198 protein-coding genes, 2 tRNA genes, 1 other RNA gene and 2 pseudogenes (1 of these 203 cut by a window edge) are annotated in these 200,218 nt (G+C 67.5%); 95 read left to right on the top strand and 108 right to left on the bottom strand.

Annotation, left to right across the window (positions count from 1 at the left end):
- The first annotated feature begins 359 nt into the window (after window positions 1-359).
- The gene (gene dapA, locus AC3A6G_RS09405; RefSeq protein ID WP_487873596.1) at window positions 360-1,262 is read left to right on the top strand and encodes a 4-hydroxy-tetrahydrodipicolinate synthase; all 903 of its coding nucleotides are present in this window, start codon (window positions 360-362) and stop codon (window positions 1,260-1,262) included.
- Here the strand turns inward: dapA and AC3A6G_RS09400 are convergent.
- From AC3A6G_RS09400 to AC3A6G_RS09375, 6 genes are all read right to left on the bottom strand, one after another.
- Window positions 1,249-1,500 carry a MoaD/ThiS family protein gene (locus tag AC3A6G_RS09400; protein WP_487863582.1) on the bottom strand — a complete coding sequence of 84 codons (252 nt, stop codon included), beginning with the start codon at window positions 1,498-1,500 and terminating at the stop codon, window positions 1,249-1,251. The genes dapA and AC3A6G_RS09400 overlap by 14 nt on opposite strands.
- Before the next feature lie 14 nt (window positions 1,501-1,514).
- Window positions 1,515-2,801 carry a molybdopterin molybdotransferase MoeA gene (locus AC3A6G_RS09395; protein WP_487873595.1) on the bottom strand — a complete coding sequence of 429 codons (1,287 nt, stop codon included), beginning with the start codon at window positions 2,799-2,801 and terminating at the stop codon, window positions 1,515-1,517.
- Window positions 2,794-3,339 carry a molybdopterin-guanine dinucleotide biosynthesis protein B gene (gene mobB / locus AC3A6G_RS09390; protein WP_487859988.1) on the bottom strand — a complete coding sequence of 182 codons (546 nt, stop codon included), beginning with the start codon at window positions 3,337-3,339 and terminating at the stop codon, window positions 2,794-2,796. Before mobB ends, AC3A6G_RS09395 begins: the two co-directional genes overlap by 8 nt.
- Before the next feature lie 81 nt (window positions 3,340-3,420).
- Window positions 3,421-4,836, bottom strand: coding sequence for a threonine synthase (thrC, locus tag AC3A6G_RS09385; RefSeq protein ID WP_487863579.1), 1,416 nt, complete (start codon window positions 4,834-4,836; stop codon window positions 3,421-3,423).
- Window positions 4,833-6,155 (bottom strand): homoserine dehydrogenase, encoded by a 1,323-nt coding sequence (locus tag AC3A6G_RS09380; RefSeq protein ID WP_487873594.1) that lies wholly within the window; start codon window positions 6,153-6,155, stop codon window positions 4,833-4,835. The genes thrC and AC3A6G_RS09380 overlap by 4 nt, the downstream gene beginning before the upstream one ends.
- A gap of 99 nt (window positions 6,156-6,254) precedes the next feature.
- Entirely contained in the window at window positions 6,255-7,484 is a 1,230-nt protein-coding gene (locus tag AC3A6G_RS09375; protein ID WP_487859985.1) for a pyridoxal phosphate-dependent aminotransferase, read from the bottom strand.
- Between the two features lie 99 nt (window positions 7,485-7,583).
- On the opposite strand from AC3A6G_RS09375, the gene AC3A6G_RS09370 reads away from it, so the two are divergent.
- From AC3A6G_RS09370 to AC3A6G_RS09345, 6 genes are all read left to right on the top strand, one after another.
- Window positions 7,584-7,967, top strand: coding sequence for an Mth938-like domain-containing protein (locus tag AC3A6G_RS09370; RefSeq protein WP_487859984.1), 384 nt, complete (start codon window positions 7,584-7,586; stop codon window positions 7,965-7,967).
- Between the two features lie 129 nt (window positions 7,968-8,096).
- Window positions 8,097-8,573, top strand: coding sequence for a peroxiredoxin (locus AC3A6G_RS09365; protein ID WP_487859983.1), 477 nt, complete (start codon window positions 8,097-8,099; stop codon window positions 8,571-8,573).
- Window positions 8,574-8,794: 221 nt separating this feature from the next.
- Window positions 8,795-10,597 carry a PhoH family protein gene (locus AC3A6G_RS09360; protein WP_487859982.1) on the top strand — a complete coding sequence of 601 codons (1,803 nt, stop codon included), beginning with the start codon at window positions 8,795-8,797 and terminating at the stop codon, window positions 10,595-10,597.
- 165 nt (window positions 10,598-10,762) lie between these two features.
- A complete protein-coding gene (locus AC3A6G_RS09355; protein WP_487859981.1) occupies window positions 10,763-11,134 on the top strand; it encodes a VOC family protein in 372 nt (123 codons plus the stop codon).
- Window positions 11,135-11,137: 3 nt separating this feature from the next.
- Window positions 11,138-11,590, top strand: a complete 453-nt coding sequence (locus AC3A6G_RS09350) for a GyrI-like domain-containing protein (RefSeq protein WP_487859980.1) — start codon at window positions 11,138-11,140, stop codon at window positions 11,588-11,590.
- 31 nt (window positions 11,591-11,621) lie between these two features.
- Window positions 11,622-12,335 (top strand): helix-turn-helix transcriptional regulator, encoded by a 714-nt coding sequence (locus AC3A6G_RS09345; protein ID WP_487859979.1) that lies wholly within the window; start codon window positions 11,622-11,624, stop codon window positions 12,333-12,335.
- Between the two features lie 21 nt (window positions 12,336-12,356).
- Here the strand turns inward: AC3A6G_RS09345 and dnaB are convergent, their stop codons facing one another.
- The 7 genes from dnaB to ppsA form a co-directional block, all read right to left on the bottom strand.
- A complete protein-coding gene (gene dnaB, locus AC3A6G_RS09340; RefSeq protein ID WP_487859978.1) occupies window positions 12,357-13,766 on the bottom strand; it encodes a replicative DNA helicase in 1,410 nt (469 codons plus the stop codon).
- Between the two features lie 172 nt (window positions 13,767-13,938).
- The gene (rplI, locus tag AC3A6G_RS09335) at window positions 13,939-14,391 is read right to left on the bottom strand and encodes a 50S ribosomal protein L9 (RefSeq protein WP_487859977.1); all 453 of its coding nucleotides are present in this window, start codon (window positions 14,389-14,391) and stop codon (window positions 13,939-13,941) included.
- 12 nt (window positions 14,392-14,403) lie between these two features.
- A complete protein-coding gene (gene rpsR, locus AC3A6G_RS09330; RefSeq protein WP_007830781.1) occupies window positions 14,404-14,685 on the bottom strand; it encodes a 30S ribosomal protein S18 in 282 nt (93 codons plus the stop codon).
- 21 nt (window positions 14,686-14,706) lie between these two features.
- Entirely contained in the window at window positions 14,707-15,024 is a 318-nt protein-coding gene (gene priB / locus AC3A6G_RS09325; RefSeq protein ID WP_487859976.1) for a primosomal replication protein N, read from the bottom strand.
- Window positions 15,025-15,028: 4 nt separating this feature from the next.
- On the bottom strand, window positions 15,029-15,406 hold the full coding sequence (rpsF, locus tag AC3A6G_RS09320; RefSeq protein WP_487859975.1) for a 30S ribosomal protein S6: 378 nt from the start codon (window positions 15,404-15,406) through the stop codon (window positions 15,029-15,031).
- Window positions 15,407-15,531: 125 nt separating this feature from the next.
- Window positions 15,532-16,020 carry a hypothetical protein gene (locus AC3A6G_RS09315; RefSeq protein WP_487863576.1) on the bottom strand — a complete coding sequence of 163 codons (489 nt, stop codon included), beginning with the start codon at window positions 16,018-16,020 and terminating at the stop codon, window positions 15,532-15,534.
- 123 nt (window positions 16,021-16,143) lie between these two features.
- Window positions 16,144-18,537, bottom strand: a complete 2,394-nt coding sequence (ppsA, locus tag AC3A6G_RS09310) for a phosphoenolpyruvate synthase (protein ID WP_487859973.1) — start codon at window positions 18,535-18,537, stop codon at window positions 16,144-16,146.
- A gap of 187 nt (window positions 18,538-18,724) precedes the next feature.
- Here ppsA and ppsR point away from each other — a divergent pair, with 187 nt between their 5' ends.
- Window positions 18,725-19,546, top strand: a complete 822-nt coding sequence (gene ppsR / locus AC3A6G_RS09305; RefSeq protein ID WP_487859972.1) for a posphoenolpyruvate synthetase regulatory kinase/phosphorylase PpsR — start codon at window positions 18,725-18,727, stop codon at window positions 19,544-19,546.
- A gap of 18 nt (window positions 19,547-19,564) precedes the next feature.
- Here the strand turns inward: ppsR and ahpF are convergent, their stop codons facing one another.
- Window positions 19,565-21,121, bottom strand: a complete 1,557-nt coding sequence (ahpF, locus tag AC3A6G_RS09300; protein ID WP_487859971.1) for an alkyl hydroperoxide reductase subunit F — start codon at window positions 21,119-21,121, stop codon at window positions 19,565-19,567.
- 91 nt (window positions 21,122-21,212) lie between these two features.
- A complete protein-coding gene (gene ahpC / locus AC3A6G_RS09295; RefSeq protein ID WP_487863573.1) occupies window positions 21,213-21,776 on the bottom strand; it encodes an alkyl hydroperoxide reductase subunit C in 564 nt (187 codons plus the stop codon).
- Window positions 21,777-22,032: 256 nt separating this feature from the next.
- On the opposite strand from ahpC, the gene bfr reads away from it, so the two are divergent.
- The 13 genes from bfr (at window position 22,033) to hemP (ending at window position 33,132) form a co-directional block, all read left to right on the top strand.
- Window positions 22,033-22,509 (top strand): bacterioferritin, encoded by a 477-nt coding sequence (bfr, locus tag AC3A6G_RS09290; RefSeq protein ID WP_487859969.1) that lies wholly within the window; start codon window positions 22,033-22,035, stop codon window positions 22,507-22,509.
- A 135-nt stretch (window positions 22,510-22,644) separates the two neighbouring features.
- Window positions 22,645-23,289, top strand: a complete 645-nt coding sequence (locus AC3A6G_RS09285) for a PepSY-associated TM helix domain-containing protein (RefSeq protein ID WP_487873593.1) — start codon at window positions 22,645-22,647, stop codon at window positions 23,287-23,289.
- 38 nt (window positions 23,290-23,327) lie between these two features.
- Complete coding sequence (locus tag AC3A6G_RS09280) at window positions 23,328-23,861, top strand: DUF2271 domain-containing protein (protein ID WP_487859967.1); 534 nt, start codon at window positions 23,328-23,330, stop codon at window positions 23,859-23,861.
- A gap of 61 nt (window positions 23,862-23,922) precedes the next feature.
- Entirely contained in the window at window positions 23,923-24,729 is an 807-nt protein-coding gene (locus AC3A6G_RS09275) for a DUF4198 domain-containing protein (RefSeq protein ID WP_487873592.1), read from the top strand.
- A 14-nt stretch (window positions 24,730-24,743) separates the two neighbouring features.
- Complete coding sequence (locus AC3A6G_RS09270; protein ID WP_487873591.1) at window positions 24,744-25,787, top strand: FAD:protein FMN transferase; 1,044 nt, start codon at window positions 24,744-24,746, stop codon at window positions 25,785-25,787.
- Complete coding sequence (locus AC3A6G_RS09265; protein ID WP_487873590.1) at window positions 25,784-27,175, top strand: sulfite reductase subunit alpha; 1,392 nt, start codon at window positions 25,784-25,786, stop codon at window positions 27,173-27,175. The genes AC3A6G_RS09270 and AC3A6G_RS09265 overlap by 4 nt, the downstream gene beginning before the upstream one ends.
- Before the next feature lie 215 nt (window positions 27,176-27,390).
- Window positions 27,391-29,691 (top strand): catecholate siderophore receptor Fiu, encoded by a 2,301-nt coding sequence (locus AC3A6G_RS09260; protein WP_487873589.1) that lies wholly within the window; start codon window positions 27,391-27,393, stop codon window positions 29,689-29,691.
- An 87-nt stretch (window positions 29,692-29,778) separates the two neighbouring features.
- Window positions 29,779-30,459 carry a Fe2+-dependent dioxygenase gene (locus tag AC3A6G_RS09255; RefSeq protein WP_487863566.1) on the top strand — a complete coding sequence of 227 codons (681 nt, stop codon included), beginning with the start codon at window positions 29,779-29,781 and terminating at the stop codon, window positions 30,457-30,459.
- Between the two features lie 124 nt (window positions 30,460-30,583).
- Entirely contained in the window at window positions 30,584-30,856 is a 273-nt protein-coding gene (locus AC3A6G_RS09250; protein ID WP_487859961.1) for a (2Fe-2S)-binding protein, read from the top strand.
- Window positions 30,857-30,961: 105 nt separating this feature from the next.
- Window positions 30,962-31,669 (top strand): TonB family protein, encoded by a 708-nt coding sequence (locus tag AC3A6G_RS09245; protein ID WP_487863565.1) that lies wholly within the window; start codon window positions 30,962-30,964, stop codon window positions 31,667-31,669.
- Window positions 31,670-31,690: 21 nt separating this feature from the next.
- A complete protein-coding gene (locus tag AC3A6G_RS09240) occupies window positions 31,691-32,407 on the top strand; it encodes a MotA/TolQ/ExbB proton channel family protein (protein WP_487859960.1) in 717 nt (238 codons plus the stop codon).
- A gap of 5 nt (window positions 32,408-32,412) precedes the next feature.
- Window positions 32,413-32,826, top strand: a complete 414-nt coding sequence (locus tag AC3A6G_RS09235) for an ExbD/TolR family protein (protein WP_487873588.1) — start codon at window positions 32,413-32,415, stop codon at window positions 32,824-32,826.
- A gap of 93 nt (window positions 32,827-32,919) precedes the next feature.
- On the top strand, window positions 32,920-33,132 hold the full coding sequence (hemP, locus tag AC3A6G_RS09230; RefSeq protein ID WP_487859958.1) for a hemin uptake protein HemP: 213 nt from the start codon (window positions 32,920-32,922) through the stop codon (window positions 33,130-33,132).
- A 178-nt stretch (window positions 33,133-33,310) separates the two neighbouring features.
- On the opposite strand, the gene AC3A6G_RS09225 is transcribed toward hemP, so the two are convergent.
- Complete coding sequence (locus AC3A6G_RS09225; RefSeq protein ID WP_487859957.1) at window positions 33,311-33,718, bottom strand: GlcG/HbpS family heme-binding protein; 408 nt, start codon at window positions 33,716-33,718, stop codon at window positions 33,311-33,313.
- 161 nt (window positions 33,719-33,879) lie between these two features.
- On the opposite strand from AC3A6G_RS09225, the gene AC3A6G_RS09220 reads away from it, so the two are divergent.
- The gene (locus AC3A6G_RS09220; RefSeq protein WP_487859956.1) at window positions 33,880-34,581 is read left to right on the top strand and encodes a Bax inhibitor-1/YccA family protein; all 702 of its coding nucleotides are present in this window, start codon (window positions 33,880-33,882) and stop codon (window positions 34,579-34,581) included.
- 45 nt (window positions 34,582-34,626) lie between these two features.
- Here the strand turns inward: AC3A6G_RS09220 and rlmD are convergent, their stop codons facing one another.
- The 4 genes from rlmD to surE all read right to left on the bottom strand — a co-directional run bounded on the left by rlmD (window position 34,627) and on the right by surE (window position 38,582).
- Window positions 34,627-36,078 (bottom strand): 23S rRNA (uracil(1939)-C(5))-methyltransferase RlmD, encoded by a 1,452-nt coding sequence (gene rlmD / locus AC3A6G_RS09215; RefSeq protein WP_487873587.1) that lies wholly within the window; start codon window positions 36,076-36,078, stop codon window positions 34,627-34,629.
- Between the two features lie 73 nt (window positions 36,079-36,151).
- A complete protein-coding gene (locus tag AC3A6G_RS09210; RefSeq protein WP_487859954.1) occupies window positions 36,152-37,036 on the bottom strand; it encodes a peptidoglycan DD-metalloendopeptidase family protein in 885 nt (294 codons plus the stop codon).
- A gap of 11 nt (window positions 37,037-37,047) precedes the next feature.
- Window positions 37,048-37,821, bottom strand: coding sequence for a protein-L-isoaspartate(D-aspartate) O-methyltransferase (locus AC3A6G_RS09205; RefSeq protein WP_487859953.1), 774 nt, complete (start codon window positions 37,819-37,821; stop codon window positions 37,048-37,050).
- Between the two features lie 2 nt (window positions 37,822-37,823).
- Window positions 37,824-38,582, bottom strand: a complete 759-nt coding sequence (surE, locus tag AC3A6G_RS09200; RefSeq protein ID WP_487859952.1) for a 5'/3'-nucleotidase SurE — start codon at window positions 38,580-38,582, stop codon at window positions 37,824-37,826.
- A gap of 134 nt (window positions 38,583-38,716) precedes the next feature.
- On the opposite strand from surE, the gene AC3A6G_RS09195 reads away from it, so the two are divergent.
- A complete protein-coding gene (locus tag AC3A6G_RS09195; protein ID WP_487873586.1) occupies window positions 38,717-39,703 on the top strand; it encodes an NADPH:quinone oxidoreductase family protein in 987 nt (328 codons plus the stop codon).
- A gap of 91 nt (window positions 39,704-39,794) precedes the next feature.
- Here AC3A6G_RS09195 and AC3A6G_RS09190 read toward each other — a convergent pair whose 3' ends face one another.
- The 3 genes from AC3A6G_RS09190 to AC3A6G_RS09180 all read right to left on the bottom strand — a co-directional run bounded on the left by AC3A6G_RS09190 (window position 39,795) and on the right by AC3A6G_RS09180 (window position 41,177).
- Complete coding sequence (locus tag AC3A6G_RS09190; RefSeq protein ID WP_487859950.1) at window positions 39,795-40,139, bottom strand: H-NS histone family protein; 345 nt, start codon at window positions 40,137-40,139, stop codon at window positions 39,795-39,797.
- 254 nt (window positions 40,140-40,393) lie between these two features.
- Window positions 40,394-40,469, bottom strand: a tRNA-His gene (locus AC3A6G_RS09185).
- 75 nt (window positions 40,470-40,544) lie between these two features.
- Window positions 40,545-41,177: a YbhB/YbcL family Raf kinase inhibitor-like protein gene (locus AC3A6G_RS09180; RefSeq protein WP_487873585.1), complete on the bottom strand. Its 633-nt coding sequence runs from the start codon at window positions 41,175-41,177 to the stop codon at window positions 40,545-40,547.
- 148 nt (window positions 41,178-41,325) lie between these two features.
- Between AC3A6G_RS09180 and AC3A6G_RS09175 the strand changes: the two genes are divergently transcribed.
- Together AC3A6G_RS09175 and AC3A6G_RS09170 are read left to right on the top strand one after the other, a co-directional pair.
- Window positions 41,326-41,574 (top strand): GlsB/YeaQ/YmgE family stress response membrane protein, encoded by a 249-nt coding sequence (locus AC3A6G_RS09175; protein ID WP_487859948.1) that lies wholly within the window; start codon window positions 41,326-41,328, stop codon window positions 41,572-41,574.
- Between the two features lie 22 nt (window positions 41,575-41,596).
- A complete protein-coding gene (locus AC3A6G_RS09170; RefSeq protein ID WP_487873584.1) occupies window positions 41,597-41,929 on the top strand; it encodes a hypothetical protein in 333 nt (110 codons plus the stop codon).
- A 31-nt stretch (window positions 41,930-41,960) separates the two neighbouring features.
- On the opposite strand, the gene AC3A6G_RS09165 is transcribed toward AC3A6G_RS09170, so the two are convergent.
- The 6 genes from AC3A6G_RS09165 to AC3A6G_RS09140 form a co-directional block, all read right to left on the bottom strand.
- Window positions 41,961-42,635 carry a histidine phosphatase family protein gene (locus AC3A6G_RS09165; protein ID WP_487863560.1) on the bottom strand — a complete coding sequence of 225 codons (675 nt, stop codon included), beginning with the start codon at window positions 42,633-42,635 and terminating at the stop codon, window positions 41,961-41,963.
- 101 nt (window positions 42,636-42,736) lie between these two features.
- Window positions 42,737-44,650, bottom strand: coding sequence for a SurA N-terminal domain-containing protein (locus AC3A6G_RS09160; protein WP_487859945.1), 1,914 nt, complete (start codon window positions 44,648-44,650; stop codon window positions 42,737-42,739).
- Between the two features lie 72 nt (window positions 44,651-44,722).
- Window positions 44,723-44,798, bottom strand: a tRNA-Val gene (locus tag AC3A6G_RS09155).
- Window positions 44,799-44,826: 28 nt separating this feature from the next.
- A complete protein-coding gene (locus tag AC3A6G_RS09150) occupies window positions 44,827-45,099 on the bottom strand; it encodes an HU family DNA-binding protein (RefSeq protein WP_007830705.1) in 273 nt (90 codons plus the stop codon).
- Window positions 45,100-45,331: 232 nt separating this feature from the next.
- Window positions 45,332-46,417, bottom strand: coding sequence for a tartrate dehydrogenase (locus AC3A6G_RS09145; protein WP_487859944.1), 1,086 nt, complete (start codon window positions 46,415-46,417; stop codon window positions 45,332-45,334).
- Complete coding sequence (locus AC3A6G_RS09140) at window positions 46,414-47,328, bottom strand: alpha/beta fold hydrolase (RefSeq protein ID WP_487873583.1); 915 nt, start codon at window positions 47,326-47,328, stop codon at window positions 46,414-46,416. The genes AC3A6G_RS09145 and AC3A6G_RS09140 overlap by 4 nt, the downstream gene beginning before the upstream one ends.
- Window positions 47,329-47,398: 70 nt before the next feature.
- Between AC3A6G_RS09140 and AC3A6G_RS09135 the strand changes: the two genes are divergently transcribed.
- Entirely contained in the window at window positions 47,399-48,361 is a 963-nt protein-coding gene (locus AC3A6G_RS09135; RefSeq protein ID WP_487873582.1) for a LysR family transcriptional regulator, read from the top strand.
- Between the two features lie 34 nt (window positions 48,362-48,395).
- Here AC3A6G_RS09135 and AC3A6G_RS09130 read toward each other — a convergent pair whose 3' ends face one another.
- The 3 genes from AC3A6G_RS09130 to uvrC are packed head-to-tail and all read right to left on the bottom strand — an operon-like array spanning window position 48,396 to window position 51,848.
- On the bottom strand, window positions 48,396-49,280 hold the full coding sequence (locus tag AC3A6G_RS09130) for a DMT family transporter (protein WP_487873581.1): 885 nt from the start codon (window positions 49,278-49,280) through the stop codon (window positions 48,396-48,398).
- The gene (pgsA, locus tag AC3A6G_RS09125; RefSeq protein WP_487859940.1) at window positions 49,277-49,843 is read right to left on the bottom strand and encodes a CDP-diacylglycerol--glycerol-3-phosphate 3-phosphatidyltransferase; all 567 of its coding nucleotides are present in this window, start codon (window positions 49,841-49,843) and stop codon (window positions 49,277-49,279) included. Before pgsA ends, AC3A6G_RS09130 begins: the two co-directional genes overlap by 4 nt.
- Before the next feature lie 43 nt (window positions 49,844-49,886).
- Entirely contained in the window at window positions 49,887-51,848 is a 1,962-nt protein-coding gene (uvrC, locus tag AC3A6G_RS09120) for an excinuclease ABC subunit UvrC (RefSeq protein WP_487863555.1), read from the bottom strand.
- Between the two features lie 51 nt (window positions 51,849-51,899).
- Here uvrC and earP point away from each other — a divergent pair, with 51 nt between their 5' ends.
- From earP to AC3A6G_RS09105, 3 genes are all read left to right on the top strand, one after another.
- A complete protein-coding gene (gene earP / locus AC3A6G_RS09115; protein ID WP_487873580.1) occupies window positions 51,900-53,000 on the top strand; it encodes an elongation factor P maturation arginine rhamnosyltransferase EarP in 1,101 nt (366 codons plus the stop codon).
- Between the two features lie 191 nt (window positions 53,001-53,191).
- Complete coding sequence (efp, locus tag AC3A6G_RS09110) at window positions 53,192-53,746, top strand: elongation factor P (protein WP_012746921.1); 555 nt, start codon at window positions 53,192-53,194, stop codon at window positions 53,744-53,746.
- Window positions 53,747-53,882: 136 nt separating this feature from the next.
- The gene (locus tag AC3A6G_RS09105; RefSeq protein ID WP_487859937.1) at window positions 53,883-54,746 is read left to right on the top strand and encodes an LOG family protein; all 864 of its coding nucleotides are present in this window, start codon (window positions 53,883-53,885) and stop codon (window positions 54,744-54,746) included.
- Window positions 54,747-54,774: 28 nt separating this feature from the next.
- Here the strand turns inward: AC3A6G_RS09105 and AC3A6G_RS09100 are convergent, their stop codons facing one another.
- The 5 genes from AC3A6G_RS09100 to pncB form a co-directional block, all read right to left on the bottom strand.
- The gene (locus AC3A6G_RS09100) at window positions 54,775-55,938 is read right to left on the bottom strand and encodes an MFS transporter (RefSeq protein WP_487859936.1); all 1,164 of its coding nucleotides are present in this window, start codon (window positions 55,936-55,938) and stop codon (window positions 54,775-54,777) included.
- Window positions 55,935-57,242, bottom strand: coding sequence for a DNA recombination protein RmuC (locus AC3A6G_RS09095; RefSeq protein ID WP_487860056.1), 1,308 nt, complete (start codon window positions 57,240-57,242; stop codon window positions 55,935-55,937). Before AC3A6G_RS09095 ends, AC3A6G_RS09100 begins: the two co-directional genes overlap by 4 nt.
- 95 nt (window positions 57,243-57,337) lie before the next feature.
- The gene (locus AC3A6G_RS09090) at window positions 57,338-58,324 is read right to left on the bottom strand and encodes a 2-hydroxyacid dehydrogenase (RefSeq protein ID WP_487859935.1); all 987 of its coding nucleotides are present in this window, start codon (window positions 58,322-58,324) and stop codon (window positions 57,338-57,340) included.
- Between the two features lie 11 nt (window positions 58,325-58,335).
- Window positions 58,336-59,748 carry a sodium:proton antiporter gene (locus tag AC3A6G_RS09085; protein WP_487873579.1) on the bottom strand — a complete coding sequence of 471 codons (1,413 nt, stop codon included), beginning with the start codon at window positions 59,746-59,748 and terminating at the stop codon, window positions 58,336-58,338.
- A 24-nt stretch (window positions 59,749-59,772) separates the two neighbouring features.
- On the bottom strand, window positions 59,773-60,993 hold the full coding sequence (gene pncB / locus AC3A6G_RS09080) for a nicotinate phosphoribosyltransferase (RefSeq protein WP_487873578.1): 1,221 nt from the start codon (window positions 60,991-60,993) through the stop codon (window positions 59,773-59,775).
- 173 nt (window positions 60,994-61,166) lie between these two features.
- Between pncB and AC3A6G_RS09075 the strand changes: the two genes are divergently transcribed.
- The gene (locus AC3A6G_RS09075; protein WP_487873577.1) at window positions 61,167-61,400 is read left to right on the top strand and encodes a CsbD family protein; all 234 of its coding nucleotides are present in this window, start codon (window positions 61,167-61,169) and stop codon (window positions 61,398-61,400) included.
- 94 nt (window positions 61,401-61,494) lie between these two features.
- Complete coding sequence (locus tag AC3A6G_RS09070; protein ID WP_487863552.1) at window positions 61,495-61,902, top strand: hypothetical protein; 408 nt, start codon at window positions 61,495-61,497, stop codon at window positions 61,900-61,902.
- A gap of 88 nt (window positions 61,903-61,990) precedes the next feature.
- Here AC3A6G_RS09070 and AC3A6G_RS09065 read toward each other — a convergent pair whose 3' ends face one another.
- A complete protein-coding gene (locus AC3A6G_RS09065) occupies window positions 61,991-62,434 on the bottom strand; it encodes an acyl-CoA thioesterase (RefSeq protein WP_487873576.1) in 444 nt (147 codons plus the stop codon).
- A 237-nt stretch (window positions 62,435-62,671) separates the two neighbouring features.
- Between AC3A6G_RS09065 and AC3A6G_RS09060 the strand changes: the two genes are divergently transcribed.
- Window positions 62,672-63,223, top strand: coding sequence for a phasin family protein (locus AC3A6G_RS09060; RefSeq protein ID WP_487863550.1), 552 nt, complete (start codon window positions 62,672-62,674; stop codon window positions 63,221-63,223).
- A gap of 133 nt (window positions 63,224-63,356) precedes the next feature.
- Entirely contained in the window at window positions 63,357-64,115 is a 759-nt protein-coding gene (locus tag AC3A6G_RS09055) for a 3-hydroxyacyl-CoA dehydrogenase (protein ID WP_487859928.1), read from the top strand.
- On the opposite strand, the gene AC3A6G_RS09050 is transcribed toward AC3A6G_RS09055, so the two are convergent.
- Window positions 64,063-65,004, bottom strand: a complete 942-nt coding sequence (locus AC3A6G_RS09050) for a YihY/virulence factor BrkB family protein (protein WP_487873575.1) — start codon at window positions 65,002-65,004, stop codon at window positions 64,063-64,065. The two genes, AC3A6G_RS09055 and AC3A6G_RS09050, sit on opposite strands and share 53 nt — an antisense overlap.
- A gap of 79 nt (window positions 65,005-65,083) precedes the next feature.
- Here AC3A6G_RS09050 and dnaG point away from each other — a divergent pair, with 79 nt between their 5' ends.
- Window positions 65,084-67,075: a DNA primase gene (gene dnaG / locus AC3A6G_RS09045; RefSeq protein WP_487873574.1), complete on the top strand. Its 1,992-nt coding sequence runs from the start codon at window positions 65,084-65,086 to the stop codon at window positions 67,073-67,075.
- A gap of 125 nt (window positions 67,076-67,200) precedes the next feature.
- Here dnaG and AC3A6G_RS09040 read toward each other — a convergent pair whose 3' ends face one another.
- Window positions 67,201-67,542, bottom strand: a complete 342-nt coding sequence (locus AC3A6G_RS09040) for a hypothetical protein (RefSeq protein WP_487863910.1) — start codon at window positions 67,540-67,542, stop codon at window positions 67,201-67,203.
- Between AC3A6G_RS09040 and rpoD the strand changes: the two genes are divergently transcribed.
- From rpoD to sugE, 4 genes are all read left to right on the top strand, one after another.
- Window positions 67,472-69,748 carry an RNA polymerase sigma factor RpoD gene (rpoD, locus tag AC3A6G_RS09035; RefSeq protein ID WP_487860055.1) on the top strand — a complete coding sequence of 759 codons (2,277 nt, stop codon included), beginning with the start codon at window positions 67,472-67,474 and terminating at the stop codon, window positions 69,746-69,748. The two genes, AC3A6G_RS09040 and rpoD, sit on opposite strands and share 71 nt — an antisense overlap.
- A gap of 100 nt (window positions 69,749-69,848) precedes the next feature.
- Complete coding sequence (locus AC3A6G_RS09030) at window positions 69,849-71,084, top strand: multidrug effflux MFS transporter (protein WP_487859925.1); 1,236 nt, start codon at window positions 69,849-69,851, stop codon at window positions 71,082-71,084.
- Window positions 71,085-71,097: 13 nt separating this feature from the next.
- Entirely contained in the window at window positions 71,098-72,225 is a 1,128-nt protein-coding gene (locus AC3A6G_RS09025) for an HPP family protein (RefSeq protein ID WP_487863547.1), read from the top strand.
- A gap of 141 nt (window positions 72,226-72,366) precedes the next feature.
- Window positions 72,367-72,687 carry a quaternary ammonium compound efflux SMR transporter SugE gene (gene sugE, locus AC3A6G_RS09020; protein WP_487859923.1) on the top strand — a complete coding sequence of 107 codons (321 nt, stop codon included), beginning with the start codon at window positions 72,367-72,369 and terminating at the stop codon, window positions 72,685-72,687.
- Between the two features lie 6 nt (window positions 72,688-72,693).
- Here sugE and AC3A6G_RS09015 read toward each other — a convergent pair whose 3' ends face one another.
- Genes AC3A6G_RS09015 through AC3A6G_RS09005 form a run of 3 tightly spaced genes read right to left on the bottom strand, consistent with a single transcriptional unit; the run spans window position 72,694 to window position 75,871 of the window.
- The gene (locus AC3A6G_RS09015) at window positions 72,694-73,668 is read right to left on the bottom strand and encodes a tripartite tricarboxylate transporter substrate binding protein (protein WP_487873602.1); all 975 of its coding nucleotides are present in this window, start codon (window positions 73,666-73,668) and stop codon (window positions 72,694-72,696) included.
- Between the two features lie 56 nt (window positions 73,669-73,724).
- Window positions 73,725-74,927, bottom strand: a complete 1,203-nt coding sequence (locus AC3A6G_RS09010; protein WP_487863546.1) for a CaiB/BaiF CoA transferase family protein — start codon at window positions 74,925-74,927, stop codon at window positions 73,725-73,727.
- The gene (locus tag AC3A6G_RS09005) at window positions 74,924-75,871 is read right to left on the bottom strand and encodes a hydroxymethylglutaryl-CoA lyase (RefSeq protein WP_487873573.1); all 948 of its coding nucleotides are present in this window, start codon (window positions 75,869-75,871) and stop codon (window positions 74,924-74,926) included. Before AC3A6G_RS09005 ends, AC3A6G_RS09010 begins: the two co-directional genes overlap by 4 nt.
- 100 nt (window positions 75,872-75,971) lie before the next feature.
- Here AC3A6G_RS09005 and AC3A6G_RS09000 point away from each other — a divergent pair, with 100 nt between their 5' ends.
- Entirely contained in the window at window positions 75,972-76,889 is a 918-nt protein-coding gene (locus tag AC3A6G_RS09000; RefSeq protein WP_487873572.1) for a LysR family transcriptional regulator, read from the top strand.
- 18 nt (window positions 76,890-76,907) lie between these two features.
- Here the strand turns inward: AC3A6G_RS09000 and AC3A6G_RS08995 are convergent, their stop codons facing one another.
- From AC3A6G_RS08995 to AC3A6G_RS08955, 9 genes are all read right to left on the bottom strand, one after another.
- Window positions 76,908-78,608 (bottom strand): tannase/feruloyl esterase family alpha/beta hydrolase, encoded by a 1,701-nt coding sequence (locus AC3A6G_RS08995; RefSeq protein WP_487863543.1) that lies wholly within the window; start codon window positions 78,606-78,608, stop codon window positions 76,908-76,910.
- 39 nt (window positions 78,609-78,647) lie between these two features.
- Window positions 78,648-79,355 carry an ABC transporter ATP-binding protein gene (locus AC3A6G_RS08990; RefSeq protein ID WP_487863542.1) on the bottom strand — a complete coding sequence of 236 codons (708 nt, stop codon included), beginning with the start codon at window positions 79,353-79,355 and terminating at the stop codon, window positions 78,648-78,650.
- Entirely contained in the window at window positions 79,348-80,118 is a 771-nt protein-coding gene (locus AC3A6G_RS08985; RefSeq protein ID WP_487863541.1) for an ABC transporter ATP-binding protein, read from the bottom strand. The genes AC3A6G_RS08990 and AC3A6G_RS08985 overlap by 8 nt, the downstream gene beginning before the upstream one ends.
- Window positions 80,115-81,116, bottom strand: coding sequence for a branched-chain amino acid ABC transporter permease (locus AC3A6G_RS08980; RefSeq protein WP_487873571.1), 1,002 nt, complete (start codon window positions 81,114-81,116; stop codon window positions 80,115-80,117). The genes AC3A6G_RS08985 and AC3A6G_RS08980 overlap by 4 nt, the downstream gene beginning before the upstream one ends.
- Window positions 81,116-81,988, bottom strand: coding sequence for a branched-chain amino acid ABC transporter permease (locus AC3A6G_RS08975; RefSeq protein ID WP_487873570.1), 873 nt, complete (start codon window positions 81,986-81,988; stop codon window positions 81,116-81,118). Before AC3A6G_RS08975 ends, AC3A6G_RS08980 begins: the two co-directional genes overlap by 1 nt.
- 45 nt (window positions 81,989-82,033) lie before the next feature.
- A complete protein-coding gene (locus AC3A6G_RS08970) occupies window positions 82,034-83,206 on the bottom strand; it encodes an ABC transporter substrate-binding protein (RefSeq protein WP_487859914.1) in 1,173 nt (390 codons plus the stop codon).
- Window positions 83,207-83,357: 151 nt separating this feature from the next.
- Entirely contained in the window at window positions 83,358-84,350 is a 993-nt protein-coding gene (locus AC3A6G_RS08965) for a PDR/VanB family oxidoreductase (RefSeq protein ID WP_487863539.1), read from the bottom strand.
- 43 nt (window positions 84,351-84,393) lie between these two features.
- Entirely contained in the window at window positions 84,394-85,170 is a 777-nt protein-coding gene (locus AC3A6G_RS08960) for a GntR family transcriptional regulator (protein WP_487863538.1), read from the bottom strand.
- Window positions 85,167-86,276, bottom strand: a complete 1,110-nt coding sequence (locus AC3A6G_RS08955) for an aromatic ring-hydroxylating dioxygenase subunit alpha (protein ID WP_487863537.1) — start codon at window positions 86,274-86,276, stop codon at window positions 85,167-85,169. Before AC3A6G_RS08955 ends, AC3A6G_RS08960 begins: the two co-directional genes overlap by 4 nt.
- 144 nt (window positions 86,277-86,420) lie before the next feature.
- Between AC3A6G_RS08955 and AC3A6G_RS08950 the strand changes: the two genes are divergently transcribed.
- The 3 genes from AC3A6G_RS08950 to AC3A6G_RS08940 are packed head-to-tail and all read left to right on the top strand — an operon-like array spanning window position 86,421 to window position 89,651.
- Window positions 86,421-87,542 carry a 5-methyltetrahydropteroyltriglutamate--homocysteine S-methyltransferase gene (locus AC3A6G_RS08950; RefSeq protein WP_487863536.1) on the top strand — a complete coding sequence of 374 codons (1,122 nt, stop codon included), beginning with the start codon at window positions 86,421-86,423 and terminating at the stop codon, window positions 87,540-87,542.
- Window positions 87,543-87,568: 26 nt separating this feature from the next.
- Window positions 87,569-88,234: a glutathione S-transferase family protein gene (locus AC3A6G_RS08945; RefSeq protein WP_487863535.1), complete on the top strand. Its 666-nt coding sequence runs from the start codon at window positions 87,569-87,571 to the stop codon at window positions 88,232-88,234.
- A 37-nt stretch (window positions 88,235-88,271) separates the two neighbouring features.
- Window positions 88,272-89,651, top strand: a complete 1,380-nt coding sequence (locus AC3A6G_RS08940) for a phospholipase D-like domain-containing protein (RefSeq protein ID WP_487863534.1) — start codon at window positions 88,272-88,274, stop codon at window positions 89,649-89,651.
- Here AC3A6G_RS08940 and AC3A6G_RS08935 read toward each other — a convergent pair.
- Complete coding sequence (locus AC3A6G_RS08935) at window positions 89,629-90,741, bottom strand: ROK family protein (protein ID WP_487859907.1); 1,113 nt, start codon at window positions 90,739-90,741, stop codon at window positions 89,629-89,631. The two genes, AC3A6G_RS08940 and AC3A6G_RS08935, sit on opposite strands and share 23 nt — an antisense overlap.
- Before the next feature lie 102 nt (window positions 90,742-90,843).
- Between AC3A6G_RS08935 and AC3A6G_RS08930 the strand changes: the two genes are divergently transcribed.
- On the top strand, window positions 90,844-92,397 hold the full coding sequence (locus AC3A6G_RS08930; RefSeq protein ID WP_487863533.1) for an ABC transporter permease/substrate-binding protein: 1,554 nt from the start codon (window positions 90,844-90,846) through the stop codon (window positions 92,395-92,397).
- 49 nt (window positions 92,398-92,446) lie between these two features.
- On the opposite strand, the pseudogene AC3A6G_RS08925 reads toward AC3A6G_RS08930, so the two are convergent.
- A pseudogene (locus AC3A6G_RS08925) lies at window positions 92,447-93,253 on the bottom strand (LysR family transcriptional regulator); the annotation flags it as partial.
- A 106-nt stretch (window positions 93,254-93,359) separates the two neighbouring features.
- On the opposite strand from AC3A6G_RS08925, the gene AC3A6G_RS08920 reads away from it, so the two are divergent.
- Window positions 93,360-94,601 carry an MFS transporter gene (locus AC3A6G_RS08920; protein WP_487873569.1) on the top strand — a complete coding sequence of 414 codons (1,242 nt, stop codon included), beginning with the start codon at window positions 93,360-93,362 and terminating at the stop codon, window positions 94,599-94,601.
- Here AC3A6G_RS08920 and AC3A6G_RS08915 read toward each other — a convergent pair.
- From AC3A6G_RS08915 to AC3A6G_RS08895, 5 genes are all read right to left on the bottom strand, one after another.
- Window positions 94,586-96,022, bottom strand: a complete 1,437-nt coding sequence (locus tag AC3A6G_RS08915; RefSeq protein WP_487863531.1) for an aldehyde dehydrogenase family protein — start codon at window positions 96,020-96,022, stop codon at window positions 94,586-94,588. The genes AC3A6G_RS08920 and AC3A6G_RS08915 overlap by 16 nt on opposite strands.
- Window positions 96,023-96,072: 50 nt before the next feature.
- On the bottom strand, window positions 96,073-97,437 hold the full coding sequence (gudD, locus tag AC3A6G_RS08910) for a glucarate dehydratase (protein ID WP_487873568.1): 1,365 nt from the start codon (window positions 97,435-97,437) through the stop codon (window positions 96,073-96,075).
- A 47-nt stretch (window positions 97,438-97,484) separates the two neighbouring features.
- On the bottom strand, window positions 97,485-98,396 hold the full coding sequence (gene kdgD / locus AC3A6G_RS08905; protein ID WP_487859902.1) for a 5-dehydro-4-deoxyglucarate dehydratase: 912 nt from the start codon (window positions 98,394-98,396) through the stop codon (window positions 97,485-97,487).
- A gap of 35 nt (window positions 98,397-98,431) precedes the next feature.
- Complete coding sequence (locus AC3A6G_RS08900; protein WP_487859901.1) at window positions 98,432-99,406, bottom strand: Bug family tripartite tricarboxylate transporter substrate binding protein; 975 nt, start codon at window positions 99,404-99,406, stop codon at window positions 98,432-98,434.
- A 78-nt stretch (window positions 99,407-99,484) separates the two neighbouring features.
- Entirely contained in the window at window positions 99,485-100,318 is an 834-nt protein-coding gene (locus AC3A6G_RS08895) for a FadR/GntR family transcriptional regulator (RefSeq protein WP_487873567.1), read from the bottom strand.
- Between the two features lie 88 nt (window positions 100,319-100,406).
- Here AC3A6G_RS08895 and AC3A6G_RS08890 point away from each other — a divergent pair, with 88 nt between their 5' ends.
- The 20 genes from AC3A6G_RS08890 to AC3A6G_RS08795 all read left to right on the top strand — a co-directional run bounded on the left by AC3A6G_RS08890 (window position 100,407) and on the right by AC3A6G_RS08795 (window position 122,889).
- Window positions 100,407-101,231: an NAD-dependent epimerase/dehydratase family protein gene (locus tag AC3A6G_RS08890; RefSeq protein WP_487859899.1), complete on the top strand. Its 825-nt coding sequence runs from the start codon at window positions 100,407-100,409 to the stop codon at window positions 101,229-101,231.
- Window positions 101,232-101,319: 88 nt separating this feature from the next.
- On the top strand, window positions 101,320-102,312 hold the full coding sequence (locus tag AC3A6G_RS08885; RefSeq protein WP_487873566.1) for a TRAP transporter substrate-binding protein: 993 nt from the start codon (window positions 101,320-101,322) through the stop codon (window positions 102,310-102,312).
- 45 nt (window positions 102,313-102,357) lie between these two features.
- Window positions 102,358-102,891, top strand: coding sequence for a TRAP transporter small permease (locus tag AC3A6G_RS08880; RefSeq protein WP_487859897.1), 534 nt, complete (start codon window positions 102,358-102,360; stop codon window positions 102,889-102,891).
- Complete coding sequence (locus AC3A6G_RS08875; RefSeq protein ID WP_487873565.1) at window positions 102,891-104,174, top strand: TRAP transporter large permease; 1,284 nt, start codon at window positions 102,891-102,893, stop codon at window positions 104,172-104,174. The genes AC3A6G_RS08880 and AC3A6G_RS08875 overlap by 1 nt, the downstream gene beginning before the upstream one ends.
- 14 nt (window positions 104,175-104,188) lie before the next feature.
- On the top strand, window positions 104,189-105,184 hold the full coding sequence (locus AC3A6G_RS08870) for an NAD(P)-dependent oxidoreductase (protein WP_487873564.1): 996 nt from the start codon (window positions 104,189-104,191) through the stop codon (window positions 105,182-105,184).
- 19 nt (window positions 105,185-105,203) lie between these two features.
- Window positions 105,204-106,055 carry an amidohydrolase family protein gene (locus tag AC3A6G_RS08865; RefSeq protein WP_487873563.1) on the top strand — a complete coding sequence of 284 codons (852 nt, stop codon included), beginning with the start codon at window positions 105,204-105,206 and terminating at the stop codon, window positions 106,053-106,055.
- The gene (locus tag AC3A6G_RS08860) at window positions 106,052-107,074 is read left to right on the top strand and encodes a lactonase family protein (protein WP_487873562.1); all 1,023 of its coding nucleotides are present in this window, start codon (window positions 106,052-106,054) and stop codon (window positions 107,072-107,074) included. The genes AC3A6G_RS08865 and AC3A6G_RS08860 overlap by 4 nt, the downstream gene beginning before the upstream one ends.
- Entirely contained in the window at window positions 107,071-108,660 is a 1,590-nt protein-coding gene (gene garD, locus AC3A6G_RS08855) for a galactarate dehydratase (RefSeq protein WP_487873561.1), read from the top strand. The genes AC3A6G_RS08860 and garD overlap by 4 nt, the downstream gene beginning before the upstream one ends.
- Window positions 108,661-108,687: 27 nt before the next feature.
- The gene (locus tag AC3A6G_RS08850; protein WP_487863520.1) at window positions 108,688-109,449 is read left to right on the top strand and encodes an SDR family NAD(P)-dependent oxidoreductase; all 762 of its coding nucleotides are present in this window, start codon (window positions 108,688-108,690) and stop codon (window positions 109,447-109,449) included.
- An 18-nt stretch (window positions 109,450-109,467) separates the two neighbouring features.
- On the top strand, window positions 109,468-110,538 hold the full coding sequence (locus AC3A6G_RS08845) for a lactonase family protein (RefSeq protein WP_487873560.1): 1,071 nt from the start codon (window positions 109,468-109,470) through the stop codon (window positions 110,536-110,538).
- Window positions 110,539-110,578: 40 nt separating this feature from the next.
- On the top strand, window positions 110,579-111,574 hold the full coding sequence (locus AC3A6G_RS08840) for a Bug family tripartite tricarboxylate transporter substrate binding protein (RefSeq protein ID WP_487859889.1): 996 nt from the start codon (window positions 110,579-110,581) through the stop codon (window positions 111,572-111,574).
- A gap of 100 nt (window positions 111,575-111,674) precedes the next feature.
- Window positions 111,675-112,526: an archaetidylserine decarboxylase gene (gene asd, locus AC3A6G_RS08835; protein WP_487863518.1), complete on the top strand. Its 852-nt coding sequence runs from the start codon at window positions 111,675-111,677 to the stop codon at window positions 112,524-112,526.
- A 120-nt stretch (window positions 112,527-112,646) separates the two neighbouring features.
- Window positions 112,647-113,081, top strand: coding sequence for a winged helix-turn-helix transcriptional regulator (locus AC3A6G_RS08830; protein ID WP_487873559.1), 435 nt, complete (start codon window positions 112,647-112,649; stop codon window positions 113,079-113,081).
- A 96-nt stretch (window positions 113,082-113,177) separates the two neighbouring features.
- A complete protein-coding gene (locus AC3A6G_RS08825; protein ID WP_012746856.1) occupies window positions 113,178-113,528 on the top strand; it encodes an FKBP-type peptidyl-prolyl cis-trans isomerase in 351 nt (116 codons plus the stop codon).
- Window positions 113,529-113,670: 142 nt separating this feature from the next.
- Window positions 113,671-114,246, top strand: a complete 576-nt coding sequence (gene grpE / locus AC3A6G_RS08820) for a nucleotide exchange factor GrpE (RefSeq protein ID WP_487859886.1) — start codon at window positions 113,671-113,673, stop codon at window positions 114,244-114,246.
- A gap of 115 nt (window positions 114,247-114,361) precedes the next feature.
- A complete protein-coding gene (gene dnaK / locus AC3A6G_RS08815; RefSeq protein WP_487859885.1) occupies window positions 114,362-116,290 on the top strand; it encodes a molecular chaperone DnaK in 1,929 nt (642 codons plus the stop codon).
- Window positions 116,291-116,387: 97 nt separating this feature from the next.
- Window positions 116,388-117,524: a molecular chaperone DnaJ gene (gene dnaJ / locus AC3A6G_RS08810; RefSeq protein WP_487863516.1), complete on the top strand. Its 1,137-nt coding sequence runs from the start codon at window positions 116,388-116,390 to the stop codon at window positions 117,522-117,524.
- 573 nt (window positions 117,525-118,097) lie between these two features.
- Window positions 118,098-120,020: a PrkA family serine protein kinase gene (locus AC3A6G_RS08805; RefSeq protein ID WP_487859883.1), complete on the top strand. Its 1,923-nt coding sequence runs from the start codon at window positions 118,098-118,100 to the stop codon at window positions 120,018-120,020.
- Window positions 120,021-120,058: 38 nt separating this feature from the next.
- Window positions 120,059-121,351: a YeaH/YhbH family protein gene (locus AC3A6G_RS08800; RefSeq protein ID WP_487859882.1), complete on the top strand. Its 1,293-nt coding sequence runs from the start codon at window positions 120,059-120,061 to the stop codon at window positions 121,349-121,351.
- Window positions 121,348-122,889, top strand: coding sequence for a SpoVR family protein (locus AC3A6G_RS08795; RefSeq protein WP_487873558.1), 1,542 nt, complete (start codon window positions 121,348-121,350; stop codon window positions 122,887-122,889). The genes AC3A6G_RS08800 and AC3A6G_RS08795 overlap by 4 nt, the downstream gene beginning before the upstream one ends.
- Here AC3A6G_RS08795 and aroQ read toward each other — a convergent pair.
- Window positions 122,886-123,326 carry a type II 3-dehydroquinate dehydratase gene (gene aroQ, locus AC3A6G_RS08790; protein ID WP_487859880.1) on the bottom strand — a complete coding sequence of 147 codons (441 nt, stop codon included), beginning with the start codon at window positions 123,324-123,326 and terminating at the stop codon, window positions 122,886-122,888. The two genes, AC3A6G_RS08795 and aroQ, sit on opposite strands and share 4 nt — an antisense overlap.
- Before the next feature lie 85 nt (window positions 123,327-123,411).
- Here aroQ and AC3A6G_RS08785 point away from each other — a divergent pair, with 85 nt between their 5' ends.
- Genes AC3A6G_RS08785 through AC3A6G_RS08745 form a run of 9 tightly spaced genes read left to right on the top strand, consistent with a single transcriptional unit; the run spans window position 123,412 to window position 130,096 of the window.
- A complete protein-coding gene (locus AC3A6G_RS08785) occupies window positions 123,412-124,101 on the top strand; it encodes a Rieske 2Fe-2S domain-containing protein (protein ID WP_487873557.1) in 690 nt (229 codons plus the stop codon).
- A 7-nt stretch (window positions 124,102-124,108) separates the two neighbouring features.
- Window positions 124,109-124,975, top strand: a complete 867-nt coding sequence (locus tag AC3A6G_RS08780) for an aromatic ring-hydroxylating dioxygenase subunit alpha (RefSeq protein WP_487859878.1) — start codon at window positions 124,109-124,111, stop codon at window positions 124,973-124,975.
- Window positions 124,972-125,610, top strand: coding sequence for a glutathione S-transferase family protein (locus AC3A6G_RS08775; RefSeq protein WP_487859877.1), 639 nt, complete (start codon window positions 124,972-124,974; stop codon window positions 125,608-125,610). Before AC3A6G_RS08780 ends, AC3A6G_RS08775 begins: the two co-directional genes overlap by 4 nt.
- A gap of 48 nt (window positions 125,611-125,658) precedes the next feature.
- Window positions 125,659-126,777 carry an S-(hydroxymethyl)glutathione dehydrogenase/class III alcohol dehydrogenase gene (locus AC3A6G_RS08770; RefSeq protein WP_487863509.1) on the top strand — a complete coding sequence of 373 codons (1,119 nt, stop codon included), beginning with the start codon at window positions 125,659-125,661 and terminating at the stop codon, window positions 126,775-126,777.
- 17 nt (window positions 126,778-126,794) lie between these two features.
- A complete protein-coding gene (locus tag AC3A6G_RS08765; RefSeq protein ID WP_487863508.1) occupies window positions 126,795-127,721 on the top strand; it encodes an alpha/beta fold hydrolase in 927 nt (308 codons plus the stop codon).
- The gene (gene fghA / locus AC3A6G_RS08760) at window positions 127,718-128,593 is read left to right on the top strand and encodes an S-formylglutathione hydrolase (protein ID WP_487863507.1); all 876 of its coding nucleotides are present in this window, start codon (window positions 127,718-127,720) and stop codon (window positions 128,591-128,593) included. The genes AC3A6G_RS08765 and fghA overlap by 4 nt, the downstream gene beginning before the upstream one ends.
- A 1-nt stretch (window position 128,594) precedes the next feature.
- Window positions 128,595-129,089, top strand: a complete 495-nt coding sequence (locus AC3A6G_RS08755; RefSeq protein ID WP_487860053.1) for a GNAT family N-acetyltransferase — start codon at window positions 128,595-128,597, stop codon at window positions 129,087-129,089.
- Window positions 129,090-129,110: 21 nt separating this feature from the next.
- Window positions 129,111-129,491, top strand: coding sequence for a TfoX/Sxy family protein (locus AC3A6G_RS08750; RefSeq protein ID WP_487859873.1), 381 nt, complete (start codon window positions 129,111-129,113; stop codon window positions 129,489-129,491).
- Window positions 129,488-130,096 carry a 3'-5' exonuclease gene (locus tag AC3A6G_RS08745; protein WP_487863506.1) on the top strand — a complete coding sequence of 203 codons (609 nt, stop codon included), beginning with the start codon at window positions 129,488-129,490 and terminating at the stop codon, window positions 130,094-130,096. The genes AC3A6G_RS08750 and AC3A6G_RS08745 overlap by 4 nt, the downstream gene beginning before the upstream one ends.
- A gap of 28 nt (window positions 130,097-130,124) precedes the next feature.
- Here AC3A6G_RS08745 and AC3A6G_RS08740 read toward each other — a convergent pair whose 3' ends face one another.
- Together AC3A6G_RS08740 and AC3A6G_RS08735 are read right to left on the bottom strand one after the other, a co-directional pair.
- Window positions 130,125-130,853 carry an alpha/beta fold hydrolase gene (locus tag AC3A6G_RS08740; RefSeq protein WP_487873556.1) on the bottom strand — a complete coding sequence of 243 codons (729 nt, stop codon included), beginning with the start codon at window positions 130,851-130,853 and terminating at the stop codon, window positions 130,125-130,127.
- A gap of 124 nt (window positions 130,854-130,977) precedes the next feature.
- Complete coding sequence (locus AC3A6G_RS08735) at window positions 130,978-131,940, bottom strand: AraC-like ligand-binding domain-containing protein (protein ID WP_487859870.1); 963 nt, start codon at window positions 131,938-131,940, stop codon at window positions 130,978-130,980.
- 118 nt (window positions 131,941-132,058) lie between these two features.
- Between AC3A6G_RS08735 and gnd the strand changes: the two genes are divergently transcribed.
- Window positions 132,059-133,480, top strand: coding sequence for a decarboxylating NADP(+)-dependent phosphogluconate dehydrogenase (gene gnd / locus AC3A6G_RS08730; protein WP_487859869.1), 1,422 nt, complete (start codon window positions 132,059-132,061; stop codon window positions 133,478-133,480).
- 61 nt (window positions 133,481-133,541) lie between these two features.
- Here the strand turns inward: gnd and AC3A6G_RS08725 are convergent, their stop codons facing one another.
- Window positions 133,542-134,048 carry a gluconokinase gene (locus AC3A6G_RS08725; protein WP_487863503.1) on the bottom strand — a complete coding sequence of 169 codons (507 nt, stop codon included), beginning with the start codon at window positions 134,046-134,048 and terminating at the stop codon, window positions 133,542-133,544.
- 104 nt (window positions 134,049-134,152) lie between these two features.
- Window positions 134,153-135,247, bottom strand: a complete 1,095-nt coding sequence (locus AC3A6G_RS08720) for a PA0069 family radical SAM protein (protein WP_487873555.1) — start codon at window positions 135,245-135,247, stop codon at window positions 134,153-134,155.
- A gap of 114 nt (window positions 135,248-135,361) precedes the next feature.
- On the opposite strand from AC3A6G_RS08720, the gene AC3A6G_RS08715 reads away from it, so the two are divergent.
- From AC3A6G_RS08715 to AC3A6G_RS08700, 4 genes and pseudogenes are all read left to right on the top strand, one after another.
- Complete coding sequence (locus tag AC3A6G_RS08715; RefSeq protein ID WP_487873554.1) at window positions 135,362-135,961, top strand: GbsR/MarR family transcriptional regulator; 600 nt, start codon at window positions 135,362-135,364, stop codon at window positions 135,959-135,961.
- A gap of 56 nt (window positions 135,962-136,017) precedes the next feature.
- Window positions 136,018-136,440 (top strand): thiol-disulfide oxidoreductase DCC family protein, encoded by a 423-nt coding sequence (locus AC3A6G_RS08710; protein ID WP_487873553.1) that lies wholly within the window; start codon window positions 136,018-136,020, stop codon window positions 136,438-136,440.
- Between the two features lie 15 nt (window positions 136,441-136,455).
- A complete protein-coding gene (locus tag AC3A6G_RS08705; RefSeq protein WP_487873552.1) occupies window positions 136,456-137,394 on the top strand; it encodes an SAM-dependent methyltransferase in 939 nt (312 codons plus the stop codon).
- Window positions 137,391-137,933 (top strand): annotated as a pseudogene (locus tag AC3A6G_RS08700) (DUF4166 domain-containing protein); the annotation flags it as partial. The gene AC3A6G_RS08705 and the pseudogene AC3A6G_RS08700, both read left to right, overlap by 4 nt.
- 44 nt (window positions 137,934-137,977) lie before the next feature.
- On the opposite strand, the gene AC3A6G_RS08695 reads toward AC3A6G_RS08700, so the two are convergent.
- Window positions 137,978-138,925: a LysR family transcriptional regulator gene (locus AC3A6G_RS08695; protein ID WP_487873551.1), complete on the bottom strand. Its 948-nt coding sequence runs from the start codon at window positions 138,923-138,925 to the stop codon at window positions 137,978-137,980.
- Between the two features lie 87 nt (window positions 138,926-139,012).
- Here AC3A6G_RS08695 and add point away from each other — a divergent pair, with 87 nt between their 5' ends.
- Both add and AC3A6G_RS08685 read left to right on the top strand, forming a co-directional pair.
- The gene (gene add / locus AC3A6G_RS08690) at window positions 139,013-140,119 is read left to right on the top strand and encodes an adenosine deaminase (protein WP_487859862.1); all 1,107 of its coding nucleotides are present in this window, start codon (window positions 139,013-139,015) and stop codon (window positions 140,117-140,119) included.
- Window positions 140,116-141,099: a Bug family tripartite tricarboxylate transporter substrate binding protein gene (locus AC3A6G_RS08685; protein ID WP_487873550.1), complete on the top strand. Its 984-nt coding sequence runs from the start codon at window positions 140,116-140,118 to the stop codon at window positions 141,097-141,099. The genes add and AC3A6G_RS08685 overlap by 4 nt, the downstream gene beginning before the upstream one ends.
- A 25-nt stretch (window positions 141,100-141,124) precedes the next feature.
- Here the strand turns inward: AC3A6G_RS08685 and AC3A6G_RS08680 are convergent, their stop codons facing one another.
- Window positions 141,125-141,565: a CBS domain-containing protein gene (locus tag AC3A6G_RS08680; protein ID WP_487859860.1), complete on the bottom strand. Its 441-nt coding sequence runs from the start codon at window positions 141,563-141,565 to the stop codon at window positions 141,125-141,127.
- Between the two features lie 146 nt (window positions 141,566-141,711).
- Here AC3A6G_RS08680 and AC3A6G_RS08675 point away from each other — a divergent pair, with 146 nt between their 5' ends.
- Both AC3A6G_RS08675 and AC3A6G_RS08670 read left to right on the top strand, forming a co-directional pair.
- Window positions 141,712-143,022 carry an O-acetylhomoserine aminocarboxypropyltransferase gene (locus tag AC3A6G_RS08675; RefSeq protein WP_487873549.1) on the top strand — a complete coding sequence of 437 codons (1,311 nt, stop codon included), beginning with the start codon at window positions 141,712-141,714 and terminating at the stop codon, window positions 143,020-143,022.
- 1 nt (window position 143,023) lies between these two features.
- A complete protein-coding gene (locus tag AC3A6G_RS08670) occupies window positions 143,024-143,839 on the top strand; it encodes an alpha/beta fold hydrolase (RefSeq protein ID WP_487873548.1) in 816 nt (271 codons plus the stop codon).
- Between the two features lie 8 nt (window positions 143,840-143,847).
- On the opposite strand, the gene AC3A6G_RS08665 is transcribed toward AC3A6G_RS08670, so the two are convergent.
- Together AC3A6G_RS08665 and AC3A6G_RS08660 are read right to left on the bottom strand one after the other, a co-directional pair.
- Window positions 143,848-144,231: a thioredoxin family protein gene (locus AC3A6G_RS08665; RefSeq protein WP_487859857.1), complete on the bottom strand. Its 384-nt coding sequence runs from the start codon at window positions 144,229-144,231 to the stop codon at window positions 143,848-143,850.
- A gap of 79 nt (window positions 144,232-144,310) precedes the next feature.
- Entirely contained in the window at window positions 144,311-145,522 is a 1,212-nt protein-coding gene (locus AC3A6G_RS08660; protein ID WP_487859856.1) for a YihY family inner membrane protein, read from the bottom strand.
- Window positions 145,523-145,589: 67 nt separating this feature from the next.
- Between AC3A6G_RS08660 and AC3A6G_RS08655 the strand changes: the two genes are divergently transcribed.
- Window positions 145,590-146,012 (top strand): DUF2069 domain-containing protein, encoded by a 423-nt coding sequence (locus tag AC3A6G_RS08655; RefSeq protein ID WP_487859855.1) that lies wholly within the window; start codon window positions 145,590-145,592, stop codon window positions 146,010-146,012.
- Window positions 146,009-147,451, top strand: coding sequence for an FAD-binding oxidoreductase (locus AC3A6G_RS08650; RefSeq protein ID WP_487859854.1), 1,443 nt, complete (start codon window positions 146,009-146,011; stop codon window positions 147,449-147,451). The genes AC3A6G_RS08655 and AC3A6G_RS08650 overlap by 4 nt, the downstream gene beginning before the upstream one ends.
- Window positions 147,452-147,463: 12 nt before the next feature.
- Here the strand turns inward: AC3A6G_RS08650 and AC3A6G_RS08645 are convergent, their stop codons facing one another.
- Both AC3A6G_RS08645 and AC3A6G_RS08640 read right to left on the bottom strand, forming a co-directional pair.
- Entirely contained in the window at window positions 147,464-149,191 is a 1,728-nt protein-coding gene (locus AC3A6G_RS08645; protein ID WP_487873547.1) for an N-acyl-D-amino-acid deacylase family protein, read from the bottom strand.
- Window positions 149,192-149,208: 17 nt separating this feature from the next.
- A complete protein-coding gene (locus AC3A6G_RS08640; RefSeq protein ID WP_487859852.1) occupies window positions 149,209-150,213 on the bottom strand; it encodes a Bug family tripartite tricarboxylate transporter substrate binding protein in 1,005 nt (334 codons plus the stop codon).
- Window positions 150,214-150,361: 148 nt separating this feature from the next.
- On the opposite strand from AC3A6G_RS08640, the gene AC3A6G_RS08635 reads away from it, so the two are divergent.
- Window positions 150,362-151,432 (top strand): LacI family DNA-binding transcriptional regulator, encoded by a 1,071-nt coding sequence (locus AC3A6G_RS08635; RefSeq protein WP_487873546.1) that lies wholly within the window; start codon window positions 150,362-150,364, stop codon window positions 151,430-151,432.
- 18 nt (window positions 151,433-151,450) lie between these two features.
- On the opposite strand, the gene AC3A6G_RS08630 is transcribed toward AC3A6G_RS08635, so the two are convergent.
- The 3 genes from AC3A6G_RS08630 to AC3A6G_RS08620 all read right to left on the bottom strand — a co-directional run bounded on the left by AC3A6G_RS08630 (window position 151,451) and on the right by AC3A6G_RS08620 (window position 155,495).
- Complete coding sequence (locus AC3A6G_RS08630; protein ID WP_487873545.1) at window positions 151,451-153,706, bottom strand: hypothetical protein; 2,256 nt, start codon at window positions 153,704-153,706, stop codon at window positions 151,451-151,453.
- Window positions 153,707-153,796: 90 nt separating this feature from the next.
- Window positions 153,797-154,519, bottom strand: coding sequence for a nuclear transport factor 2 family protein (locus AC3A6G_RS08625; protein WP_487873544.1), 723 nt, complete (start codon window positions 154,517-154,519; stop codon window positions 153,797-153,799).
- A 1-nt stretch (window position 154,520) separates the two neighbouring features.
- The gene (locus AC3A6G_RS08620) at window positions 154,521-155,495 is read right to left on the bottom strand and encodes a Bug family tripartite tricarboxylate transporter substrate binding protein (RefSeq protein WP_487863494.1); all 975 of its coding nucleotides are present in this window, start codon (window positions 155,493-155,495) and stop codon (window positions 154,521-154,523) included.
- A gap of 86 nt (window positions 155,496-155,581) precedes the next feature.
- Between AC3A6G_RS08620 and AC3A6G_RS08615 the strand changes: the two genes are divergently transcribed.
- Complete coding sequence (locus AC3A6G_RS08615; RefSeq protein WP_487859847.1) at window positions 155,582-156,526, top strand: LysR family transcriptional regulator; 945 nt, start codon at window positions 155,582-155,584, stop codon at window positions 156,524-156,526.
- Here AC3A6G_RS08615 and AC3A6G_RS08610 read toward each other — a convergent pair.
- The 3 genes from AC3A6G_RS08610 to nthA are packed head-to-tail and all read right to left on the bottom strand — an operon-like array spanning window position 156,523 to window position 158,197.
- On the bottom strand, window positions 156,523-156,906 hold the full coding sequence (locus AC3A6G_RS08610) for a nitrile hydratase accessory protein (protein ID WP_487859846.1): 384 nt from the start codon (window positions 156,904-156,906) through the stop codon (window positions 156,523-156,525). The genes AC3A6G_RS08615 and AC3A6G_RS08610 overlap by 4 nt on opposite strands.
- Window positions 156,903-157,562 (bottom strand): nitrile hydratase subunit beta, encoded by a 660-nt coding sequence (gene nthB, locus AC3A6G_RS08605; protein ID WP_487859845.1) that lies wholly within the window; start codon window positions 157,560-157,562, stop codon window positions 156,903-156,905. The genes AC3A6G_RS08610 and nthB overlap by 4 nt, the downstream gene beginning before the upstream one ends.
- Window positions 157,559-158,197 carry a nitrile hydratase subunit alpha gene (nthA, locus tag AC3A6G_RS08600; RefSeq protein ID WP_487859844.1) on the bottom strand — a complete coding sequence of 213 codons (639 nt, stop codon included), beginning with the start codon at window positions 158,195-158,197 and terminating at the stop codon, window positions 157,559-157,561. The genes nthB and nthA overlap by 4 nt, the downstream gene beginning before the upstream one ends.
- A gap of 73 nt (window positions 158,198-158,270) precedes the next feature.
- Here nthA and AC3A6G_RS08595 point away from each other — a divergent pair, with 73 nt between their 5' ends.
- From AC3A6G_RS08595 to AC3A6G_RS08580, 4 genes are all read left to right on the top strand, one after another.
- The gene (locus AC3A6G_RS08595; protein ID WP_487859843.1) at window positions 158,271-159,113 is read left to right on the top strand and encodes a thymidylate synthase; all 843 of its coding nucleotides are present in this window, start codon (window positions 158,271-158,273) and stop codon (window positions 159,111-159,113) included.
- Window positions 159,114-159,129: 16 nt separating this feature from the next.
- Window positions 159,130-159,651 (top strand): dihydrofolate reductase, encoded by a 522-nt coding sequence (locus AC3A6G_RS08590; RefSeq protein WP_487859842.1) that lies wholly within the window; start codon window positions 159,130-159,132, stop codon window positions 159,649-159,651.
- Window positions 159,648-160,745, top strand: coding sequence for a phosphatidate phosphatase App1 family protein (locus AC3A6G_RS08585; protein WP_487859841.1), 1,098 nt, complete (start codon window positions 159,648-159,650; stop codon window positions 160,743-160,745). The genes AC3A6G_RS08590 and AC3A6G_RS08585 overlap by 4 nt, the downstream gene beginning before the upstream one ends.
- Before the next feature lie 171 nt (window positions 160,746-160,916).
- On the top strand, window positions 160,917-161,156 hold the full coding sequence (locus tag AC3A6G_RS08580) for a hypothetical protein (RefSeq protein ID WP_487859840.1): 240 nt from the start codon (window positions 160,917-160,919) through the stop codon (window positions 161,154-161,156).
- On the opposite strand, the gene ligD is transcribed toward AC3A6G_RS08580, so the two are convergent.
- From ligD to AC3A6G_RS08510, 14 genes are all read right to left on the bottom strand, one after another.
- The gene (ligD, locus tag AC3A6G_RS08575) at window positions 161,143-163,719 is read right to left on the bottom strand and encodes a DNA ligase D (protein WP_487859839.1); all 2,577 of its coding nucleotides are present in this window, start codon (window positions 163,717-163,719) and stop codon (window positions 161,143-161,145) included. The genes AC3A6G_RS08580 and ligD overlap by 14 nt on opposite strands.
- Window positions 163,720-163,733: 14 nt before the next feature.
- Window positions 163,734-164,714 carry a lysylphosphatidylglycerol synthase domain-containing protein gene (locus tag AC3A6G_RS08570; protein WP_487873543.1) on the bottom strand — a complete coding sequence of 327 codons (981 nt, stop codon included), beginning with the start codon at window positions 164,712-164,714 and terminating at the stop codon, window positions 163,734-163,736.
- A complete protein-coding gene (locus tag AC3A6G_RS08565) occupies window positions 164,711-166,261 on the bottom strand; it encodes a hybrid sensor histidine kinase/response regulator (protein ID WP_487873542.1) in 1,551 nt (516 codons plus the stop codon). Before AC3A6G_RS08565 ends, AC3A6G_RS08570 begins: the two co-directional genes overlap by 4 nt.
- Window positions 166,258-167,760, bottom strand: a complete 1,503-nt coding sequence (locus AC3A6G_RS08560; RefSeq protein ID WP_487859836.1) for an ATPase domain-containing protein — start codon at window positions 167,758-167,760, stop codon at window positions 166,258-166,260. The genes AC3A6G_RS08565 and AC3A6G_RS08560 overlap by 4 nt, the downstream gene beginning before the upstream one ends.
- A 171-nt stretch (window positions 167,761-167,931) precedes the next feature.
- Window positions 167,932-168,114 carry a hypothetical protein gene (locus AC3A6G_RS08555; protein WP_487859835.1) on the bottom strand — a complete coding sequence of 61 codons (183 nt, stop codon included), beginning with the start codon at window positions 168,112-168,114 and terminating at the stop codon, window positions 167,932-167,934.
- 78 nt (window positions 168,115-168,192) lie between these two features.
- A complete protein-coding gene (locus AC3A6G_RS08550; RefSeq protein WP_487873541.1) occupies window positions 168,193-169,116 on the bottom strand; it encodes a cation diffusion facilitator family transporter in 924 nt (307 codons plus the stop codon).
- 39 nt (window positions 169,117-169,155) lie between these two features.
- Window positions 169,156-169,335, bottom strand: coding sequence for a DUF3606 domain-containing protein (locus AC3A6G_RS08545; RefSeq protein ID WP_487859833.1), 180 nt, complete (start codon window positions 169,333-169,335; stop codon window positions 169,156-169,158).
- Window positions 169,336-169,434: 99 nt separating this feature from the next.
- On the bottom strand, window positions 169,435-170,577 hold the full coding sequence (locus tag AC3A6G_RS08540) for an acyl-CoA dehydrogenase family protein (RefSeq protein ID WP_487873540.1): 1,143 nt from the start codon (window positions 170,575-170,577) through the stop codon (window positions 169,435-169,437).
- Window positions 170,578-170,587: 10 nt separating this feature from the next.
- Window positions 170,588-171,787, bottom strand: a complete 1,200-nt coding sequence (locus tag AC3A6G_RS08535) for an acyl-CoA dehydrogenase family protein (protein WP_487859831.1) — start codon at window positions 171,785-171,787, stop codon at window positions 170,588-170,590.
- An 11-nt stretch (window positions 171,788-171,798) separates the two neighbouring features.
- Entirely contained in the window at window positions 171,799-172,830 is a 1,032-nt protein-coding gene (locus AC3A6G_RS08530; RefSeq protein ID WP_487863482.1) for an NAD(P)H-dependent flavin oxidoreductase, read from the bottom strand.
- A complete protein-coding gene (locus AC3A6G_RS08525) occupies window positions 172,827-173,570 on the bottom strand; it encodes an enoyl-CoA hydratase/isomerase family protein (protein WP_487859830.1) in 744 nt (247 codons plus the stop codon). The genes AC3A6G_RS08530 and AC3A6G_RS08525 overlap by 4 nt, the downstream gene beginning before the upstream one ends.
- Before the next feature lie 42 nt (window positions 173,571-173,612).
- Complete coding sequence (locus AC3A6G_RS08520; protein WP_487873539.1) at window positions 173,613-174,839, bottom strand: CaiB/BaiF CoA transferase family protein; 1,227 nt, start codon at window positions 174,837-174,839, stop codon at window positions 173,613-173,615.
- A complete protein-coding gene (locus tag AC3A6G_RS08515) occupies window positions 174,836-175,801 on the bottom strand; it encodes a Bug family tripartite tricarboxylate transporter substrate binding protein (RefSeq protein WP_487873538.1) in 966 nt (321 codons plus the stop codon). The genes AC3A6G_RS08520 and AC3A6G_RS08515 overlap by 4 nt, the downstream gene beginning before the upstream one ends.
- A 42-nt stretch (window positions 175,802-175,843) precedes the next feature.
- A complete protein-coding gene (locus AC3A6G_RS08510) occupies window positions 175,844-176,626 on the bottom strand; it encodes a TetR/AcrR family transcriptional regulator (protein WP_487859827.1) in 783 nt (260 codons plus the stop codon).
- 104 nt (window positions 176,627-176,730) lie between these two features.
- Here AC3A6G_RS08510 and AC3A6G_RS08505 point away from each other — a divergent pair, with 104 nt between their 5' ends.
- The 3 genes from AC3A6G_RS08505 to AC3A6G_RS08495 all read left to right on the top strand — a co-directional run bounded on the left by AC3A6G_RS08505 (window position 176,731) and on the right by AC3A6G_RS08495 (window position 179,793).
- Window positions 176,731-178,410 carry an acyl-CoA dehydrogenase family protein gene (locus AC3A6G_RS08505; protein ID WP_487873537.1) on the top strand — a complete coding sequence of 560 codons (1,680 nt, stop codon included), beginning with the start codon at window positions 176,731-176,733 and terminating at the stop codon, window positions 178,408-178,410.
- Window positions 178,411-178,489: 79 nt separating this feature from the next.
- On the top strand, window positions 178,490-179,284 hold the full coding sequence (xth, locus tag AC3A6G_RS08500) for an exodeoxyribonuclease III (RefSeq protein WP_487859825.1): 795 nt from the start codon (window positions 178,490-178,492) through the stop codon (window positions 179,282-179,284).
- Window positions 179,281-179,793, top strand: coding sequence for a hypothetical protein (locus AC3A6G_RS08495; RefSeq protein ID WP_487863476.1), 513 nt, complete (start codon window positions 179,281-179,283; stop codon window positions 179,791-179,793). Before xth ends, AC3A6G_RS08495 begins: the two co-directional genes overlap by 4 nt.
- Window positions 179,794-179,813: 20 nt before the next feature.
- Here AC3A6G_RS08495 and ntrC read toward each other — a convergent pair whose 3' ends face one another.
- From ntrC to AC3A6G_RS08430, 13 genes are all read right to left on the bottom strand, one after another.
- Window positions 179,814-181,352, bottom strand: coding sequence for a nitrogen regulation protein NR(I) (ntrC, locus tag AC3A6G_RS08490; RefSeq protein WP_487873536.1), 1,539 nt, complete (start codon window positions 181,350-181,352; stop codon window positions 179,814-179,816).
- 25 nt (window positions 181,353-181,377) lie between these two features.
- On the bottom strand, window positions 181,378-182,457 hold the full coding sequence (gene glnL / locus AC3A6G_RS08485; RefSeq protein WP_487863474.1) for a nitrogen regulation protein NR(II): 1,080 nt from the start codon (window positions 182,455-182,457) through the stop codon (window positions 181,378-181,380).
- Window positions 182,458-182,459: 2 nt separating this feature from the next.
- Window positions 182,460-182,978, bottom strand: a complete 519-nt coding sequence (locus AC3A6G_RS08480; protein ID WP_487863473.1) for a hypothetical protein — start codon at window positions 182,976-182,978, stop codon at window positions 182,460-182,462.
- Window positions 182,979-183,110: 132 nt separating this feature from the next.
- Complete coding sequence (gene glnA / locus AC3A6G_RS08475) at window positions 183,111-184,526, bottom strand: type I glutamate--ammonia ligase (protein WP_487859820.1); 1,416 nt, start codon at window positions 184,524-184,526, stop codon at window positions 183,111-183,113.
- A 147-nt stretch (window positions 184,527-184,673) separates the two neighbouring features.
- Complete coding sequence (locus AC3A6G_RS08470) at window positions 184,674-185,474, bottom strand: competence/damage-inducible protein A (protein ID WP_487873535.1); 801 nt, start codon at window positions 185,472-185,474, stop codon at window positions 184,674-184,676.
- Window positions 185,471-186,349 carry an EI24 domain-containing protein gene (locus tag AC3A6G_RS08465; RefSeq protein WP_487859818.1) on the bottom strand — a complete coding sequence of 293 codons (879 nt, stop codon included), beginning with the start codon at window positions 186,347-186,349 and terminating at the stop codon, window positions 185,471-185,473. Before AC3A6G_RS08465 ends, AC3A6G_RS08470 begins: the two co-directional genes overlap by 4 nt.
- Before the next feature lie 38 nt (window positions 186,350-186,387).
- The gene (locus AC3A6G_RS08460) at window positions 186,388-187,362 is read right to left on the bottom strand and encodes a sterol desaturase family protein (RefSeq protein WP_487873534.1); all 975 of its coding nucleotides are present in this window, start codon (window positions 187,360-187,362) and stop codon (window positions 186,388-186,390) included.
- Window positions 187,363-187,372: 10 nt separating this feature from the next.
- On the bottom strand, window positions 187,373-188,206 hold the full coding sequence (locus tag AC3A6G_RS08455) for a polysaccharide deacetylase family protein (protein WP_487873533.1): 834 nt from the start codon (window positions 188,204-188,206) through the stop codon (window positions 187,373-187,375).
- On the bottom strand, window positions 188,190-189,218 hold the full coding sequence (locus AC3A6G_RS08450; RefSeq protein ID WP_487873532.1) for a YncE family protein: 1,029 nt from the start codon (window positions 189,216-189,218) through the stop codon (window positions 188,190-188,192). Before AC3A6G_RS08450 ends, AC3A6G_RS08455 begins: the two co-directional genes overlap by 17 nt.
- 79 nt (window positions 189,219-189,297) lie before the next feature.
- Window positions 189,298-190,029 carry a pseudouridine synthase gene (locus AC3A6G_RS08445; RefSeq protein WP_487873531.1) on the bottom strand — a complete coding sequence of 244 codons (732 nt, stop codon included), beginning with the start codon at window positions 190,027-190,029 and terminating at the stop codon, window positions 189,298-189,300.
- Entirely contained in the window at window positions 190,029-191,765 is a 1,737-nt protein-coding gene (gene ggt, locus AC3A6G_RS08440; protein ID WP_487873530.1) for a gamma-glutamyltransferase, read from the bottom strand. Before ggt ends, AC3A6G_RS08445 begins: the two co-directional genes overlap by 1 nt.
- A 47-nt stretch (window positions 191,766-191,812) precedes the next feature.
- Complete coding sequence (locus tag AC3A6G_RS08435) at window positions 191,813-193,408, bottom strand: methyltransferase regulatory domain-containing protein (protein WP_487873529.1); 1,596 nt, start codon at window positions 193,406-193,408, stop codon at window positions 191,813-191,815.
- Window positions 193,409-193,491: 83 nt separating this feature from the next.
- The gene (locus tag AC3A6G_RS08430; protein ID WP_487873528.1) at window positions 193,492-193,755 is read right to left on the bottom strand and encodes a hypothetical protein; all 264 of its coding nucleotides are present in this window, start codon (window positions 193,753-193,755) and stop codon (window positions 193,492-193,494) included.
- A 149-nt stretch (window positions 193,756-193,904) separates the two neighbouring features.
- On the opposite strand from AC3A6G_RS08430, the gene AC3A6G_RS08425 reads away from it, so the two are divergent.
- On the top strand, window positions 193,905-194,327 hold the full coding sequence (locus AC3A6G_RS08425; protein WP_487873527.1) for a hypothetical protein: 423 nt from the start codon (window positions 193,905-193,907) through the stop codon (window positions 194,325-194,327).
- 15 nt (window positions 194,328-194,342) lie between these two features.
- On the opposite strand, the gene AC3A6G_RS08420 is transcribed toward AC3A6G_RS08425, so the two are convergent.
- Genes AC3A6G_RS08420 through AC3A6G_RS08410 form a run of 3 tightly spaced genes read right to left on the bottom strand, consistent with a single transcriptional unit; the run spans window position 194,343 to window position 198,683 of the window.
- Window positions 194,343-195,962 carry a tannase/feruloyl esterase family alpha/beta hydrolase gene (locus AC3A6G_RS08420; RefSeq protein ID WP_487873526.1) on the bottom strand — a complete coding sequence of 540 codons (1,620 nt, stop codon included), beginning with the start codon at window positions 195,960-195,962 and terminating at the stop codon, window positions 194,343-194,345.
- A gap of 52 nt (window positions 195,963-196,014) precedes the next feature.
- Window positions 196,015-196,989: a Bug family tripartite tricarboxylate transporter substrate binding protein gene (locus tag AC3A6G_RS08415; protein ID WP_487873525.1), complete on the bottom strand. Its 975-nt coding sequence runs from the start codon at window positions 196,987-196,989 to the stop codon at window positions 196,015-196,017.
- A gap of 17 nt (window positions 196,990-197,006) precedes the next feature.
- Window positions 197,007-198,683 carry a tannase/feruloyl esterase family alpha/beta hydrolase gene (locus tag AC3A6G_RS08410; RefSeq protein WP_487873524.1) on the bottom strand — a complete coding sequence of 559 codons (1,677 nt, stop codon included), beginning with the start codon at window positions 198,681-198,683 and terminating at the stop codon, window positions 197,007-197,009.
- 83 nt (window positions 198,684-198,766) lie between these two features.
- Here AC3A6G_RS08410 and AC3A6G_RS08405 point away from each other — a divergent pair, with 83 nt between their 5' ends.
- A complete protein-coding gene (locus tag AC3A6G_RS08405) occupies window positions 198,767-199,717 on the top strand; it encodes a LysR family transcriptional regulator (RefSeq protein ID WP_487873523.1) in 951 nt (316 codons plus the stop codon).
- Window positions 199,718-199,745: 28 nt separating this feature from the next.
- Here AC3A6G_RS08405 and ssrA read toward each other — a convergent pair.
- Together ssrA and AC3A6G_RS08395 are read right to left on the bottom strand one after the other, a co-directional pair.
- Window positions 199,746-200,130: a transfer-messenger RNA gene (ssrA, locus tag AC3A6G_RS08400) on the bottom strand.
- An 18-nt stretch (window positions 200,131-200,148) separates the two neighbouring features.
- A protein-coding gene (locus AC3A6G_RS08395) for an HAD-IA family hydrolase (RefSeq protein ID WP_487859809.1) crosses the window boundary here: on the bottom strand, window positions 200,149-200,218 show its 3' end. 593 nt of this gene lie beyond the right edge of the window; the window shows 70 of its 663 coding nt (coding positions 594-663); its start codon lies off the right edge, out of view; its stop codon occupies window positions 200,149-200,151.

The following is a 200,218-nucleotide window of genomic DNA, read 5'->3' as shown; positions in this document are numbered from 1 at the left end:
CAAGGCGCCAAGCGCAAGCTGGACTGATGTCCAGCGAGCATTGGCAACGCCGCATGCGCCCTGTCTCGCGCAACCCTTCGGGCCGCCTGCGGCGCGGGGCCATGCCCAAGCCCGACCGCCTCCTATACTTCGACGATGCCCTGCCTCGCCACGCTCTTGCCCGTGCTTTCGCGCGCCGAGAGCACCCGTGCGCGCCAGGGCAGCCAAGCCCCCAAAAAACCAAAGCTCGTCTGACCGGAGCTGCGGTTCCGTCGTCGGATGAGCGACGGAACCTGCCAAGGCCTTGGCCCCGAATGGGTTGCGCGCGCACCGAACGATGACGGTTACTGTCCATCGGTCGATCCCGCAAGGAGGCCCACGTGCCGCAACAACCATCCGTTCCTATCGATCCCGCTGCCGATTTCTCCGGCCTCTGGATTCCCCTCGTTACGCCGTTCCATGACGGAGCGGTGGACCATGCCGCGCTGTCGGCGCTCACCCAGCGGCTCGCGGCCTATGGCGTGGCCGGCTTCGTGGTCTGCGGCTCGACCGGCGAGGCTGCCGCACTCGACGAGGCCGAGCAGCTCGCCGCGCTCGACACCGTTCATGCCGCCGCAGGCGGGCTGCCGATCGTCATGGGCCTGTCGGGCTACCACCTGGGCAAGACCACAGCCTGGGTGCGCCGGCTGGCCGAATGGCCGCTGGCCGGGCTGCTGGTGCCTGCGCCGCACTACATCCGGCCATCGCAGGACGGCCTGCGCGCGTGGTTCGGCGCCATTGCCGACGCCAGCACGGTGCCGCTGCTGGTCTACGACATTCCCTACCGCACCGGTGCGACCCTCGCGCGCGACACGCTGCTGGCGCTGGCCGAGCACCCGCGCATCCGCGGCGTCAAGGACTGCGGCGGCGACATGGCCAAGACGCGCGCGCTGATCGCCGACGGCCGGCTCCAGGTGCTCGCGGGCGAAGACCACCAGATCTTCGCGACCGTGGCCGAAGGCGGCGCAGGCGCCATTGCGGCCAGCGCGCATGTGCAGACGCGGCGCTTCGTCCAGGTGCTGCGCCTGCTGGCCGAGAACCGGCTGGTGGAGGCGCGCGCCGAATGGCAGCCGCTGCTGCCGTTGATCGCGATGCTGTTTGCTGAACCGAACCCCGGGCCGCTCAAGGCGCTGCTGGCACGGCAGGGGTCGATGCGCGACGAACTGCGCTTGCCGATGACGCGCGCCTCGGCGGCGCTGGGGGAGCGGCTCGCAGCGCTCGAGGCCGCCCTCAGCCGCCGGTGACCGGCGGGAAGAACGCGACCTCGGCACCTTCGTGCAGCGCGGCCGACTCGGCACTCATGACCTGGTCGAGCGCCATGCGCACCGCCCTGCCGCGTGCGAGCGCCGCGGCATGGGCGCCGCCGCGTGCGATGAGTTCGTCGCGCAGCGCGGCCAGCGTGTCGGCCGTGGTGTCGACGGTCTCGCCGCCCGTGGCGAGCGCCTCGCGCACCGAGGCGAAATAGCGGATGTGGACCTTCATGGGAGCAGCCTCGGTCAGGCCAGCAGCGAGGCCAGGGAAATGAAGTTGACGGTGTCGCCGGCCCGGATGGTCTGGCCGGGCAGGTTGTCGATGACGCCATCGCCCCAGACCATCGACGTCAGCACGCCCGAACTCTGGTTGGTGAACAGGTCGAGCCCGCCCGCGGCATTGCGGCGCGCGCGCAGGAACTCGCGGCGCCGGTCGGCACGCGGCCAGTCGAAGTCGGCGCGCATCGGCACGGGTTCGGGCGCCACCCGGCTTGCGCCCTGCAGCGTCAGCAGGAACGGGCGCACGAGCAGCAGGAAGGTCAGGAAGCTCGACACCGGGTTGCCGGGCAACCCCGTGACGTGGCAGCGCCCCTGCGCTTCGCCGCCGGCCCGCTGGATCGATCCGTAGGCAAAGGGTTTGCCGGGCTTCATCGAGAGCGACCACAACTGCAGGTCGCCGAGCGCCTGCACGGCGGCCTTGATGTGGTCTTCCTCTCCGACCGAGACGCCGCCGGTGGTGATGATCAGGTCGTTGCCTTCGGCCGCGCCACGCAGCGCCTCGATGGTGGCGTCGCGCCGGTCGGGCACGATGCCGAGGTCGTCGACCTCGCAGCCGAGCCGGTGCAGCAACGCGCGCATGAAGAAGCGGTTCGAGTTGTAGATCGCGCCGGGCTTCATGGCCTCGGGCGCGACCTCGCCGGGCATGACGAGTTCGTCGCCGGTGGAGAGCAGCGCCACGCGGGGACGCCGCGCCACCTGCAGGCGGTCGAGCCCCACGCTGGCCGCCAGCCCGAGCGCCGCGGGCGTGAGGCGCTCACCGCGGCGCAGCACCACGTCGCCGGCCGCCACGTCTTCGCCCGCACGGCGAATCCACTGGCCCGCGGCGGGCACGGCCGCAATGCGCACCGCGCCAAGGCCACCCTGCTCGGCCATGGCCTCGGTGTCTTCCTGCATCACGATGGCGTCGGCGCCCTCGGGCACCTGCGCGCCGGTGAAGATGCGCGCGGCGGTGCCGGCTGCAAGCGCGGTGCCGACGCTGCCGGCGGGAATGCGCTGCGCCACCTGCAGCACCGCGCCCGCGGCAGTGCAGTCGGCCGTGCGCACCGCGTAGCCGTCCATGGCGCTGTTGTCCTTCGGCGGCACGGTCAGCCCGGAGACCACGTCCTGCGCCAGCACGCGGCCGTCGGCGTCGAAGGTGGCGACGCTTTCGGCCGGCAGCTTCGGCTGCGCCTTGGCGAGCAGGATGGCCAGCGCCTCGTTGAGCGCCATCAACGGCGGGCGCGACGATATGGGAGAAGGCGGTGAATCAGCCATGGTGCCTCGGTTTGTAGTCGAAGCGATCGCCGCTGTCGATCAGCCACTGGGCGATGCCCTCGATGTCGTCGAGGTCGAACAGCGGCCGCTCGGTGGGCTCGGGCAGGCTCTCGGGCGCATTGGTGGCAATGGCGGTCACGAACGGATCATCGATGTACTGCAGGGGCCGCGGCTTCTGGCCCGGCTCGGGCGCGCGCCAGACCTCGATCTTGAGCAGGTCGCTGTGCTTGAAGCCCTCGACCAGCACCCAGTCGACACCGTCGTAGAGCTCGGCGATGAGCTCGTGCACCGACAGCTGCGCGGGCTGCTCGAATTCGCGGATCAGCGCCAGCCGCCGGTCGGACGCCACGACCACTTCGAAGGCGCCGGCCTCGCGGTGGCGGTAGGTGTCCTTGCCGGGGTGGTCGATGTCGAACTTGTGGTGCGCATGCTTCACGACCGAGACGCGCTGCCCATGGAGCCTGAGCACGGGGATCAGGCGCTCGACGAGCGTGGTCTTGCCCGAACCCGAATACCCGGAAAAACCGATCACCTTCATGACGAGTTCCTGAGGCCGCGCGTCAAGCGCGAGCCGAATGCTGATGCAAGGCGGCCATCACGACGTGCTGGCCGGCGCCGTTCAATCGCAGTTCTCGGCGATGTAGGCCTTCACGGCCTCCGCATCGGCCGCAAGCCTGACGACTCGCTTGGGCAGCGACTCGATGCCCTCGAACCTGGCCGGTCGCGGGGGCTCCTGCCCGAGCGCTTCCACCAGCGTGGCGGCGAACTTGATCGGCAGCGCGGTCTCGAGCACCACCATCGGCACGCCCGGCGTGAGGTGCTCGCGCGCGGTCTTGAGGCCGTCGGCGGTGTGCGGATCGATCAGCGTGGCGAAGCGCTTCTCGGTGTCGCGGATCGTCGCGAGCCGGTCTGCATGCGTGCTGCGGCCGCTGCGGAAGCCGAAGCGCTCGGCGGCCTGCGCGAAGACCGGATCGGCGCCGAGGTCGAACTTCGCCTCGCGGCCCAGCTGGTCGACGAACAGCGCGCGCAGCCTGCCGGCATCGCGCCCGACCAGGTCGAACACGAAGCGCTCGAAGTTGCTGGCCTTGCTGATGTCCATCGACGGGCTGGAGGTCTCGTGCGTGTCGGCGCCCGCGCGCACGCGGTAGACGCCGGTGCGGAAGAACTCGTCGAGCACGTCGTTCTCGTTGGTGGCGACCACCAGCGTGTGGATCGGCAGGCCCATCATGCGCGCCACGTGGCCCGCGCAGACGTTGCCGAAGTTGCCCGAGGGCACCGCGAAGCTCACGGGCTTGTCGTTCGATGCCGTGGCCTGGAAGTAGCCCGCGAAATAGTAGACCACCTGTGCGAGCAGCCGCGCCCAGTTGATCGAGTTGACCGTGCCGATGCGGTACTTGCGCTTGAAGCCCAGGTCGCTCGACACCGCCTTGACGATGTCCTGGCAGTCGTCGAACACGCCGGTGATGGCGATGTTGTGGATGTTCGCGTCCTGCAGGCTGAACATCTGCGCCTGCTGGAACGGGCTCATGCGACCGTCGGGCGAGGTCATGAAGACGCGCACGCCCTTCTTTCCGCGCATCGCGTACTCGGCCGCGCTGCCGGTGTCGCCGCTGGTGGCGCCGAGGATGTTGAGCTCGGCGTCGCGGCGGGCCAGTTCGTACTCGAACAGGTTGCCGAGCAGCTGCATCGCCATGTCCTTGAAGGCCAGCGTGGGGCCGTTCGACAGGGCTTCGAGGTAGACGCCGTCTTCGAGCTCGCGCAGCGGCACGATCTCGTCGGAGCCGAAGACCTCCGCGGTGTAGGTCTTGGCGCAGAGCGCCTTCAGGTCCGCCGGCGGAATGTCGTCGATGTAGAGCGAGAGGATCTCGAAGGCGAGTTCGGCGTACGGCAGGCTGCGCCACTTCGCGAGCGTGGCCGCGTCGACCTGCGGATAGTGCGCGGGCAGGTAGAGCCCGCCGTCCGGCGCGAGGCCCTCGAGCAAAATCTCGCAGAAGCGCTTGCGGTCGGGATGGCCGCGGGTGCTCAGGTAGTTCACTTCAACTCTTCCTTGCGGATGCGCACGATCGGCTGCAGCACCGTGGGCAGCGCCTGCAAATGCGCGAGCGCATCGTCCATCGTGCCTTCGCGCGCATCGTGCGTGAGGATGATGAGGTCGGTCTGGTTCGAGCCTTCGCCGCCCACTTCGTCGGCTTCGCGCTGCAGCACCGCGTCGATGCTGATGCCGGCATTGGCGAGCAGGCCCGTCACCTTGGCCAGCACGCCGGCCTCGTCGGCCACGCACAGGCGCAGGTAGTAGCTGGTGACGACCTCGGCCATCGGCAGCACCTGCAGGTCGCTCATCGCATCGGGATGGAAGGCGAGGTGCGGCACGCGGTGGGCCGCGTCGGCCGTGTGCAACCGGGTGATGTCGACCAGGTCGGCGATCACCGCGCTCGCGGTCGGCTCGCTGCCTGCGCCCTTGCCGTAGTAGAGCGTGGTGCCGACGGCATCGCCGTGCACCACCACCGCGTTCATCGCGCCCTCGACGTTGGCGAGCAGCCGCTTCGACGGCACGAGCGCCGGATGCACGCGCAGTTCGACGCCTTGGGCCGTGCGCTTGGTGATGCCGAGCAGCTTGATGCGGTAGCCGAGCTGCTCGGCGTACTTGATGTCCTGCGCCGCGAGCTTGGTGATGCCCTCGATGTGCGCCTTGTCGAACTGCACCGGGATGCCGAACGCGATCGCGCTCATGAGGGTGGCCTTGTGCGCGGCGTCGACGCCCTCGATGTCGAAGGTGGGGTCGGCCTCGGCATAGCCGAGGCGCTGCGCCTCCTTGAGCACGGTCGCGAAGTCGAGCCCCTTGTCGCGCATCTCGGAGAGGATGAAGTTGGTGGTGCCGTTGATGATGCCGGCGATCCACTGGATGCTGTTGGCGGTGAGGCCTTCGCGCAGCGCCTTGATGATCGGGATGCCGCCGGCCACCGCAGCCTCGAAGGCCACCATCACGCCCTTGGCATGGGCGGCCGCGAAGATCTCGGTGCCGTGCACCGCGAGCAGCGCCTTGTTGGCCGTGACCACGTGCTTGCCGGCCGCGATGGCCTCGAGCACCAGCTGCTTGGCGATGCCGTAGCCGCCGATCAGCTCGATCACGATGTCGATGTCGGGGTTGGCGATGACGGCGCGCGCGTCGGCCACCACCTGAACGCCCGCGCCCGCCACCTCGCGTGCGCGCGCCTGGTCGAGGTCGGCGACCATGGTGATCTCGATGCCTCTGCCGGCACGGCGCTTGATTTCTTCCTGGTTGCGCAGCAGCACCTTGAAGGTGCCGCTGCCGACCGTTCCTGCGCCGAGCAGGCCTACCTGGATGGGTTTCATGGGAGATTCGGGTTCAATGGTTTCGTAGAAATGGACAACAGGGCCCGCCGCCGCGCGGCGGCCTCGTCAGCGGCGCAGCAGCAGCGGTCGGCGAAGGCCTCACGCGCTCTTGCTGCGCAGGCGGTAGGTCTCCAGGAACATGGCGATGCGGTTGATGGCCTCGCGCAGGTCGTCTTCATGCGGCAGGAACACGATACGGAAATGGTCGGGCGTCGCCCAGTTGAAGCCCGTCCCCTGCACCAGCATCACCCGGGTTTCCTTCAGCAGCTCGAGGAAGAACTGCCGGTCGTCCTCGATCGGGTAGACCGCGGGATCGAGCTTCGGAAACATGTAGAGCGCGGCGCTCGGCTTGACGCAGCTCACGCCCGGGATCGCGGTGATGAGCTCGTAGGCCAGGTCGCGCTGGCGCCGCAGACGGCCGCCCTCGCCGACGAGGTCGTTGATGCTCTGGTAGCCGCCCAGCGCGGTCTGGATCGCCCATTGCCCCGGCACGTTGGCGCACAGCCGCATGTTCGAGAGCATGTTGAGGCCCTCGATGTAGTCGCGCGCGCGCTTCTTGTCGCCCGACACCACGAGCCACCCCGCGCGGTAGCCGCAGGAGCGATAGCTCTTGGACAGCGAGTTGAAGGTGAGCGTGAGCACGTCGGTCGACAGGCTCGCGATCGCGGTGTGCTTCACGCCGTCGTAGAGCACCTTGTCGTACACCTCGTCGGCGAAGATCACGAGGTCGTGTTCGCGCGCGATCGCCACGATGCGCTTGAGCAGGTCGTCGGAGTAAAGGGCGCCGGTCGGGTTGTTCGGGTTGATCACCACGATCCCCTTGGTGCGGGGCGTGATCTTGGCGCGGATGTCATCGAGGTCGGGCATCCAGCCGTTGGCCTCGTCGCAGAGATAGTGCACTGGCGTGCCGCCCGACAGGCTCGAGGCGGCGGTCCAGAGCGGATAGTCGGGCGCGGGCAGCAGCATCTCGTCGCCGTCGTTGAGCAGCGCGTTGGTGGACATCGCGATCAGCTCGCTCGCCCCGTTGCCCAGGTAGATGTCGTCGAGCGCGACGCCGGCGATGCCCTGCTTCTGGGTCTCGTGCATCACGGCCTTGCGCGCCGCGAAGATGCCCTTGCTGTCCGAATAGCCCGCGGATGCCGGAAGGTTGCGGATCATGTCCTGCTGGACTTCTTCCGGCGCGTCGAAGCCGAACACGGCGAGGTTGCCGATGTTGAGCTTGATGATCTTCTGGCCCTCTTCCTCCATCTGCTTGGCCGCATCCATGATGGGGCCGCGAATGTCGTAGAGCACATTGGCCAGTTTGGCCGATTTCCTGAACTGCTTCAAAGGGCCCTCCCGGGCGCGGGTTACTCGATGTCAAAAGGCCCTTGGAGGCCCCGTGTCACTGGGAAAACCTATAATTTGACCACAGTTCCCAGTGCACCGATGAAGCTCCAGCCCGACAAATCCGACGCCCAGGCCCTGACCGCTCACGGCCCCGGCTGGGTCGCGATCAACAACGAAAAGGTCGAGGGCAGCGTCGTCGTCGGCTCGCACGGGGAGCGTTTCGAGTGGAACTGCACCCGCTTCGACGAAATCGGCCCCGAGCACTTCGCGCAGCTCGCGGCGCTCGGCGCCGAGTTGATCATTTTCGGCAGCGGATCCCGCATCCGCTTCCCGCAGCCCGCCTGGCTCCAGCCGCTGATGGCCCGGCGAACCGGCGTGGAAACCATGGACACGCCCGCCGCCTGCCGCACCTACAACATCCTGGCCGGCGAGGGGCGCCACGTGGTGGCGGCCCTTCTGGTCGAGCCTGCAACCGGCAGCTGAGGGCCATTTCGAGGTAAAATACCGGGTTGCGAACAGGCCTGCTGCCCTCAGTTAGCAACGACCAATACGCCATGTCCGGGCGCGCGTCTACGCGCCGAGCCATGGCAACCAACGGAGAAAACAAGTTTCATGGCGATCGTTGTCAACAAACCCATTCCTGAATTCGACGCCAACGCCACGGGCGGCTTGAAAGTCTCGAATACCTCGCATCTCGGCCAAGTGCTGGTCATGTATTTTTACCCGAAAGATAACACCCCGGGTTGCACGACCGAAGCCATGCAGTTCCGCGACCGCTTCAAGGACTTCGAGAAAGCCGGCGCCACGGTGTTCGGCGTGTCGCGCGACAACATGAAGTCGCACGACGAATTCAAGGCCAAGCTCGAGCTCCCCTTCGAGCTCATCGCCGACACCGAAGAAAAAATGTGCCACATGTTCGGCGTGGTCAAGAACAAGATCATGTACGGCAAGAAGGTCAAGGGCATCGAGCGCAGCACCTTCCTGATCGGCGCAGATGGCATCCTCAAGGCCGAATGGCGCGGCCTCAAGGTGCCGGGCCACGTCGATGACGTGCTCAAGGCCGTCAAGGCGCTGAAGAAAGCCGCCTGAAAAGCCGACCGAGTTACAGCTTGCGCCGACTGTGCGCTTTTGCATCATGCCGTGGGGAATGCCCAACGGCTTGTGCAAAGAGCGCAGAACGCGTCACCTGCGGTGTGCATAATGGCCTCATGCCGTTGAGCTCCACGACCGCATCCTCCGAACGAAGCCGCCTGGCCCTCAGGCGGCTTTTTCGTTTTCCGGTTTCCACTTTCCTGCGAGCGACCTGACTCATGCCATTGCCTCCCGCCCCTACGAAACGCGCCGCACTGCTCTCGCCGGATGCGGTCGACGCACCCGCCCGCTCCACGCACAGGGGCTCGCGCCGCGCCGGCGATCAACGCGATGACGAGGCCGCGGCACCGAACCTGCCCCAGCCCCTCGAGTTGTTCGACAGCCCCGCCAGCGAGACGCCGGGCGGCGGCAACAGCAACAGCACAAACTCGCGCCCGCCACGCCGTGCGGCCACCAAGTCGCGGGCGGCGCCGTCGCACGTGAGCGCACCGCCGCAGCCCCAGCAGCCCGCCGCTGTGCAGGTCGAGACGCGCGTCCAGGCAGCGCCCCCCGCCCCTGTCGCGCCGGCCCCGCAGGCGCCGGCCCGCCCGAAGCGCGCCAGATCCACCGGCCCCGCCAAGCTCTTCGTGCTCGACACCAACGTGCTGCTGCATGACCCGATGTGCCTGTTCCGCTTCGAGGAGCACGATATCTTCCTGCCGATGATCGTGCTGGAGGAACTCGATGGCCACAAGAAGGGCACCACCGAGGTCGCACGCAACGGCCGCCAGACCAGCCGCACGCTCGACGCACTGGCCGCCGCGCAGGACGCCGACATCGACAAGGGCCTGAAGCTCGACACCACCGGTCATCGCGAGGCCGGCGGCCGCCTGTTCTTCCAGACCGCCCCGCTCGACTACGCTTTGCCGATCAGCCTGCCGCAGGGCAAGGCCGACAACCAGATCCTCGGCGTGGTGCACGCACTGCGCGACGAATACGCGAAGGAACAGCCCGGCCGCGCGAAGCGCGAAGTGGTGCTGGTGTCGAAGGACATCAACATGCGCGTCAAGGCGCGCGCGCTGGGCCTGGCCGCCGACGACTACCAGAACGACAAGACGCTCGAAGACGGCGACCTTCTCTATTCGGGCTCGCTCGCGCTGCCGCCCGATTTCTGGACCCGCCAGAGCAAGACCGTCGAGAGCTGGCAGAGCGGCAGCAACACCTTCTACCGCGTGAGCGGCCCGCTGGTGCCGAACCTGTACATCAACCAGTTCGTGTATTTCGAGGCGCCGGGCGAACCGAGCATGTACGCGCGCGTGACCGAGATCCGCGACAAGACGGCGGTGTTCAAGACGCTCAAGGACTACAGCTCGGGCAAGAACGCGGTCTGGGGCGTGAACACCCGCAACCGCGAGCAGAACTTCGCGATGAACCTGCTGATGGACCCCGAGATCGACTTCGTCACGCTCACGGGCACTGCCGGCACGGGCAAGACGTTGATGGCGCTGGCCTCGGGCCTCACGCAGGTGCTCGACGACCGCCGCTACACCGAGATCATCATGACCCGCGCCACGGTGAGCGTGGGCGAGGACATCGGCTTCCTGCCCGGCACCGAGGAAGAGAAGATGGGCCCCTGGATGGGTGCGCTCGACGACAACCTCGAATTCCTCGCCAAGGGCGACGGCGGCAACGCCGGGGAATGGGGCCGCGCCGCCACCAACGAGCTGATCCGCAGCCGCATCAAGATCAAGAGCATGAACTTCATGCGCGGGCGCACCTTCCTCAACAAGTACGTGATCATCGACGAGGCGCAGAACCTCACGCCCAAGCAGATGAAGACCCTGGTGACGCGCGCAGGCCCGGGCACCAAGATCGTCTGCATGGGCAACCTGGCGCAAATCGACACGCCCTACCTGACCGAGGGCTCCTCCGGACTGACCTTCGCGGTCGACAAGTTCAAGGGCTGGCCCCACAGCGGCCACATCACGCTGGCGCGCGGCGAACGCTCCCGGCTGGCCGACTTCGCGAGCGAGGTGCTCTGACGACGCCAGGCCTTCGGCAGCCGATCGGCCCGCAATGCGCCCTGCGCATTGCGGGCCTTTTCATTTGTGGAAGATGGCGGCGGCAGACAGGCTCCTGACAAGACGCTGTCAGGAGCCGCGCCGCACCATCGGGCTCCCTTCCACAGAAACGAAAGAGAGTCTTTCATGCAAAACGCCATCACCTGGTTCGAGATCCCGGTCGCCGACCTGGACCGGGCCCAGCGCTTCTACGAAACCGTGCTCGGCCGCGCATTGCGCCGTGAGACGTTCGGTGCCGAGGCGCTGGCCATGTTTCCCCACGACGAGCCTGCGACCGGCGGTTGCCTGCAACCCAGCACCAGCGGCAGCGCCGCACCGGGCAGCGGCATCCGGATCTATCTCGACTGCAACCCGAGCATCGACACCGTGCTCGGGCGCATCGCAGCGGCGGGCGGCGAAGTGACCGTGCCCAAGACCGAACTGCCCAAGGGCCTCGGCTTCATCGCCCACCTGCGCGACACCGAAGGCAACGAGGTCGGGCTGCACGCGCTCGCCTGAAGCATGGAACCTGTCCGTCAACCCCAAGCGGCGTTCCATGTGGCGGGCCTCACGGTCCGCACCACGAACGGCGACGAAAGCGACCCGTCGAGCGGCCGCCTCGCGGCGCTCTGGACTCGGTTCTTCGACCAGGAGATCTATGCCTCGACACCGCACCGCAATGCCGACAAGCGCCTGTTCGGCGTCTACTCGGGCTACGAATCGGATGCCCACGGCGCGTTCGACGTGACCGCAGGCGTGTCGGTGGCCGAGGGCGTGGGCAGCAGCGTGGCCATCGAGGCCGGCGACTACCTCGTCTTCACTGCGCGCGGCGAGATGCCGCGGCTGGTGATCGATGCGTGGCAGCGCGTCTGGGACTATTTCGAGGCGCACCCAGAGATCGTGCGCCGCTACCGCAGTGATTTCGAGGCCTACGACGGGCCGGATGCGGTGGCCATTCACATCGGGGTTGCATGACCCTGCCCTGCCCTTTTGCCGACTGACATCGATGCGCCGCGCCGACCGCCTGTTCCAGCTCGTCCAGCTCATCCGCGGCCGCCGGCTCACCACGGCCGCGTTCCTGGCCCAACGCCTCGAGGTGTCGGAGCGCACCGTCTACCGCGACGTGGCCGACCTGCAGCACCAGGGCGTACCGATCGAGGGCGAAGCGGGTGTGGGCTACCGGCTGGGCGCGGGCTTCGAACTGCCGCCGCTGATGTTCACGCAGGAGGAAGCCTCGGCGCTCGTGGCAGCGGCGCGCGTCGCGCAGAGCTGGGTCGATCCGGCGCTGGCGCGCAACATCGAAACCGGGCTCGGCAAGATCCTCTCGGTGCTGCCGCCGGCCGCGCGGGTCGGCGCAGAAGCACTCGCGCTCTACGCGCCCGGGATGGGGCTGGACGATGCAATGCGCGCCCGGCTGCAGGTGCTGCGCGAGGCGGTGGCGGCGCGGCAGAAGCTGCACCTGCGCTACCGCGACGTGTCGGGCGATGCGAGCGAACGCACGGTGCGCCCGCTCGGTTGTTTCTATTGGGGGAAGGTCTGGACGCTCTCGACCTGGTGCGAGCTGCGTGCCGACTTCCGCGCTTTCCGCCTCGACCGCATGGACGGCCTCGACGCGCTGCCCGAGCGCTTCCGCGACGAGCCGGGCAAGACGCTGGCCGACATGCTGCGCCAGCTCAAGGCACGGCACGCCGAGGAGAACCGGCCGCCGCTGCAGGCCTGATGCCCGCCCGGCAACCCATCGTCAGTAGTCGTCGCTGCCGCCGTAGCTCGCAAGGTTCTCGAATTTGGTGAGCGGCTTGAGGAACGCGAGCTTGACGGTGCCGGTGGGGCCGTTGCGGTGCTTGCTGATGATCACCTCGGCAACGCCGGGCTCCTTGCTGTTCTTGTCGTAGTAGTCGTCGCGGTAGATGAACATGATGATGTCCGCGTCCTGCTCGATGGCGCCGGATTCGCGCAGGTCGCTCATCATCGGGCGCTTGTCGGTGCGGCTCTCGACTCCACGGCTCAACTGCGACAGCGCAATCACCGGGCACTTGAGCTCCTTGGCGAGCATCTTGAGGCCGCGCGAGATTTCGCCCACGGCGGTGGCGCGGTTCTCGTCGCTCATGCTGCTCGACACGCTCATGAGCTGGAGGTAGTCGACCACGATCAGGCCGAGCCGCCCGTACTGGCGTGCCAGGCGGCGCGCGTTGGCGCGCAGCTCACTGGTCGTGAGGCCCGGCGTCTCGTCGATGTGCAGCGACACGTTGCGCAGCTTCTCGATCGCCTCGGTCAGGCGCGGCCATTCCTCGTCGCTGAGCTTGCCGGTGCGCAGGTGGCCCTGGTCGATGCGCCCGATCGAGCCGACGATACGCACCGCGAGCTGCGAAGCGCCCATTTCCATCGAGAAGACCGCCACCGGCAGGCCTTCGTTGAGCGCGACATGCTCTGCAATGTTGATGGCCAGCGAGGTCTTGCCCATCGAGGGCCGTGCGGCCAGCACGATCATGTCGCCCGGCTGCAGGCCCGAGGTCATCTTGTCGAACTCGTAGAAGCCGGTGCGCACGCCCGTGATGTCGTTCGGGTTCTCGGCCATCTCGGTCACGCGGTCGAGCAGTTCGACCACCAGGGCATCCATGCTCTGGAAGCCCTGCTTCATCCGCGTGCCTTCTTCGCCGATGTTGAAGATCTTCTGCTCGGCCTCGTCGAGGATCTTGTCGACCGACTTGCCCTGCGTGTTGAACGCATTGGTCGCGATCTCGTCGCTCGCCGACACCAGCTTGCGCAGGATCGAGCGCTCGCGCACGATCTCCGCATAGCGGCGGATGTTGCTCGCGCTCGGCACGTACTGCGCGAGCGAGTTCAGGTAGACCAGCCCGCCGATCTCCTCGGCCTTGCCGAGGCCCTGCAGCTGCTCGTAGACGGTGATGACGTCGGCCGGCTTGCTCGCGTTGATCAGGCCGCCGATGGCGGCGTAGATCAACTTGTGCTCGTGGCGATAGAAATCGCCGTCCACCAGCAGGTCGCCCATGCGGTCCCAGGCCCCGTTGTCGAGCAGCAGGCCGCCGAGCACGCTCGACTCGGCCTCGATCGAATGAGGCGGAATCCGGAGCTTGGCAACTTGGCGGTCGGCCGACGGGTCATTGTCGGCATAGGAGAAAACGGCGGACATGGACTTCCCTTGCAACCCTGCATGCTAAGCCGCGCACGCGATCGCGTGTGTGGACAAGGTTGTGAATAAACGGTGATCTTTCGGTGCACCGAACTGGAAAACCGGTGCGCAGAAATACAAAAGCCGCCCGAGGGCGGCTTTTGCGGGCAGCGCACCAGGCGCCGCGAAACGATCAGGCGGTTTCGCCGTAGACCGTGACGTTGATGTCGACCACCACGTCGGTGTGCAGCGAAACGCTGACCGTGGTGTCGCCGACCGTCTTGATCGGGCCGTTGGGCAGGCGAACTTGCGACTTCGCAACTTTGTAGCCTTGCTTGCCGAGCTCTTCGGCAATGTCGCCGTTGGTGACCGAGCCGAACAGGCGACCATCGACGCCGGCCTTTTGGGTCAGCTTGACGGTCGTGCCGCCGAGCTTCTCGCCCTGGGCTTGCGACTCGGCCAGCTTGGCGGCCGCAGCCTTTTCGAGTTCGACGCGCTTGGCTTCGAACTCGGCCTTGTTGGCGGCGGTGGCGCGGCGGGCGCGGCCCGTCGGGATCAGGAAGTTGCGGGCGTAGCCGTCCTTGACCTTGACGATGTCGCCGAGGCCGCCAACGTTCAGGACCTTGTCCAGAAGAATGATTTGCATGGTGCGGGCTCCTTAGACGCGGTGCTGGTCGCTGTACGGCACCATCGCGAGGAAGCGTGCGCGCTTGATCGCGGTGTTGAGCTGGCGCTGGTAGATCGCGCGCGTGCCGGTCAGGCGGGCGGGAATGATCTTGCCGTTTTCGCTGATGAAGTCACGCAGCGTGTCGATGTCCTTGTAGTCGATCTCTTCGACGCCAGCGACCGTGAAGCGGCAGAAGCGCTTGCGCTTGAACAGCAGCGACTGGGTGTTGCGCTTCGGGCGCTTGTCTTTGTTGAATTTCTTGAACGTGGCCATTTCGGGACCTCTTTTCGAAAATTAATTTTGCTGAAAATCCTGGATGTGCAGGACCGGATACTTGCCGTTGCCCGGTGTCGCGAGAAAGCCCTGAAAACGCCAGAGGCTCCCCATCGACTGACTTGCGAGCCGTTCGGCGACAGCGCCGAAGGCCACGGCCTTGAGGGCCGTTTTCACCTGCCTGGCTTTTCCTGCCTCCTGGAGCGTCGATTCGTGCTCGAGCTTCAGGTCGATGGCGGGAAGGCCGGCGGGCGTGTATCGCAAGGCTCCGAGTTCGGCGACAGAGGCGGTCAGCAGCAGCTGGTTGAGCCCGGTCGCCGCAGCAGCGGCAGCGGTCACGCCATCAGCTGTTGTTGTTGGCGGCGTATTCGGCCTGCTGAGCCTTGCGGGCTTCTTCGCGCTCGACCGTCTTCATCATCGACGAAGGACCGGTGTCGGCCTTCTTCTTCTGGACGGTCAGGTGGCGCAGCACGGCGTCGTTGAACTTGAACGCATGCTCGAGCTCGCCCATCACGGTTTGTTCAGCTTCGATGTTGACGCACAGGTAGTGCGCCTTGTTGAGCTTGTTGATCTGGTAGGCCAGCTGACGGCGGCCCCAGTCTTCAACGCGGTGGACCTTGCCGCCGCCGGCCGTGATCAGGCCCTTGTAACGCTCCAGCATGGCCGGAACTTGTTCGCTCTGATCCGGGTGGATCAGCAAAATGATTTCATAGTGACGCATGGCACTCCTTGTGGGTTCTTCCGGGGAAGAGAAAAAGCCACCTGCAGCGTCGGGCGCAGTGTGGCAAGGCAAAGCCGGCGATTATAGCCCTGTAGCGAGCACTACGGCAAGTCGACGCGGCTGGATCAGTCGTTGAGGGCCTGGTCGAGCGCAGCGGCCTTGTCAGGCCCGACTGCGGCGCGGATCTTGGGCGCCAGCGCGAGCAGGTCCTCGTAGCTCGTGGTGCCCTCGACCTGGAGGTTGAGCCGGAAACCCCTGAGCCCGAGGCCGCCGGTGAGCTGGGTGGCGATCGGGTAGGCGTCCTTGTAGCGCTGCTGCCTGCTGCGGCCCGGCGCTGCCGGACCCGGAGCGGGGGCGGCAGCCGCTGCAGCAGATGCCGCCGCCTCGGCCAGCGGCGCACTGCTGCTTTCGCCATGGCCGCCGGGCGCCTCGAGCAAACCGAGCAGGACCATCTGGTCGACGTCTTCGCGAGCAATGCCCATGCCGCCGGCCAGCACCTCCTCGATCGAGCGCTTGCCGTCGAACAGGATGAAGGCCGAGCGCTGGCGCGGCGACAGCGCCACCGATCGGTCCTTGAAGGCCTGCTGGCCGGCCGGAGTCTTGACAAGAATCATGTGGTCTTCCCCATCCGGGATACGCCCGTGCTCCTTCAAGTTTGTCACCAAATACGCATTTGGTTTCAAAAATACGCGCCAGCCGCGGGAATCCCCGCATGGGGATTTCCGCCATCCGAAGCCTCAGCGCTTGGCGAGCAGCTGCCAGGTGTCGATCACGCTGTCGGGATTGAGCGAGATCGACTGGATGCCCTGCTCCGCCAGCCAGAGCGCGAAGTCGGGATGGTCGCTGGGGCCCTGGCCGCAGATGCCGACGTACTTGCCTTCGGCCTGGCAGGCCTTGATGACGCGGCTCAGCAACGCCTTGACGGCCGGGTCGCGCTCGTCGAAGTCGGCCGCCAGCAGCTCGAGACCCGAGTCGCGGTCGAGGCCGAGCGTGAGCTGGGTCAGGTCGTTCGAGCCGATGGAGAAGCCGTCGAAGAACTTCAGGAACTCCTCCGGCAGCACCGCGTTGCTCGGCACCTCGCACATCATGATCAGCTTGAGCTCGTTCTCGCCGCGCTTCAGGCCGTGCTCGGCCAGCAGGTTGGTGACGCGTTCGGCCTGGCCGAGCGTGCGCACGAACGGCACCATGATCTGCACGTTGACCAGCCCCATGTCGTTGCGCACGCGCTTGAGCGCCTCGCACTCCATCGCGAAGGCTTCGCCGAAGTCCTTGCTCAGGTAGCGCGCGGCACCGCGGAAGCCGAGCATCGGGTTCTCTTCCTCGGGCTCGTAGCGGCTGCCGCCGATCAGCTTGCGGTATTCGTTCGACTTGAAGTCCGACAGGCGCACGATCACCTGCTTGGGCCAGAACGCGGCCGCGATGGTCGCGATGCCCTCGGCCACCTTGTCGACGTAGAAGGCGCGCGGCGAGGCATGGCCCCGGGCCACCGACTCGACGGCCTTCTTCAGGTCGTTGTCGACGTTGGGATAGTCGAGGATCGCCTTCGGGTGGACGCCGATGTTGTTGTTGATGATGAACTCGAGTCGCGCGAGGCCGACGCCGTGGTTCGGCAGCTGCGCGAAGTCGAACGCGAGCTGCGGATTGCCGACGTTCATCATGAGCTTGATGTCGATCTCGGGCATCACGCCGCGCTGCACCTCGGTAACCTCGGTCTCGAGCAGGCCGTCGTAGATGAAGCCGGTGTCGCCCTCGGCGCAGCTCACCGTCACCAGCGTGCCCTCCTTCAGCAGGTCGGTGGCATCGCCGCAGCCCACGACGGCGGGAATGCCGAGCTCGCGCGCGATGATGGCCGCATGGCAGGTGCGCCCGCCGCGGTTGGTCACGATGGCGGCGGCGCGCTTCATCACCGGCTCCCAGTTGGGATCGGTCATGTCGGTCACGAGCACGTCGCCGGCCTGCACCTTGTCCATCTCGCTGATGCTGTGCACCAGGCGCACTGGGCCGGTGCCGATCTTCTGGCCGATCGCGCGGCCTTCGGCGAGCACCGCGCCCTTGCCCAGCAGCTTGTAGCGCTGCTCGGCCTTGCCCTGCTGCTGGCTCTTCACGGTCTCGGGACGCGCCTGCAGGATGTAGAGCTGGCCGTCGGTGCCGTCCTTGCCCCACTCGATGTCCATCGGCCGGCCATAGTGCTCCTCGATGACGAGCGCGTATCTGGCGAGCTGCTCGACGTCTTCGTCGGTCAGCGAGTAGCGGTTGCGCTGCTCGGCCTTGACGTCGGTGGTCTTCACGAGCTTGCCGGTGGCCTTCTTCTCCTCGGGCGTGGCGAACTCCATCTGGATCAGCTTGGAGCCGAGGTTGCGGCGGATCACCGCGCGCTTGCCCGCGCGCAGCGTGGGCTTGTGGACGTAGAACTCGTCGGGGTTGACGGCGCCCTGCACCACGGTTTCGCCCAGGCCGTAGCTCGAGGTGATGAACACCACGTCTTCGAAGCCCGACTCGGTGTCGATGGTGAACATCACACCGGCCGCGCCGAGGTCGGAGCGCACCATGCGCTGCACGCCCGCCGACAGCGCCACCACGTCGTGCGCGAAGCCCTTGTGGACGCGGTAGCTGATGGCGCGGTCGTTGTAGAGCGAGGCGAAGACTTCCTTCATCTTGTGCAGCACATCGTCGATGCCGACCACGTTGAGGAAAGTCTCCTGCTGGCCTGCGAACGAGGCATCGGGCAGGTCTTCAGCCGTGGCGGACGAGCGCACCGCGAACGAGGCTGAAGGGTTGCCTTCGCTGAGCTTCGCAAAGGCCTCGGCGATCGCCTTTTGAAGGTCGGCCGGGAAAGGTTGCGCTTCGACCATGGCGCGGATCTCGGCGCCGGCGGTGGCCAGCGCGCGGACGTCCTCGGTGTCGAGTGCAGCGAGCTTCTTGCTGATCTTGTCGGCCAGCCCGTCGTGTGCCAGGAACTGGCGGAAGGCATGCGCCGTGGTCGCGAAGCCCGTGGGCACCCGCACGCCCTGCGGCAGCTGCGAAATCATCTCGCCGAGGCTGGCGTTCTTGCCGCCGACCGACTCGACGTCGGTCATCCTCAGGTTTTCAAACGGTACGACCAGGGCGGTCGCGTCGAAAAGTGCAGACATGGGAAAGCTCCAGAAGTTGAAACCGGTGCGGCATGCAGGCGGCGCGGCACGATCGTTCTCGTTGCTCTGGGTGCGGTCGCGGCGTGCATGGAGAAGAAGAATTCTGAACGGGCAGGCGGATTCCCGATAATGGGCCGGATTGTAGGGGGGGCGGGATGGCCCGCGCCGCAGGACAAGGCCGCAAGACATGACCACACGCACAGTTTTCTTCATTTCGGACGGCACGGGCATCACCGCCGAGACCTTCGGCAACGCCGTGCTGGCGCAGTTCGAGATGAAGCCGCGCCATGTGCGCCTGCCCTTCACCGACACCGTCGACAAGGCGCACCAGGCGGTGCGGCAGATCAACCACACGGCCGAACTCGAGGGCGTGCGCCCGATCGTCTTCACGACGCTGGCGAACATGGAAGTGCTGGAGGTGATCGAAACCGGCTGCAAGGGCATGCTGCTCGACATGTTCGGCACCTTCGTGCGCCCGCTCGAGATCGAGCTGGCCATGAAGTCGAACCACCGCATCGGCCGCTTCAGCGACGTCAGCAAGAGCAAGGAATACGACGCCCGCATCGCGGCCATCGATTTCAGCCTGGCCCACGACGACGGCCAGAGCAACCGCGACCTCCAAGGCGCCGACGTGATCCTGGTCGGCGTGAGCCGCAGCGGCAAGACGCCGACCTCGCTCTACCTGGCCATGCAGCACGGCCTGAAGGCGGCCAACTACCCGCTGATCCCCGAGGACTTCGAGCGCCGCCAGCTGCCGCCCGCGCTGATGCCCCACCGCAAGAAGATCTTCGGCCTCACGATCCAGCCCGAGCGGCTGAGCCAGATCCGCAACGAGCGCCGGCCCGACTCGCGCTACGCCAGCCTCGAGAACTGCCGCCACGAGGTGAGCGAAGCCGAGGCCATGATGCGCCGCGCGGGCATCCGGTGGCTCTCGACCACGACCAAGTCGATCGAGGAAATCGCCACCACCATCCTGCAGGAACTCAAGCCCGAGCGGCTCACGTACTGAGCCGCCGAGGCGGCCGGCTCAGGCCGGTGCCGACGTGCGGATCAGGTGGTCGAAGGCCCCCAGCGCCGCCTTCGCGCCGTCGCCGGCCGCGATGATGATCTGCTTGAACGGCACCGTGGTCACGTCGCCTGCCGCGAACACGCCCGGCACCGAGGTCTGACCGCGCGCATCCACGACGATCTCGCCGTGCTTCGTGAGCTCGACCACGCCCTTGAGCCAATCGGTGTTGGGCACGAGGCCGATCTGGATGAACACGCCTTCGAGCTCGACCTTCTTCAGTTCGCCCGATGCGCGGTCCTTGTAGACCAGGCCGTTGACCTTCTGGTCGCCGGTGATCTCGGTGGTCTGCGCATTGGTGAACACGTCGACGTTCTTCAGGCTGTGGAGCTTGCGTTGCAGCACCGCGTCGGCGCGCAGTGCCGTGTCGAACTCGATCAGAGTGACATGGCCCACGATGCCGGCCAGGTCGATCGCCGCTTCGACGCCGGAGTTGCCGCCGCCGATGACCGCGACGCGCTTGCCCTTGAACAGCGGGCCGTCGCAGTGGGGGCAGTACGCCACGCCCTTGTTCTTGAACTCGTGCTCGCCGGGCACGTTGATGTTGCGCCAGCGCGCGCCGGTCGAGATGATGATGGACTTGCTCTTGAGCGAAGCGCCGCTTTCAAGCTGCACTTCGATCAGGTCATTGCCGGGCACCAGCGCCTTGGCACGCTGCAGATTCATGATGTCGACGTCGTAGTCGCGCACATGCTCCTCGAGCGCGTGGGCGAACTTGGGGCCTTCGGTTTCCTTGATCGAGATGAAGTTCTCGATGCCGAGCGTATCGAGCACCTGGCCGCCGAAGCGCTCCGATGCCACACCGGTGCGGATGCCCTTGCGCGCCGCGTACACGGCGGCTGCGGCACCAGCGGGGCCGCCGCCGACGATGAGCACGTCGAACGGGTCCTTGGCGGCGATCTTCTTGGCTTCGCGCTCGACGCCGCTGGTGTCGATCTTGGCGAGGATTTCTTCCAGGCTCATGCGGCCCTGGCCGAACTCGGTGCCGTTCAGGAACACGGTCGGCACGGCCATGATCTGGCGTTCCTTGACCTCGTCCTGGAAGGTCCCGCCTTCGATCATCGTGGTGCGGATGCGCGGGTTCTGCACCGCCATCAGGTTCAGCGCCTGGACCACGTCGGGGCAGTTGTGGCAGGTGAGCGAGACGTAGATCTCGAACTCGAAGTCGCCATCGAGCGCCTTGATCTGGTCGAGCACGGCTTGCTCGACCTTGGGCGGGTAGCCACCGATCTGCAGCAAGGCAAGGATCAGCGACGTGAATTCGTGGCCCATCGGCAGGCCGGCGAAGCGCGGGCCGTGGTTCTCGCTCGGCCGGTTGATCGAGAACGAGGGCTTGCGGTGGCTGTCGTCGCGGCTTTCGGTCAGCTTGACGAGCGGCGAGGATTCGGCGACGTCCTTCAGCAACGACAGCATCTCGCCCGAGGCCTTGCTGTCGTCGAGCGAGGCGACGATCTCGATCGGCTGCGTGGCGCGTTCGAGGTAACTCTTCAATTGGGCTTTGGTGGCGGTGTCGAGCATGAGGAACTCTCTTTCGATAACTGGAAACTATCAACCAAGGGACAAGAAAGCCCGGGGCCTCGTGAGCGCCCGGGCTTGCGCGCGGTACGCCTTAGATCTTGCCGACGAGGTCGAACGACGGTGCGATGGTCTTGTCGCCTTCGTTCCACTTGGCCGGGCAGACTTCGTTCGGGTGGGCGGCCGTGTAGACCGCTGCCTTCAGCTTGCGCAGCGTTTCCTTCACGTCGCGGGCGATTTCGTTCGAGTGCACTTCGGCGGTCTTGATGATGCCGTCGGGGTTGATCACGAAGGTGCCGCGCAGTGCCAGGCCTTCTTCGGGGATGTGCACGCCGAAAGCGTTGGTCAGCGCGTGGGTCGGGTCGCCAACCAGGGGGAACTTGGCCTTGCCGACGGCCGGCGACGTGTCGTGCCAGACCTTGTGCGAAAAATGCGTGTCGGTGGTCACGATGTAGACCTCGGCGCCCAGCTTCTGGAACTCGGGGTAGTTGTCGGCCGCGTCTTCGACTTCGGTCGGGCAGTTGAAGGTGAAGGCCGCCGGCATGAAGATCAGCACGGACCACTTGCCCTTGAGCGTCTCGTCGGACACATCGATGAACTTGCCGTTGAGGTAGGCCTGGGTCTTGAAGGGTTGGACTTGGGTGTTGATCAGGGACATGGTGATTCCTTGGATGCTGCGGGTGGACAAAAGTAACTGCGAGCCATGAGTATAACTACCAATCCATATCTTTCAATAGTCACTATCTATTAAAAGTATTGGCGCTTGCTATGTTCTCGATGGCCGCGCCGAGGATCGAATACGAACGTGTATCACCCTCACACGCATGCAGACCAGTGGCGTATGGGATTGCTTGCAAGTGCTTACCCGCCCCTCTGACAATCGGGGCTTCCAGAATAAACACAAGGAAGAAATCATGAAGGGCGACCCCAAGGTCATCGAGCATCTGCAGGCGCAGCTCAAGAACGAGCTGACCGCGATCAACCAGTACTTTCTGCACTACCGCATGCTCAAGCACTGGGGCCTCGACAAGCTGGCCAAGAAGGAATACGAAGAGTCGATCGGCGAGATGAAGCACGCCGACAAGCTGATGGACCGCATCTTCATGCTCGACGGCCTACCGAACCTGCAGGACCTCGCCAAGCTGAACGTTGGCGAGGACGTGCCCGAGATCCTGGGCTGCGACCTCGGCGCCGAAACCGGCGCACAGGCCACCATCAAGGACGGCATCGCCTACTGCGAAAGCGTGCGCGACTACGTCTCGCGCGACCTGCTGCAGGAAATCCTCGACGACACGGAGGAACACATCGACTTCCTCGAAACCCAGATCGAACTGATCGGCAAGGTCGGGCTGCAGAATTACCTGCAGTCGCAGATGGGCGAGCTCAGCTGATCGACCAAGCACATTGCTTTTCATCCAAAACGGGACTTCGGTCCCGTTTTTCGTTGTGTTTTTCGTTGCTTTACCTAGCTTTCTTTAACGCGAATAACAGTCATTCTCATTTGCACCCTACAATCCGCGCCTTCGATGAATGCTGCCCGCCCCGACACCCGCCGCCGCGCCTACTGGCTCAAGACCTTGCACGAATGGCACTGGGTGAGTTCGGCGATCTGCCTGGTCGGCATGATTCTGTTCAGCATCACCGGCTTCACGCTCAACCACGCCGGACAGATCGAAGCCAAGCCGGCCATCACCACCCGGAGCGGCACCATCGACGAGGCGCTGCGCACGCAACTCGAGCGTCAACTGCCTGACGCCAAGGCCCGGAACGGGCGCGCACCCGTTCCGCCGGCTTTGCAGGCCTGGGTGAAGACGCAATGGGGCATTGCCACCGCCGGCCCCGACGCCGAATGGTCCGAAGACGAAATCTACCTCTCGCTCCCGCGCCCCGGCGGCGATGCATGGCTGCGGTTGAGCCTGGCGGATGGCGGGATCGAATACGAGCGCACCGACCGCGGCTGGATTTCCTACCTGAACGATCTGCACAAGGGTCGCAACACCGGCGCCGCCTGGGGCTGGTTCATCGACATCTTCGCGGCCGCGACGCTGGTCTTCTCGATCACCGGCCTGTTCATTCTCAAGATGCACGCGGGCAACCGCCCTTTCACCTGGCCGATGGTCGGAATGGGCCTGGTCGTACCGGTGCTGCTTGCGCTGCTGTTCATCCACTGACCTGCCTGCGCTTCATCGATTCACGAAAGAGGTTTTCCGTGCACCTTCGCCACTCCCTTGCCCCCATCGCCGCGTCGGCGCTGTTCGCGGCCCCGGCCCTTGCCGCCGGCCTCTCCGCCACCATCGAGATTCCGCGACTGAACGTCTCGGAGTACCACCGCCCCTACGTCGCCGCGTGGATCGAACGGGCCGACAGTTCCATGGCCGGCACGCTGGCGGTCTGGTACGACGTTCGGACCAAGACCAACAACCCCGAAGGCGAAGGCACCAAATGGCTCAAGGACCTGCGCCAGTGGTGGCGCCGCGGCGGCCGCGAACTCGCGATGCCGGTCGACGGCGTCTCGGGCGCCACCAAGCCCGCGGGAAAACATGCACTGAACTTGAGCGAAGGCTCCGGCGCCATGCCCAAGCTGGCGCCGGGCGCCTACAAGTTCGTGGTGGAAGCCGCGCGCGAAGTGGGCGGGCGCGAGGTGGTGAGTCTGCCGTTCCAGTGGCCGCCGTCGGCTGCCACCGAAGCCGCGGGCAGCGGCAAGGAAGAACTGGGCGAGATCAAGCTGCAGCTCAAGCCCTGATCCCCCAGCCCGCCCGGCCTCGGCCTCGTTCATTCATCGCTCGCTCCTTCAAGGATTTTCCATGACCCGCTTCATGCTGCGCACCACCGCTATCGCCATCGCCCTGTCTGCGGCCTCGCTGTCCCAAGCCCACAACGCCTGGCTGCTGCCCTCTTCCACCGTGTTTTCCAAGGCCGACACCGTGACCGTGGATGCCGCGGTGTCCAACGACCTCTTCGTGGCGAACCATGCGCCGCTGCGCCTGGAGGGCCTGCAGATCACCGCGCCCGACGGCAGCATGGTGAAGGCCGAGAACGAAGCCAAGCTCAAGCTGCGCAATGTGTTCGACGTGCCGCTCTCGGCACCAGGCACCTACCGCATCGCCGTCGTCAATGCAGGCCTGTTCGCGAACTGGAGGGACAAGGCCACGGGCCAGCCCAAGCGCGCGCGCGGCACGGCCGAGACCATCGGCAAGGCGATTCCGGCAGATGCACAGGAGCTCGCCATCACGCAGTCGTCGGGTCGCATCGAAACCTTCGTGACGGTCGGCAAGCCTTCACCGCTGCAGCTCACCGGCCAGGGGCTGGAGCTGATCGCCTCGGGCAGCCCCACGGACCTCGTCAAGGGCGAGAAGTCGACCTTCACGCTCCACCTGGACGGCCAGCCGGCCAAGGACATCGAGGTGACGCTGACGGCAGGCAATACGCAGTACCGCGACAAGCTCGAAGAGCACAAGCTCAAGACGGACGACAAGGGCCAGTTCAGCGTCACCTGGCCGAGCGCCGGCATGTACTGGCTCGATGCCAGCATCAGGGACGACAAGGCCACAGTGCCGCAGGCCAAGCAGCGCCGCCTGAGCTACGCGGCCACGCTCGAAGTGATGCCCTGACCGGGCCTGCCGCCTTGGGCATTTCGTTCAGCACCTGGCGCGCAGGCGGCTATGCCAACGCGGCCACCCCGCGCGCCGCAGACCCCGCGACGCTGCAGCAGCTCGCCGGGGAGACGATGGGGACCACTTGGTCGCTGCGCTTCGACAACCCGCGCATGCTGCCGCTGCGGGACGTTCGCGATGCCGTCCAGGCATCGCTGGACCGAGTGGTCGCCCAGATGAGCCATTGGACGCCGGATTCGGACGTCAGCCGGTTCAACCGCGCTCCCGCCGGATCGACGCACATGCTGCCGCGCGAATTTGCGCGGGTGATGGGCTGCGCGTTGCATTGGGCCGACGCGAGCGAAGGGGCGCTCGATCCGAGCGTAGGGCCCCTGGTCGCCTGCTGGGGGTTCGGTCCGGCCGCGCACGCCGGCTGCAGCACCGCGGCCGTGCCCGATCCTCGAGCGCTGGCCGAAGCCCGTGCACGCACCGGGTGGAAACGCCTGGCGTTCGATCCCGCGCTAGGCGCGCTGCTGCAGCCGGGTGGCGCGGAGCTCGACCTGTCGGGCATCGCCAAGGGGTTCGTCGTGGACCATGGCGTGGAAGCGCTGTGTGCACTCGGCCTGGCCGACCTGCTGTTCGAAGTTGGCGGCGAATTGCGCTGCGTCGGGCGACGCCCGGGCGGCCAGCCATGGCGCGTGCGCGTCGATGACGGGCAGGCGCATGCCGCGCGCAACATTGCACTCGCCGACATGGCGATCGCCACCTCGGGCGACCGCTGGCACAGACGCACGGCCGGCGCTCGCCACTGGTCCCACACCATCGACCCGCGCACCGGCGAGCCGGCGGCGCATGCGCTCGCCAGCGTCACGGTGCTGCACGCGCAATGCATGCAGGCCGATGCGCTGGCCACCGTGCTCACGGTGCTGGGCCCAGACGACGGCTTCGTTTTTGCGGAACGGCACGGCATCGCCGCGCTGTTTGTGCGGCATGCCGACGCGGCAGCGCCGCCCGTTGCGCACGCCACGCGCACCTGGCCAGCCCCCACCGACGCCAACGAAGCCATGCGCGCATGAGCGAGATGGTTGGGCGAGCGCTGGGTGCGTCGGTCACCGTGGCGGCCTACACGGCCCTGTGCGCATCGATCTACCTGCGCGAGCGACGCCGGCGGATCGCCGTCGCGCGGGAGGCGGCCGAGCTCTCGGGCCACGCCGGCAACCCTGGCGATACGCACGACATGGCGGCGGCGCCGGTGCTCGTTCTGTTCGGCAGCCAGACCGGGCAGGCCGAAGCGATCGCGTGGGAGACGGCGCGGCAATTGAGCGCGTCGGGAATGCCCAGTCGCGTCATGGAATTGAATGCGCTCGATGCGGCAACGTTGGCCAGTGCGCGACGCGCGCTCTTCGTTGCCAGCACCTACGGCGAGGGCGACGCGCCGGACGGCGCGAGCGTGTTCGCCGAGAGGGTCATGCCATCACCGCCCATCCTGGCGAGGCTGCGCTACGCCGTGCTGGCCTTGGGCGACCAGCAGTACGCGGCGTTCTGCGGTTTCGGCCGCGCGCTCGACGAATGGCTGAGTGCAGCCGGTGCCGTGCGCGAGTTCGAGCGCATTGAAGTCGACAACAGCGATCCCGACGCGCTGGCGTCATGGCACGCGCGCTGGGGCGCAAAGGCTGCACCTGCCCAGGCGTACGGCACCAACGAGGCCTTCTCGCCCTGGCGCATCGTGTCGCGCGTGCTGCTCAACCCCGGCAGCGCCGGCGCACCCGTGTTCCACCTGGGCTTGGTGCCGCAGGCGGGCCCGATGCCGACATGGTTGTCCGGTGACCTGGCGCAGATCCGCGTTGCCGGCGATCCTTTACGCCCGAGGGACTATTCGATCGCGTCCCTGCCCGACGATGGCGAGCTGCAGTTGCTGGTGCGCCAGGCACCACATCCCGACGGCACGCTCGGTGCGGCCTCTGGATTGCTCACGTCCACCCTCGCAATCGGTAACACGGTGGCGCTTCGGCTTCGACCGCACCGCGGGTTTCGGCTCGAAGGCAACGAAATGCGCCCGCTGATTCTCATCGGCAATGGCACCGGACTGGCGGGCTTGCGGGCGCACCTGCGCGCATGCGCGGCAACGGGCAACCATGGCCACTGGCTGGTGTTCGGCGAGCGCCAGGCGGCGCATGACTTTTTCTACCGCGAGGAAATTCAAGCTTGGCAGACCAGCGGCGTGCTGCAGCGCGTTGATATGGTGTTCTCGCGCGACCATGAAGAGCGCCGCTACGTACAGCACCAACTCCTGCGTTCTGCCGAATCCCTCATGCAATGGCTCCACTCGGGCGCAGCCATCTACGTGTGCGGCAGCCTGCAGGGCATGTCGGCCGGGGTGGACGCCGCACTGAGGCAGATTGCAGGCGACAAAGTCGTTCACAAACTCACCGCTTCTGGTCGCTATCGTCGAGATGTTTACTGATTTTGGCGTCATTTGTTGCCTTCTGGCAACAATTCGCACGAAGGTTGTAATGCAAATGGAGTCTGACTGCCTCGACAAACTACGAATGCCTATCATTCTTATCGGTCTACAGAAATAGACCGCTCACCCAGCCAGTCTGCCCGTTTCTCCCAAAGAAATTCGTTGCCAGGACACAGCCAGTCGAGTCCTCGCCGCCACCTTTGGAGAAACATTTCATGGCCTACATCAAAGCCCGCAAGCGCGCCATTGCCCGCGCCGTCCCTCATTTTTCAGGCGCTGCCGCCGCAACCTTGATGGCCATCGCGGCCCCCGGCGCGTTCGCGCAGTCCACCCTTCCGGAAATCCGGGTGCAAGACTCGTCGGTGGTCGATTACAAGACGGACGCCTCCGCCAACACCAAGTTCACGGCGCCGCTGGTGAACACCCCCCAGACCCTGCAGGTCATCAAGGAACAGGTCATCCGCGAACAAGGCGCGACCACGCTCACCGAAGCACTGCGTAACAGCCCCGGCGTCGGGACGTTCTTCCTCGGCGAGAACGGCAACACGACCACCGGTGACGCCGTCTTCATGCGTGGTTTCGACAGTTCGAGCGCCATCTTCGTCGACGGGATTCGCGATCTCGGCTCCGTGTCGCGCGACACCTTCAACATCGAGCAGCTCGAAGTGGTCAAGGGTCCCGCAGGCACCGACGTCGGCCGCACGTCGCCCACCGGCTACATCAATCTCGTGACCAAGAGGCCCACGCTGGAAAACAGCTTCACGGGCTCTGTCGCATTCGGCAGCGCCGACTTCAAGCGCGGCAGCGTCGACTGGAACAAGTCGCTCAGCGGCGAGAACGGCATTGGCGCGGCATTCCGCCTGAACGCCGTGATGGCAGACGCTGGCGTTCCCGGACGCGATTACGTAAGGAACAAGCGCACGGGCATTGCGCCGTCGCTCGCCCTCGGCCTGAACAGCCCGACGCGCTTCTACTTCGACCTGCTGCACGTCAAGCAAGACAACGTGCCGGACGGCGGCGTGCCCACCATCGGCCTGCCCGGCTACTCGTCGCCGGACCCGAAGCGGGGCTACCTGAACACCGCGCAGCGCGTCGATTCGCGCAACTTCTACGGCACCAGCTCGGATTTCGACAACGTGAGCACCGACATGTTCACGGCGCGCGTCGAGCACGACCTGACACCGGACGTCACGATCCGCAACACCACGCGCTTCGCCAAGACGCAGCAAGACTACATGCTCAATGCGTTCATGAGCAACACGGCCAACCTTGTGACGCCCAACGCGCTGCTGCCGCTCGGCTGGACCCTGGCGCGTACCCTGCCGACCAACAAGGACCAGGAGAACACGATCTTCACGAACCAGACGAACGTGAGCGCCAAGTTCGACACCGGCAGCGTCGGCCACAGCCTCAATGCAGGTCTGGAACTGATTCGGGAAAAGCAGGATTCGAACGGCTACTACAGCCGCAATGCGCGCGTGTTCGATGTGCCGGGCATTGCCAACAGCGGCGAGTTCACGGCCGCCAGCCTGTATGCACCGAATCCAAACGTGTTCGGCTACAACCGCGTCCGCAACGGCACCACCGCCTCGGGCGAGACCACCACCATCGGCGCTTACGTCTTCGACACGGTGAAGTTCAACGAACAGTGGATGCTCACCGGCGGCCTGCGCTATGACCACTACTCCACCCGCTACGATGCGACGACCCTGAATGCCAAGAGCGGCGTGCTCACCCCGAACAACCTGAAGCTCTCGGACAACCTCGTCTCGGGCAAGCTCGGCCTGGTCTACAAGCCGACCACCAACAGCAGCATCTACGCCGCCTACGGCACGGCCGCCCAGCCCCCAGGCGGTGCCAACTTCCAACTGGCTGCCGGCGGCACCGGTCGCAGCGCAGGGCGCACCGACTTCCTGCCGCAGAAGGCCAAGACCTACGAACTTGGCACCAAATGGGAGGTGCTCAACAAGCGCCTGGCCTTGACCGCCGCCGTGTACCGCACCGACGTGAGCAACGAAGTGGTCCAAGACACCGTGACCAGCGAGTACAACCAGACTGGCAAGAAGCGCGTGCAAGGCATCGAGCTGGGCGTCTCGGGCGCCATCACCGACAACTGGGGCGTCACCTCGGGCTTCACCACGATGGACACCAAGGTACTGAGCGGCCCGTCGGTGCTGGCAGACGGCTCCACCGCCCTTGCCTACACCCCGAAGAATGCGTTCACCCTTTGGTCGACCTACCAGCTCCCGTTCGGCCTGACCGTCGGCGGCGGCGCGCGCTACAACGGCAAGCTGCTGCGCGGCAAGGATGGCGCCGTCGGCACGCCGGCCTATGTCGACGCGTACTGGGTGTTCGACGCGATGGCCTCGTACCGGATCAACAAGAACGTCGACCTCCAGTTCAACGTGTACAACCTGTTCGACAAGGAATACGTGGCGTCCATCAACAAGAGCGGCTACCGCTACACCCCGGGCGCACCGCGCACCTACAAGGTCACGGCGAACTTCGCCTTCTGATCGCTGGGGCGTGCTGCGCGTCTGGCGCAGTGCGAAACCGAAGCCCTGGCCCCAGCCGGGGCTTTTCCATTGCGGAGTTATCGAAACATGATGCTGCATGTTCCCAATGTGCTGAGCCCGGTCCAGGTCCGCGACATGCGCACCGCACTGGCGGCGGCCGACTGGACCGACGGGCGCGAAACGGTCGGCGACCAGGGCGCGCAGGTCAAGCGCAATCGCCAATTGCCGACGCAGTCGCCCGTTGGGCGCGAACTCGGGAAGGTGGTGCTCGCCGCCTTGGCCCGCAACGCGCTGTTCTTCTCGGCCGCGCTGCCGCTGCGCTTCGTACCGCCGCTGTTCAATAGCTACGAAGGCGGCGAACACTACGGCCTGCACGTCGACGGCGCGGTGCGGGCCATGCCCGACGGGGCGCAACAGCTGCGCACGGACCTCTCGTGCACCCTCTTCCTGTGTGAACCCGACGAATACGAAGGCGGTGAACTCGAGGTGCTCGACACCTATGGTTCGCATGAAGTGAAGCTGCCCGCGGGCGACCTGATACTTTATCCGTCGAGCAGCCTGCACCGCGTACATCCCGTGACAAGCGGCGCACGCATCTGTTCGTTTTTCTGGCTGCAGAGCCTGGTGCGCAGCGACCAGCAGCGCAGCATGCTGTTCGAACTCGATCAGACCATCAGCAAGCTGCGCGTCCGACTCGGGGAATGCGAGGAGACGGTGGCGCTCACCGGCCACTATCACAACTTGCTGCGACTCTGGTCAGAGGTGTGACGCGTACTTTTTGGGCTTTGCGACCCCTCGTACGCCCAGTCACACCATAGTTATTGCAAATGCGACGGATTCTTATTTATAATCATGCTACCTCATCAGCCAGCCAACTGCCGCTTTCACAGCCATGATCGTTTGCGTCTGCCGCCGAGTCTCCGACCGTGAAATCGCACGTCATGTGCGTGCCGGCATGACTTTCGACGAAGTCCAATTCGAGTTGGGCGTCGCCACCCAGTGTGGTCAATGTGAAGGCTGTGCGCGCGACGTCGTTGCGCAGTGCAGCGCCTCCCATCCGGTCGCCGCGTTGAATCGCGAGCCGGGCTCGAGGGCGATCCAGCTTGCCACCTCCATCTCGGAAAGCAAGGCATGGAACTCTTCTCGGCACTCGGCGGCAGCCTGATTCTCGTTGCAGGTTCGGTCTGGTGGATCTTTCGTAAGTAGACAGTCGTCGTAGCGGTTTTGCTGCAATCGGGGCCTGCGTCAGGCAGGCCCGCATTCGAATTGGTTGATCGTGTCTGACCGCTTTGCCCCCCCTCCTTCCGTTCTTGGCCTCTCGCGCAATGCCGTCATTGCCGGGGGCGTGATCCTGTTTCACGCGGCCGCGCTGTGGGCGCTGCAAAGCGGCCTGCTGCGCAAGGCGGCCGAAGTGGTGGTTCCGGTCGAAATCCTGAGCCAGTTCATCGAGCCGCCCAAGCCGGCACCGCCGCCACCACCACCCCCGCCTCCGCCACCTCCCGCACCCAAGCCCAAGGCCGTGAAGCCGCCGCCGCGCCCGGTGGCCATTCGCGAACCCAAGCCGGTTCCCGCACCGGCCGCGCCGGTCGGCGTGCCCGAGCCGCCGCCGCCGGCGCCCGCGCCGGTGGTCGAAGCCCCACCGCCGCCTGCGCCACCGGCCCCGCCACCCGCACCGCCGGCACCCCAGACGATCGAGATCACCCAGGGCCAGACCCGTTACGTGAGAGAGCCCCGGCTGGTCTACCCGAGCATGAGCAGGCGGCTGGGCGAATCGGGCACCACCGTCGTCTCCATCTTCTTCGATAGCGAAGGGCTCGCCAAGCGAGTCGAACTCTTCAAGTCGAGCGGCTTCGAGCGGCTCGACGAGGCGGCGCTCGCTGCAGCCCGCACCGCGCAGGTCACGCCCTTCCGGCAAACCGGCGGCAACGCGCAGACCACCTATGTGCTGCGGGCGCCCTTCTCATTCAAATTGAACTAACTTTCTCTGGAGCAACTTCGTATGGATTCCCAATTCGGCTTGATGAACGTCTGGAACCAGGGCGATTTCGTCACCAAGGCCGTCGCGGTGCTGCTGATCGGCATGTCGCTCGCGTCATGGATCGTGATCGTCATCAAGGCCCTCGACGTCATCAAATACAAGCGACTCGCCAAGCATTCGCAGGACTTCTGGCACAGCGAGGATTTCGCGACCGCGCTCAACAAGCTCGGCGGCGACGACAGCAACCCGTTCCGCGCGCTGGCACTCGAAGGCCGCGAGGCGGCTGCGCACCACCGTAACACCAAAGCCCACCTGCATGACGCACTCGACGTGAGCGACTGGATCACGCGCTCGCTGCGCAACGGCATTGACGCCTTCACGGCGCGCCTGCAGACCGGTCTCGCGATCCTGGCCTCGGTCGGTTCGACGGCGCCGTTCATCGGCCTCTTCGGTACGGTGTGGGGCATCTATCACGCGCTCATGAGCATCGGCTCGGCCGGCCAGGCCACCATCGACAAGGTGGCAGGCCCGATCGGCGAGGCGCTGATCATGACGGCGCTCGGCCTCGCGGTGGCGATTCCCGCCGTGCTGGGCTACAACGCGCTGGTGCGCGGCAACAAGTTCGTGCTGACCAAGCTCAACAGCTTTGCCCACGACCTGCACGCCTACTTCGTGACCGGTGCACGCGTGCAGAGCGGCAGCGGCGACGCCGTCGTGCTTCCGCTGAAGAAGGGCTGAGCACCATGGCTTTCGGAACCCAGGACGAACCCGACGAGGTAATGAACGAGATCAACATGACGCCGCTCGTCGACGTCATGCTGGTGCTCCTGATCATCTTCATCATCACCGTGCCCGTGATGAAGCATGCGGTCAACATCGATCTGCCCCGCGCCAGCAGCGAGCCCGAGCAGCAGAAGCCGGAGAACATCCTGTTCAGCATCGCGGCCGACGGCTCGTACCACTGGAACGAGCAGAAGATCGACGACAGCGAACTGGCCGGCCGCCTTGCCGCCGAAGCGGTGAAGGAACCGCAGCCCGAACTCCACATCCGCGGCGACAAGGAAGTGCGCTACGAACGCGTTGCCAAGGCGATGTCGCAGGCGCGCGAAGCCGGCGTGCGGAAGATCGGCTTCATTACCGAACCCGACGCAAACTAGTTCACGGGCGATGAGAAAAAAATTGATCGCGGCGATTGACTTATCAATGCGAATCATTATCATTCACTCATCGCTTCGATAAGGGGATTTCAGATGCAAGCCAAACCGAACGCCTTTTCCGTCCTGAGCCACCCGTCGCTCGACCAATCGGGCGGCGGCCATGCGTCCATTCAGGCGGCGCGTCCCGCGCCCACGGTCGAGAGTGCTCAGCTTCTCAAGGGCAGCAAGACCGTCGGCATCATGCACAACGGCTCCCTCTATCGGCTCCAGGCCACCAAACTCGGCAAGCTGATCCTGACCAAGTAAGCAGGTTCAGCCCGCCCCTCGCGCAAGTTTCATCGTGGGGCGACTCGAGGAGATTCCATCTCCGAAGGGTCGTTTTTTGCTAGCCATCGGTTCGCCGACTAGCCATGCTTTTTTTCACGCTGATGTCCAAACAGAAACGCCGACCCAAGGGTCGGCGTTTTGCTTAGGCGCCAGGTTGTCAGAGGCCGAGGGCCGCGATGCCCGCCTTGGCGATCTGCGCGTCCTCGTTCGACTTCACGCCGCTCACGCCGACGGCGCCGATCACTTCCCCGTCCTTCACGATCGGCACGCCGCCTTCGAGCAGGCCCTGCACCGCAGGTGCGGTGAGGAAGGCGCTGCGGCCACCGTTGATGATGTCTTCGTAGACCTTGCTTTCGCGGCGCCCCATGGCGGCCGTGTGGGCCTTGGCCGGCGCGATGTGCGACGAAAGCGCCGCTGCGCCGTCGAGGCGCTGCAGCCAGAGCAGGTTGCCGGCATCGTCCGAAATGGCGATGGTCACGGCCCAGTTGTTCTTGAGCGCTTCGGCTTCCGCGGCGGCCGCGATGGCCTTGACGTCTGCGAGTTCGAGGAAGGACTTGGTCTTCATGATGAGGTCGGGTAGCTTAAAACCCCACAGCATAACGGCCAATGCGCACCGCGCCGCCGGCAGCCTTAGGATCATCGCCCGTACGGTCTTTTCGGGGGCCCTCTTGCAGCCCCCTAGAATGAGCCCAACTGCGTTTGCAGTAACCCATAGGAGCTACGGCCATGAACGACCGCGTAACGACCCTCGACAATTCCGCCGGCTACGGCCAGGTGCTGCCGCAGGCTGAACGCCAACGCGTCCTGCGCAACACTTACTGGCTGCTCGCACTGAGCCTGCTGCCCACGGTGCTGGGCGCCTGGATCGGCGTGAGCACGGGCCTCACCCGCTCCCTGACGGGCGGGCTCGGCCTGATCGTCTTCCTCGGCGGCGCCTTCGGTTTCATGTTCGCCATTGAGAAGACCAAGAACTCCGCGGCCGGCGTGCCGGTGCTGCTGGCCTTCACCTTCTTCATGGGCCTGATGCTGTCGCGATTGATCGCGATCGTGCTGGGCTTCAAGAATGGCCCCGACCTCGTCATGACGGCGTTCGGCGGCACGGCCGGCGTGTTCTTCGTGATGGCTTCGCTCGCCACGGTGATCAAGCGCGATCTGTCCGGCATGGGCAAGTGGCTCTTCGTCGGCGCGATGGTGCTGCTGGTGGGCTCGGTCATCAACGTGTTCGTCGGCTCGTCGGCCGGCATGATGGCCATCTCGGTGGCCGCGATCGGTATCTTCTCGGCCTTCATGCTCTATGACCTGAAGCGGATCATGGACGGTGGCGAGACCAACTACATCAGCGCCACGCTCGCGCTCTACCTCGACCTGTTCAATGTGTTCCAGAGCCTGCTGGCACTGCTGGGCCTTGCCGGCGGCGAGCGCGACTGAAGAAGAACGTGCCTCTGACAAAAAGGGCCCGCGAGGGCCCTTTTTTCATGCGAGGTCGAAGACCGCGATCGACTCCACGTGCGCCGTGTGCGGGAACATGTTCACCACGCCCGCGAAGCTGCAGCGGTAGCCGGCCTGGTGCACGAGCAGCCCGGCGTCGCGCGCCAGCGTGGACGGATTGCAGCTCACGTAGACGATGCGCTTCGGCGGCGTCCAGCCGTCGGTGCGCAGCTCGGGCTGCAGGTGCAGGTCGGCCATGGCCTTGGCCAGCGCGAAAGCGCCCTCGCGCGGCGGATCGACCAGCCACTTGTCGGCAGGGCCGTCGGCGACCAGCATCGCCGGCGTCATCTCGAACAGATTGCGTGCGACGAAGCGGGTCGGCGACAGCGCGCGCCTCGCCGCGGTGGCAGGCTGGTTCCTGCTGAAGTTGGCGCCCGCGCGCGCAACCAGCGTGTCGCTGCCTTCGATGCCCAGCACCTCGCGCGCGCGGCTGGCCAGCGGCAGCGTGAAGTTGCCGAGCCCGCAAAACCAGTCGATCACGCGCTCGTCGGGCTGCACGTCGAGAAGCCTGAGCGCCCTGCCGACCAGCGCCCGGTTGATGTGTGGATTGACCTGGGTGAAATCGGTTGGCTTGAACGGCATCGTGACGCCGAACTCCGGCAGCTCGTACGAGAGCAGCTCGCCCACGTTCTCCTCGAGCAGCTTCACCGTGTCCGGCCCCTTGGCTTGAAGCCACCACTGGATGCCGGCGTGCTCGGCGGCAAAGGCCTTCAGCCGGTCGACGTCGCCGCCGGACAGCGGCTCCAGGTGGCGAAGTACGAGCGCGATGGTGCCGAGCACGGTGGTGCCCGGCGCATCGCCGCAGGCGAGCTCGATCTGCGGACAGGTGTCACGCGCATCGAGCGAGGCGATCAGTGCGCGCAGCGGCATCAGCATCGCGCTGACGGTCTTCGGCAGCACCGGGCATACCTGCATATCGGCTAGGTAGCGGCTCTTGCGTTCGTGGAACCCGATGAGCACCGTGCCCTTCTTGACCACGTGGCGCACCGAGAGCCGGGCGCGGTAGCGGTAGTGCCATGCAGGGCCTTCCATGGGCCGCAGCACGTTCTCGGGCCGGACCTTGCCGAGGTGCCACAGGTTGTCTTCGAGGGCGCGCTGCTTCACCGCGACCTGCGCCGCCGCATCCAGATGCTGCATCTTGCAGCCTCCGCATGCACCGGTGTGCAGCCCGAAGTGCGGGCAGCCGGGACGCACTCGCTGCGACGACTCGCGCCGGATGGCCGTGACCGTGCCCTGCTCCCAGTTGTTCTTGCGGCGGTGCACGTTGAACTGCACCTCCTCGAACGGCAGGGCGCCTTCGATGAAGACGACCATGCCTTCTGCGTTGTGCGCCACACCTTGTGCATCGAGGTCGAGAGATTCGACCTCGAGCCATTCGCCGGCGGCGGTCGCGGGGGGTTTCGTGGAGACTTTCTTTTCTTCGGTGGATTCCGTCATCCCCCGATTGTCTCAGCCGCAGGCACGGCCATCCGCGGAGCGCGCACAGAAGCGCGCGCGGCCGCGTCTGCGGTTACCGCGGCGGCAGGTAGCGCGCCGGATCGACAGGCTTGCCCTGCCGGCGGATCTCGAAGTGCAACTTCACGCGGTCGGCGTCGCTGTTGCCCATCTCGGCGATCTTCTGGCCCTTTTGTACCGACTGGTCTTCCTTCACGAGCAGCGTCTGGTTGTGCGCATACGCCGTGAGGTAGGTGTTGTTGTGCTTGAGGATGATCAGATTGCCGTAGCCCCGCAGGCCCGCGCCGGCGTAGACCACGCGGCCGTCGGCCGCCGCGAGCACCGCATCGCCGGCCTTGCCGCCGATGTCGAAGCCCTTGTTCTTCGCGTCGTCGAATCCGGCGAGGAGCGTGCCCTGCGCCGGCCAGATCCAGCCGATGTCCTCGTCGCCGGAACTGGCCGACGGCGTCGAAGGCGATGCCGTCACCGGCGGCTTGCCGACCGCCGCGCTCGCAGGTGCCGTGGGCGCGATGGCCGACGGTGGCAGCACGGGCTTGGTCACGACGCCTTCCACCGGCGCTGCGGCCATGGTGGTGGACGGTCCCACCGGCGGAACCACGCGCAGCACCTGGCCGACTTCGATCAGGTCGGGGTTGTCAAGGTTGTTCCAGCGCGCGATGTTCTGCCAGGTGTGGCCGGTCTCGTTCGCGATGCGGCGGATCGTGTCGCCGGGCCGCACGGCGTAGTAGCCCGGCTTGCCATAGTTCTCGATGCCCGGCAGCGGCTTGCCCGAGGGATCGGTGGTGATGAGCGGGCCTCCGGGTGCCGCAGCGGGCCCGCGCGACATGGTGCCTCGATCTTCGACCGGCGCCGGTCCGCGCGGTGCGGCGCACCCTGCGATCACGAGCACAACGGCCAACGTGACACCAGCGCACCAACTCCGATTGCCAAAACCCTGCATTTGTTGTTCCTTCAAGCGATGCCCGATTTTAGGGGGACAAAGTGAACCGCCTCAAGAATGCGTCGCTCGAGTCCGCGGGCGGTTTTGTCGATGACGACGAGCGCCTGTCCGCCGCTCGCCGACTGCGTGGGTGCGACGATGCGGCCGCCGACCGCCAGCTGGTCGACCCAGGCCTGCGGCACGGCTTCGCCACCCGCCGCGGCGATGATGCCGGCGTACGGCGCGCCCTTGGGGTAGCCGATCATGCCGTCGCCCAGGATCAGATGCACTGTCGCGAGCCGGAAGTACCGCAGGTTCGCGCGCGCGCGTTCGTGCAGTCCGCGCAGCCGCTCGATGCTGTACACCTCGGTGGCCACGTGGTTCAGCACGGCGGCCTGGTAGCCGCAGCCGGTGCCGATCTCGAGCACGCGGCCGAGCTTGTCCTGCGGCTTGCCGGCCAGCGCGGGTGCGCCGAGCAGAAGCTCGATCATGCGTGCGACCACGCTGGGCTTCGAGATCGTCTGTCCCAGCCCGATCGGCAGGCTCGTGTCTTCATAGGCCTGGTTCATCAGCGCGCTGTCGACGAAACGATGCCGCTCGACTGCGCCGAGAGCGCGCAGCACGCGCACATCGGCAACGCCCTGGGCGGCGAGCCTCTGCACCATGCGCGCACGCACCGCGTCGGAAGCCATCGAGGGCGTGCTCGGCACCACAGGTTGGGCGGGCACGGCCGGCATGCGCCCGCGTGTGGCGGCCGATGCGGTGGGTGTCAGGCGAACCGGGAAGCCAGGCCGTTGCGTGGCCATGTTCAATGGCCCAGACGGGCCACGGTCTCGCGCCACTGCCCCAGGTTGGCATGATCGGTCAGGTCGATCTGCAGCGGCGTCAGTGCGACATGGCCCTCTGCCGTGGCATGGAAGTCGGTGCCTTCACCGCTGTCCTTGGCACCGCCGGCGCCCGCGATCCAGTACATGGTTTCGCCGCGCGGGCTTTCCTGCGTGATGACTTTTTCCGCGGCATGGCGCCGTCCAAGGCGGCAGACCTTGATCGGCCTGAGTTCGTCCAGCGGTCGATTCGGCACGTTCACGTTGAGCAGGAACGCTCCCTGCTCCACCATGCGTTCGTGTTCGATCCGCTGCACCAGGCGGCGCGCCACCTGCGCGGCCGCATCGACATGGGCCCAGCCCTTTTCGATCTGCGAGAAGGCGATGGCAGGAATGCCGAACAGGTAGGCTTCCATCGCGGCGCCCACGGTGCCCGAGTAGATGGTGTCGTCACCCATGTTGGCGCCATTGTTGATGCCCGAGACCACGAGGTCGGGCCGGTAGCCGAGCAGACCCTTGAGCGCGATGTGGACGCAATCGGCCGGCGTGCCGGTCACGTACCGGAAGCCGTTGTGCGCCTTGTGCACGTAGAGCGGCGCAGCGAGCGTCAGCGCGTTCGACTTCGCGCTGTTGTTGTGTTCGGGCGCGACCACCTCGACATCGGCGATGTCCTTGAGCGCGTCGTGCAATGCGACGATGCCCGGCGCCTGAAAACCATCGTCGTTGGAAATGAGTATCTTCATGGTGCTTTTCGGTGTTCGGATTGTAGGCGGCGGGTGCGTCGCAGCAGGGACAAGGGTGTCCTGCGGCGCCCCCTATCATCGTCGCGCAACACTTGCCACACACGACCGATCGATTCATAGAAGGAGACCCGAGCATGCACGCATGGCTTTGCGAAAACCCCACCGGCGTCGACGCGCTGACCTGGAAAGAACTGCCGACGCCGACGCCCGGACCGGGGCAGGTGCTGATCGAGATCAAGGCCGCCAGCCTCAATTTTCCCGATCTGCTGATCGTCCAGAACAAATACCAGATCAAGCCGCCGCTGCCCTTCGTGCCCGGCTCCGAATATGCCGGCGTGGTCCAGGCCGTGGGCGAAGGCGTCACGCACCTGAAGATCGGGCAGAACGTGGCCTGCCTGTCGGGCACGGGCGGCTTCGCGACCCACACACTGGCACCGGCTTCGCTCTGCATGCCGCTGCCCGAAGGCTTCGGCCACGTCGATGCGGCGGCTTTCATCATGATCTACGCAACCTCATGGCACGCACTGATCGACCGCGCCCAGCTCAAGGCCGGTGAAACGGTGCTGGTGCTCGGCGCTGCAGGTGGTGTCGGCACGGCGGCCATACAGATCGCGAAGGCTGCAGGCGCACGCGTGATCGCCGCCGCTTCGACCGACGAGAAATGCGAACTCTGCCGCTCCATTGGCGCCGACGCGACGATCAACTACACCACGCACGCGCTGCCGGGCGGCTTTCGCGACGCGATCAAGGCCGCAACCGACGGCAAGGGACCGGACGTTATCTACGATCCCGTCGGCGGCGATTTCGCCGAGCCCGCATTTCGCTCCATTGGCTGGCGCGGACGCTATTTGGTGGTCGGCTTCGCTGCTGGGCCGATTCCTTCGCTGCCATTGAATCTGACGCTGCTGAAAGGTGCGTCCATCGTCGGCGTGTTCTGGGGAGATTTCGCGCGGCGCGAGCCCAAGGCCAATGCACAAATGATGGCCGAATTGGCGCAGTGGTACGGCCAGGGCAAGATCAAGCCCGTCATCGACAGCACCATGCCGATGGCGGATTTGAAAGCCGCCTATGCCCACATGGGCTCGCGTGGCGTCAAGGGTAAACTCGTGATGGTGAACTGAGGCCGCAGCGCTTCGCACGGCTGGCGCCACCCGACATTAAAAAAGCCCGCATGCGCGGGCTTTTTTAATGGCCGACGGCCAGCCGAGACGCTTACTTGATCTCGAACTCGGACAGCGACTTGCCAGCGGCCAATGCCTCGGTCACCCAGCGCGGCTTGCGGCCACGGCCTCCCGACCAGGTTTCGCCTGTCGGACCGCGGTATTTGGCCGCCGCCTTGGGTGCAGGCACACCCGCGCTTCGCTTGATCGAACCGCCGCGCGCGCTGAGTTTCAGGTCCGCAGCGGTCAAACCATATTCGGCGACCTTCCTGCGTACGTCTTCAATCACGCCGGAGCGTTCTTGGTTGCGAAGGTCTTCGGCCTGCTTGCGCAATTGCGCAATCTGCTCGTCGTACTTCTTGATCTGAGAATTGATATCGGCAAGGGTCGAAGCCATTCAGGACTCCTGAAAATTGGAAACGAGCGGATTTTAATTCAATTCACAATTAGCACAAGCAGGGCGACGCCAAAAAGCGGCCACGGCACGCGAAATGCGGCATCGCACAAAACACATGCACCGAGTTGGTGCTTTATCGAAGGAATGCAGAAGCTGCAGTGACGCCAGGATGGCGCCACAAATGACAACGCCGGGGCGGGCCCGGCGTCGTGGTTCCTGGACGCTATTGCGCAATAGCAGTCAGAACGATGTTTTGGGGTGGCTGATGGGACTCGAACCCACGACGACCAGAATCACAATCTGGGACTCTACCAACTGAGCTACAGCCACCGGAGAGCCCGCAATTATAGCGGGAAAAATCACGCCTTCCGCCTCCGCGTGCCGCGAAGCCGATTGAAATTCTGCTCAACCCGCTGCAAGCGGCCCCGCCGGAGCGGTCTGCGGGATCTTGGCCGTGCCGTCCGGCCGCTCGCAGGTGCCGATCAGAAGGCCGCTGGCCAGCGCATGCGCCTGCAGCGCATCGAAGATCTCATCGCGTCCCGGCGTGCTTGAAAATTCCGGCGTGCTGTCGAGCGCGAACAACTGGAACGCGTAGCGGTGCGCGCCATGCCCGGGGGGCGGATCGGGCGGCATCCAGGCGGCCTGCAGCCCGGAGTTGCGCCCGACATGCAGGCCCTCGTCGCCGTCGCTCTCGCGGCTCGGAATGGCCGCCTCGTCGAGCTTTCCGTCGCCGGGCGGCAAGCCCACGACGATTGCATGCACCAGCGGATTGGGCGTCGGGGAATCGGCGTCTTCGACCACGAGAACGAGCGACAGCGCGCCAGCGGGAATGCCTGTCCACTGCAACGGCGGCGAGAGGCCCTCGCCGTCTGCGGTGTAACGCGGGGCCATCGGACCATGGTCGACGAACGCGACGCTCTCCAGCACGATCGACGCCATGCCCTGCCGCATGCCGAGCGTGTTGAAGACGATCTTGTCCAGGCCGGCGCGCATGCCGTGCAGCGCGTGGCCGATGGCTTCGGGAAGTTTTTCGAGCATGCCTACGGTATAGCCCCGCGCACCGTCCCGGCCTGTAGGACGCAGCAGCAAGCGCGTCTTGACGGCTCCGCTATCATGAGTGCGGCCCGCAATTTACCGCGGTGCACGCCGCTTTCTGCACCCCTTCCACCGCCAAAGGAGTTTCTTCATGAGCATCGTCTGGACCATCCTGATCGGCTTCATCGTGGGTCTCGTGGCACGGGCCGTCAAGCCGGGCGACGATTCCGCTGGCTTCATCGTCACCACGCTGATCGGGGTTGCGGGTTCGCTGATCATGACCTACGTCGGCCAGGCCATGGGCTGGTACACCGCCGGCGAGGGCGCGGGCTTCATCGCGTCGGTGGTCGGCGCGATCGTGCTGCTGCTGCTCTACGGGCTGGTGAAGCGCAAGCGCTGAACGCGCGCCGCGCCCGCCACAGATGCCGCGCAAGCCGAGGGCCGGGCATCACGTCTACGTGGTCGAGCTCGACGACCGCGTATGGAACAACGGTCGCTTCAGGCGGGCCAACCCCGACTACCAGCTCGGCAAGCCCTTCGTCTACGTGGGCATGACCGGCCTGGACCCCGACATCCGTTTCGACAAGCACAAGGCCGGCATCCAGTCCAACAGCTTCGTGCAGGCGTTCGGGCTGCGGCTGCTGCCCGCCCTGTATGAACGCTACAACCCCATGAGCTATGACGACGCCCGGTCGATGGAGGTCGAGCTCGGCATTGCACTGCGCCGCATCGGCTACGGTGTCTGGCAGGCCTGAACTGCCCGCGTTTCCTTGCGCCCGCGCATCCTCAGGCGTAGGTCACCCAGTCTTCGTAGGCGGGCGCATCGAGGTGCGGCAGCGTGTTGTACGTGACGAGCATGTGGCGCTTCGGCGTGAAGGCGAACTCCGTGACCGCGGTGTTGCGGATGCGCAGGTTCAGTTCGATCGTCACTTCGGGTGAAGTGCCGAGCACATGGCCGACGGCCGTGCTGATCGGTCCGCCGCTCGACACCACCAGCACCCGCGCACCGTGGTGGCGGTCGCGCACATGATCGAGCGCCGTCGTCACGCCCGCGAGGAAATCGATGTAGCTCGGCATGCCCACCGGCTGGGTGCGGCCCTGCATCCAGGCGCCGAGACCGTTGCGCAGCAGCCGGAAATGGTGCCGGTACATCTCGGGCGTGTCGGGCTTCTCGAGCTTGCCCTCGTGGATGGTCGCGATGACCGCCTCGCTGTCGTACTCGTTGAGGCCGGGCCAGGGCAGCACGTCGTCGCGCTCGAGCCCCAGGCCCTTGGCAATGCCTTCCCAGGTCTGGCGATGACGCTTCAGGGTGCCGGTGATCACCGCGTCGAAATGCATGCCGCGCTCGCGCCAGTATTCACCGAGGCGCACCGACTGCCGGTGCCCGAGCTCGCTCAGGTTGTCGTAGTCGGCAGCGCCGAAGCTGGCTTGGCCATGGCGCACGAGGTAGAGGGTTCCCATGCACGGAATTCTGGCCACAACCGCAGGACGCGCTTGTCCCACCGGCGACGGCGCCTGCGCTCAGCGACGCCCACGCGACACCGCGCGCAAAGCGATGAAGGTCAACGCGCGGTCGCCGACAGAGTGTCCGCCGGCTTCGGCACCAGGATCTCGGCCTTGAAGCGATCCTTGAGCATGTTGTAGTAGGCGGTGCTTTCCGCCGCAGCCACCGACTGCGCGACCTGCGCGTTCTCCTGCTGCGCCTCTTCGGGCGCCGAGGGCGTGCGCGGAACGACCTTCGTGACGCGCAGCACGGCGTAGCCCTGGGTGCCCAGGTCCACGCCCACGAGCGCGGGCAATTTGGCCGGGTCCGCGCGCAGCGCGGCATCGATCACCGCGAGGGGCTGCGACTGCGCATCGCGCCGCGACACGGTGACCGGCTTGCCGAAGCTTGCATCGTCGGCCTTGGCGGTCCAGGCCGCGAGCTTGGCTTCACCCTCGGCCTTGGCCATGACGGCGGCACGCTCGTTGACGAGTTGGGCGCGGATCTTGTCCTTCACCTCGGCCAGCGGCATCGGCTGCGCAGGCGAATACTGGGTGATGCGGCCCGACGCGAGCTGGTTCGCGCCGACTTCGATGGCCTCGGTGTTCTGCTTGCGGCTCAGCGAATCGGCCGCAAACAGCGCATTGAGGAAGTTGCGGTTGGCCAGCACGCCGGTGGCCCCGGGTGCGGGCGTGCGCGCCACGTTGCTGGCGGTCTGGACCGTGAGCTTCAGCTTTTCGGCGGCCGGCTGCAGGCTGTCGGGTTGCTGGTACACGGTGTCGGTGAAGGTTTCCGCCGCCTTGGCGAATTCCTGCGTGGCCTGCTGCGCGCGCACTTCGTTCTCGATGGTCGCGCGGACCTGCTCGAAGGGCTGCACCACGCCGGGCTTGATGTCGGTGAGCCGGATGATGTGGTAGCCGAACTCGGTCTCGACCACGTTGCTGATGTCGCCCTTGTTGAGCGCGAACATCGCATCTTCGAACGGCTTGACCATGGCACCGCGCGTCACGAAGTCGAGGTCACCGCCCTTCTCCGCGGAGCCGGGGTCCTGCGAATTCTTGCGCGCCACGTCGGCGAAGCTTGCAGGTGCCTTCTTCACTTCGGCCAGCAATTGTTCCGCCTTGGCCTTTGCCTTGGCGCGCTCGTCCGACGAGGCGCTCGCGGGTGCGGTGATCAGGATGTGGCTCGCACGGCGCTCCTCCTTCGTGCCGAAGCGTTCCTTGTTCTGCTCGTAGTAGGTCTTGAGGTCGGCTTCGTTGACCGACACGTTCTTCTTCGCGGCCTCGATGTCGAGCACCAGGTATTCGATGCTGGCCTGCTCCTGCGCCTGGAACTGGGCCGCGTGGTCCTTGTAGTAGGTTTCGATGTCGGCGTCGCTGACCGTCACCTTCGACGCGAAGCTGTCGGGCGCGAAGCGCGCGACCTGGATCTCGCGCTGGTCATAGAAGGCGCCGATCGTGGCGGCCGTCAACGCAGGCGGCGCAAAGGCCGTTCCCGAGATGCCGAGCAGCACTTGCTGCGTGGCGAGTTCCGCGCGCATCGAGGCTTCGTACTGCTCCGGCGTGCGGCCGGTGACGCGCTGGAAGGTTTCGCGGTCGAACTTGCCATCCGGCGTGCGGAATGCCGCAAGGCCCGTGTCCTGCGCGAAGATCCGCGTCAGCCGCTCTTCCGAGATGCTCACGTTCGACTTGGCAGCCGCGGCGGCCAGCACGCGGTCGCGCACCATGCGCTCCAGTGTGGCGTAGCGCATCACATCCGACTCGAGCAGTGCGGGGTCCACGTTGGGCGACTGCTGGCGGATGCGGTCGATCTCGTTGCGATGCTGCATGTCCCACTCGGGCCGCGTGATGGAGTTTCCGTCAATGCGTGCCACCTTCTCGTCGACGCCCGAGCTCTGGTACTGATCGACCCCGAGAAAGACGAACGAGGGAATGATCAGCAAGAACAAGACGAACATGACGATCTTGTTGTACTTGCGGAAGAAATCAAACATGCTTGAACACTCTCTTCGACGGATGTCGCACGGCAATAAAAAAGGCGAACCTGTGTTCGCCTTTGCATCGGGTGGTGGGTGCTGAGGGGCTCGAACCCCCGACCTACGCCTTGTAAGGGCGCCGCTCTACCAGCTGAGCTAAGCACCCCACCGGAAATACGCTCCGAGTGTACGTCCTAGTTGAGCGCGTCTTTCAGCGCCTTGCCCGGACGGAACTTCGGAATCTTGGCGGCCTTGATTTTAATCGCGTCGCCGGTGCGCGGATTGCGGCCGGTGCGCGCAGCCCTCTTGCCGACCGCGAAAGTGCCGAAACCGACCAGCGACACGGAGCCGCCTTTCTTGAGCGTGGTACGAATGGCGCCGATGGTGGACTCCAGCGCGCGGGTGGCGGCTGCCTTGGAGATGTCGGCGTTTTTTGCGATGTGCTCAATGAGTTCGGTCTTGTTCACAAGGGCCCCTAGTCGAAGAAATTAAGTTGGTCGGCTTCGTCAGCTGCGAGTCGGTCGCGGAATGACGCGACACGCAAAGCCTGGCAGGACTGACGCCTCGGCAGCGCGCTGCCAGAAGGATTACAACCACTGGTCTGCAGGGTGTCAATACGACGCGAAGCCATGCAAGACAGCGGAGCGCGCGATTTTAGGGGCGTTTCGCGCGCCCACTTTTACAGCGACCGAAGCGCGATCAAAGCGCTTCGGCGATGGCCTTGCCGAGGTCGGACGTGCTCGCCGTGCCGCCGATGTCGGGTGTGCGCGGTGCGCCACTTTGGGGTGCGAGCACCTTCTCGATGGTCGCGAGGATCGCGTCGTGCGCGTTCTTGTGGCCCAGGAATTCGAGCATCATCGCGCCGCACCAGATCTGGCCGATCGGGTTCGCGATGCCCTTGCCCGCGATGTCCGGCGCAGAGCCGTGCACCGGCTCGAACAGCGACGGCGTCGTGCGCTCGGGGTTGAGGTTGGCGCTCGGCGCGATGCCGATGGTGCCGGTGCATGCCGGGCCCAGGTCGGACAGGATGTCGCCGAACAGGTTGCTCGCAACCACCACGTCGAAGAAGTCGGGCCGCTGCACGAAGTGCGCGGTGAGGATGTCGATGTGGAACTTGTCGAGCGTCACGCCCGGGTAATTCTTCGCCATTTCGACCACGCGCTCGTCCCAGTAGGGCATGGTGATCGAGATGCCGTTCGACTTGGTCGCGCTGGTCAGGTGCTTCTTCGGGCGCGACTGGGCCAGTTCGAAGGCGAACTTGAGCACGCGGTCGACGCCGTGGCGGGACATCACGGTCTCCTGCACCACGATCTCGCGCGGCGTGCCTTCGTACATGCGCCCGCCGATGCTCGAATATTCGCCTTCGGTGTTCTCGCGCACGATGTACATGTCGATCTCGCCGGGCTGGCGCGGCGTGCCGTCGCGCCGCACCACGGGCGCGGTGATGCCGGGCATCAGCCGCGCGGGGCGCAGATTGATGTACTGGTCGAACTCGCGGCGAAACAACAGCAGCGAGCCCCAGAGCGACACGTGGTCGGCGATCTTCTCGGGCCAGCCCACCGCGCCGAAGTAGATCGCATCGTGCCCGCCGATCTGGTCCTTCCAGTCGTCGGGCATCATCTTGCCGTGCTTCTCGCAGTAGTCCCAGCTCGAGAAGTCGAAGTGGTCGAACTTCAGGTCGATGCCGAACTTGCGCGCCGCGGCATCGACCACCCGCAGGCCTTCGGGCATGGTTTCCTTGCCGATGCCGTCGCCGGCGATGACTGCGATGCGGTGGGTGGTCATGGTGTGGTTCCTTCTTGCTGGAGGGGTGTGAAAAACGCGAGGGCCTCGGCGAGCAGTTCGTCCGGCGCTTCCTCGGGAACATAGTGGCCGCACGGCAGCGCGCGGCCCGAAACTTCGTCGGCCCGTTCGCGCCACAGCGTGAGCACGTCGAAACAGCGCCCGACCGCGCCATGCTCGCCCCAGAGCACGCGCAGCGGTTGCGGGAGCCGCCGGCCGGCGGCGACGTCGGCGCGGTCGTGGACGAGATCGATGGTGGCGGAGGCGCGATAGTCCTCGCAGATCGATTCGGCCGTGCCCGGGATCTGCGCGCAGCGCTCGTACTCGGCAAGCACCTCGGGCGCGAAGGGCGCGAGCCCCGCATGCCGGCCGCCCATCACGCTGCGCACGTAGCGCACCGGGTCCGAAGCGATCAGCGCCTCGGGCAGCGGCGGCGGCTGGACCAGGAAGAACCAGTGCCAGTAGGCGCGCGCGAAGGCGTCGCTGGTGTTCTCGTACATCGAGAGCGTGGGTGCGATGTCGAGCAGCAGCATGCGCTCGACCGCTGCCGGGTGGTCAACGGCCAGGCGGTGCGCCACGCGCGCGCCGCGGTCGTGGGCGAGCACGCCGAAGCGATCGAAGCCGTGGTGCGACATTGCGGCCCGTGCGTCGAGCGCCATCTCGCGCTTGCTGTGCGCCAGGTGATCGGCATCGGCCGCCGGCCGGCCCGAGTCGCCATAGCCGCGCAGGTCCAGCGCCACCACGGTGAAGCGCTCGGCCAGTGCCGGCGCCACGCGGTGCCAGATCGCATGCGTCTGCGGATGGCCGTGCAGCAGCAGCAGCGGTGCGCCGCGGCCACCGACCCGGCCGTGCACGCGAACGCCGTTGCGCTCGATGTCGAAGGTGGGAAAGTCGAGGAAGGAGGAAGCAGTCACGCGGCGATTGTGCGTTGCGCTCCATCGATCATCAAGCAACAATCAGCCAATTCATACTTTCCAATCTGGCATGAATCCATTGGCGCTGGACCGCGGCGATCTCGAATTGGTGCTGGCTATCCGCGACCAGGGAAGCCTCGCGGGCGCCTCCACCGCGCTCGACGTCGTGCCGTCGGTGGTCACCAAGCGGCTCGGCGCGCTCGAGGCGCGGCTCGGGCAGCGGCTCTTCGAGCGCACCACGCGCCGGCTCAGCGTGACGGCCGAGGGCGAGGCGGTCTGCCTGCACGCAAGGACGCTGCTCGAGGGTTTTGCGGCGCTCGAGAGCGACCTCGGCGAGCGGCAGAACGCGCTGGTCGGCACCATCCGCCTGGCCGCCACCTTCGGCTTCGGCCGGCGCTGGGTCGGCCCCACGCTGGCCGGCTTCCAGGCGCGCCATCCCGGCCTGCAGATCGAACTGCTGCTGACCGAGCGCCTGCCCGATCTCGGTGCCGAGGGCTATGACGGCGCGCTGTGGCTGTGGGCCGTGCAGCAGCGCCGCGCCGCCGACTGGGTCACGCGCCGCATCGGGCGCAACCAGCGCGTGCTGGCCGCCGCGCCCGCCTACATCGAGCGGCGCGGCCTGCCGGCCACCGTCGACGCGCTGGCCACGCACGACTGCCTGGTCGCGCGCGAGAACGGCGAGGTGAACCAGCGCCAGTTCGCGCTGTGGACGCTGCGCCATGCGCGCGACGGCAGCACCGCGCGCGTACGGGTACAGGGACCGCTCAGCAGCAACTCGGGCGAGATGGTGCGCGATTGGTGCCTGGCGGGCCACGGCATCATGCTGCGCAGCCTGTGGGACATCGCACCGCAGCTCGCGTCGGGCGCGCTGGTGCGCGTGCTGCCGCAGTACGCAATGCCCGACGCCGACATCCACTGGATTGCCCCCTGGCGCCCGAAGACACCGCGGCGCGTGCGCCTGCTGCTCGACCACCTTGCGGAACAGTTTCGCGGCGAGCCCTGGAAACCCGGCAAGACCAGTTCGCCGCGCTGAAAGAAGGCAGGAAAGAAGAAGAAAAAGCGCTGCTTCAGCGCTGGCTGCGCACCACCAGGCTCACCCCGACGGCGGTGAGCCCGATGCCCAGCAAGGTCACGAGGCCGATCGGCTCGGCAAACAGCAGCCAGGCCATGACCGCGGTGCACGGCGGCACCAGGTAGAGCAGGCTCGTCACTGCCGTGGCGGTGCCGCGCTGGATCAGCATGTAGAGCAGCGAGCTGCCGCCGAGCGACAACGCCAGCACCGACCAGGCCATGGCGCCGGTCGAATAGGCATTCCATTCGATCGACTGCGGCTCCATCAGCGCAAAAGGCAGGGTGACGACGAGCGCCGCGCCCATCTGCACGGCGCTGGCACTGCGCACGTCGCACGGCGCGACGAAGCGCTTCTGGTACAGCGTGCCCGCGGTGATCGACAGCAGCGCCATGACCGCGAGCGCCATCGTGAGCGCGTTCACCTCGGTGCCCTGCCCGAGCTTGCGCGAGACCACGAGCACCAGCCCCGCGAAGCCCAGCGTCAGGCCCGCCCATTGGCGCTGCGAAATGCGCCCGCCGCCGAGCGACAGCCAGATGGCGGTCAGCACTGGCTGGATGCCGACCAGCAGCGCCACCAGCCCTGCGCCCATGCCGGCATGCACCGCGGCCCAGACGCCGCCCAGATAGCCTGCCTGCATCAGCACCCCGGTGACCGCCAGGTGCCCCCACTGCGCGCGCTCGCGCGGCCAGGCAACGCGCGCGAGCGCCACCCAGATGCCGAAGCACACGAGCGACAGGGCAAAGCGCACGGCCAGGAACTTAAGCGGCGGCGCGTAGGGCATGCCGTAACGCGCGACAATGAAGCCCGTGCTCCAGATCAGCACGAAGACCGCCGGCATCGCGCGCAGCCAGCCCGCGCCGCGGGCCGCGGCAAAGCTCATTTGGCGCGTGCCCGGATCTCGGGAATGGCCTTCTGGAGGTAATAGACCATCGACCAGATCGTCAGCACGGCCGAGATCCAGATCAGCCACTGGCCCCACCAGCCGGTGTCGATCACGCCGAAGAGCTGCCCGTCATAGAGCAGGAACGGGATCGCGACCATCTGCACCGTGGTCTTGACCTTGCCGATCATGTGCACCGCGACGCTCTTGCTCGCGCCGATCTGGGCCATCCATTCGCGCAGCGCCGAGATCGCGATCTCCCGTCCGATGATGATCAAGGCGACGAACACGTCGGCCCGGTTCAGATGCACCAGCACCAGCAGCGACGCGCAGACCAGGAACTTGTCGGCCACGGGGTCGAGGAAGGCGCCGAAGGCCGAGGTCTGGTTGAGCTTGCGCGCCAGGTAACCGTCGAGCCAGTCGGTAGCGGCAAACACGATGAACATGACCGTGGCGATCAGGTTGCGCGTCGGCTCGGCCATCGGCAGATAGAACATGCCGACGATCAACGGAATCGCGACGATGCGCGTCCAGGTCATGATGGTCGGAAGTGTCCAGAACATATGCGCGCGATTGTGTCATGCCAGCGTGAGCGACGGCGGCACGTCAGTGCAAGGCCCGATAGATTTCCTCGGCCAGCTCGGTGGCGATGCCCTCGACCGACGCGATGTCCTCGACGCTCGCCGCCGCCACGCCGCGGATGCCGCCGAAGCGCTGCAGCAGGCGGGCGCGCCGCTTCGGCCCGATCCCCGGAATGTCCTCGAGCTGGCTGCCGCCCACGCGCACCTTGGCGCGCTTGGCACGCATGCCCGTGATCGCGAAGCGGTGCGCCTCGTCGCGGATCTGCGCGACCAGCATCAGCGCCGCCGAGTCCTTGCCGAGGTAAACCTTCTCGCGGCCATCGGCGAACACCAGTTCCTCGAGGCCGACCTTGCGGCCTTCGCCCTTCTCGACGCCGACGATCAGCGACAGCGGCAGGCCCAGTTCGCTGAACACCTCGCGCGCCATCGACACCTGGCCCTTGCCGCCATCGACCAGCACGAGATCCGGCATGCGCGCGGCCCGCGTCTTGGGCGGCGCATCGCTGCCGGCACCGGCCGCGTCGCCTGCGGGCGGCGCATCGGTCTCGGCCGCCATCGCCTCGGCCAGGCGGCCGTAGCGGCGGTGCAGCACCTGGCGCATCGCCGCATAGTCGTCGCCGGGCGTGATGCCCTCGATGTTGTAGCGCCGGTATTCGCGGTTCTGCATCGCATGGTGCTCGAACACCACGCACGACGCCTGCGTTGCCTCGCCCGCGGTGTGCGAGATGTCGAAGCACTCGACGCGGAAGTTGTCGAGGTCGTCGGGCGCGAGTTCGAGCGCGTCGGTCAGCGCGCGCGTGCGCGCCTGCTGCGACCCCTCCTCGGCCAGCAGCCGCGCGAGCTGGAGGCCCGCATTCGTTTCGGCCATCTCGAGCCAGTGCCGGCGCTGCTCGCGCGGCTGGAATACCGCCGTCACGCGCGAACCCGCCTGCTGCGAGATCGCCTCGATCAGCGCACGGCCCACCGGATGGCTCAGCACCAGCGTGGCGGGCACCGGCACGTCGATGTAGTGCTGCGCGATGAAGGCCTCGAGCACCTGCACCTCGACCGGATCGGCGATCGCCGGGGGCGCGCCCTCTTCCGCATCGAGTTCGCCGTGGTGGATCTGCGAGGCATCCTCCACATGCACCGGAAAGTACGGGCGGTCGCCCAGGTGCCTTCCGCCGCGCACCATGGCCAGGTTGACGCAGGCCTTGCCGCCCTGCACCTTCACCGCGAGGATGTCCACGTCCTTGTCCGATGCGATCTCGATCGACTGCTGATGCAGCACGCGCGAGATCGCCGACATCTGGTTGCGCAGCTCGGCCGCCTGCTCGAACTCGAGCTTTTCGGAATGGGCGCTCATGCGCGCTTCGAGCTTGGACAGCACGAGCTGGGTGTCGCCCATCAGGAAGGCTTCGGCGCTGGCCACGTCCTGCGCATAGACCTCGGGCGCGATGTAGCCCACGCACGGGCCCGAGCAGCGCTTGATCTGGTACAGCAGGCAGGGCCGCGTGCGGTTGGCATACACAGTGTCCTCGCAGGTGCGCAGCTTGAACACTTTCTGCAGCAGCTGAATCGACTCCTTCACCGCCCAGGCGCTCGGGTAGGGCCCGAAGTAGCGGTGCTTCTTGTCGACGCCCCCGCGGTAGTAGGCGAGCCGCGGAAACTGGTGCGAGGCGATCTTCAGGTACGGATAGCTCTTGTCGTCCCTGAAAAGGATGTTGTAGCGCGGCTTGAGCGTCTTGATCAGGTTGTTCTCGAGCAGAAGCGCCTCGGCCTCGGAGCGCACCACCGTGGTCTCCATGCGCGCGATCTTCGAGATCATGTGGCCGATGCGCGTGCCGCCGTGGCTCTTCTGGAAGTAGTTGGCGACCCGCTTCTTGAGGTTGCGCGCCTTGCCCACGTAGAGCACCGCGCCCGCCGCGTCGAAATAGCGATAGACGCCCGGCAGCTGCGGCAGGGCCGCGACTTCGCTGAGCAATTGTTCGGAATGCACGTCTGACATGGCGGATATTGTGGCGTGCGCCGGCGCGCCGGGGCGGGCACACTCCCATGCATGCAATGGGACATCTTCTGCAAGGTCATCGACAACCACGGCGACCTCGGCGTCTGCTGGCGCCTGTCGAGCCAGTTGGCGGCGCTCGGCGAGCGCGTGCGGCTCTGGATCGACGACGCCACCGCGCTGCACTGGATGGCGCCGGCGGGATGCGAGGGCGTGCAGGTGATCGACTGGCTCGACCCCGACGCCGTCCGCCAGGCCGCGGCCGCGGCGCCGCCCGATGTGCTCGTCGAGGCCTTCGGCTGCGATCCGGCGCCCGAACTCGTGGCGCGCTTTGCCGAGGAAGCGCAGGACGCCGGCACCCCCGCCCGGGCCTGGATCAACCTCGAATACCTGTCGGCGGAACCGTATGTCGAGCGCCTGCACCGCCTGCCGTCGCCGGTCTTCAAGGGACCGGGCGCCGGGCTCACGAAGCGCTTCTTCTACCCAGGTTTCACGCCCGGCACGGGTGGGCTCCTGCGCGAGCCCGGACTGGCCGAGCGGCGGGCGCGCTTCGACCGCGATGCGTGGCTCGCAGCACAAGAGGTTCCGCGGCAGGAGGGCGAACGCCTGGTGTCGCTGTTCTGCTACGAACCCCCGGCGCTGGCGGACCTGCTCGATCGGCTCGCGGCCGCGTCCGAGCCCACGCGGCTGCTGGTGACCGCCGGCCGCGCGACGCACGCGGTCAGGGCCTTCTTCTCGGCCCGCGGCCAGGCCGACCAGGCGCGCGCGGGCTTCGGTGCACTCTCGATCTCGTACCTGCCCTACCTGACGCAGGTCGATTTCGACCATCTTCTGTGGGCCTGCGACCTCAACTTCGTGCGCGGCGAGGATTCGCTCGTGCGCGGCCTCTGGGCCGGTGCCCCGCTGGTCTGGCAGATCTACCCGCAGGACGACGACGCGCACCACGCCAAGCTCGACGCCTGGCTCGACTGGCTCGGCGCCCCGCCGGCGATGCGGCGCTTCCACCACGCCTGGAACGGCTTCGGCGAGGTGCCCCTGCCCCCGCTGGGCGCCCTCGACCCGTGGCGCGAAACCGTGCGGGCCGGCCGCGAAAAGCTCTGGGCGCAAGAGGACCTGGCGACGCAATTGCGGCACCTGGTTGCCGGAAAAAGCTAAAATAGCGGGCTTTGCGGATTTCTGGGCGGGTCTGGGCGCGATGTGCAAGACCCGACATGCTCCGCCAAGCCCGCTTTTAACCCGCCGTGAAACCTGTACCGCGGGGCTCGCCGCGCCGGCCAACCTGCACCTTCCTGCAATAGCCGCCGAGGGCCCCGTGCACCGAGCGGCCAACATCCAGAGAACCTGATATGAAAATCGCTCAAGAAATCCGCGCCGGCAACGTCATCATGCACGGCAAGGACCCGATGGTCGTGCTCAAGACCGAATACAGCCGCGGCGGCCGCAACTCCGCCACCGTGCGCATGAAGCTCAAGAGCCTGATCGCCAACTTCAACACCGAAGTGGTCTTCAAGGCCGACGACAAGATCGACCAGATCGTGCTCGACAAGAAGGAGTGCACCTACTCCTATTTCGCCGACCCGATGTACGTCTGCATGGACACCGAGTACAACCAGTACGAAGTCGAAGCCGAGAACATGGGCGACGCCCTCAACTACCTCGAAGACGGCATGCCGGTCGAAGTGGTGTTCTACGACGGCAAGGCCATCTCGGTCGAGCTGCCGACCAGCGTCGAGCGCGAGATCACCTGGACCGAGCCGGCCGTCAAGGGCGACACCTCGGGCAAGGTCCTGAAGCCCGCCAAGATCGCGACCGGCTTCGAAGTGCCGGTGCCGCTCTTCGTCTCGCAAGGCGACAAGATCGAAATCGACACCCGCACGGGCGAATACCGCAAGCGCGTCTGATGACCCTGCTCCCTGCCGGCAAAGCTGCCGGCATGCGCTTTCAGAAAGGCTCCGCAAGGGGCCTTTTTCGTTTGGCACGCCCGGCGTCCGGCGGCCGCCACGCTGCACAATGCAGTGAGTCTTCCTGCACATTCCCATGAACAACACGCACGACCTTCACGACAAGCGCCTGGCCGACGCCTGGGCCACGCTCAAGACGCACGCCGAACAGGGCCTGCCGCTCGACCCCGATCCCTCGCGCATCGCCTTCGCCGACCCCGAATTCCTGCTGCGCCGCGAGACCCGCGGTGTGCGCATGCAGCTCGAGCTCATGAAGCCCGACGTCGAGCAGCGCGCCCACGGCATCGAGAACACGGTGGTGGTCTTCGGCAGCGCCCGCTTCCGCAGCGACGAAGAAGCCGCAGCGCTCGTCGCGCAAGCCGAGGCCGCCGGCGACGCCACGGCTGCCGAACGCTGGCGCCGGCTCGCGCGCAGCTCGCACTACTACGAGAAGGCCCGTGCCTTCGGCAAGCTGGTCGCGCAGTACAGCAACGACAAGGAGCCCGAGGACAAGCTCTTCATCTGCACCGGCGGTGGCCCCGGCATCATGCAGGCGGCCAACCGCGGTGCGCACGAAGGCGGCGGCCTCTCGGTCGGCCTTGCGATCGCGCTGCCGATGGAAGAAGCGGCGAACCCCTACGTCACGCCCGCGCTGAGTTTCAAGTTCCACTACTTCGCGATCCGCAAGATGCATTTCATGATGCGTGCGAAGGCGCTGGTGGCGTTTCCGGGTGGCTTCGGCACGCTCGACGAGCTGTTCGAGGTCATCACGCTGGTGCAGACGCGCAAGTCCCAGCCGGTGCCGATCGTGCTGTTCGGCACCGACTACTGGAAGAAGCTCATCGACTTCGATTTCCTGGTCGAGGAAGGCGTGATCTCGCCAGGCGACGTGGACTTGTTCCAATACGTCGACACGCCCGAGGACGCCTGGAGCGCGATCAAGCGCTTCTACAAGCTGTAGGCGCACGCGGGGCTGGCCCGCGGCGCTGCTAGACCTTCAGGCCCCAGGTGGCGCGGGCGCCGAGCGCGAGCACGCCGCCCACCACCCAGAAAACGCCGGCAATGCCGATCAGCGCGCCGAGCGATCCGAACAGCATCGGCATCGCGACGCTCGACGCATTGATCGTCATGAGCCGCAGCCCCAGCGCCTCGCCGTGCCGCTCGTGCGGCGTGATCTGGTGCAGCATGCTCATCACCATCGGCTGCACGGCGCCCAGCGCGAAGCCGAGGATCACCGAGCACAGGCCCATGGTCCAGGCCGAGTCGAGCAGCGGATACACCGCGAACACCGCCGCGGTGACGATGGTGGAGACCAGGATCACGCTGCGCTCCGAAGCGCGCGAGGCGATCAGGGGCAGCACCACGCGAATGACGGCCGCCGCAACGGCGAAGGCACCGAGGATGGAACCGATCACCGACGCGCTGATGCCGCGGTCATGGCCCAGCACCGGCAGCACGAAGGCGTGCACGTCCCAGCTCGACGACTGCAGCCAGTTCACGAACAGCAGGCGCCGGAACATCGGTTCGCGCAGCAGGTCCCAGGCGCGCGTGGGCACGGCGCCGGCCACCGGCACGATGAGCGGCGGTTCGTGCGCGCCGCGCGCGAGCCACCAGCAGACGATCGGCAGGACGGCCATCACCGCAAAGCAGACGCGGAACGCCAGCATGTCCGCCGGCGCATGCCCGGCGTTGTCGATCAGCAGGCCTGCCGCGAAGGGCCCGACGAAATTGGCTGCCGCGGGCGCAATCGCGAGCCAGCTGAACACCCGCTTGAGTTGCGTCGCGTTGGTGGCCGAGCGGCCGACGTGGCGCTGCAATGCGATCACGGTCGCGCCGGTGGCGCCGCCCGTCAACAGTGCCGCGAGGCACATCACCGGGAAGGTCGGGAAGATGACCACCAGCCCCGCGCCGGTGGACGCCGCGATGACCGACAGCCACAACGGCCGCTTGAATCCGTACCGGTCGGCGAAGCGCCCGGCCGGCAGCGCAAGGAACACCTGCGTGAGCGCGAACAGCGCGATCAGCAAGCCCACCGCCGCGGCGCTGTAGCCCTGTTGCAGCGCCAGCAGCGGCGTCGCGAGCCGCATGCCGGCCATCGTCGCATGCAGGCAGACCTGGGCGCCGATCACGCGCAGCAGTTCGGAGCCTTTCACGGGGTGTCGTCGCCCTCGCTGTCGGCGGTGGGCGGCAGCAGCGCCTGCGACTGCGCCTCGGGCAGCGCCTCGACCTTGCGCAGCGCGAGTCGCATCTGCTTGGCGCGCGTGTCGGCCTTGTCGATAGTGTCGGAGGCCTTGGCCACCTGCTCCTTGATGCGCGACACCCATTCGCCATAACGCTCGAACTCGGTCTTGACCGCACCCAGCACCTTCCAGACCTCGGAGGCCTGCCGCTCGAGCGCCAGCGTGCGAAAGCCCATGTGAAGGCTGTTGAGCATGGCCAGCAAGGTGGTCGGGCCGGCCAGCGTCACGCGGTGCTGGCGCTGGATCGCATCCATCAGGCCGGGGCGCCGCAGCACCTCGGCATAGAGGCTTTCGACCGGCAGGAACAGGATGGCGAAATCGGTGGTGTGCGGCGCAGCCAGGTAGCTCTCCGCGATCGACTTGGCTTCGCTGCGCACGCGCGCCTCGAGTGCCTTGGCGGCAAGCTCGGCGCCTGCGGCATCGGCGCGCTCATGCGCATCGATGAGGCGCTCGTAGTCGTCGCGCGGAAACTTGGCGTCGATCGGCAGCCAGACCGGCGCACCGTCGTCGCCGCGGCCCGGAAAGCGGATCGCGAAGTCGACGCGCTGGCCGCTGCGCGGCTTGGTCTCGACCTGCCGGGCGTACTGCTCGGGCGTGAGCACCTGTTCGAGCAGGGCTTCGAGCTGCACTTCGCCGAACACGCCGCGCGTCTTGACGTTGGTCAGCACGCGCTGCAGGCTGCCCACGCCCACGGCCAACGCCTGCATCTCGCCCAGGCCCTTGTGCACCTGCTCGAGCCGCTCGGCGACCTGCTTGAAACTCTCGCCGAGCCGCGCCTCGAGCGTGCTCTGGAGCTTCTCGTCGACGGTCTTTCGCATCTCGTCGAGCTTGGCGGCGTTGTTCTGCTGCAGTTGAGTGAGCTGCGTCTCCATGGTGGCGCGCACTTCGGCGAGCCGCCGGGCATTGGATTCGCTCAGGCCCTGCAGCTGGTTGTTGAGCGTGTCGCCGAGGTTCTTCTGCAGCGAGGCGAGCTGCAGCGCGAAGGCGTCGAGCTGGGCATTCTGCGTGCGTGTGGCCTCTGCGCCCTGCTGCACCAGCGCCTGCTGGAAGGTGGCGAAGGCCTGTGCAGTTTCCTGCCGTGCGCCGCGCGAGCTTTCGGCGATCTCATGGCGCAGTTCGCGCTCGGTGCGCTCGTTCGCGCTGCGCATCGCGGCGAGTGCGCCCAGAATTTCGCTGTGGTCGGGCTCGGGCTGCCGCCGCGCGAGCAGCCAGACCATGAGCAGCAGCTGGATGAGCGCGAGCGCGCCCAGCGCGAAAAGAATCAGTTCGGTGGTTTCCAAGGGGGTCCGATGTCTCTTTCTGCGGCGTGCGCCTATTTGGTTGCCGCCGGCACGGGAGTCACGGGCGTGAGCGGCCCCTTGCCGCCGAACCATGCGATCAGGTTGTCGGCCGCAAGGTCGGCCATGGCACGCCGCGTGGGCACCGTGGCGCTCGCGATGTGCGGCGTCAGCACCACGTTGGGCACGGTCAGCAGGTCGGGATGGACCTTCGGCTCGCCTTCGAACACGTCGAGGCCCGCGGCTGCGATCTTCTTCTCGCGCAGCGCCGCGGCGAGCGCCGCGTCGTCGACGATGCCGCCGCGCGCGATGTTCACCAGCGTGGCGGTCGGCTTCATCAGCGCGAGTTCGGCCGCGCCGATGGTGTGGTGCGAGGCCGGCGAATACGGCACCACCAGCACCACGTGGTCGGCGGTCTTGAGAAGCTCTTCCTTGCCAATGTAGCTGGCCTTGCATTCGGCCTCGACCGTCGCGTCGAGGCGCGAACGGTTGTGATAGACCACCTTCATGCCGAAGCCGTGCGCGCCGCGCTTCGCGATGCCCTGCCCGATGCGGCCCATGCCGATGATGCCGAGCGTCGAGCCGTGGATGTCGGAGCCCGCGAACATGTCGAAGCTCCACTTCTGCCACTTGCCCGCGCGCAGAAAATGCTCGCTCTCGGCGATGCGCCGGGCCGTGGCCATCAGCAGCGCAAAGCCGAAGTCGGCCGTGGTCTCGGTCAGCACGTCGGGCGCGTTGGTGCCGAGCACGCCGCGCGCGGCCATCGCGTCGACGTCGAAGTTGTTGTAGCCCACGGCCATGTTGGCGCAGATCTTCAGGTCGGGGCAGGCGTCGAGCAAGGCGGCATCGATGCGCTCACTGCCGGTGGTGAACGCGCCCTGCTTGCCTTGCAGTTTGGCAATCAGCTGTTCTTTGCTCCAGCTCTCGTCGGCCTGGTTCGACTCGACCTCGAAGTGCTGCGACAGCCGCTCGATGGTTTCGGGGAAGATCGCGCGCGCGACCAGGATCTTGGGCTTGCTCATGATGTCTGTGCCTAGCGGAAGAAGATGAAGGTGGAAAGAACGAACAGCGGAATAAGGATGGCTACCGACCACGCCATGTAGCCGAAGAAGCTCGGCATGCGCACGCCGCGGCTCTCGGCGATGGCCTTGACCATCAGGTTGGGCGCATTGCCGATGTAGGTGTTGGCACCCATGAACACCGCTCCCGCAGAGATCGCCGCGAGCGTTGCGGCATGGGTCGTCATCAGCGTGGCAGCGTCGCCGCCCGCGGTGTTGAAGAACACCAGGTAGGTCGGCGCATTGTCGAGAAAAGAGCTCAGCACACCCGTGGCCCAGAAGTACATCGCCGGATCCGGCTGGCCGTCGGGCCGGGTGACGGCCGCGATCACCGCGCCGAACGGCCCCTGCACGCCGGCCTTGAGCATGGCGATGACCGGGATGATGGTCAGGAAGATGCCCGCGAACAGCTTCGCCACCTCGGCCATCGGGCCCCATTCGAACTGGTTGTCGGCGTGCACCTTGGCCGGCGTGAGCCGAAACGAGATCAGCAGGATCGCGATCAGCGCCGCGTCGCGCACCAATCCCGGCAGGCCGACGCGCGTTCCGAACAGGTCGAAGCCCACGGGCGACTTCCAGACCCCGGAGAGCAGCACGAAGAAGACGATGCCGCCGAGCAACCAGAAGTTGGCAGCGCCGTCGAAGGCGATGCGCGGCGTGTCCGGCGTCGGGTCGAACGGCAGCACGCCTTCCTTGCGGTACTGGTAGCGGTCGATGACGTAGAACAGGGCGAGCAGCGCCCCGACCAGGAACAGGGTCTCCGGCAGGATGTTTTTCGCGGTCCAGAAGAAGTCGACACCCTTCAGAAAGCCGAGGAACAGCGGCGGATCGCCGAGTGGCGTGAGCGAGCCGCCCACGTTCGAGACGATGAAAATGAAGAACACGACCACGTGCGCCTTGCTCCGGCGGTTGTCGTTGGCGCGGATCAGCGGACGGATCAGCAGCATCGAGGCGCCCGTGGTGCCCATGATGCTCGCGAGCACCGCGCCGACCGCGAGGATCGCGGTGTTGAGGCCCGGCGCACCGTGCAGGTTGCCGCGGATGTGGATGCCGCCGGCCACCGTGAACAGCGCGGTCAGCAGGATGATGAAGGGGATGTACTCCTCCACCATCGCATGCACCAGCTGCGTGCCTGCGAGCGGCGCACCGTAGATCGCCGCAAAGGGCAGCAGGAATGCCAGCGCCCAGGCGGCCGAGATCTTTCCGTAGTGGTGGTGCCAGAACGCGGGGGCCACGAGCGGCATCAGCGCGATCGACAGCAGGATGCCGGCGAACGGAACGCTCCACAGCGCGGACAGCGTGCTGCCGTCGAAATCGGCGGCCATCGCCAGGGCGGGAAACATCATTGGCAGCACTGCGGCTGCCGCGAGGCGGACTCTTTTTTTCATGGGGCGTTACCGTACCAGACGAGGTCAGGCCGGCGGCTGCTCGATCTCGAACACCTGGCGCAGATAAGCCAGGTATTTCTCGTCCTCGCACATGTTCTTGGACGGCGTGTCCGACAGCTTGGCCACGGGCTGGCCGTTGCAGTTGATCATCTTGATGACGATCTGCAGCGGCTCGTAGCCGAGGTCGTTGGTGAGGTTGGTGCCGATGCCGAACGCCAGCTGGCAGCGTCCGCGGAACTGCTGGTAGAGCTCGATCGTGCGCGGCATGGTGAGCCCGTCGCTGAAGATCAGTGTCTTGGTCAGCGGGTCCACCCGGTTGGCGATGTAGTGCGCGAGCATGCGCTCGCCCCACTGGAACGGATCGCCGCTGTCGTGGCGCGCGCCGTCGAAGAGCTTGCAGAAGTACAGGTCGAAGTCGCGCAGGAAGGCGCTCATGCCGTAGACGTCGGACAGCGCGATGCCGAGGTCGCCCCGGTATTCGCGCGCCCAGGTTTCAAAGCCGAAGATCTGGCTGTCGCGCAGCCGTGGGCCGAGCGCCTGGCAGGCCTGCAGGTATTCGTGCGCCATCGTGCCGAGCGGGATCAGGCCGAGCTTCATGGCATAGAGCACGTTGCTGGTGCCCGCGAGCTGCGGCAGCCCGTCGCCGGGCCGTGCCGGCAGCGCCGGGGCGGTCACGGCACCGAGCCGCGCCACCAGCGTTCGCAGCACCTCTTCGTGCCAGTCCTTCGAGAAGCGGCGGCGGGTGCCGTAGTCGGCGATCTTGAGGTCGGACAACCCCGCCTCCTGCAACTGCGTGATCTTGGTCTCGAGCCGCAGGCGTCCCTCGACGAAATCCGGCTTCTTCTGCGTGTTGCGGAAATAGACCTCGTTCACGATCGCGAGCACCGGGATCTCGAACAGGATCGTGTGCAGCCACGGCCCCTTGATGCGGATCTCGAGCTCGCCCGAGGCCTGGGGCGTGATGGTGATGTACTTCTCGTTGAGCCGGAACAGCCCGAGGAAGTCGACGAAGTCGCTCTTGATGAAGCGCATCGAGCGCAGGTAGGCGAGTTCGGCGTCGCGGAACTGCAGCGAACAGAGGCTGCGAACCTCCTCGCGGATCTGCCCCGCGAATTGAGCGAGGTCGACGCCGGGATTGCGGCACTTGAACCGGTACTCAACCCGGGCACCGGGAAAGTGATGCAGCACGACCTGCATCATGGTGAACTTGTAGAGGTCAGTGTCGAGCAGGCTGTGAATGATCATGTTTCGGCGCGCGTTGTCCCGGTCTTTTTCGGCGTGCGTCCGATTATCACGGGCGCCGTCGGCTTGTGCCTACGGCGCTCGCGCAGGGCGTCCTACCGGCGGGGTGAATGGCGCGAACGACAGTAAGTCCACGGCGGCAGTCCATGCCGCTGGACAACCTCAAGGAGATTCGCATGAACAAGGACACCATCGAAGGCAACTGGAAGCAGCTCAAGGGCAAGGTCAAGGAGCAATGGGGCAAGCTCACCGACGACGACTTCGACGTCATCGCCGGCAAGCGCGACCAGCTGCTCGGCCGCATCCAGGAGCGCCACGGCATCAGCCGCGACGAGGCCGAGAAGCAGGTCAAGGAATGGGAATCCCGCGACGGCCGCACCGCCGAGACCCTCTGGTACGAAAAGTACTGACGACGCCGCCGCACGGCGGCTTACCACCGACCCACCGCACGGCGGCCACGTGGCCGCTGGCGCGATCCCTTCACGAAAAAACAAAAGGATAAAAATGAAAAAACATTTGCTCATGCTGGCACTCGCCTCCACCTGCTTCGTCGCGACCCACGCCTCGGCAATGACCCAGGACGAATACAAGGCCGCCAAGCAGAAGATCGAGGCCGACCACAAGTCCGCCAAGGCGCAGTGCGATGCCATGAAGGACAACGCGAAGGACGTCTGCGAGAAGGAAGCCGAGGGCAAGGAAGACGTCGCCAAGGCCGAGCTCGAACAGCAGTACAAGCCGAGCGATGCCCATGCCCGCAAGGTCGCCGAGGAAAAGGTCAAGGCCACCTACGAGGTCGCCAAGGAAAAGTGCGACGACCAGAAGGGCGAAGCGAAGGATGCATGCGTGAAGCAGGCCAAGGCCGACGAGTCGCAGGGCAAGGCCGACATCAAGGCCATGAAGAAGACCATGTAAGCGGCGCCATGGCCCTTGTGGGCCGTGCGAAGCTGTAAAGAGAACGGCGCCTTTTAGGGCGCCGTTTTGCTTTTGCAGCGCGCGGCCGTCAGGCCTTCAGCGAATCGACCACGCGCTGCAGCGCGTCTGGCAACGCCACCGGGCGCTGGGTCGCGCGGTCGACATACACGTGCACGAAGTGGCCTTGCGCGGCGGCGGTATCGGCTCCTTCGGCGAACAACCCGATCTCGTAGCGCACGCTCGAGCGGCCGGCCTGGGCCACGCGGATGCCCGCCTCCACCGTCTGCGGAAACGCGATGGGGGCGAAATAGTTGCACTGCGTCTCGACCACGAAGCCGACGGTCTGGCCCTGGTGGATGTCGAGGGCGCCGCGTTCGATCAGGAGCGCGTTCACCGCGGTATCGAACCAGCTGTAGTAGACGACGTTGTTGACATGGCCATACATGTCGTTGTCGGCCCAGCGCGTGGGAATGCTGCGAAAAACCCGGTAGCTGCTGCGGGCGTGGGGGGTCGGTTTGGCGGCGGAGCTCATCGCGCGGCATTGTGCCAGCGGGCGGCGGCGCAGGACCGGCCCGACACCGCCCGATAGGCTCTCGGAGGGCCGCAAGCCAGATTTAGAAAGCACGTTCTAATTTGCTGCAAAGCAGCAAAAACCCCTTGATCACCAGCCTGTGCTGCCTATACTTGAGGCCATGCTGCACCGCAACATAGACGACGAGGCGCAGCGCAACGTGACCGACACCATCTCATTCCTTTTCGGAGATTCCAAATGGCCCTGACCGCTGACCAGATCCTCGCCGCTCAAAAAGCAAACCTCGAAACCCTGTTCGGCCTGACCACGAAGGCCTTCGAAGGCGTCGAGAAGCTCGTCGAACTCAACGTGACCGCTTCCAAGGCCGCCCTGGCCGAAGCCGCCACCACCGCTCAAGCCACGCTGAACGTCAAGGACGCACAGGAACTGCTGACGCTGCAAGCCAGCCTGTACCAGCCCCTGGCCGAAAAGACCGCCGCCTACAGCCGCCACCTCTACGACATCGCCCAGGGTACCGGCGCCGAATTCTCCAAGGCCTTCGAAGCCAAGGCCGCCGAAACCCAGCAAGCCTTTGTTGGCCTGGTCGACAGCGCCTCGAAGAACGCCCCGGCCGGTTCGGAAACCGCTGTTGCCGTGATGAAGAGCGCCGTGGCCGCCGCCAACAACGCCTTCGAATCGGTCCAGAAGGCCGTCAAGCAGGCCGGCGACGTCGCCGAAGCCAACTTCAACGCCGTGTCGACCCAAGCCGTCGCCGCTGCCAAGACCGCCACCGCTTCGCGCAAGCGCTAAGCTGCCGGACGCTTACCACCAGTTGTCTCCTTGGGTCCTCACGGATCCAATTCAGGCCTCATCTTCGGATGAGGCCTTTTTTTTGCTCGGCCACGCCTCTTCGATAATGCCGGTCTCATTCCAGGAGACTTTCATGCAGATCGACGGCAAGGTTTTTATCGTGACCGGTGGCGCTTCGGGCCTCGGCGAAGGCACGGCGCGCATGCTGGCAGCGAACGGCGGCAAGGTGGTGATTGCCGACATGCAGGCGGAAAAGGGCGAGGCCGTCGCGCGCGAGATCGGCGGCGCTTTCGTCAAGTGCGACGTGAGCCAGGAGGCTGACGGCCAGGCCGCCGTGGCCGCGGCGCTGAAGCTCGGCAAGCTCGTGGGCCTGGTCAACTGCGCCGGCATTGCGCCGGCCGAGAAAACGGTCGGCAAGAACGGCGCGCATGCATTGGCCGTGTTCAGCAAGACCGTCACCGTCAACCTGATCGGCAGCTTCAACATGATCCGCCTCGCGGCCGACGCCATGAGCCGGAACGAGCCCGAAGCCACCGGCGAGCGCGGCGTGCTGATCTCGACCGCCTCGGTCGCAGCCTACGACGGCCAGATCGGCCAGGCCGCCTACAGCGCCTCGAAGGGCGGCGTGGTCGGCATGACGCTGCCGATCGCCCGCGACCTGGCACGCAACGGCATCCGCAACATGACGATCGCACCGGGCATCTTCGGCACGCCCATGCTGTTCGGCATGCCGCAGGAGGTGCAGGATGCGCTGGCCGCCAGCGTGCCCTTCCCTTCGCGCCTGGGCACGCCCGAGGACTACGCCAGGCTGGCGAAGCACATCATCGAGAACGACATGCTCAACGGGGAGGTGATTCGTCTCGACGGAGCGATCCGGCTTCCTCCCCGGTGAGCGGCGGCACGGCCGTGCTGCCGGTGCGCTCGAGCCGCTCGTACTGGGCGATCACTTGGGCGCCCAGCAGTACGAGCGTGGCGGCGATCTCCAGGCTCAGCAGCACCACGATGGCCGTGGTGAGCGAGCCGTAGACCACGTTCACCTGCGAGAGCGTCGAAAAGTACCAGACCAGCACGTGCCGCGTGGCTTCCCAGAGCAGCGCGGCCGTGACGCCGCCGAGCAGCGCATGGCGCAGCGACATGCGGCCGGCCGGCATCACGAGGTAGAGCGAGGTCAGCATGAAGATCTCGCCGCCCAGGCCCACCAGGTAGAGCAGCAGGCCCGACACCCCTGAGAGCGACCATTCGCGCCCGAACAGATCGACGCTTTCCTGGCCCACGAGCCGCAACGCGCCCGAGACCACCGTCACGAGCAGCAGCCCGATGCACAGGCACAGGATGTAGATGTAGGGCATGACCGCCGAGATCAGGAAATGCCGCCGGTGGTCGGCCTTGCGGTGGTGGAAGATCACCGCCATCGCGCTTTCGAGCACGCTGAAAGCCAGCGAACTGAAGAAGATCATCGTCACCAGCAGCACCGGCCCCATCACGTCGCGATGCTCGAGAAAATTCGACAGCGCCGTGACGATCTCGGTCGACTGGCCCGGCAGCAGCCACTCGAGGTAGCGGCCGATCGTGCGCAGCAGTTCGCCCTGGTCGATCAGGTGCGACATCGCGATCACGCTGACGATCGACAGCGGCACGATCGAAAGCAGCGCGTAGTAGGCCACGGCCCCCGCGAGCAGCAGCCCCTGGTTGGCGCGGAAGGCCTTCAGCGCATCCCAGATGAAGCGCAGCGGGTGGCGCAGCAGCGGCGCGGCGTGGTGCAGGGGTTTGTTCGATGTCATCCGTGGAAATCCGATGGGAAGTATGCAGTCCGGCGCAGGTCGCCGGCCGCTTGCGTATGATTTGCCGCTCTTCGCCTACATGACCATCCCCGCTTCTTTCATCCAGGAACTCATCGCGCGTGCCGACGTGGTGGAAATCGTCGGGCGCTATGTGCAGCTCAGGAAGGCGGGCGCCAATTTCATGGGCCTGTGCCCGTTCCACGGCGAGAAATCCCCTTCGTTCTCGGTCAGCCCGACCAAGCAGTTCTATCACTGCTTCGGCTGCGGGGTGCATGGCAACGCCATCGGTTTTCTGATGGAACATGCGGGCATGGGCTTCGTCGAGGCGGTGCACGATCTTGCGGGCCAGTACGGCCTGCAGGTGCCCGAGGACGACGCCTCGCCCGCCGAGCGCGCGCGCGCCGCAAGCCAGCGGCAGAAGCAGGCCACGCTGACCGACGTGCTCGAAAAAGCCGGCGAGGCCTATCGCAAGGCGCTGCGGCAGGCGCCCGGCGCCATCGAATACCTCAAGGGCCGCGGCGTCTCGGGCGAGATCGCCAGGCAGTTCGGCATCGGCTATGCGCCCGCCGGCTGGCGCACGCTGGCGAGCGTGTTCCCCGACTACGACGATCCGCTGCTCGCCGAAAGCGGCCTCGTGATCGCCAACGCCGAGGACGGCGCCGAGGAAGCCAAGCGCTACGACCGCTTTCGCGACCGCGTGATGTTCCCGATCCGCAACGTCAAGGGCGAATGCATCGGCTTCGGCGGGCGGGTGCTCGGCGACGAAAAACCCAAGTACCTCAACTCGCCCGAGACGCCGGTCTTCAGCAAGGGCCGCGAGCTCTACGGCCTCTACGAGGCGCGCGCCGCGTTCCGCGACCGCGGCTACGCGCTCGTGACCGAGGGCTACATGGACGTGGTCGCCCTGGCCCAGCTCGGCTTTCCGAACGCGGTCGCCACGCTCGGCACCGCCTGCACCGCCGAGCATGTGCAGAAGCTCTTCCGCTTCACCGAATCGGTGGTGTTCAGCTTCGACGGCGACACGGCCGGCCGCCGCGCGGCGCGCAAGGCGCTCGACGGCGCCCTGCCCTATGCCACCGACGTGCGCAGCATCAAGTTCTTGTTTCTGCCCACCGAGCACGACCCCGACAGCTTTATCCGCGAATTTGGCGCCGAGGCGTTCGCGCGCTTCGTGCAGGAAGCCACGCCGTTGTCGCGTTTCATGATCGAGGTGGCACGCGAAGGCTGCGACCTGGCAACGGCCGAGGGCCGCGCCCACATGAGCAGCAATGCGCGGCCGCTCTGGAGCGCCATGCCCGACGGCGCGCTCAAGCGCCAGCTGCTGAGCGAGATCGCCACGATGGTGCAGTTGGACGCGACCGGACTGGCCGAACTCTGGGCCGCCACGGCCGGGCCGCGCGGCAAGGCCGCCGCAGCGCCCGCCGCGCACCACGGCAGCGAGGCAGCAAGCGACGAATTCGGCTATGACCCCGGCATGCCGCCGCCCACCGACTACGCGCCGCCACGCTACGAAAACGATAGCAAATCGCGCAAATTCACCAAGGGCAAGCGCTGGGGCGGCAAGTTCGAGCCGGCGCCCGAGCCGCTGCGCGGCCGTGGCAAGCCGCCGAGCCGGCCCGACGTGGCGGCCCGGCTGCTGCTGTCGAACATGACCCAGTGGGACGCGCTGTCGCACGAACTGCACCTCCTGCTGTGCGACCTGCCCGGGCCGCACGGCGCGCTCTTCACCTGGCTCGACAGCCAGTTGCACGAACACGGCGTCCAGCCCTGGGCGGCGCTGCGCGAGGGCATGCGCGGGCTCGATTTCGAGCCGCTGGCCGAGCGCCTCATGAGCGTGGCCGAGGCAGCGCCGGTGGCCGAGGGCGAAGAGGAACAGCATTTCGCCGACGCCGCCAAAGAGCTCGCCAGCGTGCTCGACTTCATGCTCGATGACCGCCTCAAGGCCCAGCAGAACGAGGCCATCGCCGCGGTCGGCACGGACCCGAAGGCGCTCGAGCGCTACAAGGCGCTTGAGGCCCGGCGCCTCGAATTGCGCCAGCGCTTGAACTCGCGCGGCGCAGAAAGTGCTTGAAATTCTCGCGGCGGGCTATAATGTACGGCTTCGCAACTGGCGAAATTAGGCAAGAGCGACAGCAGCACCTCCGGACCGACCCCCTCGCGCAATGCACTCCAACGGTAAAAATCCGGCGGAAAGGGTCAATAACCGCAAGGACTGCACACCAAATGTTCGCCCGACATCTTGCCTGACGAGGAATTTTTTCTTCCTCTTTCCCAATTGTCTGCCTGCGCCTGTGCGCGGGCTTCGTGTCTTGTGGCGACGCCGCCCGTGCGGTGTTGCGCCTGTGAGTTCGCTTGGTCCATCTTTCCGTAACGAGGTCGTATGCCCAGTTCAAAGAAGCCTGCTCCTTCACTCGCCAAAAGCGTCGCCCCGAAGTCTGTTGCAGAAAAACCGTTGAAAGCCGGCGTTGTGCCGGCAACTAAGTCGGGTGCCGCCGCGTCCAGATCGGCAACCGCTACGAAAGTGAAAACCGTGCCCACGAAATCGACCTCCCTCGACGATCCGAAGAAGGCTGCCGCCAAGGCCGCCGCCGTTGCCGCGCCTGCCGCTCCCGCCGCCAAGAAGGTCGGCCGCCCGCCCAAGGCCGCCGGCGCCGCCGCGCCCGCCACCGGTGCCAAGCGCGGCCGCAAGCCCAAGGCCGGCAACGAAGCCGCCGAGAGCGACATCGACCTGTCGGACATCGAGGACGACCTGACCGGTGAAGAGCCCGTGGCGGCGGCGACCGAGGAAAAGGTCAAGCCGCTGCGCATGAAGATCAGCAAGGCGAAGGAACGCGCGCTGATGAAGGAGTTCGGCCTCGACGAGACCGTGCTCTCCGAGGAAGACCTGGCCAAGCGCCGCTCGCGCCTCAAGACCCTGATCACGCTCGGCAAGACCCGCGGCTACCTCACGCACGGCGAAATCTCCGACCACCTGCCCGACAAGCTGGTCGACGCCGAGACCATGGAAGTCGTGGTCACCATGCTCAACGACATGGGCGTGGCGGTGTACGAGCAGACGCCCGACGCCGAGACCCTGCTGCTGAACAACACCGCGCCGACCGCCACCACGGTGGAAGAAGCCGAAGAAGAAGCCGAGGCCGCGCTCTCGACGGTGGACAGCGAATTTGGCCGCACGACCGACCCGGTGCGCATGTACATGCGCGAGATGGGCACGGTCGAACTGCTCACGCGCGAAGGCGAAATCGAGATCGCCAAGCGCATCGAAGGCGGCCTGATGGCGATGATGGAAGCCATCTCGGCCTCCCCCGCCACGATCGCCGAGATCCTGCGCCTGGCCGCCGACATCCGCGAGGGCAAGGTGGTCATCTCCACCGTGGTCGACGGCTTCTCGAACCCCAACGAAGCCGACGACTACGTGGCCGAGGAAGACTTCGACGAGTTCGACGAGGAAGACGACGACGACGGCAAGGGCGGCTCCAAGGCGCTCACCAAGAAGCTCGAGGAACTCAAGCGCGACGCGCTGGAGCGCTTCGACCGCATTGCCGGGATGTTCGAGAAGGTCCACAAGATCTACGACAAGGAAGGCTACGGCACGCCCGCCTACCAGAAGGCCCAGCAGGCCCTGTCGGACGAGCTCATGACGATCCGCTTCACGGCCAAGACCATCGAGAAGCTGTGCGACCTGGTTCGCACGCAGGTCGACGACGTGCGCAAGAAGGAGCGCGAGCTGCGCCGCATCATCGTGGACAAGTGCGGCTTCCCGCAGGACGAGTTCATCCGCGACTTCTCGGGCTACGACAAGAACGGCAACCGCATTGCGTCGAACCTGCTGAACCAGAAGTGGGTCGAGAAGCAGGCCGCGTCGGGCAAGCCCTGGAGCGCCGTGCTGGCCCGCAACATTCCGCCGGTCCAGGAACTCCAGCAGAAGCTCGCCGACATCCAGTCGCGCGTGGTGGTGCCGCTCACCGAGCTCAAGGACATCAACAAGCGCATGAACGAGGGCGAGGCGTCGTCGCGCGACGCCAAGAAGGAAATGATCGAGGCCAACCTGCGCCTCGTGATCTCCATCGCCAAGAAGTACACCAACCGCGGCCTGCAGTTCCTCGACCTGATCCAGGAAGGCAACATCGGCCTGATGAAGGCGGTCGACAAGTTCGAGTACCGCCGCGGCTACAAGTTCTCGACCTACGCCACGTGGTGGATTCGCCAGGCCATCACGCGCTCGATCGCCGACCAGGCCCGCACGATCCGCATCCCGGTGCACATGATCGAGACGATCAACAAGATGAACCGCATCTCGCGCCAGCATCTGCAGGAGTTCGGCTTCGAGCCTGACGCCGGCATCCTGGCCGCGAAGATGGAGATCCCGGAAGACAAGATCCGCAAGATCATGAAGATCGCGAAGGAGCCGATCTCGATGGAAACCCCCATCGGCGACGACGACGATTCGCACCTGGGCGACTTCATCGAGGACAGCAGCAACACCGCGCCGATCGAGGCGGCGATGCAGGCCGGCCTGCGCGACGTGGTCAAGGACATCCTCGACAGCCTCACGCCGCGCGAAGCCAAGGTGCTGCGCATGCGGTTCGGCATCGAGATGTCGACCGACCACACGCTCGAAGAAGTGGGCAAGCAGTTCGACGTGACGCGCGAGCGCATCCGCCAGATCGAGGCCAAGGCGCTGCGCAAGCTCAAGCATCCGTCGCGTTCGGACAAACTCCGCAGCTTCATCGATACTCTGTAATCCGGGTTCCCTGAAGCCACAAGCGCCCGCAGCGCCCCCTCACGGGGGCGGCGGGCGTTCCCTTTTGTGCCACGCAAATAAGAAGAATGGATCAATCGCCATGAATCCAGACGCAGCCAAACTCTGGCAAGCCCCGCGCTGGGCGCTGGCCGTGCTGCTCGCGGTGCTGGGCATGCTGGGCCCCTTTTCGATCGACACCTACATTCCGGCCTTCTCGGGCATTGCGCAATCGATCGGCGCCACGCCGGCCGAAATGCAGCAGACGCTCTCGGCCTACCTGTTCGGCTTCGCGTTCATGAACCTGTTCCACGGCGCGCTGTCGGACAGCTTCGGGCGCCGGCCCGTCGTGCTGTGGGGCCTCGCGGTGTTCACGCTCGCCTCGCTGGGCTGCGCGCTGTCGCAGAACATCGCGCAGCTGGTGCTGTTCCGTGGCCTGCAGGGCCTGTCGACCGGCGCCGGCATCGTGGTCTCGCGCGCGGTGATCCGCGACATGTTCCCGCCAGCCGATGCGCAGCGCGTGATGAGCCAGGTGACCATCTACTTCGGCGTGGCGCCGGCCATCGCGCCGATCGTCGGCGGCTTCCTGTTCGTGCATGCGGGCTGGCATGCGATCTTCTGGTTCCTCGTGGCGGTGGGCGTGATCCTGTTCGTGGCCAACTACAAGCTGTTGCCCGAGACGCTGCACCAGAGCCAGCGCCAGCCCTTCCAGGTGCGGCACCTGATGCGCGGCTACCGGGACCTGTGCTCCGATCCGCGCTTCGTGCTGCTCGCCTTCGCGAGCGGCGTGCCGTTCAACGGCATGTTCCTGTACGTGCTCGCCGCACCCGCCTTTCTCGGCGACCATCTCGCGCTCGCGCCCACGCAGTTCTTCTGGTTCTTCCTGCTGAGCATCGGCGGCATCATGGCCGGCGCCTGGGCCAGCGGCCGCATGGCGGGCAAGGTCGCGCCCAAGCGGCAGATCCGCGACGGCTTCCTGATCATGCTGCTGACTTCCGTGGTCAACGTGGTCGCCAATGCGCTGTTCGAGCCGCATGCGGCCTGGGCGCTGTGGCCGATCGCCGTGTTCGCCTTCGGCTGGGCGCTGATGGTGCCGGTGGTCACGCTGCTGGTGCTCGACCTGCATCCCGAACGCCGCGGCATGGCCTCGTCGCTGCAGGCGGTCATCGGCTCCACTGCGAACGGCGTCGTCGCGGGCGTGATCGCACCGCTGGTCATGCATTCAACGCTGGCCCTCGCGCTCACTTCGATCCTCATGCTCGCCATCGGGCTGGTGGCCTGGGTCTGGCTGCACCGGCGCTGGCCCGAGATCGGCCGCATGGTGGCCGCGGAGGTCTGAGCCCATCGCATCCATGCAAGTCTCCACCCTTGTTTCCTATGCGCGTGCCTGGCTGCCGGGCCGCAACGCCGTCGATGCACGCGAGCGCATGCGCGCAGCCATTGGCGCAGGCGTGGGCCTGCTGATCACCGCGCTGATCTGCCGCTGGATGGCGCCGTTCACCGGACACAGCATCTGGCTCATCGCGCCCATGGGCGCCAGCGCGGTGCTGGTGTTCGCGGTGCCCGCCAGCCCGCTGGCGCAGCCCTGGTCGGTGCTCATGGGCAACACGCTCTCGACGCTCGTGGGCATCGCCTGCGTGCGCTGGATACCCGACACTGCCTGGGCCGCGGCCGCCGGCGTGGGCCTGGCCATCGGGCTGATGTTCGCCACGCGCAGCCTGCATCCGCCGGGCGGTGCGGCGGCGCTGCTCGCGGTGCTCACCCACACTACCGATTTCTCGGCCGCCTTCTTTCCGGCGTTCGTCAACTCGCTGTTGCTGGTGCTCGCGGGCGCGGCCTACAACAGCCTCACGGGCCGGCGCTATCCGCATGTCGCCCGGCCGCCCTCCGCCGAGGCAGGCGACGCGCGCTTCAGCCAGGCCGACATCGACGCGGTGCTGGCGCGCTACAACCAGGTGCTCGACATCAGCCGCGACGACCTCGAATCGCTGATCCAGCAGACCGAGCTCGAGTCGTACAAGCGCCGGCTCGGCACGCTGCACTGCCGGGACATCATGTCGCCCGACCCGATCTCGGTGGAGTTCGGCACGCCGCTGCAGGAAGCCTGGATGCTGATGAAGCAGCGCCAGATCAAGGCACTGCCGGTGACCGACCGCACGCGCCGCGTGGTCGGCATCGTGACGCGAGCCGACTTCTTCCGCCAGCTCGATCTCGATCACCACGAAGGCATCGCCGGGCGCCTGCGCGACCTGATCCGCGCCACGCGCACAGTGGTCTCGAACAAGCCCGAGGTGGTGGGCCAGATCATGACGCGCCAGGTGCGCGTGGCGAGCGCCGACCGGCCGGTGGTCGACCTGGTGCCGCTGTTCTCGGAAGGCGGCCACCACCATATCCCCATCATCGACCATGAAAAGCGGCTCACCGGCATGATCACGCAGTCGGACTTCGTGCGCGCCTTGTACCGCGCAGTGAAACCATGACGCCCCCCGAAGCGGCTCACTTCGTGTAGCCGCCTCCCCCCACTGGGGGGGCGCACCCGGTGGCCCGGCAAAGCCGGTTCCACGGGTGCACTGGGTTGGGACTGTTACGGAACTGGCTCGACTTTTTTTCAAGGAGCGCGCATGGCGTGGATCGTGTTGTTCGTGGCGGGTCTGCTCGAAGTGGGCTGGGCCATCGGTCTCAAGTACACGGAGGGCTTCACGCGGCTGTGGCCCTCGGTCGGCACTGCCATCTCGATGGTGCTCAGCGTGGTGCTGCTCGGCTGGGCGATGCGCACGCTGCCCGTGGGCACGGCCTATGCGGTGTGGACCGGCATCGGCGCGGTTGGCACCGTGGCGCTCGGCATCGTGCTGTTCCACGAGCCCGCCAATGCGGCGCGGCTGGTCTGCGTGGGTCTCATCGTCGCAGGCATCCTGGGCCTCAAACTGACCAGCGCCCACTGAGCCGCGCTATTCGACCACCACGTTCGCCTTCTTCACCAGCGCCGCATAACGCGCGGCCTCGCTGCGGAAATACGCCGCGGCCTGCTCGGGCGTGGTGGGCTTGACGATGTTGCCCTGCTTCTCCATGGCCTCGCGCACCTCGGCGCTTGCGAAGGCGGCGGCCACGGCGTCGTGTACCCGCTGGATGTCGGCGGCCTGCATCTTCGGCGGCCCGATCACGGCGAACCAGCCCTCGACGGTGTAGTTGGGCAGCCCCTGCTCCGCGATCGTCGGCAGGTCGGGCGCGGCCGGCGACCGGGCAGGTCCGCACAGGCCGATGGCGCGCAGCGCCCCGCTCTTCAGGTGCGGCTGCACCGCGGGCAGCGCGATCACGCCGATCTCGACCTGGCCCGCGATCATGTCAGTGACCATCGGGCCGGTGCCCTTGTAGGGAATGTGCCGCGCCTTGACCCCCGCTTCCTCGAGGAACATCTCGCCGGCCAGGTGGATGATCGTGCCGTTGCCCGACGATGCGTAGTTGTAGGCATCGGGCTTGGCGCGCAGCAGTGCGACCAGTTCGCGCACGTTCTTCGCCGGCAGCTTCGGATTGGCGGCCAGCACCAGCGGCGTCGCGCCCACCACGCTGATCGGCGTGACGTCGCCGATCGGGTCGAAAGGCATCTTCCTGTAGACGGCCGGGTTGATGACGTGGTTGTTCGACACCATGCCGAGCGTGAGCCCGTCGGGCGCGGCCTTGACCACGGCCGAGGTGCCGGTGATGCCACCCGCACCCGGCAGGTTCTCGATCACCACAGGCTGGCCGAAAGCCTTGCCGAGCGCCACCGACGCCGCACGCGCGATGGCGTCGACGCCCGAGCCCGCGCTGATCGGCAGGATCAGGCGGATCGGCTTGTCGGAACCCTGCGCCAGCGCGGGAAGCAAAGGAAAAGCGGCCAGCCCGGCAGCCGAGGCGCCAAGGCCCAACACCGCGCGGCGGCGCATTGCAAAGAAAGTGGTGTGCATGGTCTGTTTGTCTCTCTTGTGGTTCTGGAAAGAAATCAGGCGACGGCGCGCTCGGCCTGCATCGCCGCGATCTGCGCGTCGGCGTAGCCGAGTTCGGCCAGCAGCTCGCGCGTGTGCTCGCCGAGCGTGGGCGGATCGAGTCGCACGCCGAGCCGTTCACCGCCCAGCGTGATCGGGAACAGCGTGGTCTGCGCCACTTCGCCCGCGCGCTCGCCGTCGGGCAGGCGGATGTCCGCGAGGCCGCCGGTGGCCTTCAGGTGCGGGTCGTCGTAGAGGTCCTCGGGCCGCGTGATCGGCGCGAACGGCAGGCCGCGCGCCTCGAAGATCGCCGACAGCTCGGCCGCGGGCCGGTCGGCGAGCCGGCTGCGCAGTTCCGCGAGCAGCGTCGGCCGCAGCCGCACGCGGTCGTTGTTGGTGCGCAGCGCCGGGTCGTTCCGGAGGTCGTCGAAGCCGAGCGCGTCGCAGAACACCACCCATTGCGCGTCGCTCACCGCGGCCAGGAAGATCTGCTCGCCGTCCTTCACGGTGAACACGTCGTACAGCGCCCAGGCCGAGATGCGCTCGGGCATCGGCGCCGCGGGCTGCCCCGTGATCGCGTACTGCAGCATGTGCTGGCCGACCAGGAACACGTTGTTCTCGAACAGCGCGGAGTTCACTTCCTGCCCCTCGCCGGTCTGCGCGCGCTGCATCAGCGCGGCCATGGCGCCGATCGCGCCGAACATGCCGCCCATGATGTCGTTCACGCTGGTGCCGGCGCGGAGCGGATCGCCGGGCCGCCCGGTCATGTAGGCGAGCCCGCCCATCATCTGCACCACTTCGTCGAGCGCGGTGCGGTGCTCGTACGGCCCGGGCAGGAAGCCGGTGTGGTTGACATACACCAGCCGCGGATTGAGCTTCGCGAGCGCGGCATGGCCGAGGCCGTACTTGTCCATGGTGCCGGGCCTGAAGTTCTGCGCCACCACGTCGGCACCGACGCACAGGCGCAGCGCCGCCTCGAGCCCCTGCGGATGGCGCAGGTCGAGCGCGATGCTCTTCTTGTTGCGGTTGAACATCGGGAAGAAGCCCGCGCCCGCTCCCAGAAGGTGGCGCGTGCGATCGCCTTCGATCGGCTCGACCTTGATCACCTCGGCGCCCAGGTCGGCCAGCACCATGCCGCAGGTCGGGCCCATGACCATGTGCGTGAACTCGACCACGCGGATGCCCGCGAGCGGCAACGGCCTGGCCTGCTCCGCGCTCATGCCGCAATGCCTTCGGCAGGCGCGAAGGTCTTCGGAAAGCCCGCGCGCCAGAGCGTGCCCTGCAAGGTCTCGCCGTCCAACCACTCGGCCACGCGCGCACGCAGTGCGAGCAACTGCGGCAGGTCGACGCCGGTCGCCACGCCCATGCGCTCGAGCATGAAGACGAGGTCCTCAGTGTCGACGTTGCCGCTCGCGCCGGGTGCATGCGGACAGCCGCCGATGCCCGCCAGGCAGGCGTCGAAGCGCGTGATGCCGACTTCAAGTGCGGCATAGACGTTGGCCAGCCCCAGCCCGCGCGTGTCGTGGAAATGGGCGCACCAGAGCCGGTCGCCGGCCATGCGCAGCGCGCGCTCGAACAGGCTGCGCACCATCGCAGGATCGGCATAGCCCACGGTGTCGGCGAGGCTCACGCGGTCGGCGCCCGCATCGAGCAGTGCCTGCATCAGGCGCAGCACCTCGTCGGTGTCGACATGGCCCTGCAGCGTGCAGCCGAAGGCCGTGCCCACGCCGCCCTCGATCAGCGTCTTCGCGCCCGCCGCATCGCGTGCGGCGCGAATGCGGCCGACCTCCGCGACCACTTCGTCGGGCGTCTTGCGCAGGTTGGCGAGGCTGTGCGCATGGCTGGCCGAAAGCGGCACGACCATCAGGTCGGCCTCGCCCGCGATCGCCCGCTCCGCGCCCTTCAGATTGGGCACCAGTACCGAGGCAAAAAGCCCCGGCAGCGTCTTCGCATGCGCGAGCAACTCGGCCGTGGCGGCGAGCTGCGGCAGCAGGTGCGCCGGCACGAAGGAGCCGACCTCGATCTCGCGCTGCCCCGCGGCGTGCGCCGCGTCTATCCATGCGAGCTTGCGGGCGGTGGGCAGCACGCGGGCGATGCTCTGGAGGCCGTCGCGCAGGCCCACTTCGCGGACGACCGCGCGCGGCGGCAGGAAGGCGTGGATCAAGGTGTCTGTCTCCGTCGTGAGGGAATGCGCCGATCTTAGAAGTGCCAATCTGATCCAGAAGGTACATTTCGGAAGGCGTTCGATTCCGAACAGGAACATCATGCGAGACCTCGACCTCACCACGCTGCGGCTCTTCGTGGCTGTTTGCGAAACCCGCAGCATCGCGCGCGCCGGCGAGCAGGCCAGCATCGTCGGCTCGGCCATCAGCAAGCGCCTGGCGCAGCTCGAAGACGCGGTGGGCACGCCGCTGCTGGTGCGCAAGCGCCGCGGCGTGGCGCCCACGCCGGCCGGCGAGACGCTGTTGGAACATGCGCGCGCCATGCTCGGCAGCGCCCGCCGCATCGAACGCGACATGGCCGCCTATGCGGGCGGCGCGCGCGGCCATGTGCGCATCCTCGCGTCGGCCTCGGCACTGGCCGAGTCACTGGCCGAGGACGTGGCGAACTTCCTGCAGAACCCCGCGCACCGGAACATCCGCGTCGACATGGAAGAGCGCGTCAGCCCCGAGATCGTGCGCGGCATTCGCGAGGGCAGCGCCTCGATCGGCCTGTGCTGGGACGCGGCCGACCTCGAAGGCCTGCAGTGGCGCAGCTACCGCAGCGACCACCTCGCGATCGTCGCGCACCCTTCGCATCCCGCAGCGCGGCCGGGTCCGCTTCGCTTCGAGGAGGTGCTCGACCACGAGTTCGTCGGCATGCCCGCGCTCAGCGCGGTGCAGCTGATGCTCGCGCGCGAGGCGGCGGTGGCCGGCAAGCCGCTGGTGTACCGCGTGCTCGTGTCCAACTTCGATGCCGCGCTGCGCGTGGTGCGCGCCGGGCTTGCGATCAGCGTGGTGCCGGCCGAAGTGGCGCAGCCTTTCACCGACACCTACGGCCTGCGCCTGATGCCGCTCGCCGACGCCTGGGCCCGCCGCCGCTTCGCGATCTGCTTTCGCGACGAAGCGACGCTGTCGCCCTCGGCGCAGTTGCTGGTCGCGCACCTCGAACAATGCGCGGCGGAGCGCGATGCGGGCGCTTGAGCTGCTTCGCGGCGCGCGCTACCTGCTGCACTCGAAGCTCGACGCCAGCGCCGCATCGCCGCGCGTGTAGCGCGGCCACAGCGGCCATTCGCACAAGGGCCGTGCGCGAACCGTCCTGAACGGCGGCTGCACCTCCTGCTCGGCGAGTTGCAGTCCGGCCGGCGCGCGCCCGCGCTCGACCCAGTCGACGAGCGCGGCGAGCATGTCGACGTTGGCCGGCGCACCGCTGCCCACGTGGTCCACGCCGGGCGCGGTGTAGAGCCGCATGAAGCGGTCCACGTTGCCGCGGCCCATGCGGGCCACGACCGATTCGTAGTACTGGATGCCGGCGAACGGGCTCTGCGCGTAGTCGGCCATGTGCTCGAGCATCAGCAGCTTGCCGCCGCGTGCGCTGAAGGCCGCGAGATCGGGGTTGGTCGAATCCATCAGCTGCGAGACGGCGGCAATGCGGGCCGCGAAGTCTTCCGCACGGTAGTTGCGCACGTCGAGCGACGGATTGCGCGCATAGAAATACTGCAGCGCCCCGCTGCCGTAGAACCACGCGATGCCGTTGGCCGGCTGCGGCGGCACGCTGGGCGCGGCCGTGCCGGTCCACCACGCGGTCCATCCGCCGGTGGCCGCGAACGCGGGCGTCGCTTCGCCGCCGATGCCCCAGCCCGGATACTCGGCCACGCCATTCGCGAGCGGCACGGGCGAGCGCCACGGCGAGTGCAAGGTTCGCACCGCTTGCACCTGCGCATCGTTGAGGCAGTCGTCGCCGCGCGTGCCCGCCGCGCAGCGCAGGCCGGCGGGGTCGAAGCGCTGCAGGCAGCCCACGGGGTTGGACACGATGCGGTCCGCCACCCCATCGGCGGCATCGCAGGCGGCGAGCACCGCGTCGTGCACCCGCTGCACCTGCGCGGGCCGCAGCCAGCCTTCGCCGAAGGTGGCGATACCGTTGCGCGTGCCCGCATGCTGCAGACCGGTCCAGTTGATCACCGGCACGCGGCTGAAGATGCCATCGAAATCGTTCGGATAGCGCTGCGCCATCGTGAGCGCCTCGCGCCCGCCCTCGGAACTGCCCACGAAGTACAGCTTTCGCGGCGCCTGCGCATAGGCGCGCTGCATCAGCGCGACCGCCACGTCGCGCACCTTCTTGTACGAGGCATGCGCAAAGTTCACCAGCGCTTCGTCATTGAGCGCAAAGGCCTGGGGCGGCTGGCCCGCGACGTTCTGGTGGCCCGAGTCGGTGCCGTAGGTCACATAGCCTTGCGCGAGCGGCGAAGGCAGCTCGAAGCGCGCGCCCGGCACCAGCGCCAGGCCGGTGATCAGCGTGCCGTTGAAACCGCCGCCACCGTACTGCACGCTGCGGCCGTTCCATGCGAGCGGCAGGTTGACCTGGAAGAGGATCGGCGGCGCGCTCGCGTCGAGCGGCGCGATGCGTCCGAGCAGCCTGCAGTGCGCCGGGGTCGCTGGCGTGATGCGCGCAGCGGGCGTGGGCCCACGCTCGGCCGCCGCCAGCGGGGCCGCCGGCACGAGCGTCGCAGAGTCGATCTGCGCCGCGCCGCTCGGCAACCCGATGGCCGAGGCGGCGACCGGCGCCGCCAGTGCCGCGCACGCGGCCGCGGGGTTGCTGCCGAGCGGGAGGCTCTGCGGGCCGCTGGTCGTGCCGCAAGCCGCGAGCAGGGCCAGGGCTGCCAGCATGGCGCCCCCGCGGAAAACTGTCTGGGGGATCGCCATCTGCTGTCTCCTTGGAGTTGCCTGTTGTTCGCCGCGGCGCTACCGCGCCACACCCAGCAGTCGTTCGAGCACCTGCGGCTGTCCGCGCAGCGCCGCGGCACTGTCGCTGTGGACGATGGTGCCGTGGTCGAGCACCACCGCCTGGTCGGAGATCGCGAGGATCGCCTGCGGATGCTGCTCCACGATGATCGCGGCCAGCCCTTCGTCCTGCGTGATGCGGCGAATGGCGCGCAGCAGCTCCTCGACGATGATCGGCGCCAGGCCTTCAAGCGGCTCGTCGAGCAGCAGCAGCCGCGGGTTGACCACCAGCGCACGCGCTACCGCGAGCATCTGCTGCTCGCCGCCCGACAGCTGCGTGCCGAGATTGCCCTTGCGTTCGGCCAGGCGCGGGAACATCTCGTAGACCCGCTGCGGCGTCCATTGGCCGGCTCGCTGCACCGCCGTGAGGTTCTCGTGCACGGTGAGCGACTTGAAGATGTTGCGCTCCTGCGGCACCCAGCCGATGCCGGCCGCCGCGCGCTGGTGCGGTGCCAGCCTGTGCAGCGCCTGCGTGCCCAGCATGATCGCGCCGCCGTGCTGGCGCGTGGCGCCCGCAAGCGTGTTGATCAGCGTGGTCTTGCCGGTGCCGTTGCGGCCCAGCAGCGCCAGCGTCTGGCCCTCGCCGAGCGTAAATGCCACGTCGTGCAGCACCACGGCCTCGCCATAGCCGGCGCTGAGGTTCTCGATGCGCAACAGCAGCTCAGACATGCGCAGCCTCCGCGCCCGTGCCGTGGCCCAGGTAGACCTCCTTCACCTTCGGGTCGTTGGCGATGGTCTCGGGGTCGCCCTCGGTCAGCAGCGTGCCGTTGACGAGCACCGTCATGCGGTCGGCAAAGCTGAACACCAAGTCCATGTCGTGTTCGATCAGGAGCACCGACACATCGGCGGGCAGGTTGGCCACGGTCTGCAGCAGTTCCTCGCGCTCGCCCGCGGGCACGCCCGCCACCGGCTCGTCGAGCAACAGCACGCGCGGCTCGCAGGCGAGCGCGATCGCGATCTCGAGCAGCCGGCGCTTGCCGTAGGCCAGGTGCTTCACCTGCTGCCCGGCCACTTCGGCCAGGCGGAACTGTTCGAGCAGCTGCGACGCCCGCGCGGTCACGGCCTTGTCGGCGCCCAACGGACGCCACCAGCCCGCGCCCAGGCCCCGGTGCTGCGACACCACGAGCGCGAGCGTCTCGAGCGGCGTCATCGAGTCGAACAGCTGGTTGATCTGGAAGGTGCGCACCAGCCCGCGCGCCACGCGCTTGTGCGGTGCGAGCGAAGTGATGTCCTCGCCGAGCAGCGCGATGCGGCCTTCGGTCGGCACCAGCACGCCGGTCAGCAGGTTGATGAGCGTGGTCTTGCCGGCACCGTTGGGGCCGATGAGCGCATGGCGCGCACCGCGCCGCAGTTCCATCGTGACGTTGTTGGTGGCCGTGATGCCGCCGAAGCGCATCACGAGCCCTTCTGTGGAAAGCACCGTGTCGGTCATGCCTTGGCGCCCTCCTTCTTGGATTTATTCCGGCCGGCACCGAGCCAGGCCCAAGGCTTCAGCAGCCGGTCGCGACCCACCAGCACCAGCAGCACCAGGATCAGGCCGATCCAGAACATCCAGTACTGCGGCGTGACGTTCGACAGCCAGGTCTGCAGCAGCTTGAAGACGATCGCGCCCGCCACGCCGCCGTAGAGCCAGCCCACGCCGCCGATCACGAGCATCAGCAGCACGTCGGCCGAGCGGTCGAAGGCCAGCACGTCGAGCGAAGCGAAGCCGGTGGTCTGCGCCAGCAGCGCGCCCGCGGCGCCGGCAATGCCCGCGGCCACGGTGTAGATCACGGCGAGCCGCGACACCACCGGAATGCCGATCGCCATGGCGCGCAGCCGGTTGTCGCGGATCGCCTTGAGCGTGGCGCCGAACGGCGAATGCACGAGCCTGCGCATCACGAGGAACAGCAGCAGCATCACCGACAGCGAATACCACGCGGCCGTGCGGCCATAGAGGTCGAATTCGAAGCGGCCCAGCACCGGCCCCATGACCACGCCCTGCAGGCCGTCGGCACCGCCGGTCAGCCAGTCGAGCTTGTTGGCCAGTTCGAGCAGCAGCAGCGCCGTGCCGAGCGTGACCATCAGCCGCGTGAGGTCGCTGCCGCGCAGGATCGTCACGCTGGCCGCGAGGCCGAGCGCAGCCGACAGCACGACGGCGAACAACAGTCCCACGATCGGGTCGGGCATCACGAGCTTGGCGAACAGCGCCGCGGCATAGGCGCCGAAGCCGAAGAACGCCGCATGCCCCAGCGAGACGATGCCGGTGTAGCCCAGGATCAGGTCGAGCGACATCGCGAACAGCGCGACGATCACGATCTCGTTGACCAGCAGCGAATGCGAAGGCATGGCCAGCGGCAGCGCGAACGCCGCGGCCCAGACCACGAACTCCAGCGGGCGCCAGCGCGCCTTGCTCAGCAAGGCCGCTTCGTGCACGGAGGAGGCGTTCATCATCGGCTCCCCTTGCGCGTGAACAGGCCCTGCGGCCGCCACATCAGGATCAGGATCATCAGCAGGTAGACCGTGAAGGCCCCCATCTTCGGGATGAAGTACTTGCCCGCCACGTCGGCGATGCCGAGCAGCAGCGCGGCCGCGAGCGGGCCGGTGATCGACGAGGTGCCGCCGACCGACACCACGATCAGGAAATAGATCATGTACTTGAGCGGAAAGGTCGGGTCGAGGCCGAGGATCTCGGCGCCGAGCGCGCCGCCGAGCCCCGCCAGCCCCGAGCCGACCGCGAAGGTCAGCAGGAACACCACGTTCACGTTGATGCCGAGCCCCGCCGCCACGCGCGGATCGTCGACCGCCGCGCGCAATCGGCTGCCGAAACGGGTCTTCGAGAGGATGAGCTGCAGCACCACGGTGAGCACCGCGCACACCGCGATGATGAAGATGCGGTAGTGACCCATGCCGAGCAGCAGCGCGCCGTCGCCGATCTCGGTGCGCCCGCGCAGCCATTCGGGCAGCTGCAGGTTCTGCTGCGACGAGCCGACGAAATAGTCGACGCCCGCCACCGCCATGAAGGCCAGGCCGATCGAGAACAGCACCTGGTCGAGGTGCGGCTTGCCGTACATCGGCCGGTAGAGCGTGCGTTCGAGCAGCGCGCCCATGAGCGCCGTCGCGACGAACGCCAGCGGCAGGCAGGCCAGGAACGGCAGGCCGAGCTTCTGCATCGCATACACGGTGAGATAGCCGCCGGCCATGGCGAAGGCCCCGTGCGCGAGGTTGATGAAGTTCATCAACCCGAGCGTCACGGCGAGCCCGACGGCCAGCACGAAGAGCAGCATGCCGTAGGCAATGCCGTCGAAAAGAATGGTGAGCATGGATGCAGTCGCCGGAGGCGGGCAGCCGAGCTGCCCGCCCGGTATTTACTTGGCTTTGCCGGGGTCCTTCACGCCCTTGATCACGTCGAACTCGACGTTGTAGAGCTGCCCGTCCTTCTTCTCGACCTTGCGCAGGTAGACGTCTTGAACGATGTCGCGCGTCTGCGCATCGATGTACACCGGCCCGCGCGGGCTTTCGAAGGTCTGGCCCTTCATGGCCGCGAGCAGCGCCTCGCCGCCGCCCTGGCCCTTGGTGGCCTTGAGCGCCTCGTAGATCACGCGCATGCCGTCATAGCCGCCCACGGCCATGAAGTTGGGGCGCATCTTCGGGTTCGCCTTCTGGAAGGCCTCGACGAACTTCTTGTTCAGCGCCGAGGGATGCGCCGCCGAATAGTGGTGCGAGGTGACCACGCCGAGCGCGCCGTCGCCCATGTCGTTGAGCTGGTCGTCGTCGGTCACGTCGCCGGTGGCGATCATGCGGATGCCGGCCTTGTCCATGCCGCGCTCGAGGAACTGCTTCATCACGGCCGCGCCCGCGCCCGAGGGCACGAAGACGAACAGCGCATCGGGCTTGGCGTCGCGCACCTTCTGCAGGAACGGCGCGAAGTCGGGGTTGCGCAGCGGCACGCGCAGCTTCTCGATCACCTTGCCGCCGTTGAGCTGGAAGCGCTCGGTGAAGAATTTCTCGGCGTCGTTGCCGGGGCCGTAGTCGGCCACCAGCGTGACCACGGTCTTCACGCCGTTCTTCGGCGCCCAGTCGCCCATCGCGACCGACACCTGCGGCAGCGTGAAGCTCGTGCGCACGACGTACGGCGACGCTTCGGTGATGCTCGACGTGGCGGCGGCCATCACCACCTGCGGCGTCTTCGACTGGGTGGCGAGCGGCGCGGCCGCGAGCGCGGCCGGCGTGACGCCGAAGCCCGCGATCACGCTCACCTTGTCGTTGACGATGAGTTCCTGAGCCAGGCGCTTGGTCACGTCGGGCGTGGCCACGTCGTCCTTGACGATGAGCTCGATCTTCTTGCCCGCGACGGTGTCGCCATGCTGCGCCATGTAGAGCCGCGCCGCCGCCTCGATCTGGCGGCCGGTCGAGGCCTGCTGCCCGGTCATGGGCAGGATCAGCCCGATCTTGAAGGTGTTGCCCTGCGCGCTAGCGAGCGACATGGAAAAGGCGAGCGCCGTCAGGGCCGCGGTCTGGAGGATGTGGCGTCTTTGCATGGGTTTCCTTCGAGAGACGAGATGGCGAAATCGCGCTATTTTGTGCACTTTGCAACAGAACGCGGGGCAGGCATCTACCTAGGCCTCGCGCAGCAAGCTGGTTTGTGCGCGATGAACAAACCAGCTGCGCGATCATCGCGCAACGGCCGGCTCAGCAGTCCGGCCGGTACGACGAGTCGAGCGTCACCGTGCCGACCGCCCGCGAGACGCAGGCGCAGATCCGCGTCGTGGCCTGCTTCTCGTGCTCGCTCAAAAACACGTCGCGGTGGTCGATCTCGCCGTCAACCGCCAGCACGTCCATGGCGCACAGGCCGCACTCGCCGCGCTTGCAATCCGAGAGCGTCTCGACGCCGGCCGCTTCGAGCGCCTCGAGCAGCGTGCGGTCGGGCGGCACGGTGATCGCCAGGTCGTGCCGCGGCAGACGCACCTCGAAGGCCTGCGCGGCCAGCCGGCCGCTGCTGCCGAAGGTCTCGAAGCGCAGGTCGGCCGGCGCGCGGCCCGCCGCCTGCCAGGCGCGCTTCACGGCTTCGAGCATCGGCACCGGGCCGCAGGTGTAGAGCTGTCCGCCGGCCGGCAGCGCGGCGATGGCGCCCGCAAAGTCGATCGGCGAAGCGCCTTCGTGCAGCACCAGCGCGTCGCCGAGCGCCTCGCGCAGCCGGTCGCCGTACGCGAACTCGCCCGCATGCCGCGCGCCGTAGAGCATGGTCAGCGGCACGCCGCCGCTGCGCGCCAGCGCCGCCAGCCGCTCGGCCATCAGCACCAGCGGCGTGATGCCGATGCCGCCCGCCACGAGCAGGTAGCCGCTTGCGCGGGTGTCGAGCGGAAAGTGGTTCTGCGGCGTGCCCACCTGCAGCCGGTCGCCCACGGCCAGGCGCCACATCGCGAGCGAACCGCCGCGGCCGTCGTCGAGCCGCTTGACGGCGATGCGCCAGCTGTCGCCGCCGGCCCCACCCCCTCCCACGAGCGAATAGGACCGGGTCTGCAGCCGGCCCTGCGCCGTCATCACCTGCACCTGCAGGTGCGCACCCGGCTCCCAGGTGCCGGCCGCGCCGGTCTCGGGCCGGAGTTCGAACTCGCGCACGGTGGGCGTGACATCGCGCAGCGCCACCACCTGCGCCTGCATCCATTGAAGATCGCTTTTCATCGGGAAAGAACACCCACAGGAAAGAAATAGAAGGAACGTCCGGTCAACCGCGCCGGCGGATCAGTTGCACGCCCGGCAGCGGGCGCTGCGCCGCGCCATGCGTGCCGTGCAGCGCCTCGCGCAGGTTGCGCCGCGCGATGCGGCTGTGCTCGCGCATCAGGGCCTCGGCACGCGAGCCCTCGCCGGCCTCGATCGCGTCGAGCACCTGCCGGTGCTGGTCCTGCGCAATCACGAGCATGTCGCGCGCGGCGGGCGAATTGGCCTGCACGATCACGAAGCCCGAGGGCGATGCGAACGGCAGGTTGACCACGCGGTCGAGCTGCTGCGCGATCACCGGGCTCGCGGCCATCTCGCAGAGAAGCGCATGAAATTTCTCGTTGTGCGTCACGTAGCGCGAGAAGGCCGCGTCGTCGAGCGCCGGCTCGCGCAGCAGCTCGTCGATGCGGTCGAGGCAGGCCTGCGCCTCGCGCAGCACCACGGGCGCCGCGCCGCGTTCGGCCGCAAGCCGCGCGACCAGCCCTTCGAGCGTGCCGCGCAGTTCGATGGCGTCGGCCACGTCGCGCTCGGAAAACGTGCGCACCGCATAGCCGCCGTTGGGCAGCGCCTCGAGCAGCCCTTCCTGCTCGAGCCGCATGAGCGCGCTGCGCACCGGCGTGCGCGACACGCCGAGCTGCTCGGCGACCGCCACCTCGGCGATGCGCGCGCCACCGGGCAGCTCGCCCGCGAGGATCATCTCGCGCAGCCGCAGCTGCGCCTTCACCGCCTGCGAGCTGCCGGTGTCGCCGGGTTCGACGACCGGCGAGATGGCCGCGACCTTCATGCCGCCTTCCGTTCGTCGACCGGGCGAATCGGGATCGCCGCGCGCGCGGGCCGCTCCCTCTCGACCATGCGGTCGATGAGCCGGCGGGCCCACATCGAGCCGGCGTCGATGTTGAGGTTGTAGAACTGGTGCCCGGGGCGCGCGTCGATGGCCTTCTGCTGCGCCTCGAGGACGATCTCGTCCTCGCGGAAGATACCGGCCACGCCTTCGCGCAGTTCGTGCGTGAGCCGCTGCTCGCCAAGGCAGTAGTTGCGCGCGAAGGCCCAGAAGTAGAGGCAGGTCTTGTCGGTCTCGGGCGTGATGGTGTTGAGCACGTAGCCGTTCACGCCCTTGCTGCGGTCGCCGGGCTGCCCGTCCTTCGGCACCGCACCGCTACCGGCCTCGGCCACGCCGACGTCGATGTTGACCGTGCAGGGCGCCTCGAAGCGGATGATCTGCCAGCGGTCGACCTTGCCCGTGTGGCCGCGCGCATGGCGGATCTGGCCGCCCCAGAAAGGCGGCGCCTCGATGTTCTCCATCCAGCGCGTGACGGTGGCCGAGCGGTCGCCGTGCGTGGCAACGAACGGCGCCTCGGCCACTTCGCGGTTGCCGATCGACGAGCCGTGCACGAAGGTCTCGTGCGTCAGGTCCATGAGGTTGTCGACCACCAGCCGGTAGTCGCAGGCCACGCGGATCATCTTGCCGTCGCCGGCCCAGGCCGGATCGTCGTTCCAGTGCATGTCGGGCACCAGCGCCGGGTCGGCCTTGGCCGGGTCGCCGGGCCAGATCCAGACGAAGCGGTGCTTCTCGACCACCGGGAAGCTGCGCACGCAGGCCGAAGGGTTCAGGGTCTCCTGGCTCGGCATGTGGGTGCAGCGGCCCTGGCTGTTGTAGACCAGGCCGTGGTAGCCGCAGACCAGTTCGTCGCCTTCGAGTCGGCCCATCGACAGCGGCATCAGCCGGTGCCAGCAGGCGTCCTCGAGCGCGGCGACCTGGCCGTCGGTGCGGCGGAACAGCACGATCTTCTCATTGCAGACCGTGCGCGAGAGCAGCGCGTGGCGCACCTCGACGTCGTAGGCGGCGGCATACCAGGCGTTCAGGGGGAAGGCAGCGGTGGACGTGTTCATGGATACCCAATGTATACAGAACAGCAAGAATTTGCAGCCCTTTTGCGCCGATTAAAGGGTAAATACCTACCTTACTGTATACATATCATCTGTTTCTCCAGGCGATAGGATGTGATTCGTTTTTCAGCCACGACGGAGAACCCCATGTCCCAGCACGCCACCCTGCCCGCCCGCTACGACCACGTCGGCAGCTTCCTGCGCCCCCGCTACCTGCTCGAAGCGCGCGAGCAGAACGCCAAGGGCGAAATCACGCCCGAGGAACTGCGCAAGGTCGAAGACAAGGCCATCACCGAGATCGTGAAGTTCCAGGAGGACATCGGCCTCAAGAGCATCACCGACGGCGAGTTCCGCCGCACCTACTTCCACATCGACTTCCTCGACCAGCTCGGCGGCGTGAAGACCGACATCCCGGTGACGATCCGCAAGCCCGACGGCACCGAGGAGCTCGCGCCGCCCGCGATGCGCGTGATCGACAAAGTGCGCCACGTCAAGGACATCCAGCTCGCCGACTTCCAGTACCTGAAGAGCCAGGTGTCGGCCGGCCGCACGCCGAAGGTGACCATCCCTTCGCCGACCATGCTGCACTTCCGCGGCGGCCGCGCGGGCATCAGCAAGGAGGCATATCCCGAGCTCGATCCCACCTTCTACGACGACGTGGCGAAGGCCTATGGCGACGAACTGCGCTCGCTGGCCGCGGCCGGCTGCACCTACGTGCAGATGGACGACACCAACCTGGCCTACCTCTGCGACGAGCACATGCGCGAAGCGGCCCGCAAGCGCGGCGACGATCCGAACGAACTGCCGCACCGCTATGCCACCTTCATCAACAAGGTGGTGGCGCAGAAGCCGCCGGGCATGCTGCTGGCCATGCACCTGTGCCGCGGCAACTTCAAGAGCACGCACGCGGCCGCCGGCAACTACGAGCCGGTCGCCGAGGCACTGCTGAAGGAGATGGACCTCGACGCCTACTTCATGGAATACGACGACGCCCGCTCGGGCGACTTCAAGCCGCTGCGCTTCCTGCCCAAGGGCAAGACCGTGGTGCTGGGCCTCGTGACCACCAAGTTCGGCGAGATGGAGGACAAGGACGAGCTCAAGCGCCGCATCGAGGATGCCGCCAAGTACGCGCCGCTCGAGCAGCTCGCGCTGTCGCCGCAATGCGGCTTCTCGAGCACGGTGCACGGCAACAACATCGCCGTGGAAGCGCAGCGCGCCAAGCTGCGGCTCGTGGTCGAGACCGCCGAGGAGGTCTGGGGCTCGACCTGACCACGCATTTCTGTTGAAGTCAGGGCATGGCAACCACTCTCTACTCAGGCCCCCTCAGCATGTTCGGCGCGAAGGTGCAGATCGCCGCGCTCGAAAAGGGCATTCCCTTCGAACTCGTGATGGTGCCGTTCACCAAGGACGACGCCTACGAGCCGAAGCATCCCGAGGTGCTGCGCGTCAACCCGGTCAAGCAGCAGGTGCCGGTGCTCGTCGACGACGAGGTCGCGCTGTTCGACTCGACGCAGATCTTCGAGTACCTCGAAGACCGGTATCCCGACACCGCCCTCTGGCCCCGCGGCATCGCCGAGCGGGCCCGGGCGCGGCAGCTCGAGCAGAAGTCGGACGAGGTCTTCTTTCCGAACGTGATCAAGCTCTTCGGCCTGCAGCATGACATGCAGGGCGCCGCGGCTGTCGCGGCCTGCGCCGCCTGCGCGCGCTACTACGGCGAGATGGAAGCCCTGCTGGCCGGGCGCGACCACCTGGCCGGGCCGTACTCTTTCGCCGACATCGCGTTCTACATGGCCTGCATCTTTGCCGACCGCAAGGGTGCGCGCATGACCGGCGACACGCCGCGCCTGCTGGCCTGGCGCAGCCGCGTCGGCGAGCGGCCCGCGGTGCGCGCAGTGGTCGATCCGATGATGCGGTTCCTGGTGTCCGAGGGGCGCGAGACGGCCTCTTTCTGGCAAGGTTGATCGGCGCGGCGCGCGCGCCCTCGGGCATCATCGCGCCATGCCGACTCCGTCATTCGACTGGCTGCCCTCCGCGTCACAGCACTTCCTCGCGGTCACCGTCGCACTGCTGGTCTACATACTGACCACGCGCGCGCGCCGCGAACAGCGCGCGCCGACCACCGCCATCGCATGGGTCATGGGGCTGGTGCTCATGCCCTACCTGATCCTGCCGATGTACCTGCTGTTCGGCCAGCGCAAGCTGCGCCCCGCGGGCTCGCCGCGCCCGCCGCGCTCGGCGCCGCGCGGGCATTGGGCCGCCGACCTCATCGAGAGCTTCGGCCTCGCGCCGCCGGGGCGCTGCGCGGTGCGCTTCCATGCCGACGGCGAGGCCGCGCGCGAGGCGCTCTGGCAGGTGATCGACGGCGCGCGCCAGCGCGTCGACGTGTGCACCTTCCTCATCGGCGACGACGCGATGGGCCGAGCGGTCATCGATCGACTGGCCGCGCGCGCGCGCGAAGGCATCCGGGTGCGCGTGCTGCTCGACGGCTTCGGCGCGCTGACGCTGCCGCGCCGCCACTTCGACGTCCTGCGCGAGGCCGGCGGCGAGGTCGCGGTGTTCCGCCCCTTCTTCAGCCTGCGCCGCCTCGGACCGCGCAACCTGCGCAACCACCGCAAGTTCACCATCGCCGACGACGGCTGGCTCTGGTCGGGCGGGCGCAACCTCGCAGGCGAGTACTTCACGGGCAGCGACAAGTTTCCCGAAGCCTGGCGTGACCTATCGTTCGACCTGCGCGGCAGCGTGGCCGCCGCCGCGGCACGCCAGTTCGACCACGACTGGCGCTCGGTGCGCGGACGCAAGGCACGCGCCATCGCCGCCGACGAGATCGAAGAAGGCGCGGGCGGCGCGCTGGCCCAGTTCCTGCCGAGCGGCCCCGACCAGACCGAGGACACCGCGCATGCACTGCTGATCGATGCGTGCTTTCGCGCCGAGCACCGCGTGCTTGCCGTGACGCCCTATTTCGTGCCCGGCGACGGCCTGCGCGATGCGCTGCGGCTCGCGGCCCGGCGCGGCGTGCAGGTGACCATCGCGATGCCCGCTCGCTCGAACCATCGCCTCGCCGACTTCGTGCGCGCCCGCGCCATGCGCGACCTCGCGCGAGCCGGCGCGAGCTTTCGAATGCTGCCGTTCATGGTTCATGCCAAGGCGGTGGTGGTCGACGACGACCTTGCCCTCTGCGGCTCGATCAACCTCGACCTGCGCAGCCTGCTGCTCAACCACGAAGCCGCCGTGGTGTTCTACGGCCCGCGCGAGATCGACTGGCTCGCCGAATGGATCGAGACCACAGCCTCGGCCGGCGAGGCCTACCGCGCGCGCCGCCCCGGCCTCGTGCGTGACGTGGCCGAGGGGCTGCTGCTCACCGTGGCTTTCCAGCTTTGACGGACACCCCGCTGCCTTTCGCGTCGGTGTTGGTGAAGCTCACATTGCCGAGGCCCGTGCCGATGGTCAACACACCCCAGTGCTTCACGTCGCGCATGAAAGGCAGCTCGCTCAGGCCCTGCACCACCGCGTCGTTGTGCATCAGCACCAGCATCGGGTCCGACCCCAGCGCGAGCATGCGGCGCCATACGGCGGTCGGCAGGTGGAACGCATGGCTCTCCCAGTCGCCCGGCAGGTTCTGCGCGCCGCGCGCGATCGAACCGTCGGGACGGATCAGCCCAGGGCAGCCGATGCCCACGAACGGCGCGAGGCGGATCTTGTTGCGCTCGCTGTAGCGCACCATGTCCATCAGCATGTCCGAGATGCGCTCGACCATGAGGCTGCGGCTCGGGGCCTCGTCGGCATGGCGCCATTTTTCGCGCCGCACCACGCCCGCGCGCGAGAAGTCGTGGGCTTTCTGCCAGCGTGTCTTCACGATGCCGCAGCGCACGTTGGTGCCCCCGATGTCGACCGCGAGCAGGGCGTCGTAGCGGCGCAGCATGGCCTGCGGCGCGAGGTGCACCCAGCCGATCAACCCGCCGTCGTCCACGTTGTGCGACAGCCGGCCGAGCTGCACGTGCAGACCGATCTCCTCAAGGATGGCTGCGGTCTGCAGCACCGCGCGCTCGCCGACGTCGCTTTCGGGGAAGCCGCCGCCGATGACGATGCGCTCCACCTTCTGCCAAGAGGGCTGCCGCAGGAACCGCTGAACCACCTCGGCGAGTTCTTCGGTGAACTCCTCGATCACCCCCTCCACGACGTCGCCGGCCTCCGAGCCCTTCTTCGCCCGGAGCACGCGGTCGAGCGTCTTCTTGCTCATGTCGCGCGAGTGCAGCTTGCCGAGTGGGTCCTTGCCGTTCTTGCGGCGGCGCTTGCGCCAGCGTTCGAGCAGTTCGCGGAAGGCCGTCTGGCTCGCCTGGTCGCCGACGAAGCCGTCCTTGTCGCGCAACTGCAGGCTGTAGCCTTCGACGCGGACGCCGGGCAGTTCGCGCAGGCCGTGCACGTCGGCAGCGGGTAGAGGTTCGGCCGATGCCGCAGATGAAGTTTTCATTTGTTAATGATGCTTCGCCTCGCGCCGCAGCGCATGGGCGCCGGATCACCACGCGGTGTAGGAGATTGGCGGGCCTGCGGGTCTGTCGATACACTGCCCGCGATGCAACGCCCAAGCCGCATCCTGTTGCGCGCCATCCTTCTGTTCACGCTGATCTGGCCGCTCCTGGCGGTTTCCGCGCAAGACGCCGGGTCGCTGCGCGTGGGCTCCAAGCGCTTCACCGAGTCGTACATCCTGGCCGAGCTGATCGCGCAGACGGCCGCGCCGCACACGGCGTCGCCGCCCGTGGTGCGCCAGGGCCTGGGCAACACGGCCATCGTCTACGAAGCCCTGCGTTCGGGCGCGATCGACGTCTATGCCGAATACACCGGCACCATCGCGCTCGAGATCCTCAAGGGTGCGCCGGCAGCGACACGCGACGAAATGAACGCGGCGCTCGCGCCGCTTGGCCTTGGCGTGGCCGTGCCGCTCGGCTTCAACGACGGCTATGCGCTCGCCGTGCGCGCCGCCGATGCCGAGCGCCTCGGGCTGCGCACGCTGAGCGACCTCGCACGGCATCCGTCGCTCAAGCTCGGCCTGTCGAACGAGTTCATCGGCCGCGCCGACGGATGGAAAGGCCTGGCCGCGCGCTACGGCTTCACGCAGACGCCGACCGGCCTCGACCACGGCCTGGCCTACGACGCGATTGCCGCGAAGCAGATCGATGCGATCGACATCTACACCACCGATGCCAAGATCGACCACCTCGGCCTGCGCGTGCTCGAGGACGACAAGCGCTACTTCCCGCGCTACGACGCGGTGCTGCTGTACCGGCTCGACCTGCCGTCGCGGCTGCCGCGCGCCTGGGCCGCGCTGCAGGCGCTCGAAGGCCGCATCGACGAACACGCGATGATCGCCATGAACGCACGCGCCGAGCTGCAAAGCGTGCCCTTCGATGCGATTGCGCGCGACTTCCTGACCGCGAAGGGCACGAACGCCCAGGCGCCGGCCTCGGAACTGCGGCGCGGCTTCGTCGCCAAGCTGTTCGGCCCCGACCTCTGGCCGCTTGCACGCCAGCACCTGCTGCTGGTGCTGGTGTCGGTGGGCGTGGCGATCCTGATCGGCGTGCCGCTCGCGATCTCGGTGTTCGCGCATGTGCGGCTGCGTGCATTGGTGCTCGGCCTGGCGGGCCTGCTGCAGACCGTACCCTCGCTCGCGCTGCTGGCGGTGCTGATCTCGATGCTCGGCGCGATCGGCGCGCTGCCCGCGCTGATTGCGCTCACGCTCTATTCGCTGCTGCCGATCATGCGCAACACCGCGGCCGGGCTGGCCGAAGTCCCGGACGGCCTGCGGCTCGCAGGCACGGCCTTGGGCATGACGCCGCGGCAGAACCTGCGGCTGGTGCTGTTGCCGCTTGCACTGCCCACGCTGCTGGCGGGCGTGCGGACCGCCACGGCCATCGCGATCGGCACCGCGACCATCGCGGCCTTCATCGGCGCGGGCGGATTCGGCGAACGCATCGTCACCGGCCTGGCGCTCAACGACCGCGAGTTGCTCGTGGCGGGCGCACTGCCGGCGGCGGCGCTGGCGCTTTTGAGCGAGGCGCTTTTCGAGCTGATCGAGATGCTGATGCGCCACCGGCGCCGGGCTCCCCCGCTGCCTTCGCCTGCGCCATGAAGCACTCGCGCAGCAGCGCGGCACCCGCGCCGAGTGGCTTGTCGGCGCGGTGGCAGAAGTAGCACGGCTGCTGCGCCCTGCCGGCCGGGCCGATGCGGCGCATCGGCAGCTGCTCGAGCGTGCCCGCCGCAAGGTCGCCGGCCACCATCCATGACGGCATCTTCCCCCAGCCCAGGCCCTCGCGCAGCAGCGCGAGCTTGATGTTCATGTCGCTCACGCGCCAGGTCGCGGGCGAGAGCACGTCGATGTCATAGCCCTCGCTCAGCGTGCTCGGGTCTTCGACCACGATCTGCACATGCTCCGCCGCCGCAGCGTCCAGGCCCGCGGCGCCGCGCTCGGCGGCACGGACCGCGAGCGCATGCGAAGGCGCAGCCACGGCGACGGTGTGGAGCTGCATCAGGAATTCGCGGTCGATCTTCGCGTCGGCATGGCCGAAGGCCGCGATCGCGAGATCGCAGCGGCCGGTGTTCAACGCATCGATGGTGCCGCCCACCGAGCTGTAGGCCACGCGCACTGCAATGCCCGGATAGCGCGCATGCATGCCGCGGATGGCGCTCGCCACGAGCGCTGGCGGAAACAGCGTGTCCACCGCCAGCGAAAGGCCGAGCTCGATGCCTTGCGCGACGCCCTGCGCCCGCGTATGCAAGGCCTCGACCTTCGACAGGATCACCCGCACGTCGCCGAGCAGCGCTGTGCCCGTGGGCGTGAGCACCGGCTTGTGCCCTGAGCGGTCGAACAGCCGCACCTGCAGTTGCGCCTCGAGGCTGGCGATCGCATGACTCACGGCCGACTGCACACGGTGCAGCCGGGCCGCGCCCGCGCGAAAGCTTCCGGTGTCGGCCACCGCCGCGAACATCTGCATCTGGCTCAATGTGAGGGCGTCCAGCATGATCTCTCCAGTCGATCGAGTTGGCCGATATTATTCGCTTTCATTCATGCGCCGTTCGGCCCAAAGTGGCGGCATGCACAACCCGCTCGCACCCTCCCCCACGCACGCGATGACGCACTGGCCCGGTGTCGCGCTGGTCGTCGCCGCCGGCGTGGTCGCATCGCTCCAGGTCGGCAAGGTCGCCATCGCGGTGCCGCAGTTGCGCACCGACTTCGGCCTCGACCTGACGATGGTCGGCTGGCTCATGGCGATGTTCTCGCTGCTGGGCGTGCTCGGTGCGGTGCCGGTGGGCGCGTGGGTCGAGCGCGCCGGCGACCGGCGCCTGGTGCTCGCGGGCCTGCTCGCGATCACCGCGGGCAGCACGGCGGGCGCGCTGTCGCACAGCGTGGCAGTGCTGCTCGCGGGGCGCGTGGTCGAGGGGCTGGGCTTCGTGCTGATCACCATCGCCGGTCCTTCGGTGCTGCAGCGCATGGTCGCGCCCAGCGGCCAGGACCTGGCCTTCGCGATCTGGAGCTGCTTCATGCCGGCCGGGATCGCGCTCGCGCTTTTCAGCGGCGCACTGCTCGACGGGTGGCGCGGCTTCTGGCTCGGCAATGCCGCGCTCGCGGCCGTGGTCGCGCTGTTGGTGCTGTCCTTCGTTCCGCGCGGCGCCCTCAGCGGTGGCGCGTCGGCGTCATGGCGCAGCATGGGCCGCGATGCGGCCGCGACGCTGCGTGCCGGTGCGCCGGCATTGATCGCCGCCGCGTTCGTGGTCTACAGCCTGCAGTTCTTCGCGCTCTTCAGCTTCCTGCCGGTGCTGCTGATCGAGCGCATGGGCGTGGACACGGCCGCGGCCGGCGCGCTGAGCGCGGTGGCCTGCTGCGCCAACGTGGCAGGCAATCTCGCGGCCGGCATGCTGCTGAAGCGCGGCGCGCCGCGCTGGCTGCTGGCGGCCTCGGCCAGCGCGGTGATGGGGCTCGCGGCCATCGGCATCTTCCTGCCGCTGCTCGATGCGCTGCCAGCGTTTGCGCTGTGCCTGGTGTTCTCTGGCGCGGGCGGGCTGCTCCCGGCCACGCTGATCGGCACCTCGCCGCTGGTGGCGCCGAGCCTGCGCCTGGCGCCGATGGCAATGGGCCTGCTGATGCTCGGCAGCAACCTGGGCCAGATGATCGGCCCGGTGGTGGTCGGCGGCGCGGTTGATGCGCGCGGCTGGCCCGCGGCGGCGGCCATCGTGGCCGTGGCGGGCGTGGCCGGCGTGCTGCTGGCGCTCGGGCTGCGGCGCGCGATGGGGCGCACCGGCGGCAGCCCGGGCCGGCAGCCTCAGGCGAGCGTGTAGGCCGTCTTCACGGTGGTGAAGAACTCCTGCGCATAGCGGCCCTGCTCGCGCGGACCATAGCTCGAGCCCTTGCGGCCGCCGAACGGCACGTGGTAGTCCACGCCCGCGGTCGGCAGGTTCACCATCACCATGCCGGCCTGACTGTGGCGCTTGAAGTGCGTGGCGTACTTCAGCGAGGTGGTCGCGATGCCGGCCGAGAGACCGAACTCGGTGTCGTTGGCCGTGGCCAGCGCCTCGTCGTAGTTCTTCACGCGGATCACGCTCGCGACCGGGCCGAAGATCTCTTCCTTGTTGATGCGCATGGCCGCGGCCGACTCGCTGAACAGCGCCGGCGACATGTAGTAGCCGTCGGTCTCGAGCTTCAGCAGCTCGCCTCCGGCCGCGAGCGTGGCGCCCTCGCCCTTGCCGATGGCGATGTATTCCATGTCCTGGTCGAGCTGCGACTTCGACGACACCGGACCGACGTCGGTGCCTTGCGCGAGCGCATCGCCGACCTTGATCTTCGCCATGCGCGCCTTCATCGCCTCGATGAACTTGGGGTAGATGCCTTCGGTCACGATCAGTCGGCTCGACGCGGTGCAGCGCTGGCCGGTGGAATAGAAGGCGCTCTGCACGCTGAGCTCGACGGCCTGCGCGAGGTCGGCGTCGTCGAGTACCACCTGCGGGTTCTTGCCGCCCATCTCGAGCTGCACCTTCTTGCCGTTGGTGGCGCACTGCACCGCGATGTTGCGGCCCACGCCGACCGAGCCGGTGAAGCTGATCGCATGCACGCCGGGGTGGTCGACCAGCGCATTACCGATCACGCTGCCGCGGCCCATGACGAGATTGAACACGCCCGCGGGAATGCCCGAGCGGCTGATGATCTCGGCCAGCGCCCAGGCGCAGCCCGGCACGAGGTCGGCGGGCTTGAAGACCACGCAGTTGCCGAACGCGAGCGCAGGCGCGATCTTCCAGGCCGGAATGGCGATTGGAAAGTTCCAAGGCGTGATCAGGCCGATCACGCCGACCGGCTCGCGCGTGATCTCGACACCGATGTTCGGGCGCACCGAGGGCACGAGCTCGCCCGCGAGGCGCAGGCACTCGCCGGCAAAGAACTTGAAGATGTAGCCCGCGCGCGCGGCTTCGCCGATGCCTTCGGCGCGCGTCTTGCCCTCTTCGCGCGCGAGCAGCTCGCCGAGCTCTTCCTTGCGCGCAAGGATCTCGTTGCCGATCTTGTCGAGCGCGTCGGAGCGCGCCTGGATGCCGCCTGTGGCCCAGGCCGGGAAAGCGGCGGTGGCGGCGGCCACGGCCGCCTCGACGTGCGTGGCGTCGCCCTGCGTGTAGTGCCCGAGCACGTCGGACAGGTTGCTCGGGTTGAGGTTGGGGCTGTAGCTCGTGCCGGCGCGCCATTCGCCGCCGATCAGGTTTTCGTGGTTCTGCATGAGGGGTCCTTGCTGGTCGAGGGAAAAGACAGAAATGGAAGGCTAAACCTTCACCTGACCATGCAGGGATTCTTGTTGTCGAAGGTCCATCCGGGAATCAGGTATTGCATCGCCTGTGCGTCGTTGCGCGCACCGAGGCCGTGCTTCAGGTACAGCTGGTGCGCCTTCTCGACCTCGGCCATGTCGAGCTCGATGCCCAGCCCGCCGCGCATCGGCACCTTGACCAGGCCGCCCTCGATCTTGAGCGGATCGCGCGTGAGGCGCTGGCCGTCCTGCCAGATCCAGTGCGTGTCGATGGCCGTGACCTTGCCGGGCGCGGCGGCCGCCACGTGCGTGAACATCGCGAGCGACACGTCGAAATGGTTGTTCGAATGCGAGCCCCATGTCAGGCCCCAGGCCTGGCACAGCTGCGCCACGCGCACCGAGCCCTGCATCGTCCAGAAGTGCGGGTCGGCCAGCGGGATGTCCACCGACTGCAGCGACAGGCTGTGCACCATCTCGCGCCAGTCGGTCGCAACCATGTTGGTGGCCGTCGGGAGGCCGGTGGCGCGCCGGAACTCGGCCATCACCTCGCGGCCCGAGAACACGCCTTCGGCGCCGCACGGATCTTCGGCATACGCCATGACGCCATGCAGGTCGCGGCACAGGCGCACCGCGTCGGCCAGCAGCCAGCCGCCGTTCGGATCGAGCGTGACGCGCGCGTCGGGAAAGCGCTCGTGCAGCGCGCGGATGGCCTCGACCTCTTCCTCGCCGCGCAGCACACCGCCCTTGAGCTTGAAGTCGGTGAAGCCGTAGCGCGCATGCGTGGCCTCGGCCAGCCGAACGATGGCCTCGGGCGTCATCGCCTCTTCGTGGCGCAGCCGGAACCAGTCGTTGTCGGCGCCTGGGTCGCTTTCGTACGGCAGGTCGGTCTTGCTGCGATCGCCCACGTAGAACAGGTAGCCGAGCATCTGCACCGCATCGCGCTGCTGACCTTCGCCGAGCAGCGCGGCCACGGGCACTTCGAGGTGCTGGCCCAGCAGGTCGAGCAGCGCCGCCTCGACGGCAGTGACCGCGTGGATCGTGACGCGCAGGTCGAAGGTCTGCTGGCCGCGCCCGCCGCTGTCGCGGGCCGCGAACGCGCGGCGCATCGCATTGAGCACTGCGTTGTGGTTGCCGATCGGCTGCCCGACGACGAGGGCGCGCGCGTCCTCGAGGGTCTGGCGGATCTTCTCGCCGCCGGGGACTTCGCCGACGCCGGTGCGGCCCGCGCTGTCGGTCAGGATCAGCAGGTTGCGCGTGAAGAACGGGCCATGGGCGCCGCTCAGGTTCATGAGCATGCTGTCGTGGCCCGCGACGGGCACCACGCGCATGGCGGTGACGACGGGCGTGCCCGTCGCGGTGCTGCGGGAGGGAGATTCTGGCGTGTGGTTCATCTTGTGGCGTCCATCCGCTGCGGGCAGCGCGTTGGCCAGGCTTGTGCTTACTGCGGCCCGAGCGCGTCGATCAGGGCCTTGAGCTGTTCCATCTCGTCGGGCTTCAGGTCGGTGAGCGGCGCGCGCACCGGGCCCGCGTCGTGGCCGACGATCTTGGCACCGGCCTTGACGATGCTGACCGCATAACCCGGCACGCGGTTGCGCAGCTCGAGGTAGGGCATGAAGAAGTTCTTCAGCAGGCGGTGCTGGGTGGCCATGTCGTCGTTGGCGACCGCGTGATAGAAGTCCATCGCGGTTTTCGGAATGAAGTTGAACACCGCCGACGAATACACCGGCGTGCCCATGGCCTTGTAGGCTGCGGCATAGACCTCGGCCGTTGGCAGGCCGCCCAGGTAGGCGAAGCGGTCGCCCATCTTCTGGAAGATCGCGACCATGGCCTCGATGTCGCCCACGCCGTCCTTGAAGCCCACGAGGTTGGGGTTGCGCTCGGCCAGCGCGGCCAACGTGTCGGGCTTGAGGCGGCTCGAGGCGCGGTTGTAGACGATCACGCCGAACTTCACGCTCTTGCACACCGCCTCGACGTGCGCCGCCAGGCCTTCCTGGCCGGCTTCGGTCAGGTAGTGCGGCAGCAGCAGGATGCCGTGCGCGCCCGCCTTCTCAGCGGCCTGGGCGCATTGGATCGCGAAGCGCGTCGGGCCACCGGCGCCCGCGATGATCGGCACCACCCCGCGGCAGGTGTCGACCGCGGTCTTGATGATGCCGGGGTACTCGTCGCCGGTGAGCGAGAAGAACTCACCCGTGCCGCCGGCCGCGAACAGCGCGCTGGCGCCGTAGGGCGCGAGCCACTCGAGACGCTGCTCGTAGCCCTTCTTGTTGAAGTCGCCGTTGCTGTCGAAGTCGGTCAACGGAAACGAGAGCAGGCCGGAGCCCATGATGGTCTTGAGTTCTTGCGGGTTCATCGAAACACCAATGTGTAAGTTAGGGAAAAAAGCGATCAGTCCAGCTTGATGCCGGCGTCTGCCACGACCTTGGCCCAGCGCGCGCGTTCCTTGGCGAAGAACTGCTCTTCCTCGGCCGGCGCCATGGTCACGACCTCGGCACCCTGCCCCGCGAGCCGCGAGCGGATCTCGGCCGAGCGGATGACGGTGATCAGTGCCGTGTTGAGGCGCTGCACGATGGCGTCGGGCGTGCCCTTGGCCACGCGCACGCCTTGCCAGGTGCCCGACTCGTAGCCGGGCAGGCCCTGCTCCGCGATGGTCGGCACGTCGCCGATCAGCGGCATGCGCGTCGACTTGGAGACGCCGAGCACCTTGAGCTTGCCGCTCTGCACATGCGGCAGCGTGGCCAGCATGCCGTTCATCAGCACCTGGGTCTGGCCTGCCACGGTGTCCTGCACCGCCTGCACGCCGCCCTTGTAGGGCACATACTGCCAGCGCGCGCCGCTCGCACGCTCGAGCGCCACGCCCGCGAGGTGCGGTGCGCTGCCGGTGGCGGTGACGGCGAAGTTGATGTCCGACTTCTTCGACAGCGCCACGAGTTCCTTGAGGCTGTTGGCCTGCACCGATGGATGCACCACGAGCAGGTGCGGCGAATAGGCCAGCATCGTCACGCCGCGCAGGTCCTTCGAGGGATCGAAGGCCAGCCGCGTGTAGACCGAGGGGCTGATGGCGAGTGCGCCGACGTCGCACAGCAGCAGCGTGTAGCCATCGGGCCTCGACTTGGCAACGTAGTCGGCACCGAGGTTGCCATTGGCGCCCGGCTTGTTCTCGACGATCACCGATTGGCCCAGCGCCTCCGACAGCGGTTGGCTGATGGAGCGCGCAATGATGTCGGAGGAGCCGCCCGGTGGGTACGGCACCACGATGCGGATGGGTTTGGAAGGCCAGGCATCGGCCGCTTGCACGCCGCCGGCCGCGAGCATCCCGCCGCCGAGCGCGCCGAGCATCAGGTCACGTCTTTTCAAGCTCATTCAGGGTCTCCTGCTGGTTATGTTGTCAGTCATCGTACAACTGTAGATAACGGTTGTCCAGACTTTCGCGCGAATTCCTCAGGCCGGCGTGGCCGGCGCCTCGCCCGCAGCCTTCTGCGCGGCTTCCTGCGCGGCTTCCTGCGCCAGGCGCAGCCGCTCGCGGCTGTTGGTCAGGTGGATGCGCATCGCAGCGCGCGCCGACTCAGGATCGCGGCGCGCGATGGCGGCATAGATCTCTTCATGTTCGCGGTTCACGCGGCTCAGGTATTCGCCGCGCCGGTCGTAGTTGCGGATCGCGGTGATGCGCGTGCGCGGGATGATCGTGGTGCCGAGGTGGCTCATGATGTCCGCGAAATACGGATTGCCCGTGGCCTGCGCGATCTGCAGGTGGAAGCGGAAATCGGGCGCCACCGTGTCCCCTGCCGCCGAGACGTTGCGCTCGAAGTCGTCGAGCGCCTGGCGCATCGCAAGCAGGTGCTCCTCGGTGCGCCGCGTGGCCGCCAGGCCCGCGGACTCTGTCTCGAGGCTGATGCGCAGCTCGAGCACGGCGAGCACGTCGACCGAGGTTGCGATGTCGGCGGAGTCGAGCCGGAACATGCCCGCCGCGCGCGGCTGCAGCACGAAGGTGCCGACGCCGTGATGGGTTTCGACCAGGCCCGCGGCCTGCAGCTTCGAGAGCGCCTCGCGCACCACGGTGCGGCTCACGCCGAACGACTGCATGATGGCCGACTCGGTCGGCAGCTTGTCGCCGGGGCGCAACTGCTGGCTGCGAATCTTCTCGCCCAGATCTTCGACCAGCCCGTGCGCAAGGCCCCGCGCGCGCGGCCTCGGCCGGCCCATGAAGGGCCCGCTCGCAGCGGCTTCCGCCGCCGTTTCTCGATTTGAGGGATTACCCGCAGTCGTCTGGGCCATGGTCACGATAATAATCCGGTCTTAGTTGTACGACAACAGATAACTCAACACTTCTTGCCGTTCGAGGCGGTCCCCACGCTCCCAAGACATGTCGACATCCGAACAAGCCTCCCCTCCCTCACTCCATCGGCTGCTGTTGACCGGCGCAGCCGGCGGCCTCGGCAAGGTGCTGCGCGAGCGCCTGCGCCCCTATGCCGACATCCTGCGCCTGTCGGACATCGCGGCGCTCTCGGCGGCCGAAGGCGCGCACGAGGAGGTCGTGCCCTGCGACCTGTCGGACAAGGCTGCGGTGCATGCGCTGGTCGAGGGCTGCGATGCGATCGTGCACCTCGGCGGGGTTTCGGTCGAGCGCCCGTTCGAGGAGATCCTCGAAGCCAACATCAAGGGCGTGTTCCACATCTACGAGGCCGCACGCCGCCACGGCGTGAAGCGCGTGGTGTTCGCAAGCTCCAACCACGTGATCGGCTTCTACAAGCAGACCGAGCACCTCGATGCGCACGCTGCCCGCCGGCCCGACGGCTACTACGGCCTCTCGAAGTCGTTCGGCGAGGACGTGGCGCAGTTCTACTTCGACCGCTGGGGCATCGAGACGGTCAGCATCCGCATCGGCTCGTCGTTCCCCGAGCCGCTCAATCGCCGGATGATGAGCACCTGGCTCAGCTACCGCGACCTGACCACGCTGATGGAGAAATCGCTCTTCACGCCCGATGTGAAGCACACGGTGGTCTACGGCATGTCGGCCAACCGCGACGTCTGGTGGGACAACAGCGCCGCAGCGCACCTGGGCTTCGTGCCGCAGGACAGCTCCGAGGTGTTCCGCGACAAGGTCGAGTCGCAGCCGCCGGTGGCGCCCACCGATCCCAATGCGATCTACCAGGGCGGCGCCTTCACGGCGCAGGGCCCGTTCGAATGAATGAATAACCGACAAGAAGCAGCAGCCGCGCGCCTTCCGGGCCGCACTTTCGCCAGCTGACGCCCCCTTTCAACCAAGGAGACTTTCCATGACCTTTCGCCGAACCCTGATGGCCGCCTGCGCTGCCGCCACCGCCCTTGCCTGCCTCGGCGCCCCCAGCCTTGCCGCGGCGCAGAAGATGACGCTCAAGGCGTCCGACGTCCATCCTGCGGGCTACCCCAATGTGGTGGCCATCGAATCGATGGGCAAGAAACTCGAGGCCGCGACCAACGGCCGCATCAAGATCCAGATGTTCCCGGGCGGCGTGCTCGGCTCGGAGAAGGAAGTCGTCGAGCAAACGCAAGTGGGTGCGATCCAGATCGCGCGCATCTCGCTGGGCGTGCTCGGCCCGGTGGTGCCTGACGTGAACGTGTTCAACATGCCGTTCGTGTTCCGCGACGAAGCGCACATGCGCAAGGTGATCGACGGCGAGATCGGTGCCGAGATTCTCGCGCGCATCACCGCAAGCCCGGCCAGGCTGGTGGCGCTCGGCTGGATGGACAGCGGCTCGCGCAGCCTCTACACCAAGAAGCCGGTGCGCACTCCCGACGACCTCAAGGGCCAGAAGATCCGCATGATGGGCAACCCGCTGTTCGTGGACACCATGAACGCCATGGGCGGCAACGGCATCTCGATGGGCCACACCGAGGTGTTCAGCGCATTGCAGACCGGGGTGATCGACGGCGCCGAGAACAATCCGCCGACCTACTTCACGACCAACCAGTACACGACCGGCGCCAAGTACTACACCCAGACCAACCACCTGATCATTCCCGAGATCTTCGTGATGTCCAAGATCACCTGGGACAAGCTGACCCCGGCCGACCAGGCGCTGGTCAAAAAATTCTCGCGCGAGGCGCAGATGGAGCAGCGTGCGCTGTGGGACGAGAGCGTGGCCGAGTACACCGCCAAGCTCAAGGCCGGCGGCGTCGAGTTCATCAACGTCGACAACAAGCCGTTCTACGAGGCCACCGCGCCGGTGCGCGCCAAGTACGGCGCGCCCTTCGCCGACCTGATCAAGCGCATCGACGCCGTCAAGTAAGCCCGTCCCTCCGCGACATCGAACGACGAACACCCACCTGCACCCATGGCTCAAACCATTCCGCGTCTGCTCGACGCCGTCTATCGTTTCTGTATCTGGGGGGCAGGCGCCTCCATCGTCGTCATGTCGCTGATCGTGCCGTGGGGCGTCTTCACGCGCTACATGCTCGGCACCGGCTCGAACTGGCCGGAGCCGATCGCGATCATGCTGATGGTGATCTTCACCTTCCTGGGCACGGCGGCGTCGTACCGCGCCGGCGCCCACATTGCGGTCGCCATGCTGACCGACCGGCTGCCGCACGCGATGCAGAAGGGTGCGGACCTGATCGCCAACCTCGTCATGGCGGCGGTCTGCGTGTTCGTCGTGGTATGGGGCACCAAGCTGGTGATGGGCACTTGGGGCCAGTCGCTCGACTCGCTGCCCTGGATGCCCGTGGGCGCGACCTATGCACCGCTGCCGATCGGCAGTTTCATCACGCTGCTGTTCGTGCTCGAGCGCATCTTCATCGGCCCGCAGTGGCACCGTCCGATCGTCAGCTTCGGCGACGCAGCGGCAAACTTCGAGACGGAGGTTCGCTGATGGACGCGCTCGTTCTGCTCGGCAGTTTCTTTCTCCTGATGCTCGTGGGCGTACCGATCGCCTACGCGCTCGGCATGGCCGCCCTGGTGGGCGCCGTCTGGATCGAGCTTCCCGTCGATGCGGTGATGATCCAGATCGCCTCCGGCGTCAACAAGTTCTCGCTGCTCGCGATTCCCTTCTTTGTGCTGGCCGGCGCGATCATGGCCGAGGGCGGCATGGCCCGGCGGCTGGTCGCCTTTGCCAGCGTGCTCGTGGGCTTCTTGCGCGGCGGGCTGTCGCTGGTCAACATCCTGGCGTCGACCTTCTTCGGCGCGATCTCGGGTTCCTCGGTGGCCGACACGGCCTCGATCGGCTCGGTGCTGATTCCCGAGATGGAGAAGAAGGGCTACCCACGCGACTTCTCCACCGCCGTCACAGTGAGCGGCTCGATCCAGGCCACGCTGATTCCGCCGAGCCACAACGCGGTGATCTATTCGCTGGCCGCAGGCGGCACCGTGTCGGTCGGCGCGCTGTTCATGGCGGGCGTGCTGCCCGGGCTGCTGCTGGGCCTGACGATCGCGGCGCTGTGCCTGTACACGGCGCGCAAGCGCAATTTCCCCAAGGGCGAAGCCATTCCGATGCGCCAGGCGCTGCGCATTTGCGTCGATGCGCTCTGGGGCCTGATGACCATGGTCATCATCCTCGGCGGCATCCTGTCGGGCGTGTTCACCGCCAACGAGTCGGCCTCGATCGCAGTGCTCTGGGCCTTCTTCGTGACGATGTTCATCTACCGCGACTACAAGTGGCACGAGCTGCCCAAGCTGATCCACCGCACGGTCAAGACCGTGACCATCGTGATGATCCTGATCGGCTTCGCAGCGGCCTTCGGCTACATCATGACGTTGATGCAGATCCCGACCCAGGTGACGACCTTCTTCACCAGCGTGTCGACCGACAAGTACGTGATCCTGCTGCTGGTCAACGTCATGCTGCTGCTGCTCGGAACGCTGATGGACATGGCGCCGCTGATCCTGATCTGCACGCCGATCCTGCTGCCCGTGGTCACGAGCCTGGGCGTCGACCCGGTGCACTTCGGCATGATCATGATCATCAACCTCGGCCTCGGCCTGATCACGCCGCCGGTGGGCACCGTGCTCTTCGTCGGAAGCGCGGTGGCCAAGCTGCCCATCGGGGTGGTCACGCGCGCCATGGCGCCGTTCTTCCTGGCGCTTCTGGTCGTGCTCATGATGGTGACCTTCATGCCGTGGCTGTCGCTCTGGCTGCCGCGGACCCTCGGCCTCTGAGCCTTGCCGATCCGATGGCCCCGCCGACGATCTTCCTCGCCTACCCGGCGGCCGCGCGCGCCAACTACTACCGCGACGGGCCGCTCGCAGCGCTGCGGGCACTCGGCACGGTGCGGCTGAACGAAACGGGCGTGCCGCTGGACGCACCCGCGCTCGCCCAGGCTGCGCAAGGCTGCCAGGTGATCGTGAGCGACCGGGCGACGCCCGGCGATGCGGCGGTGTTCGTCCAGAGCCCGTCGCTGGCCGTCTTCATGCGCTGCGCGGTCGACGTGCGCAACATCGACATCGGCGCGGCCAGCGCGAACGGCGTGCTCGTCACGCACGCAAGCGCGGGCTTCGGCAACGCGGTGGCCGAGTGGGTGCTGGGCATGATGCTCGACCTGAGCCGGCATCTCAGCGAGAGCGTGGCCGGCTTCCGCGCGGGGCAGCTGCCCGCCCCGCGCATGGGGCGCGAACTTCGCGGCGCGGTGCTCGGCATCCTCGGCTTCGGGCAGATCGGGCAGCGGCTCGCCGTGCTGGGCCTGGCGCTGGGCATGCGCGTGGTGGTCGCCGACCCGCTCGCGGCGGTGGCCGAGCCGGCCATCGAGCACCGCACGCTAGACGAGGTGCTGGCGCTTGCAGATCACCTGGTCTGCCTGGTGCCCGCGACACCAGCCACAGCCGATCTCATGAACGACGAACGCTTCGCGCGCATGAAGCCGGGCGCCTTCTTCATCAATGCCGCGCGCGGCGAACTGGTCGACGAAGGCGCGCTGCTGCGGGCCCTCGACAGCGGCCGCCTCGCAGGTTGCGCGCTCGACGTGGGACGCGCACCCGACCAAATGCCCTCGCCCGCACTGGCTGCGCATCCGCGCGTGCTCGCCACGCCGCACACGGGCGGCCTCACGCCCGCCGCCGTCGACCACCAGGCCAACGAGACCGTGGAGCAGCTTGCGGCGCTGCTGCGCGGCGACATGCCGGCCGGCGCCCTCAACCCCGAACACGCACACCGGCTCGCCGCGCTGCGCTGACCTGGATCCGCAGTTCTCGATGACGTCCTCTCCCCGCCTCATCGCCCCGCCGGGCGCGTGCGACACGCACATGCATGTGTACGAGGCGCGCTTCGGCCTGCGGCCCGGCGCGGCCTTCGTGCCGCCGCATGCGCCGGCATCGGACTATGCCGCGATGCAGCGTGCCACGGGGCTGTCGCGCGTTGTCGTGGTGCAGGCCAACGGCTACGGCGACGACAACCGCGGCATGCTCGAAGCGCTGCGCTTCTTCGGCGATGCCGCGCGCGGCGTTGCGACCGTGGCCACCGACATCGACGAGGCCGCACTGCAGGCGCTGCACGATGCGGGCGTGCGCGGTGCGCGCTTCCACATGCTGCCCGGCGGCTTCCTGCAATGGCCTGACCTCGGCGCGCTGGCGCAGCGGATCCGGCCGCTCGGCTGGCACGTGCAGCTGCAGCTCGACGGCAACCAGCTGCCGCAGCACGAGGCCGAACTGCTCGCGCTGCCCGTGCCGCTGGTGATCGACCACGTCGGCAAGTTCCTGCCCCCGCCCGACCCGCAAAGCGAAGCCTTCCAGAGCCTGCTGCGGCTGCTCGATGCCGGGCGCTGCTGGGTCAAGCTGTCGGCGCCCTACGAATCGTCGCAGGCCGGCGGGCCGCGCTACGACGACGTGGCGGCGCTCGCGCGCGAACTCGTGCGGCGGCATCCGGCGCGCTGCCTCTGGGCCAGCAACTGGCCGCATCCGGCGCGCGAGCCGCGGCCCGACGACGCCGCGATGCTTGACCTGCTGCTCGCCTGGGCCGAGGACCCGGCCACGCGCCAACGCATCCTGGTCGACAACCCGGCCGCGCTCTACGGCTTCGGCCCCATTGCCGCGGGGACCGCGCCATGACCCAAACCCTCGTCTATGTTTCCCACGCCGAGAGCGGCGACATCCATGTGCTGGGCCTCGACACGCGCGAAGGCGTGTTGACGCCGCTGCAGCGCGTCGAGCTCGGCGGCATGCTGATGCCGCTGGCCCTCAGCCACGACCAGCGCTTTCTCTATGTGGCGCGGCGCTCGGCGCCGCTGGCGGCGGTGGCCCTGGCCATCGACGCGAACACCGGACTGCTGACCCGCCTGGGCGAAGCCCTGCTGCCGCACAGCATGGCGGCGATCGCCACCGACCGCACGGGGCGCTGGCTGTTCAGCGCCTCCTACGGTGGCGCGCTGGTGGCCGTGAACCCGATCGGCGGCGACGGCGTACCGCAGGCCGCGCAACAAGTGGTGCAGACCGGGCCCAACGCGCACTGCATCCAGGCCGACCGGCGCAACGGCCACGTTTACGCCACGAGCCTCGGCGGCGGCGAATTGCTGCACTGGCATTTCGATCCCGCGACCGGCCGGCTCGCCGCGGCCGATCCGCCCGCGCTGAAGCTGCACGCCGGCGCGGGGCCGCGGCATTTCGTGTTCGACCGCGCCGGCCGCCGCGCTTGGCTGCTGGGCGAACTCGACGGCTCGGTGACGCTGCTGCACTTGGCCGAGAACGGCACCCCCACGGCGGTTCAGACGGTCAGCACCCTGCCGCCGGGCTTCACCGGCGAGCCCTGGGCGGCCGACCTGCACCTGAGCCCCGACGAACGCTTTCTCTACACCAGCGAGCGCCGCTCGAGCACGCTCGCGGCGTTCCGCGTCGACGCGGCCAGCGGCGCACTGAGCCTCATCGGCCACACGCCCACCGAGACCCAGCCGCGCGGATTCGCGATCGATCCGGGCGGCCGCTTCGTGGTCACCGCGGGCCAGCAGTCGCACCGGCTTGCCGTGGACGCCATCGACCCCGACACCGGTGCGCTGCGCCGCTGCAGCACGCAGGACGTCGGCCGCGACCCGAACTGGGTCGAGATCATCACCTTGCCCCAGACCCTGCCATGACAGACCCAGCGCCCTCCCCCCGCGCGCCGCGCCGCATCCAGATCCACCCGGCCGACAACGTGGCGATCGTCGCCAACGACGGCGGCCTGCCCGCGGGCACGGCCTTCGACGATGGGCTGCAGCTCGTCGACAAGGTGCCGCAGGGCCACAAGGTTGCGCTGACGGACCTGGCGGAAGGCGACGCGATCGTGCGCTACAACGTGGTGATCGGTCATGCCGCGAAGGCGCTGCCGCGCGGCAGCTGGGTGCACGAGCGCGTGATGACCATGCCCAGCGCGCCCGAGCTCGACGGCCTGCCTATCGCCACCGTCCAGGCGCCCGTGCTGCTGCCGCTCGAGGGCCATACCTTCGAGGGCTACCGCAATGCCGACGGCTCGGTCGGTACGCGCAACATCCTCGCGATCACGCAGACGGTGCAGTGCGTGGCCGGCGTGACCGACTTCGCGGTGCAGCGCATCAAGGCCGAGCTGCTGCCGAAGTACCCGAACGTCGACGACGTGGTGGCGCTCGCGCACGGCTACGGCTGCGGCGTGGCGATCGACGCGCCCGACGCGGTGATCCCCATCCGCACGCTGCGCAACATCAGCCTCAATCCGAATTTCGGCGGCGAGGTGATGGTGGTGAGCCTGGGCTGCGAGAAGCTGCAGCCCGAGCGGCTGCTGCCGCCCGGCACGATCCCGATCGCCGACCGCCGCGGCGAAGCCGAAGCGGGCGCCGAGGCCGGGCTCGACGTGGTGTGCCTGCAGGACGAGGGCCACGTCGGCTTCATGTCGATGATCGATTCGGTCATGCGGCAGGCCGAGGTCCACCTGGCGCGGCTCGACGCGCGCCGCCGCGAAACGGTGCCCGCGAGCGAACTCGTCGTTGGCGTGCAGTGCGGCGGCAGCGACGCGTTCTCGGGCGTCACGGCCAACCCGGCCGTGGGCTTCTGCACCGACCTGCTGGTGCGCGCGGGCGCGACCGTGATGTTCTCGGAAGTGACCGAGGTGCGCGACGGCATCGACCAGCTCACCGCGCGCGCGGCATCGCCCGAGGTGGCCGAGGCCATGGTGCGCGAGATGGCCTGGTACGACGCCTACCTGCAGAAGGGCCGCGTCGACCGCAGCGCCAACACCACGCCGGGCAACAAGAAGGGCGGGCTCTCGAACATCGTCGAGAAGGCCATGGGCTCGATCGTCAAGAGCGGCAGCGCGGCCATCACGGGCGTGGTGCCGCCGGGCGAGAAGGCACGGCAGAAGGGCCTGCTCTACGCCGCCACGCCCGCGAGCGATTTCATCTGCGGCACGCTGCAGCTCGCGGCAGGCATGAACCTGCACGTCTTCACCACAGGCCGCGGCACGCCCTATGGCCTGGCCGAGGTGCCGGTGATCAAGGTCGCCACGCGCAGCGACCTGGCGCGCCGCTGGCACGACCTGATGGACGTGAACGCCGGGCGCATCGCCGACGGCGAGGCCTCGATCGAGGACGTGGGCTGGGAGCTGTTCCGCCTGATGCTCGATGTGGCCAGCGGCAGGAAGAAAACCTGGGCCGAGCAGTGGAAGCTGCACAACGCGCTCGTCCTCTTCAACCCCGCCCCGGTGACCTGACTCCCCCCGACCTCGAAAGGAACATCCATGGAAGACCTCAAAGGCAAGACCGGCCTCGTGACCGGCGCCAGCACCGGCATCGGTGCCGCAGTGGCCATCGCCTTCGCCGCGCGCGGCATGCGCGTGGCGGTGCACTACAACAGCTCGGCAGATGCCGCGAACCAGGTGGTCGACACCATCCAGAAGGCCGGCGGCGAGGCGTTCGCGCTCCAGGCCGACGTGCGCGACACGGCGGCGATCCGCGACTGCGCGAAGCAGGCGGCGGATCGCCTGGGCCGCATCGACGTGCTGGTGAACAACGCGGGCAGCCTGGTCAAGCGCGTGCCGATCGCCGAATTCGACGATGCGCTGTTCGACGAGGTGATGCACATCAATGCGCGCTCGGTGCTCGCGTTCTCGCGCGAGGTGGTGCCGATGATGCGCACGCATGGCGGCGGCAACATCATCAACGTGACCTCGGTCGCGGCGCGGACCGGCGGCGGCCCCGGCGCCTACCTGTATGCGGGCGCCAAAGGCTTCGTGAGCACTGCCACGCACGGCCTGGCCAGGGAACTCGTGGGCGACAGGATCCGCGTCAACGCGGTGGCGCCCGGCGTGATCCAGACGCCGTTCCAGGACCGCTTCTCGACGCCCGCAATGCTCGAGTCGTTCCGCGCAAGCATCCCGATGGGCCGCATCGGTGCGCCCGACGAATGCGTGGGCGCCTTCCTTTTTCTCGCTTCGGAACAGCTCTCGGGCTACGTGACCGGGCAGGTGATCGAGGTGAACGGCGGCCAGTACATGCCCTGAGACGCTGTGAACCTCACCATGAAGACAAGCAGACTTCTCGGCACCCTGCTGCTGGCGCTGGCGGCCGGCCATGCGGGTGCGGCCACCTGGGTCTACGTGTCGAACGCCGACAGCCAGGAGATCTCGGTGCTCGAACTCGACCGCGGCCAGGGGCTGCTCAAGCCCGTGCAGACGCTCAACGTCGGCGGCATGGTGATGCCGATGGCGGTGAGCCGCGACAAGCGCGTGCTCCATGCCGCGCTGCGCTCGCAGCCGTTTCGCGTGGTCTCGCTCTCGATCGATGCGGCCAGCGGCAGGCTTGCCAAGCTCGGCGAGGCGCCGCTGGCAGACAGCATGGCCAACATCGACCTCGATGCGAGCGGCAAGTGGCTCTTCGCGGCCTCCTACCAGGGCGGCAAGGTCTCGGTCAATGCGATCGGCAAGGACGGCGCAGCGGGTGCGGTGCAGCAGCTGGTGCAGACCGGGCCGAACGCGCATGCGATTCACGCCGATGCCGGCAACCGCTTCGTGCTCGCGACCAGCCTCGGCGGCGACAACCTCTCGAGCTGGCGCTTCGACCCCGAGCGCGGCCTGCTGTCGCCGAACGATCCGCCGCTCACCCAGGCGCCGGCGAAATCGGGGCCGCGCCACTTCGTGTGGGACACGCCGCAGCGCCATGTCTACCTGCTGGGCGAGCTCGACGCCGCGCTGCACGTGTATGCATGGGACGCCGCACGCGGCACGCTCTCGCCGAAGCAGAGCACCAGCGCACTGCCGCCCGGTTTCGCGGGCAAGCCCTGGGCGGCCGACCTGCATCTGACGCCCGACGGGCGCTTTCTCTACGCCTCCGAGCGCACCTCGAGCACGCTCGCGGCATTCAGGGTCGACCCTGCCACGGGGCAGCTCGCGCTGATCGGCCACACGGCCACCGAGAAACAGCCGCGCAGCTTCGCGATAGATGCGAGCGGGCGCTGGCTGATCGTGGCCGGGCAGGAGTCGCACGCGGTGGCGCTGTACGCCATCGATCCCGCCACCGGAGCGCTGGGCCAGCCTGCGCGCACGGCCGTCGGCAAGAACCCGAACTGGATCGAAATCGTCGACATGCCGTGACACCGGTCCGCCACCCATCACATACCAAAAGGAGATAGCCATGCAACGCCGCACACTGATCCGCACCGCCCTCGCCTCTTCGCTCGCCGCCGCGGGATTGCCCGCCTTCGCGCAGGGGAGCGGCAACTGGCCCACGGCCAAGGCCATCACCTACCTCGTGCCCTTTCCCGCGGGCGGCACGACCGACGTGCTGGCGCGCCTGATCGCGCAGAAGCTCGGCCCCGCGCTCGGCGCCAACGTGATCATCGACAACAAGGGCGGTGCCGGCGGCAGCGTGGGCTCGGAGATCGGCGCGCGCGCAGCACCCGACGGCTTCACCGTGGTGGGCGGCACGATCAGCTCGCATGCGATCAACGTGAGCCTCTATCCCAAGCTCGGCTATGACCCGCAGAAATCGTTCGCGCCGGTCACGCTGATCGGCACCAACCCGGTGGTGCTGGTGGTGAACCAGGCGAGCCCCTACAAGACCCTCAAGGACGTGCTCGAAGCCAGCAAGGCCAAGGCAGGCGGCCTGTCGTCGGCGTCGGCCGGCACGGGCACCTCGCAGCACCTCGCGCTGGAACTGCTGGCCTTCAAGTCGGGCGTGAAGTTCACGCACATTCCGTACAAGGGCAGCGGCCCCGCGATCCAGGACGTGATCGGCGGCCAGGTCGACATGATGTTCGACACCACCGTGGTGGCCGGCCCGCACATCCAGAGCGGCAAGCTGCGCGCCATCGCCGTGAGTTCGGCCAAGCGGCTGCCCTCGATGCCCGACGTGCCGACCGTGGCCGAATCGGGCATTGCGGGCCTGCAGGACTTCGAGGTGCTGTCGTGGCAGGCGATCTTCGTGCCCGCCGGCACGCCGGCGCCCGTGATCGACCGGCTGCACGAAGAGATCCGCAAGATCCTCGCCACCGCCGAGATGCAGGACAAGCTCAAGGGCTTCGGCATGCAGCCCGCCGACCTGAGCACGGCCAAGATCGCGGCGTTCCAGAAGGCCGAGGTCGAAAAGTGGGCGCAAGTGATCAAGGCGGCGGGCATCAAGGCGGACTGATCGCGTCGGCGCGGCCCGCGAGGCAGGGGAAGCGCCTACGCGGGGGCCGCGGCCTGCTTTATAGAATGCCGGTCCGATCCGAATTCCAGGCTTCCCACACGTGTCAGACCGCTCCGCCGTCCTTCCGCAATACCTGTTCCCCAAGCAGGCCCTGACCAACTTCGCCGGCTGGGTCGCGGGCAAGGAGCGCGGCGCCGTCACCACCTGGATCATCCGGCGCTTCGTGGCCAAGTACGGCGTGAACATGGACGAAGCGCTCGAATCCGACATCACCCACTACAAGAGCTTCAACCAGTTCTTCACGCGCGCGCTCAAGCCCGGCGTGCGGCCGCTCGCCGAGGCCGACCTGGTCTGCCCGGTGGACGGGGCGATCAGTCAGTTCGGCGCCATCGAGGGCGACCAGATCTTCCAGGCCAAGGGCCACAACTACACCACGACCGCCCTGGTCGGCGGCGATGCGGCGCTCGCGGCACGCTTTGCGCACGGCAGCTTCGCCACGGTCTACCTGAGCCCGCGCGACTACCACCGCATCCACATGCCCTGCGATGGGCGGCTGCTGCGCATGATCCACGTGCCCGGCGACCTGTTCTCGGTCAACCCGGTCACGGCGCGCGGCGTGCCAGGCTTGTTCGCACGCAACGAGCGCGTGGTCTGCGTCTTCGAGTCGGCGCACGGCCCGTTCGTGCTGGTGCTCGTGGGCGCGACCATCGTGGGCAGCATGGCGACCGTGTGGCATGGGGTGGTCAACCCGCCGCGCGGCGGCGAACTGCGCGAGTGGCACTACGCCGACCAGCAGATCGTGCTGCACAAGGGCGAAGAGATGGGGCGCTTCCTGCTCGGCTCGACCGTCGTGATGCTGTTTCCCGCGCCGCCGCTGGCCTTCAGCCCCGACTGGGCACCGACGCGCGCGGTGCGCCTCGGCGAGGCCATGGCCAACTTCGCGAATATGTGAAGCCTTGTCTCTGGACCCGCGTCCAGCATGCAGCCGCAGCTATAAAACTAGTAGCATCGTGATCCTTGCGCTATAGTCGCGCGGGCCGATGGCCCGTCCAGCCCCGAGGAGATGATGACGATGAGTAACAAGGAAAACGCAGCCGTCAACCAGCTGCTCGCACTGCTCGAGGCGCGGTATGCAATGCGTGTGCTCTGGGCGCTGCGCGACGGCCATGCCCAGACCTTCCGGCTGCTGCAGGACAGCGTCGGCGGCATCACGCCGAACACGCTCAACACCCGCATCAAGGAACTGCGCGAAGCCGGCCTCGTGAGCCATGGCGGCGACGGCTACAGCCTCACGCTGAGCGGGCAGGACCTGCTCAAGCGGCTGTCGGACCTGCAGGCCTTTGCAGGCAAGTGGCAGCTCGGACAGGTCAAGAAGCAGGCTGCACCGGCGCCGCCGGCTTCGGAGGCGGCGGCCGCTGTGCCCGAGTCTTCCCCACCTTCCGCGCCCCCTGCCGCTCCCACCGCTTCCCCCGACACGCCTGCCCCGCCCGCCGACGCGGGGGATTGAGCGCTCGCACAGTCGCCTCCGGAGGCGTCGGTAAACTCCCCGCCTCGGTCTCTGCTTATCCATCTTTCCACTCACTTGACGCAAGGAGCGTTCGACATGCCTACCACTCCCTCCGGCCTGCAATACGAAGACACCACCGTGGGCGACGGCGCCGAAGCCAAGGCCGGCCAGCACGTGCACGTGCACTACACCGGCTGGCTCTACAACGACGGCGTGCAGGGCGCCAAGTTCGACTCGAGCCGCGACCGCAACGACCCGTTCGCGTTCTCGCTGGGCGCCGGCCAGGTCATCAAGGGCTGGGACGAAGGCGTCGCCGGCATGAAGATCGGCGGCAAGCGCACGCTGATCATTCCCGCATCGCTCGGCTATGGCGCGCGCGGCGCCGGCGGCGTGATCCCGCCGAACGCCACCCTCAAGTTCGACGTCGAACTGCTCGACGCCCACTGACCATTGCTCGCCCCTCAAGGGGGCGACCACCGCGCTCGCAGCGGCCCCGCCGGGGCCGCATTTTTTTGCTTGAAATGCCAGAAGCCAGCCCCAAGTGGCTGGCTATCGCTTGTTTCCCGGCCTCGAGCTGGTTCTTTGAAAAATGTCCGATCCGCAACAACCCGAACAGAATTCCCAAATGCTGCAAGGCGAGCCGAGCCCCGAAGAACTGGAGGCCGCGCAGGCAGCCAACGAGAACGACGCGCAGAACGCCTTGGCTGCCGCCCAGTCGGAACTGGCCGCGCTGCAGGCGAAGAACGCCGAACTGGCCGACCAGTACCTGCGTGCGCAGGCCGACGTGCAGAACGCGCGCCGCCGCGCCGACGACGAGATCAGCAAGGCCCGCAAGTTCGCGGTCGAGGCCTTTGCCGAAAGCCTGCTGCCGGTGACCGACAGCCTCGAAGCCGGCCTGGCCGTGAAGGACGCCACCCCCGAGCAGATGCGCGAAGGCGCCGAAGCCACGCTGCGCCAGCTCAAGAGCGCGCTCGAGCGCAACAAGGTGCTCGAAGTGGCCCCCGAACCGGGCGCCAAGTTCGATCCGCACCAGCACCAGGCCATCTCCGTGGTGCCTGCTGCCGACCAGGAACCGAACACCGTGGTGACCGTGCTCCAGAAGGGCTACACCATCAACGAGCGCGTGCTGCGCCCGGCCCTGGTCACGGTCAGCGCACCTAAGTAAACGGCGCCTCGGCCCACAAGATTCCCACAGGAAATCCCCGCTTCATCCCCTTGAATCGCACCGGGTTATCCACACGTTCATAACAACATATTTTTAGGCTTTCAGGAGTAAGAACATGGCAAAGATCATCGGCATCGACCTCGGCACCACCAACTCGTGCGTGTCGATCATGGAAGGCAACACCACGCGTGTGATCGAGAACTCGGAAGGTGCGCGCACCACCCCGTCGATCGTGGCCTACCAGGAAGACGGCGAAGTGCTGGTCGGCGCCTCGGCCAAGCGCCAGGCGGTCACGAACCCGAAGAACACGCTGTACGCGATCAAGCGCCTGATCGGCCGCAAGTTCGAGGAAAAGGAAGTCCAGAAGGACATCGACCTGATGCCCTACACCATCTCGAAGGCCGACAACGGCGATGCATGGGTCGAGGTGCGCGGCAAGAAGATGGCGCCCCAGCAGGTCAGTGCCGACATCCTGCGCAAGATGAAGAAGACCGCCGAAGACTACCTCGGCGAGCCCGTGACCGAAGCCGTGATCACGGTGCCGGCCTACTTCAACGACGCTCAGCGCCAGGCCACCAAGGACGCCGGCCGCATCGCCGGCCTCGACGTCAAGCGCATCATCAACGAGCCCACGGCGGCTGCGCTGGCCTTCGGCCTCGACAAGCAGGACAAGGGCGACCGCAAGATCGCCGTCTATGACCTCGGCGGCGGCACCTTCGACGTGTCGATCATCGAGATCGCGGACGTCGACGGCGAGAAGCAGTTCGAAGTGCTGTCGACCAACGGCGACACCTTCCTCGGCGGCGAGGATTTCGACCAGCGCATCATCGACTACATCATCGGGGAGTTCAAGAAGGAGCAAGGCGTCGACCTGAGCAAGGACGTGCTCGCGCTGCAGCGCCTGAAGGAAGCGGCCGAGAAGGCCAAGATCGAGCTGTCGAACAGCGCGCAGACCGACATCAACCTGCCGTACATCACGGCCGATGCCTCGGGTCCGAAGCACCTGAACATCAAGCTCACCCGCGCCAAGCTCGAGAGCCTGGTCGACGAGCTGATCGAGCGCACCATCGCGCCCTGCCGCGTGGCCATCAAGGACGCCGGCATCAGCGTGAGCGACATCAACGACGTGATCCTGGTCGGCGGCATGACCCGCATGCCCAAGGTGCAGGAAAAGGTGAAGGCCTTCTTCGGCAAGGAGCCGCGCAAGGACGTGAACCCCGACGAGGCGGTGGCCGTCGGCGCCGCCATCCAGGGCCAGGTGCTCTCGGGCGACCGCAAGGACGTGCTGCTGCTCGACGTGACCCCCCTGTCGCTCGGCATCGAGACCATGGGCGGCGTGATGACCAAGATGATCACGAAGAACACCACGATTCCGACGAAGTTCGCGCAGACCTTCTCGACCGCCGAGGACAACCAGCCGGCCGTGACGATCAAGGTGTTCCAGGGCGAGCGCGAGATCGCTTCGGGCAACAAGCTGCTCGGCGAGTTCAACCTCGAAGGCATTCCGCCGGCATCGCGCGGCACCCCGCAGATCGAGGTGAGCTTCGACATCGACGCCAACGGCATCCTGCACGTCGGCGCCAAGGACAAGGGCACCGGCAAGGAAAACAAGATCACCATCAAGGCGAACTCGGGCCTCTCGGAAGACGAAATCCAGAAGATGGTGAAGGATGCCGAGCTCAACGCGGCCGACGACAAGAAGAAGCTCGAGATCGTGCAGGCGCGCAACCAGGGCGAGGCCATGGTGCACAGCGTGAAGAAGTCGCTCGGCGAACATGGCGAGAGCCTCGACGCCGGCGAGAAGGAAAAGATCGAAGCCGCGATCAAGGACCTGGAAGAAGCCCTCAAGGGCGAGGACAAGGCCGCGATCGAGGAAAAGACCAACACGCTCATGACCGCGAGCCAGAAGCTCGGCGAGAAGATGTACGCCGACGCCCAGGCCGCTGCCGGTGCCACCGGTGCCCCCGACGGCGCGCAGGCCGCGAGCGGCTCGGCCGATGACAACGTGGTCGACGCCGAAGTCAAGGAAGTCAAGAAGGACTGAGCTTCGGCCCTTCTCACAAGGCTGGATCACCTGAGCGGGTGCTCCAGCCTTTCTCGCTTCAAGTTCCGGCTCCACGCCCGCCCCGACCGAACCAGCCATGGCCACAAAACGCGACTACTACGAAACCCTCGGCGTCCCCAAGAACGCGAGCGAGGAGGAAATCAAGAAGGCTTATCGCAAGCTTGCGATGAAGCACCACCCTGACCGCAACCATGGCGACACCAGCAAGGACGCCGAGGCCAAGTTCAAGGAGGTCAAGGAAGCCTACGAAATGCTCTCCGACGGCCAGAAGCGCGCGGCCTACGACCAGTACGGCCACGCGGGCGTCGACCCCAACATGCGCGGCGGCCCGGGCGCCGACGGCTTCGGCGGCTTTGCCGAGGCCTTCGGCGACATCTTCGGCGACGTGTTCGGCGGGGCCCGAGGCCGCACGAGCGGCGGCCGCCAGGTGTTCCGCGGCAGCGACCTGAGCTACGCCATGGAGATCACGCTCGAGGAAGCGGCCGAGGGCAAGGAAGCCCAGATCCGCATCCCCAGCTGGGACGATTGCGGCACCTGCAAGGGCTCGGGCGCCAAGCCCGGCACCAAGCCGATCACCTGCACCACCTGCCACGGCGCGGGCGCGGTGCAGATGCGCCAGGGCTTCTTCAGCGTGCAGCAGACCTGCCCCACCTGCCACGGCAGCGGCAAGATCATTCCCGAGCCCTGCGCCACCTGCCACGGGCAGGGCAAGATCAAGAACAACAAGACGCTCGAGGTCAAGATCCCGGCCGGCATCGACGACGGCATGCGCATTCGCAGCACCGGCAACGGCGAGCCCGGCACCAATGGCGGGCCGCCGGGCGATCTCTACATCGAGGTCCGGCTCAAGAAGCACGAACTGTTCGAACGCGACGGCGACGACCTGCACTGCGTGGTGCCCGTGAGCATCACCACCGCGGCGCTGGGCGGTGAGATCAGCGTGCCCACGCTCAGCGGTGCCGCGGCCATCGACATTCCCGACGGCACGCAAAGCGGCAAGCAGTTCCGCCTGCGCGGCAAGGGCATCAAGGGCGTGCGCTCGAGCTACCCGGGCGACCTGTACTGCCACGTGCGCGTGGAGACGCCGGTCAAGCTCACCGAGCATCAGCGCAAGCTGCTGAAGGAACTCGACGAGTCGCTCAAGAAGGGCGGCGAAAAGCACAGCCCCACCGACAAGGGCTGGCTCGACAAGGCCAAGGAATTCTTCAGCTGAAGAAACGGCGGCGCCCCTGCCGCTCGCACGACCCTGGTGCGCGCCCGACCCTGATCGGTGCCGCGCATCCCCCGCCCCTGAAGCACGCCGACCGCACGTAGGCGCGCTTTCCCACGTCCACATGCGCAACCGGCGCATCACCGCATGGCGTGGCGCTTGCTTTTATATTTTTCTGGATTGAGCAATAAACCTAAACAGCACGCCGTGCGTTATTGGGCATGGACCCATTTGCAGGCCACTCAATAGGAGGAACCCAATGGATGGCGAGACCGATCGCCATAGGTAGTTTCACGGGCTGTCGCCACGGCGTGAGTCTGATTGCCGAACCTTGGAATTTAGCCGTATTGCAAAAATCGTGCGGGCCTGTGCTGGGAACTTTACTTGCGACTGTGGTTCTGATTTAACAATCAATATTTCGGGTGCACTCTTTGCTTTATGCTGGTTGTGCAGATTTTGATTTAAGGGAGTTTTCCACGGCTTGCAGCCTTGGGGCGGGCACACCTTCAAAAAGTTGCGACGCATTGCGGCTGCAGGCTTCGGGCGAATACCCGCAGACCTGATGGAGGCGTGACCATGGATGTGATCAGCAACTTTGCCGCCCGCTACGAGCGCACCCGGGAGGAAGTCCTGTCGCTGCAGGACTACCTGGACATCTGCAAACGCGATCCCACCGCGTATGCCACGGCCTCGGAGCGCATGCTGAAGGCCATCGGCGAGCCCGAACTGGTCGACACGCGCAACGACCAGCGGCTCTCGCGGATCTTCGCCAACAAGGTGATCAAGATCTACCCGGCGTTCAGGGAGTTCTACGGAATGGAGGACGCCATCGAGCAGGTGGTGTCGTACTTCCGGCATGCCGCCCAGGGACTCGAGGAGAAGAAGCAGATCCTCTACCTGCTCGGCCCCGTGGGCGGCGGCAAGAGCTCGATCGCCGAGCGGCTGAAGCAGCTCATGGAGCAGGTGCCCTTCTATGCGATCCAGGGTTCGCCGGTCAACGAGACGCCGCTGGGCCTCTTCAGCGCGGTCGAAGACGGCGAGATCCTCGAAAAGGAATACGGCATCCCGCGGCGCTACCTCAACCGCATCCTCTCGCCCTGGGCCGTCAAGCGCCTGGAGGAATACGGCGGCGACATCCGCCAGTTCAAGGTGGTCAAGCGCTACCCGTCGGTGCTGCGGCAGATCGCCGTCGCCAAGACCGAGCCGGGCGACGAGAACAACCAGGACATCTCCTCGCTGGTCGGCAAGATCGACATCCGCAAGCTCGAGACCTATGCGCAGGACGACCCGGACGCCTACGCCTACTCGGGCGGCCTGTGCCTCGCCAACCAGGGCCTGCTGGAGTTTGTTGAGATGTTCAAGGCGCCGATCAAGGTGCTGCATCCGCTGCTCACGGCCACGCAGGAAGGCAACTTCAAGGGCACCGAGGGTTTCGGCGCCATTCCGTTCGACGGCATCGTGCTGGCGCACAGCAACGAGAGCGAGTGGAAGGCCTTCCGCAACAACAAGAACAACGAGGCGTTCCTCGACCGGATCTACATCGTCAAGGTGCCCTACTGCCTGCGCGCCTCCGAGGAAATCAAGATCTACGAGAAGCTGGTGCGCAACTCCTCGCTCTCGCAGGCGCCCTGCGCGCCCGGAACCTTGCGCATGATGGCGCAGTTCTCGGTGCTCACGCGGCTGAAGGAGCCCGAGAACTCGAGCATCTACAGCAAGATGCAGGTCTACGACGGCGAGAACCTCAAGGACACCGACCCCAAGGCCAAGTCGATCCAGGAATACCGCGACTACGCGGGCGTCGACGAAGGCATGAGCGGCGTCTCGACGCGCTTCGCCTTCAAGATCATCTCGAAGGTCTTCAACTTCGACAGCTCCGAGGTCGCGGCCAACCCGGTGCACCTGATGTACGTGCTCGAGCAGCAGATCGAGCGCGAGCAGTTCCAGCCCGAGACCGAGCAGAAGTACATCAGCTACATCAAGGAGTTGCTGGCGCCGCGTTATGCCGAATTCATCGGCAAGGAGATCCAGACGGCCTACCTCGAGAGCTACAGCGAGTACGGCCAGAACATCTTCGACCGCTACGTCACCTATGCCGACTACTGGATCCAGGACCAGGAGTTCCGCGACGTCGACACGGGCGAGGTGTTCGACCGCGCCGCGCTCAACGGCGAACTCGAGAAGATCGAGCGGCCCGCGGGCATCGGCAACCCGAAGGATTTCCGCAACGAGATCGTCAACTTCGTGCTGCGCGCACGTGCGGGCAATGCCGGGCGCAACCCCGCCTGGACCAGCTACGAGAAGCTGCGCGCGGTCATCGAGAAGAAGATGTTCTCCAACACCGAAGAGCTGCTGCCGGTCATCAGCTTCAACACGAAGAGCAGTGCCGAAGAGCAGAAGAAGCACGAGGACTTCGTGACCCGCATGGTCGAGAAGGGCTACACGGCCAAGCAGGTGCGCCTGCTCTGCGAGTGGTACCTGCGGGTGCGCAAGAGTTCGTGAGGAACGCGTCCTGATTCGTCCTTGAGGGAACAGACATCGTGGCCATCCTGCAGCAGATCATCGACCGCCGGCTCTCGGGCAAGAACAAATCCATCGGCAACAGGGAGCGCTTTCTGCGCCGCTACCGCGGGCAGATCCAGGAGGCCGTGCGGCGCGCGGTGACCGGGCGCAACATCCGCGAACTGGAACAGGGCGAGGACGTGACCCTGCCGCGCCGCGACGTGTCCGAACCGGTGTTCGGCCATGCGCGCGGCGGCGACCGCGAGTACGTGCACCCGGGGAACCAGGAGTACATCAAGGGCGACCGCATCGCGCGGCCCGAGGGCCAGGCGGGCGGCGGCTCGGGCAGCGGCGAGGCCGGCGACGGCGGCGAGGGCGAGGACGACTTCGTGTTCCGTCTCACGCGCGAGGAGTTCATGCGCGTCTTCTTCGACGACCTCGCGCTGCCGCACCTGGTGCGCACGCAGATCGCCGACGTGCCCGAATGGAAGAGCCACCGCGCGGGCTTCACCAACGACGGCACGCCCAACAACCTGCATGTGGTGCGCTCGATGCGCGGCGCGCTGGCCCGCCGCATCGCGCTCGGCGGCGAACCGCGCAAGGAGCTCAAGCGCCTCGAGGCGCACCTTGCGCACCTGCAGGCGCATCCGCAGGCGGCGCAGGCCTTCATCCAGACCGAGATCCGCGAAACCGAGGAGCGCATCGCCGAACTGCGCCGCAACATGCGGCACGTGCCCTACATCGATCCGATCGACCTGCGCTACCGCAACCGCGTGAAGACGCCGGTGCCGAGCGCCAAGGCCGTGATGTTCTGCCTCATGGACGTGTCTGGCTCGATGGACGAGGCGCGCAAGGACATGTCCAAGCGCTTCTTCATGCTGCTCTACATGTTCCTCACACGCCACTACGAGACCATCGACCTGGTGTTTCTGCGCCACCACACGCAGGCGCAGGAGGTGAGCGAGGACGAGTTCTTCCACGCCACCGAAACCGGCGGCACGGTCGTGTCGAGCGCGCTGGTGCTGATGGACGAGATCGTCAAGGCGCGCTACCCGAGCGGCGAGTGGAACATCTACGGCGCGCAGGCCAGCGACGGCGACAACTGGCATCAAGACAGCGGGCGCTGCCGCCAGCTGCTGGTCGAGAACATCCTGCCGGTGGTGCGCTACTACGCCTACGTGCAGGTCGCCGAGACCGAGCAGAACCTGTGGCAGGAATACGCGCAGCTGCAGGGCATCGAGCCCAACTTCGCGATGCGCAAGGTGTCGGAGGCGCGGGACATCTACCCCGTGTTCCGAGACCTCTTCAAGAAGGAGGGAGCCACCGCATGACCACCGCATTCGACTTCCCGCCGCAGGCGCGGCTCGAACGCCTGCCAAGCCCGTCGGACTGGACCTTCGACCTCATCGAGACCTACCACACCGAGATCGCCAAGACCGCACGGAGCTACGGGCTCGACGTGTACCCGAACCAGCTCGAAGTGATCACGGCCGAGCAGATGATGGACGCCTACGCGAGCGTTGGCATGCCCATGATCTATCGCCACTGGTCGTACGGCAAGCAGTTCATCGCCACCGAAAAGAACTACCGCCGCGGCCACATGGGGCTGGCCTACGAGATCGTCATCAACTCCGACCCCTGCATTGCCTACCTGATGGAGGAAAACTCCATGGCCATGCAGGCGCTCGTGATCGCCCATGCGGCCTACGGCCACAACAGCTTCTTCAAGGGCAACTACCTGTTCCGCATGTGGACCGACGCGTCGTCGATCATCGACTACCTCGTCTACGCCCGCCACTACATCGCCGAATGCGAAGAGCGCCACGGCGTGGATGCGGTCGAGCAACTGCTCGACTCGTGCCACGCGCTCATGAACTACGGGGTCGACCGCTATCGGCGGCCGCAGAAGCGCTCGCTCGCGCAGGAGGGCCTGCAGCGCGCCGAGCGCGAGCGCCACATGCAGCAGCAGGTCAACGACCTCTGGCGCACGCTGCCGCGCAAGAGCGAGCAGGCGACCGAAACCGATTCGTCACGGCGCTTTCCTTCGGAACCGCAGGAGAACCTGCTGTATTTCATCGAGAAGAATGCCGCCCTGCTCGAGCCCTGGCAGCGCGAGGTGGTCCGCATCGTGCGCAAGATCGCGCAGTACTTCTACCCGCAGCGCCAGACCCAGGTCATGAACGAAGGCTGGGCCACCTTCTGGCACTACACGCTGCTCAACACCATGTACGACCGCGGCCAGCTCGCCGACGGCTTCATGATGGAATGGCTCAGTTCGCACACAGGCGTGATCTTCCAGCCGCCGGTCGGCCACCGCGCCTACAGCGGCATCAACCCCTACGCGCTCGGTTTCTCGATGTTCACCGAGCTGCGGCGCATCTGCGAGAACCCGACCGAGGAAGACCGCCGCTGGTTCCCCGACTTCGCGGGCACCGACTGGGTCAAGACGCTCGACTATGCGATGCGCAACTTCAAGGACGAGAGCTTCATCGGCCAGTTCCTGAGCCCGAAGACGATGCGCGACTTCCGGATGTTCGCGATCCGCGACCACCAGAGCGATCCCGAACTCGAGGTCTCGGCCATCCACGACGACAGCGGCTACCAGGCGCTGCGCGAATCGCTGTCACGCCAGTACGACATCGGCAGCCGCGAGCCCGACATCCAGGTCTGGAACGTCAACATGCGCGGCGACCGCGCGCTCACGCTGCGGCACACGCAGCGCAACAACCTGCCGCTGCACGACAACGCAGACGAAGTGCTCAAGCACGTCGCACGGCTCTGGGGCTTCGACGTGCACCTCGAGAGCGTCGACGTGCACGGCCACATCAGCCGCAGCTGGAAGGCCACGGCGCCGAAGCAGGTCGACTAACCCGCCAGCGCGGCGATCGCCAGCGCGTAGCCCTTCACGCCCAGCCCCACGATGATGCCCTTGGCGGCCGGCGAGATGTATGAATGGTGGCGGAACGACTCGCGCGCATGCACGTTCGAGATGTGCAGTTCGATGAGCGGCACGCTCGCGCCCTTGATGGCGTCGTGCAGCGCGATCGAGGTGTGGGTGTAGGCACCCGGGTTCATCACCACGCCGAGCAGGCGGCCAGCAGCCACCTCGCGGCCGGCTTCCTGGACCCAGTCGATCAGCACGCCTTCATGGTTGGACTGGCGGCACTCGATCTCGACGCCGTGCTTCGTGCCGGCCTCCTGGCACAGGCGCTCGACGTCGGCCAGGGTGTCGCGTCCGTATTGCTCGGGCTCGCGGGTGCCGAGCAGGTTGAGGTTGGGGCCGTTGAGGACGAGGATTTTCTTCATGGCGATGGAATGGAGGAGTGGCAGGCGTCGGCGCCATTATCGGCGTGGCGCCCGCGACGCGACTTGCGCTATGGTGGCGCGCATCATGACGAGCACTGAAGACACTTCGACCTGGCATCCCGTCGCGCGCTCGGCCGAGCTGCTGCCGGGCGCCAACATCGTGGCGGGCTTCGCCTGCGGCCAGGAGCTCGCGCTCTGGCGCGCCGCCGACGGCACCGCGCAAGCCTGGGAGAACCGCTGCCCGCACCGCAGCGTGCGCTTCACGCTCGGCCAGGTGGTGGGCGGAGATCGCCTGGCTTGCGCCTACCACGGCTGGCAGTACGCGGCGGGCAGCGGCCAGTGCGTGCGCATTCCCGCACATCCTTCGATGGCCGTTCCACCCAGCGTCTGCGCCAAGACCTTCCACGCGGCCGAAGCCGCGGGCATGCTGTGGGTGAACCTTGGGGATGCGGCGCCGGCCGAGGCGCCTCCCGCCGATGCGGTGCCCGCCGGCTGGTTGTTCTGCCGCACGCTGGGCCTGCGCACCTCATCCACTGAGGCGCGCCGCGCGCTGGCGGCGCACGGCTTCGCCGCCAAAGGGCCCACCGCCCTGCGGGGCAGGCTCGGAGGCGCCGACACCGCCGCGCTGGTGCTCGACGCCCGGGCCCAGCTCGCGTTCGTTCACCTCTGGACCGATGCCGCACCGGGCAGCGAGGCCATGAAGAACCTGCACATCGCCGCGCGCGACCTGCGCAGCAGCGTCGAAGAAGCCTTGCAACCCGCACAGACTGCCTGAACCCGCCATGCCTTTCATCACGGACGATCCCAACATGCTCGACGAGTGGCTCGCCGTCGGCCCCGCCTCGGCGCTGGCCGGCTGCAGTGCCGCGCGGCCGCATGCCGTGCGCCTGCTCGGCGAAACCCTGCAGCTCTGGCGCGACGCAGCCGGTACCGTGCAATGCCGCCTCGGCGAAGAACCGCTCGCGGTGCAGTCGCGCTACGGCTATCTCTGGGTCTGCCCGAGCGGCCGGCCCGCGCGCGAGCTGTTCGACTTTCCCGAATACGGCGAAGCCGGGCGCCGCCTGGTCGACTGCGGCGGCATCGGCGTGGCGGTCTCGGGGCTGCGCGTGATCGAGAACTTCCTCGACATGGCGCACTTTCCGTTCGTGCATGCCGGCTGCCTGGGCGCCGTGCCGCACACCGAAGTGGCGAAGTACCAGGTGCAGGTCGATGCGGCCAGCGGCGAGATCTGGGCCACCGACTGCCGCTTCTGGCAGCCGCGCGCCTCGGCCGCGCACGACGGCAGCGGCAGCGAGGTGCTCTACAAGTACCGCGTGATGCAGCCCTTCTCGGCCATGCTCTACAAGTCGAGTTCCCGGGCCGGCGCGCTCGACGCCATCGGGCTTTTCCTGCAGCCGATCGACGACGAGCATGTGATCGCGCACACGCTGCTGGCCTGCTTCGACGACACATCGAGCGATGCCGAGCTCATCGCTTTCCAGCACACCATCTTCGGCCAGGACAAGCCGATCCTCGAGAACCATGCCTTCAAGCGCATGCCGCTCGAGGGGCGCGCCGAAACGCCGACGCGTGGCGACACCTCGTCGGTCACCTACCGCCGCTGGCTGCGCGAGCGCGGCATGCGCTTCGGCGTGAGGCCGGCCGCATGATCACGCTCTACGACTACGCCCTCTCGGGCAACTGCTTCAAGGTGCGGCAGCTGCTCGCCTGGCTCGGCCACGGCTGGCGCAGCGTGCCGGTGGATTTCCATCCGGGCCGCGCGCACCGGTCGGCGGCGTTTTTGGCGCGCGTCAATCCGCTCGGGCAGCTGCCGGTCATCGACGACGACGGCTTCGTGCTGCGCGACGCGCAGGCGATCCTCGTCTACCTGGCAACCCGCTACGACGCCGAAGGCCGCTGGTACCCCGACGATGCGCGGCTGCGCGGCGAGATCGCGATGTGGTTCGCCATTGCCGATGAGCTCACGCGCACCGCGTCCGCCGCGCGGCTGCACGACGCCTTCGGCTACACGCACCTCGACATCGCGGCCTGCCGCCGCGGAGCGCATGCGGTCTTTCGCCTGCTCGACGACCACCTGGCCGAGCGGGCCAGCGGCGGCGATACGTGGCTGGCCGGCCCACACGCCACGCTCGCGGACCTGGCCTGCTTTCCTTATGCCGCGCTGGCGGGGGAAGGCGGCATCGCGCTTGACGAATACCCGGCGCTGCGCCACTGGATCTGGCGCTTTCGCCACCTGCCCGGCTTCACGGGAATGTCGGGTATCTTTGCCGCTGGCCCCGCCTGAACGCAGGCCCGCTATCCTCTTTCCTTTGCCTTCCTGCCCCCAACGCCCATGAAAACCAAAGCCGCCGTCGCCTGGAAATCCGCCGCCCCCCTGACCATCGAAACCGTGGACCTCGAAGGACCGAAATTCGGCGAGGTGCTGGTCGAGATCAAGGCCACGGGCATCTGCCACACCGACTACTACACGCTCTCGGGTGCCGACCCCGAAGGCATCTTCCCGGCCATCCTCGGCCATGAAGGCGCGGGCATCGTGGTCGACGTCGGCCCGGGCGTGACCACGCTCAAGAAGGGCGACCACGTCATTCCGCTCTACACGCCCGAATGCCGCCAGTGCAAGTTCTGCCTGAGCCGCAAAACCAACCTCTGCCAGCTGATCCGCGGTACCCAGGGCAAGGGCCTGATGCCCGACGCCACCTCGCGCTTCAGCCTCGACGGCAAGCCCATCTTCCACTACATGGGCACCTCGACCTTCAGCAACTACACGGTGGCACCCGAGATCTCGCTTGCCAAGATCCGCGAGGACGCGCCCTTCGACAAGGTCTGCTACATCGGCTGCGGCGTCACCACCGGCATCGGCGCGGTGCTCTTCACGGCCAAGGTGGAGGCCGGCGCCAACGTGGTGGTGTTCGGCCTCGGGGGCATCGGCCTGAACGTGATCCAGGGCGCGAAGATGGTGGGCGCCGACAAGATCATCGGCGTCGACCTGAACCCCGAGCGCGAAGCCATGGCGCGCAAGTTCGGCATGACGCACTTCATCAACCCGAAGCAACTCGAGGCAGCCGGCGAGAACGTCGTCGACACCATCGTGCAGCTGACCGACGGCGGCGCCGACTACAGCTTCGAATGCATCGGCAACACCAAGGTGATGCGCCAGGCGCTCGAATGCACGCACAAGGGGTGGGGCCGCAGCATCATCATCGGCGTGGCCGAGGCCGGCGCCGAGATCAGCACGCGGCCGTTCCAGCTCGTCACGGGCCGCAAGTGGGAAGGCTCGGCCTTCGGCGGCGCACGCGGGCGCACCGACGTGCCGAAGATCGTCGACTGGTACATGGAAGGCAAGATCAACATCGACGACCTGATCACCCACACCATGCCGCTGGAAGATATCAACAAGGGTTTCGACCTGATGAAGCGCGGCGAATCGATCCGCGGCGTCGTCCTGTACTGAACGCGAAGGGGCCAGCCATGGACCGCATGGAACCGTTGCGCACCGTGCAGGCCGGCGTGCTCGACGTCGCCTACTTCGAGGCCGGCCCGGCCGACGGCCCGCCGGTAGTGCTGATGCACGGCTTCCCGTACGACATCCATGCGTATGCCGAGGTGGCACCGATGCTGGCCGAAAGCGGCTGCCGCGTGATCGTGCCGTACCTGCGCGGCTACGGCGCCACGCGGTTCCTGAGCGACGCCACGCCGCGCTCGGGCGAACAGGCCGCGCTCGGCGCCGACCTGCTCGCGCTGCTCGACGCGCTTCGCATCCCGCGCGCAGTGCTGGCCGGCTACGACTGGGGCGGCCGCGCCGCCTGCGTGGTGGCAGCGCTCTGGCCCGAGCGCTGCGCGGGGCTGGTCTCGTTCAACAGCTACAACATCCAGAACATCGCGAAGGCGATGGTGCCCGACACGCCGGCCAACGAGCACAGCCTCTGGTACCAGTACTACTTCCACAGCGAGCGCGGCCGCGCCGGGCTCGCCCGGGACCGGCGCGCGATTGCGCGGCTGCTCTGGCGCCTCTGGTCGCCGACGTGGGCATTCGACGATGCCACCTTCGAGCGCAGCGCCGCGGCTTTCGACAACCCGGACTTCGTCGAGGTGGTGGTCCATTCGTACCGCCATCGCTTCGGGCTCGTCGCGGGCGACCCGGCCTGCGCGGACATCGAGCGCCGGCTCGCCGCGCAGCCGGTGATCCGCGTGCCCGCCATCACCTTCGACGGCGCCGACGATGGCGTGCGCCCGCCCGCCGAGGCCTCGGCCCATGCGCACTGCTTCAGCGGCCCGCGCTCGCACCGGCTCGTGCCCGGCGTGGGCCACAACATGCCGCAGGAAGTGCCGCGCATCTTTGCCGATGCCGTGCGCGAGCTCGTACCCCTTCTGCTGACCGCTCCTTCTTCTTCATGACCGACACCCTCACCACCCTCTCCGAGCACCATGCCTTTGGCGGCGTGCAGGGCTTCTATGAGCATGCCTCGCGCGAGATCGGACTGCCGATGCGCTTCTCGGTCTACCTGCCGCCGCAGGCCGCGCAGCAGCGCGTGCCGGCCCTGCTCTACCTTGCGGGCCTGACATGCAACGAGGAGACCTTTGCGACAAAGGCCGGCGCGCAGCGCATGGCCGCGAGCCTCGGCATCGCGCTGATCGCGCCCGACACCAGCCCGCGCGGCAGCGCCGCCGAAAGCCTGCCCGGCGCCACCGCCAGCTGGGACTTCGGCATCGGGGCCGGCTTCTACCTCGACGCCACCGAAGCGCCCTGGTCCACCCACTGGCGCATGGAGAGCTGGACGATGCAGGAACTGCTTCCCCTCGTGGCGGAACACTTCGCCATCGACGGCGAGCGGCTCGGCATCTTCGGCCATTCGATGGGTGGTCATGGCGCGCTCACGCTCGCGCTGCGGCATCCGGGGCGCTTTCTGTCGGTGTCGGCCTTTGCGCCGATCTGCGCGCCCACGCAGTGCCCCTGGGGCGAGAAGGCCTTCGGCGGCTACCTCGGCGAGCCCGGCGGCGACCGCGCGCAGTGGCTCGTGTACGACGCCAGCGCACTCATGAAGTCGCAGACCGCCGCGCCCTATCCGCAGGGCATCCTGATCGACCAGGGCCTGGCCGACAAATTCCTGGCCGAGCAGCTGCATCCCGAAGCCTTCGAGGCCGCCTGCTTCGCCGCCGGCCAGCCGCTCACGCTGCGGCGCCATGCGGGCTACGACCACGGCTACTACTTCATCCAGACCTTCATGGCGGACCACATCGCGCACCACGCACAGACGCTGCGTGCATGACATGTCGGCCGCGCAGATCCCCGCCTTCCGCCTGCGCTCCCGCGACGGCAACGCCGAGGAGAGCCTGGCACTGGCCGGCATCTGGCGCCGCGCCTGGATCGCGGCCCATCGCAATACCAGCGTCGTCGAACCCATCACGCACTGGCTGCGGCGCGTGCAGGCCGAGTTCATTGCGCCGGCCGACGTGGTGCTGGCGGAGCGCGAAGGCCAGGTGCTCGCGTTCATGGTACTGCTGGGGCGGCGCAGCTACGTGGCGCAGCTCTTCGTCGAGCCCCACCTGCGCAACCAGGGCCTCGGGCAGGCGTTGCTCGACGAGGCCGGTGTGCGCATGCCGCTCGGCTGGAAGCTCCATGTGGCCGTCGGCAACACGGCGGCGCAGCGCTTCTACGAACGCTACGGCCTGGTGCGCGGCGCGGTCGACCACCATCCCGCGAGCGGACGCGAACGGGTCGCCTACCATTGGCATCCGCCGGGGCCGGCCAAGCGCCACGGCTGAGATCCCTTCATTCATCCTTTCATGAGCGCCTTCGTCGAGAGCCTGCACGAGACCTTCGAACGCATCGGCCGCATCGAGACGCGCCGCATGTTCGGCGGCCACGGCGTCTGGCACGACGGCCGCATGATCGCGCTGGTGTTCAAGGACACGCTCTACCTCAAGTGCGACGCCGAAAGCGCTGCACATTTCGACCGGCTCGACCTGCCGCCCTTCACCTACGAACGCCAGGGCAAGGCAATGCCCATGTCGTACCGCCAGGCCCCGGCCGAGCTGTTCGAAGATCGCGAGGAAGCCGCGGTCTGGGGCCGCCGCGCCTACGAAGCCGCCCTGCGCTCGGGCCATGCGCCCAAGCCCGCCAAGAAAACCGCACCCGCCAGGAAAAAGAAAGCGCCCGCCCGTTGAACCACGACCCCGCCCTACTCCCGCCGCTGCCCGAGCGCGAACAGATCGCGCTGCTGGCGCCCTTCGAAGGGCTGGACCTCCCGCGCATCGTGGTGGTCGCGACGCGGGAAGACGCCGAGCGCGCCGCCGTGGCGTTGCTCGACGCGCGCGTGGTCGGCTTCGACACCGAGTCGAAGCCGACCTTCGCGAAGAACGAGGTTTCGGGCGGTCCGCACGTGGTGCAGTTCGCCACGCCCACGGCCGCCTGGCTGTTCCAGCTCCATCGCACCGAATGCAACGACGTGCTCGCGGCGCTGGTCGCCTCGACCGCGCTGCAGAAGGTCGGCTTCGGCCTGTCGAGCGACCTTTCGCTGCTGCGCCGGCGGCTCGCGGTGGAGCCGCAGGCGGTGGTCGACATCGACCACGAGTTCCGCCGCCGCGGCTACCGCAAGTCGGTGGGCGTGAAGACCGCCGTCGCGCTGGTCTTCAACCAGCGCTTCATCAAGTCGCGCAAAGCCACCACCTCGAACTGGGCCAACCGGCAGCTCTCGCCGGCGCAGATCCGCTACGCGGCCAACGATGCCTATGCGTCGATCCGCGTGTACGACGCGCTGTTCAACCGCTGAGCGGCGCAGCGGCGAGTGGCCGCCAGCGCTAGTCGCGCCCCGCCTCCAGGATGGCCTGCGCCAGCCGCATCGGGTTCGAGAAGAACATCTCGTGGCTGCCCGGGCATTCCACCAGCCTGAACAAGCCAAGCCGCTCCGACAGACGCGGATGCCATGGCAGGCTGTGCGGCATGGCCGTGTCCTGCAGGCAATTGACGTAGGACTTGCCGAGCGGCAATGCCGCCAGCGGTTGGGAAAGCCGGATCTTGTCGGTGAAGGTTCGGTAGGGGTGCGGGTTCAACCGCTCGTAGCTGGCCTGCGCGAGCGGCAGGTCGGCATCGTTGATGAAGGCTTCGCGCCAGACCTCGAATGGCAGGGTCACCGCATTGCCGTTGGCGCCGGCAATGGCATCGAACATCGCGATGTAGTGCGGCGGCACCATGTCGTTGAGCGATTCCCCGTCGAGCGGCACGAAGGCGTTGACGTACACCAGCCGCTTCAGTCGCTGCGCGATGCGGTCCGCCACACCCGAAATCACCATGCCGCCATAGCTGTGGCCCACAAGACGGACATCGCCCAGGTCCTTCTCCTCGATGAAGCGGACAGCCGATTCGATGGCATCCTCGAGGCCGATGCGCGAGCGGTCGTCGTCGGCGCGGTTGCCCGCGAGCGTGGGGCAATGCACCCCGTGGCCGGCCTCGCGCAGGCTGCCGGCCACGGCTTCCATTTCGGCGCCGGTGTGCCAGGCGCCGTGTACCAGAACATAGGTGTCCGACATATGCATGTCTCCTTCTTGGTCGTGATGAAGACGACTTTAGGCAACATGCGGCCGCCCGGATGGCCGCTCGCCGACAGGCGAATGGCCGATGCCTGCCGGGCGCCTGCTGGATGCGGCCTCTGTCTCAGCGGTGGCGCCGCAAGGCGCCTGGTGTGGCGCCGAAATGCCGGCGGCACTGGCGCACGAAGTGCGATGCGTCGGTGAATCCGACGCGGAAGCCGATCTCGGCAATGCCGAGCCGGTCGAAACGCGCATCGCACAGCATGCGTCGCGCAACCTCCATGCGAAAACTGGCGAGCGCGGTGGCGAAGGTGGTCGCGCCGCCGGCCAGGCAGCGGTGGAGGCTGCGCTCCGAAATGCCGAGCCCGCACGCCACCTTGGCGGCAGTTAGCCCCGGCTCGGCGTGGCGCTCCCGCGTGGCATCGAGCACACGCCGCCGCAGCGCGGCACGCTCGCCCTCGCACGTTGCCGAAGCCGGGTCGGCGCCTGCCGCAAGTGCGAGCAGCCCACCGAGCTGGTCGGTCAGCAAGGCTGCTGGCAACGGAGGCCTCAGCACGGCCTGCGGCGACAGCTGCTGCACGAAACCGCTCAGCACGCGACCCCAGCCCGACTGCCCGTCGATGCGCCGCACCTGATGGTCACTTGCGCGAGGCAGCCATGACTCGACCCACGCCGTCGGCAGTTCGAGCGACAGCGTGTCGGCGCACTGCAGGAAATGAAACTCGTAGCACCGGCGCGAGTCGACGAGCACAAGATCGGCCGGCAGCAGGCGCGCCGTGCGGCCGTCCTGTGCGGCGACCCAGGGCGAATCGGTCTTGCACAGCAGGTAGTAGTAGTTGCTGCGGCTGTGGGCGATGGCGCGCCGGGTGCGGTACACGTCTTGTGCAGAACCGCGGACCCGGTTCACGCCGATCGCGCCCAGTGGCGCCGACTCGAGCGTGGCGCTGAAGCTGCCCGCGAGCGAACTGGTCACGTCCATCTCGAGGAAACCCTCGCAGACCGCGCCGACCCAGTAGTCGAGCCGCTGCGACGGCGGCGCGGCGTCGGTCGACCAGGTACGGACGGCGGGCGGGCTGTTTGCGTTCATGGCACCAACATACCCACGCCTCGGGCGCTTGCCAAGCGGGTATAGACGGCCTTCATGGCAGCGTGCCGGCACGCCCGGCACAATGCCCGTCACATCGACCGCACACGAAAGAAGGGCCATGAACGACAAGAAAAGCGATTTCGGACTGATCGGCCTGGCCGTGATGGGCCAGAACCTGGTGCTGAACGTGGAAAGCCGCGGCTTCCAGGTCAGCGTCTACAACCGCACCGAAGCCACCACCGAGGCCTTCGTCGCCGCTCACCCCGGCAAGAAGCTGGTGGGCGCGAAGACGCTCGAGGACTTCGTGCAGAGCCTGGCGCGGCCGCGCAAGGTCCAGATCATGGTCAAGGCCGGCGCGCCGGTCGACCAGGTGATCGAACAGCTGATCCCGCTGCTCGACAAGGACGACATCGTGATCGACGGCGGCAACAGCCTCTACAGCGACACCGAGCGCCGCGACGCCTGGCTCGCCGGCGAGGGCCTGCGCTTCATCGGCGCAGGCGTCTCGGGCGGCGAGGAAGGCGCGCGCAAGGGTCCGTCGATCATGCCGGGCGGCCCGCTCTCTACGTGGGAGGTGATGAAGCCGATCTTCGAGAGCATTGCCGCCAAGGTGGACGGCGAGCCCTGCGTGATCCACATCGGCCCGGGCGGCGCGGGCCACTACGTGAAGATGGTGCACAACGGCATCGAGTACGGCGACATGCAGCTGATCTGCGAGGCCTACAGCCTGTTCAAGGCAGCGGGCTTCACGACCGACGAGATGGCCGCCGTCTTCAGCGAGTGGAACGAGGGCGAGCTGCAGAGCTACCTGATCCAGATCACCGCGAAGGCGCTCGAGCAGAAAGACCCGGAGACCGGCCAGCCGGTGGTCGACGTCATTCTCGACAAGGCCGGCCAGAAGGGCACGGGGCAATGGACGCTCATCAACGCCGCGGAGAACGCGGTGGTCATCAGCACCATCAACGCCGCTGTCGAGGCGCGCGTGCTCTCGTCGCAGAAGCAGGCGCGCGTGGCGGCGAGCAAGCTGCTGCAGGGCCCGAAGGCCGAACTGTCGATCGACAAGAAGGCGCTGGTGGCCAAGGTGCACGATGCGCTCTATGCCTCGAAGGTGATCAGCTACACGCAGGGCTTCGACCTCATGAAGACCATGGGCGAGAAGAAGGACTGGAAGCTCGACCTCGGCCGCATCGCCGCGATCTGGCGCGGCGGCTGCATCATCCGCGCGCGCTTCCTGAACCACATCACCGACGCCTACCGCGGCGACCCCGCGCTCGGCAACCTGATGCTCGATCCGTTCTTCAAGGACCTGCTGAACCGCACGCAGCAGAACTGGCGCGAGGTGGTGGCGCTCGCGGTGAGCCACGGCATTCCGGTACCGGCGTTCAGCGCCTCGCTGGCGTACTACGACAGCTACCGCACCGAGCGCCTGAGCGCAAACCTGCTGCAGGCGCAGCGCGACTTCTTCGGCGCGCACACCTACGAGCGCGTGGACAAGCCCGCGGGCGAGTTCTTCCACACGCAGTGGCCGGAAGTGATCTGACGACCCGGCCTCGTTGACCCGGCCTCATTGAACCGGCCGCATTGAACCGGCCGGGTGCGTCTCAGCCGCGCTCGGCCGACAGCGCGCGCCTGACCTGCGCCACCAGTTCCTCCACGGGCGTGGTCGCATCGACCGTGATCACCCCGTCCTCGCCCACCGGCGATTCGAGTGTTTCGAACTGGCTGGCCACCAGGCTCGCGGGAAAGATGTGCGCGCCGGCGCGCGACGCGACGCGGCGCTCGCTCTCCGCGCGGTCGATCTCCATGAAGACGAACTTCAGATCGGGCACGGCCGCGCGCAATTGGTCGCGGTAGGCGCGCTTGAGCGCCGAACTGGCCAGCACCGCACCGCGCGGCTCGGCGGCGAGGGCTTGGCCCAGCGCGTCGAGCCAGCCGGCCCGGTCGGCGTCGGTCAGCGCAATGCCCTTGCTCATCTTTTCATGGTTCTCGGGGGGATGGTGGTCGTCCCCTTCGATCATCGGCAGCGACAGCGCGCTGGACAGCGCTTCGCCGAGCGTCGATTTGCCGCAGCCGGAAACACCCATCACCACCAGCCAGATTCCATCCATGCGCAACTACTCCCTGTGGTCGGTTCGCGAAGGCCCACGCCCCTTGTTTACGAATCTACCTTGATTTGGAGGCCCCCTCCCATGCAAGCCCATGGGGACTGACCCTAGAACAACAGCCCCTGCCCCGCCGCGCCCGGCGGCCGGAAGGCGTCCAGGTCGAGGGCGATGCGCTCGCGGTTGAAGCCGATGCGGCGCGTTGCCTTCTCGAAGCGCTGGTGGATCAGGTCGGCCCAGAGCCCGCTGCCTTTCATGCGCGTGGCGAAGTCGGCGTCGTAGTCCTTGCCGCCGCGCATCTCGTGGATGCGCGCCATGATGCGCTGCGCGCGCTGCGGGTAGTGCAGTTCGAGCCATTCCTTGAACAGCGGCGCCACTTCCCACGGCAGCCGGATCACCGTGTAGAACGCGCTGCGCGCACCCGCCTCCCAGGCAGCCTCGAGCACCTGCTCCATGTCCTCGTTCACGAACGGGATCTGCGGGGCCACGCTCACGCCCACCGGCACGCCGGCTTCGGCCAAGGTGCGGATGGTGCGCAGCCGCCGGTGCGGCGCGGCGGCGCGCGGCTCGAGTTTGCGGGCCAGATCGCCGTCGAGCGTGGTCACGGTGATGTAGACAGCGGCCAGCCGCTGGGCGGCCATCGGCGCGATCAAGTCGAGGTCGCGCTCCACCGTGCTCGATTTGGTGACCAGCGCGAACGGGTGCCGCGTCTCCTGCAGCAGCTCGAGCACCGCGCGCGTGAGCCGCAGCTCACGCTCGATGGGCTGGTAGCAGTCGGTCGCGGTGCCGATCGCGATGTGGCTGGGCCGGTAGCCCTTGCGCCCGAGCTCACCGCGCAGCACCTCGACGATGTTGCGCTTGGCAATGAGCCGGGTCTCGAAGTCGAGCCCCGGCGACAGGTTGAGATAGCTGTGCGTGGGCCGCGCGAAGCAGTAGATGCAGCCGTGCTCGCAGCCGCGGTAGGGGTTGAGCGAGCGGTCGAACGAGATGTCGGGCGATTCGTTCTGGTTGAGCACCGATTTCACGTCTTCGAAGCGCACTTCGGTCGCGAGCGGCGCCAGGCCGTCGGACTCAGCCGCCTCGTCGGCGAGCGTGCCCCAGCCGTCGTCGAAGTCGTTGCGCTCGTCGCGCGAGAAGCGGTGCGCCAGGCGCGTGGCCGCACCGCGGCCCTTGATGGCATGGATCGGGATGAGAGCGGCTGGCATGGCGACCTCTTGGCTGAAAACTGTATGTTTATACAGTTATTTTTGCTCCTGCACCATCCCACAGAATCTGATTTCTGTATTGACAGAAATTTCAAGAACATTAGACTTTCACGCATGCAACTCACCGACATCCAGCGCAAGTTCGTTCTCCACTGGGGCGAAATGGGGTCGATGTGGGGCGTCAACCGCACGGTGTCGCAGATCCACGCCCTGCTATTCGCCCATGGCAAGCCGGTACACGCCGAGGAAATTTCCGAGACGCTCGGCGTGGCACGCTCCAACGTGAGCAACAGCCTGAAGGAACTGCAGGCCTGGAACCTCGTGCGCGTCACGCATGTGCTGGGCGACCGGCGCGACTATTTCGAGACCAGCGTCGATGTCTGGGAGCTGTTCCGTACCGTGGTGCGCGAGCGCAAGGAGCGCGAGTTCGATCCCACGGTCCGCGTGCTGCGCGAGCTCGTCGCGAGCCCCGACTTCCAGAACGAACCGGCCGACGCGCAGGACCGCATCCGCTCGACCCTCGACCTGATGAGCAAGCTCGCCACCTGGGCCGACGAGATGCTGCGGCTGTCGCCCGGCACGCTCGACAAGGTACTGAGCCTGGGCGCGAGCGTGCAGAAGTTCGTGCGCGGGGACGCGGCCCCGCCGGCGTCGGCCAGCCAGGGCGATGCCGGCGACGCCGATCCGAACCATGCCGGCCTGCCGATGATCTGAGCGGTGCTTTTTTTGTCCATTCATTTCTGTTTTGACAGAAATATCGGAAACACAATATGTCGTCCACCCTCGCCTTCCCGCTGACCGTCTACTACGACGCCAGCTGCCCGCTCTGCGCCGCCGAGATGAAGACCATGGCATCCCGGGACGCAGCGGCGCGCCTGCACCTCGTCGATTGCTCGCGCGCAGATTTCCATGGCGGACCCGCGCCACGCCAGGCGCTCATGACGGCGCTTCATGCGGTGGACGCCGAGGGCCGACTTCATGTCGGCGTGGCGGCCATCCGCGCCTGCCGCAAGGCCGTGGGCCTGCCGGCCGGAGGCTTCCTGCTCGACCTGCCGCCGGTGGCGCGACTGGCCGATCGCGCCTACGCCGCGCTTGCGCGCCACCGCCATCGCCTCCCGCGCCCGCTCGTGGCGCTGCTGACGCGCCCGCACACGCGCGGCGGCACCTGTGCCGACGGCAACTGCCGAATGTAGAAAGAGAGAGCCCCGATGCCCAGCATCTTCCAGCCCGACTTCCACTTGCCCGCCACGCCTGGGGCCGCCACGGTCACCAAGGCAGATACGCAGGACTACTTCACCGAAGTGGCCGACGACTATCGCGCATGGAGTCCGAGCTACAACATGCACTTCGGCTTCTGGCGGCTCGGCCTGAACCCGTTCCGGCGCGAAGCGATGCTGGTGGAAATGAACCGGGTCGTCGGCCGTGCGCTCGGGCTCGGCGAGGCCGAGGCGCAGGCGCCGCGCCGCTGCGTGGTCGACCTGGGCTGCGGCGCCGGCGCCACCACGCGCACGCTGCTGGCCGATCATCCCGCGCTCTGCGCCGTCACGGTCACCAACGTGGCGGTGCAGAACCGCATCGCCGCACGGCTCGATGCCGCGGCCGGCGTGGCCGACCGGGTAGCGCACCTCGAGGCCGACTACACGCGCGCCGGCCTGCCCGGCGCGCAGGCCGACGGTGCCTGGGCCGTGGAAAGCGCCTGCTACGCCAGCGGAGCCGCCAAGGCGGATTTCGTGCGCGAGGCGGCGCGCCTGCTCAAGCCCGGCGCCCGGCTCGCCGTGGTCGACGGCTTCCTGCTGCGGCCGCGGCCGGGCCGCGTGGCCGGCTGGCTCCACCGCCTGTGGGCCGACAGCTGGGCCGTTCCGACGCTCGCGGTGCGCGACGATTTCGTTGCCGCGCTGCGCACGCACGGCTTCCACGACATCGAGGTGCGTTCGCTGCGCTGGCGCGTGGCGCCGAGCGCGCTGCACATTCCGCTGCTCGCCACGCGCTTCGCGCTGGTCGAACTCTGGAAGGCACGCGGCCGGCTCGGCCCGTGGCGCCGCAAGCACATCGTCGCCAGCTACTGCGCGCTCGCGCTGGGCGTGTTCTGGCGCGACTTCGACTACTGCATGGTCACGGCCACGCGCAGCGGCCCGGCGGCGGCATGACGGACCGCCGCCCGGTTTTCCAGCAGGCGCTCGGTGCGCGGTGGGAGTGCCTCGGCGAGGTGGTCCGCAGGCACTACACGATGGCACCGTTCTCGGCCGACCACGTCTGCGTGCGCGGCACCATGGACGAAGTGCACCATGCGCCATGGGCGCGCGTGCTGCTGATGCCCTTCGGCCGAGTATTCGGCGCGCTGGTGCCCTACACCGGCGCCAACGTGCCGATCGACGTGCACTACCGCTGCCGGCCCGACAGCGCCCTGCTGTACTGGGACCGCGTCTTCGGCTTCGAAGGCCGCGCGCCCTTCCACTTCCGCTCGCACATGGCGCTCGGGCGCCGGCACGGCGAGGTGATCGAATACGTGCGCTTCGGCATCGGCATGCGCCTGGCGGTGAGCGCCGAGGACGGCGCGCTGGTGTTCCGCGACCGCGGCTACGTCTGGCGCATCGGCGGGCTGCATCTGCCGCTGCCGCTCGGCCTGCTGATGGGCACTGCCTATGTCGAGGAGCGGCCCGATCCGCAGGACCCCGAGGCGTTCGGCATGAAGATGGTGCTGCGCCACCGCTGGTTCGGCGACGTGTTCCGCTACAGCGGCCGTTTCCGGCTGCCCGCGCGCGCCCCCGCCGACCCGGCGCCGCGCGGCAGCCGTTCGCCCAGCCAGGCGATCAGTTCCTGCGCCGCCACGTTGCGCATCGGCCCCGGCAGGTAGGCCAGCACCACGCGGCGCTCGATGCGCGGCTGCGTGAGCCGCACCACGGCCAGCTCGGGATCGCGCAGCGACGAGGTGTAGAGCTGCGGCATCAGGCCCAGCGCATGGCCACTGCGCACCAGCGCATAGAGCGTTTCGGAATAGCTCACGCGGTAGGGCTCCGCGCCCTGCGCGAACTGCGCCCGCGCGGGAATGCCGAGCGCCGGCATGCTGCCGCTTTCGAACATCACGAGCCGCTCGCCGCCAATCGCCTCCCAGCGCGTGCGCGCGGCGGCCGCGAGCGGATGGTCGCGGCGCACCACCAGCACCAGCGGATCGCGGAACAGGTCCACGCAGACCAGCCCGCCGGGCGGCTCGGTGATGGCCGCCACCGCCATGTCGAGCTGGCCGCCGCGCAGTTCGGCCAGCAAGGTGGTCGAGGGCGCATCGCGCCAGGCGATCTCGAGCGCGTGGCCGCCGCGCGCGAGAAACTCGCTGGCCGCGGCCGTCACGCGCGCGCTGGCCGACGGGATCACGCCCACGCGCACGAAGGCGCGGCCGCGCTGCACGGTGCTTTCGATGTCGCGCAATGCGACCTCGACCGTGTTGACGAGGAAATCGGTGCGCGCGAGCACTTCGGCGCCCACGGCCGTGAGCTCCAGCCGATGCGTGGAACGCGTCAGCAGTTCGGCGCCGAGCAGCTTCTCCATCTGCTTGATCGCGTTGCTCAATGCGGGCTGCGTGATGGCGAGCCGGCGCGCCGCGCGGCCGAAATGCCCTTCCTGCACCAGCACCGAAAAGAACTGGAGCTGTCGCAGCGTGAGTGCGCGCAGTGGCGAGGCCATGGGTTTTCCTTGGTCCATCGATTGGATGAATCAAATTATAGAAATTCAAAATTTTGCTTATGGTTCTGCGCTGCCTAGACTGGCCGCATGAACGACCCCGCCGCGCCGCCCCTCACGCTCGAATCGATGCTGCGCGAGATGCCAAAGGTCGAGCTGCACTGCCACCTGTTCGGCACCGTGCGGCACCAGACCTTCAGGCAGCTCAACCAGCGTGCCGGCGCCCCGCTCGCCGACGAGGAGATCGAAGGCTTCTACACACGCGGCGAAAAGCCCGTCGGCGTGCTGCGCGTGCTGCGCGCGCTCGATGCGCAGCTGGTGCGCAGCCCCGGCGATCTCTACCAGCTCACGCACGAGTACCTGGAGGATGCGGCAGCCCACAACGTGCGCTATGCCGAGTTCTCCTGGAACCCGACCGGCACCGTGCACGCATCGGGCATCGCTTACGCCCACGCGCAGGGTGCGATCGTGCGCGCGATCCACGACGCCGAGCAGGCGTTCGGCATCACGGGCCGTCTCATCGCTGCGATCGACCGCGAGGCGAGCCCCGAGGCCGCCGTCGAGATGGTCGAGTGGCTCAAGGCCCACCGCTGCGACGAAGTGGTCGGCATCGGCATCGACTACCGCGAGGTCGACCGGCCGCCCGAATTGTTTGCGCGCGCCTACGCCGAGGCTCGGCACGCGGGGCTCAGGACCACGGCGCATGCGGGCGAGTTCGGCATGCCGTGGACCAACGTGCGCACCGCGCTCGACCTGCTGCAGGTCGACCGCATCGACCATGGCTACACGGTGGTCGACCAGCCCGATTTCGCGCGGGAGTGCGCCGAGCGCGGCGTGCTCTTCACCGTGGTGCCGACCAATTCCTACTACCTGCGCACGCTGCCGCCGGCGCGCTGGGCGCTCGACCATCCGATCCGCCGGATGCCCGGCCTGGGCTTGCGCATCCACCCCAACACCGACGACCCGACGCTGCACAAGGTCACGCCCACGCAAGCCTGGCTCATGATGGTGCGCGACTTCGGCTTCGGCCTGGACGACCTGCGCAGCTTCATGCACAACGGGCTCGACGGCGCATGGATCGACGACACCCAGCGCCGCGCCTGGCGCACCGAGTGGAGCGCCGCTTTCGACGCGCTGCGCGCCCGCCTTCTCGCAGAAACGCCGCCCTCCGACCCACCGCAACGAGCCACCCCATGAACACCTCCCGCCGCCTCCTTCTTCTCGCCACCGCCCTGGGTTCGGTGCTTCCCGCCGCTGCCCTCGCGCAGGCGGCCTGGCCCGCTGCCCGGCCGATCACGCTGGTCGTGCCCTTCACCGCGGGCGGCAGCGTGGACGTCAACGCGCGCCTTGTCGCCACGCGGCTGGCCGAACGGCTCAAGCAGTCGGTGGTCATCGAGAACGTGGCAGGTGCGGGCGGCGCGATCGGCGTGGCCAAGGCCGTCAATGCGGCACCCGACGGCTACACGCTCGTGGTCGGCCCCGACAGCGCGATAGCGATCGGGCGGCTGGTCAATCCCGCGGCGTTCAAATTCGATCCGCTCAAGGACCTGGCGCCGGTCGGCATGCTCAACACCGCGCCCATGGTGCTGGTGGCGCGCCCGGGCCTGGAGGCCCGCAGCTACGCCGACTTCGTGAAGCTCGCCAAGGCGAAGCCGGGCACCTACAACTACGCCACCTCGGGCGTGGGCACGGTGCTGCAGCTCGCGATGGAACTTCTCAAGCAGAAGAGCGGCATCTTCGTGACCCATGTGCCCTACCGCGGCGGCGCGCAGATCGCCACCGACGTGATCGGCAACCAGGTCGACCTCGCGATGCTCGTCAGCACCAGCGCGATACCGCATGTGAACGGCAAGCGCCTGCAGGCGCTGGGCATCACCGGCAGCCAGCGCCTCGCCGCGCTGCCCGACGTGCCGACCTTCGCCGAGATGCCGGGCCTCCAGGGCTACGACATGGTGAGCTGGACCGGGATCTTCGCGCCGGCCAAAACGCCGCCCGCGGTGGTGGCGCGCCTGAACCAGGAACTGAACGCGGTGCTCGCCGAGCCGCAGGTGCGCAGCAAGCTCGCCGAGCAGGGCGCCCTGCCCGGCAGCGGCACGCCCGAGCAGTTCGGCCAGTTCGTCCAGGCCGAATACGCGCGCAACCAGAAGATCGTGGAGTCGGCCAACATCAAGGAATGAGCAGCCGGCCGGCCCGCGGGCCGGCCTACTGTTCTTCGGGCCAGTCGCGGATGTAGGCTTTGAGCATCTTGTTCTCGAAGTTCTGCGCGTCGACCACCGCCTTGGCGACGTCGTAGAAGCTGATCACGCCCATCAGCATGCGCTTGTCCATCACGGGCATGTAGCGCGCATGGCGCTCGAGCATGATGCGGCGGATCTCGTCGAGTTCGGTCTCGAGCGTGCAGGTCACGGGCGCATCGTCCATCGCCCTTCGCACCAGCGTACCGCCGACCTGGCCGCCGTTGGCGACGATCGCGGTGATCACTTCGCGGAAGGTGAGCATGCCGACCAGGTCGCCGTGTTCCATGACCACGAGGGAGCCGATGTCCTTTTCCGCCATGGTCTTGACTGCTTCGGCCAGCAGGTCGTCAGGCGTGATGGTGAAGAGCGTGTTGCCCTTGACGCGAAGGATGTCGCTGACTTTCATCGTGTGCTCCTCTCTCTCGGAAATCTGTCTCGGCGGCGTGCCGATTTGAATATAGCCCACAATCGGCGGCGACCCCGTCACGCCCATGACGCGCACGCATGTTTGCAGACGTCGCGGGCCTCGCGAACGAACCCAGAAAGGCTTCCATGCCCGGCTATTCCGACCCCGGCTTCGACACCCTGGCGCTGCATGCCGGCGCCGCACCCGACCCCGCCACCGGCGCACGGGCGGTGCCGATCCATCTCAGCACCTCCTTCGTCTTCGAGTCGAGCGACCATGCGGCGGCGCTCTTCAACCTCGAGCGCGCGGGGCACGTCTACTCGCGCATCAGCAACCCGACCAACGCGGTGTTCGAGCAGCGCGTCGCCGCGCTCGAGGGCGGCATCGGGGCGATCGCCACCGCCAGCGGGCAGGCCGCCCTGCACCTCTCGGTGGCCACGCTGATGGGCGCGGGCTCGCACATCGTCGCGAGCACCGCGCTCTACGGCGGCTCGCAGAACCTGCTGCACTACACGATGCGGCGCTTCGGCATCGAGACCACCTTCGTCAAGCCCGGCGACCTCGACGGCTGGCGCGCCGCGGTGCGGCCCGAAACCAAGCTCTTCTTCGGCGAAACCGTGGGCAACCCGGGTCTCGACGTGCTCGACATTCCCGCGGTGAGCGAGATCGCGCATGCCGCCCGCGTGCCGCTGCTGGTCGACTCCACGCTCACCTCGCCGTACCTGATCAAGCCCTTCGACTGGGGTGCCGACCTGGTCTACCACTCGGCAACCAAGTTCCTGTCGGGGCACGGCACGGTGATCGGCGGCGTGGTGGTCGACGGCGGCAGCTTCGACTGGGAAGCCTCGGGCAAGTTCGCGGAACTGACCGAGGCCTACGACGGCTTCCACAACATGGTGTTCAGCGAGGAAAGCACCGTCGGTGCCTTCCTGCTGCGCGCGCGGCGCGAGGGGCTGCGCGACTTCGGCGCCTCGATGAGCCCGCACACGGCATGGCTGATCCTGCAGGGCATCGAGACCCTGCCGCTGCGCATGGAGCGCCACATCGACAACACGCAGAAGGTGGTCGAGTTCCTCGCGAGCCACCCCTTCGTCTCACGCGTGGGCCATCCGCTGATCGAGACGCACCCGAGCCACGCGCTCGCGCAGAAGCTGCTGCGCCACGGCGCGCGCGGAGCCGGCGCGGTGTTCAGCTTCGACATCCGGGGTTCGCGCGCACAAGGCAAGGCCTTCATCGAATCGCTCAAGCTCTTCAGCCACCTGGCCAACGTGGGCGACTGCCGCAGCCTGGTGATCCATCCCGCGAGCACCACCCACTTCCGCATGAGCGACGAAGCGCTCGCGGGCGCCGGCATCTCGCAGGGGACGATCCGGCTGTCGATCGGGCTCGAAGACCCGATCGACCTGATCGACGACCTGAAGCGCGCGCTCAAGGCGGCAGAAAAGGCGGAGGCCTGACATGGACTTCAGCGTCAACGGCCATCGCACCTACTGCTACACCGGCGGCAAGGCCTTCGATGCCGCCAAGCCCACCGTGGTCTTCATCCACGGCGTGCTCAACGACCACAGCGTGTGGATCCTGCAGAGCCGCTGGTTCGCCAACCACGGCTGGAACGTGCTCGCGCTCGACCTGCCGGGCCACTGCAAGAGCGAAGGGCCGCCGCCCGCGAGCGTGGAAGATGCGGCGCAGTTCGTGCTCGCGCTGCTCGATGCGGCCGGCGTGCCCAAGGCCGCGCTGGTCGGCCACAGCTTCGGTTCGCTGATCGCGCTCGAAGCCGCCGCACGCGCGCCCGAGCGTGTCACCCACCTGGCGCTGGTGGGCACCGCCTACCCCATGGTGGTGTCGCCCGCGCTGCTCGACGGCTCGCTGACCGATCCGCAGCGCGCGATCGCGATGGTCAACACCTTCTCGCACTCGCTGCTCGCGCCGCCGCCTTCCTCGCTCGGCCCGGGCACCTGGCTGCATGGCAGCTCGCGTGCACTGATGCGGCGCGTGCTCGCGAGCAACCGCGACGCGAACGTGTTCCATGTGGGCTTCAAGGCCTGCAACGACTACGCCAATGGCGAGGCCGCGATCGAGAAGGTGCAGTGCCCCGTGCTGTTCCTGCTCGGCGACGCCGACCAGATGACGCCGCCGCGTGCCACCAAGGCACTGGTGGGCAAGGCGCGGCAGGCCAGGGTGGTGACCGTGCATGCGGGCCACGCGCTGATGAGCGAGGCGCCCGACGCGGTGCTGTTCGCGCTGCACGACTTCGTCGGCGCACCGGCGCACTGACCTCGGCTTCAGACCGCGAACTCGGCCGGCCGCTTCTCGAGCACCGCCAGCAGCAGGTCGACGTCGAGGCTCGAAGGCTGCGGCGCCTGCAGCGCGCCGAGCATGCGCGACAGCGTTTCGGCATGCGGCAGCAGCGGGCCGAGAAAACGCGTGCCGTCGGCGCCTGCGATCAGCAGCGTGGGGAAGGTCTCGACGTCGAAGGCATCGGCCAGTTCGGCATGGTCCTCGATGTCGACCCAGGCGAAGCGGAACTGCGGATGCGCGCGCGCCACCTGCGCCATCAGCGGCCGGTAGTCGCGGCAGGTGCCGCACCACTCGGCGCACAGGCAGACGACCCAGGGCGTGCCGCTGGCTGGCGCGGCGGATTCGGCGGCGGCGGGAAGAGCGCTCAAGGCAGTTTCGGGTGGCAAGTGAAGGGAAGGGAAGGCCCTGGCTATTATGGACAAAGCGCCCTCCACGCGCAGTGCCGCCCTAGACCAGCAGCACGTCGCCCAGCCGAAGCGAGCGCAGCGGCCCTTTCTGCCACAGGTCTTCGAGCGGCTCGGCGCGCGGCATCAGCAGTTCGCGCAGCAGCGGTTCGAGCGGGGTCGACGGATCGGCCAGCAGCACGTAGCGCGGGTCGTCGGTGTCGCTCTCCTCGGCGAGCGGCGCGATCCAGTCGAGCGCCACCAGGGTCTCGAGCACCGGCACCAGTTGCAGCGCATCGACCCGCATCCGCCGCACGAGCTCGCTCGCGCCCATGCCCTTGGCCGGCATGGCGCGCGCGCGCGCCAGGTGCTGCAGCGCCTCGAGCGCGAGTTGCAGCGGCCACCCCGCACGGCCGCCGCGCCGCGCCACGCCGGTCAAAAGGCTCGGCAGGTAGGCCGCGATCACCGCGCCCAGCAGCACGATCACCCAGGCGACGTAGATCCACACCAGCAGGATCGGCACCGTGGCAAATGCCCCGTAGAGCACCGAATAGGTCGGCACCAGGCTCAGGTAGTAGCCGAGCACGCGCTTGGCGATCTCGATCGCGGCCGCCACGAAGATGCCGCCGGCCCAGGCGTGCGACCAGCGCACGTGCGTGTTGGGCACGTAGTGGTAGAGCGAGGCCATGCCCGCGGCCAGCAGCACGAACTCGAAGGTGTCGAAGAGCAGCTTGACGACGCCACCGCCCACCACGTCCCGCGAAACGGCGAACACGTACGACGTGGTCGAGAGGCTCACGGCCAGGATCAGCGGGCCGAGCGTGATGGCGGCCCAGTAGATCAGCACGCGCTGCGCGAACGGCCGCGGCGAGCGCACGCGCCAGATGTTGTTGAGCGTGCGGTCGATCGTGAGGATCAACGCGATCGCAGTGATCAGCAGCACCGCCAGGCCCGCGATGCCCAGCCCGCTGGCCTTGCTCGCGAACTGGTTCAGGTAGCCCAGAACCTGACGCGCGATGTCCTCGGGAATCAGGCTCTGGACGAACCAGCGCTGCAGCCGACCCTGCAGTTCGGCGAACATCGGGAACACGGTGAACAGCGCCAGCGCCACCGTGAAGAAGGGCACCATCGCGATGGTGGTGGTGAAGGTGAGGCTGCTCGCGGTGAGGCCGAGCCGGTCTTCGCGAAAGCGCTCGCCGAGCACCGCGGCGGTGTTGCGCCACGGAAAGCGCGAAAGATCCCTCCAGAGCTGGCGACGGTTCATGGCCGGTATCATAAGAACCGAGCCTTTTTCGCTCCTTTTCGCTCCTTCCCGAAGCCGATCCCGCGGTGCCCTCCCGTCCATGAAATCCCCTCCGCCGCAACATCATCCCGCGCCCTCGGTCGCCGCCACGCGCTGGCTCGCCGTCGGCAGCGTCGTCGGCCTGATCGTGCTGGGCCTGGCCTGGGAGCTGTGGCTCGCGCCGCTGCGGCCCGGCGGTTCGCTGTTGGCGCTGAAGGTGCTGCCGCTGGTGATTCCGCTCGCGGGCCTGTGGAAGAACCGCATGTACACCTACCGCTGGGTCAGCCTGATGATCTGGCTCTATTTCACCGAGGGCGTGGTGCGCGCCTGGAGCGACACCAATGGCGTCGGGCAGGTGCTCGCGCTGGTCGAGGTGCTGCTGTGCCTCATGCTCTTCACCGCCTGCGCGCTGCACGTGCGCCTGCGCCTTCGGCATGCCAAGGCCGCCGCGGCGGCCCGCCCCCTGGAAGCTTCCGCACCATGACTTCTTTCTCTTCTCCTTCCGACACCGCACTGCTCGACCGTCTGCGCGCCATCGTCGGCGCGGCCCATGTGCTCCACGAGGGCGACCTCGCCGCCTATGAGCAGGACTGGCGCAAGCGCGCGCGCGGCAAGTCGCTGGCCGTAGTGCGGCCGGCCGATGCCGCGCAGGTGGCCGAGGTGGTCAAGGCCTGCGCCGCGGCCGGCACCGCGATCGTGCCGCAGGGCGGCAACACCGGGCTGGCCGTGGGTTCGATTCCCGACGAGAGCGGCACCCAGGTGGTGCTGAGCCTGCAGCGGCTCAACGCCATCCGCACGATCGATGCGGCCAACCTCACGATGACCGTGGAAGCCGGTTGCATCCTGCAGACGCTGCAGGAGGCCGCCGAGAAAGAAGGCTTCCTGTTCCCGCTGAGCCTGGCGGCCGAGGGCAGCTGCACCATCGGCGGCAACCTCGCCACCAACGCGGGCGGCACGCAGGTGGTGCGCTACGGCAACACGCGCGAGCTCTGCCTCGGCCTCGAGGTGGTCACCGCGCAGGGCGAGATCTGGCACGGCACCAGCGGCCTGCGCAAGGACAACACCGGCTACGACCTGCGCGACCTGGTGATCGGCAGCGAAGGCACGCTGGGCATCATCACCGCCGCGACCATGAAGCTCTATCCGCTCCCCGCCGCACAGCTCACGGCCTGGGCCGCGGTGCCTTCGCTCGACCATGCGGTCACGCTGCTGGGCCTCGCGCACAAGCACCTGGGCGCGGGCCTCACGGGCTTCGAGGTCATGGGCCGCTTTGCGCTGAGCCTGGTCGACAAGCACATGCCGCAATTGCGCGTGCCCTTCATCGACGACGAAGCGGTGCCGTACTGCGTTCTGCTCGAGAACTCCGACAACGAATCCGAAGACCATGCGCGCGCGCGCTTCGAGGCGCTGCTCGAAACCGCCTTCGAGGACGGCTGCGTGACCGATGCGGTGGTGGCCGAGAACCTCACGCAGGCGCACCAGCTCTGGCACATCCGTGAGAGCATCCCGCTCGCGCAGGCCGAGGAAGGCCTGAACATCAAGCACGACATCTCGATCCCGGTGTCGCGCATTCCGGCCTTCGTGGCCGAGACCGACGCGCTGCTCGCGCGCGAGATCGCGGGCGTGCGCCTCGTCAACTTCGGCCACCTCGGCGACGGCAACCTGCACTACAACGTGCAGGCGCCCGAGAACATCGACACCCGCGCCTTCCTCCAGGACGAGGAAGCGCGCATCAACACGCTGGTGTACGACGCCGTCGAGCAATTCGGCGGCTCGTTCTCGGCCGAGCACGGCGTGGGCTCGCTCAAGGTCGAAAAGCTCGAGAAGCACAAGTCGCCGGTGGCGCTCGAGATGATGCGGGCGATCAAGCGCGGGCTCGACCCGAAGAACATCCTGAACCCGGGGCGGGTGATCCGCGTCTAGCCGGTCGGCAATCTAGCCGGCGCGGCGCTGCGGCCCGCGCATCAGCCTGCCGGGCAATGCGCCCGTGGGCTTGCCGTCTTCCATGATCGTCTCGCCGGCCTTGAGCGTCGCCCGGTAGCCCTCGGCGGTCTGCACCAGGCGCCGGCCGCCGGCCGGCAGGTCGAAAGCCACGTAGGGCGGCGGGATGCGCAGCCGCTCGAAATCGATGATGTTGACGTCGGCCAGGTAGCCAGGCTGCAGCAGCCCGCGGTCTTCGAGGCCGTAGATGCGCGCCGTGTCGCGGGTCTGGCGCTGCACCATCAGCTCGAGCGGCAGCGTGGGACCGCGGCGGCGGTCGCGCGCCCAGTGCGTGAGCATGTAGGTCGGCATGCTCACGTCGCAGATGTAGCCGCAGTGCGCCCCGCCATCGGCAAGGCTCATCATCGTGCGCGGATGCTGCAGCTCCTCGTGCAGCTGGCGCAGGTCGTTGTAGGCGTAGTTGAAGCTCGGAAAGTAGACAATGCCCTTGCCATCGAGGTCCATCAGCATGTCGTAGGCCACCTCGAGCGGCGTGCGGCCGTCGCGCTCGGCGATGGCGGCGATGCTGTTTTCCTGCGGCGGCTCGTAGTCGGGCTCTGCCCCCAGCGCATACATCTTGTGGAAGCTCTGCGTCAGGTAGGCGGTGCGGGTGTCGTACTGCGCCGAACCCATGAGCGCCGCCATGTCGGTGAGCTGCGCGCGCACCTGCGGATCGCGCAGCCGCGCCAGCTTCTCGGGCCATGGCAGCGGCGCGATCTGCTGCCACAGCGGGTGCGTCATGAACGGGTGCGTCGAGCCGAGCCAGGCCATCAGGATGCCGGCCGGCCGGCCCGCCACGGCGCCGTAGAGCGGCACGTTGTCCTGGTGCGTTTCGTCGAGTGCCGCGAGCAGCCGCTTCCACGTGTCGGGCGTCTGGTCGGTCTGCACCAGCGCAAAGGCCACGGGCAGGTTGTTGTCGCGCGCGAGCTGCGCCATCCACGGCAGCTCGGCCTCCATCTGGTAGTGGTTCGACGTCATCTGGAACACGCCGTGCCCGACCTCGCCCAGCACCCGCCCGATGCCGAGGATCTCGTCGGGCGACGCGAAGGTACCCGGCGGGTACTTGCGGCCCTGGTACTTGTGGATGATGGTGCGGCTGGTCGAGAAGCCGAGCGCGCCGGCGCGCATGCCTTCGCGCACCAACTGCACCATGGCCTGGATGTCGGCCGGCGTGGCCTCGTCGTGCGTAATGCCGCGCTCGCCCATCACGTAGGTGCGCAGTGCCGAATGCGGGATCTGCGCCCCCACGTCGAGCGCGCGCGGCATGCGCTCCAGCGCATCCAGGTATTCCGGAAAACTCTCCCACTGCCAGTCGATGCCTTCGGCGAGCACGGTGCCGGGAATGTCCTCCACGCCCTCCATCACGCTGATGAGCCAGTCGCGCTTGTCGGCATGCACCGGCGCGAAGCCGACGCCGCAGTTGCCCATGACGACGCTGGTCACGCCGTGGTCGGTCGAGGGGCTGAGGTACGGGTCCCAGGTCACCTGACCGTCGTAGTGCGTGTGCACGTCGACCCAGCCCGGGGTGACGATAGCGCCTTGCGCATCGATCTCGCTCCGGCCCGCGCCGAGCTTGCCGCCGACTTCGGCGATGCGGCCATCGGTGATGCCGATATCGCCCGTGAATCGGGGCTGGCCGCTGCCGTCGACGACGGTGCCGCCGCGAATGAGGGTGTCGAACATGTTTCGCTTCCTTCTCTTCAATCCAGTTTGATGCCGGCGGCCTTGATGACCTCGCCCCAGCGCTCGCTGTCGTTCTTCACGATGGCCGCGAAGGCCGGGCCCGACGCGCCGGAGGGCTCATTGCCCTGCGTCTCGATCAGCTTGAGCATCTCCGGCGAGCGCGCGATCTTCGCGAGCACGTCGCCGAGCTTCCGGGCCACGGCCGGGTCCATGCCGCCCGGGCCGAAGATGCCCTGCCAGCCCACGATGTCGAGGCCCGCCACGCCTTGTTCGGCGATGGTCGGCATCTCGGGCAGCACCGGCACGCGCATGGGTGTCGCCGTGCCGAGCCCCTTGGCCTTGCCCGCCTTGATCAGCTGCACCGCCGTGGCCGTGCCGTCGAAGTACAGCTGCACCTCGCCTGCCACGAGTGCGCGCGAGGCATCGGCCGTTCCCTTGTAGGGCACGTGAGTCATCTTGGTGCCGCTGCGCATCTGCAGCAGCTCGCCGTTCAGGTGCGAGGTCGAGCCCTGCGAGAACGATGCGTAGTTGAGCTTGCCCGGGTTGGCCCTGGCGTAGGCGACCAGTTCCTGCACGTTGTTGAAGGGCGCATCGGGCGGGGCGATCAGCACCGTGGCCGACTTGACCATCTGCGCGAGCGGCGTGAAGTCCTTCACCGGGTCGTAGGGCAGCTTCTTGTAGAGGTGCGGGTTCTGCGTGTGCGTGATGACGATGGTGTAGAGCAGCGTGTGGCCGTCGGCCGGCGCGCGCGCCACTTCCTGTGCACCGATGAACGTGCCCGCGCCCGGCTTGTTGTCGACGATGACGCTGGCGCCGCCGAGTTCGTCGGTCATGAGCTTGGCGATGACGCGCGCGGTCGCATCCGAGCCGGAACCCGCAGGAAAAGGCACCACGATACGGATCGGCTTTCCGGCCACCGGCCAGGTTGCCGGCTGGGCCACGGCGGCAGGTGCAGCCATCAGCATCAACGCCGCGGCGGCAGGAACGAACAGGGAGCGGCAATAGCGCGCAATCAGCTTCATGGCATGTCTCCAGTGGGGTGGACGGCGCTTATGCAAGCGCTTGCACAAAGCATAGGTCGAATTCACAAATGCAAGCTATCGGGTTAGTACCAACCGGATGCATGCGGTTGCAGCGCCGTTAAGATCGTTCGCTCGACCTGCCGCAACCATGACCCCGCCCACTCGCCGCCTCTCGCCTTCGCCCAGCGGCCCCACACCGCCACCCGCCGGCGCACGTGCGGCCTCGCTGGCCGACGTGGCCAGGCTCGCTGGCGTCTCCACCGGCACCGTCTCACGCACGCTGAGCCGGCCGGACATGATCAGCGAGGCCACGCGGCTGCGCGTGACCGAGGCGGTCGAACGGCTCGGCTACGTGGCCAATGGCGCCGCCCGCGCGCTCGCGATGCGCCGCACCATGACGGTCGGCGCCATCGTGCCGCGCTTCGGGAGCTCGTCGTTTCCGGCGCTGGTGCAGGCGCTCGAGGCCACGCTGGGGGCCGAGGGCTATACCTTGCTGTTGTCCGCGCCGGACCCCCGCCCTGCGTACGAGACGAGCATCCTGCGCGCCCTGCTCGAGCGCGGCGTCGACGCCGTGGCCCTGCTCGGCGCCGAACAGCCGCCGCAAGTGCTTGCCATGCTCGCCGCACACCGCACGCCGTTCGTCACCATGTGGGCGCCGCCGGACGACACGGGCCACAGCGTGGGCTTTGACGAGTACGCCGCGGCGTCGCTGGTGGTCGACCACCTGGCGGCGCTCGGCCACCGCCGCCTCGGCTACATCGGCGGGCGCACTGCCGACAGCGAGCGCGCGCGGCGGCGGCTGCGCGACCTGGGCCTTGCGATCTCCAAGCGCGGCTTGACCTTGTGCGAGGACGCACTCGCCGAGACGGAACACGGCTTCCAGGAAGGCTTCGATGCCATGAACGCCATCGCCCGGCGCCAACCGCCCGTGACCGCCATCGTCTGCGGCAGCGACTACCTGGCCGCCGGTGCGCTCGCCGCGCTCGACCAGGCCGGCATCGAGGTGCCGCGCCGGCTGTCGATCGCGAGCTTCAACGACAACGACTTCGCGCCCTTCGTGCATCCGCCGCTGACCACCGTGCGGCTGCCGATCCGCGAGATCGGCGAACGATCGGGCCGCTACCTGCTCGCGCAGCTGCAAGGCATTCCCGCCCCCGCTGCAGCCCCCCTGCCGGTAACACTGGTCACCCGTGCGAGCACCGGCGCGGCGCCGGGCTGAAGCGAGCCCCCTCGCCCTTCAACCGCCCTGCGACGCCACGGCCGGCGCCTGCGGCGAATGCCGCAACCCCGCCGGCAGCCGGTCGTCGAGCCAGTCCATGCGCCAGGCGAGCACCGCCAGCGAAAGCACCAGCACGGCCGCGGCGACCAGCCCCGTGACGCCATGCCGCTCGCGGTACGGATCGCGCGCGACGCGGCGGCCGTTCGGCGGCACCCGCGCCGTCTGCGACAGCATGCCGCCGAGCCGCACATTGACTTTCATTCGCCCGTTGATGGCCCAGCCGCTCGCGTCGAGGATCGGGCCCAGGCTGCGCTGGCGCAGCTTGAGCCACGCGATGAGCATGCTCGGCCCCGAGATCGCGAGCACGATGCCCAGCAGCCCGATCGGTATCCACTGGCCCAGGTCGATGAACTTGCCGAAGATGCCCACCAGCACCGCGCTGATGCTGCCCAGTGCCACCCCGATGGCCGCAACAGTGCCGACATCGACGCGCCCGCCGGGGCGCGCTGGCGCGGTCTGGCCTGCCTTGGCCGCGGCGCCGGCCTGGTCGGCGGTTGTGAGGCGGGTGGCAAAGCCCGTGAGCGAGCCCTGGCCCACAGCCTCCTGCGCGGCCGCGCGCTTGGCCACCTGCTCCTCGATCACGCGCACGAACTTCTTGTAGGGCGAAAAGAACGCCTGTGCCACGCTGGTCGGGTTCTCGATCAGCTTGGTGATTGTGGCGTCCCAGTCGCGGCCCTGGCGGTCGTAGAAGACGCCGTTGCGCCCCACGAAGAGAAAGTCCACGTCACCGGCGGTGAAGGCCGCGACGATGCTCATCTTCGCGCCCTGGCGCGTGCAGTTGCAGTAGGCCAGGCAGGTCTTCGCCAGGCCGGCGAGCACGGCGTGCTTCGCCGTGTCGTCGACCTGCACGGTGAGCTCGCAGCTGCGTCCGTCGAGGTAGAGCGTGCCGGCCTGGAAGATCGCGCCTTCGCGGTGGTAGAAGGCCTTGAACGAGACGAAGTTCTCGAGCAGCACCACGAGGTCGCGCTGCAGGCGGATGAGCTTCTCCAGGTCGACCAGCAAGGCGTTGTGCGTCTCGGCCTCCTCATCTTCACGGATCAGCGCGAGCACGGCGTCGCGGGTCTGCAGCAGTGCCTCGAGCCGTGCGAGTGGCAGCGCCGCGGCCCAGTTGTCGGGCCGCTTAGCCATCAGCGTCTGCAGCGGCGCAAGCTTTTGGCGGATGGCATGCCAATCGGCCTCGGCCAGCTCGCTGCGCGCACCCAGGAGCGGCGTGACTGCGCGGTTGGCGAACGATGCAATGGCATCGGCCCAGGCCGGGTTGAGGCTGGTGCCCTGCAGCGGCAGCACGCAATGGCGCGTTACCGGCGCGAGCGGCAGTTCGGCAATGGGCTCGGCATGCAGGTCGAGGCGACCGGCGCCGAGCGCGTCGTAGGCTTTGGCCGATGGATTGAGCGCCGCTTCGGCTTGCGCGTCGAACGCCGCCACACGGCAGCGCGCGAAGAAATCGTCGAGCTTGGCCTGCACCTTGGCGGTCGCATCCGCCGCCGCGAGCGTCGCTTCGCCGAGCGGCATCAGCTCGGCGTTGCCGGCGTCGGCCTGGGCATGCCAGTCGCGCGCAAGCTGCACTTCGGCAAAGAACGCTTCCACGCGCGCGCGGTCCACGCCGGGCGTCTGCTTGTGGCGGTCGGGCACGCTGCCATGGGTGCGGATGATCTCGGCGAGGGTGGCGCGCACCGCCTCGTCCTGCGCCGTCTCGGGCGTGACGATGCCATCGCCGTTGAAGCGCATGGCCGCGAGCAGCTCGCCGCGATTGGCGATGTCGTCGAGCGTGAGGGTGTCCGAGTCGGGCCGGCCCTGGAGGTGCAGCAGCCGCTGCGCTTCATCGCGCAGGCGCGCACCTGCGGGGTTGCGGTCGTCGAGGTCGCCAAGCGACAGCACGTCGCTGCCTTGCAGCAGCACGTCGGGATTGCGCAGGCGCGCGCAGACCCATTCGCACGCCGCCACCACCTCGGGCGGGCGCACGCGTGCATCGCGGTCGGTGTCGATCAGGTCGAGCGTGCGCGTGTCGAAGTCGATGCCACGCGTCGGGCACGCCAGCGCCACCCAGAGCTTCTGGTCCAGCTCGCCGATGCGGGCGATGTCTTCGCCGGTGCGGAAGATGACCTGGTCGGTGCCGCCGGCGCGGATGAAATGCCAGCGGTGGGGCGTGGGCGATGGGTGGGAAGCCGACGCATGCGCCGGGTTTGTCGTCGTCGTCGTCGTCGTTCCTGTCATCAGCCCCAGGTTAAGGGCTTGCGCGCCCCGCGCGTGAGGACACACGGCGCACAGCCATGTGGTCTTGCGCCGACACGGGTGCGCGCTCCTTCAAGACGTCGCGTTCCTTTCCTCTTCGCGGGCAGGCGGCACCGGCGTCCAACCGCGTCCCGTGATCGGGTTCGGGTAGTGGAACGGCGGGATGTACACGCCGGGCCAGGGATCGTAGGACTCCGTGGGCGGACGATCGGGCGGGCAGTCCTGCAGCATGCCCCCGCGCGGCGACGTTGCCGTGGCCCAGCTTTCCTCGTAGGGCGTGTGGAAGGTGCGATAGAAGTGCATGCGCGAAATGCGCCATTGGCCGGCATCGTTCTTCTCGTACGCGAAGGTCTCGACGCCCTCGCCCCACCGGCCGTACTTGCCAAACTCGGCCAGTTGCATGAACGACCGCCATCGCCCCTGTGCATGCCGCCCGTCGTCGTCGACGTGCACGATCCCCTGCACCATCATGTGGTTGTACAGCTGTCCCCAGACCAGGCCATTCGGGCCGCTCTTCGCGGGACCGCGGCCAAGGAACTGCTTGAAAAGCCGCTCCAGCTGCGCCCGGCCCACGTAGACGCCGAGCGCGGAAATCTCCACCTCGCAGTCGTCGGTGAACAGCGGCAGCAGTTCGTCCCACAGCGCCTTGTCGAGGTAGTAGCCGTAGGCACGCGTGAGCTTGCCGATCAGCTCGATGTCCTCTGCCACCGTGACGCGGCGCCGCAGCTGCGCGAGGTCGGTTTCGAGGGCGGCGATGCGCTGCAGCAGCGCGGCGTCGGGGGTCGTCGTGTCCATGTCATCCATCCAGTCGAAGTCCGATGCGGCGGATCACCCGGCCCCAGTGCTGGTGATCGGCGCGAATGAGTTCCGCGAAGTCGCCGGGCGTTCCCGATGCAAGCTCGACGCCCAAGGCAGCGAATTGCGCGCGCAGCTGGGAGCTTTCCAAGGCCTGCACGATCTCCTGGTTGAGGCGCGCGACGATCGCATCGGGAAGCCGCGCCGGTCCGAAAACGCCCAGCCAGGTCCCGCGGTCGAGTCCGCTCAGGCCCTGCTCGCGCGCAGTGGGCACGTCGGGCAAGGCGGAAAGCCGCGTCGGCCCGGTGCTGGCGAGCGCCTTCAGGCGGCCCGTTCGCACATGCGGCAAGGCCGTGGCCGGCGAGTCGAACAGCAAGCCGATGTGGCCCGCGAGCAGGTCCTGCTGGGCCGGGCTCGACCCTTTGTACGGCACGTGGACGAAGCGCGCCCCGTGGTCGGCATTCAGTATCTCGATGTAGAGATGGCCCGTCGTGCCCGGGCTCGGCGAGCCGAAGGCCACGGTCTGCTCGCGGCTGCGCGCGATCGCCTCCGCCAGGTTGGCGGCGGGAAACGAGGGGTGCGCCACCAGCACCGAATGCCCACGGTAGACCGGCGCAATCGGCGTGAAGTCTGCGAACGGGTCGAAAGGCACGCGGGCGTACAGGTGCGGCACCTGCGTGTGGGTGGTGTTGAGCGTCAGCAACAGCGTGTGGCCATCGGGCGCCGCCCGTGCGACGTCCATCGCGCCCGGGATGCTGGCACCGCCGGGTTTGTTGTCGACCACGACCGCCGTTTTCATGCGCTCGCCGAGTTCGCGCGCCAGCATCCGGGCCACCACGTCGCCGGGCCCGCCGGGCGGTGCCGGGACGACCATCCGGATGGGTCGGCCCGGCACCGGCCAGGCATCCTGCGCGGCGGCGGCCTTGAGCCCGAACCCGAGGCCGGAGAGAACCAAAAGTCGTCGCAGTGCGTCCATGGCGGCCAGTCTAGGAATCACGCATTGACCTGCCAAGCGACTTTTTGGACACTTGCGTTCACCTCTGGTTGACACTCCACGCCCTCATGACTTCCCTGCAGCGCTATGCGCGGCTTCGCTTCAGCCAGCTCGACATGCTGTGCGCGGTGGCCGATGAGGGCAGCGTCCGCGCCGCTGCCGCGCGGCTGAGCCTGTCGGCCGCCGCCGTCAGCAAGGCGTTGCGCGAGATCGAATCGTCGCTCGACGCGGTGCTGTTCGAGCGCCGCCCACGCGGCATGGTCGCCACGCCGCGCGGCGAGCGCCTGATCGCGCACGGGCGGTTGCTGCTGCAGGAGCTCGAAGGACTCGCGGCCGATGATGGTGCCGCGAAGACGCTGCCCGCGGGCCGGATCACGCTGGGCGCTTCGCCCTACATCGTCTCGCGCGTGCTGCCGCAGTTGCTGGCCTGCCTGCCCCGGCCCGACGGCGCAAAGCCGCCGCTCGTGGTGCGGGTGCAGGATGGACACTTGCCGCTGCTGCTCGAGCAACTGCTGCAAGGCCATATCGAGGCACTGGTGACGCTGTATGCCGCCGGCGACCTGGCCGCAACCGACACGCAGCCGCTGGCTGTCGAGCGGCTGCGCGAGGAACAGGTAGTGGTGTTGGCGCCGCCCTCGCTGCGCCCGGGCACGCGGCGGCGCGTGGCGTGGAGCGAACTGGCGGCGCAGCCCTGGATCCTGCCGCCTGCATCCACCCACCTGCGCCGCGCGCTCGACGGCATGTTCCACCTGCAGGGGGTGCAGCCGCCGCAGCCCTTCGTCGAGGCTTCGCACCTCGACGGCAACGTGCGCCTCAGCGCGACGGGGCTGGGCCTGACGATCGCGCCGCTGGAGCTCGCGCGCGAGCACGTCGAGGCAGGACGCCTGTCAGTGCTGCGCCTGCAGCAGCCGCTGCCCGCATCGTCCCTGGCCCTGATCTACCGGCGTGCATCCGCGGCCCACCTGCCCGGGTTGCAGCACCTGCGCGCGGCGGCTCGGCTGGCCTTCGGCTAGGAATCGAAATCCGCGTCGCGCAGCGCGATTGCTTGCCCGTGCGGCGTGCGATCGGCCGCATGGTCCCAGGCATGGCGGTAGCGCGCGAGCTCGCGGTCGGTGGCCGCGCCCTTGCGGGCGACGAGTTCCTCGAGCGCGGCAAGCCAGTGGCGGTAGTAGGTCTCGCCCGTGTCGGGATCGCCCGCGGCCTGCGCCGCCTCGATCTGCCACGCCAGCGCCGCGGCCCATTCAGTCCAGCTGAAAAGGCCCTTCTCGTGCAGCGCCAGCGTCATCGCGAAGGCTTGCGCCTCCCACGGCGCACTGAACACCGGCCCGTCCGCATCGCGCGGCATGCCGGGCGCCAGTGCCTCGGACGGAAGGTCTGCGCCGGCGCCGCTCATTCGGCCGGCTCCAGGTAGCTCTCCCAGGCGTCGACCGACACCGCGAGGCGCTGCGCCTGCGCTCCCCACAGCTCGGCCTCGTCGAACACCACGGTGTAGAGCCACTGCGGCGCCTCGCCGCCATCGTGCGCATGGCTGTCGGCGAACACGTGCGCGCCATGCACCCGCTCGACGATGCCGCGCCGCCCGTGCGCGTAGCCAGGCAGGCGCGTGTGGTGGTCGACCCGGTCGCTGCGCGTGCGCACCGCCTGCCCGACCGCGAAGCGCGCGGGCGCGCCCACCGGGCGCGCGGTGGGTGCGCCCTTGGCGAGCACGGCCGCGACATCGCCGGCCTGCAGCACGCGCCGCGGCGGCACCGGCGCATGCAGCATGCGGCCCTGTGCGATCTCGTCCTCGAAGAGCTGGCCGCGCTCGGCCATCAACTTCTCGAGCGCCGCGAGCCAGATCTGGTAGTAGCTCAGCTGCAGGTAGTTAGGCAGCGTTTCGCGCGCCGCCCGGCTCGCATCGATGTTCCACGAACCGGTCGCGCCCATGGCCAGCACCAGGGCCAGCGCGCGCGGCTCCCAGCCGGCGTGGAACAGCTCGCCCTCGGGCTCGGGCACCACCGCGCCGAAGCCGGGCTGGCCACCGAGGTCGGCCTGGGTGGCGTGGCTCATGGCCCGGCCTCCTCTTCGGGCACGCCGGCCAGCCGCGTGCCGATCATCGAATCGCGCGAGACCAGCGCGGCCAGCTCGGCCTCGCTCATGTGATCGGTGCCCGCGGGCCGCTCGGGAATGACGAGGTAGCGCACCTCGGCGGTCGAGTCCCAGACCCGGATGCGCGTGGTCTCGGGCAGCACCACGCCAAAGTCGGCGAGCACGCCGCGCGGGTCCTTCACGGCGCGCGAGCGGTAGGGCGCGCTCTTGTACCAGGTGGGCGGCAGGCCGAGCACCGGCCACGGATAGCAGCTGCACAAGGTGCAGACCACCATGTGGTGCAGCTCGGCGGTGTTCGCGACGGCGACCATGTGCTCGCCCTGCCGGCCGGTGTAGCCGAGCGAGGCGATCGCTGCGGTGGCATCGCGCAGCAGCCATTCGCGAAACGCCGGATCGACCCAGGCCCGCGCCACCACGCGCGCGCCGTTACGCGGGCCGATGCGGGTCTGGTAGGTGTCGATCAGCACGTCGAGCGCGGCCGGATCGATGTAGCCCTTTTCGGCCAGCACGCTCTCGAGCGCCCGCACGCGCAGGTCCATCTCACCGAGCGCGCTGTGTTCGTGGTCATGCCCTTCGTGGTGGTGTTCTTGGGTCATCCTGCGATGCTACGCGCTCCCACTTAAAATTCGAAACCCCGCCCGGCCTGCCGCCTGACCGACTTCACCGCCCATGACGCCCACATCTTCCCGCCCCGTCCGCTCCCAGTACGAAGACTTCATGCGCCACGTCGACACGCACGGCGTGCACAAGGGCGACCGCACCGGCACCGGCACCAAGAGTGTGTTCGGCTACCAGATGCGCTTCGACCTGAACGAAGGCTTCCCGCTCGTGACCACGAAGAAGGTGCACCTGAAGTCCATCATCCAGGAACTGCTGTGGTTCCTGACCGGCTCGAGCAACAACAACTGGCTCAAGGAGCGCGGCGTCTCCATCTGGGACGAATGGGCGCGCGAAGACGGCGACCTGGGCCCGGTGTACGGCGTGCAGTGGCGCAGCTGGCCCACGCCCGACGGCGGCCACATCGACCAGATCTCGGAGGTCGTCAAGACGCTGAAGGCCAACCCCGACTCGCGCCGCATCATCGTGAGCGCCTGGAACGTGGCCGAGCTCTCGAAGATGGCGCTCATGCCCTGCCATGCCTTCTTCCAGTTCTACGTGGCGCCGCCGCAGGCGAGCGGCGAGCGCGGCAAGCTGAGCTGCCAGCTCTACCAGCGCAGCGCCGACATCTTTCTCGGCGTGCCGTTCAACATCGCGAGCTATGCGCTGCTCACGCACATGATGGCCCAGCAGTGCGACCTCGACGTGGGCGACTTCATCTGGACCGGCGGCGACTGCCACATCTACAGCAACCACGCCGAGCAGGTGGCGCTGCAGCTGAGCCGCACGCCGCACCCCTACCCCACGCTCCACATCAAGCGCCGCCCCGATTCGATCTTCGACTACCGCTACGAGGACTTCGAGGTGCTCGACTACCGACACCACGAGCCCATCAAGGCGCCCGTGGCCGTGTGAGCGGAGGATTCGCGCCATGACGACACCGCGCATCAATTTGATCTTCGCCCGCGCCGCGAACGGCGTGATCGGCATCAAGGGCACCATGCCCTGGCACCTGCCCGAAGACATGGTGCACTTCAAGGCGCAGACGGCCGGCGCGCCCGTGGTGATGGGGCGCAAGACCTGGGATTCGCTGCCGCCGCGCTTTCGCCCGCTGCCGGGCCGGCACAACATCGTGATCACGCGCCAGGACGACTGGAAGGCCGAAGGCGCGCACCGCGTGGGAAGCCTCGCCGAAGCGCTCGCGCTCTGCGACGAGACGCAGGTACCCGACGTCTGGATCATCGGCGGCGCGCAGATCTATGCACTGGCCGAGCCGCTGGCCTCGCGCGTGGTCGTGACCGAACTCGCGCGCGACTACGAAGGCGATGCGCATGCGCCCGCGCTCTCGCCCGCGAAGTGGCGCGAGACCCGGCGCGAAGCGCATGTCTCGGTCAAGGAGGGCCTGCCCTTCGCGTTCGTGACCTACGAACGCATCGACGCGCCACAGGCATGAGTGCAGCGCCGGGGCGCCGCGCGCTGCTTGCGGGCGCCGCACTGGCCGTCGGCCTGGCACCGCTGCAGGGGCTCCTGGCCGCGGAGCCGCTCGAGCCCGACGAGGAAGCGCTCTTCCTGCCCGGTACCGCACGTCCCACGCCGGACGGCCGGCTCGAGGTCGACGTGCATGCGTGGGTCTACGAACCCGAGCGCCGCTGGGGCCTCAATGCCGTGTTCGCGCGCTACCTCGGCCTCGACCTGGAGAAGCTCTCGCCCGCGGCGCGGCTGCGCTTCAACCAGCGCACCGCGCTGTTCCACGCCGAGTCGGAGCAGGGCAAGGTGTTCGAACTCGATTTCGACGGCGTCGCCACGCGCGTGAGCACACGGCCCTCGGGCGCCGACGGGCGCATGAACCTGCGCGTGGTGGTCGACGTTCCCGCGGCCTCGCTGGCCGGCGAATGGCAGAAATTCCACGCCGTCACCGGCCCCGGCGAACTGCTGCATCGCTTCAGGGGCCAGGCACTGGTCGTTCCGGCCGAGGGCCTCTCGGTGATCTCAGACATCGACGACACCATCAAGCGCACGCAGGTGCGCGACCGGCGCGAGATGCTGCTGAACACCTTTGCCCGCCGCTTCGAGCCCGCGCCCGGCATGGCGGCGGGCTACCGCATGCTCGCGCAGGTGCCCGGCACGCGCTTTCACTACCTCTCGGCAAGCCCGATACAACTCTACCCGGCGCTCGCCGATTTCCTGCGCGACGCCAACTTTCCGGCCGGCAGCATGCACCTGCGCGAAAGCACCAGCTGGCGCACGTTGATTCCGGGCGACCAGGATTCGCGAGCGCACAAGCTCGCGGTGATCGAGCGTTTGCTGGCCGACTTTCCGCAGCGCCGCTTCATGCTCGTGGGCGACTCGGGTGAGCGCGATCCCGAGATCTACGGCCAGGTGGCGCGTGCGCATCCGGGCCGCATCGAGCACATCGCGATCCGCAACGTCACGCGCGAGGACGCCAGTGCCGAGCGCTATCGGGCCGCATTCGAAGGCCTCGATGTGGCGCTCTGGCAGATTTTTCCGGACGACCGGGCGCCCGCCGCCGAAAGGTTTGCGCGATAGCCGAGCAGCATGCAACAAATTCACCGCATCGGTTTCAAGGCGCAAGCAAAATGAACACTTTCCTACGCATCACAAAGGCGTATCAAAGTCGTGCGTTGGGCAGGGATTAGGCACAAGTGTGAAATTTTGCGCAGAATGATCTCCGTGCCCATCTAGACAAGGAGACGGCTCATGTCCATGGAGTTTCTTCGAGTCATTGCCGAACAGAAGCTGCCCTACGTCGTCCACACGCCTGCAGACATCGACCGCCTGCGCGTGCTGCGCGCAGCCGAATTGGTGACGGCCTTCATCCCGCCGGCAAGCCACGCGCCCGACGGCCGCGCGATACGCCAGCTCGCCCAGGTGGAGTCGATCACGGCCAAGGGCCGGCTGGCACTGAACAAGGCGACGTCGGCCTTCATCGAACTTTGATGAAGCCAAGCTTCTTCATGGCCGCGCCCGGGCTGACTGCGGCCTTCGCATAGCCTGCCCACGGCGCGTTGCCTCGGTCGAGCCGGGCATGGATGTTCCGCAGGTTCCACTGCGCGCCGCTCGTGAGCGACGGCACCTCGTCCCATGCCACCGGTACCGACACGCCCATGCCCGGCCGCGCGCGCGCCGACCACGCGCAGACCGTGGTGGCACCAAAGCCGTTGCGCAGGTAGTCGATGAAGATGCGGCCGATGCGGTTGGCCGGCCCGCTCTTGGCGACGAACATCTGCGGCACGGTGCGTGCCATGTGACGCACGATGGCCTGCGAGAAATCCTTCACCGTGTCCCAGTCGTACTGGCGCTTGAGCGGCACCACCACGTGCAGCCCCTTTCCGCCGCTGGTCTTGCAGAAGCAGGGCAGTGCCAGTTCGTGCAACACCACGCGCATCAGCTCGGCCGACTGCAGCACCAGCGGCCAGCCCACGCCTTCGCCGGGGTCGAGGTCGAAGGTCATGCGGTCGGGCTTGGCGATCAGCGTCTTCACGCCGTTCCAGGTATGGAACTCGACGACGTTCATTTGCGCCGCGCTCAGCAGCCCGAGCGGGCCCGCCACTTCGATCAGTTCGGGGTGCGAAGGCCAGAGCGCGCGATCGAGCTGCCGCACCCCGTTCATCTGGCCGGCCTCCACATGCTTCTGGAAGAAGTGCTGCCCCGCGATGCCCTGCGGCGCGCGCACGAAGGACACGGGCCGTCCCTTGAGGTGTTCCATCATCAGCGGCGCGACAAGGCCGTAGAAACGCACCACCTCCACCTTGGTGATGCCGGTGGACGGATCGACCACGCGGTCGGCATGCGAGACCTTGAAGTTCGCGGGCAGCGTGGCGGCGGGCACATGCGCTGAATCGCGTTCGGCCGCCGGCTTGGCGCCGTGCGGCTGGTGCACCGGCTTCTCTCGCACGATGGCCTTCGCCGGCTTGTCCGAGCGAACGCCGTGGAACACCGGATGGCGCACATGGCCGTCCTTGGTCCAGTCGGAGAAGCTCACCTCGGCCAGCAGCACGGGTTGAACCCAATGCGCGCGGCGGTCGTTCTCGGTCGGGTTCTTGAACGGCCGCTTGTCGATGCCGAGCGGCTCGAGCCGCTGCAGCATCTCCCTGAGGCTGCGGTCGTTGAAGCCCGCGCCCACGCCGCCCGAATAGACGAGGTCGCCCTTCTCGTCGTGCACGCCGATGAGCAGCGCGCCGATGCCGACGCGCGATCCCTTGGGATCGGTGTAGCCGCCGATGACGAACTCCTGCCGGCGCGAGCACTTGAGCTTGATCCAGTCGGGCGAGCGGCGCGACGCATAGCTGCTGTCCTTGCGTTTGCCGATCACGCCTTCGAGCCCGATCTTGCAGGCCGAGGCGACGATGTCCTCGGGCGGCGCGTCGAAGACCTCGCTGAAGCGGATTTCGGGCGGCGCCTTGGCCAGCAGCGACTGCAGCAGTGCGCGGCGCTCGACCAGCGGCACGCCCGTGAGATCGAAGCCGCCGTAGTGCGGCAGGTCGAACAGGAAGTAGACGATGTCGTTCGTCTTCGCGCTGTCGAAGGCGTTCTGCAGCGCCTGGAAGTCGGTGCTGCCCGCGTCGTCGAGCATGACGATCTCGCCGTCGAGCCAGCACGGCGCGAGCTTCATGCGCTCGATGGCGCGCACGAGGTGCGGCATGCGCGCGCTCCAGTCGTGCCCGTTGCGCGTGAAGAGCTGCACGCCCTTGACATCGACGCGCGCCAGCAGCCTGTAGCCGTCGAACTTGATCTCATAGATCCAGTTGCTGGGGTCGGGCGGCGGACCGTCGACCAGCGTCGCGAGCAGCGGCGAGAGCTTCGCGGGCAGCGCGGCCTTGACCGCATCGGCCGGCATGTTGCCCGCGGCGGCCGCCTTGCCGCGCCGCGCCTTTGCGCCGGGTTGCGCTGCCGCGGTGGCCGGCGGGGCAGCGGGCGACGGTACCGTGGGCGCCGCAGTGGGCATCGGCAGCGCCGCAACGCTGTCGGGAAACTGGTCGACCACGCTGAACTCGCTCGCGGGCCGCGCGAAGCCGTCGTGCTCCTTGATCAACAGCCAGGCGTCCTGCTTGTCGTCCTTCTTGCCATGCATGCGCACCAGTGCCCATTTGCCGCGCAACTTGTAGCCGTGCAGCTCGAGCTTGATGTTGCCTGCCCGGTAGCCCTTGCGCGGGTCGCCGATTGGCACCCAGGTGCCCTTGTCCCAGATGATCACCTTGCCGGCGCCGTACTGCTTGGCGGGTATCTCGCCTTCGAACTGGTTGTACGAGATCGGGTGGTCTTCCACATGCACGGCCATGCGCTTGTCGTGCGTGTCGTAGCTGGGCCCCTTCGGCACGGCCCAGCTCTTCATGGTGCCATCAAGCTCGATGCGGAAGTCGTAGTGCAGGCGCCGCGCCCAGTGCTTCTGCACCACGAACTGCAGCGTGCCGACGACCGAATCGCCGCCCTCTTCCGGCTCGGGCGTGACGCCGAAGTTGCGCTTCTCCTTGTAGCGTTTCAGGGGGCTTGCGCGCGCCATGGCCTGTCGTCCTTCTATTCGCCGGGAGGGTGGTTGGCAGCATGGCGCTCGAGCAGCAGGTACAGCACCAGGCCGCCGCCGAGCGGCAGCAGGTAGTAGACCGCGCGGTAGGCCAGCACCGCGCCCATGAGCGTGCCCTGCCGCACGCTGCCCGACAGCAGCGCGAGGTACACGGCCTCGAGCACGCCGAGCCCGGCCGGGATCGGCGTCACCACGCCGACGATCGAGGCAGCCAGCAGCACGCCCAGCGTGGTGGCATAGGGCACCTGCTGTCCGAGCAGCAGGTACATGGCCGAACCCATGAGCGCCCAGTTGGCACTCGAGAGCGCAAGCTGGACCAGCGCGAGCCGGGCCGACGGCAGCTCGAGGCGCCGCCCTTTCACATGCCAGTGGCGACCGTGCAGGAAATAGCAGGCCACCACGTAGGCCATCGCCAGCACGATCATCAGCACGCCGAGCGCGCGGAACGCGTCGGCCCCCATGTGCGCCTCGCGTGGCGGCGCAATGGCGCCCGACGCGAACAGGCTGCCGGCCAGCAGCCCGTAGCCGAGCCAGTTGGTGGCCAGGCTGATGCCGACGATCTGGGCCACGGTAGCCTCGTCGAGGCCGGCGCGCGCATAGAGCCGCGCGCGCAGTGCGATGCCGCCGACCAGCGAGCCGAGGTTGAGATTGAAGGCATAGCTCGCCACCGCGATGGCCCAGGTCCGCCAGCGGGGCAAGCCGTGGCGCGTGTGCCGCCTGCCGATCAGGTCGAAGCAGCCGTAGAGCGCATGGCTCATCGTGGCGAGGCCGAGCGCCGCGAGCAGCACCGTGGCGGGATAGCGGCGCAGCGCCTGCCATGCACCGGCCCAGTCGACCTTGTGCGCATGCGACAGCAGCAGGCCCAGCACCACGATGCCGAGCAGCGGCAGCGCGAAGCGTCGGCAGCGGCGCCAGAGCGCCTGTCTTCCCGTGGGAGGTACCGCCGGGGGGAGCGTGGTGGCATCGTGCGTCATGGCGGTTCCTGGAGCAGGGCGAGCAGCGCCGCCAGGTCGAGCGGCTTCAGAAGGTGGTGGTCGAAGCCCGCGGCGGCAATGCGCTCCTTGTCGCCCTGCTGCCCCCAGCCGGTCAGCGCGACCAGCACCAGCCCCCCGAGCGCAGGGTCGGCACGCAGCCGGCCCGCGAGTTCGCAGCCGTCCATGCCGGGCATGCCGATGTCGAGGATCGCCAGGCCCGGCCGCTCGCCGTCGGCCACCAAGCGCAGCGCAGCGTCGCCGCTGTAGGCCACGCAGGGCGAGGCGCCCAGCGACCGCAGCAGGTCGCCGAGCGCATCGGCCGCGTCGCGGTTGTCGTCGACGATCAGCACCGTCTCGGGCAGCGACGCGGGCCATCCGCCGATGGCGGGTGTCGGGGACGAACGCAGTCCGGCCTCGCCACGCATGAGCGGAAGCTGCACGCGGAACATGGCGCCGTGCCCGAGGCCCTCGCTGATGGCTTCGACACTGCCCCCGTGGAGCTCGACCAGGCTCTTCACCAGCGTGAGCCCGATGCCGAGCCCGCCCTGCGCCGCCTTCGAGGTGCCGCTGACCTGCACGAACATTTCGAAGATCGATTGCAGCATCTCGGGCGCGATGCCGGAGCCGTTGTCGCGCACCTCGACCACAGCGCTGCGGCCTTCCCGACGCAGCACGATCCCGACCTTGCCGCCGGGCCGCGTGTACTTGGCGGCGTTGTTGAGCAGGTTCGAGAACACCTGCGTGAGGCGAACACCATCGCCGCGCACCATGAGCGGCTCGTCGCCGAGTTCGAGCTCCAGCCCATGCTTCGCCCCCTCGAGTAGCGGGCGGCTCAGCTCGATCGCGTCCTTGATCACGGCTTCGAGCGCCACCGCCTCCATGCGCAGCTCGATCTTGCCGCGCGTGATGCGCGACACCTCCATCAGGTCGTTCACGAGCCGCACCATGTGGTCGACCTGACGCCCCATGAGCTCGTAGTAACGCAGTGCCTCCGAAGGCTCGTGGGGCTTGCGCGTCAGCAGGGTGAGCGCAGTGCTCATCGGCGCGAGCGGATTGCGCAGCTCGTGCGCCAAAGTGGCAAGGAACTCCGTCTTGCGCTGGTCGGCCTCGCGCAGGCTGTCGAGCAGGTCGCGCATCTGGTATTGACGGCTGCGCGCGCGCAGCACCGTTCGGACCGTGCTCACGAGCGAAGCCACGCGCACCGGCCGTTCGATGACCGTGACATTCGCGAGCCGGTTCATCGCGTCGGCGACGACTGCGGAGTCTGCGCCCTGGCGCGCCAGGATGAGCACCGGCAGGTCGGACCATGGTGGCTGCGTCGCGAGCGCGTCGATCAGGGCCGCGCTGGCGGGATCGGACAGCGTTTCTTCCGCCAGCATGATCGCGCCGGCGCCCTCCTGCATACCGTGCACCAGCTCGCGCAGGCTGGCGCAGCTGTGCGCCGCGACTCTCGCACGCCCCAGCACGGCAGTTGCCATGAAGGCATCCCTCGACGTGGTCGTGCGCAGCAGAATGCGCTGCTCGACGAATGCGGGTGCTGAACTCACGGCGTGCGCTGGATGCTGTCGATCGGAATGGGAATGCCCGTGAGGATGCCCCTGAAGTTGCGCAACGCCTCGCCGACCTGGAGCCCGCTGTCGGTCATTGCGAAGTCGCGGATGGTGCGCTCGTGCGCGCCGCCGCGCTTCTTCAGCACCGAGATGGCCTGGCGCACTTCTCCGTCGTGCTCGAAATAGCGCAGCATCACCACCGCATCCGCAAGGTAGCTGGCGTCCACCGGCGTCTGCATCTGCATGCCGATGAGCCCGTGCTGGGCGCCCACGAGCAGTGTCGCGACGCCTGCCTGCCCGAGGTAGGACAGCAACTCATGCAGCTGCACGATCAGGAAGCGCTCGTCGGGCATGGCGTTGAGGTAGCCGTTGAGGCTGTCGATCACCACCACGGCAGCATGCGCCTCGGTCACGGCGAGCCGGATCAGGTGCACGAATTCGCCTGGCGAGAGCTCGGCCGGATCGACCTGCCGCACGCGGATATGACCCGAATCGATGTACCGGCCAAGGTCCATTCCCATGCTGTGGCAGCGTGTGCGCAGCGTGTGGGTGCTCTCGTCGAAGATGAAGAGCGCCGCGTGTTCGTCGCGCTGCGCCGCGGCAATGGCGAACTGCACCGCCACGGTCGACTTGCCAGTGCCGGGCGCCCCGACGAACAGCGTGCTCGTGCCGCGCTCGATGCCGCCGCCGAGCAGCGTATCGAGTGCACCGATACCGCTCGGGATGCGCACCTGGCTCGTTGCCACAGCATGCTCGGCCGCCACCAGCCGCGGGAACACGCGCAGCCCGCCGCGTTCGATGCGGTAGTCGTGGTAGCCGCCGCGGAACTGCTGGCCGCGGTACTTGCTGACCAGCAGCCGGCGCCGCGCAACGCCGTAGTCGGAATGGGACTGCTCGAGCCGCAGCACCGCATGCGCGATGCTCTGCACTTGAAGGTCGTGCTTCGTCGCCGTCATGTCGTCCAGCAGCAGCACGGTGCACTGGCGGCCTGCGAAGAACTGCTTGAGCGCGAGGATCTGGCGCCGGTAGCGCAACGAATTGCCGGCCAGCAGGCGCAGTTCCGACAGCGAATCGAAGACCACGCGGGTGGGTTTGATGACGTCCACGTCGGTCAGGATCCTCAGCGTCGTCTCGCTGAGCTCGACCTCGGAGGGATGGAACATCGTGTACTGCTCGTCGGGCGCCAACGCGGTTTCCGACGGCAGCATCTCTCGCACCTCGATGCCGCCCAGGTCCCATCCGTGCGACCGGGCCACGCCCCTGAGTTCCTGGGCGGTCTCCGACAGGGTGACGTAGAGCACCGATTCTCCGCGTCGCGCGCCTTCGAGCAGGAACTGCATCGCGATGGTGGTCTTGCCGGCACCCGGCGTTCCCTCGACCAGGTAGAGGCGGCTCGGCGTGAGCCCGCCCCCGAGCACATCGTCGAGGCCGGGAACGCCGACCTTCATCAGGGCTTCTTCCTGCGGAGCCGTATCAGCCGCACCGTCGTGTTTCATTTTCTTTCCTCCATCGTATGGACAGACAGTCCTTTTCTGTTCTGTTTTTAGCGATCGTTCAGGCCGTGCTGGCCCGAGGAGGATTTGTATCAATGGCAGCGATGCTGTGGTTGTAGGGCATCACCCTTCTTCCGCAGAAGACAACGCCACGGCGCCGCGCGGGCTGCCGGGCTACGACTTTTCCGGCGTCTTGCGTTCGGCATCGCCGGGCTCCCGGAGCTTCTCGTTGCCGACTTCCTTCATCTGCTCCTCGCCTTCGATGTCGCGCCCGTCCGTGGGCACGGACTCCTCCTGCGTGATCTCCGGTTCGTCGGGGGTGCGCTTGTGCTGCTGCGGGGGCGACGGGGTGTTCATTTTGGCGATCTCCTGGGTGAGTCGCCACAGTGGACGCGCACCACCGGGCGCTGGCTCAGGCAAATACCGCAGCGCCCGTCAGCCAACGCCGACGGGCGCTTCTACTTCTTCGCTCGCCTCGATGAAAAGGCGCCGGATCATCGGGTAGCGCGCACGCACCTGCTGCTCGATGGCGGCGATCGCATCGGCCGCATCGCCGGTGGCGGTGCCCTCCTTGAAATTCAGGTCGACGACGACCAGCACCTCGTTCGCCCCGATGTACATCGACAGCACATGGCCGACGTCGTGCACGCTGGGCTGCTGCATCGCGAAGCTGCGGATCGTGCGCGCAGTCTCGGGGCGGATGCCTTCGCCGATCAGCAGCCCGTGCGCCTGGCTGATCAGCAGCACCGCCACGCCCGCCAGCAGCAGCCCGATCACCACCGATGCGGCGCCGTCGAGCGCCGGCATGTCGAGGCGATGGCTCAGGTAGATGCCGAGCGCCGCCACGCCCAGGCCCGCGAGGGCGGCCGAGTCTTCGGCCAGCACGGTGTAAGTGGTCGGGTCCTTGCTCTGGCCGAGCGCCTGCCAGAAAGGCGCCCCGCGCGCCTGGCGCCGGAACTCGCGCAGCGCGATGAAGAAGCTCGTGCCCTCGAACAGCGCCGCCAGGCCGAGCACGACGTAGTTCCATGTCGGGTCCCGCATCGGCTCCGGGTGGCGGATGTGCTGGATGCCTTCGTACAGCGACACGCCGCCGCCGAGCCCGAAGATGAGCACCGCGACGATCAAGCTCCAGAAGTAGAGCTCCTTGCCGTGGCCAAAGGGATGCTCGGGCGTGGCGGGCCGCTTGCTCAGCCGGATGCCGACCAGCAGCAGCACGCCGTTGAAGGTGTCGACCGCCGAATGGATGCCTTCCGACAGCATCGCCGAACTGCCGGTGACGCCGGCGACCACGAACTTGGTGGCGGCGATCGCGACATTGGCCGCGATGGCACCATAGATCGCGATCTTCGATTCGGCCATCGGCGGATTATGCGGCCGGACCCTGGCCCGGCGCGCCCGTCAGGGCAGGCCGAGGTAGATCCGAAGATCGTCCTTCATCGTGCCCGCAGAGGCCACCGCCATGCGCAGGCGCGCCTCGTCGACCCCGAACGTCTTGGTCCAGTAGTCGACCTCCTTCAGGTCGGTGATGTCGATGCGCTCATCGTCTTGCGGAATGTGGATCTTCATGTCGTCCAGCATCGGGGCGTCTCCAGGCAGGGGGTTGAAGGTGACGGCAGTTTTCGTGCCCGCGACCCTGCGCCATGCCAGCGCGATCCCACGCTTGATGCAGGACAGCGGCTACAGCGCGGGCGGCGCCGGATCCATGGCCGCGGCGTAGCGCGCCAGGTGGAAGTCTTCATCGCCGAGCTGCAGGTTCAGCAGACCGAGCCGCTTCGCATGGTGCGCCAGCGGCAGCTCCCAGGTCATGCCGATGCCGCCGTGCAGCTGGATGCACTCCTCGGCGAATGCCAGCGCCGCGGTGCCTGCGGTGAACTTGGCCGCGGCGAGATGGCGCTCGCACACGCGCCCGGCCGCATCGAGGTGCACGGCCGCGTTGATCGTGGCGGAGCGCGCCTGCTCCAGGTGCAGCATGAGATCGACCATGCGGTGCTGCACCGCCTGGAAGCCGCCGATCGGCATGCCGAACTGCTTGCGCGTCCGGAGGTAGTCGAGCGTGCTGGCCAGCATGACATCCATCGCGCCGACCGCCTCGGCACACACGGCCAGAATGCCGCAGCCGATCCCGGCCTCGAGCGCCGCGGCGGCCTCGCCCTCGCGCCCAACGAGCGCGTCGCCCGGCAGCACCACGCTGCGGAGCACGGCATCGGCCGAACGGCCGCCGTCGAAGTCGGGATGCCCGCACAGCGCTAGTCCCGTGGTCGGCACCGGCACCGCGAACAGCGAGAGGCCGGCCCTGTCGCCCGGCGCTCCAGAGGTGCGCGCCGACACCAGCAGCACCTGCGCCTCGCCGCCCCACGGCACGCCGGCCTTGAGGCCGTCAAGCACCCAGCCATCGGTCTCGCGGCGGGCGCTGCATTCGACCTGCAGCGGATCCCACTGGCCGCCGGGCTCGCAGTGCGCGAGGCTGGCCAGCACCGTGCCTTCTGCAATGCCCGCAAGCAGCGCCGCATGCGCCCCGTCAGCGGCATGGGACAGCGCCCGGCCAGCCATGAGGGTGGCCAGGAAAGGCTCGCAGACCAGGCCGCGTCCGATCGCCTCGAACACCGCCATCAGGTCGAATGCGCTGCCGCCGAGGCCGCCGTCATCGGGGCCGAACAGTGCGCCCACGACGCCGATCTCAGCCAGCGCCCGCCAGTGGACCGGATCGAAGCCGGTCGCCCGCGGCACCAGCCGGCGCGCAGGCTCGCCGTAGCGCTCGGCGACATAGCGCGACATGCTTTCGGCGAGCAGGCGCCGCTCATGCGTGTGTTCGAAGTTCATGGCAGTGGCCTCACAGTCCCAGCACGGTCTTGGCGATGATGTTCTTCTGGACTTCGTTGGAGCCGCCGAAGATCGAGAGCTTGCGGTTGTTGAACCAGGTGATGGCCGCGCGCGGCGCGCTACCGGGCCCGATGCCGGCAAGGTCCAACCCGGCGGCATCGGTCATGTCGTTGGCGAAAACCGGCGCATGCGGGCCCATGGCGCGCAACATCAGTGCATTGATCTGCTGACGGATCTCGGTGCCCTGGATCTTGAGCATCGAGCTCTCGACGCCCGGGGCCGCCCCTATGGCTGACGCCCAGAGCAGCCGCAGGTTCGTCGTCTCCATGTTCTGTAGCGCGATCTCCACGCGCGCCAGGCGGGCAATGAAGTCGCGGTCCGCGAGCAGCGGCCGGCCGTTGCGCGCGAGCGTGGCCGCCGCGCGCTTCAGGCGGTGCAGCGCGGCATAGGAATAGCCGACGCCCGCCATGCCGCTGCGCTCGTGCGTGAGCAGGTACTTGGCGCAGTCCCAGCCCGCGTTCTCCTCGCCGACGAGGTTGTCGAAAGGCACAAGCACTTCGGTGAAAAAAACTTCGTTGACTTCATGCTCGCCGTCGAGCGTGATGATCGGACGCACCTCGACGCCGGGAGAGTTCATGTCGATGAGCAGAAAGCTGATGCCCTGCTGCTTGCGCGCCGACGGGTCGGTGCGCACCAGGCAGAAGATCATGTTGGCATGCTGACCCAGCGTGGTCCAGGTCTTCTGGCCGTTGACGACCCAGCCGTCGGCGGTGCGCACCGCCGTGGTCTTGAGCGAGGCCAGGTCCGAGCCCGCGCCGGGTTCCGAATAGCCCTGGCACCACCAGTCGCGGCCGTCGAGGATGCGCGGCAGCCAGCGGCGCTTCTGCGCGTCGGTGCCGAAGCGGATGAGCACCGGCCCGAGCATGTTGAGGCCGAACTGGATGATGCGTGGCGCCTGCGCGATGGCGCTCTCGAACTCGAACAGGTAGCGTTGCATCGCGCTCCAGCCCGGTCCGCCATGTTCCTTCGGCCAGCCCGCGGCGAGCCAACCGCGCGCCTGAAGGATCGCGTGCCAGCGCGCCATGTCGGCCTTGCCGAGGCGCTCGTCGAGCGCGACCTTAGCGGCGATGTCCGCGGGCAGCTCGTCGCGGAAGAAGGCCCGCACCTGTTCGCGGAACGCCTCTTCCTCGGGCGTGAAATCCATGTCCATGCAGCGCTCCTTCAGTCGGTCTCGAGCAGGTCCGCGGCGCCCGCGGCGCGGCGGTCGGTGAAAGTGGCGGAGTCGCCATAGAGCGCGACAGCGCGCCCGAGCGCGAACCGGCAGCCGGCCACCATGCGCTGGATCAGCTGTTCGCAGCTCGGCACGTCGTCGATCAGGCCAAGGCACTGGCCAGCCCAGATCAGGCCGTCGTCGACGGTGCCCTGCTCCAACGCCTGCCGGCCGCGCGCACCGGCGACCCATGGCCGCAGCTCGTTGAAGGTCGCGCCTTCTGGGCGATGCTCGAGTTCGTTCACCGCGGCCGAGACCGGGTTGCGCCACACGCGCGCGGTGTTGCGCAGCCCGCGGAAGATCAGCGTGGTGTCGCGCTCGCTGGCCGCGAGCAGCGCAGCCTTGACGCTGTCGTGCACCGGCGCCTCGCGCGTCAACATGAAGCGCGTGCCCATGTTCACGCCGTCGGCGCCCAGCGCGAGCGCGGCGGCCATGGTGCGCCCATTGGCGATCCCTCCCGAGGCCACCACCGGGATCGACAGCTTGGCGCAGGCAGCAGGGATCAGAATCAAACCGGGAATGTCGTCCTCGCCCGGATGGCCCGCGCATTCGAAGCCGTCGATGCTGATCGCGTCCGCGCCGCGGCGCTCGGCCGACAGCGCATGCCGCACCGAGGTGCACTTGTGCACGATGACGAGGCCCTTGGACTTGAAGAGCTCGGTGATCGGCTCCGGCTGCAGCCCGGCGGTTTCGACGATGCGCACGCCGCTGTCGACGATGGCCCGTGCATAGTCTTCGTACGGCGGCGGCGACGCCGAGGGCAGGATCGTGAGGTTGACCGCGAACGGCGCGTCGGTCATCGTGCGGCAGCGGCGCACTTCCTCCAGCAGGGCCTCGGGGCTGGGTTGCGTGAGCGCCGTCAGGGTGCCGAGGCCGCCCGCGTTGGAGACGGCAGCCGCGAGTTCGGCGCGGCCGACCCACATCATGCCGCCCTGGATGATCGGGTAGCGGATCTGCAGCAGTTCGGTGATGCGGGTCTTCATGGGCGGTTCGCCTTCACCTGGTGGATCGCGCCGCCCTGGCTCAATGCGTCGGCCCGCGCGCAGGCGTCCATCCACTGACCGGTCGGCATCTGCATGGTGGCCGCGCGCATGCCCGACTTGACGGCGCAAACCGAATGCGTAGGAAAGGCGGCGATGGCCGCGGCCATGGCACGGGCGCGCGCCACCACAGCGGCATCGTCGACCACTTCAGTCGCGATGCCCAGGCGCAGCAGGTCGGCCGCGCCGACGCGGTCGCCCATGAGGCACACGCGGGCCGCGACCGCTTCACTGTGGCGCAGCGCCAGCCAGGCCGCGTTGCGCGGCGCGGCCATGCCGATGCCGATCTCGCCCACCTGGAGGAAGGCGCCTTCGCCGCTCACCATCAGGTCGCCGGCCAGCGCGAGCGCGGCGCCGGCATTGATCGCGTAGCGCTCGAGCGCGACGATCAGCACCTTGCGGCTCGCGAGCAGCTGGTTGTGCACCGCCTCCCAGAGCGCAGGGAAGCCGGCCTTCCAGTCGGGCGCCGGATCGACGCCGAAGGCCTTGACGTCCAGGCCCGAACAGAACACGCCATCGGCGCCTCGCAGCACCACGGCACGCACGGTGTCGTCCTCGGCGAGGCGCTCGAGCGCGGCGTGCAGGGCAGCGGCGAGCGTGCCGTCGATGGCGTTCTTGCGCTCGGGGCGGTGGAAGATCAGTTCCGCCCATCCGTCATGGACGTCGAGAAGCACGGCAGACATGAGAAGAGTCCTTTGCTGGGGAAATGGAGTGGCGCGGGCAGCTCAGTGGCCGACCGCGCCGGCGGCCTTCAGGCGCGCGATGTCGGCTTCGGCATAGCCCGCCTGCGCGAGCAGTTCGTCGGTGTGCTGGCCCAGGCGCGGCACCGCGGGCACCTGCCTGCCCCGCGGTGCACCTTCGAAGCGGAACGGCAGGCCGGGCAACTGCACTTCGCCACCCTGCCCGTCGTCGATGGTCTCGAAGACGCCGCTGGCCTGCACGTCGGCGCTCGCGAGCACCTGCGGGTAGTTGCGCACCACGCCCACGACGACGCCATGCCGCTCGAGCAGCGCACGCGCTTCTTCGCCGGTGAAGACGCCGAGCGCAGCGCTCAGCACCTCCATCAGCGCCGCGCGGTTGCGCACGCGGTCGTTGTTGGTGGCAAAGGCCTCGGCACCGGCGAGCGCGGGCTGGCCGATGGCCTTGCACAGCCGCTGCCAGTGGTCGTCGAGGTAGGCGGAAATAACGATGTGGCCGTCGCGCACGGTGATGAGGTCGGCGGCCGGCGCAACGAGCGGCTGCGCATTGCCCGCGCGCTCGGGCAGCTTGCCCGTGCACTGGTATTCGGCCCAGATCTGGGCCTGCATCGAGATGGCCACCGCGAGCAGCGAGGTCTCGATGGTGTCGCCGCGGCCCGTGCGCGCATGCCGGAACAGCGCCGCGAGGATCGCATTGGCCGTGCTGTTCGCCGTCGAGACGTCGGCCACCGGAAAGCCGGCTTTCAGCGGGGTGCCGCCGCGCTCGCCGGTGATCGACATCATGCCGCTCTCGGCCTGCGCGGCGATGTCGAGGCCCGGCCGCTCGCGCGACGGGCCCGCCGCGCCGAAACCCGAGACCGACACGTAGATCAGGCCGGGCTTGGCCGCGCGCAGCGTGGCGGCGTCCAGCCCGAGCGACTGCATCACCCCGGCACGCGCGTTCTGCACCACCACGTCGGCCTGCAGCGCAAGATCGCGTGCGACCGCCAGGCCTTCGGGCTGGCGCATGTCGACCACGATCGAACGCTTGCCGCGGTTGTAGGCCATGAAGAGGCCGCTGCGGCCCTTGGTCGAGGCGCTCACGCCGAAACGGCGGCCGTTGTCGCCGTTGGGGCTTTCGATCTTGGTGACGCTCGCGCCCAGGTCGGCCAGGATCTGCGTGGCACCCGGGCCGGCGATGAACTGGCCGAACTCCACCACCTTGACGCCCGCGAGCGGCAGGTCGTCGTGCGCGGCTTGCTGCGGATCGTTCATTGGCCCGCCTTGATGCCGGCGCTCTTGGCGACGGCGGTCCAGCGCTGCATCTCGGCCGCGAGCATCTTGCCGAATTCGTCGGCGCTGCCACCGGCCGGGCTCATGCCGAGGCCGTGCACGGCATCTGCGAATTCCTTGCTCCGGAGCGTGCGGTTGGCCGCTGCATTGAGCTTCTCCAGCACGGCGGGCGGCGTCTTGGCCGGGGCCATCAGCCCGAGGAAGCTGGCCGCGTCGAGGTCCTTGACGCCGGCCTCGCGGGCGGTGGGCACGCCGGGCAGGCCCGGCGGGCGCTCCGTGCCCGGCGTGACGATGCCGCTGAGCTTGCCTTCGCGGATCATGGTGCTGGTGATGCCTGCGACGTCGAACATCAGCGGCACGTCGCCCGCCATCACCGCCTGCGCCGCGCCGGCCGAGCCCTTGTAGGGCACATGCTCGAGCCGCAGCTTGTAGCGCTGCGCGAGCAGTTCGCCCCACAGCTGCGTGAGCGAGCCCGCCCCCGGGCTCGAATAGAGCACCGGGTTGCTCTGGTTGCGGATCCACGCGATGAGCGACGGCAGGTCCTTGGCCGGCACCTTGGGGTTGGCCGCAACCAGGATCGGCATCCACGCCGCGTTGACCACGGGCGCGAGGTCGCGCAGCGGCTCGTACGGCGCCTTGATGCCCGTGGCGCTGTTGGTGACGAACTGCGCCGCGACCAGCACGAGGCTGTAGCCGTCGGCGGGCTGGCTCGCCACGAAAGCGGTGCCGATGGTGCTCGAGGCGCCGGGCTTGTTCTCGACGATGACGGGCTGCCCGAGCTCGGCCGAGATGCCCTTGCCCACGAGCCGTGCCACCGCGTCGGTGGGGCCGCCGGGCGTGTAGGGCACCACGATCCGGATCGGCCGGTTCGGATAGTCGCCCTGTGCCTGCGCACCGGGAATGAGCGCGAGCGTGGTCAGCAGGGTCGCAAACAGCTTCTTCATGTCTTGTCTCCTTCGTTGTTTGTTCAAGGATGGCGCGCCGGATCAGCTCGCCGCGCGCCGGCGCGGCGCGGGCTTCGGCGGCGGCTCGGGGGCTTCCGGCGCGTCATGTGCCGCGAGTCGCGCATGCACTTGCAACGAGACCGGCGCGGCGATGGCGCCGCTCACCATGTCGATCAGGTTCTCGATCGCGCGCTGCAGGTCGAAGCCCAGCTGGCGCTTGCTTCGCCGCGTGCTGATGCGCTCGAAGTCGGCCAGGCTGAACATGACGAAGCTGACGCCCGCCAGGTAGCGCTGGCGCAGCAGCAGCTCGGGCATGTCTGGCAGCACACGCTGCAGCAGCTCGTGGATGCGGCGGAAACCGCGGTCTTCCTCTTCGCGCGTGGACGCGGCGAGGTCGATGTCGGGATGCACCTGCGCCGCAGCCAGGAAGCGGTTGTAGGTGTTGCCGCGGCTTGTCATCAGCCTGGAGGCGAGCGGCCACACGATCGCCTCGACCAGCCCGCGCAGCTCGCCGTGGCGCTCGCTGCTGTAGAGCTGGTCGATGTAGTCGTTGCGCAGCGCGTTGACCTCGCCCATGCCACTTTGCAGGATGGCCTGGATCAGCGCTTCCTTCGAACCGAAGTGGTAGTGCAGCGCCGAGTTGTTGCGCTGGCCCGCCTCGCGGGCGATCTCGCGCATCGACACGGCATCGATGCCCTTTTCGGCAAACAGGCGCTGCGCGGTCAGAAGCAGCACGTCGGCGCTGTCGGCGCTGCTGCGCGGCGCGGCGGCCAGCTTACGCCTGTCCTTGCCGGCGGGCGGGGGAGTGGGGGTGGTGTCGGCCATGTGGCGGATTCTGGAACCTTGCATTTGTTAAGTCAAGTGCTTTACCGACAATAAAGCATCTGATTTAATCCGGTCGATACAAACAACCCGGACGAACCCATCCCATGACCGAAGCCACTGCCCTCGCTCCCCGCCCTGCGGCCGCCCACGGCACCCACGAGGTGTTCAACCAGCCCGCGCCCTATGGCGGCTACAACCTGCTGGCGCGCGACCATGCGCTGCGCGAAAGCCTCGAGCGCGAAGGCGCTGCGTGGGCCGCGCCGCGGCTCGATGCGCTGGCCGCCGAACTGGCCGACCCCGAGGTGATCCGCCACGGCTACCTGGCCAACCGCCACGTGCCCGAACTGCACACGCACGACAACTACGGCCACCGCATCAACGAGGTTCACCTGCACCATTCGTGGCACGAGCTCATGCGCCTGGCGCGCCGGCACGAGGTCCATTCGCTGCCGTGGCGCCAGCCGCAGGCCGGCAGCCATGTGGCGCGCGCGGCCTCGAGCATGCTGATGGCGCAGGTCGAAAGCGGCACGCTATGCCCGCTGCACATGACCTATGCGGGCGTGCCGGTGCTGCGCAACAACCCCGCGCTGAGCGCGCAGTGGGAGCCGTTGCTCACGTCGACCGGCTATGACCCGCGCTACCGCCCTTCGGCCGAAAAGAGCAGCGCCCTCATCGGCATGGCCATGACGGAGAAGCAAGGCGGCTCCGACCTGCGCGCGAACACCACGGTGGCGCGTGCCACCCAGGAGCCCGGGGTGTACGAACTCACCGGCCACAAGTGGTTCTTCTCGGCACCGATGGTCGACTGCTTCCTGACGGTGGCACACACCGAAGGCGCGCCGGGCAGCATCTCGTGCTTCCTGGTGCCTTTCTGGCTGCCCGACGGCACGCGCAACCGCTTCTCGATCATGCGGCTCAAGGACAAGCTCGGAAACCGCTCCAACCCTTCGAGCGAGATCGAATACAACGGCACGCTCGCCTGGCGCGTGGGCGACGAGGGCAAGGGCATCCGCACGATCATCGAGATGGTCAGCCTCACGCGGCTGGGCTGCGCATCGATCTCGGCGGGCATCATGCGCCAGACGCTCTTCAGGGCGCTGCACCACACGCAGCAGCGATCGGCCTTCGGCGCCAAGCTGGTCGACAAGCCGTTGATGAGCAATGTGCTGGCCGACCTGGCGCTGGAGTCGGAAGCCGCCACCGCCCTGCTCATGCGCCTGGCCGGCAGCATCGACCGGGCGGCCACCGACGACAACGAAGCGCGCTTCTTGCGCGTGGTCACCGCCATCGCCAAGTACTGGCTCGCCAAGCGCGCGAGCGCCAATGCCTTCGAGGCGCTGGAATGCCACGGCGGCTTCGGCTACATCGAAGATTCGATGATGCCGCGCTTCTACCGCGAGGCCCCGGTGCAGAGCGTGTGGGAAGGCAGCGGCAACGTGATCTGCCTCGACGTGCTGCGCGCGGTCGACCGCGATCCCGAGGCGCTGCGGCCGGTTCTGCAGGAAATCGAGCTTGCGCGCGGCATGAACCCACACCTCGATGTGACCATCGCATGGCTGCGCGATGCAGCGTTCCGCCGCGAGCGCATGGACGGCATTGCGCGGCGCCTGGTCGAGAAGATGGCGCTCGCGCTGCAGGCCTCGCTGCTGCTGCGCTTCAGCCCGGCCTATGTGGCCGAGGCGTTCTGCGCCTCACGACTCGGCGGCGACTGGGGCTTCGCCTTCGGCACGCTCGCGCCCGAAGTCGAATTCAAGAAGATCGTCGAGCGCGCCTGGGCCGCCTGAGGGCTTGGGGTGGCAGCCAACGGAATCAATGGTAAAAATTCCGGAGAATAGCCGCTGCCCCACCCCCCTGGAGAACGCCTTGCGCATAGCCACCTGGAACGTCAATTCCCTCACCGCCCGCCTGCAGCACGTGCTCGACTGGCTGATCGCCAACCCTGTGGACGTGCTGTGCCTGCAGGAACTCAAGATGAGCGACGACAAGTTTCCGCTCGACGTGCTCAAGTCGGCCGGCTACGACTGCGCGGTGTTCGGCCAGAAGACCTACAACGGCGTCGCTATCCTGAGCCTGATGCCGATGGGCGACGTGGTGAAGAACATCGGCGGCTTCACCGACGACCAGTCGCGCGTGATCGCGGCCACGGTGCAGACGCCGACCGGTCCGCTGCGCGTGGTGAACGGCTACTTCGTCAACGGGCAGGCGCCGGGGACCGAAAAGTTCGCCTACAAGATGGGCTGGCTGCGCGCGCTGCGCGAATGGCTGCGCGAAGAGATGGCCGCGCACCCGAACCTGGTGCTGCTCGGCGACTTCAACGTCACGCCCGAAGACCGCGACAGCTACGACCCGGTGGGCCTGAAGGAAACCATCCACCACACGACCGAAGAACGCGAAGAGTTCAAGGCGCTGCTGGCGCTGGGCCTGGTCGACAGCTTCCGGCTCTTCGAGCAACCCGAAAAAAGCTATTCGTGGTGGGACTACCGGATGCTCGGCTACCAGAAGAACCGCGGACTGCGCATCGACCACATTCTGGTGAGCGAGCCGCTGGTGCCGCGCGCACGGGGCTGCGTCATCGATCGTGTGCCGCGCAAGTGGGAGAAGCCCAGCGACCATGCGCCGGTGGTGCTCGAACTCGACCAGGGAGTGCCGGCGCCATGACCATCCGTCTGCTCGCAGTCGCCGCCGTGCTGCTGACGCTCGCCGGCTGCTCGGTGCTCAAGCCATCCGACACCAAGTCCGGCGACGACGGGAAACCGGGCGCTTCGGCCTCCGACGATCTGCCCGGCGCGCGCAGCGACGTGCCGACGGTGCGCCTGATCACCGCGCAGACACCGGTCGTGCGGGCCTACCGCAAGACCGGCGCGCGCAAGATCTACAACACGTACGCCAAGCGCATCTACAAGGGCAAGATTCCGCCGCTGGTCTATGCGGTGGTGGTGGTCGAGACCGACCTCGACGCCGAGGGCAACGTGAGGAACGTGACCTTCAGCCGCGTGCCCAGCCACGCGCCCGAAGTGCCGCCGATGATCGCGAAACTCATCAAGGGCGCCTCGCCGCTGCCGAGCCCGGGGCGCCTGGGCGGCCACACCTACGTCGACACCTGGCTCTGGGACAAGAGCGGCAACTTCCAGCTCGACTCGCTGACGCTGGGGCAGCGCAGCCGGTAGGCTCGCTCCCCTTGCGGGGGCTATTCGATCCCGAGTTCCTGGATCTTGCGCGTGATCGTGTTGCGGCCGATGCCGAGCTTCTGGGCGGCCTCGATGCGCCGGCCGCGGGTGCTGGCCAGCGCCGCGAGGATCAGGCGCGATTCGAAGCGGCGCGAGAGCACGTCCCAGACGTCAGTGCGCCCGGCCGCAAGCAGCGCCTGGGCTTCCGTCTCCAGGCCGCTCTCCCAGTTGCTCGCAACGACCGGGACTTCGGCGACGAGGGTCTCGGACGCGGCGGCCATGGGCGCGGAAAACTCGCGATCGCCGCCCGGCGATGCAAGCGGTGCTGCATGCAGCGGCGCGGCAGCAGCAGCAGCAGCAGCAACAGACACTTCGGCCGCGGCAGGCGCGACGGCCATGATCTCGGGCGGCAGGTCCTTGGTCTCGATGAGTTGCGCCGGCGCCATCACGGTGAGCCAGTGGCAGATGTTCTCGAGCTGGCGCACGTTGCCGGGGAAGCCGAAGGTCGCGAGCTTGGCCAGCGCAGCCTCGGAAATGCGCTTGGGCTCGACACCGAGCTGGCGCGCACTCACCTGCAGGAAGTGGCGCGTGAGGGCCGGCACGTCCTCGCCGCGTTCGCGCAGCGCCGGCAGGCGCAGCCGGATCACGTTGAGGCGGTGAAACAGGTCTTCGCGGAAGCCGCCGAGCTTGACGCGCTGCTCCAGGTCCTGGTGCGTGGCCGCAATGACGCGCACGTTGGCCTTCACCGAGTTGTGGCCGCCGACACGGTAGAAGTGCCCGTCGCTGAGCACGCGCAGCAGGCGCGTCTGCAGGTCGAACGGCATGTCGCCGATCTCGTCGAGGAAGAGCGTGCCGCCCTCGGCCTGCTCGAAGCGCCCTCGCCGCATGGTCTGCGCGCCGGTGAAGGCACCGCGCTCGTGGCCGAACAGCTCGCTCTCCAGCAGGTCCTTCGGGATGGCCGCGGTGTTGATGGCCACGAAGGGCCCGTTGGCGCGCGGCGAATGCTTGTGCAGCGCGCGCGCGACGAGCTCCTTGCCCGAGCCCGATTCGCCGGTGATGAGCACCGTGACGTTGCTCTGCGAGAGCCGGCCGATGGCGCGGAACACGTCCTGCATGGCGGGCGCCTGGCCCAGCATCTCGGGCGCGGCAGCCATGCGCTCCTCGGCCACTTCCTCGCGCTGGCTCTCGTCGACCGCGCGGCGGATCAGCTCGACGGCGCGCGGCAGGTCGAAGGGCTTGGGCAGGTATTCGAAGGCGCCGCCCTGGAACGCCGAGACGGCGCTGTCGAGGTCGGAGAACGCCGTCATGATGATGACCGGCAGGCCCGGATGCTTGGCCTTGATCTTGTCGAGCAGGTCGAGGCCCGAGCCGCCGGGCATGCGGATGTCGCTCACCAGGACCTGCGGCCCCTGCTGCTCGTCGCCGCCGGCCTGCTCGAGGGCCGCCAGCACCTCGCGCGCGCTGGTGAAGCTGCGCGTCGGCAGGTCTTCGCGCAACAGAGCCTTCTCCAGCACGAAGCGGATCGATTGGTCGTCATCAACTATCCAGATCGGCTTCATGCATCTCCTTGTGGGCCGGTGGCTGCTAGGGCAGCGGGATCAGTATCTTGAAATCGGTTCGGCCCGGGACACTGTCGCACTCGATCACGCCGTGATGCTGTTGCACGAAAGTTTGCGCCAGCGTCAATCCAAGCCCGGTTCCGCCTTCCCTGCCCGATACGAGCGGATAGAAGATGCGGTCCTTGATCGCGTCCGGCACACCCGGTCCATTGTCGATGACATGCAATTCCAGTGCCAATCGATACCACTGCTTGTTGAATATCACCTGCCGGGCAATGCGCGTCTTGAAAGTGATCTGCGCGTCGCCCGCCGCGCGACGCTCGGCGAGCGCCTGCGCCGCGTTGTGCGCGATGTTGAGCGTGGCCTGGATCAGCTGTTCGCGATCGCCGCGGAACTCGGGAATCGAGACGTCGAAGTCGCGCTCGATGTGCAGGTCGCGCGGGAACTCCGCCAGGATCACGGAGCGCACGCGCTCGCAGACCTCGTGGATGTTGACGTCGCCCACGACGTGCGGACGCCGGTGCGGCGCCAGCAGGCGGTCAACCAGGGTCTGCAGCCGGTCGGCCTCATGGATGATGACGTTGGTGTATTCGATGAGGTCGCGCGACTCGACCTCCATCTGCAGCAGCTGCGCCGCGCCGCGGATGCCGCCGAGCGGGTTCTTGATCTCGTGCGCGAGGTTGCGGATGAGTTCCTTGTTGGCCTGCGCCTGGTCGAGCAGGCGCTCTTCGCGGTCTTGCCGCACCTGCTGCTCGAGTGGCGACATCTCTATGATCAGCTCGCCGGCCTTGTCGCCCTGTGCCAGCGTGACCTGCACCGGCATCAGCTCGTGGTTGACCCGGCGCAGGAAGGCCTCGTAACGCAGCGTGGCGAAGTCGTTGCTGCGCGCGCCGTCGATGGCGGTGCGCAGCACCTGCGGCTCGTGGAAGCAGGCGCCGAACTGCGAGCCTTCGAGCGTGCGGCGCGAAGTGCCCAGCGCGTCTTCGAGCGCGGCGTTGGCGAACAGCACCGACCCCTTGGTGCTGACCACGGCGATCAGCGTGGAGAGCAGGTCGAAGGACTGGAAGCGCGGTGTGGCGCTGGCCGCCTTCTTCCCGAACACCATGGCTACGGCCTGGCCGGCAAGCGGCCGAGCTCGCGGCGGATGCCCGCGATGTCGCTCTCGTTGCGCGCGAGTTCGGCCTTCATCTCGGCCACGCGGTCGAGGTACTTCTGGTAGTTGCGGCCTTCGCTGCCCTGTTTTTCGGGCTGGCCGTTGTTGTACTCGCGCTGCAGCTCGGCCTGGCGCGCCTCGGCCTTGCGGAGTTCGGTCTCGAGCACTGAACGGGCCTCGCCGTCGCGCGCACGCTGGTCGACGCCTTCGACCCGCGGGCTGCCGGCGGGCGAGCGCGAGGCCGACGGCGCCGGGCTGCCGCTGGCGGCGCCAGTGCCCGAAGCGCTGGCGCCCGATGGCCGGGTGCCTTGCACGATGGTGACGTTGCCGCCTTCGATGACCTTGCAGCCCTTCTGCTGCGCGATCGTCGCGTTGTTGGTGTATTCGTTCCCGCAGCGCCACACGCGCTCTTGCGAGAGCGCGGGCAAGGCAGCGAGCGAACCGGCCAGAAAGATCAGTGAGGCAAGCTTCATGGAGGGGCGTAAGTGGCGGAATCGGGCATTTTCGTGCAATTCGACACGATCGATGATGCGATGTTCCCGGCCCAGAAAAAAGGACGGCCGCAGCCGTCCTTTTGGTTGTGTCGCGCCCGCGAGGGCTGGCGATCAGAGCGAATAGTACATGTCGAACTCGACCGGATGGGTCGCCATGCGGAAGCGCGTGACTTCCTGCATCTTCAGCTCGATGTAGGCATCGATGTAGGCATCGGTGAACACGCCGCCCTTGGTCAGGAACGCACGGTCCTTGTCGAGGTACTCGAGCGCCTGGTCCAGGCTGTGGCAGACGGTCGGGATCAGCGCGTCTTCTTCGGGCGGCAGGTGGTACAGGTCCTTGCTGGCGGCTTCGCCCGGATGGATCTTGTTCTCGACGCCGTCGAGGCCCGCCATCAGCAGCGCGGCAAAACCGAGGTACGGGTTCATCAGCGGATCGGGGAAGCGCGCCTCGACGCGGCGGCCCTTCGGGTTCGACACGAACGGAATGCGGATCGAGGCCGAGCGATTCTTGGCCGAATAGGCCAGCTTCACCGGCGCTTCGAAGCCGGGCACCAGGCGCTTGTAGCTGTTGGTGCCGGGGTTCGTGATGGCGTTCAGCGCACGGGCGTGCTTGATGATGCCGCCGATGTAGTGCAGCGCGAAGTCCGAGAGGCCCGCATAGCCGTCGCCGGCGAACAGGTTCTTGCCGTCCTTCCAGACCGACTGGTGCACGTGCATGCCCGAGCCGTTGTCGCCGACGATGGGCTTGGGCATGAAGGTGGCGGTCTTGCCGTAGGCGTGGGCCACGTTGTGGATCACGTACTTCTGCAGCTGTACCCAGTCGGCGCGCTGGATCAGCGTGCTGAACTTGGTGCCGAGCTCCATCTGGCCGGCGTTGGCCACTTCATGGTGATGCACCTCGACCGGGATGCCGAGCGATTCGAGCACCAGGCACATTTCGGAGCGCATGTCCTGGAAGCTGTCGACCGGAGGCACCGGGAAGTAGCCGCCCTTGACCGCCGGGCGATGGCCGGTGTTGCCGTGCTCGTATTCCTTGTCAGTGTTCCACGAGGCTTCTTCGGAGTCGATCTTGACGAAGCAGCCCGACATGTCGTTCTTCCAGCGCACGCTGTCGAACACGAAGAATTCCGGCTCCGGACCGAAGAAAGCGGTGTCGCCCAGGCCCGACGCCTTCATGTAGGCCTCGGCGCGCTTGGCGAGCGAACGCGGGTCGCGCTCGTAGGGCTTGCCGTCGGTCGGGTCGATCACGTCGCAGGTCAGGATCAGCGTCGTCTCTTCGAAGAACGGATCGATGTTGGCGGTGTTGGGGTCGGGCATGAGCTGCATGTCCGAGGCTTCGATGCCCTTCCAACCGGCGATGGACGAACCGTCGAACGCGTGGCCCGAAGTGAATTTGTCTTCATCGAAGTGCGACACGGGCACGGTCACGTGCTGCTCCTTGCCGCGGGTGTCGGTGAAGCGGAAGTCGACGAACTTGACCTCGTTTTCCTTCACGAGCTTGAGTACGTCGGCGACGGTCTTTGCCATCAGTTTCTCCTGGTTGGATGGGTGGTTGGAATGACAGGGTCGGGGAATGCAGGTTCTGTGCCATTGTCGCCCCGTCTTGGGGAGGCTCCGGGCACGGCGACCGCCCCCAAATGATGAAGATGATTCACCAAACTGGTGCAAACGAGATCAGCGCACCAATTCTGGGCCCAACTTCGCTTCAAAGGCGTGCAACCCTTCAATCAGCTGGGCATAGGCGGCATCGAGCTGCAGCGGATCGCCCTTGACGCCGAGTTCGATGTGCCGCCCGTATTTTGGATGGTCGACGCTCGGCAGGCTGAACACCTTGACGCCGGCATGCGCCGCCTCGACGGCCAGCATCAGTGGCGTGAGCGTGGCTTCCATGGCGCCGAAGACGATGACCGACTTCTCGGCCGACTGGCCGGTCGTGAACAGGTCGGCGTAGCGGCTCTCGAGCACCGATTCGATCATCGGCCACGCCATGACGGGAAAGCCCGGGACGAAATGCACATGCTCGACGCTGAAGCCCGGGATCTTGTTGTACGGGTTCCGGATGATCGTCGCGCCCTGAGGAAACACGCCCATGTTGAGGCGGTGGATGTTGTCGGGCCGGTCGGGCTCGTAGACCGTGCCCTGCTCGCGCGCGGTGTCCTGCATGCGTTCGCGGATCAGCGCCTCGGCCTCGGGATGCAGTTCGAGCGGCCGCCCGAGTGCCTGGGCGGCGCACTGCCGTGTGTGGTCGTCGGGCGTGGCACCGATGCCACCGGTCGAAAAGACGACATCGCCCGAGGCGAAGGCACGCGCCAGCGCCGCCGTGATGCGCGCGGGCACATCGCCTACGTACTCGGCCCAGCCGAGCTGAAGGCCACGGGCGGCCAGCAGCTCAATGACCTTGGGCATGTGCTTGTCGGCACGCTTGCCAGAAAGGATCTCGTCACCGACGACGATCAGGCCAAAAGCGCGGGTCATGGGGATTTCCATTGAGAAAGAACGGCCCGGTCGGCCTCGTCCGCAGAAGGGTTTGCGCCGGCCAGCGTCGCCGCGGCCTCGCGCTGCGCGCGCAGTTTCGCGAGCGCGTCGAGGCAGTAGTGGGCGAACCAGAGCGCGGAAAACGCGAACACCAGCGTGTAGATCCAGATCGCGAGCGGCACCAGCACGAAGAAAGCGGCGGCGAAGAGCAGGCCCGAGGCCCAGACGATGCTCGGTGCCGCGCCGAGGTAGCCGCAGAACACGCCGATGCACAGCAGCGGCACCCGGTGCGTGCGCAGCAGCGTGGCGCGCTCCTCGGGGCTGGCGTGGTCCGCCAGCGCATCGAAGCTCATCACGCGGTAGGTGAGCCAGCCCCAGATCAGCGGCGGCAATATCAGCACCAGCGGCGGAATGAGCCAGAGCGGCATGGACACCACGAGCGCCAGCAGCGCCAGCACGGTGACGCCGAGTGAGCGCGCCACGCTGCCGATGAACGAGGCGCCCTTCTTGCGCTCGAGCACCGGGAAGCGGCGGTTCGCCACCAGCGTGGTGAGCGGCGGGGCCATGAGGCCCGCCACCACGATCAGCGAGACCACCACGATCAGCGGCGTGGCCGCAAAGACCACCACCATCGGCGCGAGCACCGAGGTGACGTCGCTCGAGAACAGCCGGCCGATCCAGCTCCAGAAGCTCGACAACAGCGGCCAGGCATCGAGCGCCTCGCGCGTCCATGCCACAGCCGCGTCCCAGAAGAAATAGCCGAAGCCCGCGGCCAGCAGCACCATGAGGGCCAGCGGCAACAGCGACAGCACGATCACGCGCGGCAGCATGCAATAGGCGACCGCGCGCCAGAAGGAGTCGATGAGCAGGCGCATTGGGTGGGAAGGATAACCGCCCCGGGAGGCGCCGAGGCTCAGTGCCGGCCGACCAGGCGCTTCAGGCCGAGCCATTGCTGCGACCAGAAGCCCTGGCCGTAATCGCGCAGGCGTCCGTCGGCGCCGGGCTCGACCTGGTCGCGGATGCCGGTCGGGTCGTAGCGGTTCTCGAAGTTCGCGGTGCCGAACAGCAGGTCCCAGCACGGCAGCAGCACGCCGAAGTTGCAGCCGCCCAGCGTGTGGGCGCCGCGCGATTCGTGGCCCAGGCCGATGCTGTGGTGCAGGCGGTGGAAGCGCGGGCTGATCCAGAGCCGCTCGCCCACGGCACCGAAGCCGAGCCGGAGATTGGCATGCTGCAGGCTCTCGCTGAGCTGGGTGAAGGCCACGAAGGCGATGAACTGGCCCGGCGCCACGCCGATCAGCTGTGCGACCAGCACGATCAGCGTGCCGTGCAATACGTCGTCGAGCAGGTGGTTGCGGTCGTCGCTCCACATGGTCATCTGGCGCTGCGAATGGTGCAGCGAATGCAGGCCCCACCACCACCTGAAGCGGTGCTGGCCGCGGTGGATCCAATAGCCGACGAAATCGAGCACCACGAGGTAGACCACGAACGCGACCAGCGGCACGTCGGTCACGCCGGGCCAGAGCCCGTCGAGGTGCAGGGTGCCCCAGCCCGCGGCGCGCAGGCTGCCGAGGGCGTCGTCGAAGACGGGCTCGAGCGTGAAGAACATCGCAAGCCGGAACAGGCCCAGCCGGTGGATCAGCGTGTAGAGGATGTCGGTGCGGATCGCGCGGCGATCGGCCACCGGCTCGACTGCGCGCCAGCGCTGCAGCGGCCCGATGACGGCGAGCAGCACCAGCACCTGGATCAGGCCGACCAGCAGCCAGCCGGTGGCGTCGAACGCGTCCTCGGTCCAGCCGCCGAAGCCGGCCGCATACACCAGCGGCTGGACCAGTGTTTCGAAGAACCAGCCCTGCAGCGCGGAAAAGGCATCGGTGAACCCGTCGATCATCTCGGCCTGTTCAAGGATGCGATGCGATCCAGTCGCGGTACTGGGGATGCTGGCGCAGTGTTTCGAAGCAGAAGCCCTCCGCCTTCAGGCCCACGATCAGTGGCTCGAGATTGGCCGGCGCCCAGGGGTCCTTGCGCGACCAGATGCCCAGGTGCGCGAGCAGGATGTCGCCGGGGCGGATGCTGCCGAGCGCCTGCTTCAGAAGTTTCTCGTTGCTGAACTTCTCGCTCGGCAGCTCGTCGCCGAGGAACCCGGCCGGCGACCATCCCACGTGAGCGAAGCCGCAGGCCTTGGTGGCCGCGAGCAGCCGCGCAGAGGTCTTGCCGCCGGGCGCGCGGAACAGCGGCAGGGGCTTTTTGCCGGTGACGAGTGCGAGGCGCTCCGAGGCCTTGGCGATGTCGGCGCAGTATTCGGCGACGCTCCAGGTGAATTCGCGCCCCGCCAACGCACCGGCCGATGGCTTGATGCGAAAGCGCGGTTCGGCGCCCTCGAGGTCGGCGCGCCAGTAGGCATGGTCGTAGGTGTGCGATGCGAACTCGTGGCCTTCGGCCGCGCGCGCCTTCCACCAGGGCGCCCAGTGCCGGTCGAGGCTGTCGCCGCCGTCCAGCGTGCGCTCGGCGGCGCCGAAAAAGGTCACGCGCACGTCGTGGCGCCGGAGCACGTCGGCCACGAGCTCGGCCACGCCCATGTGGCCGGTGTCGAAGGTCAGGTAGAGGGGTTTTGCGCAGGCGCCCCCGGTGCCGGCCGCTGCCGCCAGCGTGGTGCCGAAGGCGGCCGCGACCCCCATGGCGGCGGCCAGCCCGCGCAACGCATGCCGGCGCGCCGGCTCAGGTCCTCTTCGCATGGTCCAGGGTCCAGACGCCGTGCGGGGAACGGCCGACGTTGATCTGACGCACGACCTTCTGGCTCGCAAGGTCGACCACGCTGAGCTTCTTGGCCCAGCGCGAGGTGACGTACAGCGTCTTGCCGTCGGCGGACACATCCATGCAGTCGGGGCCGCCGGGCACGGCATAGATCGCCGTGACCTTCAGCGTCGCCAGGTCGATGCGGCTGATGGAGTTGGCGACGCGGTTGCTCACGAACACGCTCTTGCCGTCGCCGGCCGCGCGGAACGCGTGGGCGCCCTTGCCCGTCGGAATCTGGCCGACCAACTTTGGCTGGGGGCCGGCCACATCGAACACCTGCACGCCATCGCTGCCGGTCAGGCCGACGAGCAGCGTCTGGTCGTTGTGCGCGCCGTACACGTCCGCCGGCATCGGGCCCGTCGCGATGCGCCAGCGGATGGTCTGCGTCGGCAGGTCGACGGCGATGAGTTCGTCGCTGTCCTGCATCGTGACGTAGGCGACGGTGCTGGTCCGGTCGATCCAGATGTGGCTCGGCGTCTTGCCCGTGGCAATGCGCTTGGCGAGCTTCAGGTCGTGGCCGTCCCAGTGGTAGACGTCGACGTGGTTCAGCCGGTTGGCCGCGGTGACGAACCACTTCATGTCGCGCGAGAACTGGAGGTGGTACGGATCGATGATGCCGTACACCACGCGCTGGACCTCGGCGGTGCGCGGGTTCACGAAAGTCAGGGAGTCGCCGGCCGAGTTGGCCACGATCACCGACTTCTCGTCCGGCGTCATGTAGATGTGGTGCGGCTCCTTGCCGGTCGGAATGCGCAGCTTCTCGGTCCAGTCGACCGGGCTGATCACGCTCACGCTGGCATCGAGCGAATTGAGCACGAAGATCGGCGGCGGCGGCTCCGATGGCCCGGCGCTGGCGGCGGCGGGCGCCATCAGGGCGGCCGCGCAGCTCAGCAAGGCGTACAAAAGAACAAGGGCCGCGGCGCGGCCGGGCTGGCGGGCAGGAAGACGCAAGTGAAATTCCGGAGAAGTGCTTCGGATGGTAACGATCGTATGCGCCCGCCGGCTGACCGCCGGCACAGGAAATCGCCGCTTATTTGGCGGGCGCGCGCAGCGCGGCGACCTCGGCCGCATCAAGCCAGCGCCACTGCCCGGGCGCCAGATCGTCAGGCAGCGCCACCGTGCCGATGCGCGAACGGTGCAGCGCCTCGACCCGGTTGCCCACCGCGGCCAGCATGCGCTTGACCTGGTGGTACTTGCCTTCGGTGAGCGTCAGCCGCAGGTGCAGCGGGGCGTCGGATTCGCAGGCGGCGGCGCGCACCGGCTTTGGATCGTCGTCGAGCACCACGCCGGCCAGCAGGCGCGCGATCTGCGCCGCGTCCACCGGGTGCTTGGCGGTCACTTCGTAGACCTTCGGCACATGGTGCTTCGGCGAGCCCATGCGGTGGATGAACTGGCCGTCGTCGGTCAACAGCAGCAGGCCGGTCGTGTCCTGGTCGAGCCGTCCGATCGCCTGCACGCCCTGCACCGCCGCCTTGTTGGGCCGCAGCCGCAGCGGCGATGGCAGCAGCGTGTAGATGCTCGGGTAGGTCGACGGCTTCTGCGAGCACTCGGTGCCGGCCGGCTTGTGCAGCATCAGGTAGGCCTTGTCGTGGTACGCCCATTCGGTGCCCTGCACCGTGAACCGCAGGCCTTCCGGTTCCAGGTCGGCGGCAGGGTCGTCGACCACCGCGCCGGCAATGGTGACGAAGCCTTGCTGGACCAGCCCCGCGCAGACGCGCCGCGTGCCGAAACCCTGGGTGTAGAGGATGTCTTGCAGGTGCATCAGTACCCTGCCGCCAGGCCCGTGTTGCGGCGCGGATCGTTGGCGCCGTAGAAGCGGTTGTTGCCGACGGGCTTGCCGCCGAGCGACGGCGCGCCCACGATGATCGCCGCCATGTGGTTGGCGGGCTGCGGCACGCCCAGGTTGTGGCCCATGTCGGTCAGGATCTTGCGGGTGTCGGGGCTGAGCGCGTAGGGCTCGACGTTGGTGACATCGGGCAGCCATTGCTGGTGGAAGCGCGGCGCGTCCACCGCCTCCTGCACGTTCATGCCGTAGTCGACCACGTTCAGGATGGTGTGCAGCACGGCCGTGATGATGCGGCTGCCGCCGGGCGTGCCGACCACGAACACCGGCTTGCCGTCCTTCGAGACGATGGTCGGGCTCATCGAGCTCAGCGGGCGCTTGCCCGGCGCGATGGCGTTGGCCTCGCCCTGCACCAGGCCGTAGAGGTTGGGCACGCCGATCTTCGAGGTGAAGTCGTCCATCTCGTTGTTCAGCAGCACGCCGGTCTTGTCGGCCGTGACCTTGGCGCCGAACCAGTCGTTGAGCGTGTAGGTCACCGACACCGCGTTGCCCCATTGGTCGGTGATCGAGTAGTGGGTGGTGTTGCTGCCCTCGTGGGGCGCGACACCCGGCTTGATGTCCTTGGAGACGCCGGCCTTCTGCGGATCGATGGCGGCACGGATCTTCTCGGCATAGCCCTTGTCGAGCAGGCGCTCGAGCGGGTTCTTAACGAAGTCGGGGTCGCCCAGGTAGCTGTTGCGGTCGACGTAGGCGTGGCGCATCGCCTCGATCTGGTAATGCACCGCCTCGGCCGAGCGGAAGCCGAGGTCCTTGAGCGGATAGCCCTCGAGGATGTTGAGCATCTCGCAGATGACGACGCCGCCCGAACTCGGCGGCGGCGCCGACACCACGCGGTAGCCGCGGTAGTCGCACTCGATCGGGGCCAGCTCGCGCGTCTTGTACTGGTCGAGGTCGGCCTGCGTGATGATGCCCTTTCCGGCCTGGCTCGACGCCACGATGGCGGCGCCGACCGGTCCCTTGTAGAAGCCGTCCACGCCCTTGACGCTGATCGAGCGCAAGGTCTTGGCCAGGTCCTTCTGCACCAGCTTCTGGCCCACGGCGAAGGGTTCGCCCTTGTTCAGGAAGATCGCAGCCGACGCCGGATCTTTCCTGAAATGGTCGGTCGACGTCAGCAGCATGTCGACGTCGCCCTGCTGGAGCGCGAAGCCCTTGTCGGCGAGCTGGATCGACGGTGCGATCAGGTCGGCCCGCTTCATCGTGCCGTACTTCTCGCGCGCGTATTCCATGCCCGAGACCGTGCCGGGCACGCCGACCGCAAGGTGGCCGAGGGTGCTCAGGCCCTTGATGACATTGCCGTCCTTGTCGAGGTACATATTGGCCGTGGCGGCCAGCGGCGCCTTCTCGCGGAAGTCGAGGAAGGTCTTGCGCCCGTCGGCCAGTTGCAGGGTCATGAAGCCGCCGCCGCCGAGGTTGCCCGCGGCCGGATACACCACCGCGAGCGCATAGCCCACGGCGACGGCGGCATCCACCGCATTGCCGCCGCGCTGGAGCACATCCACGCCGATCTTCGTGGCGAGATGCTGCGCGCTCACGACCATGCCGTGCTCGGCCGCGACCGGCGCCTGCGAGGCCGCGTGCGAGGCACCCGCTCCTCCCAGCATGAGCGCGGCCGCCACCGCGGCGCGCAGTCTCGGGGTCCAACGGAATTGCTGCATGGGAAGCCTCCTGTGTGTTTGATGACGAGAGAGAGATTGTGCGTGGGTCAGCCGACCAGCAGCGCCTTGCGCTGCAGCGCCTGCAACCCCAGGGCCACCTGGCCGAGCGCAAACGCCTCCAGCGCCGAAGGATCGATGAGCGGCTTGTCGCGCAGCACGAAGCGCAGCCGGTCGGCGCGAACTTCGGCCGCGAGATGGTCGGCCAGCATCTCGTGCGAATGCGTGCCGTCGAGCAGCGGCAGCAAGGCACGTTCGAGCGGCGTCAGCGCCACGGATTCGTGCCACTGGTTGCAGGCGCTGGCGGTGTCGCCGGCACTCAACGCCAGGCCCGGCGCACTGCGCACCGCGGCCAATGCGCGCGGGAATGCGGACACCTCCGCGGCGGCCTGCACCGGTGAACGGCGGAACCGCACCGCGCCCATGATCGCGAGTTCTTCGAGCATCGACATCACGATCGGCTCGATCGAAGCCAGAGGCTCGCGCGTGCGCTCGGCCACCGCGGCAATCAATGCCTCTGCCGGCATGCTCGAGGGATAGCGCGCATCGAGCAGCTGCGCCAGCGCCTTCTGCGCAGGCAAGCGCAGCGTGAGCGTCACGCCGCGCTGCGCCGTGCACTGCTGCTCGCGCGCGTCGAGCGTGAACGGCCCGCCGTCCGCACTGCCGAACGCGCCTGCGAATTCGAGCGCGCGGATGCGCGCGGGATCAAGCCGCAAGCGGATGCTGCCGGCGCGCGCCTGCGGCACGAGCAGCGTCTGGCGAAAGGTGCGGTTGACCAGGAAATCGAGGTACTGCTCCATCAGGATCTGGCTGCCGCCGCATTCGCGCAGCAGCGGTTCGCGCACCGCCTCGCCGTAGTTCTGAACGAACATCGTCGAGGGTTCGGCATCGCCCAGGTAGGCGAGTCCTTTCGCGGCAGCACGGGCCGCGAACTCCTTGAAGTAGCAGGGCGAATTGCAGGGTTCGAGAAACTCGTGCAGCAAGTAGTAGCCGCTCGCGTTGCGCACGATCGGCATCGTTTCCTCGAGCGTCTTCTTCAGCACGCTGCCGGGCCGGGCCGACTGCTCCAGAAATTCGAGCATGCCGCGCGCATAGGCCAGCTTCTCGTCGGGCGTGTCGCGCGGGCCGCCGCGCAGCATCATCGCGTCGCGCACGATCTCGCGCGCCTTCCAGCCCGGATAGACGTTGTAGCTCACGTAGGCCACGCCATCGGGCGTCAGGTTCTCGGCGCACACGCGCAGGATCGCGTCCTGCACCGGCCCCGGCACCCAGCTGTAGACGCCGTGGCAGACGATGTAGTCGAACTGGCCGAGCGATGCATCGACGTCCGCCAGGTTGAAGGCCCGCAGCGCGACATTCGAAAGGCTCGTACGCGCAATCGCGCCAAGTCCCTGTTCGACCTGCACCCGCGAGAGGTCGAGCCCGAGTGCGCTGGCCCCAGGATGGCGCGCCGCATACGGAATCAGGTTGCCGCCGGCCGCACAGCCGAGTTCGAGCACGCGCGCACGCGACGGCGGTGGCGTGTCGAGGCCGAACAGGAAGGCGATCGCCTCTAGGTGCTCGACCGCGGATTGCGGGAACGGATGCGACTCATAGGGCACCGTGTCGTAGTAGCTCGTGAGGGTCGAAATCGATGGATCGGGCACGGCGTCCTTTGGTGGGATCGAGGCGGCGACTGCGCTCGTCGACTATAGCTTCGGCGCCCGGGCGAAACAAAGCCGCCGACCGGTCACTCGACCTTCGGCAGCCCGAAGCCAAAACCAAAGGCGGACCCGCCTGTGCCTGCTTGGGCCTGCTCGGCCTTCCCCTCTGGCTCCGCCTCGCGCGGGCCCGCGTCGAGGTCCTTGACCATGTCTTGCAGTTCGAGCAGGCCCTCAGCCATCGCCGCCTTGTAGGTCTCGAAGCCGCGCGGCGACCCTCTCAGCATTTGCCAACTTTCGTCCCCGAGTTCGACCAGGCGCCAGCGGTAGGCGCCCTCTTCGTCCTCGGTCACGGTTACGGCGATGCGCCTGAGCAATGGCATGCGCCGACCTTCGCCTGCCATCGCGCGATGCCGGGTCGGACAGTCGCCACTCCTGCCGCAAGACGTTCCTGGATGCATCAATTGACTGTATATTCATACAGCAACTCGCTGGCCACGCCATGACCCACATGAACCAAGCTGAACTTTTCTACCGCGCGGCGGAAGTGCCGGTGTTCGATGTCTCGATGCCGTCCGCACCCGTGCAATCCGAGCCACTGCAGGCCGAATACGACGACGACGCCGAGTTCGAGGCGCAGGCCCTCTACACCGTCAGACTCGCCGACTACGCATACGCAGGGTCCGATGCGATCTGTGTGGCGAAGCAGCGCTTTCGCCGCGAAATCGACAAGCAGCTCGGCGGCGAGGTGATCGCGGCCCTGCGCGCATTTCAGAACGCAAGCGAGTCGGCCGAAAGCGATCTTGCCAAGGAGGAATTGGCCCTGGCCAAACGATGGGCCAAGGCGTATGACGCGGCCAGGACCGCGGGCTTTCGCGACCTCGGCGATACGGACGAAGCGTATTTCGAGGTGCGGCCCCTTTAGGCCGCTAGCCCGCTTTTACTCCGGTGACACGCAGCTGAAGCTCGCCGCGACATTGACATCGCCGACGCCGTTGTACTTGCTGACTTTCGGCCAGGCGCACAGCGGCATCGTGCGTTCGACCTCAGCGGTTGGCTGGTCGCCGAGGTACTTCGTGGCGATGATCTCGTCGGGCGCGCGCCCCGACTCCACCCAGAGTGCCAACGCGGCCAGAACGTCTCTGGAAGGGTCGTTCGGCGAGATGGGAAATCCGGGCCGCAGGTTTCCGAAGGTGTTGGGGCCCACACCGCCGCGGCAGTGCGCCATGCCGGGTGCGTTGAACAGCCTGAAGAACTCCGGCGTCTTGCCCGGCATCGCTGCTTCCACGCTCTTCAGATAGTCCACGGCCGCACCGGGCACCTGCGTGCCGTCGGCAAGCCCCTGGTAGACGATCAGCTTGCCGCCGCGTGCGTGGAATGCAGCGAGGTTTGGGTTCGTTGCGTCCACCGCGAAGTCCAGCGTCTTGCGCATCACGTCCACGTCGTTGCCGAAATCGAACGACCGCCAATCCCAGTTGAGTCCCCAGACCCACTGGAAGGGAAAAGGAAAAGCCGGCGCCGAGGTCGGGGTCGGCTCGGATGCCGTGAAACTCAGTTCCGTCCCATGCAGATAGCCGGGGAAGATCTGTTCTCCCGTCACGCGGTGCGTAGGTCCCGCGTAGATCTTGCGCAGCGCGCCCACTTGTCCGGACGACAGGCAGTCGGCGCCGTCCGTGCCTGCGGCACATTGCATCACCGCCGGATCGATCGTGCATTTGTCGGGGCGCCCGATGACGCCGTCGGTCAGCCCGTCCAGGCCGTCGCACGCTGCCATGACCTTGTCGGCCCACAGTTTTCTCTTCTCGACGGTCAGCCAGGTGGTCTCGTCCTGCTGGGTTGCGGAATAGGCCCACTGATAGGCGACGTGCGCCGGTACGCGACTCGCCCCCGGTGCGCCTGCAACGATTCCGTCGTAATCGTCGGGGTATCTCTGCGCCTCGTGCATGCCCTGCCCACCGCCGGTGGAGCACCCGAGGAAATACGAACGGCTCGGCCCCGTTGCGTAGAACTCCTTCACGACGGCTTTTGCGAGTGTGGTCATCAAGTGGGTCGCTCGATGGCCGAAGTCGACGATCTTCTCCATGCGCCCCACCATGCGCTCGACGCCTGCGGACGTACCGAGATCGGTGTTCGCGACCGCGTACCCGCGTCGCACGCCATTGGCCAGCGCTTCGTAGTCGATCCGGCCGGCCATTCCGCCATTGCCGGTGCCCAGGTATTTTCCGTTCCAGGCCTTGGGCATCCACAGCTCCACCTTGATGTCGGACTCCGTCGTGGGCTTGATCGTCGCCGCCAGACGGCAGAACGATGGCAGGTCTGCGATGGTTGCGCCCGACGGTGGGACGAAATTGCCCGACGCGACATCCTCGGCCACGCTGAACGTGGTGTCCGCAACCTTCATTCCCGCAAGCGAAGCGCAACGGGTGGCCACGGGCTGGATCGGCGAGACGGCCTCATTCGAGCCGCCTCCGCACGCGGCGAGCAAGGGAACGAACAGGGCCGCGCGAAGCAGATGCCAGGGAAACACCGGCAACGCGGTGCCGGCTCGATTTGCGAGCATGTGGATTCTCCGAAGGTGATGGTGGCGAAGCGACGACCCGCTGTTCAGCGCGTCAATTGCCGTCGAGCTGGATGCCCGCGGCCTTGATGACTGCGCCCAGCTTCGCGGCATCGTCCTTGATGGTCGTCGCGAACTGCTCAGGCGTGCTGGCCACCACGTCCATGCCCATCGCGCCGAGCTTCTCCCTGGTTTCGGGCAGCTTGAGGATGCGCGTGATCTCAGTGTTGAGCTTGGCGACGATCGCGCGGTCGGTGCCCGCGGGCGCGACGAAGCCGATCCAGGTGACCAGGTCCATGCCGGCGAGCCCCGACTCCGCCAGCGTGGGAACGTCCGGCAGCGACGGCGATCGCCTGGCGCTGGTGACCGCCAGTGGCCGGACCTTGCCGGACTTCACGAAGGCCATGGCCGGGCCGAGCGCATCGAAGATGACCGGCACTTGCCCGCCCATCACGTCCGTCATCGCCGGGACGCTGCCCTTGTACGGAATGGCGACCATGTCGACCTTGGCCACCGACTTGAACGCTTCGCCGGCCACCTGCGCCGGCAGCGCGCCGTGGGCGTAGGCCAGCTTGCCATCGCGCGTGTTCGCAAGGCCGATCAGGTCCTTCACGCTGCGCGCCGGCACAGCCGGATGCACCGCCAGCACCATCGGCATGGTGATCGCCAGCGACACCGGCACGAAGCCCTTGATCGGGTCGTACGGCAGCTTCGCGTAGAGGCTCTGGTTCATTGCGAGCGTGGAGTCGATCGGCAGGAACAACGTGTAGCCGTCGGGCGCGGCCCGCGAGGCGAGCTCCGCGCCGATCACCGTGTTGCCGCCGGGGCGGTTGTCCACCGTGACAGGCACGCCCCAGCGCTCGGACAGCTTGGCCGCAACGCTGCGCGCCACCGTGTCCGTGCCGCCGCCGGGCGGAAACGGCACGATGATGCGGATCGGACGCTTCGGGAAAGTGTCCGCGGGGCTTGCCGCAACCGCCGCCAACGGAAGCGCGAACACGCAGAGAAAGAGCTTCTGGATCAGGTTCATGGAGCGCTCCTGCCCACTCAATCAGGGTCGACGCAGCTGAAGCTGCCGGCGGAATCGACGTCGCCAGTTCCCTTGTACTTGCTCACCTTCGGCCACGCGCACAGGGGCATGGTCCGTTCGACGGCGCCGGTGGGCTGGTTGCCTGCGTACTTGGTGGCGATGATTTCGTTGGGCGTGCGCCCTTTCTCGACCCAGTGCTCCATGGCCGCCAGCAAGTCCAGGGTGGGGTCGGTCGGATTTTGCGGGAAAGGCACCGGGGCGTTGCCCGCCCAGTTGCCGAAGTAGTTCGGACCCGGGCCGCCGCGGCAGTGCGCCATGCCAGGTGCGTTGAACAACTTGACGAAATGGTCTGACTGGCCAGGCATCGCCTTCTCCACGCCCTTGAGGAAGTTCAGCGTTCCCTCGGGCGCCGCCACGAAGTCGATGAGACCCTGGAACAGGATCATCTTCCCGCCGCGATCCTTGAAGGCGGAGAGGTCGCCCTTGTTCGCATCGACGGCATGGTTGAGCATGTTGCGCATCACATCCACGTCGCTTCCGAAATCGAAGGTGCGCCAGTCCCAGTTCTTGCCCCAGATCCACTGGAACAGGAAGTTGCCGCCGTCGGAGACGTTGGTCGGCGACGGAACCGCTGTGGTGAAGCTGAGCTCCGTGCCGCGAAGAAACCCGGGGTAGAGCTTTTCGCCGGTGACGGCATGAACGGGTCCTGCATAGATCTTGCGCAAGGCATCGACCTGGCCCGCGGAGAGGCAGTCCGCGCCATCGCCGCCCGCCGCGCATTGCAGGACGGCGGGGTCGACGGTGCACCTGTCGGGCCGGCCGACAAGCCCGTCCTCGAGGCCGTCGAGCCCGTCGCAACTCGCCATGACCTTGTCCGCCCACAGCTTGCGCTTTTCGGGCGTCAGGTAGGTGGTCATGTCCTTCTGCGTCACTGCGTAGGCCCAAAGCCCCGAGACGTGGGCGGGCACGCGGTCGTGCGCCATGGCACCGACGACGATGCCGTCGTAGTCCTGCGGAAACTTCAGCGCCTCCTGGACGCCCTGTGCTCCACCGGTGGAGCAAGCCATGAAGTACGACCGCGAAGGGGTCGCCGCATAGAACCGCTGGAGCATGTCCTTCGAGAAGGTGGTCATCAGGTGCGTGGACCGGTACCCGTAGTCCACGATCTTCTCCATCTTGCCGACCACCGCGGTCACGCCGTCGGGGCCGGTGCCCATGTCCGTGGTGGCGACGGCGTAGCCTCGCCGCAAGCCGACTCCCAAGTCGTTGTACCGGATGGTCCCGGCGGCGCCGCCGTTGCCCACGCCGAGGAACTTGCCGTTCCAGTTGCTCGCGGGCATCCACAGCTCCACCTTGATGTCGGACTCCGCGGCCGGCTTCAACGTCGCGGCGAGACGGCAGAACGCAGGCACGTCACTGACGGTAGCGCCCGAAGGGGTCAGGAAGCTGCCTGCAGGAACGTCTTCCGAGGCGGTGAACGTGGTGTTCGCCAGCGTCGTGCCTGCCAGCGTGGCGCAGCGCGAGAGCTCGGGCTGCGCCTGCGGCGGCTCGGCACCGCCACCCACAACCGGCAGGGGCGCGAAGGTTTTGCCGGAGCCGCCTCCGCAGGCGGCAACAAAGACCGCAGACGAGGCCGCGATGAACAGCCGCGAGCGAAAACACGGCAAGATCCTGCCCTCTTGTTTCATGCGCATTTCAATTCCTCTGACGGGTACACACGGGTGGACCATATCTTTGACCCACAAAATGCGTCAAATCAACGTTTGGAATTTCCGGAATGTCCAAAATTAATGTCGGTACCGCCGACCTGAATCTGTTGCGCGTGTTCCTGGCAATCTGGGATACCCACAGCCTCACGCTTGCCGGCGATCGGCTGGCGCTGACGCAGCCCGCAGTCAGCCACTGCCTTCGCCGGTTGCGCGACCTGTTCGACGACCCGTTGTTCGTGCGCACGCCGGGCGGCATGCTGCCCACGGCCGCCGCGGTGCGCCTGCACGGCCCCATCGATCAGGCATTGAGCATCATCGGCGCCGCGCTTCAACAGCATTCGGGCTTCGACCCGGACACCGCCATGCGCACGTTCCGCGTCTCGATGTCCGACATGTCGGCGTTCTACTTCTTGCCGCCGCTGCTCGACACACTGCGGACGAGGGCACCGTCTGTGCGCTTCGAGATCGTGCCGACGCCGTTGCACGCGCTGGAGACGGCCATGCGTTCTGGAGACATCGACCTCGCGCTCGGCTATGTGCCGGGACTGTCAGCCCAGTGCGCCTCGCACACGCTGTTTCAGGACCATCACGTCTGCATGGTGCGTGCAGGGCATCCTCATCCCACCCACGTGCTGACGGCCGACGATGTGCGGCGGCTGCACTATGTTTTCGCCGACAGCGACGCGACGGGCCACCACATGCTCGAGCAATGGCTTTTCGATCTGGCGATCGATCGGGACATCGTGCTCAGACTGCCCCACTTCACCGTGGCGCCCGAGATCCTGCGCCATACCGATCTGGCCGCCATCCTTCCGCACAGTGTCGCGCACGCCTTCAATGGCGAAGGAAGCTACCGTCTGATGGCGTTGCCGTTCGACCTTCCCGCCATCGACGTGCAACTGCGCTGGCATCGGCGATTCGAGAACGACGCCGGCCTGAATTGGCTGCGGAGTGTTGTCGTGGAGCTGTTCGAACGTCGCACACCGAAAGCTTCTTCAATGGAAAAGGGCGTTCACTGAACCTCAGTGAACGCCCTTGGACGTTGTGTGGTGGAGCTGGGGGGATTTGAACCCCCGTCCGCAAGCCTTCTTCGCGCAGTTCTACATGTTTAGTGATCTGATTTAAGTCTCGCTTCCGGAGTCGCGCAGTCACACGCTAAACCGGACGCCAGTACCCTATTTTCTCGCCCCGACCCAAGGTACCCGGATCGGAGCCAGCCCATGTAATTATCCTTGCAGCCGGGAGGTCAGGATTGCTCCAGACCCCCTTGCCCAGCCCATCGGCCAACTGTTGCAAGGCTCACTGGCAATTAAGCAGCGAGTGCGAAACGTTCGTCGTTTGCAGTTAGTTTGTTTGAATCTGTTTTACGAGCGCATTCAGCTCGACATGCCCCGCTGCGATTCCGAACCCACGTCGAAACCAGTGCAGCCCCAAGCGACTCATTTTAGGCCTAATCGAGTAACTTCAAGAGCGCCAGGGGCGTTGAAATCGTAGCATCGGCATTCCAGAGGGTCGCGTCG

It is taken from the genome of Variovorax sp. Soil_C_26 (assembly GCF_057657075.1).
Note: the sequence above shows the minus strand (reverse complement) of the source record. Positions and strands in the feature narration are given on the sequence as shown.

Excerpts from the sequence above, each read along its gene's own strand:
- AC3A6G_RS09400 (WP_487863582.1), bottom strand. The coding sequence starts at position 1,500 with ATGAAGGTCCACATCCGCTATTTCGCCTCGGTGCGCGAGGCGCTCGCC.
- AC3A6G_RS09395 (WP_487873595.1), bottom strand. The coding sequence starts at position 2,801 with ATGGCTGATTCACCGCCTTCTCCCATATCGTCGCGCCCGCCGTTGATG.
- mobB (WP_487859988.1), bottom strand. The coding sequence starts at position 3,339 with ATGAAGGTGATCGGTTTTTCCGGGTATTCGGGTTCGGGCAAGACCACG.
- AC3A6G_RS09380 (WP_487873594.1), bottom strand. The coding sequence starts at position 6,155 with ATGAAACCCATCCAGGTAGGCCTGCTCGGCGCAGGAACGGTCGGCAGC.
- AC3A6G_RS09370 (WP_487859984.1), top strand. The coding sequence starts at position 7,584 with ATGAAGCTCCAGCCCGACAAATCCGACGCCCAGGCCCTGACCGCTCAC.
- AC3A6G_RS09365 (WP_487859983.1), top strand. The coding sequence starts at position 8,097 with ATGGCGATCGTTGTCAACAAACCCATTCCTGAATTCGACGCCAACGCC.
- AC3A6G_RS09360 (WP_487859982.1), top strand. The coding sequence starts at position 8,795 with ATGCCATTGCCTCCCGCCCCTACGAAACGCGCCGCACTGCTCTCGCCG.
- AC3A6G_RS09355 (WP_487859981.1), top strand. The coding sequence starts at position 10,763 with ATGCAAAACGCCATCACCTGGTTCGAGATCCCGGTCGCCGACCTGGAC.
- AC3A6G_RS09350 (WP_487859980.1), top strand. The coding sequence starts at position 11,138 with ATGGAACCTGTCCGTCAACCCCAAGCGGCGTTCCATGTGGCGGGCCTC.
- AC3A6G_RS09345 (WP_487859979.1), top strand. The coding sequence starts at position 11,622 with ATGCGCCGCGCCGACCGCCTGTTCCAGCTCGTCCAGCTCATCCGCGGC.
- dnaB (WP_487859978.1), bottom strand. The coding sequence starts at position 13,766 with ATGTCCGCCGTTTTCTCCTATGCCGACAATGACCCGTCGGCCGACCGC.
- rplI (WP_487859977.1), bottom strand. The coding sequence starts at position 14,391 with ATGCAAATCATTCTTCTGGACAAGGTCCTGAACGTTGGCGGCCTCGGC.
- rpsR (WP_007830781.1), bottom strand. The coding sequence starts at position 14,685 with ATGGCCACGTTCAAGAAATTCAACAAAGACAAGCGCCCGAAGCGCAAC.
- rpsF (WP_487859975.1), bottom strand. The coding sequence starts at position 15,406 with ATGCGTCACTATGAAATCATTTTGCTGATCCACCCGGATCAGAGCGAA.
- AC3A6G_RS09315 (WP_487863576.1), bottom strand. The coding sequence starts at position 16,020 with ATGATTCTTGTCAAGACTCCGGCCGGCCAGCAGGCCTTCAAGGACCGA.
- ppsA (WP_487859973.1), bottom strand. The coding sequence starts at position 18,537 with ATGTCTGCACTTTTCGACGCGACCGCCCTGGTCGTACCGTTTGAAAAC.
- ppsR (WP_487859972.1), top strand. The coding sequence starts at position 18,725 with ATGACCACACGCACAGTTTTCTTCATTTCGGACGGCACGGGCATCACC.
- ahpF (WP_487859971.1), bottom strand. The coding sequence starts at position 21,121 with ATGCTCGACACCGCCACCAAAGCCCAATTGAAGAGTTACCTCGAACGC.
- ahpC (WP_487863573.1), bottom strand. The coding sequence starts at position 21,776 with ATGTCCCTGATCAACACCCAAGTCCAACCCTTCAAGACCCAGGCCTAC.
- bfr (WP_487859969.1), top strand. The coding sequence starts at position 22,033 with ATGAAGGGCGACCCCAAGGTCATCGAGCATCTGCAGGCGCAGCTCAAG.
- AC3A6G_RS09285 (WP_487873593.1), top strand. The coding sequence starts at position 22,645 with ATGAATGCTGCCCGCCCCGACACCCGCCGCCGCGCCTACTGGCTCAAG.
- AC3A6G_RS09275 (WP_487873592.1), top strand. The coding sequence starts at position 23,923 with ATGACCCGCTTCATGCTGCGCACCACCGCTATCGCCATCGCCCTGTCT.
- AC3A6G_RS09265 (WP_487873590.1), top strand. The coding sequence starts at position 25,784 with ATGAGCGAGATGGTTGGGCGAGCGCTGGGTGCGTCGGTCACCGTGGCG.
- AC3A6G_RS09260 (WP_487873589.1), top strand. The coding sequence starts at position 27,391 with ATGGCCTACATCAAAGCCCGCAAGCGCGCCATTGCCCGCGCCGTCCCT.
- AC3A6G_RS09255 (WP_487863566.1), top strand. The coding sequence starts at position 29,779 with ATGATGCTGCATGTTCCCAATGTGCTGAGCCCGGTCCAGGTCCGCGAC.
- AC3A6G_RS09250 (WP_487859961.1), top strand. The coding sequence starts at position 30,584 with ATGATCGTTTGCGTCTGCCGCCGAGTCTCCGACCGTGAAATCGCACGT.
- AC3A6G_RS09240 (WP_487859960.1), top strand. The coding sequence starts at position 31,691 with ATGGATTCCCAATTCGGCTTGATGAACGTCTGGAACCAGGGCGATTTC.
- AC3A6G_RS09235 (WP_487873588.1), top strand. The coding sequence starts at position 32,413 with ATGGCTTTCGGAACCCAGGACGAACCCGACGAGGTAATGAACGAGATC.
- hemP (WP_487859958.1), top strand. The coding sequence starts at position 32,920 with ATGCAAGCCAAACCGAACGCCTTTTCCGTCCTGAGCCACCCGTCGCTC.
- AC3A6G_RS09225 (WP_487859957.1), bottom strand. The coding sequence starts at position 33,718 with ATGAAGACCAAGTCCTTCCTCGAACTCGCAGACGTCAAGGCCATCGCG.
- AC3A6G_RS09220 (WP_487859956.1), top strand. The coding sequence starts at position 33,880 with ATGAACGACCGCGTAACGACCCTCGACAATTCCGCCGGCTACGGCCAG.
- rlmD (WP_487873587.1), bottom strand. The coding sequence starts at position 36,078 with ATGACGGAATCCACCGAAGAAAAGAAAGTCTCCACGAAACCCCCCGCG.
- AC3A6G_RS09210 (WP_487859954.1), bottom strand. The coding sequence starts at position 37,036 with ATGCAGGGTTTTGGCAATCGGAGTTGGTGCGCTGGTGTCACGTTGGCC.
- AC3A6G_RS09205 (WP_487859953.1), bottom strand. The coding sequence starts at position 37,821 with ATGGCCACGCAACGGCCTGGCTTCCCGGTTCGCCTGACACCCACCGCA.
- surE (WP_487859952.1), bottom strand. The coding sequence starts at position 38,582 with ATGAAGATACTCATTTCCAACGACGATGGTTTTCAGGCGCCGGGCATC.
- AC3A6G_RS09195 (WP_487873586.1), top strand. The coding sequence starts at position 38,717 with ATGCACGCATGGCTTTGCGAAAACCCCACCGGCGTCGACGCGCTGACC.
- AC3A6G_RS09190 (WP_487859950.1), bottom strand. The coding sequence starts at position 40,139 with ATGGCTTCGACCCTTGCCGATATCAATTCTCAGATCAAGAAGTACGAC.
- AC3A6G_RS09180 (WP_487873585.1), bottom strand. The coding sequence starts at position 41,177 with ATGCTCGAAAAACTTCCCGAAGCCATCGGCCACGCGCTGCACGGCATG.
- AC3A6G_RS09175 (WP_487859948.1), top strand. The coding sequence starts at position 41,326 with ATGAGCATCGTCTGGACCATCCTGATCGGCTTCATCGTGGGTCTCGTG.
- AC3A6G_RS09170 (WP_487873584.1), top strand. The coding sequence starts at position 41,597 with ATGCCGCGCAAGCCGAGGGCCGGGCATCACGTCTACGTGGTCGAGCTC.
- AC3A6G_RS09165 (WP_487863560.1), bottom strand. The coding sequence starts at position 42,635 with ATGGGAACCCTCTACCTCGTGCGCCATGGCCAAGCCAGCTTCGGCGCT.
- AC3A6G_RS09160 (WP_487859945.1), bottom strand. The coding sequence starts at position 44,650 with ATGTTTGATTTCTTCCGCAAGTACAACAAGATCGTCATGTTCGTCTTG.
- AC3A6G_RS09145 (WP_487859944.1), bottom strand. The coding sequence starts at position 46,417 with ATGACCACCCACCGCATCGCAGTCATCGCCGGCGACGGCATCGGCAAG.
- AC3A6G_RS09135 (WP_487873582.1), top strand. The coding sequence starts at position 47,399 with ATGAATCCATTGGCGCTGGACCGCGGCGATCTCGAATTGGTGCTGGCT.
- AC3A6G_RS09130 (WP_487873581.1), bottom strand. The coding sequence starts at position 49,280 with ATGAGCTTTGCCGCGGCCCGCGGCGCGGGCTGGCTGCGCGCGATGCCG.
- pgsA (WP_487859940.1), bottom strand. The coding sequence starts at position 49,843 with ATGTTCTGGACACTTCCGACCATCATGACCTGGACGCGCATCGTCGCG.
- uvrC (WP_487863555.1), bottom strand. The coding sequence starts at position 51,848 with ATGTCAGACGTGCATTCCGAACAATTGCTCAGCGAAGTCGCGGCCCTG.
- earP (WP_487873580.1), top strand. The coding sequence starts at position 51,900 with ATGCAATGGGACATCTTCTGCAAGGTCATCGACAACCACGGCGACCTC.
- efp (WP_012746921.1), top strand. The coding sequence starts at position 53,192 with ATGAAAATCGCTCAAGAAATCCGCGCCGGCAACGTCATCATGCACGGC.
- AC3A6G_RS09105 (WP_487859937.1), top strand. The coding sequence starts at position 53,883 with ATGAACAACACGCACGACCTTCACGACAAGCGCCTGGCCGACGCCTGG.
- AC3A6G_RS09095 (WP_487860056.1), bottom strand. The coding sequence starts at position 57,242 with ATGGTCTGGCTGCTCGCGCGGCGGCAGCCCGAGCCCGACCACAGCGAA.
- AC3A6G_RS09090 (WP_487859935.1), bottom strand. The coding sequence starts at position 58,324 with ATGAGCAAGCCCAAGATCCTGGTCGCGCGCGCGATCTTCCCCGAAACC.
- AC3A6G_RS09085 (WP_487873579.1), bottom strand. The coding sequence starts at position 59,748 with ATGAAAAAAAGAGTCCGCCTCGCGGCAGCCGCAGTGCTGCCAATGATG.
- pncB (WP_487873578.1), bottom strand. The coding sequence starts at position 60,993 with ATGATCATTCACAGCCTGCTCGACACTGACCTCTACAAGTTCACCATG.
- AC3A6G_RS09075 (WP_487873577.1), top strand. The coding sequence starts at position 61,167 with ATGAACAAGGACACCATCGAAGGCAACTGGAAGCAGCTCAAGGGCAAG.
- AC3A6G_RS09070 (WP_487863552.1), top strand. The coding sequence starts at position 61,495 with ATGAAAAAACATTTGCTCATGCTGGCACTCGCCTCCACCTGCTTCGTC.
- AC3A6G_RS09065 (WP_487873576.1), bottom strand. The coding sequence starts at position 62,434 with ATGAGCTCCGCCGCCAAACCGACCCCCCACGCCCGCAGCAGCTACCGG.
- AC3A6G_RS09060 (WP_487863550.1), top strand. The coding sequence starts at position 62,672 with ATGGCCCTGACCGCTGACCAGATCCTCGCCGCTCAAAAAGCAAACCTC.
- AC3A6G_RS09055 (WP_487859928.1), top strand. The coding sequence starts at position 63,357 with ATGCAGATCGACGGCAAGGTTTTTATCGTGACCGGTGGCGCTTCGGGC.
- AC3A6G_RS09050 (WP_487873575.1), bottom strand. The coding sequence starts at position 65,004 with ATGACATCGAACAAACCCCTGCACCACGCCGCGCCGCTGCTGCGCCAC.
- dnaG (WP_487873574.1), top strand. The coding sequence starts at position 65,084 with ATGACCATCCCCGCTTCTTTCATCCAGGAACTCATCGCGCGTGCCGAC.
- AC3A6G_RS09030 (WP_487859925.1), top strand. The coding sequence starts at position 69,849 with ATGAATCCAGACGCAGCCAAACTCTGGCAAGCCCCGCGCTGGGCGCTG.
- AC3A6G_RS09025 (WP_487863547.1), top strand. The coding sequence starts at position 71,098 with ATGCAAGTCTCCACCCTTGTTTCCTATGCGCGTGCCTGGCTGCCGGGC.
- sugE (WP_487859923.1), top strand. The coding sequence starts at position 72,367 with ATGGCGTGGATCGTGTTGTTCGTGGCGGGTCTGCTCGAAGTGGGCTGG.
- AC3A6G_RS09015 (WP_487873602.1), bottom strand. The coding sequence starts at position 73,668 with ATGCGCCGCCGCGCGGTGTTGGGCCTTGGCGCCTCGGCTGCCGGGCTG.
- AC3A6G_RS09010 (WP_487863546.1), bottom strand. The coding sequence starts at position 74,927 with ATGAGCGCGGAGCAGGCCAGGCCGTTGCCGCTCGCGGGCATCCGCGTG.
- AC3A6G_RS09000 (WP_487873572.1), top strand. The coding sequence starts at position 75,972 with ATGCGAGACCTCGACCTCACCACGCTGCGGCTCTTCGTGGCTGTTTGC.
- AC3A6G_RS08995 (WP_487863543.1), bottom strand. The coding sequence starts at position 78,608 with ATGGCGATCCCCCAGACAGTTTTCCGCGGGGGCGCCATGCTGGCAGCC.
- AC3A6G_RS08990 (WP_487863542.1), bottom strand. The coding sequence starts at position 79,355 with ATGTCTGAGCTGCTGTTGCGCATCGAGAACCTCAGCGCCGGCTATGGC.
- AC3A6G_RS08985 (WP_487863541.1), bottom strand. The coding sequence starts at position 80,118 with ATGACCGACACGGTGCTTTCCACAGAAGGGCTCGTGATGCGCTTCGGC.
- AC3A6G_RS08980 (WP_487873571.1), bottom strand. The coding sequence starts at position 81,116 with ATGAACGCCTCCTCCGTGCACGAAGCGGCCTTGCTGAGCAAGGCGCGC.
- AC3A6G_RS08975 (WP_487873570.1), bottom strand. The coding sequence starts at position 81,988 with ATGCTCACCATTCTTTTCGACGGCATTGCCTACGGCATGCTGCTCTTC.
- AC3A6G_RS08970 (WP_487859914.1), bottom strand. The coding sequence starts at position 83,206 with ATGCAAAGACGCCACATCCTCCAGACCGCGGCCCTGACGGCGCTCGCC.
- AC3A6G_RS08965 (WP_487863539.1), bottom strand. The coding sequence starts at position 84,350 with ATGAAAAGCGATCTTCAATGGATGCAGGCGCAGGTGGTGGCGCTGCGC.
- AC3A6G_RS08960 (WP_487863538.1), bottom strand. The coding sequence starts at position 85,170 with ATGAAGGTCGCGGCCATCTCGCCGGTCGTCGAACCCGGCGACACCGGC.
- AC3A6G_RS08955 (WP_487863537.1), bottom strand. The coding sequence starts at position 86,276 with ATGAACACGTCCACCGCTGCCTTCCCCCTGAACGCCTGGTATGCCGCC.
- AC3A6G_RS08950 (WP_487863536.1), top strand. The coding sequence starts at position 86,421 with ATGTCCCAGCACGCCACCCTGCCCGCCCGCTACGACCACGTCGGCAGC.
- AC3A6G_RS08945 (WP_487863535.1), top strand. The coding sequence starts at position 87,569 with ATGGCAACCACTCTCTACTCAGGCCCCCTCAGCATGTTCGGCGCGAAG.
- AC3A6G_RS08940 (WP_487863534.1), top strand. The coding sequence starts at position 88,272 with ATGCCGACTCCGTCATTCGACTGGCTGCCCTCCGCGTCACAGCACTTC.
- AC3A6G_RS08935 (WP_487859907.1), bottom strand. The coding sequence starts at position 90,741 with ATGAAAACTTCATCTGCGGCATCGGCCGAACCTCTACCCGCTGCCGAC.
- AC3A6G_RS08930 (WP_487863533.1), top strand. The coding sequence starts at position 90,844 with ATGCAACGCCCAAGCCGCATCCTGTTGCGCGCCATCCTTCTGTTCACG.
- AC3A6G_RS08920 (WP_487873569.1), top strand. The coding sequence starts at position 93,360 with ATGCACAACCCGCTCGCACCCTCCCCCACGCACGCGATGACGCACTGG.
- AC3A6G_RS08915 (WP_487863531.1), bottom strand. The coding sequence starts at position 96,022 with ATGCAGAACCACGAAAACCTGATCGGCGGCGAATGGCGCGCCGGCACG.
- gudD (WP_487873568.1), bottom strand. The coding sequence starts at position 97,437 with ATGAACCACACGCCAGAATCTCCCTCCCGCAGCACCGCGACGGGCACG.
- kdgD (WP_487859902.1), bottom strand. The coding sequence starts at position 98,396 with ATGAACCCGCAAGAACTCAAGACCATCATGGGCTCCGGCCTGCTCTCG.
- AC3A6G_RS08900 (WP_487859901.1), bottom strand. The coding sequence starts at position 99,406 with ATGAGCTTGAAAAGACGTGACCTGATGCTCGGCGCGCTCGGCGGCGGG.
- AC3A6G_RS08895 (WP_487873567.1), bottom strand. The coding sequence starts at position 100,318 with ATGGCCCAGACGACTGCGGGTAATCCCTCAAATCGAGAAACGGCGGCG.
- AC3A6G_RS08890 (WP_487859899.1), top strand. The coding sequence starts at position 100,407 with ATGTCGACATCCGAACAAGCCTCCCCTCCCTCACTCCATCGGCTGCTG.
- AC3A6G_RS08885 (WP_487873566.1), top strand. The coding sequence starts at position 101,320 with ATGACCTTTCGCCGAACCCTGATGGCCGCCTGCGCTGCCGCCACCGCC.
- AC3A6G_RS08880 (WP_487859897.1), top strand. The coding sequence starts at position 102,358 with ATGGCTCAAACCATTCCGCGTCTGCTCGACGCCGTCTATCGTTTCTGT.
- AC3A6G_RS08875 (WP_487873565.1), top strand. The coding sequence starts at position 102,891 with ATGGACGCGCTCGTTCTGCTCGGCAGTTTCTTTCTCCTGATGCTCGTG.
- AC3A6G_RS08870 (WP_487873564.1), top strand. The coding sequence starts at position 104,189 with ATGGCCCCGCCGACGATCTTCCTCGCCTACCCGGCGGCCGCGCGCGCC.
- AC3A6G_RS08865 (WP_487873563.1), top strand. The coding sequence starts at position 105,204 with ATGACGTCCTCTCCCCGCCTCATCGCCCCGCCGGGCGCGTGCGACACG.
- AC3A6G_RS08860 (WP_487873562.1), top strand. The coding sequence starts at position 106,052 with ATGACCCAAACCCTCGTCTATGTTTCCCACGCCGAGAGCGGCGACATC.
- garD (WP_487873561.1), top strand. The coding sequence starts at position 107,071 with ATGACAGACCCAGCGCCCTCCCCCCGCGCGCCGCGCCGCATCCAGATC.
- AC3A6G_RS08850 (WP_487863520.1), top strand. The coding sequence starts at position 108,688 with ATGGAAGACCTCAAAGGCAAGACCGGCCTCGTGACCGGCGCCAGCACC.
- AC3A6G_RS08845 (WP_487873560.1), top strand. The coding sequence starts at position 109,468 with ATGAAGACAAGCAGACTTCTCGGCACCCTGCTGCTGGCGCTGGCGGCC.
- AC3A6G_RS08840 (WP_487859889.1), top strand. The coding sequence starts at position 110,579 with ATGCAACGCCGCACACTGATCCGCACCGCCCTCGCCTCTTCGCTCGCC.
- AC3A6G_RS08830 (WP_487873559.1), top strand. The coding sequence starts at position 112,647 with ATGAGTAACAAGGAAAACGCAGCCGTCAACCAGCTGCTCGCACTGCTC.
- AC3A6G_RS08825 (WP_012746856.1), top strand. The coding sequence starts at position 113,178 with ATGCCTACCACTCCCTCCGGCCTGCAATACGAAGACACCACCGTGGGC.
- grpE (WP_487859886.1), top strand. The coding sequence starts at position 113,671 with ATGTCCGATCCGCAACAACCCGAACAGAATTCCCAAATGCTGCAAGGC.
- dnaK (WP_487859885.1), top strand. The coding sequence starts at position 114,362 with ATGGCAAAGATCATCGGCATCGACCTCGGCACCACCAACTCGTGCGTG.
- dnaJ (WP_487863516.1), top strand. The coding sequence starts at position 116,388 with ATGGCCACAAAACGCGACTACTACGAAACCCTCGGCGTCCCCAAGAAC.
- AC3A6G_RS08805 (WP_487859883.1), top strand. The coding sequence starts at position 118,098 with ATGGATGTGATCAGCAACTTTGCCGCCCGCTACGAGCGCACCCGGGAG.
- AC3A6G_RS08795 (WP_487873558.1), top strand. The coding sequence starts at position 121,348 with ATGACCACCGCATTCGACTTCCCGCCGCAGGCGCGGCTCGAACGCCTG.
- aroQ (WP_487859880.1), bottom strand. The coding sequence starts at position 123,326 with ATGAAGAAAATCCTCGTCCTCAACGGCCCCAACCTCAACCTGCTCGGC.
- AC3A6G_RS08785 (WP_487873557.1), top strand. The coding sequence starts at position 123,412 with ATGACGAGCACTGAAGACACTTCGACCTGGCATCCCGTCGCGCGCTCG.
- AC3A6G_RS08780 (WP_487859878.1), top strand. The coding sequence starts at position 124,109 with ATGCCTTTCATCACGGACGATCCCAACATGCTCGACGAGTGGCTCGCC.
- AC3A6G_RS08775 (WP_487859877.1), top strand. The coding sequence starts at position 124,972 with ATGATCACGCTCTACGACTACGCCCTCTCGGGCAACTGCTTCAAGGTG.
- AC3A6G_RS08770 (WP_487863509.1), top strand. The coding sequence starts at position 125,659 with ATGAAAACCAAAGCCGCCGTCGCCTGGAAATCCGCCGCCCCCCTGACC.
- AC3A6G_RS08765 (WP_487863508.1), top strand. The coding sequence starts at position 126,795 with ATGGACCGCATGGAACCGTTGCGCACCGTGCAGGCCGGCGTGCTCGAC.
- fghA (WP_487863507.1), top strand. The coding sequence starts at position 127,718 with ATGACCGACACCCTCACCACCCTCTCCGAGCACCATGCCTTTGGCGGC.
- AC3A6G_RS08755 (WP_487860053.1), top strand. The coding sequence starts at position 128,595 with ATGTCGGCCGCGCAGATCCCCGCCTTCCGCCTGCGCTCCCGCGACGGC.
- AC3A6G_RS08750 (WP_487859873.1), top strand. The coding sequence starts at position 129,111 with ATGAGCGCCTTCGTCGAGAGCCTGCACGAGACCTTCGAACGCATCGGC.
- AC3A6G_RS08740 (WP_487873556.1), bottom strand. The coding sequence starts at position 130,853 with ATGTCGGACACCTATGTTCTGGTACACGGCGCCTGGCACACCGGCGCC.
- AC3A6G_RS08735 (WP_487859870.1), bottom strand. The coding sequence starts at position 131,940 with ATGAACGCAAACAGCCCGCCCGCCGTCCGTACCTGGTCGACCGACGCC.
- gnd (WP_487859869.1), top strand. The coding sequence starts at position 132,059 with ATGAACGACAAGAAAAGCGATTTCGGACTGATCGGCCTGGCCGTGATG.
- AC3A6G_RS08725 (WP_487863503.1), bottom strand. The coding sequence starts at position 134,048 with ATGGATGGAATCTGGCTGGTGGTGATGGGTGTTTCCGGCTGCGGCAAA.
- AC3A6G_RS08720 (WP_487873555.1), bottom strand. The coding sequence starts at position 135,247 with ATGCCAGCCGCTCTCATCCCGATCCATGCCATCAAGGGCCGCGGTGCG.
- AC3A6G_RS08715 (WP_487873554.1), top strand. The coding sequence starts at position 135,362 with ATGCAACTCACCGACATCCAGCGCAAGTTCGTTCTCCACTGGGGCGAA.
- AC3A6G_RS08710 (WP_487873553.1), top strand. The coding sequence starts at position 136,018 with ATGTCGTCCACCCTCGCCTTCCCGCTGACCGTCTACTACGACGCCAGC.
- AC3A6G_RS08705 (WP_487873552.1), top strand. The coding sequence starts at position 136,456 with ATGCCCAGCATCTTCCAGCCCGACTTCCACTTGCCCGCCACGCCTGGG.
- AC3A6G_RS08695 (WP_487873551.1), bottom strand. The coding sequence starts at position 138,925 with ATGGCCTCGCCACTGCGCGCACTCACGCTGCGACAGCTCCAGTTCTTT.
- add (WP_487859862.1), top strand. The coding sequence starts at position 139,013 with ATGAACGACCCCGCCGCGCCGCCCCTCACGCTCGAATCGATGCTGCGC.
- AC3A6G_RS08685 (WP_487873550.1), top strand. The coding sequence starts at position 140,116 with ATGAACACCTCCCGCCGCCTCCTTCTTCTCGCCACCGCCCTGGGTTCG.
- AC3A6G_RS08680 (WP_487859860.1), bottom strand. The coding sequence starts at position 141,565 with ATGAAAGTCAGCGACATCCTTCGCGTCAAGGGCAACACGCTCTTCACC.
- AC3A6G_RS08675 (WP_487873549.1), top strand. The coding sequence starts at position 141,712 with ATGCCCGGCTATTCCGACCCCGGCTTCGACACCCTGGCGCTGCATGCC.
- AC3A6G_RS08670 (WP_487873548.1), top strand. The coding sequence starts at position 143,024 with ATGGACTTCAGCGTCAACGGCCATCGCACCTACTGCTACACCGGCGGC.
- AC3A6G_RS08660 (WP_487859856.1), bottom strand. The coding sequence starts at position 145,522 with ATGATACCGGCCATGAACCGTCGCCAGCTCTGGAGGGATCTTTCGCGC.
- AC3A6G_RS08655 (WP_487859855.1), top strand. The coding sequence starts at position 145,590 with ATGAAATCCCCTCCGCCGCAACATCATCCCGCGCCCTCGGTCGCCGCC.
- AC3A6G_RS08650 (WP_487859854.1), top strand. The coding sequence starts at position 146,009 with ATGACTTCTTTCTCTTCTCCTTCCGACACCGCACTGCTCGACCGTCTG.
- AC3A6G_RS08645 (WP_487873547.1), bottom strand. The coding sequence starts at position 149,191 with ATGTTCGACACCCTCATTCGCGGCGGCACCGTCGTCGACGGCAGCGGC.
- AC3A6G_RS08640 (WP_487859852.1), bottom strand. The coding sequence starts at position 150,213 with ATGAAGCTGATTGCGCGCTATTGCCGCTCCCTGTTCGTTCCTGCCGCC.
- AC3A6G_RS08635 (WP_487873546.1), top strand. The coding sequence starts at position 150,362 with ATGACCCCGCCCACTCGCCGCCTCTCGCCTTCGCCCAGCGGCCCCACA.
- AC3A6G_RS08630 (WP_487873545.1), bottom strand. The coding sequence starts at position 153,706 with ATGACAGGAACGACGACGACGACGACGACAAACCCGGCGCATGCGTCG.
- AC3A6G_RS08625 (WP_487873544.1), bottom strand. The coding sequence starts at position 154,519 with ATGGACACGACGACCCCCGACGCCGCGCTGCTGCAGCGCATCGCCGCC.
- AC3A6G_RS08620 (WP_487863494.1), bottom strand. The coding sequence starts at position 155,495 with ATGGACGCACTGCGACGACTTTTGGTTCTCTCCGGCCTCGGGTTCGGG.
- AC3A6G_RS08615 (WP_487859847.1), top strand. The coding sequence starts at position 155,582 with ATGACTTCCCTGCAGCGCTATGCGCGGCTTCGCTTCAGCCAGCTCGAC.
- AC3A6G_RS08610 (WP_487859846.1), bottom strand. The coding sequence starts at position 156,906 with ATGAGCGGCGCCGGCGCAGACCTTCCGTCCGAGGCACTGGCGCCCGGC.
- nthB (WP_487859845.1), bottom strand. The coding sequence starts at position 157,562 with ATGAGCCACGCCACCCAGGCCGACCTCGGTGGCCAGCCCGGCTTCGGC.
- nthA (WP_487859844.1), bottom strand. The coding sequence starts at position 158,197 with ATGACCCAAGAACACCACCACGAAGGGCATGACCACGAACACAGCGCG.
- AC3A6G_RS08595 (WP_487859843.1), top strand. The coding sequence starts at position 158,271 with ATGACGCCCACATCTTCCCGCCCCGTCCGCTCCCAGTACGAAGACTTC.
- AC3A6G_RS08590 (WP_487859842.1), top strand. The coding sequence starts at position 159,130 with ATGACGACACCGCGCATCAATTTGATCTTCGCCCGCGCCGCGAACGGC.
- AC3A6G_RS08585 (WP_487859841.1), top strand. The coding sequence starts at position 159,648 with ATGAGTGCAGCGCCGGGGCGCCGCGCGCTGCTTGCGGGCGCCGCACTG.
- AC3A6G_RS08580 (WP_487859840.1), top strand. The coding sequence starts at position 160,917 with ATGTCCATGGAGTTTCTTCGAGTCATTGCCGAACAGAAGCTGCCCTAC.
- ligD (WP_487859839.1), bottom strand. The coding sequence starts at position 163,719 with ATGGCGCGCGCAAGCCCCCTGAAACGCTACAAGGAGAAGCGCAACTTC.
- AC3A6G_RS08570 (WP_487873543.1), bottom strand. The coding sequence starts at position 164,714 with ATGACGCACGATGCCACCACGCTCCCCCCGGCGGTACCTCCCACGGGA.
- AC3A6G_RS08560 (WP_487859836.1), bottom strand. The coding sequence starts at position 167,760 with ATGAAACACGACGGTGCGGCTGATACGGCTCCGCAGGAAGAAGCCCTG.
- AC3A6G_RS08555 (WP_487859835.1), bottom strand. The coding sequence starts at position 168,114 with ATGAACACCCCGTCGCCCCCGCAGCAGCACAAGCGCACCCCCGACGAA.
- AC3A6G_RS08550 (WP_487873541.1), bottom strand. The coding sequence starts at position 169,116 with ATGGCCGAATCGAAGATCGCGATCTATGGTGCCATCGCGGCCAATGTC.
- AC3A6G_RS08545 (WP_487859833.1), bottom strand. The coding sequence starts at position 169,335 with ATGCTGGACGACATGAAGATCCACATTCCGCAAGACGATGAGCGCATC.
- AC3A6G_RS08540 (WP_487873540.1), bottom strand. The coding sequence starts at position 170,577 with ATGAACTTCGAACACACGCATGAGCGGCGCCTGCTCGCCGAAAGCATG.
- AC3A6G_RS08535 (WP_487859831.1), bottom strand. The coding sequence starts at position 171,787 with ATGGACATGGATTTCACGCCCGAGGAAGAGGCGTTCCGCGAACAGGTG.
- AC3A6G_RS08530 (WP_487863482.1), bottom strand. The coding sequence starts at position 172,830 with ATGAAGACCCGCATCACCGAACTGCTGCAGATCCGCTACCCGATCATC.
- AC3A6G_RS08525 (WP_487859830.1), bottom strand. The coding sequence starts at position 173,570 with ATGTCTGCCGTGCTTCTCGACGTCCATGACGGATGGGCGGAACTGATC.
- AC3A6G_RS08520 (WP_487873539.1), bottom strand. The coding sequence starts at position 174,839 with ATGAACGATCCGCAGCAAGCCGCGCACGACGACCTGCCGCTCGCGGGC.
- AC3A6G_RS08515 (WP_487873538.1), bottom strand. The coding sequence starts at position 175,801 with ATGAAGAAGCTGTTTGCGACCCTGCTGACCACGCTCGCGCTCATTCCC.
- AC3A6G_RS08510 (WP_487859827.1), bottom strand. The coding sequence starts at position 176,626 with ATGGCCGACACCACCCCCACTCCCCCGCCCGCCGGCAAGGACAGGCGT.
- AC3A6G_RS08505 (WP_487873537.1), top strand. The coding sequence starts at position 176,731 with ATGACCGAAGCCACTGCCCTCGCTCCCCGCCCTGCGGCCGCCCACGGC.
- AC3A6G_RS08495 (WP_487863476.1), top strand. The coding sequence starts at position 179,281 with ATGACCATCCGTCTGCTCGCAGTCGCCGCCGTGCTGCTGACGCTCGCC.
- ntrC (WP_487873536.1), bottom strand. The coding sequence starts at position 181,352 with ATGAAGCCGATCTGGATAGTTGATGACGACCAATCGATCCGCTTCGTG.
- glnL (WP_487863474.1), bottom strand. The coding sequence starts at position 182,457 with ATGGTGTTCGGGAAGAAGGCGGCCAGCGCCACACCGCGCTTCCAGTCC.
- AC3A6G_RS08480 (WP_487863473.1), bottom strand. The coding sequence starts at position 182,978 with ATGAAGCTTGCCTCACTGATCTTTCTGGCCGGTTCGCTCGCTGCCTTG.
- glnA (WP_487859820.1), bottom strand. The coding sequence starts at position 184,526 with ATGGCAAAGACCGTCGCCGACGTACTCAAGCTCGTGAAGGAAAACGAG.
- AC3A6G_RS08470 (WP_487873535.1), bottom strand. The coding sequence starts at position 185,474 with ATGACCCGCGCTTTTGGCCTGATCGTCGTCGGTGACGAGATCCTTTCT.
- AC3A6G_RS08465 (WP_487859818.1), bottom strand. The coding sequence starts at position 186,349 with ATGCGCCTGCTCATCGACTCCTTCTGGCGCGCGGTCGCCTATTGCATG.
- AC3A6G_RS08460 (WP_487873534.1), bottom strand. The coding sequence starts at position 187,362 with ATGATCGACGGGTTCACCGATGCCTTTTCCGCGCTGCAGGGCTGGTTC.
- AC3A6G_RS08455 (WP_487873533.1), bottom strand. The coding sequence starts at position 188,206 with ATGCGAAGAGGACCTGAGCCGGCGCGCCGGCATGCGTTGCGCGGGCTG.
- AC3A6G_RS08445 (WP_487873531.1), bottom strand. The coding sequence starts at position 190,029 with ATGCACCTGCAAGACATCCTCTACACCCAGGGTTTCGGCACGCGGCGC.
- ggt (WP_487873530.1), bottom strand. The coding sequence starts at position 191,765 with ATGCAGCAATTCCGTTGGACCCCGAGACTGCGCGCCGCGGTGGCGGCC.
- AC3A6G_RS08425 (WP_487873527.1), top strand. The coding sequence starts at position 193,905 with ATGACCCACATGAACCAAGCTGAACTTTTCTACCGCGCGGCGGAAGTG.
- AC3A6G_RS08420 (WP_487873526.1), bottom strand. The coding sequence starts at position 195,962 with ATGCTCGCAAATCGAGCCGGCACCGCGTTGCCGGTGTTTCCCTGGCAT.
- AC3A6G_RS08415 (WP_487873525.1), bottom strand. The coding sequence starts at position 196,989 with ATGAACCTGATCCAGAAGCTCTTTCTCTGCGTGTTCGCGCTTCCGTTG.
- AC3A6G_RS08410 (WP_487873524.1), bottom strand. The coding sequence starts at position 198,683 with ATGCGCATGAAACAAGAGGGCAGGATCTTGCCGTGTTTTCGCTCGCGG.
- AC3A6G_RS08405 (WP_487873523.1), top strand. The coding sequence starts at position 198,767 with ATGTCCAAAATTAATGTCGGTACCGCCGACCTGAATCTGTTGCGCGTG.